Here is a 230,686-nt window from a genome sequence, read left to right as displayed (position 1 = left end):
CAGGTGCTTGATATCGCATCAGGCAACGAAGGAAACGTATTGGCTTTACCATTGGATGTAACCGATGTAGATCAAATTGGTCGTGCCGTCAATCAGGCTATCGGGACATTTGGACGCATTGATGTTTTGATTAATAATGCCGGAATAGGATATTTCAGTTCAGTGGAAGAGAGCGTTGAGGAAGAGACACGGAGAATGTTCGAAATCAATTTTTGGGGTCTTATGCATGTGACCAATGCTGTTTTACCTTATATGAGAAACCAAAAGTCTGGACACATCATTAACTTCTCGTCCATAGGAGGCTTGGTCTCTTTCCCGACACTCGGTTATTATCATGCAACGAAATATGCGGTAGAAGGAATTTCAGAGAGCTTGTCCAATGAATTAATTCCATTTAATATTCATGTTACTTTAATAGAACCAAGTGGCTTCCGGACCGACTGGGGCGGACGTTCCTCGCTGAAGACAGATACTCAAATTCCCGAAATGAAGGACTCGATTGTTGGACAAATGTTACAAGGGATTCAGATGAACGGAGGGCAAGAGCCTGGTGATCCAGCTAAAGCTGCAAAGGCAGTTGTTAGTGTTGTTGAAGCTCCAAAGCCTCCGCTGCGCCTACTTCTTGGCAAGGATGCTTATCAAGCAGCTACTCACAAGTTGTCCAATATGCTCAAAAGTATCGAAGAATGGAAAGAAACAACGGTCCATGCCGATTTCCCAGAATAATGAAACGATATCATAATCATTTATGAAGACATGAAGGCAGCCCGGCCATTCGTTCGGCTGCCCTTTTATTTGTGCTGTCCATGTTAAAATGATTCCTAAAAGATTGATGGTTTAATTTTGACATTAACTGATCAAGTCCTGTTATTCAGTAAATGTAAAAGTTTCTTTTAAAGGTCTGCCTTCACTGCCCTTTTGGGTCCAAACGATCACCACTTCCAATTCCGATGCTTTTTCAGCCAAGAGGAAATTACTGAATTTATAAGGATATCCCTCATTCAATTGCTTTGCTAAAGTAATCGCCCTTTCAAAGCTCTCTTTATTGCAATCCTTTTCATCAGGACAACCGAAAAGTGCAAATTTCGTGGTAGAGTTAGGTTCATTCCTGAACATATAAATTTCCGCAGATAATATATCCTTGCCAATATTATCAACCTCTAAAGAGTAAGTATGGAATCTTCCCTTTTCTGGCCTAACTAATCCGTTCCCTTTTTCAGCTTTGCCTACTTGAACCGACCATTGTTTTGAAGTTTGTTTGGTTGGCAATTCATTGAACGTTAAAGCCTTTGCCTCTGGGTCTAGTGCGATGATGTACAATAGAAAACAGGTACATAAAGCAAATATCGTTTTCTTGACCATGACTACCTCCTAATTTTAAATTTCCGTTATTTTTCCCAAACAAGCCTGAAATATGTTTGGAACGTACAGCTGCTTTATTTTTTGTACAAAGAGGGACTTGAATAACAAAAGAATTATTCAATATCACGCCCGGATGTTTGACAGGCAACCACATAGTTGCTTATACTCGATATATGAATTGGAATGACGATGCTATATTCAAAGCACTTAGCGACCCAACCCGGCGCCTCATCTTAGACGAGCTTTCCGAACGAAATGAGCAGACGTTGTATGAACTTACGGTACGGCTCATTACGAATCACACCCTTTCCATTACGCGGCAGGGCATTGCCAAGCATCTTTCTGTATTGGAGGACGCAGGGCTCATAAGTTCAAGAAAGCAGGGTAAATACCGAGTAATCATATTTAACAGCGAACCACTTAGAAACTTGCTGAAAAGATGGATGGAGTAATTCAGGTTTTGTTATGTGTATCATAGAAATTTTTGTAGTGCACCGAGGTAGTCAGAGTAGAGGGAGGAAAAACATAATGAAAATCATTGTGACCAGTATATTTGTACAAGATCAAGACAATGCACTGGAGTTTTATACGGAAAAGCTGGGATTTGTAAAAAAACATGACGTTCCGATGGGGAAATTCAGATGGATTACGCTTGTTTCGCCGGAGGATCATGACGGCACCGAGATTTTACTTGAACCGAATGAGCATCCTGCCGCTAAGGAATATCAAAAGCAAATATTTGCCGAGGGTATTCCAGCAACAATGTTTGGTGTGACGGATATTGTTGCAGAGTACAAGCGTTTATCGGAAAGTGGCGTGAAGTTCACGATGGAGCCGACAAAAATGGGAGAAACAACGATAGCGGTCTTTGACGACACGTGCGGCAACCTTATTCAGATATTGCAACAGTAACTTCAAATATGGCCCTACCCTATATTCAAGAACATGCATCCATCTCTTTTGTTGAAATGGAAACAAAAGCTTACTATAATATGGTGAGTGCACCACATGTGGGAGGACAGGCCATGAATAAAGAGGAACAAGTCATGCTGGGTTTCAGGGATTTATATAACAAGATGGTTTGGCTTAATAAGGATAAGATGGAAGAAAGTCTGAGGGGCTTTAAGCCTTCGGAAGTACATTGCATCGAATGCATTGAAAAGAATATCGATCCCAACGTGACAAAACTTGCAGATTCCTTATATATGACCCGAGGTGCCTTAAGTAGATTAACTAAGAAGCTCCTAAAAAAAGGACTTATTGATAGCTACCAGAAGTCGGATAACAAGAAAGAAATCTATTTTAGGCTCACCGAGCAAGGGAAAAAAATTTTTCATATCCATGAGGATTTGCACAAAGAGTTTCGAGAGCGGGATAAAGCGGTATTTGAGCAGGTAACCGAGGAACAATTCGATAGTATGCTTCGGTTCGTGGAAACGTATAACAAGCATTTGGATGCGGAAATAAAGAAACAGGATATGGACATATTGAGTCGCAATGAAAATATATAATGAATATGAAACCACGGGCAGCCCACCTCTTTGGAGAAAGGCTGCCTTTTTTGAATGCAATTTTTGTTGACGAGGAAACAAAAATGCTTTATTGTTTTGTTGACAAGGAAACAAAAAACTTTCGAGGAGAAATTCACATGCCAAAATTTAGACTACCCACACTTAATACAGAACAAACCATGGATAAACACGCTTTGATATTTGGTCTTGTTTCTGTGTTTCTATGCGGAGTGGGATTCACGATCATAATGCCTGTCGTTCCATTTTTAGTGCAGCCTTATACAAGCAATCCCGGTGAACAAGCTATAGTCGTAACACTGCTGACTTCCGTTTATGCAGTTTGCGTGTTTTTTGCGGCCCCTGTACTTGGAGTTTTGAGCGATAAATATGGCCGCCGTCCCTTGCTCTTGGTTTGCCTATTGGGTTCTGCGATTGGGTATCTTGTTTTTGGGATAGGAGGAGCTTTGTGGGTACTATTTGCCGGGCGCATAATAGAAGGTATAACAGGCGGGAGCATAAGCACGATTTTCGCCTATTTTGCAGATATCATTCCTCCAGAACAGAGAACCAAATACTTTGGATGGGTAAGTGCCGTGGTTGGTGTCGGGACTGTCATCGGCCCGACTCTAGGTGGATTGCTTGCCAAGTTTGGTAATTCCGTACCGCTGTATTTTGGTGCAATCATCACATTATTGAATGTTGGTTATGGAGCCTTATATATGCCCGAGAGCCTGGATCGGAATAATAGACTGAAAGAGATCACCCTGGCGAGACTGAATCCAGTTATACAGCTTGCGGACGTACTTTCCATGAAAAACTTAAAAAGACTGCTTGTCTCAGCGTTCTTACTTTGGATCCCAAACGGATCTTTGCAGGCCGTCTTTTCACAGTTCACCATGGATACTTTCAACTGGAAGCCTGCACTGATTGGCCTGATGTTCTCAATTATGGGTCTCCAAGATATCATTTCCCAAGGCTTCATAATGCCAAAGCTATTGTTGAAACTTCATGATCAGCAAATAGCAATCCTAGGAATGGCCTCGGAGATCATAGGCTACAGTCTTATTGCACTATCTGCTTTGTTTTCATTTTATCCATCATTCATTGTTGGAATGTTTATATTTGGCTTCGGTGATTCGGTCTTCGGACCTTCCTTCAATGGAATGCTTTCAAAGTCAGTCGATCCCAGTGAACAAGGAAGGATTCAAGGAGCCAGCCAATCTATTCAGGCTTTAGCAAGAATGATCGGGCCTATCATTGGTGGTCAACTTTACGTTTCGCTAGGTCATGCAGCACCTGCTTGTATGGGGATGATCCTGATAGCGGCGGCAATGGCGGTTTTGTATAAGGGCACGCAGGTAAACGTGTAGAGGAGGAGCATTCATTTTTGCCAACACATTGATTTTAGGACACTGAGGCATTATGGATGATGCTGCCGAAAATGGCCCGGACCTCAATTTTCTCCTCTCATTTGCGGTTCGTGGCACGATAGTACAAAAACGGATTTTTATATGGTATAGTAACACAGAGACTTATTAAACATCTTTAATAAGTTCGGGTTAGCTACTTATATCAATGGAATGCGAATCGATGGGGAGTGATTATTCATGAAAACTGAAAAAGAGAAAATGTTGGCAGGCGAATTATATACGGCAATGGATGAAGAGCTTGGTAAGGAGCATAAAAAAGCCCAGGAACTGCTTGCGGTATTCAATGTATCTTTAGTGGAAGACAAAAGTGTTGTATTAAAAAAATTGTTTGGTAAAACCGGAGAGAATTTTTGTGTAAAACCTACTTTCCGTTGTGATTACGGATACAACATTTATGTCGGGGAGAATTTTTTTGCCAATTACGAATGCATCATCTTGGATGTGTGTAAAGTAACCATCGGAGAAAATTGTATGATCGGACCTAGAGTATCCATTTACACGGCAACCCACCCATTAGATGCAAAAACAAGAATAACAGGTTTGGAATACGGCAAGCCAGTAACCATCGGTAATAATGTTTGGATTGGCGGAAATGCAGTAATAAACCCAGGAGTAACGATAGGGGATAATGTTGTCATTGCTTCAGGCGCAGTCGTAACGAAGGATGTTCCAGACAACGTTGTAGTCGGTGGCAATCCTGCAAAAATCCTTAAACGAATAGAAGGGTGATGTAAGAAAGTTTTAAATAACGGAATTATTCCCGGATAAAACCTCCAGTAAAGCAGGCTGTATATACTCCGGGTGTCAGCTGCACATCCAGGCCAAAAAGTTAAATTGGTTTGGTGCTGTCAGATGGCAGGGTGGTGAGGATAGATTCCGGGTAAAAAGGGAGCAGCAATGAGCTACTCCCGTTTCAGTCCATTCGTGATATCAGTAAGCTGGGCATTGATGGCAAAGATTTTTGCATGGACTTTTGAAACTCCGAAGTTTGCTAACCTTTTAGAATGCATGTCCAAATAATTTTCAGCTGTTTCTTTTGTTTCAAAAATGTAAATTCCACCGGCTTCACTTGTTTCAGGGTTTTCTGTCCATATTTTTGATAATAGACCCTTTTCTTCAATGATACTTTCGGCAAGATCAGAATATGCTTCAGCCATTTCATCCCCAAATGGCCCATTCATTTTAAAATTCATTTGTAATAAGTATGGCATTGATAAACTCCTTTGCTTATTTAGTCGTTGTAAAATAAAGTTCACCTAGAATTTCCTTCACTTCAAAACGATCGCATGAAAGCTCTTTTTCTACAAAAGAGTGAACATCCGCTTGCTTAACATCGTACATTACTTCAATTTCTTTGGAAAATAGAAGTTTTTCTTTTTCAAGCAAGCTAGAAAAGGAGGGGCTTGGCTTTGCTTGAAGCTCTTTCTGGTTTAGAACTTGTTTTAATCCATCAACATAGGATTCAAACGGCCGGCTGCCGATGATTTTCACACCTTTATTTTCTTCATTTGTCATGATGATGGTAGGGAAACCTCTGACACCTAAGCTTCTTGCCAGACCAAAATCTTCATTCAATAATTGCTGGCCGTTTGGTTTTTCAGCTTCCTTCACGATCGCTTCCCCATCAAGACCAAGGTCGTTTACGATTTCAATCATGACGGATGTATCTGAAATATTCCGATTGAATGCGAAGAGAGCTTCTCTGGCACGTCGCAAATATTGATAGGAAATTGCTTCATGATGTTTTTTTTGGATCACTTTAAATACACGAGAGGGCGGGTAGGATGAATGAATTGGGTTGTCGATCATTAAAGCCCCGTCAATTGGCATTCTTGACTTTTCGCCAACTTCCCTCCAGTGACCGGCCACGTCGGCTGGTTTATAAATACCGTTTGCAGGATCGATCGGTCCTTCATGCCACTTTTCCAGCAAACCGCCCATTACCGTATGAAAGGTGAAATAATCTCCATATAGCTTGATAAAACGACGAAGGATAGGTTCGATTGCCCAACAATGAGAACAAATCGGATCGGTTACATAGTAAAGATTGATCGATTTTTTCTGTTGATCAAAATCAATAACCTCCCATTCCTCATCACCTGCCACTCCACACACACCAGTATTTAAGTCACAACTCAGATTATTATTCAATGCATTTTTCCCCATTTCCATTTCATTTCATCAACCTTTAGAGGTGAAGCACTGCTGCTAAAGCATTTGGCGGTGATCAACTAAAAGTGACAGCATTTATCTTTTTGTATCTTGCTTTACAATTGAATAGTAAGTCATAATGAATAACATCAATACCAATAGTTGATAGGATTTGTTGTTTATACAACACATGTAAGAAATTGTTGCAAAAAAAGGGGTGACAACAAATGGCTCATGCAAAGACTGACCCTCGAGTTCAGCGTACGCGTAAATTGATCATGGATTCCTTCATTGAACTTTCAGGTAAAAAGGAATTCAAGGATATAACGGTTAAGGATATTACAACAGAGGCCATGATTAATCGCGCGACATTCTATTATCATTTTCAAGATATATATGACTTATTGGAAAGGGTATTATCCGAGGTATTCTTGATTAACTTGAATAGTGATATCTTCGAGAAAAACGAGCTGAATGGGGAAGCGGTAACAAGTATCTTCATAGCCATAACGAACTTTCAAAAATCTTTGTCCAATCGCTGCCATAGGGGGTACGGAGAGATCATTGCCCGTATCATCAGGGAACAGCTTGAAATCATTTTTTACAAGATGCTGTTGAATCGACATTCAACTGACGGAAATCAAACACTAATGGTTACTGCCAGTATGTTAAGCTGGGGAATCTACGGGGCATCTGTAGAATGGAACAGGAATGGTAAGGAGGTACCTCCAGCGGAATTCATCAAATTGATCATACCGACCATATTGTATGGCATTGAATTGCAACCTGGAAAATAATAAGTTAACTACAAGAAAGTATCCGTTCCATCCCCTTAGTAGAGTCGCTTAACAATTAATAAGCAGTTATCAGAGGTGTATTCATGGATGCTTCAAGTCTTATTTTCTTAGCAATTTATTGGATGGGAATCATTATTTGGTCAATAAAAAATAAGGATGAGGCCAAAAAGGAATTACTTCAAATGAAAAAACATTGGAAGACATGGGTTATTGTAACTTTATTCGTTTTAGTTCCATTTTTAGCTGTCGCAGTAATGGGATTTATCCAGTAATTTATTGTACCTTATTAATCTAACAGGTGATCCTTCATAATGTGGATTGCCTTTTTTACTGTAAGGATCTATAGGAAAATAAAGGGTTATATCGGTGGTGCATTTATAGCTCCAACGTAGTAAAAGGGGCTGGATCACTTGAAGAAGGTATTTTTTGCTCTGTTAGAGAATAGTATCCGATAGAGGTGAGGAGGGGGAAAATGGTTGGTTATAGTTATGAGAAACAACATGTAAAAAAGCTAAGGACTTTTATTTATATTACGATAGCATTAATGTTTTCAATTATATTTATTTTTATCAGCGTTTTTCTTTTGTTTTTTTCTATGTCAAGTATTTGGGAGATTGCGTATTTTCCACCAAAACTAGCGATTTTTTCATTCCTGATTTCTATAGTGTTTTCTATTTTAACTTTTAAAAATCTCATCGGGAAAATTTTGTTTCTGTTAAATATGTTGCTAATGATCGTTATGATTTATTATGGAGCATAAAAGCATCATTGTTAGCCAGCCTGTATGTATGGAACTTTTGTGGATAGTATGTTTAGATCTAGAACAATAAAGCTGTCCAAAGTGAAGGATGAATTTTATGGCATTGATATTATAGCAAAATATTGCTTACTTCGTTGTAAGGAAAAGTTGTGATTAGGGTTATGCAGCCTTAGAGGGAGGTGCAAATGAATAGACTTCGACATTGTAATGGTGAAAATGTAGCTTCGGAGGTAACGAAACTTGAAGCATTTCAAATTGGAGCTGACCAGAGTAAAGCATACTAAGCTTCCCTTATTATTGAATGAACCTGATGAGGCAACAAGGAGCAGTCTTTAATGCAGGTTTTCTATCGGGAATGGCTAGTTTAAGTAGGAAGCAATGATCAGTGAAATAAAGTATAAGAGAATGTTTGCTCCATAAGAAAAAGAGCTGCCTAGGCAGGAATCCACGTTTTTAATGTACACTGCTTATTAAATTTAGATCGAGATTGTAGTAACCGTATAAAAACATCTTGTGTTAAATCTTCTGCATCGTTTTGATTCCCAGTGAAACAAATCAAGAACTTATAAACATCGAGATAATACTTGTTATACACGATCTCGATGCTCTCATCTAAATTATCTTGATCAAGCAAACATACCCCTCCTTTTTGTGTTCAATTATTAATCGAATAAGAATCCAAAAAGTTACAATAATTAAAAGGAAATAAACCAGTAAATCTAAAATAAATTGTAAATGAGCTTGTTAAGGGATGTTGTTGCTTAAAAGGAGTAAAGATAAAAATTACTTGAAATGGGTACGTAACTCGTATCATCCGTTTTGCTTGGATGATTTTGGGGGCTCCAATCAAATTCATCTTTTCTTGTTACAATTAGATCGATTGTTATTGGACTTATCCTTTTTCACATCGTCTGATCCTCAATCCTGTTATGTACAAATTAATGAAGTACCTTCATTGGTAATAATAGAATGAATGACGAAACACTTAACGCTTTCAAGACTGAATCACAATTATAGTGGAAGCTTTTTTTCATGGAAATGAAAGAAATGCTGTTGTTGAGGGATTTAAATCTAGTGAAGAAGAGCATCCTGTAGGAAATAAACTCGGGAAAAACGAAGCTGATTTAAAGCCATGTTAAACTAATATAGCGAGTATGGAAAATGACGAATGTAAAAAAAGATGAACACTAGCAAAAATAGCGCTCACCATTTTTATCGGTTACAGCATTCCAACTTGTTTATATTTACTTTTCACAGGCAATGCCGTCATTATCACGATCTAAATCATCATTATTTTTCATTGCTTTATTATAGATTTCTAAAGAAATCTTAGTTCCTTTGGACAAAGGTTTGTACGATACCTTCTTTGTCTTGCGGTCCACTACTTTGTTTTTAGTTTTAGCGGATTTTGCAACTCCCTTTGAATAGGTTTTATTAAACACTGTGCAGTTTTTATATAGATTGGTTTTAGTGGCCGCTTTTGCCTCATCAGCAGTGGCGATTCCACCGGTAAAACCGATAATCAAAGCAGAAGACAAAACGATGTTGATTGTTTTTTTCATGATACCCTCCCATGTAATCTTAATGACAACCTTTATTTTTCAACAAAATGATATTTTTTGCAAGCTTTTTTTAGAAAATAAGGGAGATATTAACTTTAATATACACTTAATTAAACCGTCTAAAGCGAGGCCTTTTACCATCAAATTTCCAGGGTAGCCAAGAATCTGAATAAAAATGGACGATAAACGAATAGTAAAAATAAGGTCAGACATCGTTTTCTTTGCATAGGGTAGGTGGGTATGGTATATTATTGTTTGAGGAGGGATGGGAATGGATGAATTGGTTAAAGGTCCAGAATCGATGGATGATGAAGTCTGCTGCACGACCTCTTCAAATGGCCGTAAAAGTCATCATTCAGATGCAGTGAAAAAGAATTTAACGACCCGGTTAAATCGTATTGAGGGACAAATTCGCGGTATCAAAGGTTTGATCGAAAAAGATACGTATTGTGATGATGTGATAACCCAGATAGCGGCCACTCAAAGTGCGATGAACAGTGTCGCCAAAATCTTATTGGAGGGGCATCTTAAGAATTGTGTCGTGGATCGCCTGAATGAAGGAGATACAGAAGTAATAGATGAAGTGCTTGTTACGATTCAAAAATTGATGAAAAAATAAGGAGTGTTGGTTTAAATGGAAAATGTAACATTGAATGTAAGTGGAATGTCTTGTGGACATTGTGTCAGCGCAGTGGAAGGGAATGTAGGAAAACTTGCAGGTGTGGACAGTGTGAAGGTGCATTTGGAATCCGGTAAAGTGGATGTAGCGTTTGATAATGATAAAGTATCACTTAAAAAAATTAAAGAAACGATCGATGATCAAGGGTATGACGTCGAGTAAGGGATGAGAGTGCTTTTAGGGCACTTCTTTTTTTCAAAAAAATATACCCCATAGCGGTATAGGAGGGCGGGGATTACGTGGGTGATTCCATGAAGGAAACAAGTATGCAAATCTCAGGGATGACTTGCGCTGCTTGTGCTAACCGAATTGAAAAAGGGTTAAACAGGCTTGAAGGCGTTGAAGAAGCTACCGTTAATTTGGCTTTGGAAAAGTCAGTCGTTAAATACAACGCCGCAATTGTGAGTGCTACTGATATCAAAAAGAAAATTCAAGATCTGGGCTACGATGTAATAAAGGAGAAGAAGGAATTTACGGTTACAGGGATGACTTGTGCTGCCTGTGCAACACGTATTGAAAAGGGTTTGAATAAATTGGAAGGGGTGAGCCGAGCCAATGTGAATCTTGCGCTAGAAAGTGCTACCGTCGAATATGCACCTTCCGAAACCACTCCGGCTGACATCATAGAAAAGGTCGAAAAGTTGGGATACGGGGCAATCATCAAGGAAGATAATAGGGAATCCGTTGACTTCCGTCAAAAGGAATTTCAAAAGCAAAAGGTTAAATTTATTTTTTCCATTATTTTATCGTTTCCATTGTTATGGGCAATGGTGAGTCATTTCAGTTTTACTTCATTTATCTATATGCCTGAATTTCTCATGAATCCCTGGGTGCAAATGGCATTCGCCACACCTGTACAATTCATTATTGGAAGGCAGTTTTATGCGGGTGCATACAAGGCTTTGAAGAATAAAAGCGCCAATATGGATGTTTTAGTCGCAATGGGTACATCGGCTGCCTATTTTTACAGTGTCTATCAGGCCATCATTTCGGTCGGCTCCCACCACATTGCGGGACTTTATTTCGAAACAAGTTCCATCCTGATTACCCTCATTCTATTAGGGAAGCTATTCGAAGCAAAAGCGAAGGGTCGTTCTTCCGAGGCAATTAAAAAGTTGATGGGTCTCCAAGCAAAGACAGCCTTGGTAATAAGGAATGGAGAAGAGCGGGAAATCCCACTTGAAGAAGTCCTTATTGGTGATATCGTTTTGGTGAAGCCAGGGGAAAAAATACCTGTGGATGGGGAGATTGTCGAGGGGAGCTCGGCTGTCGATGAGTCGATGTTAACGGGAGAAAGCATTCCAGTTGATAAAACGATTGGCGCTATAGTGATCGGTTCTACATTGAATAAAAATGGCTTTCTTAAAATGAAAGCTACGAAGGTAGGAAAGGATACTGCCCTTTCTCAAATCATCAAGGTCGTTGAAGCTGCGCAAGGGTCCAAAGCTCCGATTCAGAGGCTTGCTGACCAAATCTCTGGAGTGTTTGTTCCGATTGTCGTCGGAATCGCCCTTTTAACATTCATAGTTTGGATCAGTTGGGTCAATCCTGGCGCCTTTACACCAGCATTTGAAGCGATGATTGCGGTGCTCGTGATAGCTTGTCCCTGTGCGTTGGGATTGGCAACGCCCACCTCCATCATGGCTGGATCGGGGCGCGCGGCAGAATCCGGAATCCTCTTCAAGGCAGGGGAGCACCTGGAAACGACGCATCATATCGATACGGTCATTTTGGATAAAACAGGAACGGTTACGAATGGGGCCCCTGTACTGACTGATGTCATTGTCGGCAAAGGGTGGGAAGCAGAAGCATTCCTATCACTTATCGGTTCTGCTGAAAAGCAATCCGAACATCCTCTTGCCCAAGCGATCGTCCAAGAAATTCAAGCAAGAAAGGTAACCCTTTCGGACGTTGGGGAGTTTGAAGCGATACCCGGTCATGGAGTGAAAGCGGTCGTGAATCAAAAGGAGCTATTGGTAGGGACGCGGAAATTGATGAAGCAAAATGATGTGGATATCGCGTCGGCGGAAACAGTGATGGAAGAACTTGAAGCCCAAGGAAAAACAGCCATGCTTGCTAGTATTGATGGAGACTATGCAGGAATCATTGCTGTTGCGGATACGATTAAGGAAACCTCGCTAGATGCGATTGCCAGGTTAAAAGCGATGGATATCGAGGTCATCATGATAACCGGGGATAACCAAAGGACGGCCAATGCCATCGGCAGTCAAGTGGGCATCGATCAAGTGATTGCCGAAGTCCTTCCTGAAGGGAAGGCGGAAGAAGTGAAAAAACTCCAGAACTCCGGTAAAAGGGTTGCGATGGTCGGAGATGGGATTAATGATGCACCCGCGCTTGCGTTGGCCGACATCGGCATGGCAATCGGAACCGGCACCGATATAGCGATGGAAGCAGCGGACATCACCTTGATCCGTGGTGATTTAAACAGTATTGCTGATGCAATCCTGATGAGCAGGAAAACGATGCGGAATATTAAACAAAATCTGTTCTGGGCTTTTGCCTATAATGTAATCGGAATCCCGATAGCGGCAATCGGTCTGCTTGCTCCTTGGTTAGCTGGGGCTGCTATGGCCTTCAGTTCGGTATCAGTCGTATTGAATGCACTTCGCCTTCAAAGGGTGAAGCTCTAAAGGGTAGCGTTTTTACAAGGAAGGCATTGGTAATTGCACCAATGCCTTTTTGCTATTATTTATCCATGATGCTCGAATGAGTGGAATTTAACTTTCAGGAATAATGCTAACGGCAATCGTCCGAACAGGAGCATCTTTTTCTTTTCCAGAGGAATGGTAGTATTTTGTCATCAATTCATTTAATTCCGTTTGATATGGCCTAAAGCGATTCTCAGCGAGCTTTGTTGCACCATCTTCCTCGCCGAACTTTGATATTGGGTCGAAATGGATAACTGATATAGGGTAATATAATCAAGCTCCTTGCAGCAGAAGCTTGAATTTGTTTATCTGCTTTGATAACGCAAAGTCAATAAACTTTCACAAGATTACTATAATCATGGAAAAAATAGAAAAAAATGAAACAAACCAACGAAAAAATGGTAACATTTAGATGGTGGAAGGTATGGATTGGAGTTGATAGGTGAAGGGAGCATTGTAAGATTTAAAACGTTAGATTAATGGTACAGAAAAATTGAAAAAGATTCGGTGATGATGTGAACAAACGAAAAAGTTACTTTGATTCAAATCTTGCTCTGTTAATTGTCATGTTGATGATTTTCAGCAGCGTTAGTTTATACAGCGCACAAAAATATGCACAGCTTGACCTCAATTATTCCAAGCAGCAGATCGTATGGTTTGTCGTAAGCGGTTTAATTGTTTTGATCATATTTTATTTTGATTTCGAGTCGATCATGAAACTGACTCCGTATATATATTCATGCGGCATTTTGCTGCTATTATTCGTGTTATTAGGTCCACAAAGTATTGCCCCGGTCAGGAAGGGGGCCAAATCTTGGATCGAAATTCCAGGATTGGGCTCGATACAACCCTCAGAGTTCATGAAAATATTCTTAATATTGATGCTGTCCTATATTTTGACTAGACATATTGATAAATTTCAGGTAGGGGAGATAAAATCGGATATTAGGTTGCTAGGTAAAATGGGATTGTTTGCCGCGTTGCCGATCGGGCTCACTTTATTGCAAAACGACTTTGGTACATCGCTGGTAATGGCCGTCATCACGATGGGAATCATCCTCGTATCGGGAATCAATTGGAAGATGATTGCATCAGTGGTTACGGTAGTGGTTGGTTTTATAGCCTCCCTAGTAATCACCTATCTGTTTGATCCTACCCTCTTATTGGGCTTATTGGACGGCTATCAATTGGATAGGATCAATTCTTGGCTCGATCCATTTGGACATGGCCAGGGAATCGGATACCAATTGAAGCAATCCATTTTGGCAATCGGTTCCGGCATGACGGATGGGAAAGGCTTCAACCAAAGCAATGTCTACATTCCTGAAGCCCATACCGATTTCATATTCACGATTGTCGCTGAAGAGTTTGGCTTCATTGGGGCAAGTTTGCTCATATCACTTTATTTTTTCATTATTTATAAAATCGTGACAACTGCACTGAGTGCCGCTTTTTTCGAATCTTTTATTTGTGTGGGAGTCATCTCGTTCTTGACCTTTCACATCTTTCAAAATATCGGAATGGTCATCGGACTGATTCCGATAACGGGAATTCCGCTGCCATTGATGAGCTACGGAGGGAGCTCGGTAATGGCGACGATGATGGGGCTTGGGCTCGTTTTGAATGTTTCACTGAAGAAGAAGGATTACATGTTTTCTGATTAGATGATGCTGAATGAACACAGTAAGCGTATGGATCAAGCGGTGCTTGGTCTTTTTTTTTCTTTTAAAAAGCATGGATGTAAAAGGAGAGGGGGCGTGAGGAAAAAATGAGAGGGGTGCAAGCTATATAAGGAGAAAGTTCAAGAAAGGGACGAATGGAAAAAGCAGCCAAAATGCTGCCGGCTGTACATTTCGATCGAAATGAAATATCAACGAAGGAGCCTTATGGCCCCATCGTTTTCGGTTTTTTTTTCATTATTTGTCAATGGATCGAATCTCGTAATCTTTGCCACTGTTTTCCTAAAATAAGGATTGTATTAATTTCCCATAACGATTTTCTAGCCAATCCCTGGCTAATTCAGTAGGTGCAGCTAAAGTCATTAAGTCATTTGATTACGAAACTACGAACACATCTTTTAACCATGTCTCGTAACTTGGTTTGCTGATCTTTTTTTGGATTTGAATTTTAACTAAAGAAAATAACATATGTTCATTGGATACTTCCGTTTGTATTTTGACATCTTCTAACGCGGGGTGCGCATCATTTTCTTTTGTTAGATGATCGATTATTTTGGTGACACGGTTTACTTCTTGTTCAAGTGAAATTTTAAGCTCTTGTAATTCCTTCATCAGAATATCTTTATCATTCATTGTTCGCTCTCCTTGGTAACTGGCTATTTGTTTCAGTTCGTTTACTAGTCTCTTGAACCGAAGCGGGCAGCTGTACAAGCAGATGGTATCTTTTACAGTTGTTCCAAGAATAGATGGGGTTTTTGTCTAGGAGAGGGGATGTACGAACCTTTGGGGTGAATCATAAGGGTCATCCAGCATAAACACAGCGATTATTGAGCAACAAGAAAGGTCGTTCCACTTGTGAAAGAACAGATTGGTGTTTTTACAATTGCTGAAAATGTATCATTTCTTTCTCTTTTCCTAGTAAATTCAAGAGTTTATCTAATTCTTGACTAATATGTAAAGTGTTTGGGGCCGTGAATCCATACTTTAATGCGGTGGTTATTAATTCTTTCCTCAATATTTCGATTTTTTCATGTAATGCTTCCATACTATCCAATTCAAAATCCCTCGAGTACTATTTTTTTGGTATAAATTCTATTATTACATAAATTAGGATGTATTTAAATGAAAAGTAAGTATTTACTTGTGAAATATTATTCAAGCTTAGGTGATTCTTGAAAAGAACAGGGGACATATCCTTCTTGCAATGTTTCTTTTAGTTCATTTCCTTTGTTATTTGTAATGAATTAATAAATGATTCATGAAGAAAAATAGGATGAAAGACTTTCATGAGTCGCAGAGGTTCGTGGGTAGTTGTCCATGAGAGGCGATCATTTAGTATCAAAAGTACCGATAGTCTTGATTGAATATCCCTAAAAACCGAAATCGCGGATTTACACGACTTCATATACTGTTAAAAATCTCCTACTATACTTGAAGCAGATTCAAATAGTAGGAGGGAATGACCCATGGAAAATGAAAAAGCGATGGATGAACTGATCAAGAAATGGAGTGAAGTGAGTATAGGAAACAATATGGACCGACGGAATTTTATCCAGGGAGCGAGCAAGCTTGCCGGGCTGTCATTAGGTCTAGCACTTGCCCAGTCGATGGGCGGGATTGAAGTGAATGCTGCTCCTAAGTTCAGCGAATACCCCTTTACACTAGGTGTCTCCTCAGGTGATCCGCTTTCGGATGGTGTCGTTTTATGGACAAGGCTGGCACCCGATCCTCTGAATGGTGGGGGAATGCCGAATGAAGCAATTGCCGTTAAATGGGAGATGGCAAAGGATGAACATTTCAGGAAAATTGTGCAACATGGCAAGGAAATAGCCAGACCTGAGCTTGGTCATTCGGTGCATGTGGAAGTAAGCGGATTAAAATCGGATAAGGTCTATTATTATCGGTTCAAAAGCGGCGGGGAGGTAAGTCAGACCGGGAGGACGAAAACGCTTCCGGCAATGGGTTCAACCGTTTCAAGCCTGTCCTTCGCGTTTGTCTCATGCCAGCAATTCGAGCATGGATATTATACGGCCTATAAGCATTTGGCAAAAGAAGATCTGGACCTTGTCTTTCACCTTGGGGATTATATATATGAATACGGGCCGAATGAATATGTTGCCGCGACAGGAAATGTGCGAGTACATAACAGTCCAGAGATCATCACCCTGGAGGATTATCGAAATAGATATGCCCAGTACCGTTCAGATTCGCACTTAAGAGCGGCACACGCAGCATTTCCATGGGTCGTGACTTGGGACGATCATGAAGTTGAAAATAATTACGCAAACATCATCCCGGAAAAAGGCCAATCCGTAGAAGCGTTCATCAAGCGAAGGGCAGTTGCCTATCAAGCTTATTATGAGCATATGCCCCTTCGGAAATCGGCATTGCCTAAGGGATCGGATATGCGCTTATATCGAAGTTTCTCATATGGTGACCTTGCTTCATTCTTTGTACTTGATTCACGACAATACAGGGATGATCAGGCAAATGGCGACACCAGTTCACCGCAAACCTCGGAATCCCTCGATCCGAGGCGTACTTTACTCGGTCCGGAGCAGGAACGATGGCTGACGGATGGCCTCTTGAACTCAAAAATGAAGTGGAACGTTCTGCCGCAGCAAATTTTCTTTGCCCAGCGGAATTATGGAACGCCCTCTGCCCCAAAATTCAGCATGGATTCCTGGGATGGATATCCGGCGGCACGTGAGCGGTTGATTGATGTCATAAAAAGCAGCAACATCGAAAATTTGGTTGTATTGACCGGTGATGTGCATGCAAGCTGGGCAGCCAATTTGAAACAGGACTTCAACGATCCTGAATCGCGGATATTCGGTGTGGAGTTTGTCGGCACATCCATCACTTCCGGGGGAAATGGGGCAGATGTTCGTGCAGATACGGCTAAAATATTAAGTCAAAATTCACATATTAAGTTCTTCAACGATTACCGCGGTTATGTCAGGTGCAAAGTGACGCCTGAACAATGGAAGGCGGATTATCGGGTCGTCCCATTCGTCACTGAACCAGGAGCCGATATATCGACAAGAGCCTCCTTCGTTTTTGATAAAGACCAAACGGGCCTGCGAAAGGTGGCGGCAGCCGCAGTAACGGATGGTGTCCAAAAAACGGGTGAAGTGGAGGAGGACCGTACGCGCGCGCATGGTCGTGCACATGAAAAGCAAAAATCGAAACAACGAGGCAAAGTTACGAATTGATGGGCGGCAGGGGGATTTGTATAAACGAAGGAGTGAAGTTGGATGCTTTCTAATATTGGAATACCAGGGCTAGTCATCGTTCTCGTGATCGCATTGATCATCTTTGGACCGTCGAAGCTGCCGGAAATCGGCCGTGCGTTCGGCCGTACTTTAACCGAGTTCAAAAGTGCCGCCAAAGGACTGGTGACTGATTCGGATAAAGAGGATGAAAATGAAAAAAAGGCTGCATGGAAAAAGGGATGAATAAGAAAAGCTTGGGCGGGGGGAATCCTCTCCCGCTTGATTCAGTTTTTTTAGTGGTTTCACAATAGTTGGAATTATCGTCCTATAATAGATCTTTTTGAAAAGGAGCGGGGAAGGTGGAAAGCAAGGAAGTGCATGTAATGGAGCATATGAAAGAACTCCGGTGCAGGATCATTAAAACACTGATCGGATTTATCGCAGCGTTCATAGTGAGTTTCATCTTTGTACAGGATATTTATGAGTTACTCATTAAAGATATTGATGGCAGGCTTGCCGTGCTTGGTCCCAGTGATATCCTCTGGGTATATATGATAGTTGCTGCGGTTTGCGCAATCGCGGCATCAATACCGCTAGCAGCCTATCAAATATGGCGCTTCGTGGCGCCTGCATTAAAGCCAGAAGAGAGAAAAGTCACATTTCGGTTCATTCCCGGGCTGTTCTTTTTATTCATCACCGGCATCTCTTTTGGATATTTGGTGTTGTTTCCCATCGTGCTCGGCTTCCTCACCTCCCTATCTGCCGGTCAATTCGAGATGATGTTCACTGCGGATAAATATTTCCGGTTCATGCTCAATTTGGTCTTGCCGTTTGGGATTTTATTCGAAATGCCGCTTGTGGTCATGTTTCTGACCAGATTAGGAATCATCAACCCGAATTTGCTGAAAAAGTCGCGAAAGATTTCTTACTTCGCCCTTGTTATCATCTCAATCGTAATTACGCCGCCTGACATCATTTCCGATATTTTGGTTATCATCCCTTTGCTTTTGCTTTATGAAATGAGTGTCCAGCTGTCGACCATCGTGTATCGAAAAAGGCTTCTGAAAGAGGAAGCACATATCGCTTGAAACCATAACAGCTCAGGACAAAATTCCATGGAACACAAACTTTAGTATCGTAAAATAATAGGTCGTGTAAAGAAATAGCTGGAAGTGTGAGAAAAATGGGATGTTGCGCCTTAATCATTATATAGTGACCATGAACATGCTCAGAATTATCGGGGCATGTTTATTTTTTCATTGTGAAGGATAGTGGTTTCTTTGTAGCGAATAATTGTCAAATTGAGGTTGCGGTAAAATGGGTTTTCATCCTCACATCTGCCTTGTTCATGCGGATAAGGGATGAAAATGTGATGGAACAAAATAGTGAGTTGTCTATATGAATCATTCCAATATTATTAAGTATAAATATATAGCCAGATCACATCATTGAAAGGATAGGTGTGTAATGAATGAAGGATTTATTCAAAATAATTATAGGAAACATTTCAATGACCCTTGCTTATGCTTACTTGATCGTGCCAAATGAAATCATAAATGGAGGCGTAACCAGCTCCGCCTTGTTATTGCACGCATTATCGGGATATAACATTGCTATGCTAGCTAATTTAGTGACAGGATTTTTGTTGGTTACATGTTTAATTTTCCTTGGAAAAGAGTACTTTGTTAAGTCGATCGTAAGTTCGCTTAGCTATATGTTGTTTTTTAATTTGTTTTATTCGCTGCATATCCGTGTTGATATGAATATTGTTTTAGTGATCCTAATTTCGTCGGTTTTGATCGCGGTAGGATACTATTTATGCATAACGGCAAATGCCTCCACCGTTGGTTTTGATGTGATCGCGTTAATTTTACATCATAAAAACGAAAAAATGGATATTGCTGCGACAATAAGGGTGATTAATCTAATCGTACTAGTCTTGGGGCTTCTGGTTTACGGATACACGTCCATCATAAAGGGAGTTGCATATACCTTGATCTTTTCATACCTGTTAAAAAGGATGCTCGATAGAAAACAAAATTCGATAAGGATAAGTAAGGATTTTGATGAAGATGGAACCTGCAGAGTGAAGGAGCTATGAAAGCTTTCAGCCCTTGTCTGTGACGTGGTAAAAGAGATTTTGGTTTGTTATCTAAATATTCAGATTTCAATTGACTTTGAAAAAAACTGCGTGTATTATACACATAGAAAGTGGTACTAACGTCATGATGTAACGATGTTAGTTCCTGCTTAAAAGGAAACTGGGAAGGGGGTATATAGTTACAGAGCATGATGAAGATGGTGGCATTTCCCTGTGTTGAATCAGAAAGCCGAGGCCCAAGCTCCACGACCTTTTTAAAATCATTGGAAAGAATGCGGAAAAGCTTTGTATCTACATTCAAGTGATTATCTTTAGTTGATTCACCAAATCAATGAAAGTTGGTGGCGAGTATGAAAAATCAACAGGAAGAGCTGAAGCCAGGTCTGAAACAAAGACATTTGACGATGATATCACTGAGTGGTGTCATTGGAGCTGGTTTATTCGTAGGAAGCGGTATCATTATTGGTCAAACGGGCCCAGGAGCGGTTTTGTCATATGTTTTGGCAGGAGTGATCGTCGTTTTAGTGATGAGGATGCTAGGTGAAATGGCAACAGTGAATCCTGATACGGGTTCTTTTGCGGTGTACGCAAGGGAAGGAATCGGAGAATGGGCAGGTTTCACGACAGGCTGGTTATATTGGTTTTTTTGGGTGATCGTGATAGCCCTGGAAGCTACGGCGGGGGCTGCAATCATCCACGGCTGGATCCCATCGGTTCCGGTCTGGGTAATAAGTCTTTCATTGATTGTTCTTTTGAAATTGACGAATATATTTTCCGTTAAATCGTTCGGCGAGTTTGAATACTGGTTTTCAATTACGAAAATAATCAGTATCATCTTATTTTTGTGTCTGGGTTTGCTCGTGATTTTTGGCTTGTTGCCCAATATTGAACCACCTGGCACCTCAAACCTTCTCAACTTTGGCGGCTTTATACCCAACGGGATAAGTTCTGTGCTTGTCGGCGTCGCGATTGTTTTTCATGCATTCGTAGGAGTTGAGATTCCTGCAATTGCGGCTGGTGAGACCAGCGATCCGGTTAAATCAGTCAAAAGTGCACTAAACAGTGTGGTTTGGCGAATCCTGATTTTCTATATCGGATCGATCACTGTAATCGTGACCATTTTGCCATGGAATTCAGCTTCCTTGCTGAAAAGTCCATTTGTTGCCGTGCTGGAATTGCTAGGCATCCCGTCTGCTGCGTTCATCATGAATATCGTGATTCTGATAGCCTTGCTTTCGTGTTTGAATTCTGGATTATATACCAGTTCCCGCATGTTATTCTCCCTGGCACAAAAGGGGGATGCACCAAAGCCATTTGCAACCGTCAGCAAGAATGGCGTCCCGATTTTGGCTGTATTCGGCTCTACTCTGTTCGCTTTCATCAGCACCATTTTCAGTTATATCTCTCCTGATAAAATCTTTTTCTTTTTGGTGAATTCCTCGGGAGGGGTAGGCATACTTGTCTACTTATCGATTGCCGTTTCCCATCTCCGCTTGAGGAAGCGGATGGAGAAAGAGAATCCAGGAATATTCAAGATCAAGATGTGGTTATTTCCGTATTTGACCTATGTCACGATTCTTTCCATGATTTCCGTATTGATATTAATGGCATTTATCGATTCCCAGCGGCCGCAGTTCATCTTTACAATGTTATTTAGTTTGATTGTTGTCTGTTCATTTTTTTTCTTCCGAAGAAGAAAAACGAAATACATGGAGAAGGATGTACATGTTGTACCTGGTTCCGCTAATACAGAAAAACTGTAGTCAGCATTTCGATCCTGTACGTAAAAAAATTGCCTCGTCTGCTTCCAAGAAATTTCCTCAGTGCCTACTTCAATCACTTGTCAGCTCGAATATTCTCCATAGAAAAGAAGTGTCATGAAAGCATCGGTTAGAGACGGCAATCGTTTTCTTACGTCCGCAATTTGGCATGGATGAATGTAAATAAAAGATTCATGGTATTTACTGAATGGGTGCAAAGGTTTAAGCATCATCACTTGAGAATGAATATGGGTTTAACCTATGGAGGGGACAGCAGATGGAGCGGGAAGAGGTACAAGCAGTAATATTCGATTGGGCAGGAACGACAGTGGATTATGGTTGTTTTGCACCTGTTCATGCATTTGTCGAGACATTCAGGAGAAGGGGGATCGAAATCACCGCTGAGGAAGCAAGGGAACCGATGGGTTTAGCAAAAATAGATCATATTCAAAGTATCCTCGGAATGAGAAGGATCAAGGACGTATGGAACGCGGCATTTGGAAATGAACCGAACGAAAAAGACGCCCAAGCTTTATATCGGGACTTTGAGGCCACTATTTTCAAGGTTTTGAAATATCATGCCAAGCCTATACCTGGTGTAGTCGAACTAGTAAGCCAGCTGCGGAAACAAGGAATCAAAATCGGTTCGACCACGGGATATACACGCGAAATGATAGCTGTCGTTGCCGAAGAAGCTGAAAAATGGGCATATAAACCCGATTCGATCGTCACGTCTGTGGAAGTGCCATCGGGGAGGCCGGCGCCTTGGATGTGTCTTCAGACGGCAATCAATCTCCAGGTGTATCCACTTAGTAAAATGGTTAAAGTAGGCGATACCGTAAGTGATATAGAGGAAGGGATCTCTGCGGGAATGTGGACGGTAGGCGTTTTGAAAGGCGGCAGTGAAATCGGTCTTTCAGAACAAGAAATCACGAATGCGGATCCTTATCAATTGCAAGCGAAGATGAGGCGAGCGGAAAATCGTTTCCTGATGGCGGGTGCAGATTTCGTGATTGATGAAATAGGTGACCTATTGGAAATCATCGACCGGATCAACCATAGATTGATAGAAAGGAAGGATTCTTTTATCGGATAGTGAAGTGTTGCCAATCTACTTGCTTTTAAATTCAAAATTTTCTAATTATTCATTGACTGTTGGGTGAAATGGTAGTATTATACATCTTATAACTGGTACGGACGTCGCAACGTCATTATCAGAATATACTATAACGAGGAGAATGTGCTATGGTCGAAACAAAAGTGGGAAGAGGTACGAAAGTAAAAATGACTCCAAGTGAAGCCATCGTTGAGACACTAGTGGCGGAAGGAGTCAAACATATTTCAGGGATCCTGGGGTCAGCGTTCATGGATATGCTCGATTTATTGCCAACTGCAGGCATCCGTTTCATTGGCGTCCGCCATGAACAAAGTGCTGCACATATGGAAGATGCTTATTGCCGGGTTTCAGGGGTTGCGGGCGTCGTCATCGGACAAAATGGACCAGGGATGACCAATATGGTTACCTCGGTTGCAGCAGCAAACCAAGCTCATACTCCGATGGTCGTGATCTCTCCTTCAGCTGGAACGCCGACGGTTGGCTGGGACGGTTTTCAGGAATGCGATCAGGTTTCCATTTTCAAGGCCATCACGAAAGAAACGGTAAGGGTGACACATCCAGGCCGTGTGGCTGATTGCCTCAGGACTGCTTTTAGAATTGCATATGCGGAAAGAGGGCCGGTATTATTCGATATCCCTCGTGATTACTTCTATGGCGAAGTGGAAGACCAAATCCTTCAGCCCCATCAATATCGCGTAAATGAAAGAGGCTGCGGATCTTCCGTTTCCTTGGATAAAGCTGCTGAATTGTTGGCTGAGGCCGATTATCCGGTGATCATTTCCGGAAGGGGCACCGTCGATTCCGATGGTATCGAGGAGATTAAGAATATTGCAGAATATTTAACAGCTCCGGTGGCTGTCTCTTATATGCATAATGATGCCTTTCCTGCGGATCATCCATTGTCTGTCGGCCCAATCGGCTACATGGGATCGAAAGCGGCCATGAACACGCTTAAGAAAGCGGATGTAGTCTTGGCGGTCGGTACGAGATTATCGGTATTCGGAACATTGCCATGCTATGACATCGATTATTTCCCTAAGGAAGCGAAGATCATCCAAATCGATATAAATCCACGGCAAATTGCCAGGACACATCCTGTGGAAGTGGGGATTATCGGGGATGCCCGTGAAGCAAGCAGGGAAATCATGTCCCGTTTGAAGGCGATGAGCCCTACCATCAAACAAGAGAAAAGCCGAATGGTTGAAGTGGTGAATGAAAAACGAAAATGGGACGAAGAATTGGTGAAACTTGCGATGGTTGATGGTACCCCGATCAATCCCCGCCGGGCTTTATTGGAGTTAACGAAGGTGCTGCCTGAAAATGCCATCGTCACAACGGATATCGGCAATGTATCTTCAACTGCGAACGCTTACTTGAAATTCAATCGGAGCCGCAGGCATATCGCTGCGCTAACATTTGGAAATACGGGTTTTGCCTATCCGTCCGCACTCGGTGCCAAGCTGGCCGAGCCGAATTCACCAGTCATAGCGATCGTTGGGGATGGGGCGTGGGGGATGAGCCTGCATGAAGTAAGTACGGCCGTTGAAGAAAATATCCCGGTCATTGCGTGCGTCTTTAACAATAATGCTTGGTGTGCAGAGAAAAAGAACCAAGTGGATTTTTATAATAATCGATTTGTGGGAGCGGATATCCAAAACCCGGACTTTGCTGAAGTTGCCCGATCAATGGGGGCTGTTGGGATAAGGGTTGAAAAACCAGAGGAATTGGGCAGGGCCATCAAAAATGCCATAAGCTCAAACAAGCCGACTGTCATTGATATTCAAGTGGATGGAACGCAATTGGCACCACCTTTCAGAAAAGATGCCCTAAAAATGCCTACTAGATTATTAGAAAAATATGCTCATTTAGATTATAAAAACTGGGATAAATAATGGAAGCTTAACATCTTAAGGCAGGTGCGATGGCTGTCTGGAATTTGTCAACCATAGCACCATTGCAATTTGCATCAAACCGTCTAAGTAAAGGGATAAGGGGGTTTCAATGATGAAATTGGAAGCTGAAAAGAAAGACCTCGTTCAAATGGATAAGGACCATTTATGGCATGCGATGCATCGCTATAACGATAAGGATGCACCGATGATGGCAACAAAAGGAACAGGTTCATGGTTTACCGATAGTATAGGAAATAAATATTTAGATGGGGTATCCGGATTATGGTGCTTGAACCTGGGCCACGGACGTAGAGAAATCGCGCAGGCTGCCTACGAACAAATGCTTCAGCTTTCATACTTTCCGTTGACGTTAAGCCACCAGCCCGCTATCGAATTATCTTCGAAAATCAGTGAACACCTTAATGGTGTCTATACAACATTTTTCAGCAACAGTGGATCAGAGGCGAATGAAACCGCCTTCAAAATAGCCCGTCAATATCATATCCAAAATGGAAATCCGGGCAAATACAAATTCATTTCGAGATATAGGGCTTACCATGGCAATACTTTCGGCGCACTTAGTGCAACGGCCCAGGCCAATAGAAGGGTGAAATATGATCCGGCGGTTCCGGGATTCCTTCATGTGCCGCCTCCGTATAGCTATCGGAGCCCGTTCGGGGAACAAGTTGAAAACTCCGACCTCTTGGCAGCAGAATATATCGATCAGGTCATTAACTTCGAGGGAGCCGAAACGGTAGCCGGGCTCATACTTGAGCCATTCATATCAGGCGGAGGTGTCCTGGTTCCATCAAAGGCCTATCTAACAAAAGTTGCAGAAATTTGTAAGAAACACGATGTTCTTCTCATTGTGGACGAAGTGGTATCAGGTTTTGGCCGAACAGGTAAAATGTTCGGATTCATGCACTCCGATGACGTTCAGCCTGATATTGTAACGATGGCAAAAGGCTTGACCAGTGGGTACCTTCCGCTCGGCGCAACGGCAGTGAGCTCGAATATCTATGATAAATTCAAGGGAGCCGGGGATTTAAACCATTTCAGGCATGTATCGACATACGGAGGACATCCGGCAGCATGTGCCGTTGCCCTGAAGAATATCGAGATCATCGAAAAAGAAAGCATTGTCCAGCGGGTGGCTGAACTCAGTGAATCGACGCTTAGTGAGCTGTTCGAATTGACCGCCCTTGATAAAGTGGGGGAGGTACGCGGTGTTGGCTTTTTATTCGGGATCGAATTGGTGGAGGATAAGAAGACGAAAGTCCCCGTTTCCGATGCCTTCATGGGAAAAGTGATAACGTCCTCCAAGGAAAAAGGCCTTATCATCGGTCGAAACGGTGATACCGTACCTGGATATGGAAACGTATTGATCGTTGCTCCGCCTTTATCTTCAACCGTTGAAGATTTACAGTTTATCATGGAAACGGTTAAATCGGTTTTATATGAATTATGCTGACTGATAAAAAGTGAGGGGGATGTATATGGGCATGACGCATTTTACTGTCATGCCCATCCTTGGACTGGATAAGAAGAAGGGGGAGATATGCTGGCTCATGAGAGGGGGTTGGTCGTTCTTGCACATTCCGATGGAACAGGCATTAAGGTGCCATCGTTCCCTGACTTTGGACATTCCTGAATTATGCGGGAACCATCCGGAACGATTGCCATTTTTAAGTGAATGTGAAGATTTCATCAACGCCTTTTCTTCTCCTGCTGCTGAAGAAACAGATCTTTTTCAAAGAAAGGCTGACTACTTACCACAGGGATAAGAACGTGTATATGTTTATTTGGAAGGGGGAGCGAAGGTATGGAATTAGAAAAATATGAGCCCCTGGAAGAATCGGGCATGAAGCACCTTGATTCGGATCCAAACCCAGAAAGTAGGGCGCTACTATGGGTGAGCGGAATCGCCTTCACCTTTTTCATTGCCCTTTTAGGTCTTGGCCTGTCCAAGATTGCCGGATTCAACCGGATCGGTCCGCTTGCATGCTCGATCATCATTGCCGTCATGTATCGTCAAATAGCTGGCTATCCTGAAAAATTCAGGACCGGTATCGAGTTTTCCGCAAAAAAACTCTTGCGTTTTGCCATTATTTTATACGGGCTGAAATTGAATATCGATGTGATATTCAATCAAGGTTTGCCATTGTTGGTCCGTGACATAGGGACAGTGGCCTTTGCCATCGTCGCCATGGTCTTGATTGCAAAGTGGCTTAAGGCGGATGCCTCAATTTCCCTGCTGCTTGCTGTAGGAACGGGGGTTTGCGGTGCTGCAGCCATCGCGGCCATCTCCCCGATCGTGAAGGCAAAGGAAGAAGATACCGCAATTGGTGTCGGGATCATCGCTTTAATGGGAACGCTTTTCTCGATCATTTATACGCTGTTACGCCCGGTTCTCCCGCTATCTGCTTTGGATTATGGGATGTGGTCAGGCATCAGCCTGCATGAAATCGCCCATGTTGCATTGGCAGGAGCTCCCGCAGGTGAAGATGCTCTGGCAATTGCCCTTCTCGCTAAACTGGGTCGTGTCTTTTTACTTATTCCGTTATGCTTCCTGTTTATGTATTGGATGAAAAGACGTTCGTCGGATAACGCGGCACAAGCCGCCAAAATTGATTTTCCATGGTTTCTCGTCGGCTTCATCATCATGAGCTTAATGGGGAGCTATCTATTTGGAGAGTATATTGCCGTTTCTCCAGTCGTAATGGATGCTATTTCCAAAACGACTTCATTCATTTTAACAATGGCCATGATTGGTCTTGGTTTGAATGTCAGCCTTCAAGCGCTTCGTACAAAAGCCATGCGCCCATTATTAGCCATGACCGTTACATCGCTCCTCCTTTCCATCATTTCGTACTTTATCGTTTAATCCAATTTGGCATTTCCTTTTTCCGGCTTGATAGGCAGGGAATTCATATTAGGTTGGCCCTGAATGATCTGCATCATTCAGGGCTTTTCTTGTAAAATAGAAACCAATTACTTTTCCTCGGACCAGAAGGAGGGGGGGAATGCTGCATACTCGTATGTTTGAATATTAGAACTATTTGGTTTACAATGAAAGAACTGATACGAACATTACAATGTCTTTATCTGTTTGGAGGAAATCGTATGGAGCTAGACTTTAAAAATCCCATCCCTTTACATGCCCAATTAAAAACCATTTTGGAAGATCAAATTCTAAAAGGGTATTATAAAGACAAAATCCCAAGTGAAAGGGAGCTCATGGACATGTATTCCGTCAGCAGGAGCACGGTTAGGGAAGCGGTATCGATCCTTGTTCGTGAGGGCATATTGGAAAAGAGGCATGGAAAGGGGACGTTCGTTTCCCTTAAACCTGTCCAGGAATGGCTTAAAATGATAAGCTTCACCGAAACGACAAAAAGCATGGGAATTAAATTGCTTGATCACGGCCGCGTGGTGACTCCTGAGAATATTGCCGATGCAAATGGGTTCGAGGATGAATCCTATCACATCAAAAGGCTGCGGTCACAGGGGGATGTACCCATTGCCATCGAACTGCACTATTATTCTTTGGAACTAGGAAAAAAATTGACCCAATTCGATTTAAGTACCACCGTGCTGTATGATGCATTAGAAGGCGATCTGAACATCAACTTTTGTGAAGCGGAACAGATTATCACTTGCGGCTATCCGACCAAGGAGGATGCAGAACATTTAGGTGTGGATGAAACGATGTGCTTACTGATTACAGAGCGTATGATTTTTGATTCCGAGAACAACCTGGTTGAATACTATAAAGGGTTATTCCGCTCTGATATGTATTCCTTTGCTATGAAAATGTCAAGAAAGAATAACTGATTGATTCCCGTCAGCCAAAAAACCCTAAACCTTTCCTTAAGCTGGGAAGGTTTAGGGTTTTTTGGTTCCTCTTCATTTAAATAGTGACATTAAATACTTTAATATTAAATATTTTAATGTTAAAATAAATTTGGAAGGAGTGGTTGAATCATGAACAAACTTCAAGGTAAAATCGCATTAATAACTGGAGGAGCTTCAGGTATCGGTAAGGGAATCGCAACGGCTTTCGTGAAGGAAGGCTCTAAGGTAGTCATCATTGATGTAAATGAAGAGCTTGGAAATCAAACCATTAAAGAATTACAAGCACACCAAGCCGAATCCATTTTCATTCAGGAAAATTTGGTTGAATATGATAAACTAAAAATAATCGTGAAGCAGGTTATCGATAGATTTGGGAAATTGGATATCCTGGTTAACAATGCTCATGCGTCAAAAATGAATTCGATAGAAAAAACGACCCAAGAAGATCTGGAATTATCTTTTAATACCGGTTTTTATCCCACGTTTTATCTCATGCAGGCTGCATTGCCATTTTTGAAAGAAACGAAAGGGAAAATCATTAATTTTGCATCGGGAGCAGGATTGAATGGAGATGTCAGCCAAGGATCGTATGCTGCTGCAAAAGAGGCCATTCGAGGCATTTCCCGGGTGGCGGCTAATGAATTTGGCCCATTTGGCATCAATGTGAACATCATCTCACCGATTGCAAACTCACCGGGTGTTCAGAAATGGGCAAAAGAAGAACCCGAATATTATCAAGCCATGGTATCAAAGATTCCACTGAGGAGACTTGGTGAACTAGAAAGTGACATCGGGAGAACAGCAGTGTTCCTTGCCAGCGAAGATTCGGATTATATTACGGGACAAACACTCATGCTCGATGGCGGATCCATTAAACTTAGATAATCGTACAGGAGGAAACTTTGAGGGAAACGGATATTTTTAAATTAATACACGCAGTGGAATTATTTACGAATGAAGCCATAATCAGGTGGACCAAATCATTTCCATACAGCATTGGAATCTCCCCCATTCTCGTTTTAGCTGAAATGAAGCAAAATGGAGCGCAAAAGCAGTCGGTTATGGCTAATAAGCTTGGGTATACGCCCGCTTCTATGACGAATATTTCCAATCGGCTGATAAAGCAGGGCTTTGCCAAGCGTGAGTATAATGAAAGTGATCGCCGGAATGTATTACTGGCAATCACCGAAGCTGGCATTGAAGTCCTGACCGAAGCGCAACAGAAAGGTAAAGAATTGCGGTTGGAGCTATTCAAGGTACTAAGTGAAGAAGAAGTGAAGCAATATTTAGCCCTTCATGAAAAATTGCTGAAAAACTTGGAAAATTAAAAAAAGATTGGACTCAGCTAGAGTTCAATCTTTTTTTTGCAATGAGAACTAATTCATGGCCTGCGAGTTTATCTTCAATTTTATTACAATACGTTTCACCTTTATTGGTGTTCTTGTCCGTTTTATTTGTACTTGAGAGTGGGCTGTCATGGACGTTACGGTGAAAATTAGTTGAAAAAATGCGCGTTAAAGTGGTAGGATATATTATGTAGATTTAGTACCAGGTAATAACAGTAGATAACATAGTTTTTGCAGATATTTTATGAGGAGAATGGAAATTACATATGGTTTAGGAGGATGAAGTTGTATGATGGAAAACCGTCATCGGCAAGCTGGACTCAGCGATGAGAAAGTGCTTGAGATGTATAAAGTGATGTTGCTGGCAAGACGTATAGATGAACGGCTGTGGTTGTTAAACCGTTCTGGCAAGATTCCATTTGTCGTTTCCTGTCAGGGGCAGGAAGCCTCTCAAGTGGGCGCGGCGTTTGCATTGAATCGTGAAAAGGACTACGTTCTTCCTTATTATCGGGATCTTGGGGTAGTTCTGGCATTTGGAATGACAGCAAGGGATTTAATGTTATCCAGTTTTGCAAAAGCAGAAGATCCCAATTCAGGAGGCAGGCAAATGCCAGGCCATTTCGGACAAAAGAAAAACCGGATCGTGACGGGTTCTTCACCAGTGACGACTCAAGTGCCGCATGCTGTAGGGATTGCCCTCGCTGCAAAAATGGAAGGACAAGATATCGTTTCCTTCGTTACATTTGGAGAAGGCTCATCAAATCAGGGCGATTTTCACGAAGGGGCGAATTTTGCTGGTGTACATAAACTTCCGGTGATTTTGATGTGTGAAAATAATCAATACGCGATTTCCATCCCGATCGAGAGACAATTGGCTTGCAAAAAGGTATCTGACCGGGCCATCGGTTATGGCATGCCAGGAGTGACGGTGGATGGAAACGATCCGATCGCCGTATACCTGGCAGTGAAGGAAGCGGCCGATAGAGGCAGGCGCGGTGAGGGACCAAGCTTGATCGAGGCGGTTTCCTACAGGCTTACACCTCACTCCAGCGATGATGATGACAGTCAATACAGGTCGGCCGATGAAGTATCGGAGGCAAAAAAAATAGATTCGATCATTACATTCGGTGCCTATTTAAAGGCCACAGGGGTCATGGATGACGAAATAGAAAAACAGATCAATGATGAAATAATGAAAGTTGTAAACGAAGCGACTGATTACGCAGAAGAAGCTCCATTTGCAACGGAAGATACACTCTCAAAATACGTTTATGCTAATGAGTAAGGAGGAAAGAGGATGGCAGTAATATCATATATAGATGCCGTGATAATGGCGATACGTGAAGAAATGGAACGTGATTCCCGTGTATTTGTCCTAGGAGAGGACGTTGGAAGGAAAGGCGGCGTGTTTAAGGCGACATCAGGTTTGTATGAACAATTTGGGGAACACCGTGTCATTGACACCCCGCTTGCTGAATCGGCCATCGCCGGAGTGGGCATTGGAGCGGCGATGTATGGGATGAGGCCGATTGCGGAAATGCAATTTGCCGATTTCATCATGCCTGCAATCAACCAAATCATATCGGAAGCGGCAAAAATCCGTTACCGGTCAAATAACGACTGGCAATGTCCTATCGTCATCAGGGCCCCTTACGGCGGAGGGGTACATGGGGCTCTATATCATTCGCAATCCGTCGAAGCGATTTTTGCCAATCAACCGGGGCTGAAAATCGTCATGCCGTCCACCCCTTATGATGTGAAGGGATTATTGAAGGCGGCTATCCGAGATGAGGATCCGGTCCTGTTCTTTGAACACAAGCGTGCTTATCGTTTAATTAAAGAGGAAGTGCCTGACGATGATTATGTTTTACCGATTGGAAAAGCGGATATCAAGCGTGATGGCGATGATGTAACCGTGATTACATACGGCCTTTGTGTTCATTTTGCACTACAAGCAGCGGAGAAGCTGGCCAGTGATGGCATTTCCGTTCATATACTTGACTTAAGAACCGTTTATCCTCTGGATCAAGAGGCGATCATTGAAGCAGCCGCAAAAACGGGAAAAGTGCTTTTAATCACTGAGGATAATAAAGAAGGAAGCATCATTAGTGAAGTGTCGGCGATTATTGCGGAAAATTGCCTGTTTGATCTGGATGCCCCCATCATGAGACTGGCTGGGCCTGATGTACCTGCCATGCCATATTCGCCAGCATTGGAAAAGTCCTTCATGGTGAATCCAGAAAAAGTGGAAAAGGCACTGCGTGACCTAGCTGCCTATTAAATGCAAGATAAAGGCATCATTCATTTACGGGAGGTGTATGGTTCATGCGCTCAGAAGAAGAGATGATGTCATTGATCATCCATGTCGCTGAACGTGATGATCGCATTCGCGCTGTGTGCATGAATGGGTCGCGAACGAATGCGAGTGTCCCAAAAGATGTGCTCCAAGATTATGATATCGTCTATCTCGTCTCGGATATCGAGTCATTCAGACTGAATCCTGGCTGGATAGATGACTTTGGTGAAAGGATCATCTTGCAGACCCCGGAGGATATGTCTTTATTTCCGCCGAGTTTAGGAGATCGCTTCTCTTATTTGATGCTGTTCATGGACGGAAACCGAATTGATTTACAATTGGTTCCCATAGAGCAAAAAGAAAGGTATTGCAGGGAGGATAAGCTAACGACCGTCTTGATGGATAAAGATGGCTGTCTTCCGGTGCTTCCTCCTCCCACTGATGAGGATTACTGGGTGAAAAAACCTACCGTTGAGTTTTATAACGATTGCTGCAATGAGTTTTGGTGGGTCTCGACATATGTAGCCAAAGGTTTATGGCGAAAGGAAATTCTTTATGCTCAGGAACATCTTGGCCAAATAAGGAAGATGTTCATTCAAATGCTGGAATGGCAGGTGGGCATTGAAACCGACTATTCCGTTAGCGTCGGTAAATGCGGAAAATATTTGGAGAAATTTTTGTCCGATGAGAGCTGGGGGCATCTTCTGTCCACATATGCAGATGGCGGGTATGAGAGTGTCTGGCAGGCACTGTTTTCCATGTGCCATTCTTTTGATCAAAGTGCAATGATGGTTGGGAAGCAATTGAACTATGCCTATCCTTATCAGGCCGATAGACGAGTTTATGCATATTTGGAACACATTCATGCCTTGCGGGTAAATGATTGATCGGTCTAGTGTTTTTGATTAAATTCGATGAGAAATAAAACATTTGCACCATATCATGTTCCAAAAGCTAAACCGGAATGTTGACAAAGGTTTTTTTTTTATATAAAATTACTTTGAACTTGAGATATATTAATTCAAGATAGTCTCGGCGGAAAATCAATTCAAATGAACTTTATGAATAGAGTGGGCTGCTTGAAGGGAAAATGTAGGGAATTGATGAAAAACCGAGCAATCATAAGCTGATATCATTTAATAGGAGGAAAAGCAGATGAATGGATTAAAAGGAATACACCACGTTACAGCCATCACCAGCAGTGCAGAGAAAAATTATGAATTCTTCACCTATATATTGGGGATGCGTTTAGTCAAGAAAACGGTCAATCAAGATGATATCCAAACCTATCACCTGTTTTTTGCCGATGATGTTGGCGGTCCTGGAACGGATATGACCTTCTTCGACTTTCCAGGCATTCCAAAGGGAGAACATGGGACTAACGAAATTTCAAAAACATCATTCCGCGTACCTAATGATGCCGCATTAGAGTATTGGGAGAAGCGTTTTGACAAGTTTGAAGTGAGACATACTGGGATTCAAATTCAATTTGGCAAAAAGACGTTATCCTTCGTTGATTTCGATGATCAACACTATCAATTGATCTCAGATGAAAACAATGATGGAGTGGCATCGGGGATTCCTTGGCAAAAAGGGCCGGTACCTCTTGAGTATGCGATTACCGGATTAGGACCGATATTCATTCGTATTGCGAACTTTGATTACTTTAAGGAAATGATGGAGAAAGTACTTTTATTCAAAGAAGTGGAACAAGAAGGGGCATTTCATCTTTTTGAAGTAGGAGAAGGCGGAAATGGAGCACAAGTCATTGTCGAGCATGACTCAAATCTGCCCCAAGCACGGCAAGGCTTCGGAACGGTTCACCATACAGCCTTCCGTGTTGAGGATCGTTCCGTATTGGAGGAATGGATCGAACGCATGGAAAGCTTCCAATTTCAAACATCGGGTCATGTCGACCGTCACTTCTTCGAATCGCTTTATGTACGGGTGGCACCGCAAATCTTATTCGAGTTTGCGACAGACGGACCTGGATTCATGGGGGATGAGCCATATGAAACACTTGGAGAAAAGCTATCATTGCCACCGTTCCTGGAACCGAAAAGAGAGCATATCGAAAAATTGGTCCGTCCCATCGATACAGTAAGAAGCACCAAGGCGTTCACAAAAGAATAATGCCTGAAATTCTGCTCATACTATAGCATGCAGAAATTATAGCGAATCATATTTAGAAAGCACTTAGGAGGAATGAATGATGACGAAAGATTTTTACACAACGATTAAAGAGAGACGTTCTTATTATGGAATCAATAAAGAGATACAAATATCGGACGAGAAGATTAAGGAGATTGTCGAGTTTGCCGTTAAACATACGCCATCGGCTTTTAATTCCCAAACTACCCGCCTTGTCGTGCTGACTGGGGCCGCTCATGATAAATTATGGGATATCACCACACAGGAGTTGAAAAAAGCAGTTGGGGAGAGGGATTTCACAAGCACCCAGCAAAAAATGGATTCCTTTAAAGCTGGCTATGGAACGGTTTTGTTCTTTGAAGATGAATCCATCGTAAAATCCCTGCAAGAGCAATTCGCTCTATATGCCGATAATTTCCCGATTTGGTCACAGCAAACATCAGGCATGCATCAACTCGTCGTTTGGGCCGCTTTGGAAGGAGAAGGACTAGGTGCAACCCTGCAGCATTATAATCCGCTTATCGATGATGAAGTGAAAAAGGAATATGATGTACCTGCTGACTGGAAATTGATTGCCCAAATGCCATTTGGACATCCAACGGCTCCAGCCGGTGAAAAAGAATTCAAACCGCTTGACGAGCGCATTAAGTTTTACAAGTAAGAGTGAAGGGTGCTCCCATACTGCAGTCAAACTTCGATTTCATCGGAGTTTGGCTGCAGTTTTTTTTTGAGGTTGTTACCTTTGGGATGTTAATTTTCACTTCATGCTGCATGAACGAATTATAATAGAATTCCGCTGGAACATAGTTTTGAGGATTGGACATCGACCGTGGATTTCCATTGCAGGTGCTCCTTTATCCAGAGGAGGCTGGGAAGCCTTCTCCGTGTTCCGCAGAGGCTGCAGAAAAAATAACATTTTAAACTATATATTGACAAAAATCAAGCGAGAAACCTAAATATAGCGCGCGGTTAACTTCTTTTTCTCTTGAAATGGACTTTTTCAGTGCCCTCGCTTATGCCTTCGGGGTCTCACGTAGACGCGCATTTCCCGCAGGAGTCTTCATCCTCCGTTCCATTCCACTCTGCGTGAAGATTGAGGAGGGATTTTTTCTTTTTAATTCTGTGCTTCTTTAATTCTTAAGGACGTTATACAAGGCTGAAACCGAGTATTTGTGAGCGTTGTTTCGAATCACATCTACCTTCGTCCTAGGGCTAGCAGGGGTTTGCAATAGCCCGTCATTCTCCATTTCTACCTGTTTCTCTTCATTACCGGTGCAACTTCACTTGATCCGTGGGATCAAACATATAATGAATGGGGATTATTATCAAAGGTAACTTTTCAAGATTTAAAATCCAAACAAAACATTCTACAAAAATCTTTGGATTATAATAGCCTTTCCTTATTAGAATCTTATACACGAGGAAACTTTAGAATTATTTATAAGTATAATGAGAACGAACAACCATTAAGTGTGATGCTTAACTATACTCAAGGAGTAAATCCTTGGAAGGTTGAGAAATCATTAACTTATACAGATGAAGGAAATAAGGATGTTCAGACAGTTCGAGTTGGCGCTCAAAAATATATGATTTTTGAGAAAGTTGATGATTTAACTAACAATCAAGAAAAAGTTATTGTTAATGAAAATCTCTATCAGCAAACAAATATATTTAATAAAAGTAACCTTCTAGAGGGGGTTTTTTATAATAAAGGCACTGGTACGCTTCTTGAATATTCTTATACTTATGATGGTTCTGGAAATATTTTAAAAGAAAAGAGTACTAATGGTGATACACGTTTTACTTATGATGAGAATAGTCAATTAATTCAAGAGGTATTACCGGATGGAAGCATAAATAAATATAACTACGATGATGTTGGTAACCGTAAAGAAAGTATTCGAGGTAAACATACTGATACCTTTAAGTATAATGCATCTAATCAAATTGAAACAAAAAATGGAAAAGGATATCTGTATGATAAAGATGGAAACTTACTACAAGATGATCAATACAAATTTGAATATAATGTTCTTGGATATCAAACTAGAATTTCTGATTTACAGGGTAATGAAATAGCCCGTTACGAGTATGACGAAACCGGATTGCGAACTAAGAAGTATTTAGGTTTAAATATTCATGAATATTATTATGATGATACTCAATTATCCTTCGAAGTTATAAGTAAGGGAGATACTATCGTACAATATAGAAATTACCAATGGGATGAAGACACGCCTCTAGGAATGATTATTCGTGAAAAAGATGAAAGTGGTAACTGGGAGGATCATGTGTTTCACTATTGGACGAATATTCGTGGCGATGTTTTAACGATACGTGATAACGAAGGAAAAGAAGTAGGATCTTATATTTATGATTCTTATGGGAATTTATTAGGGGAAAAAGGGAGTCTTGCACAAGAAAATCCGATTCGATATGCAGGGTATTATTATGATTCAGAAAGCAAGAACTACTATCTTAAAGCTCGTTACTATAATCCAGCGAATGGTAGCTTTTTATCATTAGATCCATATTCTGGAGATGATAATTCAATTTCACAGAATGGATATAATTATGCAGGAAATAACCCTGTTAAATATGTAGATCCGGAAGGACATTTTTGGACGTACCTCGTTAGAGGAGGTATGTGGGTTTGGAAGGGAGGAAAATGGGCTTGGAAAAAGGGGAAAAATTTATATAAAAAAGTCACAATCCCTACTACCAAATTTTCAGCCAAAAAGTTACAGAAGAAGTTTAAACATGCAGATGATTTTGGTGTGAAGGGGAATTATTCCAAAAAAAATGCTGCTAAATTTGAAGATGCTCTAAAAAAGCATATAAAGAATGCTGACGAAATTATTGAATCAAAATACCATGGTGATAAGGTTTATGTTTTTCTCAAGGGTAAAAAAGGAGTTTTAGTTGATCCCAAAGGCAATTTTGTGAGTGGATGGAAGTTTTCTTCTGATCAATTAAATTATCATAGGAAAAATGGATATAGACTAAAATAATTACCAATGCTACTCTTGTCCTGTAAGTATTAAAGAATTTTTTATGAAACGATGTAGGTAGGTGAAAAATGACTAATATCTTATCTTTGGGTATTGTATATGAAAATTCATTTGATAAATCTGAAGAATTACAAAGTATAATACAATATTTTTTGAATTTAAAGAGCGATATAGTTGGTATAAAGGTAAGTATGGATGAAGACGGTGAGAATTGGTTAGAGAGTGAACGAAATGGAAAGAATTTTATTCTAGACTATACCTTATTAACAGAAAAATATTTTGGAGAAATACTAATTCAACTAAATGACTTTTGGAGTCTGAATGGTTTATCTTTGACGCTTCGCATTGTTAAAGAAAATGATTTCTTTGGGTATTTATTAGATTTTGAAATGGAGCAACTTCTAAATCGATATAGTCTGGATTTAATTAATGAACTAATTATTGATTTAGTAAAAGATATCTATAGCGTAACAAAATTTAATTACGCTTTTTGCGATCATGATTCAGAAATTGAGTACTCTCCTTCACAATATAAGGATATAGTGGAAGCCTATTCAATATTAATTTTACCAAGGGCAAAAAATGGCTTTGATGTAATAAAAAATAACTGGCAAATAGACGGTATTACAAGTAGAAATAAATTATAATATTTCCAAATTAGTTTTAAAATAGATGGTCATGAAGACATCTTCCGAGTTAAAACAGATGGGACAGGAGATACCTTATTTTCAAAGCGTAAATAAAGTGAAGCGCCTGTTACTCCTGTTGTTTTGTAAAATACTAATAGATTTGAAGAAAGCTTTGTGGAATGGGATTTTCTACAGAGCTTTTCTTTGTGCGCCCGGCTGGGGTGCAATCTATAGGGTGTGAGTCCCGAACCATGAAGGCAGTAGTAATGGTTAACTTAAGGCAAGGGTGTCCACGGTGACGTGGAATCTGAAGGAAGCAAGCGGCAAACCTCCGGTCTGAGGAACACGAACTTCATATAAGGCTAGGTATCATTGGATGAGTTTGCAAAACAAAGTCTATACTGCCGAAGGTGGTACAAAGCAAATGAAGCAGATAGGTGGAGGGAAAGATTGCACTCTTACCCGGGGAAATCTGATGACAGCCAAGTAAACTTGGCAACCTGTCCAGTGATGGTCAGTTGAATCATCAGAAGTCAGCAGAGGTCATAGTACTTATCTACTCGAGAAGATAAGGAAGGACCGAACAGATTAAGGAGGATGAATACTAGGCGTTCGTTATACTGCGAAGAAGCAAACAATTCCTAACGGAACTTATTTGAAGGAAGAAGTGGTGTATTCACGGGGAACTTCAAAAGGGCAGAGCAGATAAAGGAACAAATAGACTATTTGTCCACGTAGAAAGGATATCAACGATGTTAATGGAACAGATACTAGAGAGGGAAAACTTAATACAGGCACTGAAGCGTGTAGAGAGAAATAAGGAAAGCCACGGTGTAGATGGAATGCCCGTCCAAAACCTGAGACCGCACCTTATGACAGCGTGGCACAAATAGACTTATTAAGGTGGGATTTATGTGCAACGTGAAAAATGCCCTTGTTGCGGCTTTCCGACATTAGACGAGCGTGAGGCTAATTGTATTTGTGAACTTTGTAACTGGGAGGATGATGGACAAGACGATCCCTATTCAGAAGAAGTTTGGGGTGGTCCAAATGCAGATTATTCTCTTGCAGAAGCAAGAAGGAATTTTAAGATGTATCGAGATAATAAAAGTATATTTAGACAATGCGATAAAGAATTTGAAACCAAGAAATCATTAATTCTTGCGTTTACTGATTTATCCAGTTGTGAAGCGGATTCATTGGAATATTTGTCACTTTGGCGCAAAATAACGTCTTACGAGAAGGTCTTAAAAAAAATTGTTCATGATGAGAATGAAAGATATAGTAAAAATATAGAAAAAAATGAAGAATCCATCAACCTTATAAATTCCGAGGTTATAGAAGAAGTTATTACTGGCTTATTGAGGTTGATTGAGAATTCTGATGACCTAGATTTTGTTCAGGATATTATGATTGATTTCACTGAACACCAGGATGCTAATATTCGTGGAACGGCTATACTTTGTTTTGGTCATATTGCAAGAAAATACGAAAAGATAAACAAACATCTGGTTTTTCCAATAATTAACCAAGGGTTACAAGATGAAAGTACTTTTGTAAGGAAACAGTCTCAATCTGCATTGGTGAATATAAATTTATACATAAACTAATGGAATTTGAAAACAAAAGACTTGCTCTTAAAACTCCAAATATGGCCCATAAGACTATGGCCAGTTTTTCAAAAGGGAGATAGGAACGTAGGAACCGAAGAACAAAGAATATGTTACATTCTATTAAATTGAGGTTAAAATTCATATGAATACATTCTTATTTTACAGCGTCCTGGGACTATTTGGGATTCTATTGCTTGCCAATTCAAGTGATCGGTTTATTAAGAATCACATTTTTTAAAAAATTTCATTTAGTGTTATTGTCTTATTAAGCAGTTGTATAATTTTATATGCAATTTTAGGACAAGATGAAGACTCTATTGATAATGCGATACATTATTCTTTCGCCATGGGAATGTCAGTAATGCTGCTGCTTACGAGAAAATGGGAAGATGAACCTGATACTAAAAAGAAAACGATGTTTATGTAGGTTTTGTAATATTTATGCTATTAGCAGTAATGACGAGTTAATTAACGTGAATATTATAAGCATTTTAATTCCAGCTTTATAACTGCTTATCAATAATAAAAGTATCTTAGACATTTGAACATTACCCCGGATAACGGACAAACATAAAAAAGTGTCCCTTATCCGGTTTTTTATGTTTCGATAGGTGCAATGAGTCTGGGCGGAAGTTTTGATGAGTAAGAAGATATACGAATGATACAACATTTCCCGAGTAGTAAACAAAATGGAGAGTAGATAATGCGGTTGCTCTTAAAACTCCAAATATGGCCTTAAGGTTATGGTCAATCATTTCAAATAAGCGGGTTGATAAAATGAAAAAACGAAAGGAATTGAAGGGTCTGATATGCCTAATGTAACCTTGAATTCATATGGAAATATGATCAATCATGGTTTCGTAGCTAAACACGACAACCTGCCCGTTTACATGAAATTGAATGCTTCCACAATTCCGGTTACCAATTGTGAAATGATCGCTAAGACTGAGAATTAATACTTGCTAATATTATTTTTTATGGGGTGAAATATGGAAAAAAGCTGTTTTAATAAATTGGGAAAACCATTTTTTCATTTGAGTAATGACCAATATATTTTTAATGAATTATATGAATCTACAATGAAAGACTTTGAAACTAACTCGAAAAAGTTTGTAGCTTTAATTGAAGGATGTAAATGTCAAAATAAAAAAGGCTTTTTTAAAGAATTTGCAATAAAAATGAAGTTTCCTGATTATTTTGGTGATAATTGGGATGCTTTTAATGAATGTATAAATGATTTAGAATGGTTAAATTGCGAACAATATGTAGTATTTATGAAAGATTTCGATTTTTTATTTAAAAATGACGAAAAAAATTTAACACTATTCTTAAAAATATTAGTAGATACAGTAGAAGAATGGAACATGGGGCGAGAGTATGGTGCGCTTCAAACTCTACCAACTCCATTTCATATCGTTATCTATAGCGACAAAGAGATTATAAGTGACCTACTAATTAAAACACATAATGAACAAATAAACTTATTTTAAATAATTGTAATAAGTTTTCTTTGATTCAACGAAGGTACATTAACAGGTTAGTCGTGTAAAATACCATGGACAAATATGGATGTTACACTTATTTTTACGGATTGTTATGTTCCTGAGTGTTAACGAAGAGGAAATTTCGATAGCCTTCGGTTTTGGAGGGTTTTGACTTTGACTGTTACATATCATTACAGATGCTTAGCTTTCCAGAGGCTACCTGGGAGCTTGATCTGAGGTGCAATAAGGGTATGTTAGTTTGATGTTTTGTTGTATAATAATGGATATTATTGCCGGGGTTCTATGTATTTGACTCATTTAGAATGGGGGAAAGTATATGAACAATCAATTTTATTTCATTAATGCTTTTTCTAAAGAGAAATTCAAGGGGAATCCGGCCGCGATCGTTTTCATGAACGAGAATAGATCTGAAAAGTGGATGATCTCATTAGCAGCCGAACTCAATCAACCTATTACCACTTTTATTACACCAAATGGTGAAAATAACTATGAGCTGAGATGGTTCACACCGGTTAGTGAGATTGATTTATGTGGGCATGGTACATTAGGCGCGGCTCATATTTTGTGGAGTGAGGGTTTTTCTTCGTCAAAGTCAGCCATTAATTTTCATACTCAGTCAGGACTTCTTCGCTCCGAGTTGTCGGGACAACAAATAATCCTGAATTTCAATATAAAAAATTCATCTGAAACAAAGGTGTCAGAGAAATTAAAACGCGTCATTCAGCTTCCTATAAAAAGTGCTGCTTGGGCGGAAGATCGATTCATTTTAGAACTGGAAAATCAGGATATGGTTCATGAAGCGGAGCCGAATTTGAAAGCAATTAATGAACTGGACGGACCAGGGTTAATCATCACGAGTAGTGGCTCAGGTAGGTATGATTTTGTATCAAGGGTTTTTGCTCCAAAGATAGGCATTGATGAAGATTACGTTACTGGGTCCGCACACTGTGCGTTAGCCTCATATTGGGGCAATCAATTAAATAAAAAAGAATTTATGGCATACCAGGATTCAAAGCGCGGTGGTGAACTAAAGCTAAAGATAATCGGAGAAAAAGTCGAGTTGATTGGGGACTGTATAACCTTACTGAAGGGAGAATTATATAATTAGCTCATTTGCGCTTCAAAGTAAATTGTACGTTGGAGTTTGACTAACTGGGCAGATTAACGACAAAAGCTCGCTAACTTAACAAGCCAGATCTGCTTGACACAACACCAATTCATATCCTATTGTAAATCGGAAGCCAACCGAATTCTGGTACTAATAAAATGAAAAAGGGTGTACTTTGATGACAAACAGTAATACAAATGCTAAGGTTGATGAATTTTTAAGTAAAGCTAAAAAGTGGCAGGAAGAATATGTGGCATTGAGAAGGATTGTTCGTGATTGTGAGCTGACCGAAGAATTCAAATGGATGCATCCCTGCTATACATTTGAGAAAAAAAACATCGTTTTAATACACGGATTCAAAGAATATTGTGCGCTTCTGTTTCATAAAGGTGCCTTGTTGAAGGATACCCATGGAATTCTCATCCAACAAACGGAAAATGTTCAAGGGGCACGCCAGATTCGGTTCACGAATGTCCAGGAAATCGTTGCAATCGAACCTATCCTGAAAGCTTATATACAAGATGCCATCGAAGTTGAAAAAGCAGGCCTGGAAGTGGAGTATAAAAAGAATACAGAAATCAACATTCCTCAAGAGCTTCAAAATAAATTCGATGAACTCCCTGCCCTGAAAACGGCTTTTGAAGCATTGACGCCAGGACGGCAAAGAGCATACTTTCTTCATTTTTCTCAACCGAAGCAATCGAAAACCAGAGTTTCAAGGATTGAAAAATGTACCCAGCAAATTCTTGATGGAAAAGGATTAAAGGATTAGCCGTTAGTGATCTTTGTTAATGCAAACAAAAGTGTACTCTTTGGCTTTTTGCTGAGTGGTACGCTTTTCTTAACTTTTATGAAAAAGATAATATATTCCATCATTATCTTATAGTTAGGAGGCCTTGGATGAATACATTGGATGAGGTAGATTTACGGAGATATAAACCAGAATACCTGCCATGGTTAAAAGCATTTGAATTGCCAAAAGAACAAGAAAAATTCACCGCATTACCAACCAAGATGCTGGAAATAACGAAAGAGCGACATCCGATAGTAATCTTACATAATAATGAACCAGTGGGTTTTTTCGTATTACATTCAAGTGATAGGGTAAAAGATTATAACAATAACCCGAAAGCCATGTTATTAACTGCCCTGTCCATAAATCATTCCAAACAAGGCAGAGGATTTGCCAATAAAGGGATGAGAAGAATACAGAGCTTTGTCGACCAACAATTTCCAGAGTGCAATGAAATCATTTTAGCTGTAAACCATAAAAATGTTCCTGCCCAGAGGTTATATGAAAAAGTTGGTTTTAAAGATACGGGTACAAGGAAGATAGGCAGGATCGGAGAGCAGTACATTTATAACCTCAGCATAAAGTGAAGAAAACATATCGTAACCGAAGGCTGCAGAGGCAGCCTTTTTATTTTTTCACTATTTAACTTTATCAACATGTTGTGAAGAGAAATTATTCAACTAATCTAGAATAGAATGTGTTAAAATATGGTTGTTGCAACAAATATATGTAATTATGATTTGGAAGGTTTTTTCTTGAAAAGAAAAGCAACTTTAATTCTTGGTTTTGGAGGAGTTATGGCCCTATCTTTTTTTATGAAAGATTTGCAAAGTACAGATGTACTTGAACAAGAGGAGCTACCAAAACTTGAAGAGCGGCAATCTAGCACGAATGAAAGAGATTCAAATATAGTTGTAACAAGTGAAGAACAAAATAAGGCAGAAAATATGGTGAAACTTATGTCTGCCGAAGAAGTAGGAGTTTTAATTCAAGAGGGAGGGACAGCCGCCTTTTTCAAAAAAGCGAAATAAGTGTAGAAATTTGCTCAAGAAGTTGCTCTATTTACAAATTGTAAGGGTACCACCTCATATTTAGGGGGCAAGAATTTGATTACTCATTTCTCGGATTTAGAATTAACAACAGTATCTTTAGAAGGGGTAAAACAATGCTACGCTAACAGACTGCAGCTCCCCATCATCTATGAATCCAATGATTTCATTCGGTTTCAGCTTACGCCATTGACGACTTTAAGTTTTAAAGAGGCCTATGAACCGGTTCCTCCAGCGCACTTTGCTTTTCAAGTCCCGTATTCAAAGTTTGATGAAGTGGCAGCTTTCGTTCGACAATCTGGATTATTGATTTTAAAACAAGAACTGGGCCAGTATATCGACGAAACAAATGGGAGGAAAAATCTTTATTTCCGTGATGGAGATGGTCACCTTCTTGAAATTATTGCACATGATTATATTAAAGAGGACGTAATAAACACTTCCGGGAAGTTGAGAATACTCTATATTAGAGAAATAGGCTTTCCTGTTGAAAACGTCCCTGCTTTTCTCGATTGGTTGAAAAGTGACTTGGACATGAAAACTGATAAAGAATCAAATATGTTTAATTTTGTAATCGGTGGAACGGCACATGCAATAGTGGTTTCAAAACAGAGACCTTGGATTCCCATTGGCATGAAGGCATTGCCGCCAAAGATGAGGGTGACATTTGGCACGCCCGATCTCGGGTTTATTAAGAATCTCTCAAGAAACATCGATAACTCTCTTTTAAATGAAAAGAAGCTACTTATAACGAAGGAGGGTTATACTCTTTGTATTGAGCACACTCCTGATTTTACCTCTTCTCTGGCAGAAAGGTTAAATTTGCCTAAGTCCTCATTAGGATAAGATTTTTACACCGTTCGGATAATCAGAACGGTGTTTATGAATTTTGATCGTTTATTTATTTTTTGTACAGCCTTTCACTAGTTTGATAAATTCTTGTGCCTTTTTTTCATCTGTCTTTAACATCTCGACGTTTGCTGGAACTAAAAGAACCTTTTTAATTTTTTTGTTATACCAAATTACATGAGTGTACTGGGCATCTACATATAGCTTCCTGAACCATTCTTCCGAACTTAGATTTTCAATGGCCATTCTTAACTTGGAAAAGGAAGTGGGTTTCATTAGAATTATCTCAGAAATTATTTGAATGAGATCCATTTGCCAAATCACCATCTTATTTTTAATAATATTTAATTATATGTTTGCAACATATATGAATACCCCCATGATAAAAGCTATAGGTTTTAAAGCATTGGCGCCAGGGTGAAGAGCATAGCTGCGATTCTTTATTCATTATGCAAGTGTATGAAAACTCACGTGAGATATGATGATGCTTAAACGAAAATATGGAAACCGATCAGAATGGAAACGTGTTTTGGAGAGAGAGTATGCACAGGCGTTTCTAGATACTGAACAATTTATGGGCTTTATCACTTTATTGCATACTATTAAAGTCTCTGAACCATTATTCGCCTTCTACGAAGGAAAGAAGGTATGTATTGTAGAAGATGGATACATGTGGCTTCAGCAATTTCCTTTGGAAAAAAAACATTCGGTCACAACAATGTTTGATGAAAAAGGAAATATAGTGCAGTGGTATATTGATGTTTGTCTAGAAAACGGAGTAGTGCATGGTATTCCCTATATGGATGATTTATATTTAGATATCATTTTACTGCCTTCTGGAGAAGTCATTCAAAAAGATGCCGATGAGCTTGAAGCAGCTTTAGCAGGTGGAATGATTAATAAATCTCTTTACGATTCTGCTTGTAATGAAATGAAGGTTCTTACTGAATTAATCAATAACGGCAGCTTTGAGTTGCTTAAGTTATGCCACTATCATAAGGCGTTATTAGTAAATGAATTAAAATAACTTCGTGTGAATAATTTGATTATTTGGACTTTATAACTTGTCATTAATTGTCTAAGAAGGCGTATTGGAAGAGCAATGACTAGGGGGAAAAAGCTTATGGGGGAACAAGAGATGCTAAGGATATTTGATGAAAATAAAAAACCGATCGGTGTTGCCCCTCGGAGTGATGTGCATAGAATTGGGTATTGGCATGAAGTGTTTCATTGTTGGTTTATCATCAATGAACTTGGGATCGATTATATTTATTTACAGCTTCGCAGTGAAAATAAAAAAGACTACCCTAATCTTTTGGATATTACTGCTGCTGGACATTTATTAGTTGATGAAACAGTAAAGGATGGAGTAAGGGAAATAAAAGAAGAAATAGGAATCGAGATAGCTTTTGAAGATTTAATTCAGTTAGGTGTTATGGAATATTGTGTTGTTAAAGAAAATTTTATTGATAAAGAATTAGCAAACGTTTTTTTATATAAAAGTGGAAATAATTTGGATGATTTTACACTTCAATTAGAAGAAGTTTCAGGAATTGTAAAAGCCACATTTAGTGATTTTGCTCAACTTTGGTCTTATGAAAAAGATGAGATTGAAATTAAAGGTTTTGAAGTAGATAAGGATGGAAAAACGCTTGAAATAAAAAAATATGTAAGCAGAAATGACTTTGTCCCACATCAAATGTCTTTTTATCAGGAAGTTATTCAAAAGATACACGAACAGATCAGGTAAACGATCCTTCATTCGTTAATGGCTGCGAATGCCTAAGTAAGCAATGGTATTTAATGAACGAAAGTGAAGGAAGATAAAAAAATATATGTAATGGTCAGATTGGTTTGCTTAACCTTGGAATTCTCGCACTTGGACTACTTGCATGGCTCCTTCATAGGCAGCTACAGTAGGTTTCTTCATCTTTAAATTATGGGATGAGTCATAGATAAAAAAAGAGGTTGGTTTAGATGTCTACAATATTATTAACGTCTAATGGTTTTTTTACGGATAGGATTAAACAACAATTCCTACAAAGAATCGATGGTCAAATTATGAATGCAAAAGCTGTTATCATTACTACAGGTTCTCAATGGAAGCAATACAATAAGTTTGCAATGAAGGCAAAAGAAGACTTAGTGAATATGGGAATCAACCAGGTTGATTTTATGGATATTGAATTTGACGTTCCTGGGCGACTTAAACGATATAACGTCATTTACATGAATGGGGGCAACCCATTTCATTTACTGTTTCATTTGAAAAAAAGTGGTGCTGACATGATATTAAAGAAATTAGCAAAACAAAACAGAAACATTGTTTTTGTAGGGGTAAGTGCTGGAGCCATCATTCTAGGACCGAACATTGAAGTGGTGAATCATTTTACCCCTCAATTAAATTCGGTAGATATGCACAATTTAACTGGATTAGGTTTAACCGATATAGCTGTTTTTCCTCATTATGATCGAGAAGATCTGTTTCCAAATACTGCAGGCAAGTCAATAGAAGATAGGTTGAAAGAGTTCGAATATATAAATGAATGCTCTGTTGTAAGACTGAAGGATGACGAATCGATCCTTATCTAAAAGGTCACCCCTCATAAAATTTCCAAAGTAAAAACCCTCTTAAAAATAATGTGTCACAGGCCACTGATCGAACACTAAGCACGGAGGGCTTCTTTATGTTTTTCACCGTACGATCCATTTGGAAATATCCTTGCCTTTCATTCTTCAACGGAAAGGGAGGCTGCCTGATCCATTTTCATGATCTGAAATCCGCTCCAGGCAAATAGGAGGGAGGCGAGGTAAAAAATGCTGCCGATCGTTAGGAAGTCGACTAAATAACCGGTTGCGATTACCGCCGCTGCCGCACCAATGGATGTCCAGACATGGTAGTTGCCGATTTCCTTGCCTGCCGTTGCTTTCGTAACATAGCGGGCAAGGACCGTTTTTTCCGTGTTTTTTTGAATGGCTCCAAGAATTCCCATGATGATTTGCAAGAGATATACATGCCAGATTTCATAGGCAAGGGGAAAGGCCAGCAGGATCAGGGCCATTCCCCATGAATAAATGAGCAGAAATGCTTTGTCACCGGCTTTGTCCGTGATTTTTCCAATCAAAGGGTAGAATAGTGCTGCTGTTAGTGAAAATATTCCATATGCCCAGCCGAATTGGGAATAGCTTGTCCCGACATTTTTGATCAGCAAAATATAAAAAGGGAAAATCATGCTTGCAGCCATTCCGACAGTGCCTTGGTAAACAATAAATCGTTTATAATTCATGGATGATACTCCTTGTAAAAAAGATTCATGAAGCGATCATCATGATCGTATTTCTTCTTTAGGTGAAAGAATTCCACTGCATGAGGATAAGCTTCATTGAATTGGGCTTTGGTTGGATAGCCGTAATAAGGTAAATAATAGCTGCCATCATGGGTAAGCGCCACATCGATCATGCTGCGGATGACTTTTTCCGCGTGTTGCTTACCTTTGTCATCTGTTCCTTGGTTGATGAGCATCACAAGGGCAAACATATCATCTTTGGCATATGACAGTAGTGATTCATCATTTTGTTCTACATAGCGAATAGTGATATTTAATAAGTTGAAATCTTTTTCATCGGTCAAAACATTTCGTAAATCATCGATATAATCCGCAAACTGATCGACCGGCACGAAGTATTCCTGAAGGACCTCCGTTTTGGAGGGATTGCTGTAATCCATGAAGGCCGAGTCCGACCGCATCACATTATTTCTGGAAATCATGGTGCCATTCAGCTTGGCGGTATATGACTCCTGAATTTTCCAGAACTGTTCTTTCCCCCAATCATTATACCGCGATAGTCCAAGGAAGAATTTTGGTACAGCCACGATGGTTTCCCGTTTCAGGGCATTGTAGGCCGGAAGCTTGGTTTGGTCGTTCGCCTCATAATAATCGGTTACATACATTTCGTCCAAATAGGAACCAGGTGCAACGGATATTCTCGCTAGATGCATTTTCACTTCGCTATTTTGCAGCACCTCTTTCTTGAAGTAGGAAGTATATTCCTCATAATGCAGTGATTTCGTTTTGATTTGGTATAGCTCATCATCTGTGAGGTGAAGGGTCACATCCAGAATGATGCCAAACAAACCATATCCCCCGATGACCGCAGAAAACAATTCCGAATTCTCCTTACGGCTTACGGTGAGGATCTGTCCTTTCGCATCAAGCAGACGAAACGATTCGACGGTTTCTATCAATGCATGATGCCGAATATCTCGGCCATGGACATTGACGCTCAAGGAACCGCCGATTGTAAAAATATTTTGAGATTGGCTGACCTTTAATGCTAGTCCGTAAGGGTTGATATATTCTTGCACATCTGCCCAGGTTGCTCCGCTCTGTACCGTGATCCGTTTTTCCGATACATCCAAATCAAGGATTTCATTATGATTCTTCATATCTAGCAGGATCCCATTCGGATATAAGGTCTGTCCCCCTTGGCTGTGCTGCATACCGGCAATGGAAATCGGATCATCGTTCTCCTTTGCCTCCAGGACGATCTTTTTGAGTGCCCCTTCATCATCTTCTGCTTTAATTGCCTTCATTTTAACCGGCATCAGCCGGCTGATATCTTCGGCGATCGGGTGGTTCAGCTTGAAATGGAAGGCATGTAGGGAAAGACCGAATATAATAGAATATAAGATGGCAAAGATATATCGTTTCATGATAAATCGCATGTCGCTCCTCTGTGTAGTCCTAGTTAATGCGGAAAAGTGTGATTTCCAAATCGTTTCTACTACTGTAACTCTATCATAACCTAATGCTGCTTTCTCTGGTTTTTTTCATATCTATCATCATATCGTTAAAAAAGGGAAGGAAATGTAGGGAGAGGGTAACCGGAACGAAAAAAAATACTCATTTGACTTGCTAAGATGGCAGATGTTTTTTGCCTCCATGACTTGTTTGAACCAATTGCTTTCGAATAGAATGGAGAAAAGGCAATCCTTCTAAGATAAATGAGGTGATTTTAGTGGAAATTCATTTGGTGGCAAAGGATGAGATAGAGGCTCAAGGAATTCGGTGGATCGTCGAGTCCCACCTAACCGGGATCCGATTGGTCCTCTGGGAAACGATTGAAGAATTCGAAAAAGACATGCGCAACCAGCAGCCGGAATTCGTGATTTTGGATATGGATATGTGGACAAATGATAGTGAAGCGATGGGCGTTTCATTAAAACGAAGGGGAATTCGATGGTTAGGCATTTCATCGGAGAGAATATTTCAAACGGCTTATCGGGCCTTGCAGTTTCGTGCAGAAGATGTGCTATTCCGCCCTTTTTCTTCAGCGGATTTGGTGAAGCATATTCAACAATTGCGTTATCAATTAAGAAATGGACAAGGCATTCACGCGAGGAACACTTTGGGTGAAGAGCATTCATTGGATATCAATTATCCGGATTTCTTCCTGACAGAGCGGAGGCATGATCATCGAATTACGATGGCCGCATTTTTGACGCCGGATAATAAAACGCTTCCTCTCGTTTATGATGATCTTCAGCGGTATTCCTTTATCGGAAAAAACCAGATCTTCGCTTTATCGGATTTCATTTTATGCGTCCAGGAATCGAAGGGGGATGAGGTATTCAAGGAAGAATACCAAGCATTCCTCGCTCAATGGAAAGAAAAAATGGACGAGCCGCTTGCCATCATCATCAAGGCGGCAACATCCGCCGATTCTTTAAAAAAGGTATATCAGCAAACACGAGAATTGACAAGGCAAATCTTTTTCGATGGATATGATATCATCTTGGCAGAAAGCCAGCAAATGTCCCCGAAGGAGATGGACCCATTCCTTACGCCTCTTGAGCAAAGGCTTTGGATAGAAATGCTCGAAAGGAGGGATGCGAAAGCGATCAAGGAATGGATCGAACGCGAATTCCTCACTTTCCAACGGCCATATCCCGACCCCGAAATCGTTCGCATTCGTCTGACCAGCGTTCTAGCGCAAATTCGCAGGCACATGAAATCATATAACCTGCAAACCGCTTCCCTAGAAGCGATTTATTATGACGTCTTCCAGCAAATCGTACATAAACCGGTCATTCATCAAATCGTAAAAGCATTGCATTCGTTCACTACCCAATTACTGCAGCAGGATCATGAACATGTTCAAGAAGGGGCGCACACACTAAGCGAAAAAGCAAGGGAGCTGATTGAGTCCAACTATTGGGATGCGCAGTGGAACTTATCAACCTGTGCAGACATGTTGCGAATCAATAAAAGCACCCTCAGCCGCCGTTTTGCGGCTGAGTCCGGCATGTCTTTCCGCAGTATGCTTCATCAAGTGCGAATACGGGAGGCAAAGCGGCTCTTAAAGGAAACGGATTTATCATTGGAAGAGATCGCCCAATTAGCTGGCTATTCCCACCAAACCTACTTTAATGCCAAATTCAAATTGTCTGAGGCCTGCACCCCCTCCGCTTTTCGGTCGGGATTGGGTTCCATGTAAACGAAAAACGGCATGCGGCTTTTTAACTTGGATAACCTGCCATGGACGATTTCTACAACGATTCAGTCGCTGCTGAATCGTATTTTTTTGCTTGAAAACATTAAATGGTTGAAATGATTCATAATATTATGATTTTAACTGCAAATATATGAAATCATTCATAATAAAATCATTAAATTATAATAAATTATCTGAATTTTTCCTATACAATGAAAATATACCGAAACAAGGAGGCAATACTATGAACACTACGACAAATAAGGTTATCCGTTATAGAGGGACAGATTTGCATACAAAAGGCTGGCAGCAAGAGGCAGTGCTGCGGATGTTGATGAATAATCTGGATCCTGAAGTAGCCGAACGGCCCGAGGATCTCGTGGTTTATGGCGGGATTGGAAAAGCAGCTCGTAACTGGGAATGCTTTGATGCAATCGTCAAATCACTGAAAGAGCTTGGAGATGATGAGACTTTATTGGTCCAATCGGGTAAACCGGTGGCGATTTTTAAAACGCATACCGATGCGCCGCGCGTCCTGCTTGCCAATTCGAACATCGTCCCTGCCTATGCGAATTGGGAAACCTTCCATGAACTCGACAAAAAAGGCTTGATGATGTATGGACAAATGACGGCTGGCAGCTGGATATATATCGGGTCACAAGGAATTGTGCAGGGTACATATGAAACCTTTGCCGAGCTTGCCAAACAACATTTCAATTCTTCATTAAAAGGAACGATAACCCTAACGGCAGGCTTAGGAGGTATGGGCGGAGCACAGCCGCTAGCCGTTACGATGAACGGCGGAGTCTGTATTGGAATCGATGTGGATGAGACAAGGATTGACAGAAGGATCGAAACTCGTTATACCGATGTGAAAACGGATTCATTGGATGAGGCCATTCGTTTAGCGACGGAAGCCAAGCATGCAGGGAAAGCATTATCGATTGGTTTGATTGGGAATGCTTCCGATCTTCTTCCTGAAATGATCGCCCGGAACTTCATTCCGGATGTCCTGACGGATCAAACTTCCGCCCATGATCCGCTAAATGGATATACGCCTTCAGGCATGAATATGGTGGAGGCTGCAGAATTACGAAGTGCAGATCCAGATGAATATATTAAACTCTCAAAAGCTTCCATGGCCAAACATGTAAGTGCGATGCTAGAGATGATGGAAAAAGGGGCCATTACGTTCGATTATGGCAACAATATCCGTCAAGTTGCGAAAGATGAAGGGGTGGAGAATGCCTTTGACTTCCCGGGCTTCGTTCCAGCCTATATCCGGCCGCAATTTTGTGAAGGAAAAGGTCCGTTTCGCTGGGTGGCGTTATCTGGTGATCCTGAAGACATTTATAAAACGGATCAAGCGATTCTACGCGAATTTGCTGACAATGAACATTTATGCAACTGGATCAGAATGGCTCAAGAAAAAATCCAGTTCCAAGGTTTGCCATCGCGCATTTGCTGGCTTGGTTATGGCGAGCGTGCCCGCTTTGGGAAAATCCTTAATGATATGGTCGCAAGCGGGGAATTGAAGGCGCCGATCGTGATTGGCCGTGATCATTTGGATTCAGGCTCTGTCGCTTCACCGAATCGTGAAACGGAAGCGATGAAGGATGGATCGGATGTAGTGGCGGACTGGCCAATCTTGAATGCAATGGTCAATGCCGTGGGCGGAGCCACTTGGGTATCCGTACATCATGGCGGTGGAGTGGGAATGGGATACTCCATGCATGCCGGAGTCGTCATCGTGGCTGATGGCACGAAAGAAGCAGGCGCAAGAATTGAACGTGTCTTGACGACAGACCCGGGGATGGGTGTAGTACGGCATGTGGATGCAGGCTATGAGCTGGCAGAGAAAACGGCACGTGAAAAAGGGATTCAAATCCCAATGCTTAATAAAGGAAATGATCAGTCATGACCAAACCGATTTGGATAAAGCATGCCGCACAACTCGCCACGCTTGCACAGGACGACAGGGCCCCTCGTTCCAAGGGGGCAATGTCCGAGCTTGGATTGATTGAAGACGGAAGCATATGGATGGAAGCTGGTTCAATCCAAGCGGTCGGCACCACCAAGGAATTGGAAGAGCGCTATGCCGATAGGATTCATGAGGCTGAAGTATTCGATGCCACAGGCCATTTGGTCACGCCCGGGCTGGTTGACCCGCATACCCATGTCGTATACGGCGGGAGCCGGGAGCGTGAATTCGAAATGCGTCTCGAAGGTTCAACATATATGGATATCATGAACGCTGGCGGGGGCATTCATGCCACAACCCGCATGACCCGTGAAGCAAGTGAACAAGAATTGACGGAGCAAACAAAACGCCGGCTCGATTCATTTCTCGCCCATGGTGTGACAACGGTAGAGGGAAAAAGCGGCTACGGCATGAATTTGGAAACCGAATTGAAGCAGCTGAGGGTGATGAAAAAGCTGCAGGAAGAGCATCCGATCGATCTTGTTCCCACTTTTATGGGCGCACATGCGGTACCAAACGATTATAAAGGCCGTGAGGATGAATTTGTCGACCACTTGATCCATGATATGCTTCCAATCGTTTCAAAAGAAAAGCTGGCGGAATTCAATGATGTGTTTTGTGAAAAGGGCGTCTATACGCCTGAGCAATCGGAGCGGATTTTAACGGCTGGAAAAAAATATGGCTTGATCCCTAAAATACATGCCGATGAAATTGAGCCTTATGGCGGGGCTGAATTAGCCGCGAAGGTAGGGGCTATTTCAGCGGAGCATTTATTGAAGGCCTCCGAAGAAGGCATTGAGGCGATGGCAAAGTCAGGAACGATTGCCTGCTTGCTTCCGGCCACTGCTTTGTACTTACGGGAAGAAGCGGCCCCTGGCCGAAGGATGGTCGATGAAGGGGTTGCCGTTGCCATATCGACCGATTGCAATCCCGGCTCCTCCCCGACGACTTCCATGTCGCTCGTCATGAACCTGGCCTGCATTTCGATGCGCCTGACCCCTGCCGAAGCACTGACGGCGGCGACATACAATGCCGCTTGTGCCATCAACAGGCAAGACAAGGTCGGCTCACTTGAAGCCGGAAAACAAGCGGATGTCGTTTTATGGGATGTTGAAAACTATCAGGAATTGCAATATTTATTCGGGGTCAACCATGTTAAGTCTGTTTGGAAGAACGGAGTGCAGGTCGTGAAATGATAGACTTGGACTTTATTGGCCGCACTTGATTTTTCTGCTGCTCCAGGCAGCTCACCTCACGAGCGGAGGGAGATGCCTGGAGGCAATTTTTATTTCATCAAATGGTATAATCTGGTTTGTGCGGCTCTATCATCCTTATCAATTCAACAAGGGGGAACATTATGTTGAAGAATAATTACCGTTATTTCATCATCTTCATGATCATTGTCATTACGATCATCAACTATATTGATAGGGGTGCCTTATCGTATGCCCAGGCGGAAATCATCGATGAGTTTCATTTGAATCCAGCTAGCTGGGGGGCAATCTTAGGGTACTTTGGATATGGATACATATTCGGTGCACTGTTCGGGGGAGCGCTCGCAGATAAGAAAGGCCCGAAATTCATGTGGATCATCGCCGGAACCACCTGGTCGATATTCGAAATCGGGACCATATTCGCAGGCCATATCGGGACTGCATTATTCGGAGGTTCAGCTTTAGCCGGATTTGCCGTGTTTCGTGTATTATTCGGGTTTGCTGAAGGGCCTACACTATCGGTCATGAACCGGACGATGGCCAATTGGGTTTCCCCGAAAGAGAAAGGTTTTGCCGTCGCACTAGGATTGGTGGGAACCCCAATAGGTGCTTTGATCACTGCTCCGGTTGTAGTCGGCTTGCTTACATATACCAATTGGAAAACGACATTTGTTATCCTCGGGCTATTAGGAATCATTTGGGTCGTGATCTGGAACAAAGTTTTCACAAACTTACCAGAAGAACATCCAAGAGTCACTAACGCGGAACTGGAAGGAATTCGAAGTTCCGACCAATTAATCCAAGGAGAAACGAAGTTGGATGAGCATATCCGGATACCATGGTACCATTTCTTCAAGAATCCTACCTTGGTCCTGAATGCCATTGGATATTTCGCATTTTTATATGTCAACATCCTTTTATTGACCTGGACTCCGAAATACCTGCAGGATGAATTCAATTATTCGCTTTCATCGCTTTCATATATTGGGATGATTCCTTGGATAGGTGCTATCATCACTGGACTGTTAGGCGGCAAGATTTCGGATATGCTGCGGGTGAAAACAGGTAATTTACGGATTGCAAGATCTTGGTTCACGGTTGTTTCCTTGTTTTGTACGGCTGTTTGTTTCATGTTGATTCCGACCGTCGAGAGTGCCGCTGCCGTTCTTGCCTTGATGTGCATAGGCAATGCATTCAATTATTTGCCGAATTCGATTTATTGGATTGTCGTTCTGGATACGGAACCGAATAAAGCGGGGACGTTCGGCGGGGTGACGCATTTCATTGCCAATCTTGCCACCATCATTGCACCGACCCTGACAGGAAGTCTTGTCGCGATTCATGGATATAATGCGATGTTCATCGCGGCATCCATTGCCGTCACGATAGGCATGATCGCAATGGTTTTCGTGAAGCCGGGCAAGAAAGGACCATCCCCGCAGGTTACCAATGATCTGGCTGATTCAAAAGCATAGCTAAAATAAGGATCTACAGCTTGGCTGGAGCAATCGTCGCAGCGATTGCTCTTTTTTTGAAAGATATAGCTTCGATGGTAAGCGGGGACTTTTGAGTGGAAGGCAATAGTGGGACCTGAATCGGGCTTATCAAAAAAATTTAATGATATAAATCTGAAAATTATAATAATTGAGGGGGCGTTTATTTTGAGCGAGCGAACATTTACAATCGATGATGCACCATTTAAAAAGTTTCACTTTAGGATTGCAGGACTTACTTTCGGGTCGAGCTTCTGTGACGGCTATTCCTTAGGAATAATCGCGATGGCCCTGACATTGCTCGGTCCGCAATTAGAGCTGAATGCCATGTGGAGCGGCTTGATTGGCAGCTCAGCATTGATCGGGCTTTTTGCAGGTGCATTGGTCCTTGGAAAACTATCTGATCGTATAGGCAGGCAGAAAATCTTCCTTATCAATTTTTTGCTGATTACCATTGTTACGATCCTTCAATTCTTCGTTAATGGCCCGGCAGAATTATTTGTTTTGCGGTTGCTGATCGGGTTTGGGCTTGGAGGAGATTATGCAGTCGGGACGACATTGCTTGCAGAATTTTCCCCGAAAAAGTATAGGGCCCCGCTCCTCGCATCTTTAAACGTCGTTTGGACGCTTGGTTATGTAGCATCTAACTTTGTCGGATATTATTTAGGACAAGCTGGATCAGGATCATGGCGCTGGATGCTAGTCAGTGCGGCCATTCCTGCTGTAGTGGTTTTATTCTTGCGGATTGGAACGCCGGAATCTCCAAGGTGGTTAGTCAGCAAGGGACGTGCCGAAGAAGCGCGGCTTATCGTGAAGAAGCATCTTGGACAGAACGTGGAAATGGGCGAAACGTCGGCACATGCAGTAAATCCATCCGATTTAGGATTCCGCGGCCTTTTCAGCAAAAAGCTTCGCAAGCGTACCGCTTTTGGCGGGATATTCAAATTGACCCTCGTCATTCCGTATTTTGCCATCTACACCTTCCTTCCGTCCATTTTGCATACAATGGGTTTTGAACAAAACTTTTTTGCCGATACGATGCTAAACATTTTCTTGCTGGTCGGTGCGATCGTCGGCCTTTGGTTCCTTGCGAAATTTTCACGAAGAGGATTTACCATCGGTGCCTTTACGATACTCACTGTTTCCTTATTTTCCCTCAGTCTCCTGGATAGTGGCTCACAATATATCTTGTTGACATTCTTCCTGATTTTCACCTTTTTCATGTCGGCTGCTTCCAACCTAACGTTAGTATACCCTGCAGAACTATTCCCAACGGAGATTCGCGGAACGGGAATCGGCATGGTCACGGCAATCAGCAGGATTGGATCTGCAATTGGAACTTTCCTTCTGCCGTTAAGTCTCGATTCTTTCGGTTTAAGCACTTCAATGGTCGGCATGGCAATCATCTTGCTAATCGGCTTGATCGCGTCCATAGCCTGGGCACCAGAGACAAAGTCACTATCCCTAAATGAAGCTAGCAATCCCACGCTTGAAGGTGGGAAGCCTGCTGCTGGGAGTCATGCTTCATTGCAGCGAATCAGTAAAGAAGTCAAATGATGATATCCGATAGATTATCATTAAATTATAGTGTTGAAGGAGTAGTGAACCGTGACAACGACAAATTACAGACACGCAAAGGATATAAAAAAAGTCGCATTGGGAGATGGTCCAATCTCCATCAGGGAGGTAATTGCTGTTGCAAGGTATGGGGCAGAGGTGTCCTTTACCCGAGAATATTGTAATAGGGTCAATGAATCAAGACGTTTAATGGATAGGTACCTGCAGGAAAATAGAATTATTTATGGTGTGACAACAGGATTTGGCAGCAATGTGTCAGAAGTGATTTCTCCGGAAGATGCAGAAACGCTTCAACGGAATATCATTCGTTCTCATGCTGTCTCCGTGGGGGAGCCTCTGGAAAGAGAAGTAGTGAGGGCCATTCAATTGATGATCCTGGTACATTTGGGTCAAGGGTATTCCGGAGTCAGGTTAAAGGTTTTGGAGCTGATTGCTTCATTGCTGAATCACGATATTATCCCGTTTGTCCCGGGTGATGGGTCAGTGGGATACCTTTCACCTGAATCTCACATGGCCCTAGTGCTGATTGGGGAGGGAAGAGCATGGTATGAGGGTGAGTTCATCCCTGGAGGGGATGCTTTGGCGAAAGCGGGATTGGCACCTGTCACTTTAGGTCCTAAAGAAGGATTGGCCCTGATAAGTGGAACGACTTCCGCCACGGCGATGGCAGTCTTAGCGTTATACAATGGCATCCAGGCTGCGAAAACTGCGGATATCACCGGGGCTATGTCCTTGGAGGTGCTTAAGGGTACAATTTATGCATTTAATCCTCGCTCCCACAAATTAAAGAAGCATGAAGAGCAGGCAAAGACAGCCAGAAACGTGTCAAGGATCCTCGAAGGAAGCCAAATCATCGACACATACAAGGAACATAGAATGCAAGATGCGCTTAGTTTACGTTGCATTCCACAAATTCATGGTGCCATAAAAAAAGCGTTGAAGGATGCGGAGTTCACAATTGAAAATGAAATGAACTCTGTAAGTGATAATCCTCTCATTTTTCCGGATGATGCTGACGGGATGGCTCTTATGGGGGGGAACTTTGATGGATCATTCGTAGGGATTTATGCCGATATGATGTGCATCGCCATGGCGAACTTGGCAAAAATCACTGAAAGAAGAATTGATCGCCTTGTCAATCATCACCATAGTGAGCTGCCGAATTTTTTGGTGGCGAACCCTGGTTTGAATAACGGCTATATGGTCCCTCAATATACTGCAGCGGGATTATTAAATGAAATCAGAGTACTTACACAGCCTGCAACAATTGATAATGTGCCGACATGTGCAAATCAGGAAGACGTCATAAGTTTTTCCTATTTTGCTTCAAAGAAAGCCTATCAGGTTTCTAAGAAGCTCGAATATATTTTAGCGATTGAACTTATGACGGCAACGCAAGCTATGGATTTTCATCACCCATTGAAACCTGCCCCGATTACTGAGATGGTGTACCGTTCCATACGCAGCAAAGTGCCGATGGTAAAAGAAGACCGTTTCTTTCATCCGGACATAGAAATGATTAAAGCGCAAATTCATGAAGGAGACTTAACCGAACTTGTCGAATTGGAAATGGGTGAATTGGAATTTTAATGATGATAGCAGGTCGTTTTTTGTACACGCCTGCGGCAAAGTTTCGTGACCCTCATAACATCAGAAAAGGTGTCACCATCTAGAATGGAGGAATAACGTAAACATGCATTACGATGTAATTGTAATTGGAGCTGGATCGATGGGGATGTCGGCAGGCTATTACCTATCCAAGGCCGGGAAGAAGGTAGTATTGTTGGATTCTTTCGTCCCGCCTCACAATAAGGGCAGTCATCATGGAGAAACAAGGATCATTAGACATGCGTATGGGGAAGGGGAAGAGTATGTATCACTGGTCCTGAAAGCGCAAGAACTATGGGAACAATTAGAACAACTTACGGAAAGGAAATTATTTCTTCGGACGGGCGTTCTGAATGCCGGCAGTCAGCAATCCCCTTTCATTAAGCAAGTGATTGCAAGCTCGCATAAATTTGGGTTGCCCTTGGAAAAACTCGATGCCAATCATGTTCAAGAAAGATGGCCAGGCATCAACCTCCCTGAAGATTATTTAGGTTGCTTTGAACCTGCTTCAGGTGTGTTAAAAAGTGAAGAGTGCATTCGGGCCTACCAGCAGCTTGCCGAATCACACGGTGCCGACATCAAAGTGAATAGCCCGGTAAGGAACCTGATTGCCCAGGGTGATGGGGTCACGGTGACAACCGATGACCAAATCTATCATGCCGAAGCATTGGTCGTCGCAGCAGGAGCTTGGTCACCGAAGTTATTGGAGATGTTAGGGTTGCATCTGCCTTTGACACCTATCCGGAAAACCTTCGCCTGGTTCGATGTGGATGAAAAATTATATGGTCACAATAGCTTTCCTGCATTCACGTTCGATACACCTGAAGGTACATACTATGGCTTTCCAAGTATTCGTGGAGCTGGTTTGAAACTTGGGAGGCATGACGGGGGAAACCGGATAAATCCCGATGAAACGATGGCCCAATTTGGAGAATACGGGGAGGATGCTGGGGATTTGGAGCGCTTCTTGAACCGGTTCATGCCTTCCGGTCAAACATTGAGACATGGTAAAAACTGCATCTATACGATGACACCGGATGAGGACTTTATCGTGGATATACATCCTCAGTTTCCCCACATTGCCATTGCAGCGGGATTCTCGGGTCATGGATTCAAGTTCAGCAGCGTGATTGGCGAGAGTTTAAGTGATCTTATTATCTCGGGAAAGACTGAGAATGATCTTTCCCCATTTTCGTTAAACAGATTCCAATAGGTTCATAGCTTTGTCAACAAATAGAATGAATGGGTTAGCCGTCGATTCCTTTTCAAGAGAATTAACGGCTTTTTTATATGGTTCCCTTGATTTATAAGTTCAGCGTGCAACAAACATCATACAGGCTATCTGTCAACTATTGTCTAAAAAAATATTGCGTGATAGAATAAGAATATTCCGAAATTTGAAACTAGAATTCCGAATTTCGGTATTTTACTACATACTTTTAAGAAACAGATAAACTGGAACCATTTAAACTGAAGGAGGAGGAACAATGAATGTCGTTGATTTGAATTGTGATTTAGGCGAGAGTTTTGGCGCGTATCGAATGGGGAATGACAAGGAGATTTTAGAGTATGTCACATCGGCCAATGTCGCTTGTGGTTTTCATGCTGGCGATCCGACCGTCATGCGGAAAACGGTCCAGCTCGCCTTGGAAAAAGATGTGAGAATCGGAGCGCATCCCGGTTTACCGGATTTAATGGGGTTTGGCAGACGCAATATGAAGATTACCCCGCAGGAAGCTTATGATATTGTCGTCTATCAAATTGGTGCATTACATGGGTTTATACAGTCCGAAGGCGGTAGCATGCAGCATGTGAAACCTCATGGCGCTTTATACAATATGGCTGCCCAAGACGAAGCCTTATCGGTGGCGATTGCCGAGGCGGTATACAAAGTGAATCCTGAGCTTATCCTCTTTGGTTTGTCAGGAAGTGAATTGATTCGCGCTGGAGAGGCAGCCGGCTTGCGAACGGCAAGTGAAGTATTTGCCGATCGCACCTATCAACAAGATGGTTCATTGACTTCCAGAATGGAGAAACATGCTTTACTGGAAAATGATAGGGATGCCGCTGCACAAGTGATTCGGATGGTAAAGGAAGGGAAGGTCCTGTCCCAGCAAGGATCAGATGTATCTTTGAGGGCGGATACGATTTGCATACACGGGGATGGTGCACATGCTTTAGCCTTTGCCAGGCATGTGAAAAAGTCTTTGGAATTATCTGAAATAACAGTCAAATCATTTTCATAAACCTATGTAGGAGGTCAGTCCATTGGAGCCAAACAAACATACCGCAGCTCAGGAAATTACGGCTAAGCCGAAGACAAATCGTACGTTATTGCTAGGTGCAGCATTCTTGATGGCAACATCGGCAATAGGGCCGGGATTTTTAATGCAAACGACCGTTTATACCCAAAGTCTTGCGGCAAGTTTCGGATTCGTCATTCTTATTTCGGTTATCCTTGATATTTTCGCCCAAACAAATGTATGGCGCATCATTGCTGTATCTGAAAAGCGCGGTCAAGAGATTGCCAACATGGTTTTGCCTGGACTTGGTTATGTACTTGCGGCACTCATCGTGATGGGAGGCCTCGCCTTCAATATTGGCAATATCGCAGGAGCGGGCCTCGGCCTTAATGCGATGACAGGGATATCGCCTACTGCAGGCGCGGCAATAAGTGCAGTCATCGCGATCTTGATATTTGTCGTCAAGGAAGCGGGAAAGGCTATGGACCGCTTTACGCAAATCGCGGGCTTCTTCATGATCTGTTTGATGATTTACGTAGCTTGGACAACCTCTCCTCCAGTAGGGGAAGCGGTGGTGAGGACGTTTGCACCTGTTCAATTCGATGTCATTGCCATCGTAACGTTAGTGGGTGGATCGGTTGGCGGCTACATAACGTTTGCAGGCGGACATCGACTTTTGGATGCAGGCGTGAAAGGCGTGGGGGCATTACCTCAAGTTACAAAAAGCTCGATAGTCGGAATCTTAATCACCACCGTCATGCGAGTCGCCTTATTTCTGGCGGTGCTTGGTGTTGTATCGAAAGGATTGCAAATTAATGCGGATAACCCTGCAGCTTCCGTTTTTCAATTGGCTGCCGGAGACATCGGATACCGCATATTCGGGGTCGTGATGTGGGCTGCGGCAATCACTTCTGTAGTAGGGGCGGCGTATACTTCCGTCTCGTTCATCAGAACATTCAGCGAATTCATCAATAATAAGGCAAACTGGATAATCATTGGCTTTATCGTCGTGTCGACAGTCTGCTTTTTATTAATTGGCCAGCCGGTTAAAGTTCTGCTTATCGTAGGAGCCATTAATGGGTTGATTTTGCCAATCGCGCTTGGAACATTATTGATTGCCGCATATAGGCGAAACATAGTCGGGGATTATAAACATCCGATCTGGTTAACGATCTCCGGTGTCTTTGTCGTAATCGTCATGACGCTGATGGGAGTTTATACAATCATCAAACAATTGCCGACACTATTTTAAAACAATTAATGTGATGGGCAGGTCCCTTCTGACCTGCCCTCCTTGAATGGGAGATGTATAGGTATGATCGATCTTTCTCAAGCAACCCCTGCAGAGTTGCGCTCAATGATTCGAAATGACGAATTGATTAGACCCACCGCAGGTATGGCTAACGGGTATGCACAGGCAAACTTGGCCATCTTAAAAAAGGAGCATGCTTTTGACTTCTTGTTATTCTGCCAGCGTAATCCTAAATCCTGCCCATTGCTGGATGTAACGGAAGTCGGTTCACCGATTCCCGCATTTGCCGCTCCCGGTGGTGATATACGCACGGATATCCCTAAATACAGGATATACAGACATGGGGAATTGACGGATGAGGTAACGGACATCTCAACATACTGGGAAGAGGATATGGTTGGTTTTCTGATTGGGTGCAGCTTTACATTCGAACACGCTCTTCTAAATAATGATATTCCGATTCGCCATATTGAACAGGGCTGTAATGTACCCATGTATAAAACCAATATTCCTTGTATTGAGGCAGGGATTTTCCGAGGCAATATGGTGGCCAGCATGAGACCGATCCCTCAAAAGGATCTGGTGAGGGCAGCTCAAGTGACCTCTCGCTTTCCAGCAGTTCATGGCGGACCGATCCATATCGGTGACCCTCAAGCAATCGGGGTATCCAGCATCCAGCAACCGGACTTTGGAGATCCAGTACCGGTTCATCCAGGAGAAGTTCCAGTCTTTTGGGCATGTGGTGTAACACCTCAAGCCATCGCCATGGAAACAAAACCGCAAATCATGATTACACATGCACCTGGACATATGTTCATTACGGATATTAGAGACGAAAAATTAGGTGTATTGTAATGGACGTAAAAGAGGAGAACTCTATGACGGAAAAGCGTTTGAAGGAAATTGCTTACAAGATGTCCCCTTTGGGGGATTCCGCAATCGTGATCAAATTTGGGAATGGGATGGATTATAGCATTCACAAAAAGATTACGTTGTTTATGGGTTTGTTGGAGGCAGAGCCTTTTGACGGATTCGTGGAATGTGTACCGGCGTTTACGAATTTGACCGTATTTTATGATCCGCTCGTAATCTATAACACTCTTAAGCAAAACAATGAAGCTATTTCCGCACATGACACGGTCCGGACGATCCTGGAGGGAAAGCTGCTAGGCTTAATACAAGACAAAGAGCTGTCACATCGTACGGTTACCATCCCCGTTTGTTATGGCGGGGAATATGGACCGGATTTGGAATATGTAGCTCGTTATAATGATTTGACTACCGATGAAGTCATCCATATCCATTCAACAGGTGAATATTTGGTTTATATGATTGGATTCGCTCCGGGGTTTCCTTTTCTGGGCGGTCTTGCCGAAGACATCGCGACCCCTAGGCGATCTTCTCCGAGAATGACAATTCCAGCAGGATCAGTCGGGATTGCCGGTATGCAGACGGGGGTATATCCGATATCAACCCCAGGTGGATGGCAGCTGATCGGACAAACGCCTAAGGAATTATTTTTACCGAATGTAAATCCCCCAAGCCTCCTGCAAGCGGGGGACATGGTGAAGTTCCAGCCAATTTCGGAACAAGAGTATAAAGAGAAGATCCTGAAAGGGGGAATCAAATGAGCTTACGGATAATCAAGCCTGGATTGTTGACTAGTATCCAAGATCTGGGCAGAAAAGGATTTCAGCAACATGGAGTAATCGTAAGCGGGGCGATGGATGGTTATTCACTCAGGATTGCTAACATGCTGGTAGGCAATCCTGAGGGTGAGGCTGCGCTGGAAATCACGCTGATGGGACCAACTATAGAAATGGACAAAAATTGCCTGATTGCGATAACGGGTGCGAATTTGACACCGACAATCGATAATCAAGCTGCCCCGATGTGGAAGCCCATTCTTGTAAGGAAAGGAGCGACACTCCGCTTCGAAGGATGTAAATCGGGCTGCCGATCTTATTTATCCGTTGCTGGGGGATATGATATTCCCAAAGTGATGGATAGCAAGAGCACTTATTTACGAGCTGGAATTGGCGGGTACCTGGGAAGGGCGTTAAAGGCGGGCGATATACTGACATGTAATGAATCTTCTGCACCCATGGGAGGGCAAGAACTCAAGGGAGCTTTTCTCTCCCCAAAGTGGTTCGTCAATGAAAAGGAGTTCATGCCAGATCGAAAGCCTCTCATCCGCTTCATTGCCGGAAGCCAGTACGACCAATTCATGAATGCAAGCAAACAAAGTTTTGAAGAGCATGCATTCAAGGTTTCCAATCAATCCGACCGGATGGGATATAGAATATCAGGTCCCGGGCTTGAATGGGAAAATGATGTAGAGTTGCTGTCAGAGGCTGTCACCAATGGCTCAATCCAGGTTCCGCCAGATGGAAATCCAATCATACTCCTTGCGGACAGCCAAACGACGGGGGGATATCCTAAAATAGCTCAAGTGATCACCGCTGACTTATCTATGATCGCTCAAATTAAACCGGGAGAGTCGATTCAATTTTCCCGCGTGACCTTAAGGGAGGCAGAACGCCTGTACCTTCAAAAAGAACGTGAAATGAAAGAATTGCAGACTTCGATTTCATTGGCCTTAAAGAATGGGCCATTCACTTAATTCATCAGGAGGTTCCCGCATCGGGTGCCTTCTTTTCCTGTTTCAAAGTTTTTTCGTGTAATGCGTACACCTTTTTTCCGTGATTTATAATAGAATGAGAGTTGACAAGGAAGAAGTACACTGTGGAAACCTTGAAAGGAGACATTGAATGCAAGCACATAATAAAACCGTCGTGAAATCCATGCAGATCCTTACCCTTTTCATTGACCATCCTAAGCTCACCTTTAATGAAATGATGGAACACTCCAACCTCCCGAAAACCTCATTGCATCGGATGGTGGGATCATTGGAAGAAATGGGTTTTTTAAAACGGGATGATAGGGGTCACTATTCACTTGGCCTCATATTCTTGCAATTTGGCCAGCTGGTGGGTGAGCGTTTGGATATTAGGTCAATTGCCTACCCTATAATGAAGCAACTACGGGATGATGTTGAAGAGGCCGTGAATTTGATCGTGCGGGATAAGGATGAAGCCATGTATATTGAAAAGGTCGATACCTTGCAGCCGGTCCGGCTTTATACCTCCATTGGCAGGCGTTCACCATTATATGCCGGTGACTCCCGGATCATCCTTGCCTATTTGCCAGAAGGAGAGCGTGAAGCATATATCGACAGCATGGATTTAAACCCAATAGCAATCGGAACGATAACCGATAAAAACATACTCCGACAAGTCTTGGATGAAGCGAAGATGAAAGGCTACACGATCACTTCATCAGAATTGGAGAATTATACAAAATCGGTCAGCGCCCCGATACTTAACGGAAAAAATCAAATCGTCGCTGGCATTAGCGTCGCGGGGATTGAAGCAAGATTTCAGGAGGATCGCTTGCCTGAATTGATAAACAAAGTAACGGAAGCTGCAAAAGAGATTTCAATGAAACTGGGTTCGCGAACCCATTGAGCTGAATTTTATACATAAATGGACAATCCCTCCTGTTGCAAGGAGGATTGTTTTTTTTCAAAAGCCGGACCTTTCATTGCTTGTTCTTGAAAAAGCTTTCAATTTCGTTCATCAAGCTACATACAGAAGCCGGCAAATAACGATCCGTCAAGTAGGCCATGTAAACAGTCCTTTGTAAAAACATCGAATGTATTTCAATGATCGCGGTATTCCCCGTTGCAGCGGATTCAATATAGCTTTCAGGTAAAATGGCAATGCCCAAGCCTTCGTCCACCAAACTGCAAGCTGTTTCCAGCCTTTCAATTTCGTAACAAATGTTCGGGATAACCTTCTCATTTCTGAATGCCTCGATAATATCATCTCTTGTTTGAAATCCAGATGCACTGATGATCAGCTCCTTCTCTTCCAGATCCTGGATTGTGACGGAATCTTTTTCATTCAAGTCGTCATCTTTATGGACCAAAAGCTTGAATTTTTCCTTATAGAGGGGAGCGGATGTAATCTCGGCAAAATTTATCGGCTGATTGGTGATCGTGAAATGGACTTGATACTGGTTCAGTGAATCGATGACTTGTTCCTCGCCCAAGATTTCGCGAACCTTCAAACGGATGGCAGGATGATCGTTTTTAAATGTTCTGATGATTTTTGGAAACCAAAATTTGAATGATTCAATCGACCCTATAGATATGTTCCCGCTTCCGACTTGTTTCATTTCCTCTAGTTCCACCTGCATATTATGGAATCTTCTCAGTAAATCTTGAGATCTTGTATAAAAAAGGGCACCTGCCTCTGTAAGCTCGATTCCTCTAGTATTGCGTTGCAAAAGCTGTAAATCAACTTCCTTCTCTAATTTCATTATTGCATTACTTAACGACGGCTGAGATATATGTAATGATTTAGCCGCTTTGGAATAGCTCATCTCTTGGACGATGGTGATGAAATAACGAAGTTGGCGAAGATCCATACTAGTCTCCTTTTATAGCTATAAACTATAGATCTATTGATAATTGATATTAGTAATTATATATCACCTTCATTATAATATAAGAAAACAGAATTTTTTAACAAAAGGAGAATCTATGTACAACAAACCGAACGTAAAACATTGGACGGGCAGAGTGGATTCAGAAACCGATTTGGATAGTTACCGATACCATCAACGAGTGAAAATGACGCCAATTTCCGAAATGCCCATTATTTCCAAGCAATCAAAAATGGTTGGCATGATTGGCTTCAAATGTGATGAAGGCGTCAAAAGGAACAAAGGCAGGATCGGTGCGGGTGAAGCCCCTGATTATATTAGGCGGTCATTGGCCAAGCTGCCATGCCATTTAACACCGGAGACGGAGCTGGCGGATGCTGGGGATATCGTATGTGAGGCAGGGGAAATGGAGACAGCGCAAGACCAATTGGGTACAGCCGTTGCCGAGATCTTGGAAAGTGGTGTAACACCTATCATTTTGGGCGGCGGGCATGAAACCTTTTATGGTCATTATCTTGGGGTCAGGAAATTTCTTGGCTCGGATGCAAAGTTGGGAATGATTAATATCGATGCCCACTTTGATATGAGGCCGTATGAAAAGGAAAGTTCGTCAGGCACGATGTTTAAACAAATCTTGGATAATGATCAAAATTGCGGATATTTGTGTATGGGGATTCAAAAGCAGGGCAATACAAAGGCCTTATTCGAAACGGCCGAGAAAAATAAGGTCGACTACATATTGGAAGAAGAATTGTCCCTGAATCAGCTCGAAGATACTAAACGCTGTATCGACGAATTTGTTAAAGATAAAGACTTCATCATCCTCACATTATGCACGGACGCCATTGATTCGGCTCATGCACCTGGCGTGAGCGCACCATCTCCATTTGGACTCGATCCGAAATTGGTCCGTTCCCTGCTGCGGCATGTCGCAGCAAATGAAAAGATGCTTTCCTTCGATATTTCGGAAGTGAATCCAAGTTTGGACGAAAACAATAAAACCGTCACATTGGCGGCACATTTAGTTAATGAGGTTTTGATGCATATTTCTTTATGAAGCAACATTCATCAGAGAAAATGGTGTTGAAAAAACATGGTTTGAAGCACATCCATTGACTCTATTAATATATTTCGTATGAAATGAATGAGGTAAGTACGAGGCTGTCATGCCATTCATGGCAGTTTTTTTAATTAGCCGAAGGCAGTGTGTTACAGATGATACAAGGATGTTTATGGTTTATAATATCTACCATTGAGGCATATGAGGAGGGATTGTATGAATGAATATCGTGTAACCGTCAAAAACGGAAGTACCATGATTTTATCGGAAGTCATCGTAGCAGAAGATGAAAGGGAAGTGCTGGGCACGCTTTTGATTACCAGTGAATTGTTTAATCAGCCATTTACGGATATCAGGATTTTAGAGCGCTGATTTGTTCCTGCCCGATTCTTTTGCTACACTGTAATAAATTTACAGGATGGCAGGTGATGGTATGTGCGGAAGGTTCACTCTTTTCACAAGGATGGATGAAATAAAGAAACGCTTTGATATTCAAGCATCATTCGATGAAGACTACCAATTCAGTTATAACATAGCTCCTTCCCATTCCGTGCTGTCCGTCATCAATGACGGAACTAGGAATCGGCTTGGATACTTACGGTGGGGACTTATCCCTTTTTGGGCCAAAGATGAAAAAGTCGGTTATAAGATGATCAATGCCAGGGCGGAAACGATTGCAGAGAAGGCGAGCTTCAAGAATGCGTACAAAAAGAAACGCTGCTTGATAATCGCTGATTCGTTTTATGAGTGGAAGAAGACACAGGCGCGAAAAATACCGATGCGAATCAAGCTGAAAGATGACGGGCCTTTCGGCATGGCTGGTCTGTTTGAATCGTGGAAATCTCCAACAGGCACCAGTATCCATTCATGCTCGGTCATCACAACTGCGCCTAACGAGCTGATGACGGGAATTCATGATCGCATGCCCGTCATCTTAAAACGTGAAGACGAAAAAGCCTGGCTGGACCTTTCGATGAATGATGTAACCTATTTGCAGCAATACTTAAAGCCCTTCGATTCGGAACGGATGGAAGCATTTGAGGTATCGGCTGACGTGAATTCACCTAAAAACAACTCGCCAAGCCTCATCCAGCAACTATGCTAAAGAGGGCGTAGGGGCTTTTCCCTTCAGGCAAACTGAATTGCCCTGTGGATGTTTAACGTTCACGGGGTTTTTTATGGCTATCACTCGTTTTTCAAGGGTGTTCGGGAACCTACCCGGTATCCCTCGAAGTGGAATACTTATAACTAACCCTTGCGAAAGTATACAAAATACTGTACTCTTAAATTTGCTTTTCAATGTGGCTTTTGATGTCGTTGATATCATCAAATAATTTAAATCTTCTTATCAAGAGAGACGGAGGGACTGGCCCGTAGATGTCTCGGCAGCAGACTTTTCAGGAGTGCTGTGCCAAATCCAGCAGGTTCATTTCGCCTGAAAGATAAGGAGGGTGTTTTTTATAAATTAAAAGACCTCTTCTTGCTGTACTGGAAGAGGTCTTTGGTTTTTATTGGGATTGGATACAACATGAATTTTAAGCTAAAGTGCTTGGGCAAATAAACATAAAAAGGAGTTCATCATGAGTACACACAGTAAAGGAAATCCATGGGCATTGATTCCATTTGTCGTTTTTTTGATTTTATTCATAGGGGCAGGAATCATTACAAAAGATTTTTATTCATTTCCAGTGTTAGTAGCGATTTCCATTGCATCGGCAGTGGCATTGGCCATGAATCGTAAAGAGTCATTGAATCAGAAGGTCGACATTTTTTGTAAAGGAGCCGGGGACTCCAATATTATGTTGATGGTCATCATTTTCCTCTTGGCAGGCGCTTTTTCAGAAGTGGCGAATGGCATGGGGGCAGTTGAATCAACGGTCAACCTTGCCTTAGCCATCTTTCCGCAAAATCTATTAATCGTTGGCATTTTCATTATCGCTTGCTTTATTTCTTTGTCCATGGGGACAAGCATGGGAACGATCGTGGCGCTCGCACCGATAGGAGTAGGGATTAGTGAGCAAACCGATATAGCACTTGCGCTTTCAATGGCAGCTGTTATTGGTGGTGCCATGTTTGGCGATAACTTATCGTTCATTTCCGATACGACGATTGCGTCGGTTCGGACGCAAGGAACGAAAATGAAGGATAAGTTTAAAGTGAATTTTTTCATCGTCCTGCCTGCTGCCATCATTACATGTGTCATACTAGGAATATTAACGATTGGCGAGCAAGCAGCCATCACGCAGCATTCCTATGATTGGGTGAAAATCCTTCCATATCTGTGTGTATTAATTACGGCATTGGCAGGTGTCAATGTGTTTGTCGTCCTATCAGCCGGCATCGTGTTTGCCGGAATTATCGGTTTAGCTGATGGGAGTTATGAATTGCTGGATGTGATTCAAAAAACGGGAGATGGTATGGCTGGCATGTATGAAATCTCTTTCCTGGCCATTTTAATTGCCGGTATGGTTTCAGTCATCCAACATAATGGCGGCATCGATTATTTACTCCATGTCGTCACTCAAAAAAGTAAGTCAAAAAAAGGCGCCGAATTCAGTATTGCGGGGCTTGTTGGTTTGACAAACCTTTCTACGGCGAATAACACGATTTCAATCATCATCGCCGGCCCATTAGCAAAGAACATTGCTGGCAGGTATGGAATCGATCTTCGTAAATCGGCGAGCCTGCTTGACATTTTTGCCTGTTGTATCCAAGGCCTGATCCCATATGGCGCACAACTGCTCGTGGCAGCGGGGGTGGCGAAAATTTCACCAGTAAGCATCCTGCCGTATTCGTATTACCCGATATTAATTGGAGTCTGCGGAATCATCGCCATCCTGATCGGTTACCCAAGATTTCAGGCAGAAGATAGCGACGTAAAGAAACATGCATCTTAATCTTGGAAAACACTCTGAGTTGGTCAGGGTGTTTTTTTGTTTGTCTGTTACTTGTTCTATCCAATCCTGTCATGCTTTGTCTTGTATTTCTTGGATAACTGAATAATGCTTTGGTTTTTACATAAAATAGCCTTGTCTTTATGAACGGCCGTCAAGCAATGATGGGACAAATTTAAAAGTAGGAGTGAAAATAATGGATAAGAAAGAATCGAAACAGGAATCTTCGCACATTGCGGGAAGAGTGTATGATGTTAGTGATTACAAACGGGATGACACCTTATCATCGGGTCTAGCAGCCACTCACGAACAAGTTTCGGATGTTTATAACGCCGGCGGGGTAGCATCCGTGAATCGTAATGAAAAGGACAATGAGGCGAAAAAAGAAGGAACTGAGTAAAGAAAGATCGGAAATCGTTTTCTGCCCCTGCTTGTTTGATATCCCAACAAGCTAGGGGCCTAATTGCATTCAGCAAATCATCTTCATCCCGGATTTTACCAAAATGGGAGGCATATAAGAAGAAGGACGCTTGCACTACATACCAACCATCATACATGTCAGCTGATACTTTCCGAAGAAGACCGGAAATAAATTGCAGCCTTTTAATCAGTATCGTGACAGCATCTGTCCTTAAACGGAGCTTCGTTGCTAAGGCAGCTAAATAGACGGTGCATACTGACTTGTTCTGATATATACTGGAAATGAATGGCTTCATTTTTCATTAGCTTCCCAAAAGGGAAACAAGCAAATGATCGATCAAGTCTTGGAAAAGCAGTCATCGTCTACAGATTATAAAGGACTTGTGCAATGATTTTGTATAGAGGAAAGCTTAGCCTGCTAAGTTAACGCAGGTATAGGGGGATGGGAATGAAGGCACGATCGATCATGATACAGGGAACGGCGTCTGATGTAGGAAAAAGCTTGATTTGTACGGCGTTATGCCGGGTTTTTGCCAATAAGGGATACCGTGTCGTTCCATTCAAATCGCAAAATATGGCCTTGAATTCATATGTAACCGTGGAGGGCGGTGAAATAGGACGGGCCCAAGGAGTGCAAGCCGAAGCGGCAAGGATCGTGGCAACCTCCGATATGAATCCGATTTTACTGAAACCGAAGCAAGATATGGTTTCGGAGGTCATCATTCACGGAAAGCATTATCTTGATATGAATGCAATGAACTATCGAAATCAGTATGTTCAAGAAGCGATGCCGATCATTCGAAAGTCAGTCGAAAAACTGCAGCGGGAATACGACCTCATCGTTCTTGAAGGCGCAGGCAGCCCTGCGGAAATTAACCTTAAGGATCGGGATATTGCCAATATGCGAATGGCCAAGCTTGCAGATGCAGCTGTCATTTTGGTGGCCGATATCGATCGTGGCGGCGTATTTGCGTCCATCATCGGGACACTCGCCTTATTGAATGATGAAGAACGTGATCGTGTAAAGGGAATCATCATCAACAAATTTCGAGGCATTCGTGAATTATTGGAGGACGGCATTGAATGGGTGGAAAAGGAAACCGGAATCCCAGTCCTAGGGGTGCTTCCTTATTTGGACGTGAACATTGAAGCCGAGGATTCCCTGGCCCTATCATCCTTACGTTTCAAAAAACCTAAAAAGGATGAATTCTCTATTGATGTAGCGATTGTAAAATTCCCGCACATCTCAAATTTCACCGATCTGGATCCTTTTTTCGAGGAACCGGGAGTGGGTGTCAGACTTGTTGGGAATGTCCATGAGTTAGGTAGGCCCGACCTACTTCTCCTGCCTGGCACAAAAAATACGATTGAAGACTTAGAATGGATGAAGCACGCGGGTTTGGATAAGATGATTAAAGGGCTTAGGGAGCATGGAACGGTCATTGTGGGGATCTGCGGCGGCTTTCAAATGCTCGGGACCAAACTCTTCGATCCTGAGGCGGTCGAAGGTTGCGGGGAAAACGCAGAAGGCCTTTCGCTTCTATCCGTCAAAACCGTTTTTCAAGCGGAAAAGAAAACCGTGCAAATGGAAGGTGTTCTTGCCTCCGGGATTATGGAAGGCGAAATGAAGCTGAGCGGCTACGAGATCCACTTAGGTCAAACGGCGTTGGATTCACATGTACAGCCTTTTCTTTTATTGAAGGATGGAAGGCAGGACGGGGCGATATCGGAGGATCATAAGGTTTTCGGTACATATCTTCATGGTATATTCCACAATCGCCTATTTACTAGATTGCTGGTTAACCAAATACGGCGGAGCAAGGGGTTGGATGAAGTGACGGAAAGCATTCAAAGCGACTCAGAGCGTCGGGAGGAGGCCTACGATCTCCTGGCCTCCCATTTGGAAGAAAACATTGATATGGATACCATTTATCAATGGCTCGAACTGGAGAGCTGAACTTTTATTTAGTCTTATTAAGTGACAGACGCATGTAAGATATGTTATGTTGTCTTCTCTACATATTTTTTAAGAAAAAAAGGATGAGGTGTTCATATGAATAAAACAGAATTAGTAAGTAGTGTGGCTGAACAAGCTGAATTGACTAAAGAAGATGCAAAAAAAGTGGTGGATGCATTATTTGAAACGATCACTTCTACATTGGCTAAAGAAGAAAAAATCCAATTGGTTGGTTTCGGTACCTTTGAAGTGCGCGATCGTGCAGCTCGTACCGGAAGAAATCCGCAAACAGGTGAAGAAATCCAAATTGCAGCTAGCAAAGTACCCGCTTTTAAAGCAGGCAAAGAATTAAAAGAAGCCGTAAAATAATAGATGAATGCAAAAAAACCTGGCGCTATACAGTCGTCAGGTTTTTTTTTGAAGGGCACGGATGAATGAACGAAATTTATAGTACATATTAATAAGGTTTATACTGTGACTATGTTAGGCTAAAGGAATAACAAGCTTTAAATCCATAAAAAGAGGTGAAAGATATGTTGAAGAAAATAATGAAAAAGATCAAACAATTTTCCCAGGGCAGCAGTGAGCGAAGACACGGACATTACCGCCGGGGCAGCAGTAGCAGCAGCCGGGGGTATAAGCGATCTCCATTGAGCGGAAGTGACCGCTATAAGAGGAAAGGACGCGGCAGCAGCAGCTAATTCAATGCTTTTTGGAAATTAAAGCAGCCTGCACATCAAGTGATATTTCTTCAATATCCGAATATGGTTCTTGGATGCTTAATAACCTTTTCAGGATATGCTCCGTTTCTTTTCCTAACGAAAGCTCTTCTGTCCAAGGAAGAGCCTTTTTATTTTCGGCTGAATACGTCGTATAAAGGATGTATAGGAGTATTTCCCCCAAGTCAAAAAAATCCTGCCGCTTCATATCCAAAACAAGTTCATCCGAGATCTCTGACGGACTGAATCGTGTAGACAGCCCGAAGTCTATTAAAATCGGCTTATGTTTCTGAAGCAATATATTTGGTATCCGGATATCTTGATGGACGATGCCATGACCATGCAAATAAGCTACCAATTCAACCAGCTCAGCAAGGAAATGCAAGGACTCCTTTTCAGTGAAGGTTACTCGATTGTAGAAAATGTCGTCTTCCAGATTATCTCCTTCAATGAAATCCATCACAAAATAAACCTTACCTCTATGCGTGAATTTCTCATGAAATTTGGGAATGCTTTTATGGTTCAATGTCCGCAATATGGAGATTTCATGTTCAAACTGCCCAAGCTCTTTTTTACTTCGGCATTTACTTTTCCGGAGCTGTTTGATTACGACATTTTCATTCACTTGCCAATCCCTGCAAAGATAAACGATACCGTAGCTTCCTCTTCCTATTACAGCCATTACCTCATAGCGGTTATGCAATACTACACCTTTTTTTAAAGGAATATCCACAAAAAATTGATAAATCTTTCTAAAGGAACGCAAAATCGAAACTTCCCTCACCACTTTCAAAAAATACTAAACACATAATGAGTCATGGCTAGTTTACCACTGATTTATGAAAATGAGGTAATGTAAGATATGAAATCGTTTAGAAATCAGTAAAAAGGTAATTACAAGCTTCCGAAAAACTCGCGAGTAATCATCTCAAATGCAGAAGAATCCACTCAAATTCAGCAGAAAAGCGCACAAATATATCAAAAACCAACCTGAATTAGAGTGGAAAACAACAATTCACGAGTAAACCTTCTGTACGTGCGAGCGAACCGCCCAAACTCACAACAAGGGGATACTAGCAATTCAAGCTCTTTGAGGATATGTGCTTTAAAAATTTTTTCCAATCTCTGTTTGACAATTCGATTTATCGTGTTAATATTAAGGCAAATGAATTTCATATACAATTTGTACCACTAGGGGTGCTTTGTTGGTAAAATCCGATTTTACCTGAGAAGCTGAGATTAAAGTATGACTTTAAGACCCTTGGAACCTGATCTGGTTTATACCAGCGTAGGGAAGTGGGGTCCGGGACGATACGTTTTTTGTATTATTTCACCTACAACCACTTTCTTACGTTGAAGAAAGTGGTTTTTTGTTTGTCAAAAAAAGGTCGATGGAAGTTTTATGGCAAGTCATGTATGGAGAATGATTGATTAGGAGGTAATGGACATGAAATTTTCTGAGGCAATTCGGCAAGAGGTGGATCATATTTGGGAAGCTAGTTTTAAGCACGAGTTTGTTACAGGGATAGGAGATGGCACTTTGCCCTTGGAATGTTTTCGCTTTTATGTGATGCAGGATGCCTACTATTTATCGCATTTTGCCAGGGTACAAGCTTTAGGTGCAGTCAAGGCTGAAGATTTACATACAACGAGCAGGCTTGCGGGGCATGCACAGGGAACGTATGAAGCGGAGTTGAGGCTTCACGAAAATTTTTCGAAGAAAATGGGTATCACGGAAGAAGAGCAGGCAAACTTCAAGCCAGCGCCAACGGCTTATGCGTACACGTCCCACATGTATCGCGCGGCTTATTCGGGACATTTAGGGGATGTGATTGCCGCCATCCTGCCCTGTTACTGGCTCTATTATGAGATAGGTGAAAAACTGCAAGCATGCAATCCTGCTGAGCCGATTTATCAAGAATGGATTGCCGCATATGGTGGAGAGTGGTTCCGCTCCTTGGTGGAAGAACAGATTGCAAGGCTTGATGAGATTGCCGAAAAAGTGACGGACGCAGATAAAGAACGGATGAAAGAGCATTTTATCCTGAGCAGCCAGTATGAATATTCATTTTGGGAAATGGCTTATCGGTTGGAAAAATGGCCGGTGAATAAGCAAATACTAGAAGTGTAAAAGGAGATTGGGGTTATGAAAAAAGGGTTGAAATTAACGGATATATTGGTGACGATCGTGATTGCTGTCGCCTTTGGCATCGTCTATATCCTTTGGGGTTCGATTTATTATTCCGTTAAACCATTCGGTTTACATCTGGATCAACTGATTTATGGAATGTGGTTTATGGCAGGACCGGTTGCCTTTTTGGTTTTGCGGAAGCCCGGCGTGGCGCTGTTGGCAGAGATTGCGGCAGCTTCGGGTGAGTTCTTTCTTGGCTCACCGTGGGGGTTGACCGTCCTTCTCTATGGAGTCGTGCAAGGGTTATTCGCAGAACTGGTATTCATGGCGTTCAAATATAAAAACTTCAATCTAGCAATAGCCGTTTTAGCGGCGATTGCTTCCTGCCTTGGATCGGTCGTCATGGATTTTGCCTACGGGGAAATTGCCGCCCTATCGGTTTGGAATTTACTATTGTTTCTGATTGCTAGGTTTATTGGGTCAATTTTCTTTGCTGGGGTGTTTGCATACTACCTAGTTCGGGTGTTGGAAGCAACCGGGGTAACGAATCTTGTCCGTCCAGTATCAAGCAAGGAATATGCCGAACTGGACCAAAAGTAGGGGTGAATGAAGATGGAGAGAATCGCTGCTGTCGAAAAGTTAAGATTGAAGTTTCCTGGCGAGGGTGCCTTGTTATTCAAAGACTTAACCGTCTCGATTGATAAAGGTGAAAAGGTGTTATTGTTAGGTCCGTCCGGAAGCGGGAAATCGACGCTGCTGCAAGTTTTGAGCGGGTTGATCCCGCAATCCATCGAAGTCCCGATGAAGGCGGAGCAATTGAAGTGCCCAGCTTCTTGGGGTTTCGTTTTTCAAGACCCCGATAGTCAATTTTGCATGCCATTTGCCGATGAGGAGATTGCCTTCGTCCTGGAAAACCTTTGTGTACCAAAGGAAGAAATGAGGGAGAAGATCCAGTATTACCTCAATCAAGTAGGCTTGAAGCTTAGTGATATTCATACGAGTATCGATACATTATCAGGAGGGATGAAGCAGCGGCTGGCGATTGCGTCCGTCTTGGCCCTGGAACCAGAAGTGATTTTTCTGGATGAACCGACGGCCATGCTTGACCCGCAAGGAACAAAAGAAATGTGGGAAATGCTGAAGGAAGTGGGACATGATAAGACGGTTATCATTGTCGAGCATAAAATCGATCATGTTTTGGAATTCATCGAACGAATTGTGCTTTTCAATGATGCCGGTCAAATTATCGCGGATGGTCCGAAAGAAAATATTCTGTCGCGATACAAAAATGAAATGAAAGAATACGGGATTTGGTTCCCAGGCGTATGGGATGATTATATCCAAGAGCATGAAATCATTCGTGAACATTCGATCCATGATGGCGCTTCCATTTTGCAGCTGCGGGATTTTGGCGGTTTCCGGAAGAAAGAAGCGAAAATAAAGGTGGAGCAGCTGAGTGTCCACAAGGGAGAATGGATTGTCATTAAGGGCGAGAACGGGGCCGGCAAGAGTACGTTATTACATGCGTTGATGCAGTTCATCCATACGACAGGAAAGTATGAATTAGCAGGGACACCAATCAAAAAGGTGAAAAACCCAACCGATTACTTGACATTCGTTTTTCAGAATCCGGAATTCCAATTTGTTGCGAATTCTGTATACGAAGAAATCGCCTACAGTTTGCGGATCAACAAAAAACATCCGCAGGAAATAGCTGTAAGGGTACAGGAACTCCTTGACGTGTTCCAAATGGAAGCACATCAGGCTAACAATCCGTTTCAATTATCGATGGGTCAAAAGCGTCGCTTGAGTGTAGCGGCATCGATCGTGATCGATAAACCAATCATTCTGTTGGATGAGCCTACCTTTGGCCAAGATTCGAAGAATACCTTTGCGTTACTGGAATGGTTCGAGGAATATCGAAGTCGCGGGGTGACGGTGATCATGGTGACCCATGATGATCATATTTCCGATCACTTTGCGACAAGGGTCTGGACGGTGAAAGATGGGCACGTAATAAGTGATCAAAACGTCACCCAGCAGCCGCGAGTTCCGATGGCTGAAGCTTATATATTTTAAAAGGAGTGGCATGCAGGTGAATTTCGCAGGTGCAGAAACATGGCTCCATAAAGTCAATCCAAGCCTGAAGCTAGGTATATTGATGGTGCTATGCCTGGTGGCATTATTCATCCATGACTCGAATTATATGATGAATGTGACCATTGGCGTTTTACTATTATTTTTATGTTTTTCAGGGCATTCGATAAAACACATGTTATTTTTGTTCGTTCCTTTTTGTTTTATATTCATATCCACTTCCTCGGCGATGATCTTCTTCGGCAAAGGTGAGACACTTTGGTTTAAATGGGGCCTGATATCGGTCACGGAAGAGAGCTTTATGCGGGGGCTGCTGGTAGGTTTTCGAGCAATGCTTTTTGCTGCACTGGGATTGACCTTTTCCTTGACGACGAGACCCGTGAACTTATTTTATTCTTTGATGCAGCAAGTTAAGCTTAAACCGAAATATGCCTATAGTTTCATGGCGGCTTTAAGACTCATACCGATCATGATGGAGGAGTTTCACATGATAAGGAACGCGATGAAAGTGCGCGGGTTTGCAAGAAGTACGGGGATCAAGGCAATTTATTTCAAGCTAAAGGCATATTCCATCCCATTGTTATCAGGAAGCATTAGGCGGGCTCACCGAATTGCAGTTGCGATGGAGGCGAAGCGATTCACGGATACGGCTCACCGGACCTACTATTATGAATATGGGTTCTCCAGAAAAGATCAAGTTTTCATTCTATATTTTATCATCGTGCTGTTGGCAGGCTTTTACTTGGCGATCCATTTTCCGCTATTGCCAAAATGATCTTATTACTTTGTCACTTTGCTAGTTAAGGAGCTTTAGGTATGGTACAAGAATTGCATATTATCTCTACCGGGAAACAGCAAATGGAAAGGTTCGCAGAGATTGCCTCCGAGATACAGGATGACGTCGATTTCTTTCATTTAAGGGAAAAACAAATGACTGCATCGGACCTATATCGAGCCGTAACTCTATTACAAAATAGAAAGATTCCACTATCGAAAATCATCATCAATGATCGTGCGGATGTAGCCTGGACACAGAAGGCATCTGGCGTGCATTTGGCCTTTCATAGTTTGGATGCCGCTGTCGTAAGGGGGGCATTTCCCGGACTGGGTGTAGGCTGTTCGGTTCATTCGATCGAAGAAGCGAAGGTCGCTTGCGAAAAGGGAGTCGATTATGCGATGTATGGACATATTTTTGCCACGGATTCAAAACGCGGCCTTCCTCCGAAGGGTTTGGAGGAACTTCAGGAAGTTACAAGGAATGTCAGCCTTCCCATCATTGCAATTGGAGGGATAACTCCTTCGAATTGCCAGAGCGTGCTGGATGCAGGTGCTCGGGGAATTGCGGTAATGTCAGGTATACTCGAGGCAAAAAACCCGAGGGAGGCCGTTCAGAAATATTCAAAGTCTATAAGAAAGGAGCGATAAGATGAATTCGGTTTATGATGCAATCATTGTTGGCGGTGGTGTAATTGGCGGATCCATTGCGTTTCAATTAGCGAAACGGGGCAAGAGGGTCCTTGTACTGGAAAAAGATAGACTTGCTGGCAAAGCATCCAGTGCCGCAGCAGGAATGCTTGGGGCACAAGCGGAGCTGGAAGCCGATGACCCGCTATTTACATTGGCAAACCGAAGCAGGGGGATGTTTCCTGCATTGGAAAAAGAATTGAAAGAGTCGAGCGGTGTCGACATCGAATTGGTGAACAAGGGTATGTTGAAGGTGGCATTGACGAATGAACAAGCAGCAGGTTTGCAAAACAAAATCAAAACCCAGCAAGCTGCCGGACTTGAGGCGGAATGGTTAACGGCAGCTGATATTAGAAAAGCTGAACCGCTCCTTGCGAATGCACTCAAGGGAGCGATGTATATTCCTCATGATGGGCAAGTTTCAGCTGCGAAGCTGGCACTCGCTTTCACTAAATCTGCCGAGGAGCTGGGTGTGGAGATAAAGGAATTTGTCGAAGTGTGTGATTTTCTTACGGAAAATGGAGTGATAACTGGCGTTGTAACGACAGTGGGTGAATTCTCCAGCGAAAATGTCATTGTGGCAGGCGGAGCGTGGAGTGCTTTCCTACTTGAGAAAGCCGGCATCAACCTGGTCACACATCCAGTAAAGGGCGAATGCTTTTCCGTGCTGACTAATCGGCCTTTGATAGAAAAAACGATTTTCTCGGATGGCTGCTATCTTGTACCAAAAATCGGCGGCAGAATCATCGTCGGTGCAACCGTCAAGCCGAATACCTTCAATCAACAGGTGAGCATCGACGGAATAGCAACGTTAATCGAAAAGGCAACCCGGTTACTTCCGGCCATTAAGGGGACGGAATGGGAAAAAACATGGGCAGGAATACGCCCGCAGACAGGTGATGGCTTGCCTTATTTCGGTGAACATCCCGCATGTAAAGGACTATTCATTGCAACGGGCCACTTCAGGAATGGTATCCTGCTTTCTCCGATTACAGGCGTACTGATGGCTGATATGGTGGAAGGAAAGCCGAATCAGGAATGGTCCGCTTTCCGATTGGATCGTTCGGTACAACCCATATTTTCTTAAATGGAGGTGATAGGATTGGAATTGGTGATTAACGGGGAAAAAATCCAGGTTTCAGCTGCTGAGTCCACTGTTACCGGGCTGCTGCGTCACTTCGATTTACACCATAAAGTGGTGATCGTCGAATTGAATGATGAAATAGTCGCAAAGGAAAGCCAAAGTGACACACGATTGTCGAACGGAGATAAGGTTGAAATCGTACATTTTGTAGGAGGCGGATGATATGTTAAAGATTGGTTCTCGTGAATTTTCTTCAAGATTACTTTTAGGTACTGGCAAATATCCGGATTTTGATATTCAAAGGCAATCCGTGGAGGTTTCGGGGGCAGAAATATTGACGTTCGCCGTCAGGAGAATGAATATATTTGAAGCGAGCCAGCCCAATTTTTTAGAAAAGCTTGATTTGAAAAAATATACACTCCTTCCTAATACAGCAGGAGCGAAAACGGCCAAAGAAGCCGTGCGCATAGCTCATCTTGCCAAAGCCTCGGGGCTTTGTGACATGATCAAGGTAGAGGTGATCGGGTGTCAGAAAACGCTATTGCCTGATCCGATCGAAACATTAAAAGCAGCTGAGGAATTAGTGAAACTGGGGTTCATCGTCTTGCCTTATACTTCGGACGATGTGCTGCTCGCGAAACGCCTGGAAGAAGTCGGCTGTCATGCAATCATGCCTGGTGCGTCACCGATTGGCTCTGGTCAAGGCATTTTAAATCCGCTTAATCTTAGGTTCATCATCGAACAGGCCCAAGTTCCCGTAATCGTTGATGCCGGGATTGGCACGCCCTCCGATGCGGCGATTGCGATGGAATTGGGCGCGGACGGTGTTTTGCTTAACACGGCAGTATCCGGTGCAAAAGATCCTATTAAAATGGCGAAGGCGATGAAACTTGCCATCGAGTCAGGTCGTTTAGGATATGAAGCAGGAAGAATAGAAAAAAATGAATACGCCATAGCCAGCAGCCCGGTTGAAGGAATGAGCATTGGATGATTGAGCGTTATTCACGTCAGGAGCTTTTTTGCCCCATCGGGAAAGAAGGGCAGCAGAAAATTCGCAAGAAGCATGTATTGTTGATCGGTGCAGGTGCCCTCGGCACGGGAAGTGCAGAAGGCCTTGTACGTGCAGGTATCGGTAAACTGACGATCGTGGACAGGGATTATGTCGAGTGGAGCAACCTTCAAAGGCAACAGCTTTATTGTGAGGAGGATGCGGAGAACAGAACGCCGAAAGCAATAGCGGCAAAAAAACGCTTGAATGCCATAAATTCGGAGGTAGCGGTGCATTCAGTTGTATCGGATGTTTCGGTTGATGATATGGCGAAGCTCGTTTGCGATGTCGATTTAATTGTCGACGCCACCGATAATTTCGATACGAGAATGATCATAAACGATAGTGCACAAAAATTTAAAATCCCATGGATTTACGGTGCGTGTGTCGGCAGCTACGGAATTACGTACACGGTTATTCCAGGTATGACACCATGTTTGAATTGCTTGCTGGAGACCGTTCCTATCGGCGGGCTTACTTGCGATACGGCAGGAATCATCAGCCCCGCCGTTCAAACGGTCGTCGCCCATCAATTGACGGAAGCCTTGAAAATACTTGTCGAGGATTATGCATCATTAAGAAAAAAAGTCGTTTCATTCGACCTCTGGACAAATGAGCAGGCTGCCATTCATGTGGCAAAGTTAAAAAAAGTCAGCTGCCCTTCATGTGGGGAAAACCGGACATATCCGCATCTTTCTTATACAAACCGAACAAAAACAGCTGTTTTATGTGGAAGGGACTCTGTCCAGATTCGTCCGTCTACACCATATCGCGGGGATTTGTCGGTGCTCGAGGATAATATACGTGCTCAAGGCGGCCATGTCGTAAGAAACCCTTATTTACTCTCATTTGCCATAGGCAAACATCGGTTGGTGGTGTTTAATGACGGTCGTGCCTTGATTCATGGCACTAAAGATATCTCAGAAGCCAAAACATTATATCACCGATTTTTTGGGTAAAACATTTTAGTTTAATAATCAACCAGGGGCTTGGATATCCAAGTCCCTGATAATTTTCCCTTCATTAATATACCTGTCGATGGGGCCATGCCAAATTCAGGGCAGGGATATGCATATTGTCCTGGTCTGCAGCATCAAAAACGGTGCATGCCAAATGGCAGGCACCGCTTCGTAATTGAAGGAAAAGGAACTTACATATCGTGGCCGCTATTATGCTTTTGACGGGAGTGCTGTCTATTTTTCACCTTATGGGAACCGCTTAACGGAGCAGGTTGACCTGGATTATTCCCTTTAGGGGCATTTTTACGGATATCTTTGCCATCATTTTTGTTCATATGCTGATCCCTCCTATAACTTAAGATGAGCAATCCGGGGATTTTTATTCACATACATATATTTGCAAGCCTCGTACATCCTATGGATGGATACTAATTAAGGAGATGAAAAACGATGCAGGATAAACAAGATAAACGCAGAGCATTCCAGGAAGCACAGCAAAGTTATCAACAGGTGTATGATGTATATTCTTCGATCGATAAGACGGCACCGGATTATGGAACGGAATTGAAGCATGTGAAGCAGGAAGTAAACGAGGCTTACCAGCAAATACAAACTGCCTTGGTTACCGCTTCTGAGCACCAACGGGAACAATTGAAACAATTCGAGCAGGATATTTCTGCAATTGTTAATGAAGTCAACTCGGAGGACTGATGGATGTCTGGATAAGGGGTGAAAAGGCTTTTTGAAAATAGGATTTTCAAAAAGCCTTCCTTTTAATGCTTGGAAATGAGGAAGATCATTGGTTTTTCTTTCTTTTTTTATTGTTTTGCCGTTGTTCTTCCGATAATGGCGGTTCATTTCCCAATTCATCATGGTATCCTGCCCCATTACCTTGTCCTTTTGCTGCATTCATCCCTGGTATGACATGATTTGTCTTTTGTTTTGCCATTTCGACACCTCCACCAATAGAATGTGATAATGCGGATTGATTATGTATGTTTGCCTAATATGTTTTGTTGGGATAATTTCTCAGCTAGTATATGTGGTTTTTTTCACCAATTGGAAGGCGGGTAAGGCTCTTAAACGTCACTTTCATATAAAAAGGGATTATTAACATAAGTGAAACTTATCAAAAACAATAACTTTCTTGTTATTTACTTATACTCATTTCTATATTAGTATTAAGTTGAAGGAAGAGTTAGGGTGGGAGAACAGAGAGAAAATTCGACAAACTAACTTTTTTGTTTATATTTATTGGTAAACATGGTTTCAGTGAACCAGGTTTTACTTTCATGTGCAGAATAAGTTGTTCTGACAGTTTAATAGGGGGTAATATTCATGACGAAAAATGACGTGTACCAATCGCGTAAATCCTTCGAAATTGAAGGGAAACGCTACAACTACTACAGCCTAGACGCTATTGAAAAAGCAGGGGATGGCAAAGTTTCACGCCTTCCATATTCCATTAAAGTATTACTTGAAGCAGTTCTGCGCCAAGTGGACGGAAGAGTTATCACAAAAGAACATGTTGCGAACCTTGCTAAATGGGGAACAAGCGAGCAACAAGATATAGATGTACCTTTCAAGCCTTCACGTGTCATCCTTCAAGATTTCACGGGTGTGCCGGTTGTTGTAGATTTAGCTTCTCTACGTAATGCCTTCGCGGCCCTTGGTGGAGATCCAGACAAAATCAACCCGGAAATTCCAGTCGACCTTGTAATCGACCACTCAGTTCAAGTTGATAAAGCAGGTACGATGGATTCCCTTGATGCCAATATGGATCTTGAATTCGAACGTAATGCAGAGCGTTACCAGTTCCTAAGCTGGGCTCAAAAATCATTCAACAACTACCGTGCAGTTCCGCCAGCGACTGGTATCGTTCACCAAGTTAACCTCGAGTACCTTGCGAACGTAGTCCATGCAGTTGAAACTCCAAACGGCGACTTCGAAGTATTCCCTGATTCTGTATTCGGTACGGATTCACATACGACAATGATCAACGGTATCGGTGTTCTAGGTTGGGGCGTAGGCGGTATCGAAGCTGAAGCAGGCATGCTTGGACAGCCATCATACTTCCCAGTGCCAAAAGTGGTTGGTGTTAAGCTAACTGGCCAACTTCCTAAAGGAACGACAGCTACTGACCTTGCTTTGAAAGTAACGCAAGTTCTTCGTGCACACGGCGTAGTTGGTAAATTCGTTGAGTTCTATGGCCCAGGAGTAGGATACCTTCCGCTTGCTGACCGTGCAACAATCGCTAACATGGCTCCTGAATACGGTGCTACAGTCGGTTTCTTCCCAGTTGATGCAGAAGCGATCGATTACATGCGTTTAACAGGCCGTGATGAAAAACAAATCCAAGTGGTTGAATCTTACTGCAAAGAAAACGGCTTGTTCTATGCTCCTGAAAACGAAGATCCAGCATACAACGATGTAGTGGAAATCGATCTTTCAGCAATCGAACCAAACCTTTCAGGCCCTAAACGCCCGCAAGATTTGATTCCGCTTTCCCAAATGAAGAAATCTTTCCATGATGCCATCAATGCACCAATGGGTAACCAAGGCTTCGGCATGGACAATTCCGAATTGGATAAAGAAGTGACTGTTAAATTCGCCGATGGCAAAGAATCGGTCATGAAAACTGGCGCGATCGCAATTGCTGCAATCACGAGCTGTACAAATACTTCAAATCCATACGTAATGCTTGGAGCAGGTCTGATCGCTAAAAAAGCGGTTGAAAAAGGCTTGACTGTTCCGGATTATGTAAAAACATCATTGGCACCAGGCTCTAAAGTTGTTACTGGTTACCTTCGTGATGCAGGTCTTCAACCATACCTTGATCAATTAGGATTCAACGTAGTCGGTTATGGCTGTACAACATGTATCGGTAACTCAGGTCCATTAGCGGACGAAATCGAAGCAGCTGTTGCTGAAGCGGATCTTTTGGTAACTTCAGTACTTTCAGGTAACCGTAACTTCGAAGGCCGTATTCATCCGCTTGTGAAAGCAAACTACCTTGCTTCTCCAACTTTAGTAGTGGCATATGCCCTTGCAGGTACTGTGGACTTCGATCTTAACAATGATTCACTTGGTAAAGATAAAGATGGCAACGATGTATACCTTGCTGATATCTGGCCATCACAAGAAGAAGTAAACGCTGCTGTTAAAGCAACGGTTACACCGGAATTATTCCGTAAAGAATACGAAACAGTATTCAACGATAACAAACGTTGGAATGAAATCCAAACAAGCAACGAAGCGATTTACGCTTTCGATTCCAAATCAACATACATTCAAAATCCTCCGTTCTTTGAAGGATTATCACCAGAACCAGGTTCAGTTAACCCGCTTTCTGGCTTGCGCGTTGTAGGTAAATTCGGTGATTCAGTAACGACTGACCACATTTCTCCTGCAGGTGCAATCGGTAAAGATACACCAGCAGGTATTTACCTTCGTGAAAACGGTGTGAAACCGCGTGACTTTAACTCTTACGGTTCTCGTCGCGGTAACCACGAAGCAATGATGCGTGGAACATTCGCAAACATCCGTATCCGTAACCAAGTGGCTCCAGGTACAGAAGGCGGATTCACGACTTACTGGCCGACAGGCGATGTCATGGCTATCTATGATGCTTGCATGAAATACAAAGCTGATGGAACAGGTCTTGCCGTCATCGCTGGTAAAGACTACGGTATGGGAAGCTCTCGTGACTGGGCTGCAAAAGGTACGAACCTTCTTGGAATCAAAACGGTTATCGCTGAAAGCTTCGAACGTATTCACCGTTCTAACCTTGCATTGATGGGTGTTCTTCCTCTTCAATTCAAAGAAGGCGAAAACGCTGAAACGCTTGGATTGACTGGTAAAGAAGCGATTGCTGTTCAAATCGACGAAACAGTTAAACCACGTGATATCGTAACGGTTACAGCTACTGATGAAGCTGGAAACGTGAAAGAATTTGATGTACTTGTGCGTTTCGACTCAGAAATCGAAATCGACTACTACCGTCACGGCGGTATCCTTCAAATGGTACTGCGCAATAAATTAAAAGGCTAATTCTGCCCTTTTGGAATCGGTAAACCTGCAAGCTGGGTTTACCGATTTTTTTTGTCAAGATTATGAAAGCAGGCGAATAACATGTTAAGAATATAGGTGTTTCACTATTCCGTTTGCCTTTTTACTGATAAAATGAAAAAGGGAAGTTGTTCTATTTCTGGGAATGGCTTAATAACTTTATTGTATTGGGACTAGGGGGACATAAGTGTATGCTGAAAAAAATAATCGCCGCGGTGCTCTTATTGTCACTGATTACAATTGCGATTGTACAAGCGGTGGATAATGAACCAAACAACAATAAGAAACAGGATGCATTGGGCGGCTTGAAAATCGGAGCCAAAGCTCCTAATTTTTCTTTGAAGACCTTGGATGGAAAACAAGTCGAATTGACCGATTACAAAGGTAAAAAGGTAATGCTGAACTTTTGGGCAACATGGTGCCCGCCCTGTAAAAAGGAAATGCCGGATATGGAGCGGTACACGAAGCAAGCAGGTGATGATGCCGTCGTACTTGCGGTCAATATAGATCCTGAAAACGATGTACAATCCTTTGTGAAGGAAAATGGAATCACCTTCACCATCCCTCTAGATAGCAACAGTGCAAAAAATCCAGTGAATGAGCGTTATAAAGTACTAAGCATTCCAACTACATATTTCATCGACAAAGAAGGCAAAATCAGGTACAAAGTGGTTTCAGCCATGCAGCATAAAGATATGGAGCGATACATGAATAGCATGCAGTAGCGGGACCTTTGAAGGTTCCGTTTTTTACGTTGTTAACAAAGTTGTCATAAAATCACATAAATATTAATAATTTTCTAAATTTTTGGTTAATATTGAACAAAAAAGGGTTAAAGTATAGAAAGCAAAGAAATAATAGGTAAAATAAAAAAACTGATAATTATGACAATTAAAAAATCGATACTATATAGTCATAATTTTACGTTAATTTGGCAATGCTGAAAGATATACTAAAAAATAAGTAGGTGAAAGATATGAAAAAAAGAAAAAGAACATTTGAAGAATTAATTAAGGAAAACAAAAGGGAATTAATGATGGACCTTAAACAAATGGAAAGACTTGAGGAACGTCTGGAAAAAAAGCATATGCAGAAAGCTGAGTAACATCCATGGAGATTGTTCATATTCAAAATATAAGTCAGTACGTTGCCGACAAGCGTACTGGCTTTTTGTTTTGCGTTTTTCAAAATCTGGCACTCATGAATTCCTCCCTTTACACCCATGATAAGAAAAGGAGGCGATTAAATGAGTAATCCTAAAAAAGATTCCAAACACTTTAGACCAAGCCATCTTGGAACACAGCCAAGGGCAGCGGGAAGCAATAATGGCAAGCAAATGCAGGACAAGTCCGGGAAACATGCCCAAGTCATTCAAACAAAAGGTGAATGATCGATAATATTGTTATGTAAACTATTTTCGATTAGAGGTGAATAAAATGGCTCCATATAAACATAATCAGGATGATCGTTCGGATAATGTCGAAAAACTGCAGGATGCGATTCATAATACGGAACAAAACATGACAGCAGCAAATGATACGTTATCCTTTTCATCTGCTGAGGACAAAAAGGCCATTACAGCCAAAAACGAGCGAAGAAAAGCGAGCATCGAAGCGATGAAAGAAGAAGTGCAGGATGAGCAAGAGGCAAGGGCGAGCGGCTACAGTACCGATAATATTTAGTTTAAATGATGGGGAAGAAAGAGGCACGATAGCTTTCTTCTCCATTTTTTCATGAATGCTGAAGACTGCTTAAATGAAAATGGAATGATTGTTATGGTAATATGTTTATATTGCAAAAATGAAAGTGGGGAATAAAAATGTTCATTGCTGAGAGTGATATAGAAGTGCGGTATGCAGAGACAGATCAGATGGGTGTTGTATACCATGCCAACTATTTAATATGGATGGAACTGGGCAGGACAAAATTAATCACTGATTTAGGATTTCGTTATGCTGATATGGAGGCGGATGGGATCCTTTCCCCTGTCATGGACATACAGGCTTCATACAAGATCCCTGTACGATATGGCGATAAGGTAAAGGTGAAGACTTGGATAGACATGTATGACGGGTTACGCGTCATTTATGGTTATGAAATCTTGAATGATAAAGGGGAAGTCGCGGCTACTGGCCATTCCTCACATGTTTGCGTTAAAAAGGACAGCTTTCGGCCGATCTCGATTAAACGCATGTTTCCCGATTGGCATGAAGCTTATGAAAAAAATAAAAAACAGAATGAACTGGTGTAAAGACACTGACCTGAGGTGATTGAACTATGGCTTTTGGCATTAAAAGGAAAGACGTAGTCGAATGGAAGCAGCGAATCGATCAAGGTCAAATCGCTTTTTTAACGCATTATTGGCTGGATGACCGGTTCCCTGGCTGTAAAACGGTTACAAAAGTAGGGAGCAAGGATTTAAGCCGATTATTTGAATGGGGGAAGCAATACGGCCTGAAAAAAGAGTGGATTCATCACCGGAAGGATGGCTACTCGCATTATGACCTCTTGGGCGATAAGCAAAGGGAAATCCTCCAAGCGGAAGGGATCGATGAAGTGCTGCTCGATGATTAGAAAAAAGAGGCAACAGCAGTTTACACCGCTGCTGCATGGATCATGAAACCTTGTCGTAATGGAATTGTGGCTCAGTCAGCTTTTCGTTGAACGTAATCCGCAAATCATGGCCATCGAAGTACCAAATATCTTTTTCTTCTACATAAAAGTGTATATTATTCGTCGAAGAGACGGCAGCTGCTTTTTCAGGAGCTTCTTGCATGATGCCCAATGAAAAGCCGCTTTGGACGGAACTGTGTCCTCCATATCGTACATAAAAGCGCAAATGTGAGCCTTCTTCAAGCTCCAATTCATCCACATACCACCTGGCTGCTTGATCGGAAATGGTCAATTTCATACTCATTCTCCTTCCCTGAGTTCGTTAATTAAGTATAAAGTAATTGTGAAGCAGATGCGAATAATGTGCGTTCAGAAAGGAATATAATGAAAATCACCTATACAATATGTTTCATTACAAGAACAACATGTAACGGAGATGAAGTGCTGATGCTGTTCCGAAGAAAAAAACCGAATCGGGGAAAATGGAATGGCATTGGGGGGAAAATAGAGAAGGGTGAGACGGTCCGCGAATCGATGGAACGTGAAATTTGCGAAGAAACCGGTTTGAGTGTCAGGCGCTTAACCTATAGGGGTATCGTCACATGGAATGAGACGGGCGGAATGTATGTTTACCGCGCCGAAGCTGGCGGGGATAGCCTTAGTCCCTGTGATGAAGGAGAACTCGCTTGGAAGCCTTTTCAGTGGATTATGACAGCAAATGAAGTGGTACCCAACATCAAGCATTACCTTAGTGAAGTATTACTTGATGCCCAACCGCTGGAATTTGCCTGCATGTATGAAAATGACCGTTTCATTTCCATGAAGAAAAAGCCGCTGCCTCATTCTGCAGAAGAATCGGTTTTAACTTATTCATGACCGCTTACGGGCGGTTTTTTATGTGTACTTTTATAAAGGCTAATCAGCTTTAATAGGTAGCTTAATCGTCAGAATATTGTTATATTAAGTAGAAGAAGGAACAAAAATGCGGCATCTTAGAGACTGAATAAAACGCTATATATTAAGAGGATATAGCTTATAAACATCTATATAAGTATCTTATTTAGAGGGGGCTGCTTGACTTGCGAAAAGCGGAGCTGCTGAAAGGGAGTACAGAGCTGGTATTGCTTTCATTATTGGCCCGAAAGGATATGTATGGATATGAAATGATTGAGCAGCTCAAACTGCTGAGTGATGGGTATCTGCATTATAAAGAAGGCATGCTATACCCTGCATTAAAAAGACTGGAAGAGAAAGAATATTTAAAAAGCTATTGGAGGGACTCCTTGGAAGGGCCGAAAAGGAAATATTATTATGCAACCAAATTAGGCATCAACCAATTTCAGGAGCAGTGGGATGAATGGAACGCCTTCCAACAGGTTATCCAAAAGGTCATCACGCACACATCTGGGCACACACAAAAATAGCTGCAGGTTTCTGCAGCTATTTTTTCTTTTCGTTTTCCTTTGCATCAGCCTCGGCGAGCTTTTTCAGCAAGATGGGTGTGGGCATATGCATGATTTGCTCCAAGGGCAAATTAAGAGATTTGGATAATTTCAATGCGGTTTCCGGTGATATTTGCAGTGGCTTCATGGCTGAGTCTCCTAATACGTAATGACTAATCAGTTTCAGTTTAGCGTTTGGTGTACAATTAATCAATCATTGCTTCTACCAATTTCGACATCACATACTGTCCTAATGGGAATAACTTGATACAAAAAGGTGGCAATGAATAAAACAAAGTGAGGTAGATGATTCTATTTCACTATATGCAGTGGTTTAGTGCCATGAATGGGGATAAAGATTCATTGTTCTTGAGCAATCCAGCCATTAAAAGAACAGCGATTAGTCATTGAAACTAAGGACTGAGCATGTAAAAGCAGGGAATACCATAGAGGTGGAAAAAATTGTTAAATGAACAAACACAACAATGGATAGCTAATCGACAGGTCATAGAAAAGGAAGTCATGAGCATTCAGAGAATCGGCAGCCCTACAGAAAAGGGTACCAGGTAGGGCTAGTTTACCGAAAAATATGTCAGACAATTCATAGAAAGGAAATGGACCTGTTCGAACTGGCCCATCCCGATTCTAAACATCGCTTATAACCACTTTACCTTTGGTTCCGTTTTACTTATTATCCGTTTAATGTTAGTCCGATGACGGTAAAAAATAAAAATCATAAATATGCCAATCACTGTAATGAGAGGCCAATCACCTGTGTGAAACACCAAACTATAGATAAAAGCAAGCAGGGAGGCTATCATGGATGAAAGTGAGACATATTTGGAAATATATAGGGATATAAAGAAAATGATAACGGCAATGAGAAAAAAAAGTGGTTCATAAGCAAGAATGACACCAGCTGAAGTCGCAACCGCTTTCCCGCCCCGAAAGTTCGCAAAAATGGGAAACATATGGCCGATGACGGCAATAACGCCGACGAGCATCGCATTTAAATCAGCTCCAAGCAAAAACGGTAGCAAAGTTGCGAGCGTTCCCTTAAGTATATCCATGGTTGTGACGGCAAGCCCTGCCTTGACACCCAATGTCCGAAAGGTATTTGTTCCGCCTAGGTTTTTACTGCCATGCTCCCTGATGTCGATATTGTAAAAGGTTTTACCGATGATTAAACCGGATGGGATCGATCCAATCAAATAGGCGGACAGTATAATGATAATTGTAAGCATTCTATGACCCTTTCTTTAAGAAAAATCTTCTTATTTTTTCGTGTTTAAGAGGCTGAATGTAACCATTTTTGAAAGAAATAGCTAAAAAACAGCCTTTAACTGCATGATAAGCATCTCTTATTGTAACATTTTCGTGACAAAATGGTACGGCTGTCCGAAAAAAATCCAAGGAAAAATGAATTTTCCTTGATGAACAAGCATCTTTTGATATAGGTTTAATTTGAAGCAAAAGAAAAGGTTTAAGGTTTCTTATTTTGGTATATATAAAATGGGGGCTGCCAGTATAAAGCCTCATAATACGTGGCAGGCTGGATGAACGTAACGGCAGGTGAGGGGAACATACCTTTTCGAAACGTATTTTTTCTTGTATAATTATTTTTCTTAATTATGGTAATAATCATCCTGGCTTTGGGAAATATCCTGGGTAAGAATACTTTTCATGCAAATATTACATTTTATAAATAGAGGGGATTGGTAAGAATGATAGAAAATCCAAGCAGAGCGGAAATGGGCCAAATGCTTAAAAATGCAAAGCGAATCGCTGTAGTCGGTTTATCGAATAATCCTGAGCGGACGTCTTACATGGTCTCCAAGGCGATGCAGGACAGCGGATATGAGATCATCCCGGTTAACCCTTCCGTATCCGAAGTTTTGGGCGTCAAGGCCGTGAAAGCCCTCCAAGACATTGATGGCCATGTTGATATCGTCAATGTGTTCCGCCGCTCGGAATTCCTTCCGGAGATTGCCAAAGAGTTTGCGGACATTGATGCGGATATCTTTTGGGCGCAGCTAGGTGTGGAAAATGATGAGGCCTATAATTTCTTGAAGGAAAAAGGTTATACTGTCATCATGGATCGGTGCATTAAAGTCGAACATGCACTTACGAAATAAAGTCAAAAGAGCGGGCTTCCGCTCTTTTTTTAAGACATCGCTTGTTCCGCTTTTCAGGATATCGTCCCTGTCCTTAATCGGCGGGGATATCCAGCGGTATAACAACATTTTGATTAAAATCGTAAAAGTATATTTGCCAAATGAAAAATTACCGCTACAATTAGAACGGTAGCTATGATACGTTTTCAAGCGCCAAGCGAATGGGCTAACGCTAATAAAAGGGACAAAAAAATCGAACACTTGTTCTTTTTTTGTAAAAGTATTATACTTTTTATATGAATTTAAACGTATGTGAAAAATTGTTAAAGCTAGTGAGTCATTTCATTGCAGTATGATATGGCCCGGAAATTGTGTTTAGTAAGGAAAGGGGAATTTCTGTGGCAAAAAAGGTAAAAGCAATCGAGTACAATGATGATGCAATTCAGGTACTGGAAGGACTCGAAGCGGTCAGAAAACGTCCCGGTATGTATATCGGCAGTACTGATGCACGCGGACTTCATCATTTAGTGTACGAGATTGTAGATAACTCCGTAGATGAGGCTTTGGCTGGGTATGGAGATCAAATTAGTGTGAAAATACATAAAGATAACAGTGTCAGTGTAACTGATAAGGGCCGTGGGATGCCTACCGGCATGCATAAATTGGGTAAGCCGACGCCAGAAGTCATTTTGACGATCCTCCATGCAGGAGGGAAATTCGGGCAAGGCGGTTACAAAACGAGCGGGGGCCTTCATGGTGTGGGTGCTTCTGTCGTTAATGCGCTGTCTGAATGGCTTGTCGTTACCATAAAAAGGGATGGTTTCATATACGAACAACGTTTTTTCAATGGTGGCAAGCCCGAAACGACCTTGGAGAAAATCGGCAAAACGAATCAAACGGGTACGAAGATCCACTTCAAGCCCGACCCAAAGATATTTTCGGTGACAACCTTCAATTACGACATTTTATGTGAACGCCTGCGCGAATCAGCTTTTCTATTAAAAGGCATGAAAATAGAATTGACGGACGAACGCCATGACCGAAATGAAACCTTCCACTATGAAAATGGAATTGAAGCATTTGTGGATTACTTAAATGAGGAAAAAGAAACCCTTCATGGTGTTGTTAGCTTGGAAGGGGAACAGAATGGGATAGAAGTCGAACTGGCTTTTCAATTCAACGATGGTTACTCAGAAAATATTTTGAGCTTCGTTAATAATGTTCGTACAAAAGACGGCGGCACCCATGAGATTGGCGCGAAAACGGCCATGACCCGGGCATTTAATGATTATGCAAGAAAAACGGGTCTGTTGAAGGAAAAAGATAAAAACCTCGAAGGTACCGATATACGTGAAGGCCTTTCATCGATTATCTCTGTACGCATTCCGGAAGAACTGCTTCAATTCGAAGGACAGACCAAGAGCAAGCTTGGTACGAGCGAGGCGCGTTCGGCAGTCGATTCAATCGTGTCAGAGCACTTAGCCTACTTTTTCGAAGAAGATCCGACCACGAGTACCTTGCTGGTTAAAAAATCGATTAAGGCGTTTCAGGCGCGTGAAGCTGCCCGCAAAGCGCGTGAAGATGCAAGGAGTGGGAAGAAACGGAAAAAATCCGATGCCATCCTTTCCGGAAAATTGACGCCGGCTCAGTCGAAAAACCCAGAACGGAATGAATTGTACCTTGTGGAAGGCGACTCTGCTGGAGGATCCGCAAAGCAAGGAAGGGATCGCCGTTTCCAGGCTGTTTTGCCATTAAGGGGTAAAGTCATCAATACGGAAAAGGCAAAACTGGCTGATATATTCAAGAATGAAGAAATCAATACGATCATCCATGCCATCGGCGGAGGGGTAGGGGCGGAATTCAACACCGCGGACACCAATTATGATAAAGTGATCATCATGACCGATGCAGATACGGATGGAGCCCATATTCAAGTGCTGCTTCTGACTTTCTTTTACCGCTATATGAAACCATTGATAGAGTCAGGAAAGGTTTATATTGCCCTGCCGCCGTTATATAAAGTGAGTAAGGGGTCCGGAAAGAAAGAAGTGATTGAATATGTCTGGAGCGACGAGGAGCTCCAGGGAGCGATAGATAAGGTAGGGAAGGGCTACATGATCCAGCGGTATAAAGGGCTTGGAGAAATGAATGCCGATCAATTATGGGATACCACGATGAACCCGGAAACGAGGACGCTCATCCGTGTGAAAATCGATGATGGGGCCCGTGCGGAAAGACGGGTGACAACCTTAATGGGAGACAAGGTTGAGCCGCGCCGCAAATGGATTGAAGCCAATGTCGCTTTTGGTCTCGAGGAAGAATCGAATATTTTAGATAACGAAAATATGTCGATCGAAGAGGAGGTCAATAACGATGGTATTTGAAGAAACGTTTCGGGATTTACCGCTTGAAGAGGTCATCGGAGATCGCTTCGGGCGCTACAGTAAATACATTATCCAGGATCGGGCACTTCCCGATGCCAGGGACGGGCTGAAGCCAGTACAGCGCAGGATTTTGTATGCGATGCATGTGGAAGGAAATACACAGGAAAAAGGATTCAGGAAATCCGCAAAGACGGTCGGTAATGTCATTGGTAATTACCATCCTCATGGGGATTCATCCGTCTATGAAGCGATGGTCCGGATGAGCCAAGACTGGAAGCTGCGGAAGGTCATGGTCCAGATGCACGGAAACAACGGGAGCATTGATGGCGACCCGCCAGCTGCGATGCGGTATACGGAAGCCAGGCTTTCAGCGATTGCCTCGGAGATGTTGCGTGATATCGAAAAAAGGACGGTCGACTTCGTTCCGAACTTCGATGATACTTCTGAAGAGCCGATCGTGTTGCCTGCAATGTTCCCTAATTTGCTTGTAAACGGTTCTACAGGAATCTCAGCCGGCTACGCGACGGAAATACCGCCTCATCAAATAGGCGAGGTCATCGATGCCGCCATCATGCGAATCGATAAGCCAGAAGCGACCGTCGCGGATTTAATGACGGTCATCAAGGGGCCGGATTTCCCGACGGGGGGAATCATCCAAGGCATCGAAGGCATTCGAAAAGCCTATGAAACAGGCAAAGGGAAAATCATCATTCGCGGCTTGGCGGACGTGGAAACGATTCGTGGCGGCAGACAGCAAATCGTCATCACCGAAATTCCGTATGAAGTCAATAAAGCGAACTTGGTCAAGAAAATGGATGAGTTCCGCCTTGACCGGAAAGTGGAAGGCATCGCCGAGGTAAGGGACGAAACGGACCGGACCGGGCTGCGTATCGTCATCGAACTGAAGAAGGATGCGGATGCAAACGGTGTCCTTCATTATTTATACAAAAATTCTGATCTTCAGATTGCCTATAACTTCAATATGGTCGCCATATACAAAAAACGGCCGACTTTGATGAGTCTGCCCAAAATGCTTGATGCGTATATCGATCACCGTAAAGAAGTAATTGTGAACCGTTCCCGTTATGAACTCCAAAAGGCACATGACCGGGCCCATATCGTCGATGGGTTGGTGAAGGCACTGTCGATACTGGATGAAGTCATCGCGGTCATCCGTGCTTCCAAAGACAAGCGCAATGCCAAGGATAACCTGATCGCCCAATTCTCGTTTACGGAAGCGCAAGCCGAAGCCATCGTGTCCTTGCAGCTATATAGGCTGACAAACACGGATATCACGGCACTTGAGGCAGAGGCAGCGGATTTGAAAAACAGGATTGAGGAATTGACCAAAATCCTCGGCAGTGAAAAGGTGCTTCTTCAAGTCATAAAAAAAGAGCTTCGGTTCATTAAAAAGGGCTATGACGATGGCAGACGCTCGAAAATCGAAAAGGAAATAGAGGAAATAAAAATTAATCTTGAAGTCTTGATCGCAAGTGAAGACGTGATGGTGACCGTGACGAAGGAAGGCTATGTCAAACGGACGTCCTTACGGTCATATGCCGCTTCAGGCGGTCTGGATTTTGGCATGAAAGATTCCGATCGATTGCTTCAGCGCTTGGAAATGAATACGACCGATGTCCTTCTGCTGTTCACATCAAAAGGGAACTTCCTCTATTGCCCGGTTCATCAGCTTCCTGATATTCGCTGGAAGGAAACGGGTCAGCATATCGCGAACATCATTCCGATCGACAGGGAAGAGCAAATCATAAAAGCGATACCGATCAAGGACTTTACCCTTCCACAATTCCTGGTGTTCATCACGAAAAACGGGATGGTGAAAAAGACGGAACTTGCTGCATATAAAGCCCAACGTCACTCAAAACCGTTGGTCGGCATCAATTTAAAAGGCACTGATGAATTGGTCGATGTTCATCATACCGATGGCCAGGAAGATCTTTTCCTTGTTACCCATAACGGCTATGCTTTATGGTTCGATGAAGAAGAGGTTAGTCTAGTCGGTGTGCGTGCAGCAGGTGTGAAAGGGATTAATTTGAAAGAAGATGACTATGTCATCAGCGGCAATACTTTGACCAAGGATAGCCAAGAATCGATTCTTATCGTCACCCAGCGCGGTGCCATTAAGAAAATGAAGTTGACTGAGTTTGAAAAAACGAGTCGGGCAAAGCGCGGCGTCGTGGTATTGAGGGAATTGAAATCCAATCCCCACCGTGTCATTGGATTTACTACAGTGAAAAAAACCGACAGTTTGTTCATCCTTTCTGAGAAGGGAACGGTTGAAAGCGTTCATGCCGCTTCATTAAAAAATCATGATCGCTACACGAATGGATCCTTCGTTTTTGATGAAACGGTCAGTGGGAAGGCGAAAGAACTTTGGAAAATATCATTGGAAGATGAAGCCTCCATCGAGGAGTGAACCATTTTTCATTCGGGATGCTGATCATGATCAGCGTCCCGTTTTTTTTAGTGTGTTTGATAAAAATTCTCCGATTTATAGCCTCATGACAATATTGATTCATAAATGATTTATTGAGTCAATTTTAAATTCCTTGCATTGGCAGCATGTTGGTCATATCTAGAGACTCAATAATTCAATTATGAATTTTGCTGTGACGATCTTGTAGCTATCATGCCCTTCCATTTTTGGCACATTCCTTGCATATCAATAGAAGGACTTCTTTTTTATCGAAAGTAGAAAGGGGAGGACAAATGGATAGACCTTGGAAAAAGCATATACCGTCCGGCAATCCATTGGAAATCGAAATACCAGAAATATCATTGACAGACCTCTTTTACCAATCAGTCAAAAAATATCCGGATCATATCGCGGTCACTTTTAATGAGGATAGGCATACATATTCCCAGTTAGGACAACTAGTGAAAAGGTTTGCCCGCTTGCTTGCTGATGCGGGGATCGAAAAAGGAGATCGTGTGGCGCTTATGCTGCCCAATTGCCCGCAATATCCGATCAGTTTTTTCGGGACGCTTTTAAATGGGGCGATCGTTGTCCAAATCAACCCGATGTATAAGTCAAACGAATTGGTGCATGTCCTGAAAGACTCGGGAGCAAGGCATATCATCGTTCTCGACGATTTATTGCCTATAGTCGAGGAGGTTTTTGCCGAAACGGATCTTGAAAAGATGTGGCTCGTTTCGAAGGAAAAGGACGAATGTGAGTTGATGAAGAGTCTGCTTTCGGCGGGGACATATAACTCGGTCCCCATTAATCCCATAGAAGATGTTGCCGTCCTCCAATATACGGGCGGAACCACGGGACGTTCAAAAGGAGCGATGCTGACTCATCGGAATATTGTCGCAAATACACTGCAAAGTGCTGCCGCTTCCAAAATCAATACCGAGGAAGGTAAGGAAAAGGTGCTTGGCGTTTCACCGTTATTTCATGTTTATGGCATGACATCTGCAATGAACCTGACATTTTATAATGGCGGAGAGCTGATCATCGTATCCCGGTTTGATGTGGCGGAAATCGTCGATATGATCAAAACTCTTAAACCAACCATTTTTTCTGGTGTTCCAACGATGTATATCGCATTATTACACTATTACCAGTCCCAGCCTTTTGATTTGAATTCCTTGAAATCATGCGTTTCAGGTTCGTCGCCATTGCCCTTGCATGTTTTAACAAGATTTAATGAAGTGAGTGGCTCCAAGATTGCAGAGGGTTATGGACTGTCGGAAGCATCACCAGTTACGCACCGAAATCCGGTCAGTGGCCTGCAAAAGCCAGGGAGCATCGGGATTCCGATACAAAATACGGATGCTGCCATCATTGACGGCATCACCGGGGAGCCAGCGCTTTTGGTCGATACGCCAGGTGAATTGGTCATCAGGGGACCTCAAGTGATGAAAGGGTATTGGGGGATGCCTGAAGAGACGAAGAAGACGATTCAAAACGGCTGGCTGTATACCGGCGATATCGCGAGGATGGACGAGGATGGCTTCTTTTACATTGTGGGTGGCAAAAAAGAAATGATCATTGCTGGCGGCTTCAATATTTATCCTATTGAAATTGAAGAGGTTCTCTACAGTCATCCCAAGGTTTTGGAAGCTGCCGTATTTGGTGTTCCTGATCAATATCGAGGGGAAACGGTTCATGCAGCTGTCGTTTTAAAGCCTAATGAAATGATAACGGAACATGAATTGCAGGATTATTGCCGAACACATCTTTCCGCCTTCAAGATACCCGGACAGATCACGTTTCAACGTGAATTCCCAAAGACGGCAGTGGGAAAAGTCTTAAAACGCAAACTTAAGGAAGCCCACAAGATCCATTCGGATAAGAATTGAAAGCGGTAACATGAATCACCTAGGAAAGGGGAAGGCATATGGACTTTCGCTTAGATGAAGATATCGTCTTATTAAAAGAAACCATTCGCCAGTTTATTGAAGAGCAAATTGATCCATTTTCCATGCAAATAGAGGAGGAAGATCACATCCCGGAATCACTCATACATCGATCCAAAGAGATCGGGCTATTCGGACTTAGCATTCCTGAAAGATATGGCGGACTCGGAATAGGTATGGTCGGGAAGTGTGCATTATATGAGGAAATCGGCAAAACACATAATGGCTATACTACTTTGATCGGTGCCCATACTGGCATCGGGACGGTAGGGATCGTCGAAATGGGCAATGACATGCAAAAGGAAAAGTATCTGCCGGATATGGCAAGCGGCAATAAAATCGGTGCATTTGCCCTGACGGAGCCTGCCGCCGGATCACATGCGACCAATCTGAAGATGACGGCAGTCAAAAACGGCGATGCGTATATCCTGAACGGGACGAAGCATTATATAACGAATGCGGATGTAGCCGATATCTTTACAGTCATGGCGGTAACGGATAAGGACAAAGGAGCAAAAGGAATCACTTCATTCATAGTGGAAAAGGATTTTCCGGGCTTTAAGATAGGGAGCTTGGAGCGGAAAATGGGTCTTCGAGGCTCGCACTCGGCGGAATTGATTTTTGAAGATTGCGAGGTTCCCGCTGAAAATGTCCTGGGAGAAGAAGGCCAAGGATATGTGAATGCGTTGAAAATCCTTGCGAATGGGCGGGCAGGGCTTGCGGCGAGGAATTTGGGCTCTTGTCAATATCTGCTGAATATCTCAGCAAAATATGCGACGGAGCGGGAACAATTCAATGTGCCGATCATCGATCATCAAGCTGTATCTCATATGCTTGCTGAAATGGCCATGGAAATCGAAGCGCTTCGTTCATTCACATATCGGGTCGCATGGATGGTGGATCAAAAGGAAAAAATCATCAAGGAAGCGGCCATGCTCAAGCTGTTTGGTTCGGAAGTGTATAATCGCGTCGCCGATAAGGCTGTGCAAATCCATGGCGGGATCGGTTACATGAAGGACTACCCAGTGGAACGCTTTTTCCGTGACGCCAGAATCACTAGAATATATGAAGGTACGTCCGAAATTCAGAAAAATATCATTGCAGCGCAATTGAAGAAAAAATATCAACACTAGTCTAAAGGGAAAGTGGAGGGATTCGCATGGATTTACGCTTATCGGAAGAACAAAAAATGGTCCAAAAAACAATCCGCAAGTTCGTGGAGAATGAATTGATTCCTTTGGAAAATGAAGTGCTTCGTAATGAAATGGCAGGAAAACCCAGTTTGCCAGAGGGGACATTGAAAGAATTACAGGAAAAAGCAAAAAAAGCAGGTTTTTGGGGCATCAATACGCCTGAAGAGTATGGCGGGGCGGAATTAGGACAGCTTATGATGGCCATCGTCTTGATGGAAGTGTCAAAGACGTTCGTGCCTTTTAGCTTTGGCGGATCAGCTGATAATATCCTCTATTATGGAAATGAAGAACAGAAAAAGAAATACTTGATTCCAACGATCAACGGGGAGAAGAAATCCTGTTTTGCGATGACGGAACCAGGTGCTGGTTCAGATACGAGGAATATAAAAATGACGGCTGTAAAAGATGGGAGCGACTGGGTGCTTAACGGGGAAAAAACGTTCATTACTGGCGGGAATGATGCCGATTTCGTCATGGTCATCGCTGTTACGGACAAAGCTCGTCATCAGGCGACAGGTACTGAGGGTGTAACCTGTTTCATCGTCGACCGTGATATGGGCTGGAGGTCTGAATATATTCATACGATGGGAGAATGGGGGCCGGCTGCGTTAGTTTTCGATCATGTCAGGGTACCAGAGGAAAACATCTTAGGGGAAATACATGGCGGTTATCAACTGGGCTTGGAATGGATTGGGTTTGCCAGGTGGATTGTCGGGGCGCGTGCTGTCGGATCTGCGGAAAGGTTGCTTCAAATGGCGATCGAGTATGCGAAAGAACGAGTCACCTTCGGCAAGCCGATCGCCGAACGTCAGGCCATCCAATGGCAGATTGCCGATTCGGCAGTGGAAATCGAAGCGGCTCGGTGGCTTGTATTGAACGCCGCTTTTACACTTGATAATGGAGAAGACAACCGTCATTTGGCTTCAATGGCAAAGCTCTATGGGGCGAATATGGGGAATCGGGTCGTTGACCGCGTATTGCAGATACATGGCGGCATGGGGTATACGAAAGAGCTTCCCATCGAACGGTGGTATCGGGAGGCAAGGCTGTGGCGGATTTATGATGGAACGGATGAAATTCAGCGGATGATCATTTCCCGTAATTTGATCAAGGGGCATGTGAAATTAGGACAATTCTTATAATGAATGAGGAGGAAACGAGGATGACAGGGAGATTTGCAGGGAAAACCGCACTGGTAACGGGTGGAAGCAGGGGAATCGGCCGGGCGATCGTCGAGCTGTTTGCCAGTGAAGGCGCAAAGGTAGCCATCATCGATATCAACGAAGAGGTATTGATGTCAACGGGAAATGAATTAAGAGACAAGGGATACACCATTTTTACGAAGGTGGCAAATGTGGTCGATCCCGAAGAAGTCGAAGCTTCGGTCACCGAAATAGCCCGCACATTCGGCTCGCTTGATATTCTGGTGAATAATGCTGGGGTCATTCGGGATAATCTCCTCTTCAAAATGACCGATTCAGATTGGCAGACCGTGATGGATGTGCATTTAAAAGGAACCTTTAATGCAGTTCGTGCTGCTCAGAAGCATATGGTTGCCAACAAGTTTGGAAGGATCATCAACATATCCTCGACTTCCGCGCTTGGAAACCGCGGCCAAGCCAATTATTCAGCTGCTAAAGCCGGGCTGCAGGGATTAACGAAAACACTTGCGATCGAGCTTGGCAAATATGGAATTACGGCCAATTCCGTTGCCCCCGGTTTTATCGAAACCGAAATGACGAAGGAAACAGCGAAGCGGGTGGGCATAAGCTTTGAACAATTCATTCAGGATCGTGCAAACAGCATTCCTGTTGCGAGGAGCGGCCAGCCCCATGATATTGCGCATGCTGTGGCATTCTTTGCCGATGAAGCATCTTCATTCATCAGCGGGCAGGTTTTATATGTTGCGGGCGGTCCAAAAAATTAAGAATAAAGGCGGGATGATATGTTTAACGATAGCATTGGAAAGCGATCTACCCCCGTTAAGAACATTGTGGAACGGGGAGCCGTAAAAAAATTCGCAATCTCGATCGGTGATCCGCACCCGATTTTCATTGATGAAGAAGCAGGTCGGCAATCCAGATATGGAACGAATATTGCACCGCCAACCTTCCCGCGGGTTTTTGATTATGGCACGATAGAATCGCTGAATCTACCGGGTAAAGGCCTGATTCATGGCGAACAGGTTTATCGGTACAAACGGCCGCTTTTGATTGGTGAGGAAATCACCTGTTATTCGGAAGTGAAAGATTACTATGAAAAAAAAGGAAAACATGGCGAAATGGGATTTCTGGCATTGGAAAATTACGGGTCGGCTGCCGACGGTGAAGTGGTGTTTATTGCTGAGCAGCTTGTCATCATCAATGAAACGATCAGAAAGAAGGTGATGAGCAAGTGACCACATTGACCGAACTCCATATTGGTGATTCGTTGCATCCAATCGAGCTGAACCCTGTATCGCGTCTGGACCTGATTAAGTACGCTGGTGCATCAGGCGACTTCAATCCCATTCATACCATTGACGATGAAGCGAGAAATGCAGGTCTTCCCGGAATCATCGCCCATGGGATGTGGACGATGGGCAATTTGGCAAAGCTTTTCAGCAATCTGTATGAAATTGGCTTTATCGAAGAATACAAGATTCGTTTCAAAGGGATGGTTTTCTTGAATGATGTCATCACCCTCTCTGCCGATTTAAAAGAAAAAAGTGAAGATAGATATTATTTCAGAGTCGCAGCAACTGACCAGTCAGGCAGGGAAGCGATCAGCGGAGAGGTCATTTTTAAGGTCTACTGAACGAAAGTAGTGATGAAATTCATTTCATCACTACTTTTTTTAGGCGTGAAGTTCTGCAATTTTAAAGGAGAATCGAGATTTATCCAGAATTGTACTAACAAAGAATTCTTTTTGCGGCGGTGAATAGTTATGAATCAGGTGGAACAGGATTCTCCAATCAAATTGTTCAAAGAATACTCCTTTCCTGCACTTGTTCTGGACGCTGAAGACCGGATAAAGGGATGGGGCTTGTACTTCAATCAATTGATGGACCAAGATGGGGACACGACATTGGCCGGACAATTCGATGAGTGGAAATTTCTCGATAATAATAGACTTGCGGCAGCAAAGCTGCATGATAAAAGATATCTATTTTTGCTCATGAAACGAACGGAGGATGACAATCGTCTTTATATTGGAAGTGAAACACAATTTTTGGATGATTTACTGATAGAAGCCCATGAATCGGACAAACTCAACCGTGCCCTGGATGCCATCATCGAAAGCTCCTATGATGGGATCTATATCACCGACCAACATGGGACGACGCTTTATACCAATTCAGCGATAGAACGGATCACCGGCATCCCTAAAGAGTATTATATAGGCAAGTCGGTGGACCAGCTGATTAAGCGCGGCATCCTGAATGCATCTGTCACGCACAAGGTTGTCAAGCTGAGACGGACGGTATCGGTCGTCCAGGAGAATTTTGCCGGTAAAGAAACCTTGATTACCGGAAGCCCGGTTTTTAATGAAGCTGGGGAGATCGAGCAGGTTGTAACGAATATTAGGGACTTATCAGATCTTAATGAACTGATGCACGAATTGACGAAGGCGAATGAATTGAATCATCAATATAAGCAGGAAATCGAAAAACTGCGAAAAATAACAAGTAAGGATGGAGTCGTCTTTGTCAGTGATAAGATGAAAACGATTTATGAAATCGCCGAAAGAATTTCGGATATCGATGCGACCGTCCTTATCCTTGGAGAAACGGGTGTAGGCAAAGATGTCCTGGCCCGCAATATTTATAATCGGAGCATCCGATCCAAAAAAGGAGACTTCATCAAAATAAATTGCGGGGCCATACCAGCCGATTTATTGGAATCCGAGCTTTTTGGATATGAAGGCGGTGCCTTTACAGGAGCGAATCAAAAGGGGAAACCAGGGATGTTTGAGCTAGCAGAGAGCGGGATTTTGTTTTTGGATGAAGTCGGTGAGCTTCCCTTACAATTGCAGGTCAAGCTGTTGCGGGCCATTCAGGAAAGGGAGATTCAAAGAATCGGCGGTACGAAGCCGAAGAAAATCGATGTCCGCATTATAGCAGCCACGAACCGCAATTTATCGGAAATGGTCAAAGCGGGTGATTTTCGTGAAGATCTTTTTTACAGGCTGAATGTCATTCCGATCACGATTCCCCCATTAAGGGAAAGAAGAGAAGATATTCTGGCATTGATTGACCTGTTTTTAAAAAAAGCGAACGAACAATATAAGTTTTCGAAAGAAATAGATTCACGGCTGAAAGAATATTTTTTTCAACATGATTGGCCGGGAAATGTCCGCGAATTGATAAATATTGTAGAAAGGCTCGTCGTACTGACAGATCATTCATTGTTATCGATGGACGACCTACCGGAAGAATATAAGCCGGAAAACCGAGGCCTATCAAGTTATAACTCTTCGATAACGTTAAAAGCGGCAGTGGAAAGAGCTGAAAAGGAAGTGTTGACAAAAGCGGCCCAAACATATCAAACGACATATGAAATTGCAGCAGCGCTCGATTCAAGTCAGGCAACAATCGTCCGGAAGCTTAAAAAATATCGACTGAAGGTCAGTGAAAAAAATAAGTAAGACAAAGGGGATGCCATTAATTGGTATCCCCTTCAAACTGACTGCAGTCGAATCACGGTTCCTTTACACTCCACTGTGTAGGGGGTGTAGTGAAGGTTTGTCATCCAGTCAAACGGCAAAAGGTTTTGCACGGGAGACGATTTCAACATCTTTTTGGCGTGTGTCCATCTCCTTTCTCTTTCCTCCATAATTTAATGACAATATATCATTTTTTTAATTCAATAATGATATATTCAGTCAAAACTGAATGATAGACATCCCCTTTCAACCCCAATCTTCTCATTTTTACGATTCAATAATGAATTCTTCCTGCTGGGTTGGAGCCAGTTGATCGTGTTTTTACTGCTGGCACGGAACTTGCACTCTTAAAAGAAAATATATCTGCGGACCGTTTCTGGAGAACGTTTGCAGGGAAAGGAGGGAAGGAACTTGGCGATTGTTTGTGAAGAACAGACAGGATGACATCCAGGTGAGACCTGAGGAGTCGGGAACACACTTTTCTTTTAATGTACCAGTCAGCATTCCTCCAACTTGGTAAGAGGCACCATGAACGTTTTCCTCCAAAAGGAAATCTGGGGTCACGAAGCAGGAGTCAATGAAAGATCAAATTAATGAAAGCGTTAACAATTTACTTTTGACACATATACCCAAAAGCAAGGGTGATTGGCGTATCCCTTTTAATTCCTTCACTTAACGATTCCTATCTTTGCCTAAATGGATATTCAAGTAAAAAAATGATGAAACATTTACTGGCACTCCACATCATAATGTTACTCACAATTCCTTCTGACATAAAGATTTTTAACACAAGACCGTTAAAAGCAAGATTCAGCCGTGTAATGCAGTTCATTCCAAATGCCATGCCCCCCACGAAGCGTATAAATCATACGCACTGCAGGCAGCGGAAGCATGATAAGCAAGATGAAATTCAATAATTAGTCAGGGAGGAAGTAGATGGATATATTAATCCAGCAGCTTTTTAATGGCTTGACGATCGGCAGCGTTTATAGTTTAGTTGCCTTGGGATTGACGCTCGTTTACGGGATATTGCATATCCCGAACTTCGCCCACGGTGCCCTCTATATGCTTGGTGGATATATTACATTGTCGATGATGACATTATATGGGGTCAATTACTGGCTGGCGATGTTTGTATCCATTATCGCTGTTGGCTTGCTGGGGGTGCTTTTGGAACGCTTCGTGTTCCGTCTGTTAAGGGATGCGCCTCCCTTGCACGATAAAATAGCGGCAATCGGCATTCTTCTTTTTCTTGAAGCGTTTGCCCAATTTGTCTGGGGTGCAGACTTCCATACCATGAATTCGCCTTATGGCCAGGTTGTCCAGGTCATGGGCTTGACCTTTACGCTTCAGCGATTATTGATTATCGTCGCTGCCATCGTGGTGATGGTTTTACTTTACCTTTTCCTGAAAAAAACGTATACGGGATCAACGATCATAGCGATGTCCCAAAATCGCGAAGGTGCATCTTTGGTCGGCATCAATATCAACAAAGTCGCGATGCTGACCTTCATGATCTCGGGGGGATTGGCTGCCATCGCTTCGTCTCTGGCCTCACCGATAAATTTAGTGTTTCCCGGGATGGGGCATCTGGTGATCCTGAAAGCATTCGTCATCATCATCCTGGGCGGGATGGGAAGTATTCCGGGCGCAATTGTCGGCGGGTATATCCTCGGATTCAGTGAAAGTCTTGGCGCAACCTACGTTTCAAATGACTACAAAGACATCATCGCATTCATTTTATTAGTCGTGATATTGACAGTAAAGCCAACAGGTCTTTTTGCCAAGGGGGAGAGGTAGCATGAGGATCGTGACGAAACGAAATGGATTGATTGCCTTGCTCATCCTTGCTTTTTCATTTCCGTATATCGCCCAAAACGACTATTACCTCCATATGCTGACTCTTTCATTCATTTGGGCGATAGCCGTGTATGGAATCAATTTATTGTCCGGTTATACCGGATACTTGTCGCTGGCGCATGCTGGATTTTTTGCGATTGGTGCCTACTCGCTTGGACTCCTGACGGTGAAGGCCGAAATGAACTTCTGGCTGGCGCTTGCAGGAGCCTGTGTTATAACATGTGTGATCGGTCTCTTGATCGGATTGATCGCACTAAGGACAAAGGAGCACTTCTTTGCGATTTATACGCTATGCGTAGGTTATATCATTTACCTTGTCATCGATAAATGGGAGGGGCTCACGGAGGGGGTCAGGGGCCTGATCGGCATCCCCGCCCCAGGGAGCATCGGTCCAATCACCTTTGATACGGCAGCTTCACAATATTACCTCGTTCTCCTATTCCTGTTAGCCGTAATCGTCATCATGTATCGAATCATACATTCGTTGACCGGGAGGACCTATATCGCCATCAGGAACAGCGAGGACCTTGCCCGGACGATTGGTATCTCGACAATGAAGAATAAGCTAACCGCTTTTGTCTTATCCACATTCTTTGCCGGGCTTGCAGGAGCCTTGTATGCATCTTTCATTCGTTTCATTGGACCTGATATCGGATCAACAGCCATCATGTTCGATTTGTTGATGTACTTGCTTGTTGGTGGTATCGGAACGCTTTCGGGTCCATTGGTAGGGACGTTGCTGCTCGTGATTCTTTCTCAGAATCTGCAGTTCCTGCAAAAATACCGAATGTTGATATTCGGTCCATTGCTTACATTAATCATTATCTTTTATCCAAGGGGGCTCGCCGGTGCCGCCTTTGAATGGCAAAGGAAACGAAGGGATAAGAAGCTATCCATGGTCAGAGCCGATATGCATATGAAAGCGGAGGAGGGATGAATTTTGCTGATCGAGACTAAGAATTTAACGAAGCGCTTCGGCGGCTTGGCGGCGGTCAATTCAGTGGATTTCATCATTGAAAAAGGAAGGATTAATGCCATAATCGGTCCTAATGGTGCGGGGAAATCCACTTTTTTTAACTTGATCAGTGGCTTTCACCGGCCAAGTTCAGGCTCGGTATTTTTTAACGGCATGGATATCACCAAGCTTCCTGCAAACGAAATAGCGGCCTTGGGCATTTCAAGAACCTTTCAATCGACCAGTCTTTTTGATCAATCGACCGTATTGGATAATGTCATCATCGGGCATAGACTGAGAACTAAATCCAATTTGGCGGACGCCATCTTTCGGACAAAGCGTTTAAAGCGGGAGGAAATGGCATGCAGGGAAAAGGCGATGGAGGCACTCGGTGTTGTCGGGCTGACGAAAGCAGCTGACAAAATCGTAGCCGGCATTTCACAAGAAGAGAAGAAGCGTACAGCGATTGCTTTGGCCCTTGCAACCGAACCGGAGATCCTCTTTCTTGATGAACCTGCTGCGGGCATCAACCCTGATGAAACGGAAGGATTGACAGAGCTGATAAAAAAATTGAATACAACGGGACTTACCGTATGTTTAATCGAGCACAAAATGCATATGATCATGAATTTGGCAGATCACATCATGGTCCTCAATTACGGGGAAAAAATTGCCGAGGGCTCGCCAAAGGAAATACGTGGGAATGATGCAGTGATCAAAGCCTATTTGGGAGGTAGCGCTAGTGCTTAAGTTAATCGATGTAGCCGTAGCTTATGGGAGCTTCACTGCAATCAAGCGTGTGAATATTGAAGTCGAGAAGGGGGAAATTGTGGTTCTGCTTGGAGCTAACGGTGCGGGGAAAAGTACGACCTTTCGTTCCATAAGCGGCATCAGTAAGCTAGCACGAGGAGAAATCCATTTTCAAGGCAGTCCCATAGGGGGAAGGGCGCCGGATAAAAATGTTCGGGAGGGAATTGTCCAGTGTGCCGAGGGGCGTAAACTATTTCCCCGGATGACTGTCCAGGAAAATCTGAAAATGGGAGCTTATGTACATCGGAAGAAAAAGGATGATATCAAGCGCTCCTTGGAATACGTCTATCATTTATTCCCGGTTTTACGGGAAAAGCATCATGATGAAGCGGGAAGTCTTAGCGGCGGCCAGCAGCAAATGCTGGCAATCGGAAGGGCACTGATGTCGAAGCCGAAATTATTGATGCTTGATGAGCCGTCAATTGGGCTTGCCCCCCTTATCGTGGAGCAGATGTTTCAAGTCATAGAAGAAATAAACCGAGAAGGGATCACAATCCTGCTTGCAGAACAAAATGCGAATGCCGCCCTCGGCATTGCCAAAAAAGGATATGTTTTTGAAAATGGGGAAATTGTCGTTCAAGGCACAGCAACTGAGTTATTGGCTAATGATGAAGTGAAAAAAGCCTATATTGGGGCATGAAAATGGAATGGAGGGTTTATATGAAAAAGCTAACAGCATCATTCGTTCTACTGCTGCTAATAATGACAGTGTTGGCCGGATGCAATAAAGGCGACAGCCCCGCATCGAGCAATGGCAATGGGAAAGGTGAAAACGTCGTCAACATTGGCTTCAGCGGTCCATTGAGCGGGGCTGCTGCGCTATACGGGAAGCGGACGTTGAATGGTGTTGAAATGGCCGTAAAGGAAATTAACGATGCAGGTGGGTTTGAAGTGAAAGGAAAAAAATATACACTGAACCTAGTATCGCTCGATGACAAATACTTGCCGAATGAAACAGGGGCGAATGCGAAACGATTGGTCCAGGAGTATGATACGCCGATCATCTTCACGCCGCATAGCGGAGGGGTGCTGGCACTTCAGGTCTTTAATGAACAGGAAAAATTCATCATTGGTGCATATACGAGTGAACCGGCGGTAACGGAAAGCGGAAATTCATTGACCGTACGGATTCCACCGAATTACGAAGGCTATATTGAACCTTTTACATCTTATGCAATGGAACACTCCGGCAAGAAAATGGCCGCACTGCCGACATCTTCGCAATATGGAAAAGATTGGACCGAAGCGATACTTCCATATTGGGAAAAGCAAGGGGGCAAGGTCGTTTATAAATCGTCGATTGATTTTGCCAAAGAAACCGATTTCTTTACGATCGTTACGAATGCCCTTAAGAAAGATCCTGATGTCCTGTTTATCGGCGGTGCCTCAGAACCTACGGCAAAAGTGGCGAAGCAAGCAAGGGAGCTAGGATTCAAAGGCGGATTCATCATCATGGACCAAGCAAAACTTGACCAAATGAAACCGATTTCCGGTTCATACGAAACATTGGAAGGATCCATCGGGGTGCTGCCGCTGATAGATTCTGATGAAGAGGCGGTGCCTGCCTTCGTCAAGAATTACCAAAAGCAATACAAGGAAGATCCAAGCTCGGAGGTAGGCTTGAATTATATCGCCATGCATGCGTTTGTCGAAGCAATGAAAGCTGCAGGCAGCGTGGATGATGCTCAGGCCATCAGGGAGCATATGCAAGATGGTCTTGCAAATTTAGCTCCCGAACAAAAAATATACGACATACCTTCCATTGATGAACATGGCGGATTTGCATCAACCATTGTCGTCGGTGCCGTGGAAGGCGGAAAAGTCGTCCCCATTCGATGAGGACATCCCGTTAGCTTGTTACCATTTCCATTAACGTGTGCCTGGCCTCGGCCGGCACACGTTTTTTGTTGTCCATTTCTGTGGATTAGGAGCTCTGGTATCATGTAAGGTCTTTGAAAGTGTGGTGATTATTAGGGATGATGGATAAAAAATTTAAGAATATTCAAAAAAACTTGTCACCCGGTAATGAAAACGTTATCATTGAATATAATATAAAATATAATTTCATTATTACCACAAAAAAAATGAAATTATATTTAATAAACGATTAATGGGAGGATTTATTTGTCTATGGAAGAGCATTTGCATTCATTAACGACTGAAATGCGAAATGAAGGGACGATGAACATCGATCGCATGGATACGATGGAAATCATTTCAGCAATCAATAAGGAAGATTTAAAAGTGGCGTTAGCCGTGCAGGAGGCTTTACCGGTGATTGAAACAGCGGTCGACTGGGCTTGTGAATCGTTAAGGAAAGGGGGAAGGCTCATATACATTGGAGCCGGAACGAGCGGAAGGCTCGGTGTTCTCGATGCGGTTGAATGTCCGCCGACCTTCAGCAGCCCTCCTGAAATGGTCCTCGGAATAATCGCTGGGGGAGAAAAGGCATTCGTTCATGCCATTGAAGGGGCAGAGGATAAAGAACAGTCCGGGGAACGTGATTTAATCGAGGCTGGCCTCACAGCAGACGATACGGTAATCGGCATAGCAGCAAGCGGGCGAACCCCTTATGTGAGAGGGGCTTTACATTATGCCAAAAAAATTGGCGCTAAAGCAGTTGCATTATCAAGCAATAAAAACTCGAGCATTACAGAAGCTGCGGATATTGGAATTGAAGTCGTGGTAGGTCCAGAGGTTTTAACAGGGTCCACCAGAATGAAAGCGGCAACGGCCCATAAAATGGTGCTTAATATGATTTCAACGGCAACCATGATCAGGCTGGGGAAAGTATATGAAAATCTGATGGTTGATGTACATGTAAGCAATCAAAAACTGAGGGAGCGTGCCATACGCATCATTGAAACGGTGACGGATGCAGATCATGACCACGCGATGAAGATGCTCGAAAAGGCAAATAATCAGGTAAAGCCAGCGATTGTCATGATAAAAACATCCAGAGATTATAATCAGGCAATGGAGTTACTGGAAAAAGCGGATGGAGATGTCAGAATGGCAATCTCGATCGGCGAAGATTAAGGAGAGAAGCAAACGATGGCTACTGGAGGACTATCAATCATACAGACAATGCTGAACAAGCTTCCGCAATCAGAACAAAAACTAGCAGAATATATTCTTCAAAATCCTCATGAGGTGGTGAACAGCACAGTACAAGAATTGAGTACATCCGCCAATTCAAGTGGTGCTGCCGTGATCAGGTTGTGTAAATCACTTGGAATAAAGGGATTTCAAGATTTGAAAATACGGATTGCCGGTGATTTGATGAAGAATGTCGAGCAAGGATACCGGGATATCGAGCCCTCTGAATCGCTGTATCGAATTGTCGAGAAAACGACGAGCAATTCGATACAGACGATCCGGGATACAGCTGACATCCTCGATCACGACAACCTCAAACAAGCCATTGCACTAATGCTGGAGGCAAAAAACATCCACTTTTGCGGAGTCGGTGCCTCCAATATCGTTGCTGCCGACGCTCAGCAAAAATTGCTCCGCATCAATAAAGGAGCAACCGCTTTTACGGATATGCATCTGATTGCAACGTTGATTGCCAATGCGGAGGAAAGTGATGTCGTTTTTGCCATCTCATTCTCGGGAGAGACGCCTGAAGTTGTCAACATATTGAAGCTTGCAAAAGAACGGGGAGTGAAGACGATCGGGCTGACTCATTTTGGTCAAACGACAGTTTCTTCGTTATGCGATGCCTCGCTCTACACATCGTTTTCGAATGAGGCGCCCTTCAGAAGCGCAGCGACATCCTCACGATTGGCACAACTATACTTGATTGACATTTTGTTTTTAGGAATGGCTTCTGAGCAATATGAAGCGACCGTCCGATATATCGATAATACTAGAGCAGCCATCAAATCGATGACAGATGGTTATAAATGAAAATTCCATAGTTTATACAAAGGGGGAGCTTTGATATGGCTAAAAAAGATAAATACGCCAGTTTAGCGGAAAATTTATTGGAGAAATTGGGCGGACGGGCGAATGTTGCCACCGCTGTACATTGCATGACCAGATTGCGGGTGATGCCAATCGACCGTTCAAAGGTGAATATGGTGGAAATAAAGGAAACGGAAGGCGTTCTTGGCGTCATTGAAGAGGAGACGATTCAAATTGTGCTCGGGCCAGGTGTGGTGAACAAGGTTCATGCGGAATTTGAAAGGCTTCTCGGTCCTGCTGGGGATGTGGACTTAAAAGAAATGGCCTCAAAGAACAAATCAGAGATTGCTAGTAAAAACGCAAAGCCGTTCAAACTTTTTCTCCGCAGGATTGCTAGCATTTTCATCCCGCTAATTCCTGCATTGGTAGCATCAGGTTTGATTACTGGAATCACGAAAGCAATCGTTCAAGCGGGCTGGCTTGCGGCAGAATCCCAACTAGCGATCACATTGACCGTCATCGGATCAGGTTTATTTGCTTACTTGGGGATTTTGGTCGGAACGAATGCTGCAAAAGAATACGGAGGATCACCAGCTCTAGGCGCAGTCGCAGGAATACTGGTCATTAATCCGGCCGTCGGCGACATTTCATTATTCGGTGAAAATCTGCTCCCAGGCCGCGGCGGTCTGATTGGCGTGCTTTTTGCCGCCATTTTCATGGCGCTCGTGGAACAGCAAGTCAGGAAATTCATTCCTCAATCACTCGATATCATATTGACGCCAACCATTGCCTTGTTAATCACAGGTATTGTCACCTACGTCGTTTTTATGCCAGTAGGAGGATTTTTATCGGATGCCATCACCTCGGGATTATTGAATCTTTTGGATATTGGCGGTGTCGTGGCTGGGTTCGTGCTTGGCGCTGCCTTCCTGCCGCTCGTCATAACCGGTTTACATCAAGGGTTGACACCTGTTCACCTTGAATTGATCAATTCGATTGGAGATGATCCGCTCCTCCCAATTTTAGCCATGGGCGGTGCAGGCCAAGTCGGCGCGGCCTTTGCCATTTACATGAAAACGAAGAAAGCCAGCCTTAAAAGAGCTATCGGCGGGGGGCTACCATCAGGGCTGCTCGGTATCGGCGAACCACTCATATTCGGGGTGACCCTTCCACTGGGCAGGCCATTCCTGACCGCCTGTTTAGGAGCAGGGGTCGGCGGAGCCTTTCAAGCTCATTTCGGAATTGCGACGTTGGCAATCGGGGTATCGGGACTTCCGCTAACGTTTTTAGTGCACGCAAACCAAATTCTGCTGTTCTTGGCTGGATTGTTCCTTTCTTACGCAGCAGGATTCATTTTCACCTATTTATTCGGTTTCAAAGATGAAATGGCGGTTGAGTTCAAGTGATCGGGTTTTCCTTTTATCTGCAAGATCCGGGTGCAGAAAATCAAATCATTCAAGCTGCGAACCTAGGAGCGAGGCGAGCGTTTACCTCGCTTCATATTCCAGAAGAAAAAGGTGAACTTGTCGGAAGGATGCATGAGCTTTTAACGCTTGCTCAGAGTTTCGGGGTGGAAATACATGCAGATGTATCCTTAAAGACGCTGGATCATTTGGGGATTGCTGATTTTACGGATTTAGTGCCATTGGGCGTGAAAGGGATTCGCCTTGATGATGGTTTTGACGTGCAAACGATACTCTCTTTATCCAACGAGTTTTCCCTATCATTAAATGCAAGCACACAGAATGAAAACGAGCTGCTGGAGGTACTTGAAAGCGGGATAAAGCCGGAAAATCTGATTGCTTGGCATAACTTTTATCCAAGGCCCGAAACGGGCCTTGAGGAGGCATTCTTTCATGAGCAAAATCGAATGTTCAAACATTATGGAATACCGATCTTTGCTTTCATCCCAGGTGTAGCGGATAAGCGCGGTCCGTTGCATGCCGGTCTCCCGACGCTTGAAAAACATAGGTTCATGAATCCTTACGCGGCCGGCGTTGATCTGCTTTCTCAAGTAGATGCGGTATACATTGGCGATCAAGGGACAAAAGGGGATTTGCTTCAAAATCTCCTCAACTATGAAAATCTGAATATTCTTTCTTTAAGGATTAAATCTGAACTTTTGCCTAGTGGCTCATACAAATTAAGGCCGGATATATCTCGGGATGTATTCAGGCTGCAAAATACCCGCGTGACTGGGGCCGTTGAGCCAAACCAAACGGTAGGACGCAGCCTTGGTGCCATTACGATGGATAATGATGGATATGGTCGCTATCGGGGAGAAATTCAAATTTGCAGAAGGAACTTGGAGGCCGATCACCGGGTCAATGTGATAGGTCGAGTCGTGGAAGAGGACCTCCCCTTGCTCGCCAGTCTAAAACCTGGTCATTCCTTAGTGTTGGTAAATGAAGGACGAAAGTAATTCCGGAGAACGACCTGGGAAAGTACGATTCGAGGGCATGATTACGATAGGCGGCTGAAGGGATACCGGAAGCCGCCTACTTTCTTTTCACGGTCTTTGTAAGACCTGAAAAAATAAAGGGGGAAGCCTTGATGATCATTCGGAAATCGGTCACTGCTGGATTCGCAATTCTCTTGATTATTTCCCTTCTTGGAGGGCATGTCGCTGCTAAGGAATCAGTGAAAGGGAAGCACGTAACGAATATAGATGAAATGATAGCAAGCATGTCGCTTGATGAAAAAATCGGTCAAATGCTCATGCCGGACTTTCGCAATTGGCAGAAACAAAGTGAAGAGAATGCCACAGGGTTTATTGAAATGAACTCCGAGGTTGCAGGCATCATCGAAAAATATCATTTAGGCGGTGTAATCTTGTTTGCCGAGAATGTTGTTGACACTGAACAAACAGTCCGGCTCACGGATGGCTTGCAAAAGGCAAGCCCGCATGTTCCATTGTTCATTACGATCGATCAAGAGGGGGGAATCGTAACCAGACTTCAGACGGGAACGAATCTGCCTGGGAACATGGCACTTGGTGCAGCCAGAAAGGAGGAATATGCTTATCAGAGTGGAGAAATCATTGGTTCGGAGCTTACGTCACTCGGCATAAATGTGAATTTTGGCCCGTCAATCGATGTGAATAATAATCCAGCAAATCCGGTGATCGGTGTCCGTTCCTTCAGTTCCGACCCGTCGCTCGTATCGAAGCTTGGCATTCAAACGGTAAAGGGATTGCAAAAACAGAACATGATAGCAACGGCCAAACACTTCCCCGGTCATGGGGATACGGCTGTGGATAGCCATTATGGCCTGCCCCTTGTTTCTCATGATAAAGAGCGGCTGCGCACCATTGAGTTGGTTCCTTTTCAAAAAGCCATCGATGCTGGCGTGGATATGATGATGACAGCTCATGTTCAGTTTCCTGCGTTCGATGATACGATGTATATCAGTAAAAAAGATGGTCAACAAATCATGGTACCAGCAACGCTTTCCGATAAGGTCATTACAGGTCTTCTTCGGAAAGAGATGGGATATGACGGCGTAGTGGTGACGGATGCCCTGAATATGAAGGCCATTGCAGATAATTTTGGCCAAGAGGAGGCCGTGGTGCTAGCCATCAAGGCTGGCGTCGATATTGCCTTAATGCCGGCCCAGGTCAATTCGCTCGACATGGAGAAAAATTTGTCCTCCGTTTTCAATGCCGTGAAATCAGCTGTGGAAAGCGGGGACATTGGCTTGGATCAAGTCAATGACTCCGTTACACGAATAGTAAAGCTAAAAGAGAAGCGGGGGATTTTGGATGAAAAAGCTGCCGCTCCTTCGCTCGATAAAAAAATTAAAAGGGCCCTTCAGGTGGTCGGGAGTAAAGACCATTTGAAAAAGGAAAGGAAAATCGCAGAAGCTGCCATTACCATATTGAAAAATGAAAAAAGGACCTTGCCTTTCGAACCGAAGAAGAGTGACAGGATCTTAATTCTTGCTCCTTACGATGATCAAGTTGAATCCATGTCTAAAAGCATCCGCGAATTGGTCGATAAAAAGAAGTTGAAGCAGATTCAGGTAACAAGCATGAGCTATTCGGAAAAGACATTCACAGATGAAGTGGCCAGACTGATCAATAAAGCCGATTTTGTCATAACTGGCTCCTATATTGTAAAAAATGATCCTATTATCAAGGATGGGGCGATCGATGACAGTATCCAGGATGCAAAAAGGTGGGCAACGTCCTTTCCAAGAGCGGCAATGAATCATGCAAACAAAAAAGGGAAAAAATTGGTTGTGATGAGTTTAAGAAACCCTTATGATGTCGCTAACTTCGATGAAGCAAAAGCTGTGCTTGCCGTATACGGGTATAAAGGGTATTCGAACGGACGATATAGGCAGCCCAATATACCGGCTGGCATATCGGCAATTTTCGGAGCATCAAAGCCCCGAGGCATCTTGCCGGTCGATATTCCTTCAGTAATCAAACCTGCTGAAAAACTTTATAAATTTGGATATGGATTAGATATGAAAAGCGGCAAACCAATAAAAATGAAGGGGGAAGCAAATTGAAAAAAATGATGATTGTATTGGCCGTTTTCTTGTTGGCATTTTGCCTCTCCTCCTCTAAAAGTGTTACGGCGATAAAGGAAAAGAAAAAAACAAGGGTCAGTACGGGGATCGAGGTTCTTTTAAAAGAAGAGAAGAAGCTTTTAAAAGGAAAGAAAGTGGGCTTGATAACGAATCCAACCGGCATTGATTCCCATTTGACCAGTGTCGTCGATTTGCTTCATGATGAACCGGATATACAATTGACTGCCTTATTCGGTCCCGAGCATGGGGTGCGCGGAGATGCGCAAGCAGGTGCAAGTGTGGATTTTTATAAAGATGAGAAAACAGGATTGCCCGTATATAGCTTATATGGAAAAACGAAAAAACCGACCCCTGAGATGTTAAAAGATGTTGAGGTCCTGGTTTTCGACATCCAGGATGTCGGCACCCGCTATTACACCTATATCTATACGATGGCATATGCGATGGAAGCGGCGAAAGAAAACGATATCCCATTTATCGTACTGGACCGGCCGAATCCACAAGGCGGTGAAGCTATAGATGGACCCGTGCTTGAACAGGAATTTTCATCGTTCGTCGGAATGTACCCCATTCCGCTCAAACATGGCATGACAGTCGGTGAACTTGCGACATTATTCAACAAGGAATTCAAAATTGGAGCAAACCTCAAGGTCATCAAGATGAAAGGCTGGAAGCGCGAAATGGATTATGAAGCAACAGGGCTTCCATTTGTCCTGCCATCACCCAACATGCCAACGGTTTCAACTGCATTCGTTTATCCTGCAACAGGATTGATCGAGGGAACGAATGTGTCCGAAGGCAGGGGAACGACCAAGCCATTCGAATTGATTGGTGCACCCTATATGAACGGAGATGTACTTGCCACGAGGCTGAATGCATTGCGCTTACCGGGCGTTCAATTCAGGGCAGCTTCCTTTACACCGCTGTTTTCCAAGTATGCAGGCGAGCTTAGTCACGGGGTCGAAATGTATGTAATGGATCGAAAGAAATTCAAGGCAGTGCCAACCGGTCTCCATCTCATCAAGACCATCCATGATCTATACCCGGATGAATTTGAGTTCCTGCAAGCTAATAATTTCAATCTATTGATCGGCAATGGGTGGGTAAAACGGGAAATTGAGGCTGGTTCATCTGTAACGGAAATCATGAAAAAATACCAGGGAGACCTCGATGCATTTAAAAAGGTCCGTAAAAATTACTTGCTTTATAGATAAATAAATACAATATAGAATTATCTCTGGCGGCAGGCAAACTCGGGTTTAAGGAGTTTACCTGCTTTTTTTAAGCTTTCGGGGCCAGTGCTTTTTCGATTCAGCAAACTATCGTTATGCAGTCTCCCTAGGGGGGCATTTGACTGAATGGCTGGATCAATAAATGAAATCCAGTTCTAAAATGGAAGAAACGGTTGTCTAATAGAGTATGGGGTTTACCCCTAAATCATTGATGTCAGGAGGAGAGTGGATGAAAAAATACCTTCAGAAAATTGGCAGATCCCTGATGCTTCCGGTAGCCGTCCTGCCGGCAGCAGCGATATTGATGGGGATAGGCTATTGGATAGACCCGGCTGGATGGGGGACAGGAAGTCCGTTAGCGGCTTTTCTGATCAAAGCTGGTTCTTCGGTCATATCCAATATGTCCATCTTGTTTGCTGTCGGTATCGCCATAGGGATGTCAAGAGGGAAAGATGGTTCAGCCGCTTTGAGTGGGCTTGTAGCCTTTCTGGTCGTAAAGACATTGCTTTCGCCGGAGTCGGTTGCGATGCTTCAGGGAATCGATGTAAAAGAAGTGAACGCAGCTTTTGCGCATATCGATAATCAATTCATCGGCATTCTCTCTGGGCTTGTGGCTGCTTCCATGTTCAATCGGTTTAGTAAGGTCGAGCTGCCGGATGCTTTCGCCTTCTTCAGTGGCAAAAGGCTGGTGCCCATCATCACGGCAGTTGTGATGCTGTTTGTTTCACTTATCTTATTTTTCATATGGCCGCTTATTTATTCCTGGTTGGTTGCATTCGGGGAAGGCATAAGTGGATTAGGCGCCGCTGGTGCAGGTCTATACGGCTTCTTCAACCGGCTGTTGATTCCGACAGGACTGCATCATGCCTTAAATTCCGTATTCTGGTTTGATGTCATCGGGCTTAATGATATCGGCAATTTCTGGGCGGGGACGGGAATAAAAGGGACGACAGGCATGTACCAAGCCGGCTTCTTTCCCGTCATGATGTTCGGCTTGCCCGCAGCGGCGCTTGCAATGTACCATTCGGCTAAATCCAAGAAAAAGAAACAAGTGGCTTCCTTGATGCTTGCCGCAGGATTTGCATCATTCTTTACAGGAGTCACAGAGCCCTTGGAATTTGCCTTCATGTTTGTTGCCCCTGCGCTTTTCGTGGTTCACGCCTTATTGACCGGTATTTCATTGGCGATTGCCGCTACTTTCCACTGGACAGCAGGATTTGGATTTAGCGCTGGATTTATTGATTTCGTGCTAAGTTCAAGGTTGCCACTGGCAAATGAACCTTATATGCTGCTTCTTCAAGGTCTTGCTTTTGCTGTCATCTACTATTTCCTATTTCGCTTCTTAATTGCCAAGTTCAATTTGGTGACGCCTGGCAGAGAGGATGACCCAGTAAAACTTGACGGAGGAGAAAAAATGCAGGCAGGGAGCAGCCGAATCGAGCTTAACGGGAATCAAAGTAAATTCTTCAGGATCGCCGCCACTATTTATGAGGGGCTCGGCGGGGACACCAATGTAGTATCTGTCGATAACTGCGTTACCCGTTTACGCGTCGAAGTGGAGGATATGGAAGCGGTAAATCAAAGCAAAATTAAATCGGCAGGAATTGCAGGCATCAATGTAGTCGGTCCCAAAAGCATACAAGTCATTGTCGGGCCTCAGGTGCAATTCATAGCTGAAGAGATTGAAAAAATCCGAAGGCGCTAATCAATGGGATGGTGATGAGCCGCATTCATGATGCTGATGGTTCTCGAATGGTGAAGTGTTGGATGTTCTACGATCAGAAATGTTTACGCAGCTTTCTGATCGTAGATTGTGAGGATCATCCCACCGATTGAGAATTTACAATCGTAAGGACAGCCTTTTTTGAAAATAGTATAAAACGAATTAATGTTCTATAATATAGCGAGGCCCTGAAAAAAGGAATTTTATATAAGGGAAGAGAATTAATTAAGGAAGGAATTCCGTCATTATGATAACCAGATGGAAAAAACCCGTTTCCTTATATGGCATCCTTTTTTAGCTCTGGCAGCATACATAAATTTAAAAAACGGTTTGTCATAGTTTTGGATTTTACGATTTTTAGGAGTAGGGAGGTACCGATCATGTATCAACCAAAAACAAAAGAAACGGATTCCAGTGTCATGGAGTTCATTGAGAATGTCGATAATCCGAAAAAGCGTGAAGACGCATACAAGTTATTGGATGTTTTCTCTGAAACGACAGGATTTGAAGCGAAGATGTGGGGACCGAGCATCATAGGATTCGGTAGCTATCATTATAAATATGAATCCGGTCACGAAGGGGATGCCCCCCTTGTCGGCTTTTCACCCCGAAAAGCAAAGATCAGTCTATACTTTTCACTGGAAGAGAACCAAAGGGAGGAACTGTTGCGTTCATTTGGAAAGCATACTTCAGGAAAAGGCTGTGTGTACATCAATAAAGTAGCAGATATCGAGCTTGATGTATTGAAACAATTCATAATTCAGTCCGTGAAATTTTTGAGAGAAACATATCCGAACGGGGAGTGATTAATTCGGTTCCGTTATGATCTCTTTATGGACAAAGAAAGTGAGTGGGTAGGAAATGGGAAAAATTAAAGTGGGAATCGTCGGGTACGGCTTGTCAGGTGCAACATTTCACGCGCCTTTACTTACTGTTTTAGAGCAATTTCACATTGCGAAAGTGGTCAGCTCCCAGAAGGAAAAGGTAAGGAAAGACTTGAAGGACACGGAAGTGGTAGGCAGCTTGGAGGATATCCTCGAAGATGAATCAATTGATTTGGTTGTTATCACGACACCAAGCGGATTGCATTATGAAATGGCTAAACAAAGCTTATTAGCCGGTAAACATGTTGTCCTGGAAAAACCGATGGTGGTGAAAACCTGGGAGGCAGCGGATCTCATAAAAATGGCCGAGGAAAAGAATTTGCTTTTGAGTGTCTACCATAACCGCAGATGGGATAATGATTTTTTGACGGTAAAAAAACTGCTGGATGATGGCGTGCTTGGTGATATTAATACCTACCAGGTTCACTATGATCGATTCAGGCCGGTTGTCAGGGATAGATGGAGGGAGAAACCAGGTCCGGGCTCGGGAACGCTTTATGACTTAGGCTCACATCTCATAGATCAAGCCCTGCATTTGTTCGGGATGCCACAATTCGTTTGGGCAGACGTATTTACGCAAAAGGAGAATGCTGAAACGGATGATTATTTCCATGTCATATTAGGGTATGAGAAGCTAAGGGTCATCCTGCATTCCGGCTCGATCGTCCCGGCTAATGGACCGCGGTTCCAGGTACATGGCAATAAAGGTACATTCATTAAGTATGGACTCGATGGCCAGGAGCAGGCACTTAGTGAAGGGAAAAAACCGGTGGACGGCTCATGGGGTGCCGATATTCCTGAAAACTATGGCCGATTGGTTACGGTTGAAGGCGATAACGAGAAACATGAAACGATCCAAACCTTACACGGCTCTTATTTAACCTATTACAAGGAAATTGCCGACAGTATCTTGATTGGAAGGAAAGCTCCTGTCACGGCTCAAGAGGGCTTAGCGGTGATTCGAATAATTGACGCCGCTTTTGAAAGCAGTCAAGGGAAGAGAGCCGTGTACATAACCTAACCCTTTTCCATCAGGACATGCGTTTGCGCTCACTTTTTTGCGGCTTCATATGCAAAAATACCCCGAATGCAAAAATTCGGGGTATTTGGCATGAATATTTTCCTGGAGATCAGGATAATGCTTTCGCATGATGAGAGCGTTTGTTCCAAGCCATCGTGATCAATAAAGTAATGATCAAAAGGAAAAGCCCCAACATGAACGGGTAGGTAATATGGATATCATACATTAATCCAGCAAGTGTTGGTCCAAGGACATTTCCTATGCTCATATACGCATTATTCATCCCCATTGCAAAGCCCTGCTCATTTCCAGCCATTTTGGAGATCAATGTATTGAGTACAGGACGCAAGATGGAAGTGGAAAGAAAAATGATAAGTGAGATTAAAAAGAAAGTCAGATAACTTGAAGCGAAAAGGGATAGAAGGAAACCGATGGCCGCTACACTGATAAAAATGTTCAGCACATTGACTTCACCGAATCGGCGAACAAGCCGGTCGACGACAAATAGCTGGACGATTACACTGACGATACCGGTCGCTGTAACCATGCCGGCGATATCCTTAGGACTTGAATCGAATTGGTTGTCAAGATAAAGACCGATCACCGATTCGTATGCCATTAAACCAAAACTCATTACAAGGGTAATGATAAGAGGAATGAAAAAGGGCATTTTTACAGATAAGGCAATTTTGCGGACCATTGAGTCATTGCTCTCCGGCGCAGGGGCAGCTTGTGCCGATTTGCTTTCTTTTAAAACGAAAATTGAAAATACCACCGCTGAAAGTGACACAAGGGCAGATATTAAAAAGGGGAACTTCAAGCCAAAGTCCGCTAGAAACCCTCCGATTCCCGGACCGATGACAATGCCTAGGGACATGGCTGCCGAAACTAAGCTATTGCCCTTTGCCCGTTGATCGAAGGTGGTGATATCCGCCACATAAGCGAAAATTGCAGGGATAAGCAAGGCAGCCCCGATCCCGCCGATGACACGGGAAAAATATAATAACCAAATCGAATTGACGGCGTAAAAAACGAACATCGAGAGTGTCAATCCAACGAGTCCGTATATGATCATTTTTCTGCGGCCGTATAGGTCGGTCCATTTTCCGGCAATTGGCGAAAAGATAAGCTGTGCCCCTGCGAAAATGGCAATCATAAGGCCGGCGGCGGTTCCCCCTTGATTAATGGAAGCAAGGTAAGCTGGTAAAATAGGAATAATGATGCCGAAACTTCCTATTGCGATAAACATATTGATCATAAGGATTATGATCTTTTTTCTTTGTTCTGCTGACATGGACAGCCTCTCTCTCTCTCTTTAAAATCCATAACCATTTTACTTCGCATGGTTAATTTTTCGATACGCTAATTATGTTATAGTTTAAGATAGATAGTTGTCAATAAGAAAGGATTGTCAAACATGAATCCAAGCCAATTATATGATTTGCATATAGAAATCAAGGAGTTAAGCAGCCTCTCTCAGGAATTGGTCGAACCGTTAATGGTTAAATACGATTTAACATCCGTCCAGTATCGCGCATTGCAGCTGATAGTTTTGAATGAATCGTTGGCTGTAAAAGATGTATCGAATCATTTGAGGATCAAACCAGCAGCCGGAACGGCGTTAATCGACAGGCTTGAACGAAAGAGTTTGATTGAAAGGTGTCACAGTGAAGATGATCGACGAGTCGTATACATCCGAGCGACCGACAGCGGCAAAGAATCGTATCATTCCATTAATAAGTGCTTCACCGATATCTTTAACAACTTTTATGGTGTGTTAACTGAAGAGGAAACGGAACGGTTAAAACAAATTGTCGGTAAGCTGACAGAGCATGTTTCATCCTGTATAGATGATCAGTGTTAATCTTGCAAATAAGGGCTCTCTCCTTTTAAAATAGAAACCTAAAGGTTATGTGAAAAAGCAGTACTAGTGAAGGTTGGTGCTGCTTTATAAGTTTAATTATCGGAATATTCAAATTTTTATTTCATTTCTTGAAATATCCTCCGATTTAAGGAGGATATGTTAATCCGAAATTGAATATGAATCAAAGAATGAACGTATTTTTGCATGACTCATGATGCGGCGAATCAGTCATAAAAAATATTGAATGAAGGAGTTGGTTTTCATGTTTTCATCCTTGACGCCTATGGATTGGAAACGCAGGGCCGTGAAATATTATCCTCATAAAGTGGCTGTCATAGATGGGGAGAAAGCGTTTACCTACACGGAATTCGGGCAGCGTGTCGATCGGTTGACCCTGGCACTCGACGCATCAGGCATTAAAAAAGGCGATCATATTGCCGTGATGCTGCCGAATACACATCAAATGCTGGAATGCTTTTATGGAATTTGTCAAATGGGAGCGGTAATGGTGCCCTTGAATTACCGGCTTTCTGCAGAAGATTTGGAGTACATCATCAAGCATAGTGATGCAAAAATGCTAATAGTCGATGCAGAATTCGCGGCACCTATCGAGACGATCGTTTCGAATCTATCATTGGAGATGATCATTATTGTTCCGGTGGAAGGACATGAAACAGATTTGGCCGGGATAAACTATGAGGATTTCATACTGCATGTGAATGACGGAAATGGGTACCCTGTGGTTGAAATTGATGAAAATCAGCTACTGACGATAAATTACACGAGTGGCACGACCTCAAAACCAAAGGGAGTCATGTTAACGCACCGCGGCAATTACATGAATGCAGCCAATTTCATTTATCACTTTTCTTTGAAGCATGATGATGTGTATCTCCATACGCTACCGATGTTTCATGCCAACGGTTGGGGAGGCGTATGGGCCATTACGGCCACTGGCGGGACGCATGTGTGCTTGAGAAAAGTCGACCCTCCTCATATCCTCCATTTATTCACACAATATGATATTACGTTATTATGCGGAGCACCGACTGTCGTCAATATGCTGGTGAATGACCCGAAGGCTAAGCGAACCGCCATCAAGGCACGTCCGCGCATGGCAACGGCGGGAGCTCCCCCATCAGCCGCCCTTATACATAAGGCAGAGGAGATCCTTGGCTTAAATATGATCCACGTATATGGATTGACCGAAACGTCCCCATTCATTCTATATAATGAATGGAAGGATGAACATGGGGCCAAATCAGCAGATGAACAAGCGATGATAAAGGCCAGACAAGGCATTGAATTGGTCTTTAATGGGGAGACGATGGTTGTGTCCAGATGGGGTGGAAGTCGCTTGGGATGGTAAGGAATTAGGGGAAATCATTACACGTGGCAATGTTGTTATGGAAGGATATTATAAAGACCCGGAAAAGACGGCCGAAGCAATAAGGGACGGCTGGTTTTACACAGGTGATCTGGCCGTGACCCATCCTGACGGGTATATTGAAATACAGGACAGAGCTAAGGATTTAATCATATCCGGGGGCGAGAATATTTCATCCACGGAAATAGAAGGGATATTGTATAAACATCCTGATGTATTGGAGGTAGCGGTTATTGCCGTACCGGATGATAAATGGGGTGAAACGCCAAAGGCGATCATAGTCCTTCAAGATCATGCTTCTGTGACGGAAACCGAGATCATTACCTTTTGCCGCTCGCGAATGGCTCACTTTAAAGCACCTACAACCGTTGAATTCGTGAAAGCCCTACCGAAAACGGCAACAGGCAAGCTGCAAAAATACCGTCTGAGGGAAATCCATTGGAAAGGAACAAAAAAGGTGAATTAATGTCTAAGGTAAAACCAAGCCTGCCATGAAATCAGCAGGCTTGTTTTTTTTTTTTTTGGATGCTATTCGGGAGGAGTGCTCAGTTTCCGCCTTTTATTCTAGGGGGTATAACCTGGATCAGATTGCCTTATCTCATACAAAACTACTGAAAGGACGATTAAACATTATAACGTTATATTGATTACTTTAAATAAATATGGTAATCTATTTTTGTAAAGGAAATTACATGAATCTTATAGACCATTGTAACCGTTTTCGAATATTACTTATGATCGATAGGACGTTTTTAAAAAGGATGAGGGAAATGACTGGTAGGTTAATACTGAAAAATGTAAGGATGTTAGATGGTGATGCAGCGGATATCATCTTGGAGAATGGGGTGATCAATGAAATTGCGCTGCCCGGTACTGCAACTGGAGAAGAAATGATAGATTATGAGAACAAAGCTTTTGTTTCGAGCGGATGGATTGATATGCATGTACATGCCTTTCCGGAATTCGAACCGTATGGTGATGATGTTGATGAGATCGGCTATAAAACGGGAGTGACGACGGTGATTGATGCGGGGAGCACCGGAGCTGATCAAATATCGGATTTGGTTAAAAGCTGTAAAAGCGCCAAAACGAATGTTTTCGCTTTCCTGAATATTTCGCGGATCGGCTTGAAAAGGATTGATGAATTATCGAATCTATCATGGATAAACGAAGACGAAATAAGAAAGGCATTTTCCCAATACGGAGATTTTATCGTAGGACTTAAAGCGAGAATCAGTAAAAGCGTGGTCGGTCCGAATGGCGTCGAGCCCTTGAGGATTGCCAGGAGATTCTCAAGCGATACCGGATTGCCTTTAATGGTCCATATCGGTTCAGGTCCGCCAGATATAAAGGATGTCCTGGAATTACTTGAAGAAAAAGATATTATTACTCATTATTTAAATGGAAAAGCCAATAATTTATTTGAAGCCGGGGAACCCCTGCCTGAGTTAACCAAGGCGATTGAGCGTGGCGTTCATTTGGATGTTGGTCATGGAACGGCCAGTTTTTCTTTTCCGACAGCTGAAATGGCAAGTGAGAAAGGAATTCGTTTCAATACGATCAGTACCGATATTTACAGGAGGAACCGGGAAAATGGTCCCGTATTCAATATGGCCAACGTGCTCACCAAGTTTTTGTATTTAGGTTATCCATTAAAGGTAGTGATAGATGCCGTTACGGTAAATGCGGCAGCGTGGCTGCGTAAGCCAGAGCTTGGCAGAATTTCAGTCGGGGATATTGCGAACCTGACATTATTTTCAGTCGAGGATGAGTCCTCGCTTTTGAGGGACTCTGAGGGAGAAGAAAGAATGGCGGATAAAAGAATCGTGGCAAAAGGAGTCGTTATAAATGGAGAGTTCTTTGAATGCTAAATACGGATTGAAAAGAGTCATCAATGCAAGCGGCAGGATGAGTATACTGGGGGTTTCCGCCCCAACTGACTCCGTGATGGAAGCAATGAAAAAAGGCGGCCAAAATTATGTGGTAATAACGGAATTAGTCGAAAAATCTGGTGAGCATATTGCCAAGCTGCTCCAATCGGAAGCTGCCATTGTCGTAAACTCGGCATCCAGTGGCATTGCCCTTTCCGTGGCAGCGATCGTTACTCAAGGAAACAAAAGAAAAAGTGACCGGCTTCATCAAGAGTTTATCCCAAAAAATGAAGTGATCATGCTGAAGGGACATAACGTTCAGTATGGGGCACCGGTTGAAACGATGATTTACCTCGGCGGCGGGAAATTGGTTGAAGTGGGGTATGCCAATGAAGGGAAGGCAGAGCATATTGCCGATGCCATCAATGAAAATACGGCCGCAATTTTATACGTGAAATCCCACCATGCCGTCCAGAAGAACATGATTTCGATTGAGGAAGCTTGGGAAGTGGCTAAAATTAACAATATTCCTTTGATTGTTGATGCAGCAGCGGAGGAAGATTTAAAGAAATATGTGGAATTTTCGGATTTGGCGATCTATAGCGGTTCAAAAGCGATTGAAGGGCCCACTTCAGGTATCGTTGCCGGAAAGAATAAATATATGGAATGGCTTAAGGTTCAATTGCATGGCATTGGCAGGAGCATGAAGGTGGGGAAGGAAACGACCTTTGGCCTGCTTCAGGCCCTTGATGAGTATTTTGTCAAAACGGATAATAGCGAAAAAGAAAAAGCTAGTTTACAAGCTCTCACTTCGCTGGAGTCCATCGATGGCGTTAAGGTAACGATTGTTCAGGATGAAGCCGGACGTGCCATATACAGGGCACGCATTTCCATTGATCCTTCCATTGCGGGTATGACTGCCAAGGAAGTGAACGAACGCTTGCAAACTGGCGATATTGCCATTTATACGCGGGATTATGGCATTCGCCAAGGCTTTTTTGATATCGATCCACGTCCATTGCAAGGGGATGACATTCATGTCATTGAAGCTCAGTTAAGAATCATTTTAGGGGGAATTCGAGGATGACTAACATAAACAAACGCTTTTTGAATGATCGAGTGGCGCTTAATGTACTTGCTAATAGTGTCGAAAATGCAGTAGAGGTATTCAATGCAGCTGAAGGCCATGTTTTGGTTGGGGTGCTTTCCAAAGATTATCCAACCGTTGAAGCGGGAGTAATTGCAATGAAGGAATATGGCGAGTCCATAGAACAAGCAGTATCGATCGGTCTTGGCGCTGGTGATAATAAGCAGGCGGCAGTTGTTGCAGAAATTGCAAAATACTATCCTGGCAGCCATATCAATCAAGTTTTCCCAAGTGTAGGGGCGACAAGGGCTAATTTAGGCGATAAAGATAGCTGGATCAATTCGTTGGTTTCTCCCTCTGGTAAAGTTGGTTATGTCAATATTTCCACCGGACCTGTTAGTGCAGGTGCAAGTGAAACGGCCATTGTACCGATCAAAGCGGCCATTGCCTTGGTCAGGGATATGGGGGGCAATGCGTTGAAATACTTCCCGATGAAGGGCCTTGAGCATGAAGAAGAGTATCGCGCAGTCGCAAAAGCCTGTGGTGAAGAAGGCTTTGCCTTGGAACCTACTGGCGGTATCGACCTGGAGAATTACGAAACCATTCTGGAAATAGCTTTAGAAGCAAAAGTGCCTAAAATCATTCCCCATGTTTATTCTTCTATCATTAATGAAGAAACCGGAAAAACGAATGAGGAGGATGTAAGAAAATTATTGGCCATGACAAAACAATTGGTTGAAAAACATGCCTGAACGAATTGTGGCATTCGGTGAAGTGATGATGCGCTTGCAGGTACCGGGACATGCATTATTATCACAAGCTAGCACGCTGCAATACTCCTTTTCAGGCACTGGGGTAAACGTAGCTTCTGCGATGACGAAGCTTGGTCATGATGGGTATCTTGTCACAAGATTACCGAATAATCCTCTTGGGGATTCAGCGGTGGTTTCCTTGCAGCAATTAGGCATTGAACGGGATTTTATTTCCAGGGGCGGCAAGTATATGGGAATGTACTTTTTGGAAAACGGCTTTGGGCAACGGGCAAGCCGAGTCACCTATTCCAATCGTCTCGAAAGCAGCTTTAACACAGGTTCACTGTCCGACTATGATCATGAGGGGATTGCTGAGATGGCCGATATCATCCATTTTTGCGGCATATCGCTTGCCATGGCGGAGAATGTACGGGAAAGTATGAAGGTGCTGGCAAGGAAAGTGAAAGAAAAAGGCGGGATGATCTGTTTCGATTGCAATTACCGCCCTTCCTTATGGGAAGGAGGGTATTCAGCTGCCAAGCCTCATTATGAGGAGATGCTTTCCTTGGCGGATATCGTCATGATGAATGAAAAAGATGCCATGTATATTTTAGGAATGAACTCCAAGTCCTCACAAAGGGATGGACAGTTAAGGGAGCTGATTCCTCAAGTGGCCCAAAAATACGGTATCCAATCAATAGCGGGAACACATCGATCAATCAACGGCGATAATACCCATAGATTGCGTGGATACTTGTACAAGGACGGCACATTTCACTTTTCAGATAACCTTTCATTTTCCGTTTATGATAGAATAGGTTCAGGCGATGCATATACGAGCGGAATCCTCCATGGAGAATTGACGGGCTTTTCCCCAGAAAAGACAGTTCTGTTTGCAGCTGTCTCGGGAATGCTGGCGTGTACGGTCGTTGGTGATACTCCTTTGGCAACTGAAAGGGAGATATTGTCCGCCATGGAAGGTAAAATGGAAGATATCATAAGATAAAAGGCAGGAGATTTGGGATGAGAGTGAATAGGAAAAATGGACCGATGTATTTACAAATTAAAGAAATATTGAAGGACCGCATTTTACATGGGGTTTATGCCATTGACACGAACATCCCCTCCGAGCCTTTACTGGAAGAAGAATTTAATGTAAGTAAGGTTACTGTCCGCAATGCGATTAAAGAACTTGTGCAAGAGGGATATGTTGAAAAGAAAAGCGGTAAAGGCACTAGAGTCATAGCGAATGGATCGATCGTGAAGCTTTCGAAGGGTAAACGGTTCACGGAGCTATTGGTGGAGGAAGGCCATTTTATATTTAAAAAGATGCTGAACATAAGCCGTGTTGAACTTCCTGCTGACTCCAAGCTGCATTCTTTATTCGGAGCTGATTGCATAAGCATTGAACGAATCTATTTGTTGGACAACGAGCCTTATATTTACTTTACGCATTACGTTTCCCTAAATTTGGACCAAGCGGAATTGGACGAGGTCCAAATCAATTCCTTGTACCGTTTTTTGGAGGATCATGGCGTCAAGCTTGAAACGTTCAGGGATGAGTTTGCCGTTACCATCCCGCCGGACCATATATGTGAAGCGCTGAGAATTGAAAATAATAGTGCTCTCCTAAAAAGGATTAGGATCTCAAGTGACGGGGACGGAAATGTCATGGAATATAGTGAAGGGTTTTACAACACGGCGAAACAGAATTACATCGTGACATACAATGAGCCGGTACAATGATTTGAATTTCGGTTCGTTGTATCGCTTGATTGTAAGCGATTTCTTAGGGGCTGGGAGAGCAAATGGATCTATATTTGTTAGGAATCACATTACTGGCGATCGTCATAGTTATTTTAGGGGTATCATGGTGGAAATGGCATGCATTCATTAGCTTGACTGTAGCCAGTTTGTTTTTAGCTATATTTTCCGGTCTTCCTATGGACAAGATTGTAGGCGCTTACGAAACGGGCGTCGGTGCAGTGCTAGGTCATCTTATTGGCATCTTGGCTTTAGGGACGATCTTAGGGAAGATGATGTCCGACTCAGGAGCGGGCATGCAGGTAGCCGACTTTTTCATTCATAAATTTGGTGTGAAGAAATTGCCTTGGGCGATGCTGTTGTCTGGTTTCATCATCGGAATACCGGTATTCTTTGAAGTGGGTTTAGTGATCTTGCTCCCTCTAGTGATTTCCATACGTAAATCCACTAAAGTGAACATTTTATTGATAGGAATTCCAGTACTTGCTGGTCTTTCGATCGTACATGGGCTGGTACCGCCGCATCCGGGAGCGATGACGGCAATCGGGATTTATAATGCAAACATGGGGCACGTACTTCTATATTCATTGATTATAGCATTCCCGACAGCTGTGATTGCCGGTCCTTTATTTGCAAGATGGATTCAAAAAAGGGTGGTACCTGTCGGGGAACCTGAATTAATCAGGGTTGAAACGAAAGCAGATGCATTACCAGGAACGGGGGTTTCTTTCTTTATTATCCTTTTGCCGGTGCTGCTTATGGTTTTGACGGTGCTGGCACCTTATCTGCCAATATCGGCCTCCATTGAAAAATTCCTGATGTTTATCGGCAGTCCGGTCATTGCCCTATTAATCTCTTGTTTTGCAGCTTATTATTTCTTGGGCTTCAAACAGGGAATGGATAAGTCTCTCATGAAAAAATTAACGGAAGAATGCTTATTGCCTTTGGCTTCCATTATATTGATCATTGGTGCAGGCGGTGGTTTCAAGCAAATATTGATTGATAGTGGTGTGGGGACTGCCATAGCATCCATGTCCGAACAGATATCATTATCACCAATCGTGCTGGCATTTTTAGTGGCTGGATTGATTCGGATTGCCACAGGCTCTGCAACGGTCGCTTTGACAACAGCAGCAGGAATCGTTTCACCTGTAGTTGCCAGCATGACAGGCGTTAACTTGGAATTACTCGTTATTGCCACGGGCGCAGGGTCCCTCATGTTTTCTCATGTTAATGATGCCGGTTTCTGGCTGGTCAAGGAGTATATGGGATTAACCGTAAAAGAAACGTTCAAAACATGGACAGTCATGGAAACCCTTCTATCCTTTGTGGCGTTCGGTCTTGTATTGATCTTGGACTTATTTGTTTAGCGATCAGAAGGAGCATGCTTCATGATAGCTAGCATTGCTTTACCCCGGTGATGTGTCTTCAGACGACATATTACCGGGGTTTTCATTGGGCATTGACGCCTCATTGGACTTAGTGAACGAATGAAGATAACTGGCTAGGATGACAAAGGAAATGGGATCATATCATTCTGGATTTTTCCCTTTATCCAGAAGTCGCTGGATTTGCTCCCCGAAGATATAAATCCTTGCAGAGACTTCGATATTGTAAGATTGACAGCTTACCGTTAACATATTCATTTTGGATATAGTCCAACAATTCATTGGCATGATTGGGCTTCCGGCGCTTTTCTTGAATATAATGGAGAATCAAAACTTCTATCGTCACACACTCACCTTACTTGACAAGTATTTTTTTCATTAACAATATAACATGGTAATTCAAGTAATTATCATTTTTTGAATATTTTAACTATCGACATTTTTTAACAAATATAGGAACGGTTTTAGAGCTGATATTCGAAACATGCCGAAAAATCCCTCGTAGGTGATAAATTATCTACTCATATTCAGTGAATAATTCCTCTTTATAAGAACCAGAAGGAACGTCGATCGGGGTGAGTAAGTTGTTACGCGTTTCATTGCACTGCAGGCACTCGCCTCTTTTCAGAAGGATTTCGGCACCATAGGGAGTGAAGGAGTATAAGGCTACAGGGGAACACCGCCTTGAAGAAGCCATACAGGAAGGATAAAAAGGTTTCGGAATGAGATTCCGAAACCTTTTGTCTATAAACTGCTAACTGTCGTATGTGCGTCATATTTGAATTTTTTGTTTGGAAAATGGCAGTGGATGAACCTCTGCGGCTTCCTTCTTAATCGAGAATATATAAGCCCCCAGTCCTAGGATGGCTGCAAAAATGAGCATGGCAATCGATGAATTGAAGTCCCCGCCGGAAAGGTCGCGAAGCCAGCCCATGATATAGCTGGAGAAACCGCCCATGATATTGGTAAATCCGATCAAGCCTGCGGCACGCCCTGCCGTTTCTGGTGTTGAATACTTGACCATCAGCATATTGCTGAGATGGAACACACCGCCTTGGCAGCCCATTGCAAGTCCCATGCATAGCCCTGCCAGGATTGGATTTCCAATGAAGACGGCCACTGTCAAAAAGATAGCCGTCATAGTGAATAGAAGAGAGGCCATCAAGCTGGGACGACGCGTCTTGTCCGCAAGAAATCCGCATGCAAGCACAAACCCAAGCGCAAAAAGCCAAGAGAGGGAAGTGATGCTCGACATTCCTTCCTTGTCGAAGCCTTTTGCTTCAATAAGATAAGTCGGAAGCCAAATGCTTATTCCGAAAAACAGGAAGGAACAGACAAGCATGCCGAACCAGACAATCCAAAAGCGGTAATCCTTGGCGAAATTTTTAGCCTCCGATGGATTGCTGTTCTTGTCTTCCTCATCCGGTTTGCGAATGAAAGCCAATTCCTCTTTACTTATCCGGGGGTGTTCCTCCGGGGTATTTCTCGTCATGAAGGTGAACATCGGGATATTGATGAATAAGTTGAATGCTGCCAGCATGAAGAAAGCTGCTTGCCAGTGAAGTAAAGAGATGACAAGCACCAGCAAAATGGCTCCGATCGCTGGACCTAGATAGTTGCCAGTGAGCCAGGATGCCTGGGCCCTGCCCAATTCACGTTTGTGGAACCAGCTAGAAATGAATTTCCCTGATACGGGAATCATCATTCCTTCCCCGAAACCGAGTATGATCCTGCTAATTAAGAACACCTCATATGAATGGGCAAGACCGGACATGATCATGGTAAGTGTCCAAATGAATAAACCGGCGATGGCTGTTTTTCGGGCTCCCAGTTTATCGATGATGAATCCCCAAAAAAGGTTTGAAACACCGTAGGCAATCGTGAATACGAAAGAAAGAAGACCGATTTTTGCATTTTTGTCATCACCTGTCATACCGAGGGCATTCAAGAATTCAGGGTCAGTTTGAATGATGGATATGCCAACCTTATCTATTTGTCCGAAAAACCAAAAGAAAAAAATTGGAACGGCAATGTACAACCATCTTTTTTTCCCATTTAACACAACACCATCTCCTTGTCGATTTTAGCATGGCTAATAGCACTTACCATCAATAATAAGTGAATCTTGGGGCTCCTGGCAGCTAATGGCCCCCTTCTTTGCCTCATCACGCCTTTCTTCAATGAAATTAAAGGTGACTTTTCCGGGAGGTGTTTTGTAAGCAAAACAAAGTTTTACTTTATTAACGATAAAATAAATAGATTCGATTGTCAATTTAATATTTTGATAATTTAATATTTTTAGAATATTAACTTCGGGCTGTCTGATATGTGGTGTAAGCAATGCTAAGGTATTTGAAGATCCGGGAAAACTGCCTCTTCAAGGAGGAGCGAAATTTACATTTGTTTTTATTTTCAAACTTAGATATATTTGGAAGGTGATGTAACTAAAAGCAAATAAGGGCCGGTCCTTGCAAAATGTTGAAGAGGCAGGATTGCCCAAATAGTTTTATAGGCGTAAATATGCTTTAATAAACAAATAAGCAATCAATCTATTTATTCTTGATGATCAGAAGGATAGGGAGGGTTTAAGGATGTCAACGAGGCACTTAGAAAAGCACTCGATTCACTATCTGGAATCGGGAGATGGAAAGGCGCTCGTCATTCTGCATGGTTTAGGAAACAATTCACAGTCGTGGAAACAGCAGCTCAGTCAGTTGAAGGAAGATTACAGGGTAATTGCCTGGGATGCGCCAGGGTACGGAGGAAGTTCCGATCCGCAGGAAGAATTTCAGGATTTTTCCCAGTTTGCAGATGTATTGAAGGAATTTCTTGAGAGTCTTGGTTTGCAATCGGTATACTTGCTTGGACATTCGATGGGCTCGGCCATAGCACTAGAATTTTCAAGCAGGTTTCCGCATATGGTTGAAGCGTTGATCATAGCGGATGCGACACGGGGATCAGCCGGGGTCAGCGCTGAAGAGAATGAACGGAAGCTTCAGAATAGATTACATTCGATTAATACGTTAAAGCCGGAAGAGCTTGCTAAGAAAAGGGTGAAGGCGCTCTTGTCCCCCAATGCTTCTTACGGGGTGGTGAAGGAGGCGGAACGGATCATGTCTCAAGTACGGCCAGCGGGATACCGGTCCGTTTCATACGCTTTATCGAATCTGAATCAAATGGAATGGCTTTCTTCCATTTCCGTTCCGACATTGGTCATGTGCGGTGAATTGGATCAAGTCACCCCTGTTAGCGAATCAAAGGTATTTCATGAGCTGATTCCCCATTCCGAGTTGGCCATCATCCCAAATACCGGCCATTTATGCTATCAGGAAGATCCGGAAACATTCAATGGATTCGTTACTGATTTTTTGAAGAGGAAACAAACAGAGCATACATAAAGAGAGACCAGAAGGGGATGGATTTTTTCAAAGTGGGGAAATCAGATGAATATACAACTGGAGGAATACTCAAATGGTAAGCGAAGAAAAAGAAAAAGAAAAAGAGAAGTATAGTGCTAATTCATTGGTAAGAGGGCTCGAAATCATTAAGCTTTTCAATGAATCACAGCCGAGTCTGTCCCTTTCAGAAATTGCCAAACAATTGGGTGTAAGCAGAACGGTTCCATACCGGCTATTATTTACGTTACAAAATATTGGCTACCTTTCACAGGATGAACATACAAAGAGGTATAGTTTAACGCCTAAAGTGCTGGAGTTGGGGTTCAGTTATTTGAATAGCCTGAAATTCCAGGAAATTGTTCAACCATATATGGAGGCACTTCGAGATGAGATTGGAGCCTCCTGCCATCTTTCCATTTTGGATGGACAGGAAGTTGTTTATGTCGGCAGTGCCCCGATCAGAGGCGTTTCCGCTGTCAATGTGAACATCGGCTTGCGGCTGCCAGCACATGCGTTGGCAAATGGAAAATTACTTTTGGCTTATCAACCGAAAGAATTGCTTATGCAAATGATCAAAATATCCAATCTCACACCCTATACGGACAAAACACTTACTACCCCTGCTGAATTTCTGAAGCAGCTGGAATCGATCCGCCAAAATGGTTACTCGATGACAAGCGGGGAATTCCATCCTGGCATCCGTTCGGTAGCTGCACCTATTTTTGATAGAAACGGTAAAGTCTTGGCTGCCTTGAATGTCGTGGCAACAGAGTCTGCTTATCAGGCAGACTTCATCGATAAAATCGCCCTGCCGAAATTGCTGGAAATCTCCCGGCAGTTATCAGTGTTTATGGGATACAGCGGAGCAAGGCCCTATCAACACGAGGATGTTTGAAGAGAAGTGAACCAGCTTAAAATGAATAAACCAAAAAAAAATGTGGATTCCCGAAATGGGTGTCCATATTTTTTTTGCTTGAAGTAAAGATAAGTCTTGTTCATATTATCGAGATTATATTAAAGGTTTTAAATATTCTAAAAATTAATTGACAATGATTGGGTTTCGCTTTAGTATTAATTTATAGATGAAACATTGTTTTGCCAATGAAACATAACAACCTTTATAAGGAGGATTTTAAAAATGACAAAAGAGACATTTTCAGTGCAGGATTTCGAAAAAAAATATGTGGCAAGATTGAAGGATAGGACGCTCGATTGGAATGTCCTGAAGTTCCAGGAAGAAATCGATCCGGCATATAAGCGTGCCCAGATGAGATACATCGGACGCGGTGCAACAGCGAATAACGATACCAATATCATTGCAGGTGAACACTTCACCCTAAGTACGATGGTGCTTCCCCCGGGCTGCATTGGACCCTTGCATCTACATGACGATGTGGAAGAAGCATTCTTCATCCTAGAGGGGGAAGTCACGGCCTTGATTCAGGAAGATAGCTACAGTGAAGTTCATGAGATTAAGCTAAATGCCAGAGATTGCATCAGCAGCCCTCCTGGAGTTTACCGGGGAATCAGGAATGACGGGGATGTTGAGGCACGGATGCTTGTCATGCTTGGAGCGGTGAAGCCGAACCTGCCGACATACCCGGAGGGAAGTGCGCTGGAGGAATTGCGGAAACAACGATCGAAGGAAAGGGAAGCCATCATTAAAGACTGATCATTTACACGAGGAGGGCACCTGAATTATGAAAATTAATCGGGCGCCCTTTTACCATTAAGCCAATGCAGCCTGTTTAAAAAAACAATCCACGATTATGGGGGGGATAAATAATGCTAGGAATTACTCATTTACGCCATATTGGCATGATCACACCGAATTTTGATCAGCAGACAAAGTTTTATGAACGGGTTTGGGGATTGGATAGGGTGTTTGTCCCAGAAGAGGAACATACCGCTTATTTCCGAGGTGCTGGTCCTGAACATCATATTTTAAGTCTTCATAATGGAGAAAAGCGTGGCTTGCATCATATTTCATTTGGGATGGTCGATAAAAATGCCGTGGACCGGGCGGCGGAAATTTTACGGTCGAACGGTGTTCGAATCATCGATCAACCTGGATACCTGAACGAAGCTGGTTCAGGTTATGGCTTACGCTTTGTTGATCCGGAAAACCGGGTGATCGAACTTTCGGCTTGGGTAGAGGTACAAACCTCGATTTGGAATAAGAAAAATGTGGACCCAGTGAAGTTGAATCATGTTGTCATGAACACAAAGGACTTGGATATGATCGTTACGTTTTATACGGATATCCTTGGTTTTAAAGTCACCGATTGGAGCGAGCATCAAATGTCTTTTTTAAGGTGCAACAGGAAGCACCATTCCATTGCTTTCAATCAAGATGCGCATGCTTCAATCAACCATATCGCTTATGAGGTCGATTCCGTCGATGAACTGATGCGCGGAATAAGCAATGTTCGGAAATCTGGGCTGTCCGAGCTTTGGGGGCCAGGCCGTCATGGACCGGGTGACAATATTTTCTGTTACTTTCAGGACCCGGGCGGTTTTGTCATGGAGTATACCTGCTACCTGGAAACGATTGAGGATGAAGCTGAATGGAGAGCGCGTGTCTGGAAACGAGTGCCTCATTTAATGGATCAATGGGGCATTGCAGGTCCGCCGACACCTGAAGCACGCAAAGCAATGGGCGGAGAGCCCGACCCGGGCTGGGTGGGAGTTTCCGCTAGTGAATCGATCCCATCGGATCAATAATGGGGACTTTCTTTCCTCCCACAGTTAAAAGGGCAGGATGATTGTTAACGAAAAGGGCTTTGAAAAGGAGTGACAAGATGGATTTAGGCTTGCATGGAAAAGTGGCTGTCATCATGGGGGGCACATCTGGCGTTGGCTTGAAAACCGCCGAATTGTTCTTAGCTGAAGGCGCAAAGGTGGCAATATGCGGCAGAAGCAAAGAGCGTTTGGTAAATGCTCAACGGCAATTGCTCTCACTGGCAGACGAAGAAGATATTTTTGCATCTACTTGTGATGTCACTTCAAAAAAGGAAGTGAATTCTTTCATTGATGGAACGGCAGAAAGGTTTGGCGGGATTGATATAGTGGTGAATGCTGCCGGTCAAAGCGTGATGGGCCACTTTTTTGACATAAGCGATGAACAGTGGGATGAACAAATTCAATTAAAGTTTTTTGCGATCATTTATGCCGTTCGGGCATCTCACCCACATCTTGTCAAAAGAGGCGGAGGGCGGATCATCAACATTAATGCCACGCTTGCCAAAGAACCGGAACGTCACATGGTGGCGACTGCTGCGGCAAGGGCCGGCCTCTTGAATTTAAGCAAAACACTGTCCCAGGAACTGGCTTTTGATAATATATTGGTGAATTCCGTAAGTCTTGGCTTGATCCGTACCGACCAGTGGGAGCGCAGAAGAATGAAAAATGCCCCGCATATGGATGCGGACGAGTACTATCAAGATCTTGCGAAAAAGAGGAACATTCCGCTTGGGCGTGTAGGTGAACCGGAGGAAGTTGCCAGTGTGATCGTCTTCCTTGCTTCAGAAAAAGCAAGTTACGTGGCAGGGTCAACGATTGAAACGGCAGGAGCGATTGGTAAGGCACTTTAACCATATTACTGAAAAGGTAGGATAGCGCCATGAATATAATAGAAGAAATGGAGTTTACGGCTTCCGATTCCATCGTAAAGGAGCTAGTACATGCAGGTGTCGAGGTAGCCTTTGGAATCGTCAGCATTCACAATATGCCGATTTATGACGCGATTCTTAGAGACGGAACGATTAAACTCGTTTGTTCACGCGGAGAGAGCGGAGCAGTCAACATGGCCGATGGATATGCACGCGCGACGGGGAAATTAGGCGTAGTGATCACCAGTACGGGGACTGGAGCTGGAAACGCCGCTGGTTCATTAGTGGAAGCCTGGGCCGCAGGTGTGCCCCTTCTTCATCTTACGGGCGAGGTTGCTTCCTCGTATCTTGGAACAGGTAAAGGGTACATACATGAGTGCAAGGACCAGCTAGGGATGATGGGCGGTGCCTGCAAAAATGCAATAAGGCTTAGGAATCCCTACCAGGCTGCAACACTGGTAAGGAAGGCCATTTCCGAAGCGGTAACGGCTCCAGCCGGACCGGTTACCTTGGAAATCCCGATCGATTTTCAATCGGCAATCATCGATGATTTTTCCCCTGATATGCTTCAGGATACAGAGCATCAAACGAAAACGGCCGCATATGTTCCTGAACGGGCCGTGGAACAACTTGCTGAAGCAAGGCGACCGGTCATATGGGCTGGGGGAGGGGTGATAAGCGCCAACGCATCCCATGAACTGCAAAAATTAGCAGAGCTTTTGGGCGCAGCGGTCATAACCAGTCAATCAGGAAAAGGTTCAATCCCCGAAAACCACGAACTATGCATTGGTCATTTTGCGGCCTATGAACAGACGAAAGAATTTTTGCGGAAGGCCGATTTATTGATTAGCATAGGCGTGAGATTCAGAGGGAATGAAACCTCCAACTGGAAGGTACCCGTCCCTGAAGCGCATATAGCGGTCGATGCCGATTGGCAGGCCATTAACAGAAACTATAAAGCTTCGATAGGTTTGGTTGGCGATGCAAAAGATATGCTCGCAGCTATCATTCATAAGCTTGAGGGAAAATCAGTACAGCCAGTTCCTTCTTATTTACAAGAGGTCCGTTCACTGCGTGATGAAGTGCGTGCTCAGCTTCGGCTCACACTTGGCCCTTATGAACAATTTGTGGATGGGATGAGGGAAATATTGCCGCAAGATACCATTTTGGTCCGTGATGTAACGGTTCAGGCAAATGTGTGGGGAAGCCGGCTGTTTGAAATCCATGAACCGAGGACATCGATTCATGCATCAGGGGGCGGAATCGGCCAAGGGCTTCCAACGGCGATTGGCGCACAGATGGGCTGTCAAGATAAAACCGTCGTTCTCATGGCAGGAGATGGAGGATTCATGGTCAATATCGGGGAAATGGTTACGGCAGCGGAAGAAAATTTGCCAATCATTATTGTATTGTTTGATGACTCGGGCTATGGAGTTCTCCGCAATATTCAATCTGCTGCATATGGAAGGCAGGTAGCTGTGGATTTATTGAGTCCTGATTTCGTAAAGCTGGCTGAAGCGATGCATTTTACTGCGGTTCGAATCGGTTCTGGAGATGAATTCGTATCCGAATTGATAAAGGCGAAAGAACGACGCAAGCCTTCCATGATCGTCGTTGATATGGAGGCCATCGGTCCGATGGCGCAGCCATTTGGCGGACCTCCTGGAGCTGCTGAAGCCTTTAAGCCTAAAAAATTATGATGGAGGAACTAAGGATGATTTCGACATACCCATATGTTTCAGGTAAATGCCTGTTAGACGGTGAATGGATCGGACAGGCAGAAAAAGGGGACGTAATCAACCCTGCAAATACTTCGGAGGTTGTTGGCCAAGTGGCAAAATGCTCTGGGGAAACGGTAAAACAAGCGATTGACGTGGCAGAAAAGGCCTTTGAAACATGGTCACGCTCTGAAGTGAGTGAGCGGGCTGACCGTATGGATGCAGCTGCAATCCAATTGGCAAAAACCCTTGAGGAAAATGTTACAATGTTTGTGCGGGAGAATGGCAAAACACTTGTTGAAGCTAAAAAAGACTTGGTGCGGTGTGTGGAAGTCATGAGAGACTGTGCTGCAGAGCTGCTGGATTGGTGGAAGCCAGAAGAGCTGCCAGGAAAACAAAAAGTCCAAATCAGAAGAAGGGCGAGAGGGGTCACTGCCATTATCACGCCATGGAATTCCCCGATGATATTAACCTTCAAACGGGTGATACCTGCTGTATTGGCAGGTAATGCCGTAATCGTGAAACCTGCCACGAATTGTCCGCTGACGATCATGACCTGCTTAAAAGTCGTGGCTGAACATTTCCCCCCGGGGGTCATCAATATAGTGACGGGTTCAGGGAAAATAATTGGTGATTTGCTTTGTTCCGATTCCCGTGTCCGGACAGTGTCATTCGTCGGAAGTACAGAAACGGGAAAGGAAATCATGAAGAAATCGGCTGGCAAGCTGCAGAACGTCTATATGGAGCTCGGAGGAAATGATCCGGCATTAATCCTGGAAGATGCCAATTTGGATGAAGCGGCGATCAAACGTTTGCGAATGGGGATTTTACGGGCTGCCGGCCAAGTTTGTTCTGCGGTCAAGCGGGTGTATGTCCATTCATCACGCTATGATGAGGTTGTTGAAAAGCTAACCAAAGAGTTTAGCAGGATGGTGGTCGGTGATGGCATCCAACCTGACGTAACCATGGGGCCATTGAACAATAAGGCACAATTCGATTTTGCGCAGGGCTTGATCGAACGTACGGCCCATGCAGGCGCCACCATTACCACGACTGGCATTCGATTAAACCCCGAAACCTGGGATGCTGGCTATTATATGCTCCCAGCTCTAGTAACAGGAGTCCATCACCAGAGCGAGGTGGTGCGAGTCGAGCAATTCGGACCGATCATTCCCATTGTTCCCTTCGATGAAACGGAAGAAGCCATAAAGTACGCAAATGATAGTGAATTTGGCTTGCGTGCATCGATATGGACTGAGAATGAGGAAGCAGCCATTTTACTGGCAGATCGCCTGGAAGCTGGAGCGGTTTTCCATAACAACCATACCGTATTCAGTGATTTGGCACTTGATTTCCCTGGCTTAAAAGAAAGCGGTTTCTCCCGGGAGACAAAACATTGCGGGCTGGAATTCTTTGCGGACTCTTACGGGTTTGCTGATTGAGGGAGGGATGAAGTTTTCATGAGATTGGGTTTGATCGGCTGCGGGAATATCGGTAAATTTTTGCTTCAGGCAATAAATGAAGATGGACTTCTTCCAGGCAGCAGGATTGTTGCGCTTTATGCACGCCGTGAAGAGATCGCAGCTCAATTATCTGAGCAATTTAAAGCAAATGCGTATGGTGATGTCGATGGGCTCTTGGAAGCGGATGTCGATTTCATCATTGAGGCAGCGACGGTTGAAGCTGCAAAGGAGTATGCAGCGAATGTTCTGAGAAGCGGCAAGGACTTATTGCTGAGCAGTATTGGGGCGATGGCTGATGCGGCTTTTGCGGAAACCGTGAACAAGCTTTGCCGGATGAATGACGTTCAGCTTTTCCTGCCTTCAGGCGCAATCGGAGGTCTTGATGTCCTTAAATCGGCAAATGCCATGTATGGACTGGAATCCGTATCCATCACCACGAGAAAACCACCAAGCGCATTGCCGGCTGGTTCATCATTGGCAAACGAAAAAGTGTTATTCGTTGGGTCCGCTGCAGAAGCGATCAAGAAGTTTCCGAGAAATATCAATGTTGCGGTAGTTTTGTCATTGGCCGGTATAGGAACTGAGCATACGAAAGTGAAAATCATTGCCGACCCTAATGTGGTGAAAAACATCCATTTAATCGAAGCGACTGGTTCGTTCGGTAAACTCAAGCTTGAAGTGGAAAACGATCCGATGCCCAATAATCCGAAAACGAGTTATCTTGCGGCACTAAGTGTATTGGCGACCCTGCAAAACAAGGAAAACCGCGTTCAAATCGGTTAAGGAAAATGGACAGAAAGCAGCCTATCGAGGGGAGAGTAAAACTATGATCAAAACGGATAAACCATTGGAAGAAATGACTAAACAGCAAGTGGTAAACCATCTATGCGCTACAGTCAAACCAGAGGATGGCGTTATACCTGCCTATCTCCTGGGCGATCCAAAGGTGTACGAAATCGAACATGAGAAAGTGTTCTTGAAAACGTGGGTTTTTGTCGGCCATGAATCCGAAGTTCCCAACAAAGGAGACTTCATGACCCGAGAACTTGCAGGTTACTCGCTGATCATCACCCGAGATGGTGAAGGGGAAGTACGGGCATTTTATAATATGTGCACGCACCGCGGAATGAAGCTGTGCCGGGCGGATAAAGGGAACAAGTCGATGTTCACATGTCCTTATCATGGATTTAATTTCAAAAACACAGGTGAGCTCGTGGGGGTGCCGCTGCAAAAGGACATATATGGCGGGATGCTTGACCGTACAACGATGGGGCTGCACAAGGTGAAGCTCGAATCCTACAAAGGCCTTTTATTTGGGACATGGAATGAAGAGGCGGAGCCGCTTGAAGATTTCCTCGGAGATATAAGATGGTATTTGGATATTCTTGTCGGCCGTGCAGAAATGGAAGTGATCGGCGTTCCTCAGCGATTTATCGTGAGTTCCAATTGGAAGGTGGGTTCCGATAATTTTGTTGGTGATTCCTATCATACGATGGTTACACACGGCTCGATAGCAAAGCTGGGGATGGTGCCTAATGCAACTTATTCGAAGCGAGGTTTCCAGATCCATACCGAAAATGGACATGGCCTCAACTTAGGGACGCCCAATCCGGACTTTGCTTTCCCTGAAGAATTGAAGGAGGAATTTAAATGTAATTTATCGGCAGAACAATACGGAGTATTATCAAACTTGAAAAATATGATTGGAAACGTTTTCCCGAACTTGTCTTTTTTAATTTCCCATACAAAAATCAAGGACCGGTTCATCTCCAACACTTCTATTCGAATGTGGCGCCCGATCGGTCACGATAAGATGGAAGTGATCGCTTGGATGCTCGTTGAAAAAAACGCCTCACAAGATTGGAAGGACCGTTCGAGGGATTCGTTTATCCTGACATTCAGCCCCTCTGGTATTTTTGAACAAGATGATACGGAGGTGTTTACGGATATCACGGAAGCGGCCCAAGGGCCGATGCCTTTCCTGAAGAATTTAACTTATAACTATACAATGGGCCTTCACCGGGAGCCTGTTGAATTCGTAGGGCCCGGGGTTGCATATGATGATAAATTCACGGAAGCGAGCCAGCGGAACTTTTATAAATACTGGCTGGAGTTGATGACGAAATGAAAAGCGGGGAGGGGGAAGGCAAATGAATATGGAAGAAATGCTGGTTACATGCCAATTTGAGAAATGGTTGTATGATGAAGCACAATTATTGGATGATATCGAATTTGATCATTGGTTCGATCTGATGCATCATAGTCTCCGCTATCAAATGCCTGTGCGCATCAACAAGGAAGGGGTCGAACGTCCGGATTATTCCACAGATATGTTCACATTCAATGATGACATTGAGCTGCTGAAGCTTCGTGTGGAGCGCCTGAAAACGGATTATGCCTGGGCTGAGATACCGCCATCAAGAACACGGCGTTTTGTCTCCAATGTGCGTGTAAAAGACTATATGGAGGGGGAAAAAGCTGCCGTGAAGAGCTATCTTCTCATCTATCGCAGCCGCAGCTCCGATATTAAACATGATTTGATTTCTGGGGAACGCAACGACGAATTCATCTTCGAAGAAGGTAAATGGAAGCTTTCCAAGCGGGTATTCATTGTTGATCAATCAACGATAAATACTAGGAATCTTGCAATTTTCATCTAACTGACTGGAGGGGGCCTCACAATGGCAATGGCGTTAAAAGATAAAGTGGTGTTGATTACCGGGGGCAATTCGGGCATAGGCGAAGCTGTCACTCGACGATTCATACAAGAAGGGGCAAAGGTCAGCATCATTGGCCGCTCGATGGAAACATTAAAGAAAATCAAAGAGGAGTTCGGCGAAGGTGTTCTCATCAACCAAGGAGATGTAAGCAAATACGAGGACAATGAAAAAGCGGTGCAGGCAACCGTCGCGCAATTTGGCAAGCTTGATGTTTTCGTTGCAAATGCCGGGGTCTTCGATGGATTTGCAAAATTTGCCGACGTCACTCCGGATGCCCTCTCCGATGCTTATGATTTTTTGCTTGATATTAATGTCAAAGGCTCTTTCTTCGGAGCGAAGGCTGCACTTGCGGAACTGCAAAAAACGAACGGCAACATCATTTTCACCGTATCAGGTGCAAGCTTCTATCCGGATGGCGGGGGTGTTTGGTATACAGCAAGCAAGCACGCCCAAATCGGTTTGATGCGCCAGCTTGCCTTCGAACTCGCTCCGAATATCCGGGTGAATGCAGTGGCTCCTGGAGGGACACTTACGGCATTGTCGGTCATTCCGCCATTGTGTCCATTTGTGAAAATCGTTGACAATGATACGAAAGCAAGCAGCATTAGAAAAAGAAACCCGCTTCAGCTTGCCCAGATGCCCGAGGATCATGTGGCAGCTTATGTCCTTCTGGCCTCGGACGAAGCGAGAGCAATTACCGGTGAGGTCATTTCCAGCGATGGTGGATTGTCAGTCCGTGGATTAGGTGGTTGAATTCATGAGCAAATACCTTTTGAGAGATGGGTTATTGAATCTATTAAGCCATAGGGATATGAATCAACTAACTTTTGGTGTGGAAGGTATATGCTTATAGGTTAGCGTATTCATGTCTTTATCACAGCATTCGGCACTTGAGGGGTTTGCAGGTACATAATGAAGGAATAATCATACACATTACCGAAATCATACAAGGCCTGGGAGGAATGCTCCTGCCACGGCCTTGCATGGGGTTGGCAAGAATGAGTGAATGAGGCTATTTATCAACCAATCTCGCTTTTAAAGGCCATTTTTTATTTAATTCCTTTATAAAGGTCTTCACATTCTTTTTGTCCTTCATGATTGGAGAATATACATAGGATAGTGTTCTGTTAAAAGCCTCATTTTTCAAAGGGATGATCGAGAGGATTTTGTTTTGGACATCCCGCTCAATGACACTTCGGGAGAGAAGGGCAAGCCCTGCTCCATGTTTGATTAACGTTTCCTTGATCCCTTGGTTGCTGCTGATGGTAAGGATCGATTTGATTTTGAGCCCATTTGAACGTATCAGATGGTTCAGGTATTCCCGTGTGCCGGATCCGACTTCCCTTGTTACCCATGCTTGGTCATGCAGGTCGGCAATTTCCGCCTCAGTCTTATTAGCGAGCAGGTGATCGTTGGATGATACGACGAATAACTCATCTTGCATGAAGGGGTGTACCGATAGCTCTTTTTCATTGGTTTGTCCTTCAATCAAGCCAATATCGACTTTATATAACCGAACGGCCTGAACGATTTCTTCAGTGTTTCCGATAACGACTTGAAGCTCAAGTTCTGGATAGTCCTCTTGCAGATCAATGAGCAAGGAAGGCAAGATGTATTCGCCAATCGTAAAACTCGCACCTATTTTCAATTCACCCTTGATCGACCTATCATGTTCCTGAATGTCTTGTATCGTCTGTTCATAAATGGTGATCATTTGTTTAGCGCGATCGTAGAGAATTTCTCCCGTCAAGGTGACTTTCAAAAACTTGGGCGATCGGAGGAATAATTTCGTTTGAAACTCTTCTTCTAATTTTTTTATGTGCAAACTAACATTTGGTTGTGACATTAGGAGAATTTCGGCTGTTTTTGTAAAATTCTTGACTTCTACAAGCGTCACAAATGTTTTTAAAGCATCATAATGCATCGGAATACTCCCTCTATTATTAATATTCTTAATAGTAACAATAAATTAAATATATTTTACTAATGATGTGACCTCGGGTAAAGTATTATGAAGAACTTATTTTAGAATCATTGGCTAAGCAAGGCCATCATCTTAATCGTTTCATTTATTAACAAACCAAGCGTACCTGTTCCCTCCATGAATAAACTGAAATTTTCAAATTTTTTATCGTTAAAACCGACTTGATCTATAGGAGTAAAAGAGTTAATTTATTTCATGGAGTGAATGAAAAGAAGAATCTAAGATAAGTTCATATTCCTTTGTGAGGTGGAAATCGTGCAACTTCAGGTTAGTAACAGTCCTTTTAATCATGAACAAGCAGAGCTGCTTAACAAGCTCCTGCCTGGCTTGACAGTAAACCAGAAAGTATGGTTAAGCGGTTATTTGACAGCAACTTTGTCAATTTCCAATTCAATTGAACCGCTTGAGCCGGTGAACGCAGTTCCAACCGATGTCCAGGAAATATCTAAAGAAGTCACGATCCTATATGGTTCACAGACGGGCAACGCACAAGGGCTGGCCGAAAAAGCGGCAAGAACGCTCAAGGATAAAGACTTTCAAGTAACGGTTTCATCCATGAGTGACTATAAAGTGAATCATTTAAAAAAAGTCGAGAATCTTCTTATCGTCGTTAGTACACATGGAGAGGGTGATCCACCGGATAACACGATTTCCTTCCATGAGTTTCTGCATGGAAGACGGGCAACCAGGCTTGAAAATCTCTCCTATTCCGTATTGGCGCTGGGTGACAGTTCTTATGAATTTTTCTGTGAAACGGGAAAACAATTCGATAAGCGACTGGAGGAGCTTGGAGGCAAGAGGCTTTTTCCGCGAACGGACTGCGACCTTGATTACGATGAGCCTGCGGCTGAATGGCTCGAAGGCGTCATTTCCAGTCTAAGCATAGCGCAAGGGAATTCTCCTGCACCCGTAATTGAAACGCCGGCACAAACAGCTGAAACTACATATACAAGGACAAATCCGTTTAAAGCGGAAGTACTGGAAAACATCAATTTGAACGGGCGAGGCTCGAATAAGGAAACACGCCATGTCGAATTGTCGCTTGAAGGCTCTGGACTTATCTTTCAACCAGGTGACAGCCTTGGCATCTATCCAGAGAATGACTCGGAATTGGTGGATATACTCCTTCATGAACTCCATTGGGGGCCGGACGAAATGGTGAGGGTCAACAAACAAGGAGATCTCCAACCGTTCAGGGAAGCGCTCATCTCCAGCTATGAAATAACCGTTTTAACAAAATCTCTGCTTGAGCAGGCGGCCCGGATTTCAGGGAATGAGGATTTACAAATGCTTGTTGCCGCTGGGAACGAAGCGAAATTAAAAGAATATCGCGAGGGCCGGGATTTGCTTGATGTTGTCCGTGATTTTGGCCCATGGGGTGAGTCGGCTCAAGAATTCGTCTCAACGCTCAGGAAAATGCCGGCGAGGCTATATTCGATTGCAAATAGCTTATCCGCTTATCCGGACGAAGTGCATTTGACCATTGGGGCTGTCCGCTATGAAAGTCAGGGACGGGAAAGAAATGGCGTCTGCTCCATTTTATGCGCAGAGCGATTGAAACCGGGTGATAAGCTGCCCATATATGTTCAGCATAACCAAAACTTCAAGCAGCCGGTCGATGGGAATACGCCGATAATCATGATCGGACCGGGAACGGGCATCGCCCCATTCAGATCGTTCATTCAAGAGCGCGAAGAAGCGGATGCGAAAGGAAAGACATGGCTCTTTTTCGGTGACCAGCATTTCGTTACGGATTTCCTTTATCAGACGGAATGGCAAAAATGGTTGGAAACCGGCGTGCTGACGAAGCTGGATGTTGCCTTCTCGCGCGACACAGATGAAAAAGTGTATGTTCAAAACAGAATGCTTGAGCATAGCGGTGAATTATTCCGTTGGCTCCAGGAGGGCGCGGCCATTTACATTTGCGGCGATGAGAAAAACATGGCCCATGACGTCCATCATACGTTGCTTGAGATCATTGAAAGAGAAGGTCAAATGAGTCATGCAGATGCGCAAGCTTACCTTGATGGCATGCAGCAGAATAAACGCTATCAACGTGATGTGTACTGAAACTACCGATGAAAAGGAGATAACAACATGGTGAACCGACTATTAAAAGCACCAGAAGGACCGCCGAGTGATGTTGAGGAAATCAAGGAAAGAAGCAATTATTTGCGGGGCACGCTCCAAGAGGTGATGCAAGATCGTATTAGCGCCGGCATTCCAGATGATGATAACCGCCTGATGAAGCATCATGGCAGCTATCTGCAGGACGACCGCGATCTGCGCAATGAACGTCAAAAACAAAAGCTTGAGCCAGCATACCAGTTCATGCTTCGTGTGCGCATGCCGGGCGGGGTGGCGTTGCCCTCACAATGGCTGGTCATGGACGATCTTGCCCAGAAATACGGGAACGGTACCTTGAAATTGACGACAAGGCAGACATTTCAGATGCATGGCATCTTAAAATGGAATATGAAAAAAACGATACAGGATATTCATGCTTCCATGCTTGATACCATCGCTGCATGCGGTGATGTCAATCGGAATGTCATGTGCAATTCGATCCCCTTCCAGTCTGAAATCCATTCGGAAGTGTATGAATGGTCGAAACGATTAAGTGATGATCTATTGCCGCGGACAAGGGCCTACCATGAGATATGGCTCGATGAAGAAAAGATTGCAGGCACGCCTGATGTGGAAGATATCGAACCGATGTATGGACCGCTATATTTGCCTAGGAAGTTCAAAATAGGCATTGCTGTTCCTCCGTCAAATGATATCGACGTATACTCTCAGGATCTTGGCTTCATAGCGATTGTCGAAAGCGGAAATCTCGTTGGGTTCAATGTGGCGATCGGTGGCGGTATGGGAATGACCCATGGTGATAAAGCGACATATCCCCAACTAGCCAAGGTAATTGGGTTTTGTAAACCTGCCCAAATCCTCGATGTGGCGGAAAAGATCATTACGATTCAGCGTGATTACGGAAACCGTTCCGTCCGGAAAAATGCCCGATTCAAATATACCGTTGACCGGCTTGGGCTGGAACAGGTAAAGAATGAACTGGAAAACCGCCTGGGGTGGCAATTGGATGAGGCGAGAGCGTTTCATTTTGACAATAATGGCGACCGCTACGGCTGGGTGGAAGGATTGCGAGGCAAGTGGCATTTCACCTTGTTTGTCGAAGGGGGCCGAATAGCCGATCGGAATGGTTACAAACTGATGACAGGTGTGCGTGAAATCGCTAAAATTCATACAGGCGATTTTCGGCTCACTTCCAACCAGAATCTGATCATTGCCGATGTATCAAGCCAGAGTAAGGAAAAAATCAATGATTTACTTGAAACTTATGGGTTGACGGATGGGACACATCATTCAGCCCTTCGCCGAAGCTCAATAGCTTGTGTGTCGCTTCCAACGTGCGGACTGGCAATGGCGGAGGCGGAACGGTATTTACCGGTTTTGCTTGATAAAGTGGAAACCATCATTGATGAAAATGGTTTGAGGGACAAAGAAATCACGATACGCATGACCGGCTGCCCGAATGGCTGTGCCCGCCATGCACTTGGAGAAATCGGTTTTATTGGAAAAGCACCTGGAAAGTACAATATGTATCTCGGAGCGGCATTCGATGGGAGCAGGCTAAGCAAAATGTATCGTGAAAATATCGGAGAAGCAGAAATTTTGAAAGAGTTGCAGGTACTGCTCTCACGGTATGCAAAAGAACGGGAGGAAAGAGAGCATTTCGGTGACTTCGTCATCCGTGCAGGAATCGTCAAAGAAGTGACGGACGGTACGAATTTTCATGCTTGATCCATGCAACAAAAACGAGACGGGAATCAACCCCGTCTCGTTTTTGCATGTGTCTTTCAGTTCATTCCGAAACCCCAGTTTGGAGGATGTCTGCCTTGGCTTCTATTTGGATGTCCATGTTGGGGTACATGCTTTTCCAACGCTGGTAGGTCATTCTTTTATTTTTGGCGTGAAATTTTTCCTTCAGGCCAATCGGATCAATGTTGCGTTTTTGGAAATCTTTAATAAGCCTGGTTGCCTGCCTCGTTAAATCGGCTTCCATATCCTGTTCAATTTTTTTGATCATTTTTCGATTGGTAAGATTGTCACTTCTCATTGACTCTTTAATTTGTCCTTTTATTTTGAGCTTTATCGTCATCGATGGATCGCTCTCAGAGTCGGAGATATGGTAACTCGTGCCGCTCCGGATGCTTTCCACGACAATATCGCTTTTCTTCTCGTCATCTAATTGAAATTTATATATTCCCCTTCGATGAGATTGAACCAGCGTTTTGAAAACGAACATATCTTTTGTGTTCACTTTACTGACAATCTTATTTTCATGAAACAGGGCAACACCGGAAACAGCAAGGTCATTGCCGATTTTTTTTATAATCGGGAGATAGGCATCACCGCCGTCTTCCAAGGAATTCCCCAAAAAAAGATGGAGGTTGGTGTCCGGTCCGTTCCCTGTTTCGTTTTGCTGATTGATTAGGTTCGATAAGAATATCCCGATATTCACATTCGAATTTGATGGCTTTGTATGGATGATATCCTTTACCTTTCCCTCGACGATGACGAGAAGAACCCGGTTGCCAAGCTGAGGCTCACGGTAAAGATAATCAGTCAGTTCAGTCATCCCGATTTTATGAACGATTTTTTCACTGAATAAAACGATGCGGGTCTGTCCAAGCAACACCGTTTTGTCTGCTTTTTTTGAAACGGCGGCCTGCACATCACTTGTCGTCGATGAAGTGCCGGATAAGATCTGGTATTTCCCCATTTTGTCTTGTTGGAAGATGGGGATGACGAACATTCCTTCAATTCTATCATTATTAAGCATATCGTAGCCGATTGCCTGGGACATGTTCACCTCGTCAACGACTCGTGGCTGGGCACAGCCGCTAAGAATGGCAGCAGTAAAAATGACAGGAAGTAATTTTCTCATAAACGATTCCTCTTTTTCTTAATATGGATGATGATCAAAAGAAGAGGCAGGTATGCTCCAAGGAAGAATACCCCGTATGGATCAATGATTCGCTTCAATATATTAAGCGAATCAATATCAAAGAAGAAAATGTTGACCATCAGGATAATAAGGGACATTCCCCATAATGGATACTTTTGCTGAATATTGAATAATCGCTTGGCCCCCCTGCTGGCAGCCCATAAGGAAATAGTCATGTTAGGTATGATGATGATGGCCCACCATGTAACAAATATATATTCAAACCGTTGAATAAAGGCCAATTCTACAATGCTCGTCATGGAAAGGGTTGGCCATATGGTCATGACCAGCTGCTTCTCAGAATAAAAAATGAGCGATACTACATAAATGAATAAGGTGAACAGTGTTGTTGTCAAAGCCCCTCCATGAGCATATTTTTGAGAAGCTTTGGCATCCTTGATGAATGGGTGAAATATCAGGAGCAATTCAAATCCAATCATGGTCAAGGAGACATTTCGCGTTCCTTCCCATATATCCAATATCGAGTGATCGAAAATGGGGAGTAGATTGGTGAATTCAGAGTATTTCATGGCATAGAAGAAAACGAATATAAGCCAGTAGGTCACTAAAACACTTAAAAAGGCAATACCCGTGATCGTACGGAATCCCCCTGTATTTATATAGTAAATCAGGATCAGGAAAACGAGGGAAAACGACCAAGCAGGTATCTCTTCAAACATCCATACATGTATGATTTCAATATAGCTGATCATGACCGTCAACCCGAGAATTAGAAAATAAAGAACGAATAGGAGGCTGAAGAAACTCCCGATCAATTTCCCGAATGCATGATAATTGACTGTGATGATATCACCGGGTACAATGCTGAAAATCTTATAAATCACCCATATCATGAAATGGACTATCAATCCCGCCAGTAGAATGGAGATCCAGCCATCCGTTCCTGTCGATTTTGCTAACATTCTCTGGAAGCTGAGCACCCCGATTCCGGTTTGCATCGAATGTACTAAAAAAAATACATAGAAAGGCTGCACCTTATACTTTTCATTTATAAGAAGGTTCATATCGGTTCCTTAATGCAATCATTCATTGAAATCATTTTTTTTGATTGCGTTTTTCTTTGGAGTTGATTGCCTTTTTGTATTTTCTGTTCGCAAATTGATAGGCCGCGACTTAAAGAAATTCATGGGTATCCTTATGAAGCTATCTTTCCAATCCTTCAGATGGAAGGGGTAAATCGGCTCAAGGTAGGGGTGTCCCATCGATGTCAACTTAATTAGATGTGTCATTAAAAACACCGCCGAAATCGTAATCCCGAGCAATCCCCAGATCTGGGCCCCAATCAAAAAGGGGAACCGCAGTAACCGGATGGCATTGCCCATTTTATAAATGGGGGTTACAAAGGATGCCAGCGCGGATAGGGCAACGATGATCAACAAGATATTGCTTGTCAGGCCTGCTACAACAGCTGCCTGTCCGATAACGATACCGCCGACGATACCCAATGTCTGACCTACCTTGGTTGGAAGCCTGGAGGCGGCTTCCCGCAGTAACTCGATCGAAATCTCCAAGAATAGCGCCTCGATCAAAGGCTGGAATGGAATCAGATTCCGAGAGGTGACGATCGTTTCCAAAAGATCCTTAGGTATCAGCTCATAATGATAGGTCAAGACTGCCACATAAAGCGGCGTGGCGAATATGGAAAAAATGACCGCGAATATCCTCAATAAACGAAATGCCGATGCAGGAATCCAGGGCATGTTATAATCTTCCATCGTAATGAAGTACTCCAGTAAAATGGTCGGAGCAATCAAGGCGGAAGATGATCGATCGATGATCATGGCCACTTTGCCTTCAGCCAGGGCACTCGCGATGCGATCCGGCCTTTCCGTGTTTAAAAAAAGGGGAAACAAGGTACTATTATCGTCATAAAGCATTTGCGCGAGATGAGAGCCATCCAGGATTTCATCAAAATCTATATCATTGACGCGCTGGATGACAGTATCCACATTTGCTTTGTCAACGATGCCGTCAATGGACAAGACGGCCACTTTCGTTTTGGATAAGCTGCCCACAGTCAGTTCGGTTACTTGCAATTCAGGTAGGGGCAGCCTTTTCCTGACGAGATTGAGGTTGATATCGATATCCTCGACAAAGGCCTCCTGTGGACTGATGATTCCAAATTCAAGTTCCGGTTTATCAACCTGGCGCCCTTGCTGGGCAACGACGTTTATCAACAAACACTCGTCAAGATTCGCATCCAGCCGGATCGCGATATGCCCTCTCATGATTCTCTTCTCAACGACAATCCTCGTACTGGTAATGAGCGTATCCTCAATCGGGATGCTATCTTTCATTTGCTCCAAATTGATTTGTTCCAACGTCGGTATCACGGAAAGTACACTTCTATGAAGCTCCTGTGCATCGATTAAAGAACGATAATACGATACCCAATACCCAACGCCATTATAGCAACCTTGATGGTTGATAAAATCATAGGATGATGATAGTGAATTGAATAGTTCACGTATTTCGGAGTTTTTATTGATGCCGTCGTCCATGTCCATTTGTTGTGAGCTGCTTTTTCTGGAATTCCTGCGGTTAAACAATGTTTTTCACCTCTTAACTCATGCTTATGACGGTTAGCATTTGCAATCTAATGACAGATTAACCATTATTGATGTCAATCCAGGGATTTTTTTGAAGAATGATGAATCCTTATACAGGGCAGGTGAAAAAAGCATTTTTCACTGTCGAAAGCCATTTTCCCTTCGAATAAAAAATTGAAAAAAGAGGAAACTACTATACAAATAATACAGTCACTGGACAAAGGAGCTCACGATGGAAAGTACATTCTTGCATATGAATTTGGATCAGAGCCAGGAAAGATTGAAATCTATATTGGATATGCAGGATGATGTGGTTTTTAAAGAGGTGTACATTCCCGGTTATGATCGCTCTGGATTATTTGTATTTGTCAATGGAACGATGGATTATCCAGCCTTCAATGAGATTGTTCTGGATTTATCAGCTGCCCAGGTTAAAACGGGACATCCCATTTCAATCGAGCAATTGGTCAATTCCAAAATTTGTTCGGTAAAGGAAGAAGAAATCAATACGTATGAGAAAGCCAATGAGCAGATTTTTGATGGGAAAACACTCTTATTCATAGACGGAATGTCAACGGGCTATGTCTTGAACCTCGAAAGGGAAAAAACACGAAATTTTGCGGAACCTACCACCGAAAGGGTTGTCCGGGGCCCCAAGATGGGCTTTATTGAAAGCCTGAAGGAAAATATCGGATTGATCAGGCAATACTCGAGCCATCCTAAACTCATCGTCAAGCAACAAAAGGTAGGGACGTTGGAAAAACGTGAATTGGCGCTGATTTATTATGAAGGCAAAGCAAGCGAAAGATTGATAAAAGAAGTGAATGAACGGATAGATGGAGTGAAGGAAACGGATTTTCAGGATACAGGAATGCTTGAGGAATTAATTGAAGATACATCGTTTTCCCCCTTCCCGCAAATCCAGAACACCGAACGCCCCGATAAAGTATTGTCCGCCTTGCAAGAGGGAAGAGTGGTGATCATGATCGAGGGATCGCCGTTTGCTTTGATGGCGCCAACGACGATGACGATGCTGCTGCAATCCCCAGATGATTATTATGAAAGGTGGGTAGCGGGTTCTTTTTTGCGGATCCTGCGGTATTTTTCACTTTTTGTGACCGTTTTCCTATCGGGAATCTATATTTCCTTGGTTTCGTTCAACCCGGGATTACTGCCGACTGAACTGGCGATGACAATCGCAGGAACGAGGGAGAACGTGCCCTTTCCCCCTTTTGTGGAAGCAATCATTATGGAGCTGACGATTGAACTGCTTCGAGAGGCAGGGATCCGTCTCCCTGCGCCAATCGGCCAGACAGTAGGCTTGGTCGGAGGAGTCATCATCGGACAGGCAGCCGTTCAAGCGAATATCGTAAGTTCCCTCATGGTCATCATCGTGGCGATCACGACAATCACTTCTTTTACGGTACCGCAATACAGCTTTGGACTCGCGTTTCGGGCATTAAGGTTCGGCGCCATGATCTTTTCGGCCGTCCTTGGTCTATATGGAACCACTTTATTTTTCATTTTGGTCATCAACCATTTATCCAAATTGACTAGCTTTCAAGAGCCTTATTTTCAACCGATGGATTTCATCGGGGGAAAGACTTGGAAGGATGCGTTCATTAGATTGCCGAAACGGAAAAAAGGGGGGAGACTCTCTTGAACGAGCGGGATGGCAAAATCGTTAGTGGGGAATTGGCTGCAATCATTTCCTGCGGCATGTTAGGGATCGGGATGCTGACGCTTCCAAGGACAATAACGGAAAAAGTTCAATCTTCCGATGGCTGGATCGTCTTGATCCTTGATGGACTGCTGATTGGATTGTTGGTTTGTTTGCTTGTGGCAATGCTGAAAAAACATCAGGTCACTAGTTATTTTACATATATGGAAGAGGCTTTTGGAAGTTGGCTCTCCAAGATTGTCGGGCTGCTCATCGTGTCGTACTTTATTGGTGTGGCTAGTTTCGAAGTCCTCGCCATGAGTGAAATGGTCCGGTTTTATCTGTTGGAGGATACCCCGGAAGAAATCGTGATCCTTACTTTGATTTTAGCCAGTATGCACCTTTTGACAGGGAGAATTAAAGCGATAGCCAAAGTGTGTGTGTTCTTTTTGCCGCTGACGATTGTCATCGTTTTATTTATTTACTTGCTAAGTATCAGGGTCGTCGATTTAAAAAACATACAGCCTGTCTTTAGCAAAGGCATTATGCCCGTTATGAAAGGGATGGGCACCGGGACTCTATCCTTCTTTGGCATCGAGCTTTTCATTTTCATGTTTGGTTTAGTGAAAAATCAAAAAAAGGTCAGGCGCGGGGTTTTACTCGGTTTTTTCATTCCCGTGGTTTTATACGTGATTACTTATGTTCTGGTTGTGGCTACCTTGACTGTACCTGAAGTCAAAGCCGTCACATGGCCAACGATTTCATTTATCCAATCATTTGAAGTCAAGGGGATATTCATCGAGCGTTTGGAGCTGTTTCTATTAATCACCTGGATCCTTCAGTTTTTTTGTACACATGCGATTTACTATTATTTTGCCGCGGAAGGCATGTCGAGGATTTTCAACAATTCATATACAACGAATCTGATCATTCTCGTGCCCGTCATGTTCATCCTGGCGGAAATCCCCAAAAATACAATCCAGATTTTTAAAATGAGCGACATGCTGGGGTATGCTTTCCCCGTGATTTTGATCGGACTCCCCATCGTTACCTTCGTGATCGTTCAAGTGAAAAGGAGTAGAAGAAGCCGATGAAAAGGTTATGGATGCTCTTACTGATACCATTGCTTTCAGGGTGCTGGGACAGTGAAAATATTGAGGAATTATCGCTTGTAGTCGGAGTGGGAATCGATTTAAGTAAAAACAAAAACGAAATCATGTTAACACAGCAAATCCTTGTGCCTCCGGGATACAGTTTGCAGGAAAACCAAGCTAAATTGAAATATAAAAATGTGACCGTCAGTGCTAAAACGCTACATGAGGCAATTAGGGATTCCTTGCTTCTAACCAATACGGTATTGACCAATCATCAACGGATTCTGCTCATCAATGAAGAAGTATTAAGAAAGATCCCGATGGAAGCCATCATCAATCAGTCGATTCGTGATAACAATACAAGAAGGAGCTGCTTTGTTTTTTTAACCAAGAGACCGACGAAGGACATTTTGGAGAGAGCGGACGACGGTGAGATTCCTTCTAATGTGATCTATGAATTGAAAGACAATGTTAAGCGAACGAACAAGATCCTTCCGCCATTAACATTGGGTCAAGCATCCTCCAGCCTGCAATCGGATGGAAGCTTTGCGATTCAGGCAGTCGAGATCAAAGGGGGGAAATTAATATTGCAGGGAGCTGGGGTGATCAACAATTCCAAGTTGGTCGGGCTCATGAATAACAAGGATATTGAATCACTAAATTGGCTGAACGGATCAGTGAAGGGAGGAATAATCGAAACGACCCATCATGGAACCCCATTCAGTGTGGAAGTGGATAAGCGAAAAAGGCGAAAGATCGTAACGGAATTGCACGGAAATCATTTAACCATCGATATTTCTGTCGGGTATACGGCAAGGCTTTCGGAGGATTGGTATGGCAAGGAAAATTCCTACAAAGAAAGCTATTTAAAAGAAGCGGAGCGCGATGCAGAGGACAAGGTGAAGCAAGATGTCGAAAAGATTGTCGGGAAATTGCAGCATCAATACAAAACGGGGGTGGCAGGGTTATTCCGTTATGTACAAAACCAGCACCCCAAGTTCTGGGAGGAAGACAAGGAGAAGTGGGATGAAATTTTTAGCGATGCCGATATCAATTACCACATTGACTTAGAGATCATTGACTTTGGCTCAAAAGGAGGGATTAAGTAATTGCTCAAAAAAATAAAACCCTCCTGAAAGGGAAGGTTTCTGGATAAAAACTCGGTAAGAGGATGTCTCCGGTTTTATTTGGTTTTTGATCGCTCCATGCAGTTCCATGGGAAAATCGGAAGTGTTATTTATCTATTGTCCGTTTTAGGCAGGTTCGTCACTTCATGTGCAACCCGTATCCCGGATTGAATTCCGCCTTCGATCCAGGCAGGTACCGTTGAAGTATGTTCACCAGCAAAGTGGACTCTGCCTTCCGGAGTGGGGATGTATGGGAACAGGTCTGTTTCTTGGCCGGGCTTGAACATGGAGAATGCTCCATAAGCATACTGATTCAAAGTCCAGCTGTAGGAAGTGCCGGTTAAAAATTGGTCGTATACTTGTTTTCCATGTACCTTTTCCAAATTTTTGAGCGCGTTTTGAATACGTTCTTCTTCTGGGAGGATATCCCATAGGGTAGCATCATCTTCCCACGTGTAACTTGCCAACAGGAGGCCTGATTCACTTCTCCTAAACAAATGATTAGAATAATAGGCAAACCTGATGGGGAGGTCTGTCGATAATTTCCCGCCATAGATCCCTTCCCTCTCCCAAAATCGTTGCCTGAATTGCAGCCCGATTTTGGTGGATGCGGCATAATGGAGCTCCCGGATTGCTTTCCATTTATTATGCGAAAAGGAATTCCGGGGCTCAATCTCGATAAAGGATAATAATTGAAGCGGAATCGTCACGATCGCAATGTCACCAGTAACGGTTAATGGCCGGTTGCTTTGGGTATGCCTGGATTCAATGGTGACCTGATCCGCTTGTTGGATGATTTTTTTAACTTGATAATTGAAATTCAGATTTTCCCTCAATTCCGGCAGAAATGCATAAGGAAGCTGATCGTTTCCGCCCTCGATTGCATAAAAGTCGATGTCCGGATTAAAAAGCGGCATTAGTTCACGAAGGATTGCAGGAAAGGAAAGCTCCGGGAAGCCCTCCAAGCCCAAAAGGACCTTTATGCTTTCGATTGCCCCCGTGGATAAGCTGATCCCTACTGGATTGTATTGCAAAAAGAAGCTCATGGAGTACTTATCAAAGTCTCTAATGACGATGCCCCAATTGTTGATGGGGTCTTGATTGATGAAATCCGTCACCGGCTTGATTGCCATATTCAGTAATTCTTCTGCTGTTTTCCCTTTTTCTTGGGGCGCTACCGGATATTTCAGTATATCCGGGTTTCGTTGGTAGATCGCAGCTGTGGTCTTGATGCCATTAACATAAATAGGGTCATTTGGAGTGGCATTCATAAAAGAAATGGTGCGCAATTGGTATTTCTTGATATATTCAGCAACCAAATAATGATAATTCGGGATGCGCATGGCACCAGCTTCAAGATAGGCACCATCCAAAAAGGGCTCCCTCATGGTCAAAATGCGGCCGCCGAGCCTGCCTGTTGCTTCCAGTATCGTTACCTCGTGCCCAGCTTCCTTTAAAAGAGATCCGGCAACCAATCCAGAAATGCCGGCTCCAATGATGATGATTTTCTTGGGGGTGAAGGATGGACCCAGTCCATTTTTGATGACGGCGAGCATCTGGTCGGGTGAAAGCGGATCATTGGAAAAGGCCAAAGTAAAACTCTCCTCTCAGATTGCACTTTCCTAATCGGGATTTACGCTATCATATTCTAAAAGGTTCACGATTTATGAAGAATATCGAATAATTTGTTCAACTATCTACGAAAATCACAAAGCATGGCTTGGCTCAGTGATGGGATAAGGTATATCCTTTCGAAACGATTAAGACACGCTAGAAAATTATATATAACAACAATAACCTCGCTAGAATATATACTGAAAAATTCCCCCGAAAATTTTTCAGTAAAGCTTCACCCAGTGTTGATACCTATCAAAACTTAGTTTGTGGAATTTCATTAAATATTTTCCTTTCCAGCGGAGATACTACCAAGAGACAAAGGTTAGAAAGGAAGAAAGTATGGATCATTTACAAATGGCTCGTGCCATGTTCGGGACGAATATGGCAGTACATATCATATTTGCGACGATAGGCGTCGGGTTGCCGATGATGATGTTGGCCGCGGAGTTGATGTATCAAAAAACAAAGGACTTACAGTATGTCGTCATGGCCAAACGCTGGACGAAAACATTAGGGGTACTGCTCGGGGTGGGAATTCCGACCGGTACAATCGCAGGAGTGCAGCTATCCCTTTTATGGCCAGGATTCATGGAAGTGATTGGACGGGTGATGGCGCTTCCGTTCCAAATCGAGATTTATGCATTCATGGTCGAGGCGTTGTTCATGTCCATTTATGTATATGCAGCCGAAAAAATCAAGCCTTGGGCACGAATCGTAAGTTTGTTCTTTGTCGCCTTCGGGGCACTGGCTTCGGCTGTATTGATTTCAAATGTTCATGCATTTGAGGGGACGCCAGCCGGCTTCCGGTTCGAAAATGGGGAAATAGTCGATGTTGATCCATGGGCGGCTTTTTTCAATCCAAGCTTTTTGGTCACAGCAGGACATACGGCGCTTACAGCCTATACTACAGGTGCTTTCGTCGTAGCGGCAGTTGCTGCTTACAAAATGTTGAAGAACAAATTCGGGACCACAGAATTTAATTTTCACCAAAAAGCGCTGAAGCTCAGCATCGTCTTGGGTTTGGTTTTTTCTTTTTTGACCGCCCTGAACGGACATGCGACCACACAGCATTTATACAGGGAACAGCCGGAAAAGCTTGCTGCCGCTGAAGGCTTATTCGAAACTAAGGACCATGCTGGCCTTACGATATTCGGTTATACCGACCCAGAAGCTCAGGAAGTGAAGTATGGAATTGAATTTCCTTGGCTGTTAAGCTTTTTGTCAGGGAATAGTTTCGATACGGTCGTAACCGGATTGAATGATTTTCCCAAGGAGTATTGGCCGCCATTATATGTCCATATTTTATTCAATGCGATGGTGATCATTGGCTCGGGGCTAATCGCCTTATCTTTATTCGCTTTGGTATGGAATAAGTGGTTGAAAAAGGAAACCTATCCCAAATGGATTCTTTGGTTATTTGTGGCTGCTGGGCCGTTTTCGGTGATTTCCATTGAGTGCGGCTGGATTTTTGCTTGTACAGGCAGACAGCCTTGGACGATATACAGGATGTTAACGACTGCGGATTCAGTCACAACATATGATAACCTTGGATTTTTATTTACGATGTTCATACTTGTCTATATTGTGTTATGCGTGTCGGTCGTGTTCACTCTGCTTTACTATTTTAAACGACATACAATAATGGATGATATATATAAGGCTGAACAAAAAGATGTGAGGCTATTCGATTCCAATTCATGAAAGGAGGAAGGCCGATGAGTGATGCTCTTCTTGCCATAACGTTGGTGTGGGGCTTTATTTTTCTTTATGCCATCATGGCATCGATGGATTTCGGTGCTGGGTTTTGGGCGATGACTTATATTAAAAAGGAAGAAACGAATGCTACGAAGATAGCGAACAGCTATCTATCACCAACTTGGGAAGTGACCAATACATTTGTCGTCGGACTCGTCATTGCGATATACAGTTTATTCCCGGGGGCGGTTTTTCCGATAGGAGTGGCCTTGATCGTCCCAGCAAGCCTGATCTTGGTACTTCTATGCATCAGGAGTGCTTTCTTGGTTTTCTCCCATAGCGTGGACAAATATGAGAAAGTGCTGACGTATATTTCAGGGATTACGGGTTTGATCATCCCGGGGCTTTTAATCAGTGTTTTACCTATTACACATCTAGGCTTCGTCGAAGGGGTGAAGGGGAACGAAGAGCTCAATCTTACGAAACTTTTCACGAGCCCTAATGAATATGCCTTCTTGCTATTCGGAATATTTAGTACGCTTTTTTTATCGTCCCTGCTCCTATCCGATTACTCGAAGCAAGCAGATGAAATGAAGGCATACAAGATATACCGCAGGGACGCGATGATAACCGGTCCGCTTATGCTTGTCATGGCCTTGCTGGTCATGTTCACGTTAAGAAACGAAGCGAATTGGATTTACGTTGAAATGATGAAAAAATCTTCATTATTGCTTATATCCCTTATCTTTTTTGTCATCGCTGGGGTGGCGCTTTATCTTCCGTATTTTTCGAAACGGGAGGTTAAAGGGATGCCGCGCCTCGCCGTCATTGCGATCATCGTTCAATATTTAATCGGAAGCTATGTATATGGAATTGCCCATTTACCTTACATCATATATCCCAATGTCACGATTCTTTCGGGTTTTACCGATCCGACATCATTCCGTGCGGTGTTTGCGACATACATCGTAGGCTTTGCGATATTGGTTCCGGGTTTCTATTATTTCTGGTCGATCTTCATGAAGGATCAGCGTCGTAAATTCAAACGGCGACAAATGACCAATTAGTCCATCCTTTGAAAAGAGAGGTTTTCACGATGAAAAAGTTAGATTTGCTAAAATATGCGGTTTTAGTCATTTCAGTCTTTTTGAGCTATCACGCGGTTGAAGCCCATGATAAGAATTTTCAGGTTGAGGGCACTTACATGTCGACAAAAAGAGATGTAACAGGAGATGGGAAAATTGACATCATCCAGGTGCAGGGGCTGCCATATAAAGCGGGAAGCAAGTTCCTGAAGCAAATCGATTTGAGCGTCGAAAGCGATCGCCGGACGATCAGCGTCCCGTTGGAAGCAGGGTATGATCCTGAACTAAAGGTAGCGGACTTGAATAATGATGGACTGCAGGACGTGCTGGTCACGGTGTTGATGGAGGGAAAAGGCCGTTTGATCACAAGCTACGCCTACACATTCAAGGATGGTGAAGTGCAAATTCTGGACATGCCCCCATCCGTACCTGTAACGGCACAATTCCTCGACGGATACAAGGCCGAAATCAGCATTGAAGGACAAAAACCGATTGTGTTGGACATCTCTTCAAGAAAAAAAACTTACGATGAACTGGGCATTTATCAGGACGGAAAGCTTAATGAGCCAACCGAGCTATTGGTGGAGCCTTACTCGACACTTGACTTCAAGTCAATTTTTGGAAAAGGGAAGAGGCTTGCCGGAATTCAAAAAGTGAACGGAGCAGATGAACGTGATCCGTTATTGGAAATCCATTCGGTGTGGACGTATAAAAATGAGTGGCAGCTTGTAAAGGCAAAAGTGAAGGCAAACAAGCAAAAGAAGGGATGAATAGATGAATGGAAGATGACAGCTCTTGACTTTGAGGGCTGTTTTTCCAATGAATTTAAAAATTGACAATTTTTAATAATTTGGTAAAATCTAAATAAATCCAGTTTATACATAATGATTCCTTCTCAGCTGGATCAAATGAAAGCGTATACAATAGTGGGGGGTGCAGACTACGGAGTTAAGGGAAAAAATAATCGAAACATCGTTGACGCTCTTCGAACAGCATGGCTACCATGGTGTCTCGGTTAACGAAATCGTTAAGGCGTGCGGAACCAGCAAAGGCGGTTTTTATCACCACTTTTCTTCCAAGGATGAGCTTTTATTTGTCATCCATGATTATTTCATTTCATATGTATTAACAAATGCACAGGAAGCGATATCAGAAAGTACCCATCCAGCCGAAAAAATGCAAAGAATCATTCAATCATTCGTAAAAGTTTTTGACCTCTATCAACCGCACATTTCAGTATTCTATCAAGAAAGCATTTACTTGAAGCCACCTTATGTTGAAGCCATCAGAAATAAGCGTCAGATGTATAAAGAAATCATCTTTTCCGTCATCGAGGAGGGAATTGAAAAAGGTGTGTTCCGCCGCGAACTGCCTGTTGAAATTACCGGGATGTCGATTTTGGGAATGGTTAACTGGTCCTACAAATGGTACAAAAGGGGCGGAGGGAAAACGATTGATGAGATTGGGGAAATATATGTCGATTTAATCCTTCATGCCTTACTGGCGGATAAATAAAGCGCCCAGCCATTTTTATTTCATATAACCTCAACAAGTATGGAATGCAGCACCAAAGCGAGTTGTACAGACCAACTAGTCGGTCTTAATAGAAAGGGGAAGTGTCAAATGGATTTCTCACTTACGAAAGAACAACAGATGATTAAGGAAATGGTTCGGGAATTTGCCGAAAAGGAAATCAAGCCAATTGCGATTGAATTGGATGCGAAATCGATGTTTGCCGAGGATGTATTTAAAAAAATGGGGAAACTCGGATTGCTGGGCATTCCTTTTCCCGAGGAATATGGTGGTTCGGGGGGCGATACGATTTCGTATGCCATCGCAGTCGAAGAAATCGGCAAGGCTTGCGGCGGAACTGGATTAAGCTATGCAGCTGCCGTTTCACTTGGTGCAAGTCCGCTTTATTATTTCGGCACCGAGGAACAGAAGCAAAAATACCTCGTTCCAATCACGACCGGCGAAACTCTGGCAGCGTTTGGATTGACCGAGCCGAATGCAGGATCTGATGCAGGCGGAACGAGAACGACCGCCAAATTGGATGGCGATGAATTTGTAATCAATGGTGAGAAAACCTGGATAACGAATGCCAGTTATTCAAGAACCATCACCGTTACCGCAGTATCGGGCAAGGATTCAAGGGGCAAGAACATCATCTCTGCATTCATCGTGCCAACCGATACGAACGGTCTTACGATCAATAGCAATTATGAAAAAATGGGGGTCCGTGCTTCCAATACATGTGAAATCATCCTTGATAATGTCCGCGTTCCGAAGAAGAACTTATTGGGCGATCCAGAGAAAGGGTTTAAACAGTTCTTATTCACACTGGATGGCGGAAGGATTTCGATTGCAGCTTTGGCAGTCGGCATTGCGCAGGCAGCCCTTGATAAGGCGTTGGCCTTTTCAAAAGAGCGAATCCAATTCGGGAAATCGATTTCTAATTTCCAGGCGATTCAATTCAAGCTTGCAGACATGGCGATGGAAATTGAATTGGCCAGGAATATGGTCTATAAGGCAGCCTGGTTGAAAGACATGAAAAAACCGTTTGCAAAGGAAGCGGCCTACGCCAAGTTATTTGCCAGTGAAACTGCATTCAGGGCCAGCAATCAAGCGATCCAAATCCATGGCGGCTCAGGTTATATGAGGGAATATGAAGTGGAACGTTATTTAAGGGATGCCAAGCTGCTGGAAATTGGCGAAGGCACATCTGAAATCCAAAGAATCGTGATCGCAAGGCAACTGGGGTGCTGATAACCGAACGCAGGTGAACCACAATGGGCAAATGGCAGATATTATCTCTACAGCAAGGAGCGTTCATTCTTACCTTTATTCGATAGGAGGAGTTTGATGTCTGATTTGCTAGATGTTACGATCGGAAAACTGCTTGAAATGACCGCGGAGCAATATGGGGATCATGAAGCGGTGGTTTACCATGAGCTGGGCCTACGCCATACTTACCGCGAATTTGAAAAGATTTGCAGGCAGGCGGCCAGAGGGTTCATGTCGCTGGGTATTAAAAAAGGGGAACATATTGCCATCTGGGCAACCAACAAGCCTGAATGGCTCATTTCCCAATTTTCCACGGCGAAAATGGGTGGGGTATTGGTTACGGTCAATACGAACTACCGCAAAAGTGAACTGGAATATCTGCTTAAGCAATCGGATTCGACGACGCTTATCCTGATGGAGCAATTCAAGGACCATTCCTATATGGATACACTGTATGAAATCATCCCGGAATTGAAAACTGCGAAACCAGGAAGTTTGCAATCTCGGAAACTGCCTAAATTGAAAAATATCATCGTTTTAGGCGAAACACGCTTCCCTGGAACAATATCATGGACGGAAGTCATGGATGGAAGCCACTCCATATCCGAGGAGGCCCTTGACGGAAGGATGGAGGAATTGACTCCAGGCGATGTTATCAATATGCAATACACCTCAGGGACGACAGGGTTTCCAAAAGGAGTAATGTTAACGCATTCAAATCTCGTCAATAACGGATTGAATGTTGCAGCATGCATGAAGCTTACCAAGAATGACAGGCTGTGCATCCCTGTTCCGCTGTTTCATTGTTTCGGCTGTTCACTCGGTACGATGGCCTCCGTTTCGGTTGGCGCGACCATGGTTCCCCTTGTGGAATTCAATCCCAGAATCGTCCTTCAGACGGTCGAAGCCGAAAAATGCACCGCGTTACACGGTGTTCCGACCATGTTCATTTCGGAGCTTAATCTCGAGGACTTCGACGAATATGATTTACGCTCTTTGCGGACCGGTATCATGGCAGGCTCGACCTGTCCGATCGAGGTCATGAAAAGCGTGGTCACCAAGATGGGGATTTCCGAAATAACGATCACATATGGGCAAACCGAATCGTCACCAGGCATCACCATGACCAGAACGGATGACCCGATAGAACTTCGCGTTTCTTCAGTGGGAAGGGCCCTGCCGAAAGTGGAAGTGAAGATTGTCGATCCGGCCACTGGCGAGGAGGTGCAAAGGGGAATGCAGGGGGAACTCTGTTCAAGGGGATATCATGTGATGAAGGGATATTACAATAATCGGGAAGCCACTGAGCTGGCAATTGACGGGGAAGGCTGGCTTCATACGGGTGATTTGGCGGTCATGGATGATAATGGCTACTGCAAAATAACAGGCAGGCTGAAAGATATGATCATTCGCGGCGGTGAAAATATTTATCCGCGTGAGATAGAGGAATTCCTCTATCAGCATCCGGCCATAGTTGATGTCCAGGTGCTAGGCGTCCCAGACCAGAAGTATGGGGAAGAAGTGGCGGCATGGATCATCTTGAAGCCGGGGGTAACTCTGACGGCGCAGGATGTGAAAGAATATTGCAAAGGGGAAATATCTTTTCATAAAATACCCCGGCACATACATTTCACAGACTCTTATCCAATGACCGCATCGGGAAAAATTCAAAAGTACAGGCTGCGACAGCAAACGCTTGACTTGCTTGGGACGCACTAATTTTAGGAGATGATCGGATGATTGGGAAAATTCTTATCGCAAACAGAGGGGAAATTGCATCACGCATAATCCGTACATGCAAGAAAATGGGCATTAGCACGGTTGCCGTCCATTCGGAAGCTGATGCCGATGCACCGTTTGTCGGCTTAGCGGATGAATCATATTCATTGGGCGGCTCGAGAGTACAGGAAAGCTACCTAAACGTCGAAAAGATTTTGGAAATCGCGAAAGATACCGGGGTGGAGGCGATTCATCCGGGATATGGGTTTTTGAGTGAAAATGCCGATTTTGCGCGTTCTTGCGAAGAAGCCGGTTTGATATTCATTGGTCCGAAGCCGGAAGTCATCCAGCAGATGGGCAATAAAGTGGAAGCACGGAAAAAGATGGAGCAAGCAGGCCTTCCATTGGTTCCAGGCTTTTCCCGGCCGCTGATTGATGCTGCTGAAGCGGCTGCAGTTGCCGAAAAAATCGGGTACCCCGTCATGTTGAAAGCGGCGGCTGGCGGCGGCGGTATCGGCATGCAGGCCGTATCCAATGAAGATGAGCTTTCGAAAGCGTTTGAAGGTAATCAAAAACGTGCCCAATTGTTTTTTGGCAATGGAGATATGTTCATCGAAAAGTTAATTGAAAAACCTCGTCATATCGAAATTCAGGTTTTGGCGGATACCTTTGGCAATGCCGTTTACTTATGGGAAAGGGAATGCTCCGTTCAAAGACGCCACCAAAAGGTTGTCGAGGAGGCTCCTTCGTCTTTCCTCGACGAAGAAACAAGGAACAAAATGGGGTTTGCCGCCGTTAAGGCGGTTAAGTCGATCGGCTATAGCAATGCAGGCACATTAGAATTTTTGGTTGATGGAGATAAAAATTTCTACTTCTTGGAGATGAATACCCGCCTTCAGGTCGAGCATCCTGTCACTGAAGAAATTACCGGATTGGATTTAGTCGAACAGCAAATCAACATTGCTTCGGGCAAAAAATTGGATTTCACGCAAGCGGAGATCAAAAAGGATGGGCATTCGATTGAAGTGCGCATATATGCCGAAGATCCCAAAACGTTTTATCCAGCACCAGGAACGATTACAAGCCTGAACCTCCCGAGCGGCAATGGTGTCCGTCATGAATTGGCGGTCCACGGAACATCCGTCGTGTCTCATTTCTATGACCCGATGATTGCTAAATTGGTGGTGAGCGGGGAATCGAGGGCTAAAGCCATCGAGAGATTAACAGAGGCGTTGGACAATTATAAAATAGAAGGCATTAAAACGAACCTTCCGCTCCTTTTGGAAATCATCTCCCATCAGGCATTTTCCAAAGGAGATACGACTACCGATTTCATCGACAAATACATTAAAAAAATGAAAGTCTAAAACATCGTTATACAACAAACATGATCAGGAGGAATGAAGGATGGCAGAATTAAAAGCAAGCATGGCAGGAAGCGTATGGAAAATCGTGGCGAATGAGGGGCAAAGTGTAACGGACGGGCAGGATATCGTCATCTTGGAATCGATGAAAATGGAAATACCCATTGCAGCGGAAGGAGCAGGCACCATTAAAGAGCTGAAAGTGAATGAAGGGGATTTTGTGAATGAGGGTGATGTATTGGCCATCATTGAATAAGCGGACGGAGGGATAAAATGAAATGGCCAGAAAAAGTGACAATCAAGGAAGTGGGTCCGCGTGATGGGCTGCAAAATGAAAAGGTCATCATACCTACGGAAAGCAAAATTGAATGGATCGATCAGCTCTCTGATACAGGTCTTTCCTATATAGAAGCTACATCCTTTGTCCATCCGAAGTGGATTCCCCAATTGAGCGATGCCTCGCTTGTGGCAAAGGGAATAAGACGCAATCCAACTATCACCTATGCCGCCCTCGTTCCGAATGAGAGGGGACTTGAGGCGGCACTTGAGGGGAAAATTGATGAAATTTCAGTTTTCATGTCATCAAGTGAAACTCATAATCTCAAAAACATCAATAAATCAATTTCCGATACCCTTCCCATATTGAAAAAGGTCATTCAAGCAGCGGCAAATAGCGGAAAATCGGTAAGGGGTTATGTTTCCACCGTTTTCGGCTGTCCATATGAAGGGGAAGTAACGATGGATCAAGTATTCCGGGTGTGTGATCAATTGTTTGACTACGGAATCAGTGAAGTATCACTGGGAGATACGATAGGTGTCGCTTCACCAAAGCAGGTTGCCTCGTTCCTTGAAGGGGCCGTCAAAAGATATGATAGTGAACGGATTGCCCTGCATTTCCATGATACTAGGGGCATGGCCTTGGCGAATGTTCTTCAAGCACTGGAGCATGGAGTCGTTACTTTCGATTCTTCGCTCGGTGGTTTGGGAGGATGTCCATATGCACCAGGTGCGAGCGGCAATGTTGCTACGGATGACCTCGTTCATATGCTACATAATATGGGGATCCAAACGGGAATAAATCAAGACAAACTAATCAAAGCGGCCTCGACAATGCAAACCTTTTTGGAGAAACCATTGCCTAGCCATCAGATGGCTGTATATAATGCGCAATAAAATGAATGGAGGGTGAATGGATGTCTACGTTGATTGATATAAGCCGTGACGATACGGGTATCGCCATCGTCACATTAAATCGTCCTGATGCTGCTAATGCATTATCGACAGAATTGCTTCATGGCCTGCTTGAAGCATTGAATGAATTGAAATTGGCAGCCGATTTACGGACGGTCATCATGACCGGTTCTGGTGAAAAGGCATTTTGTGCGGGTGCGGATCTGAAGGAACGAGCAGGGATGAATGAGGATGAAGTCAAGGAGACGGTCAAGCTGATCGGCGACACGATCACAGCTGTGGAGAACATGCCGGTGCCAGTCATTGCAGCCATAAACGGCTCTGCCTTTGGCGGAGGCCTGGAGCTTGCTCTCGCTTGTGACATTCGTCTCGCTTCGGATTCGGCAAAGATGGGGCTGACGGAAACGGCGTTAGGCATCATTCCTGGAGGCGGCGGTACTCAGCGACTGCCCCGAATCGTCGGAATGTCGACGGCCAAGGAGCTGATATATACAGCAAGGCGTTTGGATGCAGAAACAGCACATAAACTGAAAATCATCAGCCATTTATTTCCGGCGCAACAATTGATGGATGAGGCAAAAAAACTGGCAGCCGAAATTGCCCGCAACGCTCCATTAGCGCTCAGGGCGGCAAAAGCGGCGATAAATCAAGGAATGGATGCAACCTTAGAAGATGGACTGCGAATTGAAAACGATTGCTATCAAACCACTTTGAAAAGTCGTGACCGCCTGGAGGGCCTGGCAGCATTCAAGGAAAAGCGCAAACCGGTATTCACGGGTCAATGAGGTCAAATGAAGGAGGAAGATCGATGGTGACGACTGATAAATTAACGGAAACGGTAGAAACGATCAAAAAAGGCGGCCTGGAAAAATATCACCAGAAAAATGCTGAAAAAGGAAAGCTTTTCGTACGTGAACGTTTGGAGCTCTTATTTGATGAAGGGGTTGAAATAGAGGATGCCTTCTTTGCCAATTGTGCCAGTGATGGCCTCCCTTCGGATGGAGTCGTGACGGGAATAGGGAAAATTAACGGCAAGAGGGTCTGTGTCATGGCCAATGATTCGACCGTCAAAGCCGGATCTTGGGGAGCAAGGACCGTCGAGAAAATCATCCGCATTCAAGAAACGGCAGAAAAATTGCAGCTGCCGCTGTTATACCTAGTCGATTCAGCCGGGGCAAGAATTACCGATCAAGTGGAAATGTTTCCAGGACGCCGCGGTGCAGGACGCATTTTCTATAACCAAGTGAAATTATCCGGTAAAGTCCCGCAAATTTGTCTATTGTTTGGTCCTTCAGCCGCAGGAGGGGCATATATCCCAGCTTTTTGTGATATTGTCGTGATGGTTGAAGGGAATGCATCGATGTATTTAGGTTCACCGAGGATGGCGGAAATGGTCATTGGCGAAAAGGTGACCGAAGAGGAGATGGGCGGGGCTAAAATGCATTGCTCCGTTTCGGGCTGCGGAGATGTGTTGGTCAAATCGGAACAAGAGTCCATTGCGTTTGCCCGCAAATACTTAAGCTATTTTCCAGGAAATTATCAAGAAAAGCCTGCATCTGTGAAACCTGAACTTCCAGAGCAATTTGACAAGACGTTGGAGGACCTCATCCCCAAAAATCAAAATGCGCCTTTCAATATGTATGATTTAATTGACAGGGTGATTGACAGGCAATCGTTCTGTGAAATCAAAAAGCTTTTTGCCCCAGAATTGATTACTGGGCTTGCAAGGCTGAATGGGCAGACAATTGGCATCATCGCCAATCAGCCGCGTGTCAAGGGCGGTGTCCTGTTCCATGATTCAGCTGATAAAGCAGCGAAATTCATCAATTTATGTGATGCTTTCCATATACCGTTATTGTTCCTCGTGGATATCCCAGGGTTCATGATCGGGACGAAGGTCGAGCAGGCAGGCATCATTCGCCATGGTGCGAAAATGATTTCCGCCATGAGTGAAGCGACTGTTCCTAAGATCTCTGTCATTGTCCGTAAGGCTTATGGTGCGGGATTGTATGCCATGGCTGGCCCTGCCTTTGAACCGGATTGCGTGCTTGCACTGCCAACGGCACTGATTGCAGTAATGGGGGCGGAAGCTGCAGTCAATGCGGTTTATGCCAATAAAATCAATGCGATGGAAGCGGAAGAAAGACCAGCCTTCATCGCTCAAAAGCGAAACGAATACAATGAAGATATTGATATTTATCGTTTGGCCTCCGAGATGATCGTTGATGGCATCATCCAGCCCAATGACCTGCGTGCCGAACTGAGTGCCCGGTTTGAAGCGTATGGAAGCAAACAACTGACATTCACGGATCGCAAGCACGGAGTCTATCCAGTCTAATAAACATGAAAAAAAGTCCGGTCATAATGATCGGCTTTTTTTCATGCGTCAAAGCCGAAGTGAATGACTTTTCGGACAATATGAAAATTTCTTTCCGTTTGGAGTTGCGAAAACATTGATGAAGGAGTACTATAATTAGTAATTAAAGATTTACTAATTACTTAAGAGTAGTGAAAGAAAGTGAGAGTTGCCATGGTCCAGCATGAAAAAAAGAAATATATCACTCCGGATGGATACACTGCAGATATTGCGATTTTTACCATTACCACCAAGAAAACAGCTGAAAAGGCACCTCCTGAAATGTTTTTGAAGCTATTATTAATCAAACGTGCCACGAATGATAAAGAAGGAAACCCGAATGTCGAAGGAGATAAATGGGCTCTGCCTGGCGGCTTTGTGAATGCCAAGGAGACGGCCTATGAAGCCGCCAAACGTGAATTGAAGGAAGAAACGGGTATAGCGGGATTCCATGTCGAGCATTTCGGTGTTTATGACCGGCCCGGACGCGATCCGCGAGGCTGGATCATATCCAACGCCTTTTATGCCATCGTTCAGGAAGAGTTTCTCCATCATAGAAAAGCGAATGACGATGCCGCGGAGGTTGAATTGTTCACGGTACAGGAGGCTTTGCAATTGGAGCTTGCATTCGATCATGATTCAATCATCCAGGATGCAATGGATTTATTGAAAAAGGAAATGGTGCAAACGACAATAGCGCAAAAATTCCTGCCAGAAGAGTTTACTTTGTCTGAATTGCAGCGGGTTTTGCTGACGGCAAGAGATGATGCGAAGATCAGCGCGGACTCACTTTTTTATGCCAAGGCCCCTAAACTTCCGTTTTTGGAAAAAGTCTTGGATGAAAAAGGAATGCAGAAGAAAACAAAACGCAATTCGTATCGGCCATCACAACTATACCGATTTAATGCAGAGGTAGTCACGGACTCCATTTATTATTAAGGGGGAATGGGTGAAATGGGAAATAGGGCATTGATCAATATTGATTATACGTATGACTTTGTTGCGGATAAGGGTGCCTTGACCTGCGGGAAACCTGGCCAGGATATCGAGGAAGTACTTGTTGGTATAACAAATGAATTCATCCAAAATGGTGAGTACACCGTATTTGCCATTGATTTACATGATGAAGGAGACCGCTTTCATCCTGAAACGAATTTGTTTCCACTGCATAATATTAGGGGTACAATGGGAAGGGACTTATATGGAAAGTTAAAAGAAATTTATCAAGCAAATAAAAATCAAAAGAATGTTCATTATATAGATAAAACACGTTATTCGGCATTTGCAGGCACGGATCTTGATATCCGCTTAAGGGAGCGTCACATTTCGGAGGTGCATTTAGTTGGGGTTTGCACAGATATTTGCATTTTGCACACGGCTATCGACGCTTACAATTTAGGCTACAATATATATGTACATGAAAATGCAGTGGCTTCATTCAACGAACAAGGTCACGAATGGGCGCTTGGGCATTTTAAAGGATCTCTTGGAGCAACCATTCTATCATAGCCAACACGCAACAGAATAGAAGGGAAGCATCCGCTTCTCTTTTGGGAGGAACTATCCATGGAAAAAAAGTATAATGACGACAGTTACGCCTTACACACCGATCTGTACCAAATCAATATGGCCCAAACATACTGGCAGGATAAAACGCATGAACGAAAGGCCGTTTTCGAAATATTTTTCAGAAAGCTTCCATTCAACAGCGGGTATGCGATTTTTGCGGGGCTTGAAAAGATCGTTCATTACCTACAAAACTTTTGCTTCTCTGAAAGTGATATCAATTATTTGAAAAACGTGCTGCATTATGATGAAGAGTATTTGGATTATTTGCAAAACATCCGTTTCACGGGGACGATCCGCTGCATGAAGGAAGGGGAGCTCGTCTTTGGCAATGAACCGATATTGCGGGTGGAGGCGCCTCTTGGTGAGGCCCAGCTCATTGAAACGGCATTACTGAACATTGTGAACTATCACACACTCGTAGCTACCAAGGCCTCGCGTATCAAACAGGTCATTGGGGACGAATCCGCCCTTGAATTCGGTTCAAGAAGGGCACAAGAAATGGATGCGGCCATTTGGGGAGCGAGGGCAGCCTATCTTGCCGGCTTCGATTCTACAAGTAATGTACGTGCGGGTAAACTGTTTGGCATTCCGGTTTCAGGAACACATGCCCATTCGATGATCCAAGCCTACAAGGATGAATATACTGCATTCCATAAATATGCCGTTTCCCATAAGGATTGCGTTTTTCTCGTCGATACGTATGACACATTGCGCTCTGGCATCCCAAATGCAATCCGTGTCGCCAAAGAACTGGGGGATAAAATCAATTTCATCGGCGTCCGTCTTGACAGCGGAGACTTGGCTTACTTATCGAAGGAAGCCAGGCGCATGCTTGATGCTGCTGGTTTCCATGATGCAAAGATTGTCGCCTCCAATGATTTGGATGAATACACGATCATCAACTTGAAGCAACAAGGCGCCAGGATTGACATATGGGGGATCGGAACCAAATTGATCACGGCTTATGACCAGCCAGCATTGGGTGCCGTGTATAAAATGGTTTCAATAGAGGGTGAAGATGGGAATATGAGAGATACCATCAAAATTTCTTCAAACCCTGAAAAAGTTACGACACCTGGATTGAAGCGGGTATATCGGATCATCAATAAAGTCAATCACCATGCAGAAGGCGACTATCTGGCCATGGAATATGAAAAACCGCAGGAGCAGGAAAAGTTAAAAATGTTCCATCCTGTCCATACCTTCCTAAGTAAATTCGTCACGGATTTCGATGCGGTAGATTTGCATGAGAATATTTTCGAGGATGGCCGCTTGATCTATGAATTGCCATCCATTGATGATATAAAGGCCTTTACCAAAAAGAACCTTCAAGTACTATGGCCGGAATACCTACGTGCACTTAATCCTGAAGAATACCCTGTGGACCTTAGCCAGGATTGTTGGGATAACAAGATGAGGAACATTGATGAAGTTAAAGCAAATGTAGAGAGAATGCTAACGAAATGATCAATCAATTTTAACTCGAAAGAAGGTCAATGCGAATGCGTCCATTACAAAAAGAAATCATAAAGAAATTGCTTGTTCAACCAACGATCGATCCTGAAGTTGAATTCAGGAAAAGCGTGGATCTCCTGAAAGGATATCTGAAGAAAAATACATTTCTGAAAAGCTTTATCCTTGGAATTTCCGGAGGGCAGGATTCGACTCTGGGAGGTTTCATCGCCCAGACAGCTGTCAATGAGCTGAATGAAGAAACGCAGGGCAATGAATATAAGTTTATCGCTGTAAGCCTACCATATGGCGTCCAGGCTGATGAGGATGATAGGCAACTGGCATTGAAATTCATCAAGCCAAGCCAGACAGTCACCGTCAACATCAAGGCTGCCGTCGATGCATCCGTGCAGGCTGTGGAAGACGCCGTGTCAGAAAAACTTTCCCATTTTTTAAAGGGCAATGTTAAGGCACGTGAACGAATGAAGGTTCAGTATGATTTAGCCGGCCTATATAAAGGTGTCGTGCTGGGAACAGACCATGCAGCCGAGGCCATTACTGGTTTCTTCACGAAACACGGCGACGGAGCTGCCGATCTTATTCCTTTATATCGATTGAACAAAAGGCAAGGAAAGGAAATCCTGAAATTCGTCGGTGCTCCCGAGCGTCTTTATATGAAGATTCCAACTGCCGATTTGGAGGATGACAAACCGCTGATCCCTGATGAGGTGGCCTTGGGCGTTAGCTACGATGAAATCGATGATTATCTTGAAGGAAAGGAAATCAGGACGGAAGCTGCCGAAATCATTGAAGGATGGTATACTAAAACCGAACATAAACGGAACGAAGCCATTAACGTCTACGATACTTGGTGGAAATAAAAGGCCCCTTTAACCTTTGAATATAAATCCCGCATCCAGTTTTTGATGATGCGGGATTTTCTTAAGCACCCCCCCTATTTATTGAACAGAAAAGGGCGGTCATATGTCCAATTTCAATAAGGAACTAGCTGCATTGATTAAGAACGGGATTTCTCTGGTGTCAGACAAAAGCTGATGGTAATAGAAAACAACGGGCACCAAAGCAGTTTTTAAGAAGAAAATGGCCGATCAAAGAATTTGTATAGTTAATTAACTTGAAGTAGAGTATATTTAATATACATGAATCTAACTGGTAATTTAGGGTGGAGGGTCTTTTTACGTTATGAAGGCAAGATATGAATTGGCAAACATGAACTTAACATTAAGTAATGTCACTTTGCGTAATGCAGCCGATAGTTATGTTCTCTTGAAAGCGGCAGATGAACAAAAGAATGAAATCACGATCAAGCTTTCACATGCCCAAGCTGAATTTTTAGAAGCGGAATTACGGGAAGTGAATCGCCGTCGCCGGGAAAATGGTCCCGATGTAATAGGATATGATCGGGAACAATTTGAGGACGACGATTCGTTCAACTTATTCAGTATTGATTTATTTAATGAACCTGACCCGAAGGAATGAACGGTCATCGGGTGTTCATTATTGCCGACAAAGCTAAGCAAGGTGACACTTCGTTACCTTTTTTTTGATTGCGTGAGGAATTTCTTTATCAGGAGGAATATTGATGACGCCATCGCAAAAAACAGGAAAAATACGATAAAGCCCCATAGGCCGACTGCAGCATCCTGAAATTCCATATTGCCCCTGCTCGTAAGGGCTTGCTGTATTTCGATTGCAAACACCAACACGACCATGACCGTAAAGGTATATAGAAAAGACAGTATAGTAATCCCGAAGCGCAGCCGGGAAATGATGGTCGATAAAATTAATACGAACAAAAAGATGACGATACCGATGATTCCCATGATCCAAAAATGGAGATCTTTGTCCGTGGCGTTTGAATGTAACGTGTCACTCACAAAAAATAGGATGAAATCGTGAAGATTATTAACGATCTCTGCTAATATCTCAATGAACTCTTTCATTTTTTACACCTCCAATCCATAGATTATAGCAGGTTATAAAACTATATAGAAGAGGAAGGACTGGCCATGACAAACCCACCATATTAGAAAGCGGGTGTTCCATATTTCCAATATAATCATGTCCCTTGCGATCTTGGCAATGATCGTTTTGGTTGGCGTCGTTATTTATAAGATTATGAAAAAATGATTTGTTGGAGGATACGTAATGAATGAGAGACAAGATCATGAATTAACGATCATTGATTTTATGAAAACGGGACATCATACATGTTTTGTACAGGTATCCGGTTTCGATGCTGAATATAAAAAAAAATTTGAAGGTGAGGTAAAGTTTGTCGGTGATGTGCCTTATGGTGACTTGATACATTCCCAAAGGTCACATGTATCTAGCAGCTGCAGGGAGTTCATCCGGGAAGATTTGATTTATAGGCATAAGGGAAGGCAGTTTGAATAAACCTTGTTTAAGAATGGCAACGAAACAGGGATAAATAGATTAGGAAGCTTGTGGGATATTAAGACAATTCTCGCTGTCACCCGACAAAATAGCATAATTTTCCCTATTCAAAATCCAAACTATAATTCCTATAATGGTTAAAAGGGCAAGAATATACTATTTTTTTGAGGTGAGTTTCATGGCTTATGCAGATATATTGAGTAATATGCACTCTGCAATCTCCAGTAAAAAAGCTATCATAAATGGAAAAATTGAACGCCTAGTTAAGGCGAAAAACGATATTATGGACGAACAGAGTATGTGCCTACACGAAATCAGGAAAATCAAGGACCCTGAGTTAGGAAAAAGCTGGACGGGTGAACGCTCGGATCAATTTCAGGAAGCACGCCATAACGCTTATCAGGCGATGTACGATGTCATACATGATGATTATGATGATTATCAATGGAAAATCGAAGCGATGATCACCAAGCTCAATGCCGAGGATACGCTTCTGAGTATTGCTGGGAATATAGCCCATGAAGCCGACCAGCTCTTAACCAAAGGCGAAGAAGCAATCGAACAAGTTGAAAGTAAAATTGCCGATTTAAAACGGCGGTTGTTTTAACGCCAATACTCAAAGAATGAATGCAAGTTTGGTTAATAAACTCACCGTATTGACCGATAAATATAAAATCTCGTAGAATAAACCCGTCAATTTGGTTGATAAATCTTCAATATCGCAGATAATCTGGCCAAATTGATCGATAAATCTTCAATCTCGTAGATAAACTGCCCAAATTGGTCGATAAATCTTTAATCTCGCAGAAAAACCCGTCAATTTGATCGATAAATCTTCAATCTCGCAGAAAAACCCGTCAATTTGATCGATAAATCTTCAATATCTCAGATAAACCCGTTAATTTGATCGATAAATCTTCAATAAAGCAGAAAAACCCGCCAACTTGGTTCATTTATCTTTAATTTTGCAGTTACAGCGATAACAGGATATTTCAGGGATAAAATTGACATTAGGGTAAAAAGTATTTTAAATGTATGGCTACTTGTCCACACCTTCCATCAGTCCAAGCATATACAATAGTAAGGAGGGTGTTACAATGAGAACAAATTGTTGTTATGTGGAGAAATGTTATGAGAAAAATGACCCTTGTACAGTATGGGTTCCGAAAAAATGTTGCAAATGCAATAAATGCAAAAGCAATCACCGGTATTAATGATAAATGAGTGAGGCAGCTGTGTGAGGCAGTTGTTAAGCAGGGACGGTCGGAGAGACTGTCCTTTTTTTATGCTGTTATCATGTGGAAAAGAAAAAACACCCCAATATGATAACTGAGTGTTTTCGTTAATCCTTTTTTAAAATTTCCCGGCTTTGTTCGATGATTTCTTTGTTTTTATTAATGGCTTCCACATTATTATACTTCACATGATCCGTAATCAAATCATTATCTTCCATATATTCAAGTAGCAATTCGACTGATTTATCCAATAACTTTTCCAGTTGGATGTCCCTTTCTTCTGCCAGACGAGTGAGCCGGATATGTAAATGTGTTGCAAGTGATGAAACGAGTGGATCTCTTCCTTGATTCAAGTTCATTCCCCCTTTACCATGACTAGTTCCATTATATGACTCCAAGAGCTCAAAGGCAAAATAAAGTCATGGTTCAAAGCTTATTCATATTACGAAGAGCAATTAGGGGGAATGGTAATAAGAGGGTTAAGATGCAAGGAACTCCTTTTGAAAGTTAAATACTGTATAATGAAGGTATATTTTCATTAGGAGGGAATTCATTTGGACCATACCGGCAGTTTAATTGGGCTTTTTGCAATAGTACCGATATTGTTGTACTTAGGCCTTCTTGTTCTGAGTATTTATTTTGTTATAAAGATCATAAAATTCATCAATGCCAAAACTAAATTAGATCAGCAAAGAAATGAGAAGCTTGATGAACTGATCAAGGTTATTGGTAACGGTAAGGAAAAACCGTTATAACAGATATGAAGCACAATCCGCTTATGGGTTGTGCTTTTCTATTTTTTGGCTTGAAAGAACGAACGTGGCATGTAAACAATTTTTTAGCTTCCATGCCAATTAAGTAGAGAATACCTCTAAATAGGAAAGGGAAAAACATGATATAGAAAGAAGTGACTCGCTCATTTACTTTATGTGCTAATATAAGAATAAATTATCAGTCAATTATGAATAGTCGGTAATCAGTAATGACTAGGAGGTAAATGATGGATGTACATAAAAACTTTTCTATACTTTTAAAGCATATTTTGGAACATTCTTTTGATGAAATCTTTATTGCTGACGCATTGGGCAATATTTTATACACAAGCCAAACCACCGAAAAAATGTTTGGAATTCCATATAAACCAAAAACGCTTCAAAATATATTTGACCTCGAAAAAAGTGGCGTGTTTTCTCCCTCCGTCATTGCGAATGTGTTGAGGAGCGGAAGAAAAGAAACCCTTATACAAGAAACTATCCATAATAGAAAAACGATCATCTCAGGCTATCCTATCCATGATGACGATGGAATTTTGATTGGAGCGCTTAGTTTCTCAAGAGATATAACGGAATTTGAATACTTGAAAAATGAAAACGAACAGGTTGCAAAAGCTGTACAGCTATACAAAAAAGAAATCGAAAAATTAAAAAAACAGGCGATTAGCACCCTTTTCCCTAATCATGAAAAAATGGGTAAAGTGCTTGATGTCATTTCGAAAATAACTGATTTGGATGTAACGGTTTTGTTAGTTGGCGAGTCGGGGGTTGGTAAAAATCGAATCGCACGAATGATACATGAAATGTCCAAAAGAAGCATACAGCCTTTTATCGAAGTAAACTGTGGCGCCATACCAGAATCATTAATTGAGTCTGAATTATTCGGCTATGAAGAAGGGGCTTTTACAGGGGCAAAAAAGGGTGGAAAACCCGGCTATTTTGAAGCTGCGGGGGGAGGGACGTTAATCCTGGATGAGATTGGAGAGCTTCCAATGAACCTACAAGTAAAATTATTGTCTGTTTTACAAAACAAATCATTGATGAGAATAGGAGGAAGTAAGTCCGTTCAAGTTACTTGCAGGATAATTTGTGCAACCAATCAAAATTTAGAAGAACTTATACATGCAAAGCAGTTCAGAGAGGATCTTTATTATCGTATAAATATCGTTAAAATCATAATTCCGCCTCTCAGGGAGAGACGGGAAGAAATCATATCCTTGATTTTTGATATTACCAAAGAAATGAATAAGAAATATGCCATGAATAAACGGTTTACTCCAGCCATGCTTGCTTGGATCGGTCAACAAGAATGGAAGGGGAATATTAGAGAGTTGCGTAATTTCATAGAAAAAGCAGTGATCACCTCTAGCGATGAAGAGATTGATCTCGAGATGAATGGTGAAGATTTTGCACAAATTTCAGGAAAGAAAGTGGAAGAAACCACTTTGCAACAGTATATGGAAGCTATCGAAAAGGAGTTTATTATGCGCATGTATCAAAAATACCCCAGCAGTATTAAGCTTGCAGAAAAATTGAATATTAGCCAGTCGACAGCCAATAGAAAAATACAAAAATATATTGAAGAGCGATAGTCACTTTTGACTATATCTTCTTATAAATACTGACGATTCAGCATGGCATGGAAATTGCTTTTCATTAGTTTAATTACATTTTAGTGTAATTACACTTTGAAGGAGGCAATTACATGTCTAATAGAAAAGAAATCCTTAATCTTCCCTTTACCGGGATTTGTACGTTTGGAAAATACCCGATTTGTACGGACCTCGATCAACTTGATGCAGATGTAGCTGTCATTGGTGTTCCAAATGATATGGGTACACAATGGAAATCAGGAGCTAGAATGGGTCCCCGGGGAATACGTGAAGGATCTACATTATATAGCTTCGGATTGGACGGTGCCTATGATATCGAAAAAGACATGATGTATCTAGGTCCCGATTGGAAAGTTGTCGATTGTGGCGATGTGGATATGGTACATGGAGATTTACTGCAGTGTATGGAAAATACAGAAGAAGCCATAAAAAAAATTATTTCAAAAGGGGCGATGCCAGTTATTTTAGGCGGCGATCACTCTATTACGATTCCAGTTGGAAAGGGATTAGCTGAAGCGGGACCATTCCATGTTATTCAAATAGATGCTCATTTGGATTGGGCGGATCATCGCTCAGGGCAACGGTATGGCCATGGAAGCTGCATTCGGCGATTGTCCGAAATGGATTATGTGGATAAGATTTTCCAGTTTGGTATTCGTGGAATCAGCAGTAGCAAAAAGGAAGATGTTGATGCTGCAAGAGAATATGGCAGTGTAATATTATCACCGCGTCAAATGAGAAAATTGGGTATAGAAAGCGTAATAGAACGAATTCCAGCCGGGGAACGCTATTTCATTACCATCGATATTGATGGTTTGGATCCTTCAATAGCTCCTGCAACCGGAACTCCTTCTCCAGGAGGTCTTATTTATGATGAGGTAAATGAATTACTCGAAGGAATAGCGAAAAGGGGGCAGGTCATTGGGTTTGATATGGTCGAAGTAGCACCTCCATATGACCATGCGGGTATGACTGGGCAAGTAGCAGCACGGCTTACTTTAGACTTAATGAGTTTTATTTTAAAGGAAAGAGAGATAGTGAGTGGGACAACGACTGGAAAAATTTCCTTGTGACTTTTAAAATAAATCATTGCTTGATTGGGCTCTTATGACATAGAAACGACTTTCTATGGAAATCTTTTCAATCGATTCGACGGCCGTTTCACAGGGAACTTACCAAATAGGACCGGAGGGGTGTCTATGAAAGTAGAGACAAGGAGCATTGAGTATATTCCCGAAAATGAACGTCATGGGAAGGCAAGAGGGTTATTCCCAGTTTGGTTTAGTGCCCAAATGCATTTGACCACCCTAGTGACGGGAGCCTTATGCATTAGTTTTGGATTAAATCTTTTCTGGAGTGTAATGGCAATCATTACAGGGAATGTAATTGGAGCCGTTTTTATGGCCTCTCACTCTGCACAAGGGCCGAAACTTGGTATTCCACAAATGATACAAAGCCGGGCGCAATTCGGTGTTGTTGGGGCTGTAATCCCGTTATTACTTGTCATATTTATGTATTTAGGATTCTTTGCGAGCAGCGGTTTGTTAGGTGCTCAAGTATTGAGCAACTCATTATCCATTGATTTGACATGGAGTATTATCATGATGAATGGAATCACTTTCATTGTTACGATGATAGGCCATGACTTAATTCATAAAATGCAGAAATATTTATCATGGTTCTTTTTGATCATATTCTTAGCTGCGACAATAGTCGTCTTCAAATTGCCCATACCAGCAGAAAGCTGGTCACCGTCTGGATTTGAATTTTCAACTTTCATGTTATGCGTCAGTATTGTGGCTACCTGGCAGCTCTCATTTGCTCCATATGTTGCCGACTACTCGAGGTATTTACCGATTGACACCCCTCCAGCTAAAACATTTTGGTATACGTACACAGGATCCGTCATCGGAACCGTCTGGATGATGCTGTTAGGAGTCCTTTTAGCTGTTGCCATTCCTGGTTACCTTGATAACCCAGGAACTAACTTGTCCCAATTGCTTGGTAATGGTTTTGTGTTTATTATGCTTCTAGCGATTTTTTTAGGCCAGCTCTCCATCAATGTGTTCAATTTGTACGGTGCTTTCATGTCAACAGTATCAACGATTGAGCCTTTTACAAACTTGAAGGTATCGCCAAAAGTAAGAATGTTTTTTGTCTTAAGCATCACTATAATCGGAACCTTGTTAACAGTAATCGGAAAAGGTAATTTCTTGGAGTATTTCACCAACTTTATATTATTGATCAGTTACTTTTTAATCCCCTGGACGGCCATTAATCTCGTTGATTATTATGTACTTCGCAGGGGAGAGTACAATATCAAGGACATGTTTGATTTAAACGGACAGTATGGAAGGGTAAATTGGATTACAACCTTCTCATTTTTACTATCCATCATAGTTGAAATCCCTTTTATCAATACATCTATCTTTGTCGGCCCGATTGCCCAATCTTTAGGCGGTGCTGATCTTGCATGGATTGTAGGGCTAATCGTTCCATCTTTTCTCTATTATGTCATGATGAAAAGAAAATTTTATCATTCATCGAAAGTTTCACTCAGTGATAGAAAACCTACTAATCTCCTAAGGTAATACTGAGAAATGGATGAATGAAATGTAATCACACGCTTCAAATAAAATTAGTGAGTGAAATAGAAAGATAAAAGCCTACATGCCGATGAAAGGGATGTAGGCTTTTATTGAATTAATATTATTGCATGACTAAAAATGTATACTACTGTTGATTTACCACTCATGTTATTTTACACGGAATAAAGCTTTTGTGTTATCAACCGTCCATTCATTACTGAATCACCATTTTTAGCTGGATATGTTATTTTGTGATTACTCCAAAAATTAACAGAAACCTTACGTAAAGCAATTTTACTAGTTTGCTCCCCTTTTTTCTTCTTTATATTATAGATGTTACACCTGTTTTTCACTTATGTTTTTCAAAGCTTTTTCCAGAAGCCCGAGCTATGTTTGAACGATCTACCACCCAGCCGATGTTCCTCGCTTTTACACAAAATTCAACAAAACTCTTGAAATTCGGTAAAAATTGTTTCATAATTAAGAAAACGCATACAATGAATAGCCAGTTTATTAACGATTAAGAATAGACCATTTTTAATCTACCTTAATGAACCTAACGGCCTTTTAAAGATGAGGGATTACATTTGTCCGCAATGTAGTCCGCCTTCTTTAAAAGGCCTTTTTTATTGTCTTTGTGTTTAATAGCAATACTATAAAAGAGGTGCTTACAAGATGGAACTTTATAAGAAAACCATTAATGGCTATGAGATTAAGATAGCGGATTACCCTGGTGAGAAGGGTCCGATTATAGCGCTTCACGGCCTGACAGGAACTCATAAAAATATGCATTATTATGCTGAAAGATTTAAAGGGGAATACCGCTTTATTGCTGTAGATCTCCGAGGACGCGGCGACAGCGGGGAAACAGACCAAGAACCATCGATCTTTAAACACGCTGAAGACATCCTTCGCCTTATCAAAGAACTGAAGATTGAGGATCCTATTTTACTTGGACACTCCATGGGCGCATTTATTTCATCGATCGTGGCGAGCAAGCTGAATTCAGTGAAAGCGGTAGTTCTCCTAGACGGAGCGGCAAAAATGTCTGACCATCAGCAGGCAATTGTAATGCCGTCTCTTGGGAGATTAAGCAAAGAATATCAATCAAAGGAACATTATGTTGAAGAAATCAAAGGAATCTACAGCAATCTTGGAGTTACTTGGAATGATATCATGCAGGAGACTGTTGAATATGAAGTCGGACCTGTTGTCGATCATTGGGAAAATAAATCAACGGAGTCTAACATACTAGCAGATTTCGAGAGCTTTTACCAATATGATCCAAAGGAAGTGTGTTCAAACATCTCTTGCCCGTTGCTCCTCGTTTACGCAGCAGGCGATATTGGCAAAATGCCGCCTTTATTTTTTCTAAGTGATTATGAGGAAACACAAGCGAGCACTCCATCCATCGAAACAGTCATCTCAGGATGCAACCATTACACCATGGTGTTTGAAAATAGAGAGGACATCAACGACTTTATCGACTCATTTTTAAAAAGGAGGCTGATTCCAAATGAGTAAAGGCTTAGCTTATTTTAAAGAAGTCTATGATATAGTGCCCGACTGGGTTCAAAAAATGCATGATTACAGCCCGCAAATGCTTGATACATATACAGATATTAGGGGCGAAGCGTTCCTTGACGCGGTACTGTCCCGCAAGGAAAAAGATGTGCTGATTGCTAGTATGAATGCGGCTAGACTTTATGCACGCAGCATGGTCTACCATACGAAAGGTGCAATTGACCACGGTCTATCTATTCCTGAATTGGTGGAATACTTTCTTATTGCATACCTGTACAACGGTACAGCATCAATGAAAGCTTCATTAGAAGCTGTCTCCTATGCGCTTGAGCTTAAAGGAGTAATGGTCGATCAGCCATCAAATGAACCCGAATCAATCGAAGAAATAATCTCCACCATCGTCACATGGATGGAAAATGAAGATACTAGTTTCATTGTGGAAACATTAGAACTAATCAAATCCAAAAAAGATCAGGCCATAAAGGAAAAAATACTTTCTAACGGAAAAGTTCCAACTCGCTATAAGCATTTAGCAATGGTCGGAAATTACATTGTTGAGCTTAGAGGCAAGGACGCCGTGCCATGGATTGAAAAAGCAAGGCAGGCAGGCGTTTCGGAAGCTGATTTGGCTGATCTCGGCTTCATTTGCATCCTGACAGCAGGCATTCCAACATGGTTTGAACTAAGCGATTCTTTACAAGGCACAGGTCAATAAAAGGGGGGACTGACATGTCAAAGATCAAAACTGATATTCAAGTTGCATTAGCATGTGTAAAAGATGGCGATACGATCATGGTTGGGGGCTTTGGCTTAATTGGCGCACCGTTAACTTTAATAGACGGATTAACAAAAAAAGATGTTAAGGATTTAACGATCATCAGTAATAACCTGGGCGAGTCTGGTAAAGGCTTGGGAATCCTGCTGAATCAAAGCAAAATTAAAAAAGGGATAGGCTCTTATTTTACAAGCAACCGTGATGTTGGTGATAAGTATCAAAAAGGTGAAATTGAGCTCCAATTACTTCCGCAGGGGACGCTTGCTGAATCGATGCGTGCAGGCGGTGCTGGTATAGGAGGATATTATACAAAAACTGGTGTGGGTACACAGCTTGCTGAATCGAAGGAGGAGCGCGAGATTAATGGTGTGAAGTATATTTTTGAACCTGCTCTTACTGCCAATGTGGCCATTATTCGCGCACATAAAGCGGATACGCTCGGCAATCTCGTTTATTACAAAACAGCACAAAACTTCAATCCAGTTATGGCGACTGCTGCAGACATCGTCATTGTTGAAGTAGACGAAATTGTGCAGCCGAGCGAGCTTTCACCAGAAGAAATTGTTACCCCTCACTTATATGTTGATTATATTGTTGAAGCACAGCAAGTATTGACAAGGAAAGGTGTTGTACAGAATTGAACGTATTAGATAAAAAAGCCATACAGCATATGATTGCAGCACGCACTGCTAAGGAATTAACAGGACCATGCACCGTTAACTTAGGAATCGGAATACCAACCCTCGTTGCAGAATATATCCACGATGACAAAGTTTTTTTACACACTGAAAATGGACTTCTAGGTGTTACCGATGTTGAGGAAGAAGACATTGACCCGAATCTCGTAAATGCTGGAAAATTGCCGGTTGGCGAAGCGATTGGCGCATCGTATTTTAACAGTGCCAATTCATTTGCCATGATTCGCGGCGGCCATATCGATGTGGCAATACTTGGTGTCCTGCAGGTAGACCAAACAGGCGTCATCGCAAACTGGGCCGTCCCTGGTAAAAATATCATGGGTGTTGGAGGAGCGATGGATTTGCTCGTTGGGGCGAAGAAAGTCATTCTTGCTATGACCCATACAAATAAGGACGGAAGCAGCAAGATTCTCAAAGAATGCACGTATCCTATCACGTCGACAAGAAGTGTTGACATGATTATTACCGAATTAGCCGTGTTCAAAGTAGTTGACCAATCATTAAGACTGATCGAATTAATGCCAGGCGTGACGATTGAAGAGGTTCGGGCCAAAACAGAAGCAGATTTCATCGCAGATTAACGGGCAGTAGGCTTCCTTCGGATTCTGACCAGATAATGAAGAGCGGCGGTGTTCAACTGCACATAATGGCCCGATTAGTTCAGCTAATTATCAATGGGGATGAAGCAAAACCAGACTGATAGAAGTTTCATTTTACAGAACAGCTTGGAGATGAATAGATGATGATACGTTCAGTAGATATATATATACTAGATATTCCAACGGTACGCCCTCATCAACTGGCGATGCACACCATTACAGCGCAGTCGATTGTGGTTGCCCGAATTACAAATGAAGCGGGCCAAGAAGGCTGGTCAGAAGTGGCAACCATTGGCGGTGCCTCTTACGGTGAAGGTACGGTGGAAGCCATCAAGGCTAACATTGATCAATATATTACACCGCATATAATTGGCAAGGAACTAGCCGATTTTTCAAAAATCATGTTTGAGGTTTCAAAAGTTGTTAGAGGAAACAATTTTGCAAAAGCGGTAGTTGAAGAAGCGCTGATTGATTTAGTGGCTAAAAGTAAAAACGTCCCGGCTTATGAGCTATTGGGCGGAAAAATCCATGACTCCTTACCGCTTGCTTGGACACTTGCCAGCGGTGATACGGGAAAAGATATTGAAGAAGCAAAAGAATTTTTACGTCAAAAGCGACACAAGATTTTTAAATTGAAAATTGGTAAAGGTGATCCTTTTAAAAATGTCGATCATGTCTTGAAAATCATTGCAGCAGTTGGTGATAAGGCCCGCGTGACAGTTGACGTCAACCAGGCATGGGATGAAACAACAGCCAATTATTGTATTGAGAAGCTACAGGCAGGAGGAGTGTCTATGGTAGAGCAGCCGCTTCCAACCTGGAATTATGAAGGTATGGCTCGCTTGACAGAGCGGTTCATGGTGCCCATTATGGCCGATGAGGCGGCTAATTCTGTACAGGATGTCTTCCAAATTACGAAACACCGCTATGGAAATTGTATTGCTCTTAAACCATGTAAGCATGGCGGATTACTGGAAACAAAAAAGGTAGCGGCAATCGCTGAGGGAGCTGGCTTTGGATTATATGGTGGCACTATGATTGAATCAAGTCTAGGAACAGCAGCCTGTGCAGCCGTATATGCGACGATCTCAGAATTTGAATTTGGGACCGAGATTTTCGGGCCATTGTTATTTAAGGATCGCATTACAACTGATGAAATCCAATTCGAAAACTTTGAAATTATTATTCCAGACGGACCAGGCTTCGGAATGGAGATCGATTTGGATAAAGTGAAGCATTACGCAAGGGATTATTCCTACAGTTTAAGTTTAAAGTAAACTTTCATTTTTTTTCGAGAGTTTTGATACAATAAAATCAATATTCTTGAGAGGATGTCGAATTCCATGGGAATGCCCACAGTTTTTATTTCAACTTATGCAAAAGCACCACAAAACACACCGATGTACGAAAACAATAAGCAAATAGGAGTTATGCTTGAAATTCAAAAACAAAATCATGTTGTCGTGAATGCTGACGCTACTTTTATTACGGAATTAGCAAAGGATTATTTAAAACGGATTGTGATTGGGGCCGATTTTAGCAAGGATATTAGCCCCCTTCTGAAGGGGATTGAAAAGGATTTTTTAATCCAATCTCAAGGGGCGCTGATTGTCGCGCTAAAGGTCGCCCACCAAAAATATCACGATAATTTTTTACAAAAAAAATAATAACAATTGGGGATGGGGTCTTGAAAAACGTTGTCATTATCGATTCTGTTCGGACTGCGATTGGAAAGTTAGGCGGAGCACTTGGAAATGAAACGGTAGATTTTCTTGGAGCAAAGGTTATTGGGGAATTATTGGCACGCACTGGTCTAGAAAAAAGCACAGTTGAGGAAGTCATCATGGGGCAGGCGAAGCAAAGCGCCGATGTCTCAAATCTGGCGAGGGTTGCAGCGCTTCGTGCAGGACTTCCTGAGGAGGTTCCTGCCTACACCGTACATAGGCAATGTGGATCGGGTGTACAGGCCATTAACAACGCGTCTCAGCAAATTGCCTGTGGTTTAAGCAATATCATTATTGCAGGCGGAGCGGAGTCTATGAGCACAGCGCCGTATTATGTAAACGGGGTGCGTTTTGGTGTTACTGCTGGGAATACTTCTCTGAAAGACCCAAATACAGCAAGCCAGCCTGGATCTCAGCCAAGAGAAACCTATGGTGATTTAATCATGGGTGTAACGGCGGAAAATATCGCTGAAAAGTATTCAATCTCTCGTAAAGAGCAGGATGAATTTGCCTTAAGAAGTCAGGAAAATGCCCGGCATGCGATTGAGAAGGGATACTTTGATAAGGAAATCGTGACCTATGAAATCAAGACTAGAAAGGGTACGATTGAATTTAAAACGGATGAGCATTTGCGTCAAACCTCATTGGATAAGCTTGCTGGCTTGAAGCCTGTGTTTAAAGAGGGTGGAAGTGTAACAGCTGGAAATTCAAGCGGGCGTAATGATGGCGCTGCAGCGTTGCTTGTGATGTCAGAGGAAGAAGCCCTTAAACGCGGCTACAGGCCCAAAGCACGAGTGATTGCACAGGCTGCAGCTGGCTGCTCTCCAAAGTTCATGGGAATGGGGCCTGTTCATGCAACATTAAAGGCGCTAAAACAAACAAATCTATCGATTCATGACCTCGATGTCATCGAGCTAAACGAAGCATTCGCGTCACAGGCACTCGGCTGTATTAAGGAATTGGGACTTGATATCAATAAAGTCAACCCTAATGGCGGAGCAATTGCGATGGGTCACCCAATCGGCGCAACTGGTGCAGTTTTATTCACGAAGCTGATCCATGAGCTTGAAAGAACTGACAAGAAATACGGCCTTGTGACTTTATGCATCGCTGGAGGATTAGGGATCTCTACGATTATAGAAAACACCCAATTATAATTTTGCCGATATTTTATTCTCAAAACGATGTTGCAAGAATGATAGGTTTAGAGATATAATAATATTCAGATAACTATAGCGAACTAAAAAATGAACGCCTGTTTATTAACGATTAAGAAACAACCTTTCTTAATTTACATTAGTAAACGACCGGCCTTTTAAAAAGTAGTGATGCCATTTTGTGTATTCACCTTTTTAAGGGGCCTTTTTTATTCTTTTTAGGAAAATATATTCTAAGCACAAACAAGAGACGTTTTTCAGAAAATTCGGCTCAGAAATGTAAGCGTTTTATGGTCAAAATAGGGGGATGAAAAAATGGAAAAAACGCAGTCAAATCCATCTTGGATTATTGTTTTCATCGCATGTTTTATCGGACTCGTAGTGGATGGAATGGACATACAGGTACTAGCTTTAACTTTACCAAGTTTAATGGATGAATTCCACATTTCAAAAACAACGGCCGGGTTCCTCGGCACGATATCTTTAATAGGAATGGCGCTTGGCGGTATCGTTGGTGGCTGGTTATCAGATCGATACGGTCGGGTGAAAATGGCAACGTATATGATGGTGCTTTTCTCTATAGGTACCGCTTTACTGGGACTTGTTCAAACCTATGAGCAATTTGTAATTGTACGCTTTATTTCTGCTATAGGGATAGGAGCGGAATATTCTATCGTGATGATGCTCATGGCTGAATATGTACCAACGAAAAAACGAACAACGATTTTGGGATCATTACAGGCAGCCTATTCAGTAGGATACTTAGTTGCAGCTTTATTGGCAAATATGATCTTACCGCTTTACGGATGGCGTCCGCTATACTTCATCTCAATTTTGCCAGTAGTTTTGGCTATTTATATTAGACGTAAGATACCAGAACCTCAAGGGTGGGTAGAAGCTAAAAAAGAAGCGAAAAAACATCCTAAAAAAGCTAAGACTAACGAATGGTTGACCATCTATAAAGATCCAAAAATCAGAGCCATTTTCTTGTTCTGGATTTTCACTTCAACTTTTTTACAATTTGGCTTTTATGGAGTCGGGTCTTGGCTTCCAACTTATCTTGTACAGGAATTAGGCTTCGATTTTAAAAAGATGACAGGATATCTTGTCGGAACTTATACAGCATTGATTTTTGGTAAAATTCTTGCAGGTTGGTTAGCAGATGTAATTGGCCGTCGCGTAGTATATGCCATTGGTGGTATATCCACTGCCATTTTCTTGCCATTCCTCATCATGTATCATACACCTGCTAATATTATCATCTTATTAACTATCTTTGGATTTCTCTACGGTACACCATATGGGGTTAATGGTACGTACATGAGTGAAAGTTTCCCTACACAAATTCGTGGTACAGCTGTAGGAGGGGCGTATAACATTGGGAGATTTGGTGCCGCAATTGCGCCTGTTAGTATTGGTATTATATCGCAAGCACAATCAATTGGCTTCGGCTTAGCCATGCTAGGGATTGCATATGCTTTAGCAGGAATTATTCCTGCACTGTTTATCCGAGAAAAAATGTTTGATCCATTTCAACATAACATGAATACATCTACCTCCCAGATAGAGAAAGGTACTGATCATCATTCTGCGTAAGTGATTAAATGTTAAACTAAGCTTAAAAAAATTAAAGCGTCTAAATATTAATGCTCTGGATTATTTATATACAGAATGAATAACTATTCTAACTACCTAAGACATGATCATTTTCTTAACTGCTATTCTCGCTTAAATTATTAATTTGCCGGTGCATAAGGAGGGGGAGCATTCATGGGGTGCTCTTCTTTTTTGTAGTGTTCTGGCAGAATGTTTTATGGGGAACAGCTTAGCATATTGCGTAAACCTGAACTGTGGATAGCAAACGTAGCTGTTGTTTTCATCCATGCAACTATTTTTACTATATACAGTTACTTTGCCGAACACCTTGGACAAATCACTCGTATGAACGGTTCATGGATTAGCATTATGCCGTTTGTCTATAGTGTAACCATGATGATTGGGAACTTTTTATTTGGGATTTTTATGCAAATAAGTATAACAAAAACAATAATTCTATTTCCTTTGATTTATTCAGGTATCAACTTATCTACTTATCTGTTTACTTTCTAGGTTCTTTTTTCTTCCGATGGCAGTTTTTGTATTCATTAGGGGGGATACGTTTTGGAGGGATTATTATAGGTCAAGCCTTGTTAATGGCTGAGGTGAGAGAAGCACCCGAATTCGGAAACAGCTTGAATGTCTCATTTTCAAAAGTAGACATTCAGTGACACTTTTATTAGAGTAATAATATGTTACAAGATAAAGAAATTGCAATAAATAGTTTGGACTGGGCGCCTATTCGAGAACAACTCTCGAGTAGGCTTATTATGGTTCACGGTAGTGTATTTAAATGTATTTTTTCCGCAACTTCCTTCCTAGTGGTATATGCTTATTATTCTATTAAAAAATCCAATTTGCTTTTTAAATGTATAAATGGCGTTACATATCACTTAATATTTTTATTTATAGATTGATATTGTGGTTATTAGTGTGAGCTTGAGCCATCAGAATTTGGTTTAACAGATGAAATGTAATCATACCGGTAAAAACATGAGCAAGTTTAAATCAATAAGGTTCCTGCGACATCTTTTTCTTATGGAACTAAAGGGGCAGCATTCCTGTTAGAAGGATGTTCGAGGTCTTGAATGAAAAAGGGTCCTCTTATATGATGCATAAGTTACGCCAGTTGAATCTTGAAGTGGTGTAGATAAAGCATACCGCCGATGAACACACTGCCTCTAATTTTGATTCATTCTGCCCTAATAGAAGCTCCTAACTGACTCGAAGTTATTTTTAAAAGATATTTTTAGTATTCGATGGTTATTAATAATTTCCTTCTTTGTAACGCCCCTTACCCGTTCGAGTTTATTTAACTTAGGGCGTTGAATGGTACTTATACCATTGTCATAGAATAGCTGAATATTCACCAATCATTTATCTTGCCATCACTCGCTAGTTTTGAAACAAGGATCATTTCGTATCTAGTATTATACGTTGTTAGCTTGATGGGCATGTGGTAGAACCACTTATATGTCATTGTTCGTCACTTGTAATTAAATATTGTGAACATTTCGAAAAAAACTAGATTTGAGTTGACTCATAAAAACGTTTGCAATATTATCTATATATACAAGTTTTTGTAGTACAAAAGAATACGGCTTTTTCAATTGAGTCTTAATCCAATTTATGGGTGAAGATTTTAATTTTCATTAAAATCTAAAACGTTTTCGTAAATGAAGATTTAGAGTTATATATTTTGACTGAAAGTTTTCGTTTGTTTCATACATGCAACTTGTAAGCGTTAACTTAAATTACTATTTTAATAATTTTGAAAGATGCGGTAGCGTTTTCAGATTTTCTCAGCTAGAGAATTTATATTTTTTTAACAAAAACGAAAACGTTTTCGAAAGGGGATTTTTTTATGATGAATTACACACTTGGTAAAGGGGAATTTGAAAACTGGGTTGTTTCTGAGGTTGAATTTTCTCCTGATACCCTAGGAAAGAGCGAATCGATTATGTATATGGGCAATGGGTACATGGGATTGCGTTCAGCAACCGAGGAGGCTTACCTAAAAGAGGTTAGGAACTTATTTGTAAGCGGAACTTTTAATAAGTTTGATGAAAATGAAGTGACAGAACTACCGAATTTAGCTGATGTTACACGCATCGATATTCGTGTCGATGATGAGCGATTCAGCTTAGAGTTCGGACAAACCACTGAATATGTTCGCAAGTTGAATCTTAAGACAGCAGAGTTAACTAGATCCTTTAATTGGACTTCACCAAATGGAAAAGAATTGCGCTTCCATTTCAGACGATTTGTCTCGCTTGATAATTTGCATAATATTGGCATGAAGATGGAAATCGAAAGCGTAAATGATCAAGTTGACATTTCCTTTGACTCTGGTATTAATGCACAAATGAGTAACACTGGTTCACAGCATTTCCATGAAGGGGAGAAACGGATTTTTGATAACCGTTTTGTACAACTCCTTCAAACAACAACTGAATCAAACATAGACATGGTCATTAATACTGCTCACAAGGTAACCATTAATGGATTAGAAACAGAAGAACCTAAAATGGTCATGGATCGTCGTAAAGTATGGTTGACTTACCATAATATCCTTGAGCCAGGCGACAAATTGGAAATGGAAAAAATCACGAATATTTATACGAGCCGGGACAGAGAATTTGACACATCAGATTATGCGCTCGAAAATCTTCGTGAATTTTCGTTGCAAGATTTGAAAGAAAGCTATGAAAAGGGATATGAATCCTTATTCCAGTCGCATCAGGATGGCTGGGCAAAAAAAGTATGGAATGCTTATAACCTTGAGGTAAACAGTAAGGATTCATTTGATGAGCTCGCATTGCGATTCGCTTTATATCATTTGACGGTTATGACACCTGCTCATGATGAAAGAATGGGAATCGGTGCGAAAGCCTTGAGTGGTGAGGGCTACAAAGGTCATTCATTCTGGGATACAGAAGTATTCATTCTTCCGTTTTTCATGTATACAAATCCTAAGGTTGCTAAGTCGCTCTTAAAATATCGTTACCTTGGATTAGCGGGAGCAAGGAAAAAAGCTAAGGAAAACGGCTATGAAGGTGCGATGTACCCTTGGGAAGCTGCCTGGCCAACTGATGGAGAAGTAACTCCGGTTTGGGGAGCCGTTGATATTGTAACGGGAAAACAAACGAAGATTTGGTCTGGTTTCATTGAACAGCATATTACAGCAGACATTGCACTTGCCGTTCATCAGTATTATACGATTAATGGCGATCAAGAGTTTATGGATCAATATGGCTATGAGATGATTTTTGATACTGCTAAGTTTTGGGCAAGTCGCCTTGAGTGGAATGAAGGAAAGCAAGAGTATCACATCAATCAAGTTGTGGGTCCAGATGAATATAAAGAGCATGTAAATAATAATGCATTTACCAATTACATGGCCCATTTCAATATGCAGCTTGCCATGAAATATGCAGATTCACTTAAAGAAGAAAATCCAACCCGTTTTGAACAATTAGATAAACTATTGGCTATTAATGCTTCATATGAAGAGTGGCAGTTAAAATCAACTAAAATCTATTTGCCAGAGCCGCGTGAGGAAGATTTAGTTATTCCGCAAGATGATACGTACCTTCAGTTAAAAGAACTTGATTTAACAAAGTACAAGAGTCAGGAAAAAGTTGGCGGTCTCTTTGACGATTACAACCTAGAACAGGTCAATCAAATTCAAATCACCAAGCAAGCGGATATTGTCATCTTGCAATTATTGCTGGAACAAACCTTCTCTACAGAAGTGAAAAAAGCAAACTTTAATTATTACGAGCCAAGGACATTGCATGATTCTTCCCTAAGCCTTTCCTCACATTCAATTTTGGCGAATGACCTTGGCGAAGATGAGCTTGCTTATTCGCTATTTAAAAGAGCTTCTGAAATTGACTTAGGTCCAGCAAAGCATTCATCCGATCATGGAGTACACGCAGCATCGATTGGCGGAATTTGGATGTCTGCGGTATTAGGGTTTGCGGGGATACGAGTGTTGGAGGGGAAATTGAGAATCAATCCGAAATTGCCAAAACACTGGAATGATATGAAGTTTAACATGTACTGGAAAGGCCAGCCTGTGACACTTACCATCACTCAGGATACCTTAAAAGTAAAAGCAGAGAACAACGAATTAATTGTGTTTGAAACGTACGGAAAGACTTATGAATTAAAAGATCAGGTTGTAATTGAATTAAACTAATAGATATGTAGGAGGAAGCTATGCATGAAAACAGTCGCTAAATTAGTTTCTGGTGCAGTGTTGGTAGCAGGTTTGACAGCATGTGGCTTTTCTAGTGAAAAAAGTGGATCATCAAAGGATGATAATTCCATCAGTTTAGCTGTATGGGGTTCATCACCTGCTGAAACAAAGGGTCTTGAAAAAACAGTAGCAACTTTTGAAAAAGAATCAGGCATTGATGTAAAGATTGAAGTCATTCAAGATAACTTTCAAGATGCATTAACAGCTCGATTTGCAGCAAAAAATGCTCCGGATGTTTTCTACCTAGAATCATTCACAGCACCCAAATTTATTAAAAGTGGAGTAGTAGCTGAACTTAAAGATGTGGACAACCCTGATGATTTTTATCAGCCATTACTAAACTCTTTTAAAGATGAAGGAAAATTATATGCACTTCCAAAAGATTATTCTACTCTTGGAATGTATGTAAATACAGATCTTTTAACTAAAGCTGGCTATACCATGGAAGATGTACCAAAGGATTGGGTTGGTTTAATGGCATTTTCTAAAGAGCTTCAAGGGAAATTAGCTAAAGACCAGGCTGCTATGATCTTTGATACTGCATTTGCAAGAAATATGAGCAGTTTAATTGCAAGCGGACTTACCCCTGTAACCGATAAAAACCGTGCTGATTTCACTTCTAGCCCAGAGGCGCTAGACTATCTTCAAAGTCTAGTAGATGGAAAGAAAGCCGGATATCTGAAAAACCCTTCTATTGACCTTGGTATGGATTCAGCTGGTGCAGCATTCGGCTCAAATAAAGCAGTCATCATGATTGAAGGGAACTGGGTATTAAGTGCATTACGCCAAAACTACCCTGATGTAAAGTATGAAGTAGTAGAAGCACCAACGGTTAATGGTAAAAACCAAACGACGACTTTTACAGTAGGTTATGCAATGGCAAAAGCTACGGATAAAAAGGAAGCGGCAACTGAATTTGTGAAATATATGACAGGTAAAGGACAGCAGCAATGGAGCGAGATTTCTGTCACATTCCCAACTCGCCAATCTGTGGCTGAAGCTATGAAACTAGATCAAAATGAAGTAGTAAAAGCACACGTTCTAGGTGCAGAATACGGTACAGTTTGGTCATCCGGAGTAAATCTTCCAGTCATTAGTACTGCATTTGACAACCAGTTCACAGCAGCGGTTAACGGTGACAAGACAGTCGAACAAGCGATGAAGGATACAGAAAAAGAAGCAAATGACGAAATTAAACGTCAGCAATAATTAGTTAACAATATATAGGACTATCTCTTATGACTAGCCCCTATTTTATCAATTACCACGAAGCGCGATTGACAGATGATGTGCTTCAACCGGCTAGAAACTCTCTTTATGGGAGCTACCGTGTAAAGAAGACATAAGTGCATAACTGACAAAGCGGTTGTGTTTCTCTAAATAAGAGGTGGGATCAAATGGGTAAGAAACGTTACAATACTTTACAGGGTTATTCTTTTTTAACACCTGCTTTACTGGTGATCCTTGTATTTACATTAGTTCCAATTGGTTATGCATTTTTCATGATGTTCTTTAAAGTTGACCTTTTATCTGGAACAAGGACATTTGTAGGACTAGGTAATTTTGAAAAAATCTTCAATGACCCAAAATTTTGGGCATCGTTTGAAAATACCACGAAGTACGTAGCAGTTGTTGTACCAATCCAGACGATTCTTGCAATGATTCTGGCGTCATTTTTAAACAGTAAAATTAAGTTTAATAGGACGTTCTTAACCATTATGTTTATTCCAACATTGACATCTTCATCGGCAATGACGCTGATTTTTATGTGGCTGTTTAACAACAATGGATTAGTTCCAAACGTAATTGAATCAGTCTTTGGCAAGAACGTTCAATTCTTGACCAATCCAGACTTGGCACTGACCGTCATTATGATCATGAATATTTTTTCAACGATACCGCATTTTATGATTGTCTTTTTATCTGGTCTCCAGGATATTCCGTGGAGTCTTTATGAGGCGGCACAAATTGATGGAGCTAATAAGGTAAAACAATTTGTGCATGTAACGGTTCCACAGCTAATGCCAATTACGTTTTATGTTTTGACAATGGGAATTGTCGGTACCTTCCAAATTTTTGACCAGGCGTTCATTATCTCAAATGGTACAGGCGGACCACAGAACTCAACGCTGACCTTCTCTCTTTACATTTATCAGTTAGCATTCTCGAGCAATGATATGGGACGGGCTACCGCATTGGCGTTCATGCTTGGATTAATCATTTTTACAGTGACCTTCATAGTGAACAAACTACTAAAAGCGGATAAAGTGAATGGATGATAATATGAAAAAAAATAATAGAAGCCTAAAAATAATTGTATATACGTTATTAATAGCATACTCACTACTGACACTGGCACCTTTTGTCTGGAGTATCTTAACTTCCTTTAAAACAACAGCTGAAATAGCTGGAGGTAGTACATTTTTACCGGAAGCATGGAGTTTTCGTGGCTATAAAACCATCTTTGCGTCACAGTTTCCACAATGGATCAGTAACTCCTTATTTGTTGCGCTGCTGACAATGATTTTTAACATTTTCTTTAATACAATGGCAGGTTATGCTCTGGCACGTATTGATTTTAAAGGACGTCAACTGCTGTTTAGTTTACTGTTAGTGTTAATCATGGTTCCTTCCCAGGTAACAATGATTCCGCTCTATATAGTTATTTCGAATTTGAATCTGGTTGACTCGCAGTGGTCTATCATTTTTACCACAATGATTAATATTGGCTACATCTTTATGATGAGGCAGTTCTTTATTAACTTCCCGCGGGATGTGGAAGAAGCAGCTGCGATGGACGGGTTGTCTTCTTTCGGAACATTCATCCGTATTGTCCTCCCAAATGCAAAAGCGGCTGTTGCTACTCAGGGTATCTTCGTATTTATGGGTGTTTGGAATGAATTCATGAAGCCATTACTATTTATTTCAAGCCCTAATAAATATATGCTTACTCAAGGTTTAAATGCATTATCCAAATCGTTTAAAAACTCTACTCAATGGGATGTCATCATGGCGGGATCCATCATTTCGATCATTCCGATTTTCATCATCTACATTATATTAAATAAATATTTTATAACAGAAAACGATCAGTCAGCAGGAGTAAAATAACAAAAGATAGAGGGGGTAAGTATGGTAAAAGCAGTCATTTTCGATTTAGACGGTGTCATTACCGACACAGCAGAATTACATTTTCAGGCGTGGAAAAACCTGGCCAATTCTATTTCGATAGATTTTGACCATGAGTTTAATGAACAGTTAAAAGGAATCAGCCGCATGGATAGCTTGAATAAAATTTTAAATCATGGCGGGGCAGGTAATAACTATACTGGACAAGAAAAAATAGCTTTAGCTACTCAAAAAAATGATGAATATAAGAGTTTGTTAGTAAACTTGAAGCCTGAAAATATTTATCCAGGAATTAAGGAATTGTTAAATGCGCTTAAAGAGGATAGTATGAAAATTGGGGTAGCTTCAGCAAGCAAAAATGGTCCGGCAATCCTAAATTATCTGGAGATTACACATTATTTTGATACCATTGTAGATCCGGATTCTGTCCAAAATGGTAAACCTGCACCTGATATTTTCCTGAAAGCAGCTGATCAGCTGCGTGTTTCTCCAGAAGAATGTATTGGGATTGAAGATTCAGAAGCTGGAATCGAAGCGATTAAAAAAGCGGGGATGTTTGCAGTTGGAGTCGGTACAGGTGAAGTGATGAAGAAAGCTGGTGCCAATCTCGTATTGGTAAATACATCAGAGCTTGTTTGGAGCGAATTGACAAGCGCAGTCAGCATTAGATAGATTTTTAGTTTAATAGTTTGGTTAAAAGGTAGGTAAAAAGGATGACCACAATTAAAGATGTAGCAATAAAAGCGGGTGTTTCTGTAGGAATTGTCTCAAAGGCTTTCAATAATTATCCCGATGTTAGTGAAAATACCAGGCAGAAGATCTTCAAAGTAGCGGAGGAACTGAACTATACGCCCAATGTTGTGGCAAAAAACCTATCATCTAAAAGACAATTGACAATTGGTATGATTACTTCTGGATTTCTTGACACGGACGGGAAGGATAACTTTAACCTCTTTAATTTGTTTAAAGGCGTGTATAGTGCGGTTGAAGATATACCATATGAATTATCTTACTTTTTTACAGATTCAAAAAAACAAAAGCAAAAAAGCTATACAAAATTTTGTGGTGAACGTAATATTGGCGGTGTGATTTTACAGGGGATTACTGTAGAAGATCATTATTTCCTCGAACTTGTCAACACGAAAATCCCTTGTGTTCTCATTGACCTTACGACGAAGAATGGCGAAGGCCTAATTGGAGATGTTTCTACGAACAACTTCGAGGCAACCCGCGAGGTAGCCAGCTATTTACTAGATTGTCATCACCGAGACATTGCCATTATTGCTGGGAAAATTGAAACGGTTGTGAATACTGAACGGATAGCTGGAGTTATTACTGCCTTTCAGGATCGTGGATTGGAGCTGCAGGAAGAAGACGTGCTACATGCCAACTTTTCTGAAGAACAGGCGTATATCATGGCAAAACAGTATCTCGAAACCAAAAGGCCTACCGCATTTCTTTGCTTCAGTGACTTGATGGCGTTTGGTGTGATGAGAGCTGTGAAAGAAGCAGGTTTGCGAATCCCTGAAGATATCTCTGTTACAGGTTTTGATGGTTTGGTTGTAGCGGAATATACCCATCCTCGTCTCACCACGGTTAAACAGGATTTCTTTGAAATCGGGAAACAAGCAGCCATTTTACTGCAGCGGATGATGGAAAATAAAGAGGCGAAAAAGAGAGTATTTGTTCCTCATCAGTTAATTAAACGAGAAAGTGTCAAAACACTTGAACCAAAATAACGTTTATTTAATCTTGAGCTTGCGCTTTTAACAAATATTTTATAACGTATAGCTTTTCCAAATCAATGACAATTTCCGAAGTTACAATCAATATAAAAAAGAGAAGACTAAAAAATCTTCTCTTTTTTCTTTTAATCCTTTTCACGATAATTTGTTCTTCTCTCACCCAGCTGTTTAGCTGCCTTTTTAGCCTTTTCCTGTTCTGGGTTTGTATAGAGAGCAGCCGTTGTAGTCGACGTATGACCCAGTTGAGTCATCAGCAAGTGAATATTTCCTGACTGTTCCATTAAATTCGTCCCATAGGTATGCCTCAGTTTGTGTGGAGACATGGATTTATTGGACTTAAAGGACTTCGTGTATTTCTTTACTAAAGCCTCAATAGCTCGGTTGGAAAGGGGAGTCTCTCCATCATTCACCCTAGTCAAGAATACATAGCTGGCATCATCGTTTGAGCCTCTATAACGTTCCGTTCGCACAGCTAGATAATCTTTTATATCCTGCATAGAAGGAGGAGAGACTGCCACTACATCCTTTTTTCCACCCTTACGTAAAGCGTGTATTTGCTTTTCCTCGAAATTAAAGTCTCGTAGCCTGAGATTGGATAACTCATTCACCCGGATGCCGCTACCTAAGAAGAGAGATAAGATCGCAAAATCACGTTCCCTGTCCCTTTTAAAGTATATGAGTTTCCTGGACTTTTCAGGTAGCTCTCTGTCATAGCCATACTTCACGAATTCAAGAAACCGAGCATCCTCATCTTTGTGAAAGATCTTTGTCGATATTCTGTAAGCACGCGCCCCCAATGTTTCCTTAACTTTACAACATGATGTTTCGATAGAAGCAAGGTTCACCATCATCATTCTCTGACTGAGTCGTTAAATACTTGAAAAGCGAGCGTAATGCTGAAATTTTCCGATTGACGGATACCTTTTCCGCTTTTTTTGTTTCCTGCTTATTGATGGGAATATTTCTCCGTTCCAAGAATTTGATAAAGGATTGAGCTTCGATTTACTTCAACTTTTCCAGAATCGAAAGGGGGATATTCTTAATATGCTCCTGCTCAGCAATGCCTTCAGCTATCAGCCATTCCAAAAATAATTTATAATCAAGAACGTAATTTAGGAGGATGGAAAGGGACCGGGTATCCAATTTATTATCAATATATTCAACGATATAGAAAGGCATGGACTTAACCAGTTGTTCCAAATTCTGCTCATGGACTTGATGTTACCTGGTATTGGCCATTGTTTTGCTCCTTTTTTAACTTTAACTTATGCGTAAAATTCAATATTTACGCATAAATGGATATCTCTAATCAGAATAATATTTAGTACTATACAAAATGAGTGAAGCCCACAATAATATAAATTGGGGGAAGAATTGCTCGTGGTGATTGACGAACAGTGATATAAGTGTATGTAGCTACAACAAGATCTGCACGATGAAACAATTTCCGTGAGATTTACATAAGAGTAGGTTATTTCGTGGTCCTCATTGTGAGGGCTTTTTTGTTCCAAATATAAACACCCAATTAATCCTAAGTATTTTGGAGGTGGAAGTCGTATATTGTATTGGATGCGCCTGAAAAGGATTATTTTAAAAATAAGCCCAGTTTACTAGGTTGGTTTGTTATACTAGAAATGGAAAATTGAGAGGTTCATTTTAATGTGTTGGGAAGTGTAAAAAATGCTCTGGAAAATTTACTTTTGGCTAATTATAGCTATATCGATAGCTTCAATGTTTGTGGAATCCGTTCATGGTCCAGTGATAGAAACTACGGATACTGTTATCAGTATCATATCAACAGTTGGATTATTTGGATATGTATATAACAAACAATTGTTATCAGAGTCATTCTGGAAATTCGTATTTATCATAAATGTAATTGAAGTGCCTGCATACACCATGTTGGATGTGCTTAATGATCCAGAACTGGGTGTAGGAGGAATGATTTTCGTTACAGCTTTCACATTTGTCATCTTGTATCCGTTCTTTCTAGGTTTATATAGATATGGATTCCGTAAGCAAAATTTAGCTTTGTGACTTCATGATAGCAGGTGCATTTGTTTGAATAAGGCATATAATATGTTAACAGTCGATAGTTATATTGATTCTATTAAAGCTAACCTAGAGAAACATTCAGATTTGTTAGTAGGTAACCTTAAAAATATCATTACATATAACTATTTTTCTGAATAAATTTGTTGGATTTTACGGCATTTATTGAGCCTGCAAATTTTGGAATTTTCAATAAGATTGTTTTCTATGGATAGAGAAGCTAACGAGGTTTTCTATGAAGGTAATGACACGACAGTTTTTTCAGGTAGTGTTGATGTAATTCCTGATGTAACATACTATCAGTTAATCGACCATTCATTGGATGATTTTCTTGATAATTTTTACGAAGAAAATTATCCAGCAATATACGAGTTAGAACAAAAAGCGTTTACAGATTGGTTTGGTCAATGTTGGAAAAAAACAGGCGGGGATATATTGTATGTACCATGTTTCTTTGTTTTCCACGACGATACTAAATCATATGAGTTAATAAATAATCAATGGATTGATGATGAAGAAAAATGGTCATAAAAAACGATGAAGAATGCCTATATATAGGCATTCCAGTTTGTAGACAAAAGGGGTTCGGAATTATTAATTCCGAACCCCTTTTGGAATTCTCTTTGAATGTTCGCGGATCATATATTTTCGTTGTAACAAGATAAATTGTTGTCTTGTTACATTCTTTAAAGTAAAAGAGTAAGGAGGGGTAAAAGGTTAAATAATAGACCATCCTTTAATGCTCATTAGGTATTAACGAGTCAAATACGGATTAGCCCAAATAAATATGGAATATGAGCTGCTGGCTTCAGTTCCTGGATTCGATTCATCCTTCCCTTTTTTAAATAATGAGAATTTTCATCGAGGCTTATCCATGTTTCACTGTACTTTCGGGGAGCCTCTTTGTTATTCCTTTCATGAAAGACGCATGTTCGTATAAATTTTGAAATCTTTTTGGAGTTTTTTGGGAGAAATATTATATTCTTTTTTGAAGAGTCGATAAAAACTAGAATAATCTAGGAAACCGCAATGTAAGGCAATTTCTTCTATGGAAATCTGATTTTTCTTAATCATCGTTACAGCAAAAGATAGGCGTTTTAATGATACGTAACGGTAAAAAGGAAGGTTCATATTTTTCTTGAAATAATGTGAAAAATAATATTTATTTAAATGAAAATGATTCGCTACAATGTCTAAACTTAAATCCTGATCTGTAAAATGTGATTCGATATACTCTACTATTGATAGGAATCTTTGGTCCAGTTCGTCCATATTTCCGTGACTAGCCTTACTATTAGAGGAATCGAAGATTGTTTGGAGCACCTGAAATAATTGATAGTTTAATGTGAAGGGGAGATTTTCTTCTCCTTTATCAATGTTTTGAGTGATTTCATCTAGTAAAAAAATAATTGTCTGGAAATGCTTTGTATGTAAATGTAACACGTGAGTATCTAATGTTTTTTGATAATTGATATTTTCTTTCATCGTTGGTGAACTAGAAAGGAAGTCATTCAGCAAATGCTCACTAACGCTAATGATGATTCGTTCATAGCTGTTCATTTTCTTAACATTTGCTTTATGAACAGCATAGGGAGGGATGATGACGACATCGCCTCTCTTTAAGGGATACGTTTTTCCTTCGCAAAAGAAGTCACATTCTCCATCTAAAAAAACGAGCACTTCTAAAACATCATGCTGATGCAATTGGAATAAGGACTCGATTTTGGAAAATTCCTCAGGGGATTTATCATGTATTTTGAGCCAATCATGGGATGGATGTTTTTTGCTAAAGTAATGAATGTTAAACCCTTTATTGATGACAGGAATTAGATTAGATTGCTTCATATCTCGTCAACCTCTCAAATAGCAACAATTGCAATTTTTTGAGCAATTTACGCCATTTATTTTTAACTTTTAGTTGTTATTATAACAGTAAAGAAAGCGATATCAAATTTATTGAGCAGGTTGTGGAAATGATAACTGGATTTTTCTAAAGGTATAGTGAGGAGAAGGTTAAGTTTAGGAGGCGTTACAATGGAAATGAATTATAAACAACCAGAATTAGAAGTTAGAGTGAAGAATATCATCGAAGTTGACGGATTGAAATTTAAGGATTTGAATAATAGTGGGAAGCTAGAACCTTATAAGGATTGGCGTTTGAGTCCAAAGGAACGTGCGGAGAACCTAGTCTCATTGATGAATATCGATGAGAAGATCGGTATGATGCTGATTAATACGCGCAAAATGGGGCTCTCTCAGGAAAATAAGGAAAAGACAAGCCATGATGGTATATTGGATGAAGCGATTGTGGAAAAAGGGGAAAATATATTCGCTGCATCAAAAATATACGGAACAACACATACCATCGAAAAAAGGAAGGTAAGACACTTCATATTAAGAGACAACTTTAGCCCAGCTGAAATGGCTGCATGGATAAATAAAATGAATGAAGTTGCTGAGGGAACTCGTTTAGGTATTCCTTGCTTGATTACATCCAATTCAAGAAATGAAAATGCAGAGCCTATTTTTGGTATGAATGATGCAGGTGGAATTTTCTCCACTTGGCCTGGAACCCTGGGTCTTGCAGCGGCAGCACAGGGAGATATTAAAAACGGTGGAGATGCATCACTTATTAGCGAATTTGCTAAAATCGCTCGCGAAGAGTGGGATGCTACGGGTATCAGAAAAGGGTATATGTACATGGCGGATACGGTTACAGATCCGAGATGGCAACGAACCTATGGTACGTTTGGAGAAGATCCAGAATTTATTTCTGATGCTATTGGTCGTCTTATCGACGGCTTCCAAGGTGAGGAATTAGGGAAAAACAGTATTGCCATGACAACGAAGCATTTTCCTGGTGGAGGAGCAAGAGAAAATGGATTCGATCCTCATTACAAAGAAGGAAAGTGGAATCTTTACCCTACTCCAGGAAGCTTAGAAAAATATCACTTACCACCATTTAGAGCAGCGGTACAACATGGTACATCATCTATCATGCCCTATTATTCTATACCAAGTATCAAGAAGAGTGTGGTACAAGAGTTCGAGGGTGAAGACATTCCTTTTGAAGAGGTAGGCTTCACATTCAATCACTATTTCATTAACGATATTCTAAGAGGAAAACTTGGGTTTAAGGGCTATATCAATAGTGACAGCGGCATTGTGAATAATATGAGCTGGGGCGTAGAAGAATTAAGTGAGGCTGAACGTTTTGCGAAAGCAGTCAATGCAGGGACAGATATAGTGGCGGACACAAATGATATAGAAAATCTTAAAATTGCTGTTAGTAAAGGCTGGATTAGCGAAAAACGCATTAATGAAGCGAATGTTCGACTTCTGACGGAAATGTTTACATTAGGTATTTTCGATGACCGTACATATAATTCACCAGAAGAGGCTACAGCTGTAGTTAGTAACACAGCGAATTGGAAAGCAGCTTTTGAAGGGCATAAAAAATCTGTAACGATTCTTAAAAATCAAAACGAGACGTTACCATTAACTGCTGAAAAGCTTAATAGTAAAAAAGTTTATGTGGAAGTATTGCACAAGGAAGTAGAACGAGCAACAAAGTATACTGAAAAGGCAAGAAAAGAGTGTCAAGAGCTCGGCCAATTTTCGATGACTGTCAACTTTGAAGAAGCTGACGTAGCGATCATATTCCTACATCCAAAATCCGGTTCTTATTTCAACGCGACACCAGGACTATTAGAGCTTGATGTTTGTGAGGGGAAAGTAGTATCAGCTTTAGATGGCTCACTGTATCAGGAAACGACTATTACTGGTATGGATCATCTAAAGGAAGTGAGCGACAGCCTTCATAGCCGTGGTGGAAAAGTCGTTATCAGTGTAAATGTAACCTTGCCATGGATACTTGAAAATATTGAACCGATGGCTGATGCTTTAATCGCTGGATACGATACCTTCTATAATGCACAGTTTGAGGTTATCGCAGGGAATAGTAAACCAGTAGGCGTTCTACCATTAACATTACCAGCGAGTGAAGATGTAATTGCCGTTCGTCAGAATGGTGAATGCGTGTCTAGAAACGATGTACCTGGCTATGACAAGGACAAATATATGCCTGCAGGGCTATCATATGCCTATAAGGATAGCGATGGTAATATCTATAAACTTGGTCATGGACTAACCTATTAATAGGGGGAATACCAGCGAAGCTGCCAAAAACATGTTTAACGGAATTGTTTAATTTCGCCCCCCCTTTTGTCTACAAACGGAGACCACTTATGAAGTGGTTTCTTTTATTTGCTTTTATTAGGGCTGATTTGTTTCTAAAGAGCATTTTTTAGGTTGTTTTTTTCTAAATTGTACAAGCATTTCCCAGTAAGTTCCATAACATATTAGGAGGTGATTGAATTGACAGTCAAATTGGAAACATTATTGGAACGATCGGAAAAGAACATGGGCAGCGGAATCCATCCAGTCGTCAAGGAATCAGCGTTGGAATTGATCAGACGGGCATACGAAGAAGGCATTTTTGTGCAAATCAGTGCCGGCTATCGTTCAAATGAAGAACAAGCGAGGTTATATGGTCAAGGTCGCCTAGGATATAGCTACGGAGGGGTGAATTATAGTGATTTATCAAAACCGGTAGTGACTAATGCGATGCCAGGTCAATCTTATCACAATTATGGACTGGCCATCGATTATTTCATCGTAAGTGATGATGGGAGAAATGCGATCTGGACGGTTGATGAAAAATGGAGGCGGGCAGGGGAGATCGGCAAATCCTTGGGCTTTGCGTGGGGCGGGGATTGGTTAATTTTTAAAGATTATCCACACCTAGAAATGACGGGAGGGCTCTCGTATATTCAGCTTCAGGCTGGCCTAAAGCCTAATTTGACATCAAAGGTGAGTGGGGCCACACCATCCCCGGGGTCAAGTGTGAAACCGGATGTCATCGAAAAAGACCCGCCTGCTAAGGAAAGTGGAGATCAGACCATCAGGGCCATTCAAACCACATTGAATAAGCGGTACCAAGCAAAAATCGCTGTGGACGGCTTTTATGGACCGAATACGAAGAAAGCGCTGATCAAGGGATTTCAAACGGAATTGAATAAACAATACGGGGCAAAGCTTATTGTCGATGGATTATGGGGACCGCGAACAAGAGCTGCATTACCTAATGTTAGGGAAGGAGCCCAAGGCAATATCACTTATATCCTTCAAGCGGCACTTTATTTGGAAGGCTTCAATCCACGGGGGATAGACGGAATCTTTGGGAGTGGAACGGAATCGGCAGTGAGGGCATTTCAAAGGTCTGCAGGAATATATGCAGATGGCATCGTCGGCGAAAATACATTTTCGAAACTATTTGGGTGAAGTGAACTGGAGAGGTGCCTAATTTGGTCACATGCTTATAGCTTATCAAAAAAGTCCATTAGAGGGCTTTTTTGCTTTTGGTGAGGCGGGGCAGTACAGAGGTTTGCTAGGCAGAAGTAAGTGATAGCGGAAAGGAGGTCGGTGTCATCACAACATCATATAGTTTAGTATATCTTCTTGAAGGGATATACATAGATACGGATTTTCAAAGAAGGAGTGGAGGTTATTACCATCGGATCATATACAAAGTAAACGCTTTCATATAAAATGATATTGATAGAAAGTAAAGCCGAGAGGTGTGTGCAATATGGTGAATAAGGACGAAGGGAATTTCTTGAAAGGTCTTTTGTTTGGAACATCTTTAAGCATACCACTATGGATCTCTTTTTTTGGATGGATTAAATTAATCGTTAAGACGATATTTTAGAGCCTGAGGGCTCTTTTTATTTTGTTCGGCATTTGGTAGTCCTAAATGTTTGAATCCAGAACCTGGAGTCTATACCGAATCGCAAGAAGATTCAAGGTTGCACGTTCGGAAATATTGTAAATGAATGCTCTCGGAATAGTTAAATTTTGTCATGAAAAAAGCGCCAAAGTTGAAAGAAGTGGCGCCACTATCTCCCTTTAAACGGTGCTATACTGATTCAAATGATGAAAGCGCAATCATACATTTTATCGATACGGAAAAGGGGATGTTTATGAGTATTGCTAATGGAATGAATGGGACATTTTTAGATAAAATCGGGATTACGAAGTCGCTCGCCTGGGGGTATCTCGGGATCTTGATTTTCATGATGGGTGATGGGTTGGAAATAGCTTGGATGAGTGCTTATTTGCAAGGAAGGGGAATGAGCGTCGAACAAACCGCATCGCTTTATACGGCTTATGGAGTTACCGTTGCCATCGCTTCCTTTTTATCAGGGGTGCTCGCTGAAGCTTTCGGTCCTAGGAAAATCATGTTTACGGGATTACTGGTTTACATCATCGGGACTAGCTCTTTCATTGCTTTTGGCCTTTCGGAGCTGAATCAAGGGATGATGCTCCTTACGTATGCTCTCCGGGGCTTTGGTTATCCACTTTTTTCCTATAGCTTCATGGTATGGATCAATTACCGAAGTCCTAAACATAAGCTGGGAGCGGCAGTCGGATGGTTTTGGTTTGTCTTTACAGGAGGTTTGAATGTGCTGGGTGCTTATTATTCGATATGGGCGATTGAACGATTCGGGCACATTGGCACGCTATGGACGTCGATTTTCTGGGTATGTGTCGGAGCATTTTTTGCCATCGCGCTGAACCGTGACAAATTGGAACTGAAAAGCAGCGGCATGAGTACCCGTGCAAAATTGAAGGAATTGACGAAGGGCTTCACGATCATGAAAAGGGAGCCAAAGGTAGCGATTGGCGGGGTTGTCCGAACCATTAATACGACTTCTCAATTTGCCTTTCCGATCTTTCTGCCGATTCATATGGCCCATTACGGCATTTCCATCAATACCTGGCTGACCATGTGGGGCATGATTTTCACGAGCAATATTGTATTCAATGTGATATTTGGAATAGTCGGGGATAAACTGGGTTGGCGTAATACGGTGATTTGGTTTGGCGGGGTTTTTGCAGGTTTTTCCACTTTGCTGTTATTTTATATGCCAATATGGACCGACGGTAATCTTGTATTCGTTTTTATCGCCGGTATGCTTTGGGGCGCTTCCCTAGCAGGGTATGTACCATTGTCCGCCTTGGTACCTTCGCTTGTGAAGGAAGACAAAGGAGCGGCTGTATCTGTTCTGAACTTAGGGGCAGGGCTCCCGGTATTCGTCGGCCCGGCGCTTGTGGGCGTATTATATGAGCCACTAGGTGCAAGCGGTTTAATCTGGATGCTTGCCATGTTATATTTCATCAGTGCCATATTGACCGTGTATATCCAATTGCCTGAAAAGAAAAAAGGTGTAACGGAAAAAATAAACGTGGAAGCATTGGAAAAAACCATTTGAGATTCAGGCGGCTCAATCGTACAAAGAGGGGTTCGAAATGGAACATTCGAACCCCTCTTAAAAAACCCATGTTTTGTCCGAACACAGGTATATGGTTAGTTCGGCATGGTATTTAGCCGCATCTGCAGCGCATTTATTTTGATTGATTTCTGTTTGTAATAAGGAAAATGATATCATCATATTCCTGTATGTTAGATAATGAATTCAACCCTATGATCGGGATGGATTGACGCATCTGATTCAATCTCTTTTTCAGTTGGTTTTGGATGACGATCAAATCAGTATTGCTTGGAATATCATCGATGGAACGGTGCTCGATTTGGATATGCGCGAGCCCGGCTTCCTTCACTTTTCGTCTTAGGATGGCCGCTCCCATTGCACTCGATGCCATTCCTCCGTCACATGATACCGTAACATGCCGGATGGATGTAAGGAGTGCTGGCTGTTCATCCAGAATCATGATGCTTGGCCGTTCATTCTTTTGATTAAGCGGCAAGTTGAGGGACCCCATAGGTGCCCCGGAGCGTTTGGGTTTGGATCGCACGAGAATAAAGTGAGCAACAAGGCATGAAACCGCGGCCGATAAGCCAATTCCTGCAAAAATGACTAGGATATCCTTTTGCGGTGCCAGAAACAAGATCAATAGAATGCTGCCGGGAGAAGCTGTGGAAACGAGTCCGACATCGAAAAGCTGGAAAAAGGAAATGCCAGTGAAGCCGCCGGCAATTACGGCAAAAAATAACGCCGGCTTCATTAATATATATGGAAAGTACACTTCGTGAATCCCGCCAAACAGCTGGATCCCAGCGGTTCCTCGAAGGGAGGGCTTATCTTCCTTGCTTGAAGTCATTAAATAAGCCAGCAGGACACCGAAGCCTGGTCCAGGATTCGCCTCTACAAGAAAGATGATGCTTTTCCCGAGTTCGCGTGCCTGTTGAATGCCAAATGGCGCCACGATTCCATGGTTTATCAGGTTATTTAAAAACATCACCTTGGCGGGCTCGATGATCAAGGATAAAAAGGGGAGCCAAGCTGATCCGACCAGCATAACCAGCCCATTATTCACATGCTTGAGCACCTCGTTCATCAGGGGGCCAATCAAGAAATAACCAATTAGCATTAAGCCTATACCAAGGAGTGCATCAATAAGATTGGCAATTAATAGCTCACTGCCAATCGGAATATAATCTTGTGTTCGCCGTCCCACCCATGCCGAAAGCCAGCCGATCAACGGACTGAATAATATCGCTCCGATGATCATTGGCATATCAGATGCCATGATCAGCCCGATCATCGCAACATTTGCAACAATGCCCCCACTATGGCCGCCAAACAGTTTACCGCCTGTATAGGCAAGCATCAATGGCAATACATACCGATAAATCGGATCGATAAACGAACTGATAACAGCATCAGGCTTCCAGCCATTTGCCCCAAACAATATATTCAAGATGCCGGCAGCGATTATAATGGAGATATTTTGAAAAACAATGGAACTATAAATGCGTCCTATGCGATTCATCTTTGTTTTCCTCTAATATAAGAAAGAATCCTCTCCTGATAGGCTTGCTGAACATGCTCACGCACGGCAATAAGAGCCAGTTCCTCGTTGCCGGAAGATATGGCACCTGCTAGCTCATCATCAAGGAGGCCGCTTATCAATTCTCCTAAAAGCGGAAAATGCTCACGAGGTGCATCAGGAGGTGCTGCCAATAATAATAAGGTATCTACGGATTGCATTTTTCCATTTTCAGTATGCCATGGCATGGCTTCCTTCAACGAAAGGATATTGACGAAAAGGGTGCTGACAGCATCCGTGCGGCTATGCAAAATCCCAATTGAGCCAATGGCAAAGCTGCCTTTCCGTTCCCTTTCCTTAAATGATTCGATCAGGCCTTCGGGGGAGATGACGGCATGCGATCGTGCGACAAATGGGTGAAGCCACGCAAGCCTTTCATTTGTTGGGCTGGCTTCCATCCATGACAGTCCTCTCATCACCTGCGCGACTGCCTCTCCGAAGTGAGCGATTTTCATAAGGGATGTGTCTTCCGGAGGGCGGTCATCTGAGCGGGGCCACTGTGTGCTGCTTAGATGCTGTTTCAGTTTCCGTTTTATTTTTTGGACATCATTCTCGTTTAAAATGGGAGAAACGATGACAAGGCGTTCTTCCGTTATGGCAGGAATTTGAATCGTTGATACGATTGCATCGACCTGCCAGTCGTTTTCCAGCCACCCAGGCAGCTCACCGACAGATAAAACCTCGGAAACCTGAATGCCAGGGATTTCTTGCTTTAATCGGGATGCAAGCAAGCGCGATGTGCCAAATCCACTGGCGCAAACAACTGCGACGCGACCACTTATATTTTGCTGATTGATTAGTGCCGCCCCCACGTGCAAGGCCATATAAGCAATCTCAGCAGGGGGGATGGTAACCCCAAGGTAATCCGTTAATGATTGCGCACTTTTTCGGCTAGCTTCATAAACGTCGGGATAATCTCGTTGAATTTGGGATTGAAGCGGGTTATGGATGGGCAGCCCGTTGCGTATTCGGTTCAGGGCAGGGTAAAAATGCTTAATCAGCCCTTCACTTAACATCGGGTCTGTCAATGGCTGATTCAGTTCCGCTTTTACGCCATCGATGAACATTTTGATTATATGTGTGGTTTCCTCTTCTTGTATCTGTTCAAGCGGCAGGTTGGGCTGAACTCCGTATAAATGAAGGATCAAATAGTGTATTTCCTCCTCAGGCAGCTGGATACCCAGTAATTCCCTCAATCTTTCGGCGATATAAAAAGCGGCAGGGTATAACTCGATCAGCTTACGGTCAACCTCGGCATGCCCGTCGTTTTTATCCTTATGGCGCTCGACTGCAAGTGCCAAATGAAGGGTAACACTGATCCGGTCCCGCTCGTTTGAAAAAAGAGAAGGATTCCGTTCCGCAGCTTCATTGAGCACTTTTCCGGCTGCATGCAGAATATCCAAATTCATTAGGTCCAGATACATGGACGGGATATGTTTTTCTATCTGCCAATCTTTTTTACCTAATTGCAATAAATCAAACACGGCCAGCCAATTCTCCGGCAGTGTTTGATTATTCACGACAGCAGTAATGGCAGCCCGTAAATGCTTGTCGTCGCCGGAAATGAAAATACCAAGCCCCGGCTTACGAACCAATGTTAATTGAAATTCGTTCAACCAGCCTTCCAGCTCTTGTAAATCATGGCCGATCGTCGCTTCGGTCACATGGTATTTTTGGCTGAATACGAACATTTTGGTTGGTGTCTGATCTCGTAACAAGTCACAAATGATCCCGAGCTGCCTGTCTTTTGGAGAAAAGGAGGTCGATTGTTGAGCCTTCTCCAGTTCTTCCGCGAGGACTTCTTTACATTCCTGATCCCCAACCAAGCATATTCCGCTTCGGAACTGTTTCATGATTTTGAGGCCATATGACCTTACTATCGGCTTTAACTGGGCTATTTCCCGCTGACATGTTCGTAAGCTAATCTCGAGGTCCTCAGCGAGATCCTTCGGTAAAATCGGAAAGTCGTTTTCAAGTAAACGGTCGATTATCATTTTTTGGCGGCTGCTTATGAAAAGTTGCGTTTTCTCTGCCATCCTTTACACCTCATTTCTCATCGAGCATGTTTCATTCCCTTTTTATGTACTAAAACAAAGGATTCATCACTTGTGCAATGGCCTGATAGCGGGCAAACTGTGCGTCATACACATGTTGGTTTTCCGGGTTGCAGTCAATCCTTTTGGCAACCTGATTAAGCACGGGTATATCGGTGAGAGCCTTCCATACTCCAATGCCAAGTCCAGCCAGAATGGATGCACCATAAGCCGGGCCTTCACGTTCCTCATGAACCTGAAGCGGCTGCTGGTATACGTCAGCAAGAATGTTTGTCCAAATGGGATTTTTAATCGCCCCTCCTGTGACCGTCCAATCCGTCACTGCAATTCCGGTTTTATCCATCATATCCAATACATCTCTTAAACTATAACAAACCCCTTCTATCACGGCCCGAGCCATGCTTTTGCGATGATGCTCATATGTCAATCCGAAGAAAACGCCTTTTGCTTCGGGATTATTCAAAGGTGACCGTTCACCATTCAAATAGGGGAAGAACAATAAACCTCCTGCACCAGCATCGACCTGATCCACACCAGCAAGCAAGTCATCATAGGTTTGCTTTTCGAACGTATCCCGGAGCCATCTTAATGACATTCCCGCCGATAAGGTCGTCCCCATCGCATGCCACATTCCAGGCAAGCAATGACAAAACACATGCAGGGTGCCGGCTTGATCTCTTGCTATGTCGGGCAGTTCGTTCAGGGGAACGAAAACAGTCCCGGATGTTCCAATACTGATGCTTCCTTTCCTTTCCGTTATGATTCCATTTCCCAGGGCAGCGGCTGCATTGTCGCCTGCTCCTGCCACCACTGGTATACCAATAGGCAATCCCGTCACCTGTGCCGCTGTTTCAGAAATTGTTCCAATCACTTCCTGACTTTCCGAAACAGGAGGGAACCAGTCAGCAGAAAAGCCAAGCTCTTTGATCACATCCCATGCCCATTCTCTTTTCTGGACATCCAATAAACATGTCCCGCTCGCATCGGTCACATCGGCCGAAAATTCTCCGGTCAATTCAAGGTTGAGGTAATCCTTTGGCATTAAGACCTTATTTATTCGAGAATAATGGTGGGGTTCCTTTTTTTTAAGCCATAGAAGCTTTGGCGCAGTAAAACCAGGTAAAATCGGATTTCTTGTCGCAGCAAATAAACGATCTGGTCCGATGAGCTCTTCCATTTCGCCGCACTCTATTCTTGTTCTTCCATCATTCCATAAGATGGCTGGCCGGATTGGCTGCTTCCGTTCATCTAAAATGACCAGGCTGTGCATTTGCCCTGTTGTGCCAACCGCCTGGATGGCTCCCGGGTCAACACCGTTTTCCCAAAGTTTATGTAAGCAGGTTATGGCGGACTCCCACCAAAGTGAGGGAGATTGCTCACACCATCCGGGCTGAGGGCTTTCAAAAGAATAAGAAACCTCGGCGGAAGAGACGACGCATCCCATTTCATCAGTCACCACCGCCTTCGCTCCTTGGGTGCCGATATCAATGCCTAATAATAATGTTGGATTCATGAGTTTGTATCCTTTCCGCGTTTTTTAGTGAAAAACCGGCCAGAATCGTTTGAGCAGGAAATAAATAACTGCCCAAACGATTCAAGGACCGGCATGCCGTTATTTTTCGATTGCTACTTGGACTTTGAATTGACTGCTGCTGCGGCTTCCTTGTAAATAATCAAGCGTTTCCTCAAGCGAAAGCTGATCGGAAATGAGCGGCTTTAATTGGATACGGCCTTCCTTCACCCAGTGGAAAGCAGGAATGAAGGTGTAGTTGATTGCCATCGAGCCTAATACAGTCCAATCATTATTATACAATTTAAATGGATCTAGGGTGATTTTGGCATCTTGTGCAGTCACGCCAAACTGAAGATATTTACCGGTTTTTCCGATATAGTCAAAGGCACGTTCGATGACGGAAGGAATTCCGGTTGCATCAACGACAACATCGAAGCCATGTGGATATTTTTCTTTGTTAAGCTCTGATTCGATGTCGTGGCTGAGAACGCCTTTTGTAGCTCCCCACGCCAGCCCCATATCCAATTTCGCTTGATCAAGGTCGACGACGACAAGCTCAGAAGCACCGGCCATCTTCAAAGATTGAATTAACTGCTGTCCCATTGCCCCAGCTCCGAATAATAAAACTCGTTCCCCCACCTGGAGATTCAGCCGGTTCATGGCATGTACGACACAGGCCATCGGCTCGATGAAGGCAGCTTTTTCAAATGAAAGGGAATCGGGTATTTTGACGACATTTCGTGCCGGAACTCTGACATATTCAGCCATGCTGCCATCCGTGGTATTTCCGAGGGCTCCCCAATCTTTACACTGATTACCACGATGTGTTAAGCAATATTCACATTCACCGCAAAATAAAGAAGGATCTGCCGTTACGCGCTCTCCAACATGAAAGCCTGTTACATCTTCGCCGACTTCATGAATGACACCAGAAAATTCATGTCCTGGTATGATCGGATAGGGAGACAAAAATTCCCCCTTGAAAATATGGATATCTGTGCCGCATATTCCGGTATGCTTCACTTTGATCGTTACCTCGCCAGACTGTGGTGCAGGATAAGGAACTTCTTTTACGACTGCTTTATAAGGCTCTTCAATCACTAATGCTCTCATTTTCTTTCCTCCTAATATGCTAAAAATGCGTAAACCTAGTTATTGATGTGATACATGAATCCGTTTTCATATTTTCATTCTAGCAATCTTGCCCAATTGATTGCACAAGAAGATTCCATAAGTTTGTCACTTGTAAACGGACAAATTTTATATAATGCCGTGAGAAGGAGTCAAAAAAATCATACACAGACTTCAGGAAACATATATGATAAATGGATAATTGTGTTAATCTTGAAATGCCGTCTGGAACAATATCCGTAAATTGCAGGGGAAGGAGAGAGGCGTTTGGGAGCATTGGAAATGATAGAAACCTACAAACGTGATCTGCAAAACTATTCCATCGAGCAACTACATTTTAAAACTGCCAAGGGGGTTTGGTCCATCTGTCAGATGTATGACCATCTAATAGCCGTCGCCCATGAGTACCTTGATAACGTTGAACTTTGTGCAAAAGCGGAAGCGGAGCAAGCGCTCGGGAAAACGGAATTTGGTGAGAGATTATATCGAAACGGAGGGTTTCCTCCGATTAAAATCAAGTTACCGGATGAAATGAATGCCCCGCCAAATAATCAAGATAGTATGGAAAAGCTTACCACCAGGCTGGTTCATGTAATCAACAGATTACGGGAATGGCAATGGAAGGTGGGGGAGGTCAATGCAAACTTCAAAGTGAAGCATGGGGGCTTCGGCTGGCTGAATGCACAGGAATGGTATGATTTGGTCGGTATGCATTTCCGTCATCACTTGCGACAGAAAGCCGAACTTGACCTTGATATCCGAGATGGAAAGAGAGCGAATATACAAGACATTCCTATAGAGGACGGGCAGTAATGAATATGCAAACGAATCAAATATTCATTAAATTAAAGATTAAAAACAGGCGGAATTTCAACCTTCAATCTCGTTTACGTGAAATGTGCGATTACAGCATGGAATTTGAGCATGATAGGGTTGAAGTTCAAGAGGTAAAGATGGTAAACGGAGGAAATTATGAAATTGTCATACATGTCACAAGAGATCTGGATTGCCTAGGTGAACCAATGGATCGTTATTAAGCCAACATGGAAGTAAGTAGCGGAAGGGGAAAGAAGATTTTAATCCCGTTTCCTTAAAACCGAAGCATGAGAAAAGGAAAAAGGGGAGGCAAAGTTACGATCATCTTTTTCCTCTCCTTTTTAATGAATAAAAAAATATGAAAATAATGGTGAGTGATCAGGCAATGTAACAACAGGGAAACACTTATATCGATTTTGCAAGAATCATCAAACGGAAACGTCCCCTTTACGATCACTAAGCTCCTTAATGATCCGAGTGTATTTATCGTCCGATAGTTTATAGAAGAATGCGATAACGATAATTGTCGCCAGTGCGAGAGTGCTGGGGTAGATGAACATTAACCCTCTGATACTTTGTTGTACATCTGGACTTTGTACCGCATTTGGAACATATCCAACCAACCCTAATACAAGCCCGGGAACGAAACCTGCAATGGCTTGAGAAAGCTTACGACAGAAGGTGAAGAACGAATACACAACGCCCTCGGTTCTGTTACCGGTTTTCCATTCTCCATATTCGACAGCATCAGATACTAAAGCCCAGTTTAAACTGTTTACAAATGAGCTTCCAAAGAAAGCGAAGCAGGCCAGGATAATGAAAATCACGGCATCATCTGCAAAAATATAAGCTGAAATGTCTCCTACAGCCCAAATGCCGCAACCTAATATATAGGTGAACTTCTTACCAACTTTTTTGACCATGAAAGGAACGAGGGCAACGCCAATGAAGACGCAGCCTATACTAAAAAAGCCCATATAAGGGACAATCGAAACGTTCTTTAACACATACTGACAAAAATATACTTGAACAGCAAGCTTGACGTTAAAAGCTGAAAAGGTAAATAAATTGACTAAGCAAAGAACAAGTAATGGGGTATTTTTTAACAAGCCTTTATAGCTGTCAATCAATTTCACCTTTGTTTCCTTTGGTTTTTCGTACACATATCTTTCTTTTACATGAACATAGGCGTAAATTTGTAATAACACACCTAAGAAGGCAAAAACGGAAACAGCCACTATATAGCCAGTAGATGCACTATTGAATAGTAAAACGATAGGCATAAATCCTACAGTCGTAATAAGAAGTCCTAAATTCGAGCCCGCTTGTCTAAATGATGCCAATTCCGCCCTTTCCACGGGATCTTTCGTCATGGCAGGCACCATTGATCCATATGGAATATTTGAAATGCTGTAAATGGTCCCAAACGCCATGTAGGTTACAAATGCCCAGACGGTTTTCCCTGTCAGGGAGAAATCTGGATTCGTAAAACTGACGATCGTTATTAAGGCAAGCGGTATCGCCGCATACAAAATGAATGGCCGAAACTTACCCTTGGGGCCAATGCTCTTTCTATTATCAATCCAAGTACCTACTGTGATATCCGCGAATGCATCTCATATTTTCGTAATCAAAAAGACTAAACCTGCTGTCGCAGAAGACAAACCTAGTGAATCTGTATAAAACTTAAGCAAGTATATTTGACCAAGATCAAACAGGAAATTATTCCCTACGTCCCCTATACCGTAAGCAATTTTCTCCTTAAGTTTTAACTTTTTAGATGGGTTGACCGATTGTATTCCGATAGTATTAACTACTGGTTGTTCCATACTTTCTCTCCTTAGACTGTTAGGATTTTCTCTCAACTTGCAACAGAATAAAGACCCCTTTGGTTGACCAATCGGAAGTTCATTTTATTATAATTGCATTATTCCGATTGAAATGCAAGGAATAATTAGAATGTTAATTCGGAAAAATTAGATAATTTTTTATATTCATTTTCTTTATTCCTTGAAAGCCAATCAGATTAGTGTATAATGTGATTGGATTAGACAAATTAGACAAATGAAATGCTAATGTTTCCAAAGGAACACAAAGGAAAAAGATCCGGTGTATTATTTGGTACAGGAGGAAGATAAAAATGAATGTGTTTTGGTTTATTCCAACAGGCGGGGACAGTCATTATTTAGGGACATCAAAAGGTGGGCGTGATGTGGATTTCAATTACTTGAAACAGCTAGCGCAAGCGATTGACTCTTTAGGGTATCAGGGGGCTTTACTACCGACGGGACGTTCTTGTGAGGATGCTTGGGTAACCGCATCTTCGTTATTAGCCGTCACTTCACGCATGAAATTCCTTGTAGCTCTTCGGCCAGGACTCATGCTGCCATCCGTCGCAGCCCGGATGACGTCAACATTCGATAGATTATCAGGTGGACGCCTCTTAATCAATGTCGTTTCAGGAAGTAATCCTGCAGAGCAAGTTGGCGATGGCATTACGGTTGCCCATGATGAACGGTATGAACTGACAAATGAATTTTTAGACGTGTGGCGCTCCCTTTTGGCAGAGGAAGAAGTTGAATATGAAGGGAAACACTTACATATTGACGGTGGCCGTCTTATCTTTCCATCGGTTCAAACACCTCACCCTCCCGTCTATTTTGGCGGTTCCTCAGAGAAGGCTCTTTCTGTAGCTGCAAAACACTGTGATGTGTATTTAACATGGGGGGAACCCGTGGATGCAGTAAAAGAAAAAATCGATAGAGTGCAAGCCTTGGCTGAAAAAGAAGGACGTACACTAACCTTCGGCATTCGTTTGCATATCATTGTTCGTGAAACGGAAGAAGAAGCTTGGCAAGCAGCTAATGATTTAATTAAATATGTGGACGATGAAACCATTGAAGCTGCACAAAAGGAATTGAGTAAACACGTTTCAGAAGGGCAACGTCGCATGCTGGCACTATCCAGCGGAAGTAAAGACAATCTCGAAATCAGCCCTAACCTGTGGGCAGGTGTCGGTCTCGTACGTGCAGGTGCTGGGACTGCGTTAGTCGGTGACCCAGTAACGGTGGCCGAACGTTTAAAAGAATACCAAGCCATCGGCATCGATACCTTCATTTTATCTGGGTATCCACATCTGGAAGAAGCCTATCGGGTAGCCGAATTACTATTCCCCCATTTACCTTTGAACTCCATTCAGGAGAGGGAGCAAAAGCAAGCTGCTAAATCGACTCATGGAGTTGTCATTGCAGATAGTGTACATCCAACTAAATAGCATGCAGCCGGGTAATTTGTCCGATCTTCCTGAAAACCGGAGTGCCGGTATCATGAAAGCCAGCAGAATCAAGATTTCAACGATTATGTTGAAATCTTTTTTTGAGGGAACTAGTATAATCGGTCCAATCGGCTTGTGCTTTCGTTCGACGAATATCGGGACAAGAAATACTTGATTCAGCAATCGGGACATTTGTAGATAGGGCTGTTATGTTAAAATATAGAATAAATTGTAAATGGAAGAATTGTAGAATCAGGGGTGTTTTTAATGGATTTTAAAATAGATGATTTAACTGGGGCTGAAGTGATTGCATTGGTGAGCGAGCACCTTCATGGCATGGCCCTTCATTCCCCTCCGGAAAGTATACATGCCCTAGATCTCGAGGCATTGAGAAAGCCAGAGATTACCTTCTGGAGTGTATGGGAGGACGATCAATTAGTAGGATGCGGGGCACTTAAAGAGCTGGATGATCAGCATGGAGAGATAAAATCAATGCGAACAGCTACAGCACACCTAAGAAAGGGTGTTGCCAAACAACTAATTCAATACATAATGGAAGAAGCCAAGCGACGTGGCTATCGGCGCCTAAGTTTGGAAACGGGATCCATGAATGCTTTCGAACCGGCAATAAGACTTTATGCAAGTCTCGGGTTCCAATATTGTAAGCCGTTTTCCGATTACATCGAGGACCCAAATAGCGTATTCATGACAAAGAAATTATGAGTATGGTTTTAACTAATCAGATTCCAATGGTTGTATACAAAAATAATGAAGAAACCCAGCTAATCTTTCCATGAGGAGGTAGCAGGGTTTTTAAGTTGGGTTTGAAAGGGTACGTAAAAAAGTAATTTTAGTCTTAACCGATAACTCTGTTGTTATGATCTTTGATCCCGTAGCAAATTAAATTAAAGTGAATTTAAAAAGTCTGGACTATTTTTTACAAAATGTATGAATTATCTTTAGAAGATTATTCGAAGGTTATTTTATATCACAAATTAGGACATGTTCTTGACTCCTGAATTTGATGAATTAGGAAATGTTGTATTAAGTAGTGTTAATTTACTTGCCAAAATGGGTTTAACGAAAGACTTCTAGAGATTATAAAGGAAAAAAGAATTCTTGCAGAGAAAAATGCTTGGAGAATTGCAGAATTATTTATCGAGAAAGATTTATATGATGTGTTCCTTAAAATAAAGAAGGTCAGCTTGGAAGAAGCGAAAGAAGTTGAAGAGTTAAATAAACAAAGAATTGAAATTATGTATAAAGTAGCAGAAAGTGAAATATAGTATAAAGTTTTAAAGCAACAGATTCACATAAATAAGTAAAATGATTTTTAAGGCATCTGAGGAATCGGATGTTTTTATTTGCAAGAAATCATAGCTTTTTAACGAACTTTTATTAAAGGAGATGGTTAAATGAATATAAGAGTACAATATAGGCTTTCCATTCATGTTAACGAAAGACTCATCCCAGAGCAATATGATCGGTATGAGATACTAAACGTTAGAGAAGATATTAATCCTGACGATATGAAGGATTTTAATGAACTTAGTGAACAATTGGGGAAGGCAATTCATCGACCTGTAAATGAATTTAAAATGATAGGCTTCAAATTAATTTAAAGACACCTGTGGGGAGTCAAATAGAAAAACACTCGACCATTTGGTTAAGTGTTTTTCTTGTGTATATTATAATGGAAAATTATTTAAAAAATGGCCGAGAGACAAAAAGGTGAGCTTTTCGATTAAAAAGATGATTATTTACTTTCACATAGTCTCCAGTGAATTCTTGAACAAACCCAGTTGTAAGAACTGCTTTTTCATTTAAGTATTCTACATCAACAGCAGTTAGCAAATGTTGATGTGCTTCAAAATCCAAATCAGACTTTAGAATATCTCCATCCTTAGTAATGTACATTTAACTCCCTCCTTTTTCCCTATTGTACAGGTAATTCATTCTTGGAAGTTAAATTAATATAGAATTAATATAGAGAAAGGAGAATGAAACATGTTAATTTGATAAGAAACAAAACTGTCAAGATTGTCATATGAAATTTGAATGGTATTATTAAGTACCACAACAAAGAAATGAAAAAATTAAGAGCCCAAACCTTGCCAAAAAATAAAGAATCAATTAGGCCGAATATATGGAATAAAGATAGAACAACACTGCATGTGCATATTGTTCTGGTAATGAATGTGGATATCCAAATACTTTTGATGTAGATTATGGGGAAATTAAATTTAAAAATTGATTGTTGGAATCCTTTTGAAAGTATTCTGGCGGATTTAATTCAGAAAAAAGAAGCAAGATATGAAGCAAAACTAATAAGAACGCATAAAAAGCAAGGGGTATGTAGATATAATAAATGGATGTAATGAATCAATATAAAGAGAGAATGCTATTTCGTAATGCATTCTCTCTTTATGTAGTAAACCTTTTAACAGGAATAAGAGACATTTTTTATTAATCTACCGGTCACTATTATTGCCTATAAACCTTTGTAATCGCCGCTACATTACCAATAGATTGCAGACCTCTAGGGATCACACATAACTACCCACAAAACGGAAGTAATACAAGTGGAGGAATAGTGACCACGATTAGGATATCTGTTAATTTGAACGGGGAAATATCTATTGATGCAGTATCAGAAATGACTCAATAACAGGACGGAATATGGTTTCCGATAAATACAAGATACGGTGTATAAAAATAGGGGTGATAAAATGAAACATTAAGACCAGTAGTTATTCCGAATCAAGAATGGTTTAGCAGTAGCGTTAAATACGTAGCAAGGGTTTCAAATTCATTTACTAGCTACTTTGAATTGAAGTTCACTGATGTCACTGGAACAGTTATACCATTGGCAAGTTTAACGAATGACATCTTTTTGGGCTTTATAGCAATAGGTGAGAAAAATGTATTTGATGTTTAAACAACGGTAGGAACAAACTGTGCGGTAAACCATTTGCAGCTTCAGAAATTTAGAGCGCTCATAACAGAGTGCTTTCTTTGAATTCTTTCTTAACAGAATGGGAAGAATGCTAAGAAAAAAACTGGAGAAAATTATGCATTTCTTATTTAACGCACTTTTCTTATTAGCAGGAATTAAATGGGGCGATTGGAGAAGATGGAAGGATTATTATTCGACCATTCTATTCTTTATTATTGGCGATCTTCTATATAGTTGCTTGCTATACAACCATCAACTTTGGGCTTATCAAGAAAACATTTTAGGTGAACATATCTTGAGAAATGACTTAATTATTTCATTGATGATAATGTTTGTTTCATATCCTGCTACAATATTGATATATCTGGGACGTTTCCCACAAACGATTTGGAAAAAAACATTTTGGATCACTCTTTGGGTTATTCTATATTCAACATTAGAATTACTGAATTTAAAGTTTTTAGACTTGATCAATCACTTTAATGGTTGGAATATCTGGTGGTCTGTTTTGTTTAATATTGTTATGTTTTCATTTTTACGTATACATTATAAAAATCCCTTATTAGCTTGGGGATTGTCATTTGTATGGATCATATTTATTTTTTACGCTTTAAAAATACCACTTGAAAAAATTAAATAGCAATTCAATCCAAGTCGTCCCAAAAGGGGTGGCTTTTTATTTTGCAGTGAAAGAGGTGATGAAATTTGGAAACAGATGTGTTATTAAAAGAACGAGGATTCGCAGCTTTATTTGTATGGATATTGTATTCCACAATGAAAACCAACAAAGAACGCGAATCCAATTATCAGACTGTAATTGAAAAAAATTAAGATGTAATTGAAGCATAAGTTCAAGCATTCTCGACATTAGCCCAAGATGTAAATGAAATTACGCAAATCATTGTTAGTGATAACAGAAACTAAAAACTAAGGAGGATTATTATAATGAATAAATAAGATTTTGGGTTTCTCTGTGTGCTTTCATTTCAATAACTGTATCGACAAGTTCAAGGAAGTGGGGTTTTAGTTGAGTCTGGTCTAATATTGCATTCAGAGTTGAAGTAAACGTAAGGTGAATGAAGGGTGCTGCATTTTATAAAGTTATCTCTTATGAAACGCTTTAACATGCTATTACATGAATTGATAGGATTCTTACAAAACTAGGAGGCTAATAAAATGGAATATAGAAATTAAAAAAGGCAGTCACAATGACCGCCCTAATGAGGATATAACACAGGTATTTTGTGACTCTAGAGTCACATGCCGAGTCACCAATCATCAAATTTTGGTGTGACTCGGGCTATTTTTAATCTTTATTTATGATTTTTTCAATCAGTACCTGCAAATCATCCGGCCTATGAAATTCAATCGGCGAGACACCTTTATCGAACTCTATCGTATCAGATTCTATCATCAATACATACTTCCCATTAATCTTTCCTAAGTGGATGCTATCGCCGAAATCGGCTAACAGTCCTTTTATTGACGTACTGCCAAGCTTCATGCGCAGCTCTGCTTCAGGTGTGTGCTCGACAATCTGGGCTGTGGCTTCGACGACCTGGTGCGTTTCAAGGCGTTCCTGGATTTCCCGCTTTTCACTCGTTTCCCAGATTTCGAGGTCCTGTTCGAATTTGTGCAATTCGTCACTGTTTTCTTCGAATTGAGCGGACACATGTTCATGGACCATGTGGATGACCTGGTTTTTCATGATTTCCGGCATCGATTCGCCATATTCGACGAACTTCAAGAAGTCCTCGAAGTAGCGGGCATGTGAGGCCTGGTGGATTTTCAGTTCGGCTTCTTCGACCATGCCTTCTTCGGGCATGTAGGGGTAAAAGGTACCTGAACCATTGATATGACTACATTTAAGGCACTGAAAATGTTTAGTGGTCACTAATTCGGTCACATTCCTATAATTTTGTCCAATTTATCCGAGACAGATTTCTGCATATCGGGAAGGACATGACTATAAGTATTGAGCGTTGTTTCAATATCTGCATGACCTAATCGTTCTGAAATAAGCTTTACATTTACATTTTGTTGAATCAAGATAGTAGCATGTGTATGTCTAAGGTCATGAAACCGAATTTTGGGCAGTCCTATCTTTTCAGTCAAATTATAGAACTCCTTGCGGAAATTTCTTGGTATCATGGGTTTACCTTCCCTTGTGCAAACAACTAAGTCGTTATTGTGGTAACTTTGCCCGTGAGTTAACTTTTCCTGTAAGACCATTTTCCTGTAGGTCCTTAACTCGTCCACTAATTTACTAGGGATGTGAATTGAACGGACGCTCGTTTCATTCTTTGCACCTGATTTTATTTCAGCATTTTGTGTTAATGTTTGCCGAACAAATATAGTTTGTGTTTCAAAATCGACATCTTTCCAACGCATTCCTAGAATCTCTCCTTGCCTCATACCTGTAAAGATAGAAATTAGAAATCCGATATAACAGCGAGTCAATCTATTAATATTACTAGATTCGCTGATGAATTGATTGACTTGTTTGAGCGTCCAAATACTCATTTCTCTTTTCTTAATCTTTGGAAGAGTGATTCCATCAGAAGGGTTATGCTTTATTAATTTCAAAACTTTTGCTTTTTTTAATGAAGCACTAACAATCCGGAAAATTAGATGGATGGTGTGTGCTGAATAGTTCGTGTCGTTTACTAATTCATTGATAAACTTTTGAATTTGTATTGGAGCAATCTGCTGTACCTTTAACTGACCCATTTTTGGTTTTATGACATTTCGAAAATAGATAGAATGAATTTCAAAAGTAGTCTTTTGTAGTGTATTCTTCCTTTCTAGAAACCACTCCTCCATATAGCGTTCGTAAGTCATCTTTGTCAGGTCTAGGAACTCATCTTCTAATACTTCTGCTCTTAGCTTTGTCATTTCATCTAGAGCATGGCGTTTTGATTCAAAGCCTCTTCTTCTAATTTGTTTACGTTTACCAGTCATGGGGTTAATACCGCTGTTAAATATGAAATCCCATTTTCCCGTTTGTTTATTTTTATTGATACTTCCTGTCACAGTAAGAACAACCTCCTTGGAAGTTACCCTTTGTCTGTGAAGGTTTCCTTATCTATATTTTACCATAAAAAGTGGAATTGTAGACCAATCTGATAATAAGCAAAAAACACTGTTACAGAAAGAAATCCAACCTTCTTCTCATATTTAAAAACTTTTTCTCTGAAGTAATTCATAACAAGCTTTTAAATATTACCGCTCTAAACTAAAGCTAGAATAAAATGGTTTGAAAAAATGCCATTATCTGTCACAATCACTATGCTATAATTAGTGAAGTTATTTAGTAGGGGAAATGTTGGAACAACTGAACTTATACTCCCTTATGGAATAAAGGATATCGCTTTCACATTTATGTTCGTTCTTTCTAAATTTAGCTAAATAGTGTAAATGATAACTGAAAATTGAAAAGGTGGTAATTTGTATTTTGTACAATAATATGTTTAAACCAAGAGATTTTATATATATTAATCAGGAAAAGCTTAATTCCTATTTTTCTCAACTTTTCGGTGGATTGATTAGGGATATTCAGACCTCTGAAACAGAAGAAGAACAAATTGTGACAGCCAAAAAAATCAATGCAGAGGTAGCGGGGAAATTTGGACTAGGGCAAGGTAGTGAGAAATTACTCGATTTTATTTTAGGATACTTAGGTAAAGTAGAAGGGTCTTTAAAAGGGAACATAGGTGGGGAAAAAACTAAAACTAATAAAAATATAGGGCTAGCTAGCTCAAATAGAACCTTAGAGCATTTTCAGTATTCGTTATTGGAAGAAAGTTTAAGGGGAACAGACTTTCTAATCGACCTTGATGAAATAGTAGCTGAAAATAAATATACAGCTAACGAAATAAAGGAAAAGTTAGAGGTTTCCCATTTTATAAAATTTACTGCTGCTTCTTTAGAGATTACAGACTATAGAAATGCTATAAACTTTGCAAATATGATAGGTAGAGTTATAGAGCATTCTGCAAGATATATTCAGGGAAACTACACTAATCTTATAGAGTCGTATGAGTATTCTAAAACTAATGAGAATCAAGATGATAGTGATTCTTTTTCTGAAGATACAAAAAGGTATATTGAACTTATTAAAGATAAAGGTGATGAATATTTAAGGAAATTATCTTTAGCAAGTATTTTAAATCAGTTTTCGCCGAGTGATATAACCGCAGGGAACGGTGAAAAGTTTAGCGCTATTGTAGACGTCGTTAATGATGTATTATCGGGTGAGATGATTCCGTTAGATATCCTATTAAAAGCGGATTTAATGACCTTAAATGATAGTACACTTAGTTTTGAATCACAATTAAAAGAAAAGTACTTATTAGAGGAAAGAACAGATTTATCCTTCAAATATGGATATTTTGAAGATACACGTTGGACAATTATTGGTCAAATCACATCTTTGCAAAGTCCCTCCAAATATAAGCTAGAGGAGACATTTAAAGAATTTGGTGACAACATTACTGATTTGTTGTCAAAATCTAACGATATAGAATTAAGTAGTGCTGTCAAAGGAATTATTAAGGAAATTGACACGTTAACAAAAAAAACAGGACTACTTCCAACAGTGGGTGAAAATAATATTGCAATAACTCCAATAGCAATATATATCGAACCGATTAAAAATCCTTTCAAGTAATTCCTGAACAGTTCAAAGTGGTTTTTATAGTTTAGTATGTATCCTCGTATAATAGGGTGAATGTATTTATAAATAATTCCAATATAGGTTGTTTTATGTATAGCGGTATATAAGGGGATTTTTCACCAATACTAATTGAGTATATTTTGAAGAATGTAATTGTTACCACTCCTGCACTTGGGTGTGGAAAAGCTGCTACATAAGAATTTCGTGATTTTGAAATGGTAGAATGAAAACCGGAAAATTCTAGAGAATATACATTCAACCTAATATGTTAATAAAGTTCTCTTACAATGAGCCTTCCCTAATAATTTAGGGGGGTTCGTATTCTAGGGAAAAGATGATGTTATTTTTCGTCTAGATATTACTTTAGAAAGCAATGACGGGATTTTCTAAGCTTAATGCAGAAGAATTATCTAAGGTAACTATTTCTAAAGAAAGAGAGAATACATAGAGATTTATTACAAAAATGGAAATAGAATGACTTCGAATAACATTCCGTATATGATTACAATGAGAATCCGCATGGGCAGTTTATAACGAGTTAAAGGAGTAAAGCTCCTTAGTAATTTGTAATAAATATTGAAAAGTCCTTCTACCGGAAGGACTTTTTACAAAAAAAACTTTGCGTAATTTGATTGGGTTATTTCTTTGGAATTGGAAGTTTATATCATTAGCTATTAGAGATAATATGATTGGATTTGACCCTGATTATTCAACTATATTTGATGAAATATTGTTTGAAAAAAGAGTTATTACTAGGAATCGTTTAAAGATATATTAGAAGTTTACTGCTAAAGGATAGAAGGGAAAGAAAATGAATGTAAATAGAAATAGGCGTAAGGATGGTAAACAAAGTAAGAAAAAATAGAAAGAGATAATAGGTTACTTTGTTTCATGGAATTTAAACCTTCGTAAGTTACCTTTTGTTATCGGTATTTAGGAGGAACACACTCCAATACAAAATCAGTTTCATTATACTCACTTTGTGCAAGTCGATTAGGACGAAAAGGATTGTATGTCCACACTCTAATTTTGTTATATGGTATTCCGTCGTAATTCATTTGAAAGTAGTTCCAGACGGCAAACCTTGAAGAATCTGTACTTCTTTTAGAACCCATATATTTAAAAGGATGTACAAAAGGGTGAATAGCTTCTCCTTTATGCTTAATAGAAGTTATATAACACCCTCCACCTTTATTAATGGTGAATTCCCATATCTCCAACAGATATTGCTGCTTCTTATTTTTGAACTCTTCCTTGTAATATTCGTATTCCTCTAAGATGAAA

The 230,686-nt window shown here is 42.4% G+C and carries 216 protein-coding genes, 5 pseudogenes and 2 riboswitches (1 of these 223 cut by a window edge); of the genes and pseudogenes, 178 read left to right on the top strand and 43 right to left on the bottom strand.

The genetic code is table 11. From position 1 onward, the window contains the following. On the top strand, positions 1–726 hold the 3' portion of the coding sequence (locus tag QNI08_RS08315; RefSeq protein WP_285766950.1) for an oxidoreductase. Its footprint begins 123 nt before the window's first position; 726 of the gene's 849 nt are visible here — the last part of the coding sequence; its start codon lies beyond the left edge, outside the window; it ends in the stop codon at positions 724–726. 141 nt (positions 727–867) lie between these two features. Here the strand turns inward: QNI08_RS08315 and QNI08_RS08310 are convergent, their stop codons facing one another. Continuing rightward, complete coding sequence (locus tag QNI08_RS08310) at positions 868–1,362, bottom strand: hypothetical protein (RefSeq protein WP_285766949.1); 495 nt, start codon at positions 1,360–1,362, stop codon at positions 868–870. Positions 1,363–1,535: 173 nt separating this feature from the next. Here QNI08_RS08310 and QNI08_RS08305 point away from each other — a divergent pair, with 173 nt between their 5' ends. The 5 genes from QNI08_RS08305 (at position 1,536) to QNI08_RS08285 (ending at position 5,032) form a co-directional block, all read left to right on the top strand. Further along, a complete protein-coding gene (locus QNI08_RS08305) occupies positions 1,536–1,814 on the top strand; it encodes an ArsR/SmtB family transcription factor (RefSeq protein ID WP_285767135.1) in 279 nt (92 codons plus the stop codon). Between the two features lie 76 nt (positions 1,815–1,890). Further along, on the top strand, positions 1,891–2,274 hold the full coding sequence (locus QNI08_RS08300) for a VOC family protein (RefSeq protein WP_285766948.1): 384 nt from the start codon (positions 1,891–1,893) through the stop codon (positions 2,272–2,274). A gap of 113 nt (positions 2,275–2,387) precedes the next feature. After that, entirely contained in the window at positions 2,388–2,873 is a 486-nt protein-coding gene (locus QNI08_RS08295) for a MarR family transcriptional regulator (RefSeq protein WP_285766947.1), read from the top strand. A gap of 137 nt (positions 2,874–3,010) precedes the next feature. Continuing rightward, positions 3,011–4,243 (top strand): MFS transporter, encoded by a 1,233-nt coding sequence (locus tag QNI08_RS08290; protein ID WP_285766946.1) that lies wholly within the window; start codon positions 3,011–3,013, stop codon positions 4,241–4,243. A 237-nt stretch (positions 4,244–4,480) separates the two neighbouring features. After that, positions 4,481–5,032, top strand: a complete 552-nt coding sequence (locus QNI08_RS08285; RefSeq protein ID WP_285766945.1) for a sugar O-acetyltransferase — start codon at positions 4,481–4,483, stop codon at positions 5,030–5,032. Positions 5,033–5,205: 173 nt separating this feature from the next. Here QNI08_RS08285 and QNI08_RS08280 read toward each other — a convergent pair whose 3' ends face one another. Both QNI08_RS08280 and QNI08_RS08275 read right to left on the bottom strand, forming a co-directional pair. Continuing rightward, the gene (locus QNI08_RS08280; RefSeq protein WP_285766944.1) at positions 5,206–5,514 is read right to left on the bottom strand and encodes a monooxygenase; all 309 of its coding nucleotides are present in this window, start codon (positions 5,512–5,514) and stop codon (positions 5,206–5,208) included. Positions 5,515–5,530: 16 nt separating this feature from the next. Beyond that, on the bottom strand, positions 5,531–6,454 hold the full coding sequence (locus QNI08_RS08275; RefSeq protein ID WP_285766943.1) for a DsbA family protein: 924 nt from the start codon (positions 6,452–6,454) through the stop codon (positions 5,531–5,533). A gap of 227 nt (positions 6,455–6,681) precedes the next feature. On the opposite strand from QNI08_RS08275, the gene QNI08_RS08270 reads away from it, so the two are divergent. Continuing rightward, positions 6,682–7,251, top strand: a complete 570-nt coding sequence (locus QNI08_RS08270) for a TetR/AcrR family transcriptional regulator (RefSeq protein WP_285766942.1) — start codon at positions 6,682–6,684, stop codon at positions 7,249–7,251. An 83-nt stretch (positions 7,252–7,334) separates the two neighbouring features. Then, on the top strand, positions 7,335–7,523 hold the full coding sequence (locus tag QNI08_RS08265) for a hypothetical protein (RefSeq protein ID WP_285766941.1): 189 nt from the start codon (positions 7,335–7,337) through the stop codon (positions 7,521–7,523). Between the two features lie 921 nt (positions 7,524–8,444). Here the strand turns inward: QNI08_RS08265 and QNI08_RS08260 are convergent. Further along, a complete protein-coding gene (locus QNI08_RS08260) occupies positions 8,445–8,606 on the bottom strand; it encodes an RNA polymerase sigma factor (RefSeq protein WP_285767134.1) in 162 nt (53 codons plus the stop codon). Between the two features lie 649 nt (positions 8,607–9,255). Beyond that, positions 9,256–9,573, bottom strand: coding sequence for an excalibur calcium-binding domain-containing protein (locus tag QNI08_RS08255; RefSeq protein ID WP_285766940.1), 318 nt, complete (start codon positions 9,571–9,573; stop codon positions 9,256–9,258). 271 nt (positions 9,574–9,844) lie between these two features. On the opposite strand from QNI08_RS08255, the gene QNI08_RS08250 reads away from it, so the two are divergent. The 3 genes from QNI08_RS08250 (at position 9,845) to QNI08_RS08240 (ending at position 12,903) form a co-directional block, all read left to right on the top strand. Next, a complete protein-coding gene (locus QNI08_RS08250; RefSeq protein ID WP_285766939.1) occupies positions 9,845–10,192 on the top strand; it encodes a metal-sensitive transcriptional regulator in 348 nt (115 codons plus the stop codon). Between the two features lie 15 nt (positions 10,193–10,207). Next, the gene (copZ, locus tag QNI08_RS08245; RefSeq protein ID WP_285766938.1) at positions 10,208–10,414 is read left to right on the top strand and encodes a copper chaperone CopZ; all 207 of its coding nucleotides are present in this window, start codon (positions 10,208–10,210) and stop codon (positions 10,412–10,414) included. Positions 10,415–10,503: 89 nt separating this feature from the next. Beyond that, entirely contained in the window at positions 10,504–12,903 is a 2,400-nt protein-coding gene (locus QNI08_RS08240; protein WP_483313761.1) for a heavy metal translocating P-type ATPase, read from the top strand. Between the two features lie 87 nt (positions 12,904–12,990). On the opposite strand, the pseudogene QNI08_RS08235 reads toward QNI08_RS08240, so the two are convergent. Further along, positions 12,991–13,205 (bottom strand): annotated as a pseudogene (locus tag QNI08_RS08235) (transcriptional regulator); the annotation flags it as partial. A 231-nt stretch (positions 13,206–13,436) separates the two neighbouring features. Between QNI08_RS08235 and QNI08_RS08230 the strand changes: the two are divergent. Next, positions 13,437–14,585 carry an FtsW/RodA/SpoVE family cell cycle protein gene (locus QNI08_RS08230; protein ID WP_285766936.1) on the top strand — a complete coding sequence of 383 codons (1,149 nt, stop codon included), beginning with the start codon at positions 13,437–13,439 and terminating at the stop codon, positions 14,583–14,585. A 297-nt stretch (positions 14,586–14,882) separates the two neighbouring features. Here QNI08_RS08230 and QNI08_RS22505 read toward each other — a convergent pair whose 3' ends face one another. From QNI08_RS22505 to QNI08_RS08220, 3 genes are all read right to left on the bottom strand, one after another. After that, the gene (locus QNI08_RS22505; RefSeq protein ID WP_352231209.1) at positions 14,883–14,963 is read right to left on the bottom strand and encodes a DnaA N-terminal domain-containing protein; all 81 of its coding nucleotides are present in this window, start codon (positions 14,961–14,963) and stop codon (positions 14,883–14,885) included. 12 nt (positions 14,964–14,975) lie between these two features. Then, entirely contained in the window at positions 14,976–15,233 is a 258-nt protein-coding gene (locus tag QNI08_RS08225) for a hypothetical protein (RefSeq protein ID WP_285766935.1), read from the bottom strand. Positions 15,234–15,477: 244 nt separating this feature from the next. Beyond that, on the bottom strand, positions 15,478–15,645 hold the full coding sequence (locus tag QNI08_RS08220) for an aspartyl-phosphate phosphatase Spo0E family protein (RefSeq protein ID WP_285767133.1): 168 nt from the start codon (positions 15,643–15,645) through the stop codon (positions 15,478–15,480). A gap of 421 nt (positions 15,646–16,066) precedes the next feature. Here QNI08_RS08220 and QNI08_RS08215 point away from each other — a divergent pair, with 421 nt between their 5' ends. From QNI08_RS08215 to QNI08_RS08130, 18 genes are all read left to right on the top strand, one after another. Then, entirely contained in the window at positions 16,067–17,815 is a 1,749-nt protein-coding gene (locus QNI08_RS08215; RefSeq protein WP_285766934.1) for an alkaline phosphatase D family protein, read from the top strand. 42 nt (positions 17,816–17,857) lie between these two features. Further along, positions 17,858–18,058, top strand: a complete 201-nt coding sequence (locus tag QNI08_RS08210) for a twin-arginine translocase TatA/TatE family subunit (protein ID WP_285766933.1) — start codon at positions 17,858–17,860, stop codon at positions 18,056–18,058. A 116-nt stretch (positions 18,059–18,174) separates the two neighbouring features. Continuing rightward, a complete protein-coding gene (tatC, locus tag QNI08_RS08205) occupies positions 18,175–18,903 on the top strand; it encodes a twin-arginine translocase subunit TatC (protein ID WP_285766932.1) in 729 nt (242 codons plus the stop codon). A 383-nt stretch (positions 18,904–19,286) separates the two neighbouring features. After that, a complete protein-coding gene (locus QNI08_RS08200; protein WP_285766931.1) occupies positions 19,287–19,916 on the top strand; it encodes a YitT family protein in 630 nt (209 codons plus the stop codon). 350 nt (positions 19,917–20,266) lie between these two features. Continuing rightward, complete coding sequence (locus tag QNI08_RS08195) at positions 20,267–21,679, top strand: amino acid permease (protein WP_285766930.1); 1,413 nt, start codon at positions 20,267–20,269, stop codon at positions 21,677–21,679. A gap of 274 nt (positions 21,680–21,953) precedes the next feature. Then, the gene (phnX, locus tag QNI08_RS08190; protein ID WP_285766929.1) at positions 21,954–22,772 is read left to right on the top strand and encodes a phosphonoacetaldehyde hydrolase; all 819 of its coding nucleotides are present in this window, start codon (positions 21,954–21,956) and stop codon (positions 22,770–22,772) included. Positions 22,773–22,921: 149 nt separating this feature from the next. Then, complete coding sequence (gene xsc / locus QNI08_RS08185) at positions 22,922–24,685, top strand: sulfoacetaldehyde acetyltransferase (protein WP_285766928.1); 1,764 nt, start codon at positions 22,922–22,924, stop codon at positions 24,683–24,685. A 112-nt stretch (positions 24,686–24,797) separates the two neighbouring features. After that, on the top strand, positions 24,798–26,156 hold the full coding sequence (locus QNI08_RS08180; protein WP_285767132.1) for an aminotransferase: 1,359 nt from the start codon (positions 24,798–24,800) through the stop codon (positions 26,154–26,156). 25 nt (positions 26,157–26,181) lie between these two features. Beyond that, positions 26,182–26,469, top strand: coding sequence for a hypothetical protein (locus QNI08_RS08175; RefSeq protein ID WP_285766927.1), 288 nt, complete (start codon positions 26,182–26,184; stop codon positions 26,467–26,469). Positions 26,470–26,507: 38 nt separating this feature from the next. Beyond that, a complete protein-coding gene (locus QNI08_RS08170) occupies positions 26,508–27,569 on the top strand; it encodes a YeiH family protein (protein ID WP_483313756.1) in 1,062 nt (353 codons plus the stop codon). A gap of 239 nt (positions 27,570–27,808) precedes the next feature. Then, positions 27,809–28,519, top strand: coding sequence for a GntR family transcriptional regulator (locus QNI08_RS08165; protein WP_285766926.1), 711 nt, complete (start codon positions 27,809–27,811; stop codon positions 28,517–28,519). A gap of 150 nt (positions 28,520–28,669) precedes the next feature. Beyond that, a complete protein-coding gene (locus QNI08_RS08160) occupies positions 28,670–29,425 on the top strand; it encodes an SDR family NAD(P)-dependent oxidoreductase (RefSeq protein WP_285766925.1) in 756 nt (251 codons plus the stop codon). Positions 29,426–29,442: 17 nt separating this feature from the next. Then, entirely contained in the window at positions 29,443–29,868 is a 426-nt protein-coding gene (locus tag QNI08_RS08155) for a MarR family winged helix-turn-helix transcriptional regulator (RefSeq protein WP_285766924.1), read from the top strand. Positions 29,869–30,175: 307 nt separating this feature from the next. Beyond that, a complete protein-coding gene (locus tag QNI08_RS08150) occupies positions 30,176–31,171 on the top strand; it encodes a thiamine pyrophosphate-dependent dehydrogenase E1 component subunit alpha (RefSeq protein ID WP_285766923.1) in 996 nt (331 codons plus the stop codon). 12 nt (positions 31,172–31,183) lie between these two features. Further along, a complete protein-coding gene (locus QNI08_RS08145; RefSeq protein ID WP_285766922.1) occupies positions 31,184–32,167 on the top strand; it encodes an alpha-ketoacid dehydrogenase subunit beta in 984 nt (327 codons plus the stop codon). Positions 32,168–32,211: 44 nt separating this feature from the next. After that, positions 32,212–33,069: an aminoglycoside 6-adenylyltransferase gene (locus QNI08_RS08140; protein WP_285766921.1), complete on the top strand. Its 858-nt coding sequence runs from the start codon at positions 32,212–32,214 to the stop codon at positions 33,067–33,069. 268 nt (positions 33,070–33,337) lie between these two features. Then, on the top strand, positions 33,338–34,315 hold the full coding sequence (locus QNI08_RS08135) for a ring-cleaving dioxygenase (protein ID WP_285766920.1): 978 nt from the start codon (positions 33,338–33,340) through the stop codon (positions 34,313–34,315). 79 nt (positions 34,316–34,394) lie between these two features. Next, entirely contained in the window at positions 34,395–34,994 is a 600-nt protein-coding gene (locus QNI08_RS08130; RefSeq protein WP_285767130.1) for a nitroreductase family protein, read from the top strand. Positions 34,995–35,469: 475 nt separating this feature from the next. Here the strand turns inward: QNI08_RS08130 and QNI08_RS08125 are convergent. Beyond that, positions 35,470–35,592: pseudogene (locus tag QNI08_RS08125) on the bottom strand (IS3 family transposase); the annotation flags it as partial. A gap of 216 nt (positions 35,593–35,808) precedes the next feature. Here QNI08_RS08125 and QNI08_RS08120 point away from each other — a divergent pair. From QNI08_RS08120 to QNI08_RS08080, 9 genes are all read left to right on the top strand, one after another. Then, on the top strand, positions 35,809–37,344 hold the full coding sequence (locus QNI08_RS08120; protein ID WP_285766919.1) for a colicin D domain-containing protein: 1,536 nt from the start codon (positions 35,809–35,811) through the stop codon (positions 37,342–37,344). A 68-nt stretch (positions 37,345–37,412) separates the two neighbouring features. Continuing rightward, positions 37,413–37,991, top strand: a complete 579-nt coding sequence (locus QNI08_RS08115) for an Imm64 family immunity protein (RefSeq protein ID WP_285766918.1) — start codon at positions 37,413–37,415, stop codon at positions 37,989–37,991. 896 nt (positions 37,992–38,887) lie between these two features. Beyond that, positions 38,888–39,583, top strand: a complete 696-nt coding sequence (locus tag QNI08_RS08110) for a CPCC family cysteine-rich protein (RefSeq protein ID WP_285766917.1) — start codon at positions 38,888–38,890, stop codon at positions 39,581–39,583. A gap of 992 nt (positions 39,584–40,575) precedes the next feature. Further along, positions 40,576–41,076 (top strand): barstar family protein, encoded by a 501-nt coding sequence (locus tag QNI08_RS08105; protein WP_285766916.1) that lies wholly within the window; start codon positions 40,576–40,578, stop codon positions 41,074–41,076. Positions 41,077–41,407: 331 nt separating this feature from the next. Further along, positions 41,408–42,199: a PhzF family phenazine biosynthesis protein gene (locus tag QNI08_RS08100; RefSeq protein WP_285766915.1), complete on the top strand. Its 792-nt coding sequence runs from the start codon at positions 41,408–41,410 to the stop codon at positions 42,197–42,199. Between the two features lie 178 nt (positions 42,200–42,377). Continuing rightward, positions 42,378–42,971: a YdeI/OmpD-associated family protein gene (locus tag QNI08_RS08095; protein ID WP_285766914.1), complete on the top strand. Its 594-nt coding sequence runs from the start codon at positions 42,378–42,380 to the stop codon at positions 42,969–42,971. Positions 42,972–43,099: 128 nt separating this feature from the next. Continuing rightward, entirely contained in the window at positions 43,100–43,579 is a 480-nt protein-coding gene (locus tag QNI08_RS08090) for a GNAT family N-acetyltransferase (RefSeq protein ID WP_285766913.1), read from the top strand. Between the two features lie 120 nt (positions 43,580–43,699). After that, positions 43,700–44,023, top strand: coding sequence for a hypothetical protein (locus QNI08_RS08085; protein ID WP_285766912.1), 324 nt, complete (start codon positions 43,700–43,702; stop codon positions 44,021–44,023). A 75-nt stretch (positions 44,024–44,098) separates the two neighbouring features. Continuing rightward, positions 44,099–44,887 carry a VOC family protein gene (locus QNI08_RS08080; protein ID WP_285766911.1) on the top strand — a complete coding sequence of 263 codons (789 nt, stop codon included), beginning with the start codon at positions 44,099–44,101 and terminating at the stop codon, positions 44,885–44,887. Between the two features lie 51 nt (positions 44,888–44,938). On the opposite strand, the gene QNI08_RS08075 is transcribed toward QNI08_RS08080, so the two are convergent. After that, positions 44,939–45,202, bottom strand: a complete 264-nt coding sequence (locus tag QNI08_RS08075; protein WP_285766910.1) for a hypothetical protein — start codon at positions 45,200–45,202, stop codon at positions 44,939–44,941. A gap of 166 nt (positions 45,203–45,368) precedes the next feature. Here QNI08_RS08075 and QNI08_RS08070 point away from each other — a divergent pair, with 166 nt between their 5' ends. From QNI08_RS08070 to QNI08_RS08060, 3 genes are all read left to right on the top strand, one after another. After that, complete coding sequence (locus QNI08_RS08070) at positions 45,369–45,917, top strand: ribonuclease FAU-1 family protein (RefSeq protein WP_352231203.1); 549 nt, start codon at positions 45,369–45,371, stop codon at positions 45,915–45,917. A gap of 96 nt (positions 45,918–46,013) precedes the next feature. Further along, positions 46,014–46,640, top strand: a complete 627-nt coding sequence (locus QNI08_RS08065) for an NUDIX hydrolase (protein ID WP_285766909.1) — start codon at positions 46,014–46,016, stop codon at positions 46,638–46,640. Positions 46,641–46,867: 227 nt separating this feature from the next. Then, positions 46,868–47,482 (top strand): Type 1 glutamine amidotransferase-like domain-containing protein, encoded by a 615-nt coding sequence (locus QNI08_RS08060; protein WP_285766908.1) that lies wholly within the window; start codon positions 46,868–46,870, stop codon positions 47,480–47,482. Between the two features lie 137 nt (positions 47,483–47,619). Here the strand turns inward: QNI08_RS08060 and QNI08_RS08055 are convergent, their stop codons facing one another. Both QNI08_RS08055 and QNI08_RS08050 read right to left on the bottom strand, forming a co-directional pair. After that, entirely contained in the window at positions 47,620–48,177 is a 558-nt protein-coding gene (locus QNI08_RS08055) for an MFS transporter (protein WP_285766907.1), read from the bottom strand. Continuing rightward, positions 48,174–49,616 (bottom strand): FAD-binding protein, encoded by a 1,443-nt coding sequence (locus QNI08_RS08050; protein ID WP_483313755.1) that lies wholly within the window; start codon positions 49,614–49,616, stop codon positions 48,174–48,176. Before QNI08_RS08050 ends, QNI08_RS08055 begins: the two co-directional genes overlap by 4 nt. A gap of 293 nt (positions 49,617–49,909) precedes the next feature. Between QNI08_RS08050 and QNI08_RS08045 the strand changes: the two genes are divergently transcribed. From QNI08_RS08045 to QNI08_RS07985, 13 genes are all read left to right on the top strand, one after another. Next, on the top strand, positions 49,910–51,388 hold the full coding sequence (locus QNI08_RS08045; RefSeq protein WP_285766906.1) for a response regulator transcription factor: 1,479 nt from the start codon (positions 49,910–49,912) through the stop codon (positions 51,386–51,388). Positions 51,389–51,629: 241 nt separating this feature from the next. Next, positions 51,630–53,306 carry a urocanate hydratase gene (hutU, locus tag QNI08_RS08040; RefSeq protein WP_285766905.1) on the top strand — a complete coding sequence of 559 codons (1,677 nt, stop codon included), beginning with the start codon at positions 51,630–51,632 and terminating at the stop codon, positions 53,304–53,306. After that, a complete protein-coding gene (gene hutI / locus QNI08_RS08035; RefSeq protein ID WP_285766904.1) occupies positions 53,303–54,562 on the top strand; it encodes an imidazolonepropionase in 1,260 nt (419 codons plus the stop codon). Before hutU ends, hutI begins: the two co-directional genes overlap by 4 nt. 161 nt (positions 54,563–54,723) lie before the next feature. Then, positions 54,724–56,055: an MFS transporter gene (locus QNI08_RS08030; protein WP_285766903.1), complete on the top strand. Its 1,332-nt coding sequence runs from the start codon at positions 54,724–54,726 to the stop codon at positions 56,053–56,055. A gap of 186 nt (positions 56,056–56,241) precedes the next feature. Then, complete coding sequence (locus tag QNI08_RS08025; protein WP_285766902.1) at positions 56,242–57,630, top strand: MFS transporter; 1,389 nt, start codon at positions 56,242–56,244, stop codon at positions 57,628–57,630. Positions 57,631–57,681: 51 nt separating this feature from the next. After that, on the top strand, positions 57,682–59,241 hold the full coding sequence (hutH, locus tag QNI08_RS08020) for a histidine ammonia-lyase (RefSeq protein WP_285766901.1): 1,560 nt from the start codon (positions 57,682–57,684) through the stop codon (positions 59,239–59,241). Between the two features lie 103 nt (positions 59,242–59,344). Further along, entirely contained in the window at positions 59,345–60,472 is a 1,128-nt protein-coding gene (gene solA, locus QNI08_RS08015; RefSeq protein WP_285766900.1) for an N-methyl-L-tryptophan oxidase, read from the top strand. A 274-nt stretch (positions 60,473–60,746) separates the two neighbouring features. Further along, the gene (locus QNI08_RS08010) at positions 60,747–61,505 is read left to right on the top strand and encodes a LamB/YcsF family protein (protein ID WP_285766899.1); all 759 of its coding nucleotides are present in this window, start codon (positions 60,747–60,749) and stop codon (positions 61,503–61,505) included. Positions 61,506–61,527: 22 nt separating this feature from the next. Further along, entirely contained in the window at positions 61,528–62,754 is a 1,227-nt protein-coding gene (locus QNI08_RS08005) for an NRAMP family divalent metal transporter (protein ID WP_483313754.1), read from the top strand. A gap of 63 nt (positions 62,755–62,817) precedes the next feature. After that, a complete protein-coding gene (locus QNI08_RS08000) occupies positions 62,818–63,609 on the top strand; it encodes a putative hydro-lyase (protein ID WP_285766898.1) in 792 nt (263 codons plus the stop codon). After that, positions 63,609–64,385 carry a 5-oxoprolinase subunit PxpB gene (pxpB, locus tag QNI08_RS07995; protein ID WP_285766897.1) on the top strand — a complete coding sequence of 259 codons (777 nt, stop codon included), beginning with the start codon at positions 63,609–63,611 and terminating at the stop codon, positions 64,383–64,385. The genes QNI08_RS08000 and pxpB overlap by 1 nt, the downstream gene beginning before the upstream one ends. Continuing rightward, positions 64,382–65,377 carry a 5-oxoprolinase subunit C family protein gene (locus QNI08_RS07990; RefSeq protein WP_285766896.1) on the top strand — a complete coding sequence of 332 codons (996 nt, stop codon included), beginning with the start codon at positions 64,382–64,384 and terminating at the stop codon, positions 65,375–65,377. The genes pxpB and QNI08_RS07990 overlap by 4 nt, the downstream gene beginning before the upstream one ends. A gap of 148 nt (positions 65,378–65,525) precedes the next feature. Then, positions 65,526–66,281 (top strand): IclR family transcriptional regulator, encoded by a 756-nt coding sequence (locus QNI08_RS07985; protein WP_285766895.1) that lies wholly within the window; start codon positions 65,526–65,528, stop codon positions 66,279–66,281. 73 nt (positions 66,282–66,354) lie between these two features. On the opposite strand, the gene QNI08_RS07980 is transcribed toward QNI08_RS07985, so the two are convergent. Further along, positions 66,355–67,245, bottom strand: coding sequence for a LysR family transcriptional regulator (locus QNI08_RS07980; RefSeq protein WP_285766894.1), 891 nt, complete (start codon positions 67,243–67,245; stop codon positions 66,355–66,357). Between the two features lie 115 nt (positions 67,246–67,360). Here QNI08_RS07980 and hutG point away from each other — a divergent pair, with 115 nt between their 5' ends. From hutG to QNI08_RS07945, 7 genes are all read left to right on the top strand, one after another. Then, positions 67,361–68,320: a formimidoylglutamase gene (hutG, locus tag QNI08_RS07975; protein WP_285766893.1), complete on the top strand. Its 960-nt coding sequence runs from the start codon at positions 67,361–67,363 to the stop codon at positions 68,318–68,320. A gap of 219 nt (positions 68,321–68,539) precedes the next feature. Beyond that, complete coding sequence (locus QNI08_RS07970) at positions 68,540–68,695, top strand: hypothetical protein (protein ID WP_285766892.1); 156 nt, start codon at positions 68,540–68,542, stop codon at positions 68,693–68,695. A 61-nt stretch (positions 68,696–68,756) separates the two neighbouring features. Continuing rightward, positions 68,757–69,428, top strand: a complete 672-nt coding sequence (locus QNI08_RS07965) for an SOS response-associated peptidase (RefSeq protein ID WP_285766891.1) — start codon at positions 68,757–68,759, stop codon at positions 69,426–69,428. Positions 69,429–69,665: 237 nt separating this feature from the next. Further along, positions 69,666–69,772, top strand: a riboswitch (SAM riboswitch). A 131-nt stretch (positions 69,773–69,903) separates the two neighbouring features. Beyond that, positions 69,904–71,220 (top strand): Na+/H+ antiporter NhaC family protein, encoded by a 1,317-nt coding sequence (locus QNI08_RS07960; RefSeq protein WP_285766890.1) that lies wholly within the window; start codon positions 69,904–69,906, stop codon positions 71,218–71,220. Between the two features lie 193 nt (positions 71,221–71,413). Further along, the gene (locus QNI08_RS07955) at positions 71,414–71,617 is read left to right on the top strand and encodes a YozQ family protein (RefSeq protein ID WP_285766889.1); all 204 of its coding nucleotides are present in this window, start codon (positions 71,414–71,416) and stop codon (positions 71,615–71,617) included. Between the two features lie 468 nt (positions 71,618–72,085). Next, positions 72,086–73,594, top strand: a complete 1,509-nt coding sequence (locus tag QNI08_RS07950; protein WP_285766888.1) for a cobyric acid synthase — start codon at positions 72,086–72,088, stop codon at positions 73,592–73,594. 96 nt (positions 73,595–73,690) lie between these two features. Continuing rightward, complete coding sequence (locus QNI08_RS07945) at positions 73,691–73,963, top strand: HU family DNA-binding protein (protein ID WP_285766887.1); 273 nt, start codon at positions 73,691–73,693, stop codon at positions 73,961–73,963. Between the two features lie 333 nt (positions 73,964–74,296). Here the strand turns inward: QNI08_RS07945 and QNI08_RS07940 are convergent, their stop codons facing one another. Beyond that, positions 74,297–75,079 carry a protein kinase domain-containing protein gene (locus QNI08_RS07940; protein ID WP_285766886.1) on the bottom strand — a complete coding sequence of 261 codons (783 nt, stop codon included), beginning with the start codon at positions 75,077–75,079 and terminating at the stop codon, positions 74,297–74,299. Between the two features lie 417 nt (positions 75,080–75,496). Then, positions 75,497–75,625, top strand: a riboswitch (TPP riboswitch). A 135-nt stretch (positions 75,626–75,760) separates the two neighbouring features. On the opposite strand from QNI08_RS07940, the gene tenA reads away from it, so the two are divergent. From tenA to QNI08_RS07895, 9 genes are read left to right on the top strand one after another with little or no spacing between them, the layout of a single operon-like run. Beyond that, the gene (tenA, locus tag QNI08_RS07935; RefSeq protein WP_285766885.1) at positions 75,761–76,444 is read left to right on the top strand and encodes a thiaminase II; all 684 of its coding nucleotides are present in this window, start codon (positions 75,761–75,763) and stop codon (positions 76,442–76,444) included. A 6-nt stretch (positions 76,445–76,450) separates the two neighbouring features. Further along, positions 76,451–77,044, top strand: coding sequence for an ECF transporter S component (locus QNI08_RS07930; protein WP_483313760.1), 594 nt, complete (start codon positions 76,451–76,453; stop codon positions 77,042–77,044). A 12-nt stretch (positions 77,045–77,056) separates the two neighbouring features. Continuing rightward, positions 77,057–78,523 (top strand): ABC transporter ATP-binding protein, encoded by a 1,467-nt coding sequence (locus QNI08_RS07925; protein WP_285766883.1) that lies wholly within the window; start codon positions 77,057–77,059, stop codon positions 78,521–78,523. 10 nt (positions 78,524–78,533) lie between these two features. Then, entirely contained in the window at positions 78,534–79,316 is a 783-nt protein-coding gene (locus QNI08_RS07920; RefSeq protein WP_285766882.1) for an energy-coupling factor transporter transmembrane component T family protein, read from the top strand. A 41-nt stretch (positions 79,317–79,357) separates the two neighbouring features. Next, complete coding sequence (gene tenI / locus QNI08_RS07915; RefSeq protein WP_285766881.1) at positions 79,358–79,966, top strand: thiazole tautomerase TenI; 609 nt, start codon at positions 79,358–79,360, stop codon at positions 79,964–79,966. Position 79,967: 1 nt separating this feature from the next. Then, positions 79,968–81,092: a glycine oxidase ThiO gene (thiO, locus tag QNI08_RS07910; protein WP_285766880.1), complete on the top strand. Its 1,125-nt coding sequence runs from the start codon at positions 79,968–79,970 to the stop codon at positions 81,090–81,092. A 24-nt stretch (positions 81,093–81,116) separates the two neighbouring features. Further along, on the top strand, positions 81,117–81,311 hold the full coding sequence (thiS, locus tag QNI08_RS07905) for a sulfur carrier protein ThiS (protein ID WP_352231207.1): 195 nt from the start codon (positions 81,117–81,119) through the stop codon (positions 81,309–81,311). 1 nt (position 81,312) lies between these two features. After that, positions 81,313–82,080, top strand: coding sequence for a thiazole synthase (locus tag QNI08_RS07900; RefSeq protein ID WP_285766878.1), 768 nt, complete (start codon positions 81,313–81,315; stop codon positions 82,078–82,080). Beyond that, positions 82,077–83,096, top strand: coding sequence for a thiazole biosynthesis adenylyltransferase ThiF (locus tag QNI08_RS07895; RefSeq protein WP_285766877.1), 1,020 nt, complete (start codon positions 82,077–82,079; stop codon positions 83,094–83,096). The genes QNI08_RS07900 and QNI08_RS07895 overlap by 4 nt, the downstream gene beginning before the upstream one ends. A gap of 191 nt (positions 83,097–83,287) precedes the next feature. Here QNI08_RS07895 and QNI08_RS07890 read toward each other — a convergent pair whose 3' ends face one another. After that, positions 83,288–83,431, bottom strand: a complete 144-nt coding sequence (locus tag QNI08_RS07890) for a small acid-soluble spore protein P (RefSeq protein WP_061141525.1) — start codon at positions 83,429–83,431, stop codon at positions 83,288–83,290. Between the two features lie 115 nt (positions 83,432–83,546). On the opposite strand from QNI08_RS07890, the gene QNI08_RS07885 reads away from it, so the two are divergent. After that, the gene (locus QNI08_RS07885; protein WP_285766876.1) at positions 83,547–83,807 is read left to right on the top strand and encodes a hypothetical protein; all 261 of its coding nucleotides are present in this window, start codon (positions 83,547–83,549) and stop codon (positions 83,805–83,807) included. A gap of 85 nt (positions 83,808–83,892) precedes the next feature. Here the strand turns inward: QNI08_RS07885 and sspO are convergent, their stop codons facing one another. Then, positions 83,893–84,045 carry a small acid-soluble spore protein O gene (gene sspO, locus QNI08_RS07880; RefSeq protein WP_285766875.1) on the bottom strand — a complete coding sequence of 51 codons (153 nt, stop codon included), beginning with the start codon at positions 84,043–84,045 and terminating at the stop codon, positions 83,893–83,895. A 389-nt stretch (positions 84,046–84,434) separates the two neighbouring features. Here sspO and acnA point away from each other — a divergent pair, with 389 nt between their 5' ends. The 7 genes from acnA (at position 84,435) to QNI08_RS07845 (ending at position 89,738) form a co-directional block, all read left to right on the top strand. Continuing rightward, a complete protein-coding gene (gene acnA / locus QNI08_RS07875) occupies positions 84,435–87,146 on the top strand; it encodes an aconitate hydratase AcnA (protein WP_285766874.1) in 2,712 nt (903 codons plus the stop codon). Positions 87,147–87,355: 209 nt separating this feature from the next. After that, a complete protein-coding gene (locus QNI08_RS07870) occupies positions 87,356–87,889 on the top strand; it encodes a redoxin domain-containing protein (RefSeq protein ID WP_285766873.1) in 534 nt (177 codons plus the stop codon). A gap of 251 nt (positions 87,890–88,140) precedes the next feature. After that, positions 88,141–88,269, top strand: coding sequence for an FbpB family small basic protein (locus QNI08_RS07865; protein WP_081092343.1), 129 nt, complete (start codon positions 88,141–88,143; stop codon positions 88,267–88,269). Between the two features lie 141 nt (positions 88,270–88,410). After that, on the top strand, positions 88,411–88,554 hold the full coding sequence (locus tag QNI08_RS07860; protein WP_057913693.1) for an acid-soluble spore protein N: 144 nt from the start codon (positions 88,411–88,413) through the stop codon (positions 88,552–88,554). Positions 88,555–88,600: 46 nt separating this feature from the next. Continuing rightward, positions 88,601–88,846, top strand: a complete 246-nt coding sequence (tlp, locus tag QNI08_RS07855; protein WP_285766872.1) for a small acid-soluble spore protein Tlp — start codon at positions 88,601–88,603, stop codon at positions 88,844–88,846. A gap of 137 nt (positions 88,847–88,983) precedes the next feature. After that, on the top strand, positions 88,984–89,415 hold the full coding sequence (locus QNI08_RS07850; RefSeq protein ID WP_285766871.1) for an acyl-CoA thioesterase: 432 nt from the start codon (positions 88,984–88,986) through the stop codon (positions 89,413–89,415). 26 nt (positions 89,416–89,441) lie between these two features. After that, positions 89,442–89,738, top strand: coding sequence for a hypothetical protein (locus tag QNI08_RS07845; protein WP_285766870.1), 297 nt, complete (start codon positions 89,442–89,444; stop codon positions 89,736–89,738). 40 nt (positions 89,739–89,778) lie between these two features. Here the strand turns inward: QNI08_RS07845 and QNI08_RS07840 are convergent, their stop codons facing one another. Beyond that, positions 89,779–90,075: a HesB/YadR/YfhF family protein gene (locus QNI08_RS07840; protein WP_285766869.1), complete on the bottom strand. Its 297-nt coding sequence runs from the start codon at positions 90,073–90,075 to the stop codon at positions 89,779–89,781. Positions 90,076–90,161: 86 nt separating this feature from the next. On the opposite strand from QNI08_RS07840, the gene QNI08_RS07835 reads away from it, so the two are divergent. Next, positions 90,162–90,653, top strand: a complete 492-nt coding sequence (locus QNI08_RS07835) for an NUDIX hydrolase (protein WP_285766868.1) — start codon at positions 90,162–90,164, stop codon at positions 90,651–90,653. A 203-nt stretch (positions 90,654–90,856) separates the two neighbouring features. Next, complete coding sequence (locus QNI08_RS07830; protein WP_285766867.1) at positions 90,857–91,201, top strand: PadR family transcriptional regulator; 345 nt, start codon at positions 90,857–90,859, stop codon at positions 91,199–91,201. Positions 91,202–91,217: 16 nt separating this feature from the next. Here QNI08_RS07830 and QNI08_RS07825 read toward each other — a convergent pair whose 3' ends face one another. Together QNI08_RS07825 and plsY are read right to left on the bottom strand one after the other, a co-directional pair. Next, the gene (locus tag QNI08_RS07825) at positions 91,218–91,367 is read right to left on the bottom strand and encodes a YycC family protein (protein ID WP_285766866.1); all 150 of its coding nucleotides are present in this window, start codon (positions 91,365–91,367) and stop codon (positions 91,218–91,220) included. A 508-nt stretch (positions 91,368–91,875) separates the two neighbouring features. Further along, on the bottom strand, positions 91,876–92,463 hold the full coding sequence (gene plsY, locus QNI08_RS07820) for a glycerol-3-phosphate 1-O-acyltransferase PlsY (RefSeq protein WP_285766865.1): 588 nt from the start codon (positions 92,461–92,463) through the stop codon (positions 91,876–91,878). A gap of 480 nt (positions 92,464–92,943) precedes the next feature. Between plsY and QNI08_RS07815 the strand changes: the two genes are divergently transcribed. From QNI08_RS07815 to QNI08_RS07700, 24 genes are all read left to right on the top strand, one after another. Continuing rightward, positions 92,944–93,354: a CoA-binding protein gene (locus QNI08_RS07815; RefSeq protein WP_285766864.1), complete on the top strand. Its 411-nt coding sequence runs from the start codon at positions 92,944–92,946 to the stop codon at positions 93,352–93,354. Positions 93,355–93,731: 377 nt separating this feature from the next. After that, positions 93,732–95,717 (top strand): DNA topoisomerase IV subunit B, encoded by a 1,986-nt coding sequence (gene parE, locus QNI08_RS07810; RefSeq protein ID WP_285766863.1) that lies wholly within the window; start codon positions 93,732–93,734, stop codon positions 95,715–95,717. Beyond that, a complete protein-coding gene (gene parC / locus QNI08_RS07805; RefSeq protein ID WP_285766862.1) occupies positions 95,707–98,151 on the top strand; it encodes a DNA topoisomerase IV subunit A in 2,445 nt (814 codons plus the stop codon). The genes parE and parC overlap by 11 nt, the downstream gene beginning before the upstream one ends. 293 nt (positions 98,152–98,444) lie before the next feature. Further along, the gene (locus tag QNI08_RS07800) at positions 98,445–100,043 is read left to right on the top strand and encodes a long-chain-fatty-acid--CoA ligase (protein WP_285766861.1); all 1,599 of its coding nucleotides are present in this window, start codon (positions 98,445–98,447) and stop codon (positions 100,041–100,043) included. Between the two features lie 38 nt (positions 100,044–100,081). Further along, the gene (locus QNI08_RS07795) at positions 100,082–101,233 is read left to right on the top strand and encodes an acyl-CoA dehydrogenase family protein (RefSeq protein ID WP_285766860.1); all 1,152 of its coding nucleotides are present in this window, start codon (positions 100,082–100,084) and stop codon (positions 101,231–101,233) included. Positions 101,234–101,259: 26 nt separating this feature from the next. Next, the gene (locus QNI08_RS07790; RefSeq protein ID WP_285766859.1) at positions 101,260–102,435 is read left to right on the top strand and encodes an acyl-CoA dehydrogenase family protein; all 1,176 of its coding nucleotides are present in this window, start codon (positions 101,260–101,262) and stop codon (positions 102,433–102,435) included. A gap of 20 nt (positions 102,436–102,455) precedes the next feature. After that, on the top strand, positions 102,456–103,220 hold the full coding sequence (locus tag QNI08_RS07785) for an SDR family oxidoreductase (protein ID WP_285766858.1): 765 nt from the start codon (positions 102,456–102,458) through the stop codon (positions 103,218–103,220). Positions 103,221–103,238: 18 nt separating this feature from the next. Continuing rightward, positions 103,239–103,691, top strand: coding sequence for a MaoC family dehydratase N-terminal domain-containing protein (locus tag QNI08_RS07780; RefSeq protein WP_285766857.1), 453 nt, complete (start codon positions 103,239–103,241; stop codon positions 103,689–103,691). After that, positions 103,688–104,089: a MaoC/PaaZ C-terminal domain-containing protein gene (locus tag QNI08_RS07775; RefSeq protein ID WP_285766856.1), complete on the top strand. Its 402-nt coding sequence runs from the start codon at positions 103,688–103,690 to the stop codon at positions 104,087–104,089. Before QNI08_RS07780 ends, QNI08_RS07775 begins: the two co-directional genes overlap by 4 nt. 129 nt (positions 104,090–104,218) lie before the next feature. Next, positions 104,219–105,919, top strand: a complete 1,701-nt coding sequence (locus QNI08_RS07770; protein WP_285766855.1) for a sigma-54 interaction domain-containing protein — start codon at positions 104,219–104,221, stop codon at positions 105,917–105,919. Positions 105,920–106,873: 954 nt separating this feature from the next. After that, positions 106,874–107,737 carry a branched-chain amino acid ABC transporter permease gene (locus QNI08_RS07765; protein ID WP_285766854.1) on the top strand — a complete coding sequence of 288 codons (864 nt, stop codon included), beginning with the start codon at positions 106,874–106,876 and terminating at the stop codon, positions 107,735–107,737. A gap of 1 nt (position 107,738) precedes the next feature. Next, entirely contained in the window at positions 107,739–108,734 is a 996-nt protein-coding gene (locus tag QNI08_RS07760) for a branched-chain amino acid ABC transporter permease (protein ID WP_285766853.1), read from the top strand. Positions 108,735–108,737: 3 nt separating this feature from the next. Beyond that, the gene (locus QNI08_RS07755) at positions 108,738–109,502 is read left to right on the top strand and encodes an ABC transporter ATP-binding protein (protein WP_285766852.1); all 765 of its coding nucleotides are present in this window, start codon (positions 108,738–108,740) and stop codon (positions 109,500–109,502) included. Continuing rightward, positions 109,495–110,202, top strand: a complete 708-nt coding sequence (locus tag QNI08_RS07750) for an ABC transporter ATP-binding protein (protein ID WP_285766851.1) — start codon at positions 109,495–109,497, stop codon at positions 110,200–110,202. The genes QNI08_RS07755 and QNI08_RS07750 overlap by 8 nt, the downstream gene beginning before the upstream one ends. A gap of 20 nt (positions 110,203–110,222) precedes the next feature. Continuing rightward, a complete protein-coding gene (locus QNI08_RS07745) occupies positions 110,223–111,401 on the top strand; it encodes an ABC transporter substrate-binding protein (RefSeq protein WP_285766850.1) in 1,179 nt (392 codons plus the stop codon). A 291-nt stretch (positions 111,402–111,692) separates the two neighbouring features. Then, the gene (gene murQ / locus QNI08_RS07740) at positions 111,693–112,601 is read left to right on the top strand and encodes an N-acetylmuramic acid 6-phosphate etherase (RefSeq protein WP_285767126.1); all 909 of its coding nucleotides are present in this window, start codon (positions 111,693–111,695) and stop codon (positions 112,599–112,601) included. A 15-nt stretch (positions 112,602–112,616) separates the two neighbouring features. Continuing rightward, positions 112,617–113,474: a MurR/RpiR family transcriptional regulator gene (locus QNI08_RS07735; RefSeq protein ID WP_285766849.1), complete on the top strand. Its 858-nt coding sequence runs from the start codon at positions 112,617–112,619 to the stop codon at positions 113,472–113,474. Between the two features lie 35 nt (positions 113,475–113,509). Continuing rightward, positions 113,510–114,877, top strand: coding sequence for a PTS transporter subunit EIIC (locus tag QNI08_RS07730; RefSeq protein WP_285766848.1), 1,368 nt, complete (start codon positions 113,510–113,512; stop codon positions 114,875–114,877). After that, complete coding sequence (locus QNI08_RS07725; protein ID WP_285766847.1) at positions 114,874–115,893, top strand: MupG family TIM beta-alpha barrel fold protein; 1,020 nt, start codon at positions 114,874–114,876, stop codon at positions 115,891–115,893. Before QNI08_RS07730 ends, QNI08_RS07725 begins: the two co-directional genes overlap by 4 nt. Positions 115,894–116,024: 131 nt before the next feature. Then, the gene (locus QNI08_RS07720) at positions 116,025–117,986 is read left to right on the top strand and encodes a glycoside hydrolase family 3 protein (RefSeq protein WP_285766846.1); all 1,962 of its coding nucleotides are present in this window, start codon (positions 116,025–116,027) and stop codon (positions 117,984–117,986) included. A gap of 5 nt (positions 117,987–117,991) precedes the next feature. After that, complete coding sequence (locus tag QNI08_RS07715; protein WP_483313759.1) at positions 117,992–119,221, top strand: exo-beta-N-acetylmuramidase NamZ family protein; 1,230 nt, start codon at positions 117,992–117,994, stop codon at positions 119,219–119,221. Positions 119,222–119,468: 247 nt separating this feature from the next. Further along, on the top strand, positions 119,469–120,944 hold the full coding sequence (gene nagE, locus QNI08_RS07710; RefSeq protein ID WP_285766845.1) for an N-acetylglucosamine-specific PTS transporter subunit IIBC: 1,476 nt from the start codon (positions 119,469–119,471) through the stop codon (positions 120,942–120,944). Between the two features lie 398 nt (positions 120,945–121,342). Next, positions 121,343–121,768: a DUF1801 domain-containing protein gene (locus tag QNI08_RS07705; RefSeq protein WP_285766844.1), complete on the top strand. Its 426-nt coding sequence runs from the start codon at positions 121,343–121,345 to the stop codon at positions 121,766–121,768. Between the two features lie 55 nt (positions 121,769–121,823). Further along, a complete protein-coding gene (locus QNI08_RS07700) occupies positions 121,824–122,867 on the top strand; it encodes an oxidoreductase (protein WP_285766843.1) in 1,044 nt (347 codons plus the stop codon). A gap of 109 nt (positions 122,868–122,976) precedes the next feature. On the opposite strand, the gene QNI08_RS07695 is transcribed toward QNI08_RS07700, so the two are convergent. Then, entirely contained in the window at positions 122,977–124,161 is a 1,185-nt protein-coding gene (locus tag QNI08_RS07695) for an MFS transporter (protein ID WP_285766842.1), read from the bottom strand. A 123-nt stretch (positions 124,162–124,284) separates the two neighbouring features. Here QNI08_RS07695 and QNI08_RS07690 point away from each other — a divergent pair, with 123 nt between their 5' ends. From QNI08_RS07690 to QNI08_RS07655, 8 genes and pseudogenes are all read left to right on the top strand, one after another. After that, the gene (locus QNI08_RS07690; RefSeq protein ID WP_285766841.1) at positions 124,285–124,731 is read left to right on the top strand and encodes a MarR family winged helix-turn-helix transcriptional regulator; all 447 of its coding nucleotides are present in this window, start codon (positions 124,285–124,287) and stop codon (positions 124,729–124,731) included. A 262-nt stretch (positions 124,732–124,993) separates the two neighbouring features. Continuing rightward, positions 124,994–126,584 (top strand): annotated as a pseudogene (locus QNI08_RS07685) (long-chain-fatty-acid--CoA ligase). A gap of 304 nt (positions 126,585–126,888) precedes the next feature. Then, positions 126,889–127,989, top strand: a complete 1,101-nt coding sequence (locus QNI08_RS07680) for an amidohydrolase/deacetylase family metallohydrolase (RefSeq protein WP_285766840.1) — start codon at positions 126,889–126,891, stop codon at positions 127,987–127,989. Next, on the top strand, positions 127,967–129,076 hold the full coding sequence (locus QNI08_RS07675; RefSeq protein WP_285766839.1) for a DgaE family pyridoxal phosphate-dependent ammonia lyase: 1,110 nt from the start codon (positions 127,967–127,969) through the stop codon (positions 129,074–129,076). Before QNI08_RS07680 ends, QNI08_RS07675 begins: the two co-directional genes overlap by 23 nt. After that, complete coding sequence (dagF, locus tag QNI08_RS07670) at positions 129,073–129,828, top strand: 2-dehydro-3-deoxy-phosphogluconate aldolase (RefSeq protein WP_285766838.1); 756 nt, start codon at positions 129,073–129,075, stop codon at positions 129,826–129,828. The genes QNI08_RS07675 and dagF overlap by 4 nt, the downstream gene beginning before the upstream one ends. Then, positions 129,821–130,834 (top strand): sugar kinase, encoded by a 1,014-nt coding sequence (locus tag QNI08_RS07665; protein WP_285766837.1) that lies wholly within the window; start codon positions 129,821–129,823, stop codon positions 130,832–130,834. Before dagF ends, QNI08_RS07665 begins: the two co-directional genes overlap by 8 nt. A gap of 17 nt (positions 130,835–130,851) precedes the next feature. Continuing rightward, positions 130,852–131,574 carry a GntR family transcriptional regulator gene (locus QNI08_RS07660; protein WP_285766836.1) on the top strand — a complete coding sequence of 241 codons (723 nt, stop codon included), beginning with the start codon at positions 130,852–130,854 and terminating at the stop codon, positions 131,572–131,574. 62 nt (positions 131,575–131,636) lie between these two features. Continuing rightward, positions 131,637–132,962 (top strand): GntT/GntP/DsdX family permease, encoded by a 1,326-nt coding sequence (locus QNI08_RS07655; protein WP_285766835.1) that lies wholly within the window; start codon positions 131,637–131,639, stop codon positions 132,960–132,962. A 181-nt stretch (positions 132,963–133,143) separates the two neighbouring features. On the opposite strand, the gene yppF is transcribed toward QNI08_RS07655, so the two are convergent. Further along, positions 133,144–133,326 carry a YppF family protein gene (gene yppF / locus QNI08_RS22500; RefSeq protein ID WP_352231202.1) on the bottom strand — a complete coding sequence of 61 codons (183 nt, stop codon included), beginning with the start codon at positions 133,324–133,326 and terminating at the stop codon, positions 133,144–133,146. Positions 133,327–133,752: 426 nt separating this feature from the next. Next, positions 133,753–135,042, bottom strand: a complete 1,290-nt coding sequence (locus QNI08_RS07650) for an MFS transporter (RefSeq protein ID WP_285766834.1) — start codon at positions 135,040–135,042, stop codon at positions 133,753–133,755. 529 nt (positions 135,043–135,571) lie between these two features. Between QNI08_RS07650 and QNI08_RS07645 the strand changes: the two genes are divergently transcribed. The 11 genes from QNI08_RS07645 (at position 135,572) to QNI08_RS07595 (ending at position 146,643) form a co-directional block, all read left to right on the top strand. Next, positions 135,572–136,378, top strand: a complete 807-nt coding sequence (locus tag QNI08_RS07645) for an alpha/beta fold hydrolase (protein WP_285766833.1) — start codon at positions 135,572–135,574, stop codon at positions 136,376–136,378. 73 nt (positions 136,379–136,451) lie between these two features. Beyond that, a complete protein-coding gene (locus QNI08_RS07640) occupies positions 136,452–137,273 on the top strand; it encodes an IclR family transcriptional regulator (protein WP_285766832.1) in 822 nt (273 codons plus the stop codon). Between the two features lie 243 nt (positions 137,274–137,516). After that, positions 137,517–138,050: a cupin domain-containing protein gene (locus QNI08_RS07635; protein ID WP_285766831.1), complete on the top strand. Its 534-nt coding sequence runs from the start codon at positions 137,517–137,519 to the stop codon at positions 138,048–138,050. 113 nt (positions 138,051–138,163) lie between these two features. Further along, positions 138,164–139,102, top strand: a complete 939-nt coding sequence (locus tag QNI08_RS07630; RefSeq protein WP_285766830.1) for a VOC family protein — start codon at positions 138,164–138,166, stop codon at positions 139,100–139,102. A 77-nt stretch (positions 139,103–139,179) separates the two neighbouring features. Beyond that, positions 139,180–139,971, top strand: a complete 792-nt coding sequence (locus QNI08_RS07625; protein ID WP_285766829.1) for an SDR family oxidoreductase — start codon at positions 139,180–139,182, stop codon at positions 139,969–139,971. Positions 139,972–140,000: 29 nt separating this feature from the next. Next, entirely contained in the window at positions 140,001–141,689 is a 1,689-nt protein-coding gene (locus tag QNI08_RS07620; protein ID WP_285766828.1) for a thiamine pyrophosphate-binding protein, read from the top strand. A gap of 14 nt (positions 141,690–141,703) precedes the next feature. After that, the gene (locus QNI08_RS07615; RefSeq protein WP_285766827.1) at positions 141,704–143,149 is read left to right on the top strand and encodes an aldehyde dehydrogenase family protein; all 1,446 of its coding nucleotides are present in this window, start codon (positions 141,704–141,706) and stop codon (positions 143,147–143,149) included. An 18-nt stretch (positions 143,150–143,167) separates the two neighbouring features. Further along, on the top strand, positions 143,168–143,953 hold the full coding sequence (gene nadX, locus QNI08_RS07610) for an aspartate dehydrogenase (RefSeq protein ID WP_285766826.1): 786 nt from the start codon (positions 143,168–143,170) through the stop codon (positions 143,951–143,953). 43 nt (positions 143,954–143,996) lie between these two features. Beyond that, complete coding sequence (locus QNI08_RS07605; protein ID WP_285766825.1) at positions 143,997–145,298, top strand: aromatic ring-hydroxylating oxygenase subunit alpha; 1,302 nt, start codon at positions 143,997–143,999, stop codon at positions 145,296–145,298. A gap of 22 nt (positions 145,299–145,320) precedes the next feature. Next, positions 145,321–145,830 (top strand): aromatic-ring-hydroxylating dioxygenase subunit beta, encoded by a 510-nt coding sequence (locus tag QNI08_RS07600; RefSeq protein WP_285766824.1) that lies wholly within the window; start codon positions 145,321–145,323, stop codon positions 145,828–145,830. Positions 145,831–145,851: 21 nt separating this feature from the next. Then, positions 145,852–146,643, top strand: coding sequence for an SDR family NAD(P)-dependent oxidoreductase (locus tag QNI08_RS07595; protein WP_285766823.1), 792 nt, complete (start codon positions 145,852–145,854; stop codon positions 146,641–146,643). 259 nt (positions 146,644–146,902) lie between these two features. Here QNI08_RS07595 and QNI08_RS07590 read toward each other — a convergent pair whose 3' ends face one another. Continuing rightward, positions 146,903–147,814: a LysR family transcriptional regulator gene (locus QNI08_RS07590; RefSeq protein WP_285766822.1), complete on the bottom strand. Its 912-nt coding sequence runs from the start codon at positions 147,812–147,814 to the stop codon at positions 146,903–146,905. Positions 147,815–148,129: 315 nt separating this feature from the next. On the opposite strand from QNI08_RS07590, the gene QNI08_RS07585 reads away from it, so the two are divergent. Then, a complete protein-coding gene (locus QNI08_RS07585) occupies positions 148,130–149,944 on the top strand; it encodes an assimilatory sulfite reductase (NADPH) flavoprotein subunit (protein ID WP_285766821.1) in 1,815 nt (604 codons plus the stop codon). Positions 149,945–149,971: 27 nt separating this feature from the next. Then, positions 149,972–151,690, top strand: a complete 1,719-nt coding sequence (gene cysI / locus QNI08_RS07580) for an assimilatory sulfite reductase (NADPH) hemoprotein subunit (RefSeq protein ID WP_285766820.1) — start codon at positions 149,972–149,974, stop codon at positions 151,688–151,690. Positions 151,691–151,751: 61 nt separating this feature from the next. Here cysI and QNI08_RS07575 read toward each other — a convergent pair whose 3' ends face one another. Genes QNI08_RS07575 through QNI08_RS07565 form a run of 3 tightly spaced genes read right to left on the bottom strand, consistent with a single transcriptional unit; the run spans position 151,752 to position 155,425 of the window. Then, positions 151,752–152,837 (bottom strand): Ger(x)C family spore germination protein, encoded by a 1,086-nt coding sequence (locus tag QNI08_RS07575; RefSeq protein ID WP_285766819.1) that lies wholly within the window; start codon positions 152,835–152,837, stop codon positions 151,752–151,754. Beyond that, positions 152,834–153,922: a GerAB/ArcD/ProY family transporter gene (locus tag QNI08_RS07570; protein WP_285766818.1), complete on the bottom strand. Its 1,089-nt coding sequence runs from the start codon at positions 153,920–153,922 to the stop codon at positions 152,834–152,836. Before QNI08_RS07570 ends, QNI08_RS07575 begins: the two co-directional genes overlap by 4 nt. Before the next feature lie 18 nt (positions 153,923–153,940). After that, positions 153,941–155,425 carry a spore germination protein gene (locus tag QNI08_RS07565; protein ID WP_285766817.1) on the bottom strand — a complete coding sequence of 495 codons (1,485 nt, stop codon included), beginning with the start codon at positions 155,423–155,425 and terminating at the stop codon, positions 153,941–153,943. Positions 155,426–155,699: 274 nt separating this feature from the next. Here QNI08_RS07565 and QNI08_RS07560 point away from each other — a divergent pair, with 274 nt between their 5' ends. The 3 genes from QNI08_RS07560 to QNI08_RS07550 are packed head-to-tail and all read left to right on the top strand — an operon-like array spanning position 155,700 to position 159,330. Then, positions 155,700–157,130 (top strand): spore germination protein, encoded by a 1,431-nt coding sequence (locus QNI08_RS07560; RefSeq protein WP_285766816.1) that lies wholly within the window; start codon positions 155,700–155,702, stop codon positions 157,128–157,130. Then, positions 157,127–158,221 carry a GerAB/ArcD/ProY family transporter gene (locus tag QNI08_RS07555; protein WP_285766815.1) on the top strand — a complete coding sequence of 365 codons (1,095 nt, stop codon included), beginning with the start codon at positions 157,127–157,129 and terminating at the stop codon, positions 158,219–158,221. The genes QNI08_RS07560 and QNI08_RS07555 overlap by 4 nt, the downstream gene beginning before the upstream one ends. Continuing rightward, positions 158,218–159,330 (top strand): Ger(x)C family spore germination protein, encoded by a 1,113-nt coding sequence (locus QNI08_RS07550; protein WP_285766814.1) that lies wholly within the window; start codon positions 158,218–158,220, stop codon positions 159,328–159,330. Before QNI08_RS07555 ends, QNI08_RS07550 begins: the two co-directional genes overlap by 4 nt. Before the next feature lie 128 nt (positions 159,331–159,458). On the opposite strand, the gene QNI08_RS07545 is transcribed toward QNI08_RS07550, so the two are convergent. Beyond that, positions 159,459–160,904, bottom strand: a complete 1,446-nt coding sequence (locus QNI08_RS07545) for a flavin monoamine oxidase family protein (RefSeq protein WP_285767124.1) — start codon at positions 160,902–160,904, stop codon at positions 159,459–159,461. 400 nt (positions 160,905–161,304) lie between these two features. Here QNI08_RS07545 and QNI08_RS07540 point away from each other — a divergent pair, with 400 nt between their 5' ends. From QNI08_RS07540 to QNI08_RS07465, 16 genes are all read left to right on the top strand, one after another. Further along, the gene (locus tag QNI08_RS07540) at positions 161,305–162,666 is read left to right on the top strand and encodes a cytochrome ubiquinol oxidase subunit I (protein ID WP_285766813.1); all 1,362 of its coding nucleotides are present in this window, start codon (positions 161,305–161,307) and stop codon (positions 162,664–162,666) included. 14 nt (positions 162,667–162,680) lie between these two features. Then, positions 162,681–163,727 (top strand): cytochrome d ubiquinol oxidase subunit II, encoded by a 1,047-nt coding sequence (locus QNI08_RS07535; RefSeq protein ID WP_285766812.1) that lies wholly within the window; start codon positions 162,681–162,683, stop codon positions 163,725–163,727. Between the two features lie 29 nt (positions 163,728–163,756). Beyond that, complete coding sequence (locus tag QNI08_RS07530; protein WP_285766811.1) at positions 163,757–164,515, top strand: hypothetical protein; 759 nt, start codon at positions 163,757–163,759, stop codon at positions 164,513–164,515. 163 nt (positions 164,516–164,678) lie between these two features. Continuing rightward, a complete protein-coding gene (locus QNI08_RS07525; RefSeq protein ID WP_285766810.1) occupies positions 164,679–165,260 on the top strand; it encodes a TetR/AcrR family transcriptional regulator in 582 nt (193 codons plus the stop codon). Positions 165,261–165,368: 108 nt separating this feature from the next. After that, positions 165,369–166,511 carry an acyl-CoA dehydrogenase family protein gene (locus QNI08_RS07520; RefSeq protein WP_285766809.1) on the top strand — a complete coding sequence of 381 codons (1,143 nt, stop codon included), beginning with the start codon at positions 165,369–165,371 and terminating at the stop codon, positions 166,509–166,511. Between the two features lie 96 nt (positions 166,512–166,607). Next, entirely contained in the window at positions 166,608–168,248 is a 1,641-nt protein-coding gene (locus QNI08_RS07515) for an AMP-binding protein (RefSeq protein ID WP_483313753.1), read from the top strand. A gap of 17 nt (positions 168,249–168,265) precedes the next feature. Continuing rightward, positions 168,266–169,615, top strand: coding sequence for an acetyl-CoA carboxylase biotin carboxylase subunit (locus QNI08_RS07510; protein WP_285766808.1), 1,350 nt, complete (start codon positions 168,266–168,268; stop codon positions 169,613–169,615). Between the two features lie 40 nt (positions 169,616–169,655). Then, entirely contained in the window at positions 169,656–169,868 is a 213-nt protein-coding gene (locus QNI08_RS07505; RefSeq protein ID WP_285766807.1) for an acetyl-CoA carboxylase biotin carboxyl carrier protein subunit, read from the top strand. A 17-nt stretch (positions 169,869–169,885) separates the two neighbouring features. Beyond that, positions 169,886–170,785, top strand: a complete 900-nt coding sequence (locus QNI08_RS07500) for a hydroxymethylglutaryl-CoA lyase (protein ID WP_285766806.1) — start codon at positions 169,886–169,888, stop codon at positions 170,783–170,785. A gap of 20 nt (positions 170,786–170,805) precedes the next feature. Next, the gene (locus tag QNI08_RS07495) at positions 170,806–171,588 is read left to right on the top strand and encodes an enoyl-CoA hydratase (RefSeq protein ID WP_285766805.1); all 783 of its coding nucleotides are present in this window, start codon (positions 170,806–170,808) and stop codon (positions 171,586–171,588) included. A 23-nt stretch (positions 171,589–171,611) separates the two neighbouring features. Then, positions 171,612–173,141 carry an acyl-CoA carboxylase subunit beta gene (locus QNI08_RS07490; RefSeq protein WP_285766804.1) on the top strand — a complete coding sequence of 510 codons (1,530 nt, stop codon included), beginning with the start codon at positions 171,612–171,614 and terminating at the stop codon, positions 173,139–173,141. A 192-nt stretch (positions 173,142–173,333) separates the two neighbouring features. Next, on the top strand, positions 173,334–174,098 hold the full coding sequence (locus QNI08_RS07485; protein WP_285767122.1) for an NUDIX domain-containing protein: 765 nt from the start codon (positions 173,334–173,336) through the stop codon (positions 174,096–174,098). Positions 174,099–174,113: 15 nt separating this feature from the next. Next, on the top strand, positions 174,114–174,668 hold the full coding sequence (locus QNI08_RS07480) for a cysteine hydrolase family protein (protein WP_285766803.1): 555 nt from the start codon (positions 174,114–174,116) through the stop codon (positions 174,666–174,668). A gap of 57 nt (positions 174,669–174,725) precedes the next feature. Further along, a complete protein-coding gene (locus QNI08_RS07475; RefSeq protein ID WP_285766802.1) occupies positions 174,726–176,195 on the top strand; it encodes a nicotinate phosphoribosyltransferase in 1,470 nt (489 codons plus the stop codon). A gap of 35 nt (positions 176,196–176,230) precedes the next feature. Continuing rightward, positions 176,231–177,061, top strand: a complete 831-nt coding sequence (gene nadE, locus QNI08_RS07470; RefSeq protein WP_285766801.1) for an ammonia-dependent NAD(+) synthetase — start codon at positions 176,231–176,233, stop codon at positions 177,059–177,061. 322 nt (positions 177,062–177,383) lie between these two features. After that, a complete protein-coding gene (locus QNI08_RS07465; protein ID WP_285766800.1) occupies positions 177,384–177,680 on the top strand; it encodes a hypothetical protein in 297 nt (98 codons plus the stop codon). Between the two features lie 53 nt (positions 177,681–177,733). On the opposite strand, the gene QNI08_RS07460 is transcribed toward QNI08_RS07465, so the two are convergent. Continuing rightward, the gene (locus tag QNI08_RS07460) at positions 177,734–178,144 is read right to left on the bottom strand and encodes a hypothetical protein (RefSeq protein WP_285766799.1); all 411 of its coding nucleotides are present in this window, start codon (positions 178,142–178,144) and stop codon (positions 177,734–177,736) included. Positions 178,145–178,349: 205 nt separating this feature from the next. Here QNI08_RS07460 and QNI08_RS07455 point away from each other — a divergent pair, with 205 nt between their 5' ends. Both QNI08_RS07455 and QNI08_RS07450 read left to right on the top strand, forming a co-directional pair. Next, positions 178,350–178,598 carry a hypothetical protein gene (locus QNI08_RS07455; RefSeq protein ID WP_285766798.1) on the top strand — a complete coding sequence of 83 codons (249 nt, stop codon included), beginning with the start codon at positions 178,350–178,352 and terminating at the stop codon, positions 178,596–178,598. A gap of 178 nt (positions 178,599–178,776) precedes the next feature. Further along, complete coding sequence (locus tag QNI08_RS07450; protein WP_285766797.1) at positions 178,777–179,205, top strand: YwqH-like family protein; 429 nt, start codon at positions 178,777–178,779, stop codon at positions 179,203–179,205. Between the two features lie 735 nt (positions 179,206–179,940). On the opposite strand, the gene QNI08_RS07445 is transcribed toward QNI08_RS07450, so the two are convergent. After that, on the bottom strand, positions 179,941–180,186 hold the full coding sequence (locus QNI08_RS07445; RefSeq protein ID WP_285766796.1) for a hypothetical protein: 246 nt from the start codon (positions 180,184–180,186) through the stop codon (positions 179,941–179,943). Positions 180,187–180,387: 201 nt separating this feature from the next. Here QNI08_RS07445 and QNI08_RS07440 point away from each other — a divergent pair, with 201 nt between their 5' ends. From QNI08_RS07440 to QNI08_RS07355, 18 genes are all read left to right on the top strand, one after another. Next, positions 180,388–180,588: a hypothetical protein gene (locus QNI08_RS07440; RefSeq protein ID WP_285766795.1), complete on the top strand. Its 201-nt coding sequence runs from the start codon at positions 180,388–180,390 to the stop codon at positions 180,586–180,588. Positions 180,589–180,830: 242 nt separating this feature from the next. Next, positions 180,831–182,198, top strand: a complete 1,368-nt coding sequence (locus QNI08_RS07435) for a sigma-54 interaction domain-containing protein (RefSeq protein WP_285766794.1) — start codon at positions 180,831–180,833, stop codon at positions 182,196–182,198. A gap of 113 nt (positions 182,199–182,311) precedes the next feature. After that, entirely contained in the window at positions 182,312–183,292 is a 981-nt protein-coding gene (gene speB / locus QNI08_RS07430; RefSeq protein ID WP_285766793.1) for an agmatinase, read from the top strand. A gap of 126 nt (positions 183,293–183,418) precedes the next feature. Continuing rightward, on the top strand, positions 183,419–184,810 hold the full coding sequence (locus tag QNI08_RS07425) for a purine-cytosine permease family protein (protein WP_285766792.1): 1,392 nt from the start codon (positions 183,419–183,421) through the stop codon (positions 184,808–184,810). Between the two features lie 672 nt (positions 184,811–185,482). Beyond that, positions 185,483–186,331: an alpha/beta fold hydrolase gene (locus tag QNI08_RS07420; protein WP_285766791.1), complete on the top strand. Its 849-nt coding sequence runs from the start codon at positions 185,483–185,485 to the stop codon at positions 186,329–186,331. Then, positions 186,324–187,046, top strand: a complete 723-nt coding sequence (locus QNI08_RS07415; protein ID WP_285766790.1) for a carboxymuconolactone decarboxylase family protein — start codon at positions 186,324–186,326, stop codon at positions 187,044–187,046. The genes QNI08_RS07420 and QNI08_RS07415 overlap by 8 nt, the downstream gene beginning before the upstream one ends. 14 nt (positions 187,047–187,060) lie before the next feature. After that, complete coding sequence (locus QNI08_RS07410; RefSeq protein ID WP_285766789.1) at positions 187,061–187,747, top strand: CoA transferase subunit A; 687 nt, start codon at positions 187,061–187,063, stop codon at positions 187,745–187,747. 29 nt (positions 187,748–187,776) lie between these two features. Next, the gene (locus QNI08_RS07405; protein WP_285767121.1) at positions 187,777–188,385 is read left to right on the top strand and encodes a 3-oxoacid CoA-transferase subunit B; all 609 of its coding nucleotides are present in this window, start codon (positions 187,777–187,779) and stop codon (positions 188,383–188,385) included. 158 nt (positions 188,386–188,543) lie between these two features. Further along, positions 188,544–189,680 (top strand): muconate cycloisomerase family protein, encoded by a 1,137-nt coding sequence (locus QNI08_RS07400; protein WP_285766788.1) that lies wholly within the window; start codon positions 188,544–188,546, stop codon positions 189,678–189,680. Positions 189,681–189,746: 66 nt separating this feature from the next. After that, positions 189,747–190,070, top strand: a complete 324-nt coding sequence (locus QNI08_RS07395) for a DUF3870 domain-containing protein (RefSeq protein WP_285766787.1) — start codon at positions 189,747–189,749, stop codon at positions 190,068–190,070. A gap of 20 nt (positions 190,071–190,090) precedes the next feature. Next, the gene (locus QNI08_RS07390; RefSeq protein ID WP_285766786.1) at positions 190,091–191,284 is read left to right on the top strand and encodes a thiolase family protein; all 1,194 of its coding nucleotides are present in this window, start codon (positions 190,091–190,093) and stop codon (positions 191,282–191,284) included. A gap of 315 nt (positions 191,285–191,599) precedes the next feature. Continuing rightward, positions 191,600–192,880 carry an MFS transporter gene (locus QNI08_RS07385; protein WP_285766785.1) on the top strand — a complete coding sequence of 427 codons (1,281 nt, stop codon included), beginning with the start codon at positions 191,600–191,602 and terminating at the stop codon, positions 192,878–192,880. 1,864 nt (positions 192,881–194,744) lie between these two features. Then, the gene (locus tag QNI08_RS07380; RefSeq protein ID WP_285766784.1) at positions 194,745–197,084 is read left to right on the top strand and encodes a glycoside hydrolase family 65 protein; all 2,340 of its coding nucleotides are present in this window, start codon (positions 194,745–194,747) and stop codon (positions 197,082–197,084) included. A 24-nt stretch (positions 197,085–197,108) separates the two neighbouring features. After that, the gene (locus tag QNI08_RS07375; RefSeq protein WP_285766783.1) at positions 197,109–198,353 is read left to right on the top strand and encodes a sugar ABC transporter substrate-binding protein; all 1,245 of its coding nucleotides are present in this window, start codon (positions 197,109–197,111) and stop codon (positions 198,351–198,353) included. A 188-nt stretch (positions 198,354–198,541) separates the two neighbouring features. Next, complete coding sequence (locus tag QNI08_RS07370; RefSeq protein WP_285766782.1) at positions 198,542–199,423, top strand: carbohydrate ABC transporter permease; 882 nt, start codon at positions 198,542–198,544, stop codon at positions 199,421–199,423. Then, entirely contained in the window at positions 199,416–200,255 is an 840-nt protein-coding gene (locus QNI08_RS07365; RefSeq protein ID WP_285766781.1) for a carbohydrate ABC transporter permease, read from the top strand. The genes QNI08_RS07370 and QNI08_RS07365 overlap by 8 nt, the downstream gene beginning before the upstream one ends. A 21-nt stretch (positions 200,256–200,276) precedes the next feature. Continuing rightward, positions 200,277–200,945, top strand: a complete 669-nt coding sequence (pgmB, locus tag QNI08_RS07360) for a beta-phosphoglucomutase (RefSeq protein WP_285766780.1) — start codon at positions 200,277–200,279, stop codon at positions 200,943–200,945. 41 nt (positions 200,946–200,986) lie between these two features. After that, positions 200,987–202,012 carry a LacI family DNA-binding transcriptional regulator gene (locus QNI08_RS07355; protein ID WP_285766779.1) on the top strand — a complete coding sequence of 342 codons (1,026 nt, stop codon included), beginning with the start codon at positions 200,987–200,989 and terminating at the stop codon, positions 202,010–202,012. Positions 202,013–202,143: 131 nt separating this feature from the next. On the opposite strand, the gene QNI08_RS07350 is transcribed toward QNI08_RS07355, so the two are convergent. After that, positions 202,144–202,872: a tyrosine-type recombinase/integrase gene (locus tag QNI08_RS07350; RefSeq protein ID WP_483313752.1), complete on the bottom strand. Its 729-nt coding sequence runs from the start codon at positions 202,870–202,872 to the stop codon at positions 202,144–202,146. 148 nt (positions 202,873–203,020) lie between these two features. Then, a complete protein-coding gene (locus QNI08_RS22575) occupies positions 203,021–203,218 on the bottom strand; it encodes a hypothetical protein (RefSeq protein ID WP_483313751.1) in 198 nt (65 codons plus the stop codon). A 480-nt stretch (positions 203,219–203,698) separates the two neighbouring features. Between QNI08_RS22575 and QNI08_RS07345 the strand changes: the two genes are divergently transcribed. After that, a complete protein-coding gene (locus QNI08_RS07345) occupies positions 203,699–204,055 on the top strand; it encodes a hypothetical protein (RefSeq protein ID WP_285766778.1) in 357 nt (118 codons plus the stop codon). A 222-nt stretch (positions 204,056–204,277) separates the two neighbouring features. Continuing rightward, complete coding sequence (locus tag QNI08_RS07340) at positions 204,278–204,601, top strand: hypothetical protein (protein ID WP_285766777.1); 324 nt, start codon at positions 204,278–204,280, stop codon at positions 204,599–204,601. A gap of 384 nt (positions 204,602–204,985) precedes the next feature. Here QNI08_RS07340 and QNI08_RS07335 read toward each other — a convergent pair whose 3' ends face one another. Continuing rightward, positions 204,986–205,915 carry an AraC family transcriptional regulator gene (locus tag QNI08_RS07335; RefSeq protein WP_285766776.1) on the bottom strand — a complete coding sequence of 310 codons (930 nt, stop codon included), beginning with the start codon at positions 205,913–205,915 and terminating at the stop codon, positions 204,986–204,988. Positions 205,916–206,104: 189 nt separating this feature from the next. Between QNI08_RS07335 and QNI08_RS07330 the strand changes: the two genes are divergently transcribed. The 3 genes from QNI08_RS07330 to QNI08_RS07320 all read left to right on the top strand — a co-directional run bounded on the left by QNI08_RS07330 (position 206,105) and on the right by QNI08_RS07320 (position 211,404). Continuing rightward, a complete protein-coding gene (locus QNI08_RS07330; protein ID WP_285766775.1) occupies positions 206,105–208,228 on the top strand; it encodes a glycoside hydrolase family 3 protein in 2,124 nt (707 codons plus the stop codon). Between the two features lie 219 nt (positions 208,229–208,447). Further along, the gene (locus QNI08_RS07325) at positions 208,448–209,413 is read left to right on the top strand and encodes a peptidoglycan-binding protein (RefSeq protein WP_285766774.1); all 966 of its coding nucleotides are present in this window, start codon (positions 208,448–208,450) and stop codon (positions 209,411–209,413) included. Between the two features lie 698 nt (positions 209,414–210,111). Then, positions 210,112–211,404, top strand: coding sequence for an MFS transporter (locus QNI08_RS07320; protein ID WP_285766773.1), 1,293 nt, complete (start codon positions 210,112–210,114; stop codon positions 211,402–211,404). 133 nt (positions 211,405–211,537) lie between these two features. Here the strand turns inward: QNI08_RS07320 and QNI08_RS07315 are convergent, their stop codons facing one another. The 4 genes from QNI08_RS07315 to QNI08_RS07300 all read right to left on the bottom strand — a co-directional run bounded on the left by QNI08_RS07315 (position 211,538) and on the right by QNI08_RS07300 (position 217,663). Continuing rightward, entirely contained in the window at positions 211,538–212,926 is a 1,389-nt protein-coding gene (locus QNI08_RS07315; RefSeq protein WP_285766772.1) for a PTS transporter subunit EIIC, read from the bottom strand. Beyond that, positions 212,923–215,019 carry a BglG family transcription antiterminator gene (locus QNI08_RS07310; protein ID WP_285766771.1) on the bottom strand — a complete coding sequence of 699 codons (2,097 nt, stop codon included), beginning with the start codon at positions 215,017–215,019 and terminating at the stop codon, positions 212,923–212,925. The genes QNI08_RS07315 and QNI08_RS07310 overlap by 4 nt, the downstream gene beginning before the upstream one ends. Positions 215,020–215,068: 49 nt before the next feature. Continuing rightward, positions 215,069–216,550: a xylulokinase gene (gene xylB, locus QNI08_RS07305; RefSeq protein ID WP_285766770.1), complete on the bottom strand. Its 1,482-nt coding sequence runs from the start codon at positions 216,548–216,550 to the stop codon at positions 215,069–215,071. A gap of 99 nt (positions 216,551–216,649) precedes the next feature. Further along, positions 216,650–217,663: a zinc-dependent alcohol dehydrogenase family protein gene (locus tag QNI08_RS07300; protein ID WP_285766769.1), complete on the bottom strand. Its 1,014-nt coding sequence runs from the start codon at positions 217,661–217,663 to the stop codon at positions 216,650–216,652. 285 nt (positions 217,664–217,948) lie between these two features. Between QNI08_RS07300 and QNI08_RS07295 the strand changes: the two genes are divergently transcribed. Both QNI08_RS07295 and QNI08_RS07290 read left to right on the top strand, forming a co-directional pair. Continuing rightward, positions 217,949–218,494: a DinB family protein gene (locus QNI08_RS07295; protein WP_285766768.1), complete on the top strand. Its 546-nt coding sequence runs from the start codon at positions 217,949–217,951 to the stop codon at positions 218,492–218,494. Continuing rightward, positions 218,494–218,718, top strand: a complete 225-nt coding sequence (locus QNI08_RS07290; protein WP_285766767.1) for a hypothetical protein — start codon at positions 218,494–218,496, stop codon at positions 218,716–218,718. Before QNI08_RS07295 ends, QNI08_RS07290 begins: the two co-directional genes overlap by 1 nt. Positions 218,719–218,925: 207 nt before the next feature. Here QNI08_RS07290 and QNI08_RS07285 read toward each other — a convergent pair. Next, positions 218,926–220,101, bottom strand: a pseudogene (locus tag QNI08_RS07285) (glycoside-pentoside-hexuronide (GPH):cation symporter); the annotation flags it as partial. A 12-nt stretch (positions 220,102–220,113) separates the two neighbouring features. Continuing rightward, positions 220,114–220,326 (bottom strand): hypothetical protein, encoded by a 213-nt coding sequence (locus QNI08_RS07280; protein WP_285766766.1) that lies wholly within the window; start codon positions 220,324–220,326, stop codon positions 220,114–220,116. Positions 220,327–220,637: 311 nt separating this feature from the next. On the opposite strand from QNI08_RS07280, the gene ssuD reads away from it, so the two are divergent. The 3 genes from ssuD (at position 220,638) to QNI08_RS07265 (ending at position 223,393) form a co-directional block, all read left to right on the top strand. Continuing rightward, positions 220,638–221,771, top strand: coding sequence for an FMNH2-dependent alkanesulfonate monooxygenase (gene ssuD, locus QNI08_RS07275; protein WP_285766765.1), 1,134 nt, complete (start codon positions 220,638–220,640; stop codon positions 221,769–221,771). 267 nt (positions 221,772–222,038) lie between these two features. Then, positions 222,039–222,494: a GNAT family N-acetyltransferase gene (locus QNI08_RS07270; protein WP_285766764.1), complete on the top strand. Its 456-nt coding sequence runs from the start codon at positions 222,039–222,041 to the stop codon at positions 222,492–222,494. Positions 222,495–223,186: 692 nt separating this feature from the next. Beyond that, entirely contained in the window at positions 223,187–223,393 is a 207-nt protein-coding gene (locus QNI08_RS07265) for a hypothetical protein (RefSeq protein WP_285766763.1), read from the top strand. 79 nt (positions 223,394–223,472) lie between these two features. Here the strand turns inward: QNI08_RS07265 and QNI08_RS07260 are convergent, their stop codons facing one another. Continuing rightward, positions 223,473–223,688 carry a hypothetical protein gene (locus QNI08_RS07260; protein ID WP_285766762.1) on the bottom strand — a complete coding sequence of 72 codons (216 nt, stop codon included), beginning with the start codon at positions 223,686–223,688 and terminating at the stop codon, positions 223,473–223,475. Positions 223,689–224,815: 1,127 nt separating this feature from the next. Between QNI08_RS07260 and QNI08_RS07255 the strand changes: the two genes are divergently transcribed. Further along, on the top strand, positions 224,816–225,367 hold the full coding sequence (locus QNI08_RS07255) for a CBO0543 family protein (RefSeq protein WP_285766761.1): 552 nt from the start codon (positions 224,816–224,818) through the stop codon (positions 225,365–225,367). A gap of 77 nt (positions 225,368–225,444) precedes the next feature. Next, on the top strand, positions 225,445–225,558 hold the full coding sequence (locus QNI08_RS07250; RefSeq protein WP_285767120.1) for a BhlA/UviB family holin-like peptide: 114 nt from the start codon (positions 225,445–225,447) through the stop codon (positions 225,556–225,558). Between the two features lie 475 nt (positions 225,559–226,033). Here the strand turns inward: QNI08_RS07250 and QNI08_RS07245 are convergent. Further along, positions 226,034–226,561 (bottom strand): annotated as a pseudogene (locus tag QNI08_RS07245) (DUF3898 domain-containing protein); the annotation flags it as partial. 68 nt (positions 226,562–226,629) lie between these two features. Then, on the bottom strand, positions 226,630–227,760 hold the full coding sequence (locus QNI08_RS07240) for a site-specific integrase (protein ID WP_285766760.1): 1,131 nt from the start codon (positions 227,758–227,760) through the stop codon (positions 226,630–226,632). A 421-nt stretch (positions 227,761–228,181) separates the two neighbouring features. Between QNI08_RS07240 and QNI08_RS07235 the strand changes: the two genes are divergently transcribed. After that, on the top strand, positions 228,182–229,396 hold the full coding sequence (locus QNI08_RS07235) for a DUF6414 family protein (protein WP_285766759.1): 1,215 nt from the start codon (positions 228,182–228,184) through the stop codon (positions 229,394–229,396). Between the two features lie 929 nt (positions 229,397–230,325). Here QNI08_RS07235 and QNI08_RS07230 read toward each other — a convergent pair. Then, positions 230,326–230,686, bottom strand: a 361-nt coding sequence (locus tag QNI08_RS07230) for a hypothetical protein (RefSeq protein ID WP_285766758.1), incomplete at its 5' end; no start/stop codon positions are given.

The organism is Peribacillus folii, from assembly GCF_030271255.1.
Lineage (GTDB): Bacteria > Bacillota > Bacilli > Bacillales > DSM-1321 > Peribacillus.
This window is presented reverse-complemented; position numbering and strand designations above follow the sequence as displayed.

Coding starts and splice junctions, on each gene's coding strand:
- QNI08_RS08310 (WP_285766949.1), bottom strand. CDS start 1,362: ATGGTCAAGAAAACGATATTTGCTTTATGTACCTGTTTTCTATTGTAC.
- QNI08_RS08305 (WP_285767135.1), top strand. CDS start 1,536: ATGAATTGGAATGACGATGCTATATTCAAAGCACTTAGCGACCCAACC.
- QNI08_RS08300 (WP_285766948.1), top strand. CDS start 1,891: ATGAAAATCATTGTGACCAGTATATTTGTACAAGATCAAGACAATGCA.
- QNI08_RS08295 (WP_285766947.1), top strand. CDS start 2,388: ATGAATAAAGAGGAACAAGTCATGCTGGGTTTCAGGGATTTATATAAC.
- QNI08_RS08290 (WP_285766946.1), top strand. CDS start 3,011: ATGCCAAAATTTAGACTACCCACACTTAATACAGAACAAACCATGGAT.
- QNI08_RS08285 (WP_285766945.1), top strand. CDS start 4,481: ATGAAAACTGAAAAAGAGAAAATGTTGGCAGGCGAATTATATACGGCA.
- QNI08_RS08280 (WP_285766944.1), bottom strand. CDS start 5,514: ATGCCATACTTATTACAAATGAATTTTAAAATGAATGGGCCATTTGGG.
- QNI08_RS08270 (WP_285766942.1), top strand. CDS start 6,682: ATGGCTCATGCAAAGACTGACCCTCGAGTTCAGCGTACGCGTAAATTG.
- QNI08_RS08265 (WP_285766941.1), top strand. CDS start 7,335: ATGGATGCTTCAAGTCTTATTTTCTTAGCAATTTATTGGATGGGAATC.
- QNI08_RS08255 (WP_285766940.1), bottom strand. CDS start 9,573: ATGAAAAAAACAATCAACATCGTTTTGTCTTCTGCTTTGATTATCGGT.
- QNI08_RS08250 (WP_285766939.1), top strand. CDS start 9,845: ATGGATGAATTGGTTAAAGGTCCAGAATCGATGGATGATGAAGTCTGC.
- copZ (WP_285766938.1), top strand. CDS start 10,208: ATGGAAAATGTAACATTGAATGTAAGTGGAATGTCTTGTGGACATTGT.
- QNI08_RS08240 (WP_483313761.1), top strand. CDS start 10,504: ATGAAGGAAACAAGTATGCAAATCTCAGGGATGACTTGCGCTGCTTGT.
- QNI08_RS22505 (WP_352231209.1), bottom strand. CDS start 14,963: ATGACTTTAGCTGCACCTACTGAATTAGCCAGGGATTGGCTAGAAAAT.
- QNI08_RS08225 (WP_285766935.1), bottom strand. CDS start 15,233: ATGAATGATAAAGATATTCTGATGAAGGAATTACAAGAGCTTAAAATT.
- QNI08_RS08220 (WP_285767133.1), bottom strand. CDS start 15,645: ATGGAAGCATTACATGAAAAAATCGAAATATTGAGGAAAGAATTAATA.
- QNI08_RS08215 (WP_285766934.1), top strand. CDS start 16,067: ATGGAAAATGAAAAAGCGATGGATGAACTGATCAAGAAATGGAGTGAA.
- QNI08_RS08210 (WP_285766933.1), top strand. CDS start 17,858: ATGCTTTCTAATATTGGAATACCAGGGCTAGTCATCGTTCTCGTGATC.
- QNI08_RS08200 (WP_285766931.1), top strand. CDS start 19,287: ATGAAGGATTTATTCAAAATAATTATAGGAAACATTTCAATGACCCTT.
- QNI08_RS08195 (WP_285766930.1), top strand. CDS start 20,267: ATGAAAAATCAACAGGAAGAGCTGAAGCCAGGTCTGAAACAAAGACAT.
- phnX (WP_285766929.1), top strand. CDS start 21,954: ATGGAGCGGGAAGAGGTACAAGCAGTAATATTCGATTGGGCAGGAACG.
- xsc (WP_285766928.1), top strand. CDS start 22,922: ATGGTCGAAACAAAAGTGGGAAGAGGTACGAAAGTAAAAATGACTCCA.
- QNI08_RS08180 (WP_285767132.1), top strand. CDS start 24,798: ATGAAATTGGAAGCTGAAAAGAAAGACCTCGTTCAAATGGATAAGGAC.
- QNI08_RS08175 (WP_285766927.1), top strand. CDS start 26,182: ATGGGCATGACGCATTTTACTGTCATGCCCATCCTTGGACTGGATAAG.
- QNI08_RS08170 (WP_483313756.1), top strand. CDS start 26,508: ATGGAATTAGAAAAATATGAGCCCCTGGAAGAATCGGGCATGAAGCAC.
- QNI08_RS08165 (WP_285766926.1), top strand. CDS start 27,809: ATGGAGCTAGACTTTAAAAATCCCATCCCTTTACATGCCCAATTAAAA.
- QNI08_RS08160 (WP_285766925.1), top strand. CDS start 28,670: ATGAACAAACTTCAAGGTAAAATCGCATTAATAACTGGAGGAGCTTCA.
- QNI08_RS08150 (WP_285766923.1), top strand. CDS start 30,176: ATGATGGAAAACCGTCATCGGCAAGCTGGACTCAGCGATGAGAAAGTG.
- QNI08_RS08145 (WP_285766922.1), top strand. CDS start 31,184: ATGGCAGTAATATCATATATAGATGCCGTGATAATGGCGATACGTGAA.
- QNI08_RS08140 (WP_285766921.1), top strand. CDS start 32,212: ATGCGCTCAGAAGAAGAGATGATGTCATTGATCATCCATGTCGCTGAA.
- QNI08_RS08135 (WP_285766920.1), top strand. CDS start 33,338: ATGAATGGATTAAAAGGAATACACCACGTTACAGCCATCACCAGCAGT.
- QNI08_RS08130 (WP_285767130.1), top strand. CDS start 34,395: ATGACGAAAGATTTTTACACAACGATTAAAGAGAGACGTTCTTATTAT.
- QNI08_RS08120 (WP_285766919.1), top strand. CDS start 35,809: ATGCTTAACTATACTCAAGGAGTAAATCCTTGGAAGGTTGAGAAATCA.
- QNI08_RS08115 (WP_285766918.1), top strand. CDS start 37,413: ATGACTAATATCTTATCTTTGGGTATTGTATATGAAAATTCATTTGAT.
- QNI08_RS08105 (WP_285766916.1), top strand. CDS start 40,576: ATGGAAAAAAGCTGTTTTAATAAATTGGGAAAACCATTTTTTCATTTG.
- QNI08_RS08100 (WP_285766915.1), top strand. CDS start 41,408: ATGAACAATCAATTTTATTTCATTAATGCTTTTTCTAAAGAGAAATTC.
- QNI08_RS08095 (WP_285766914.1), top strand. CDS start 42,378: ATGACAAACAGTAATACAAATGCTAAGGTTGATGAATTTTTAAGTAAA.
- QNI08_RS08090 (WP_285766913.1), top strand. CDS start 43,100: ATGAATACATTGGATGAGGTAGATTTACGGAGATATAAACCAGAATAC.
- QNI08_RS08085 (WP_285766912.1), top strand. CDS start 43,700: ATGGTTGTTGCAACAAATATATGTAATTATGATTTGGAAGGTTTTTTC.
- QNI08_RS08075 (WP_285766910.1), bottom strand. CDS start 45,202: ATGGATCTCATTCAAATAATTTCTGAGATAATTCTAATGAAACCCACT.
- QNI08_RS08070 (WP_352231203.1), top strand. CDS start 45,369: ATGATGATGCTTAAACGAAAATATGGAAACCGATCAGAATGGAAACGT.
- QNI08_RS08065 (WP_285766909.1), top strand. CDS start 46,014: ATGGGGGAACAAGAGATGCTAAGGATATTTGATGAAAATAAAAAACCG.
- QNI08_RS08060 (WP_285766908.1), top strand. CDS start 46,868: ATGTCTACAATATTATTAACGTCTAATGGTTTTTTTACGGATAGGATT.
- QNI08_RS08055 (WP_285766907.1), bottom strand. CDS start 48,177: ATGAATTATAAACGATTTATTGTTTACCAAGGCACTGTCGGAATGGCT.
- QNI08_RS08050 (WP_483313755.1), bottom strand. CDS start 49,616: ATGCGATTTATCATGAAACGATATATCTTTGCCATCTTATATTCTATT.
- hutU (WP_285766905.1), top strand. CDS start 51,630: ATGAACACTACGACAAATAAGGTTATCCGTTATAGAGGGACAGATTTG.
- hutI (WP_285766904.1), top strand. CDS start 53,303: ATGACCAAACCGATTTGGATAAAGCATGCCGCACAACTCGCCACGCTT.
- QNI08_RS08030 (WP_285766903.1), top strand. CDS start 54,724: ATGTTGAAGAATAATTACCGTTATTTCATCATCTTCATGATCATTGTC.
- solA (WP_285766900.1), top strand. CDS start 59,345: ATGCATTACGATGTAATTGTAATTGGAGCTGGATCGATGGGGATGTCG.
- QNI08_RS08010 (WP_285766899.1), top strand. CDS start 60,747: ATGAATGTCGTTGATTTGAATTGTGATTTAGGCGAGAGTTTTGGCGCG.
- QNI08_RS08000 (WP_285766898.1), top strand. CDS start 62,818: ATGATCGATCTTTCTCAAGCAACCCCTGCAGAGTTGCGCTCAATGATT.
- pxpB (WP_285766897.1), top strand. CDS start 63,609: ATGGACGTAAAAGAGGAGAACTCTATGACGGAAAAGCGTTTGAAGGAA.
- QNI08_RS07990 (WP_285766896.1), top strand. CDS start 64,382: ATGAGCTTACGGATAATCAAGCCTGGATTGTTGACTAGTATCCAAGAT.
- QNI08_RS07985 (WP_285766895.1), top strand. CDS start 65,526: ATGCAAGCACATAATAAAACCGTCGTGAAATCCATGCAGATCCTTACC.
- QNI08_RS07980 (WP_285766894.1), bottom strand. CDS start 67,245: ATGGATCTTCGCCAACTTCGTTATTTCATCACCATCGTCCAAGAGATG.
- hutG (WP_285766893.1), top strand. CDS start 67,361: ATGTACAACAAACCGAACGTAAAACATTGGACGGGCAGAGTGGATTCA.
- QNI08_RS07970 (WP_285766892.1), top strand. CDS start 68,540: ATGAATGAATATCGTGTAACCGTCAAAAACGGAAGTACCATGATTTTA.
- QNI08_RS07965 (WP_285766891.1), top strand. CDS start 68,757: ATGTGCGGAAGGTTCACTCTTTTCACAAGGATGGATGAAATAAAGAAA.
- QNI08_RS07960 (WP_285766890.1), top strand. CDS start 69,904: ATGAGTACACACAGTAAAGGAAATCCATGGGCATTGATTCCATTTGTC.
- QNI08_RS07955 (WP_285766889.1), top strand. CDS start 71,414: ATGGATAAGAAAGAATCGAAACAGGAATCTTCGCACATTGCGGGAAGA.
- QNI08_RS07950 (WP_285766888.1), top strand. CDS start 72,086: ATGAAGGCACGATCGATCATGATACAGGGAACGGCGTCTGATGTAGGA.
- QNI08_RS07945 (WP_285766887.1), top strand. CDS start 73,691: ATGAATAAAACAGAATTAGTAAGTAGTGTGGCTGAACAAGCTGAATTG.
- tenA (WP_285766885.1), top strand. CDS start 75,761: ATGAAATTTTCTGAGGCAATTCGGCAAGAGGTGGATCATATTTGGGAA.
- QNI08_RS07925 (WP_285766883.1), top strand. CDS start 77,057: ATGGAGAGAATCGCTGCTGTCGAAAAGTTAAGATTGAAGTTTCCTGGC.
- QNI08_RS07920 (WP_285766882.1), top strand. CDS start 78,534: ATGCAGGTGAATTTCGCAGGTGCAGAAACATGGCTCCATAAAGTCAAT.
- tenI (WP_285766881.1), top strand. CDS start 79,358: ATGGTACAAGAATTGCATATTATCTCTACCGGGAAACAGCAAATGGAA.
- thiO (WP_285766880.1), top strand. CDS start 79,968: ATGAATTCGGTTTATGATGCAATCATTGTTGGCGGTGGTGTAATTGGC.
- QNI08_RS07900 (WP_285766878.1), top strand. CDS start 81,313: ATGTTAAAGATTGGTTCTCGTGAATTTTCTTCAAGATTACTTTTAGGT.
- QNI08_RS07895 (WP_285766877.1), top strand. CDS start 82,077: ATGATTGAGCGTTATTCACGTCAGGAGCTTTTTTGCCCCATCGGGAAA.
- QNI08_RS07890 (WP_061141525.1), bottom strand. CDS start 83,431: ATGAACAAAAATGATGGCAAAGATATCCGTAAAAATGCCCCTAAAGGG.
- QNI08_RS07885 (WP_285766876.1), top strand. CDS start 83,547: ATGCAGGATAAACAAGATAAACGCAGAGCATTCCAGGAAGCACAGCAA.
- sspO (WP_285766875.1), bottom strand. CDS start 84,045: ATGGCAAAACAAAAGACAAATCATGTCATACCAGGGATGAATGCAGCA.
- acnA (WP_285766874.1), top strand. CDS start 84,435: ATGACGAAAAATGACGTGTACCAATCGCGTAAATCCTTCGAAATTGAA.
- QNI08_RS07870 (WP_285766873.1), top strand. CDS start 87,356: ATGCTGAAAAAAATAATCGCCGCGGTGCTCTTATTGTCACTGATTACA.
- QNI08_RS07865 (WP_081092343.1), top strand. CDS start 88,141: ATGAAAAAAAGAAAAAGAACATTTGAAGAATTAATTAAGGAAAACAAA.
- QNI08_RS07860 (WP_057913693.1), top strand. CDS start 88,411: ATGAGTAATCCTAAAAAAGATTCCAAACACTTTAGACCAAGCCATCTT.
- tlp (WP_285766872.1), top strand. CDS start 88,601: ATGGCTCCATATAAACATAATCAGGATGATCGTTCGGATAATGTCGAA.
- QNI08_RS07850 (WP_285766871.1), top strand. CDS start 88,984: ATGTTCATTGCTGAGAGTGATATAGAAGTGCGGTATGCAGAGACAGAT.
- QNI08_RS07845 (WP_285766870.1), top strand. CDS start 89,442: ATGGCTTTTGGCATTAAAAGGAAAGACGTAGTCGAATGGAAGCAGCGA.
- QNI08_RS07840 (WP_285766869.1), bottom strand. CDS start 90,075: ATGAAATTGACCATTTCCGATCAAGCAGCCAGGTGGTATGTGGATGAA.
- QNI08_RS07835 (WP_285766868.1), top strand. CDS start 90,162: ATGAAAATCACCTATACAATATGTTTCATTACAAGAACAACATGTAAC.
- QNI08_RS07825 (WP_285766866.1), bottom strand. CDS start 91,367: ATGAAGCCACTGCAAATATCACCGGAAACCGCATTGAAATTATCCAAA.
- plsY (WP_285766865.1), bottom strand. CDS start 92,463: ATGCTTACAATTATCATTATACTGTCCGCCTATTTGATTGGATCGATC.
- QNI08_RS07815 (WP_285766864.1), top strand. CDS start 92,944: ATGATAGAAAATCCAAGCAGAGCGGAAATGGGCCAAATGCTTAAAAAT.
- parC (WP_285766862.1), top strand. CDS start 95,707: ATGGTATTTGAAGAAACGTTTCGGGATTTACCGCTTGAAGAGGTCATC.
- QNI08_RS07800 (WP_285766861.1), top strand. CDS start 98,445: ATGGATAGACCTTGGAAAAAGCATATACCGTCCGGCAATCCATTGGAA.
- QNI08_RS07795 (WP_285766860.1), top strand. CDS start 100,082: ATGGACTTTCGCTTAGATGAAGATATCGTCTTATTAAAAGAAACCATT.
- QNI08_RS07790 (WP_285766859.1), top strand. CDS start 101,260: ATGGATTTACGCTTATCGGAAGAACAAAAAATGGTCCAAAAAACAATC.
- QNI08_RS07785 (WP_285766858.1), top strand. CDS start 102,456: ATGACAGGGAGATTTGCAGGGAAAACCGCACTGGTAACGGGTGGAAGC.
- QNI08_RS07780 (WP_285766857.1), top strand. CDS start 103,239: ATGTTTAACGATAGCATTGGAAAGCGATCTACCCCCGTTAAGAACATT.
- QNI08_RS07770 (WP_285766855.1), top strand. CDS start 104,219: ATGAATCAGGTGGAACAGGATTCTCCAATCAAATTGTTCAAAGAATAC.
- QNI08_RS07765 (WP_285766854.1), top strand. CDS start 106,874: ATGGATATATTAATCCAGCAGCTTTTTAATGGCTTGACGATCGGCAGC.
- QNI08_RS07760 (WP_285766853.1), top strand. CDS start 107,739: ATGAGGATCGTGACGAAACGAAATGGATTGATTGCCTTGCTCATCCTT.
- QNI08_RS07745 (WP_285766850.1), top strand. CDS start 110,223: ATGAAAAAGCTAACAGCATCATTCGTTCTACTGCTGCTAATAATGACA.
- murQ (WP_285767126.1), top strand. CDS start 111,693: ATGGAAGAGCATTTGCATTCATTAACGACTGAAATGCGAAATGAAGGG.
- QNI08_RS07735 (WP_285766849.1), top strand. CDS start 112,617: ATGGCTACTGGAGGACTATCAATCATACAGACAATGCTGAACAAGCTT.
- QNI08_RS07730 (WP_285766848.1), top strand. CDS start 113,510: ATGGCTAAAAAAGATAAATACGCCAGTTTAGCGGAAAATTTATTGGAG.
- QNI08_RS07720 (WP_285766846.1), top strand. CDS start 116,025: ATGATCATTCGGAAATCGGTCACTGCTGGATTCGCAATTCTCTTGATT.
- QNI08_RS07715 (WP_483313759.1), top strand. CDS start 117,992: ATGATGATTGTATTGGCCGTTTTCTTGTTGGCATTTTGCCTCTCCTCC.
- nagE (WP_285766845.1), top strand. CDS start 119,469: ATGAAAAAATACCTTCAGAAAATTGGCAGATCCCTGATGCTTCCGGTA.
- QNI08_RS07705 (WP_285766844.1), top strand. CDS start 121,343: ATGTATCAACCAAAAACAAAAGAAACGGATTCCAGTGTCATGGAGTTC.
- QNI08_RS07700 (WP_285766843.1), top strand. CDS start 121,824: ATGGGAAAAATTAAAGTGGGAATCGTCGGGTACGGCTTGTCAGGTGCA.
- QNI08_RS07695 (WP_285766842.1), bottom strand. CDS start 124,161: ATGTCAGCAGAACAAAGAAAAAAGATCATAATCCTTATGATCAATATG.
- QNI08_RS07690 (WP_285766841.1), top strand. CDS start 124,285: ATGAATCCAAGCCAATTATATGATTTGCATATAGAAATCAAGGAGTTA.
- QNI08_RS07680 (WP_285766840.1), top strand. CDS start 126,889: ATGACTGGTAGGTTAATACTGAAAAATGTAAGGATGTTAGATGGTGAT.
- QNI08_RS07675 (WP_285766839.1), top strand. CDS start 127,967: ATGGAGAGTTCTTTGAATGCTAAATACGGATTGAAAAGAGTCATCAAT.
- dagF (WP_285766838.1), top strand. CDS start 129,073: ATGACTAACATAAACAAACGCTTTTTGAATGATCGAGTGGCGCTTAAT.
- QNI08_RS07665 (WP_285766837.1), top strand. CDS start 129,821: ATGCCTGAACGAATTGTGGCATTCGGTGAAGTGATGATGCGCTTGCAG.
- QNI08_RS07660 (WP_285766836.1), top strand. CDS start 130,852: ATGAGAGTGAATAGGAAAAATGGACCGATGTATTTACAAATTAAAGAA.
- QNI08_RS07655 (WP_285766835.1), top strand. CDS start 131,637: ATGGATCTATATTTGTTAGGAATCACATTACTGGCGATCGTCATAGTT.
- QNI08_RS07645 (WP_285766833.1), top strand. CDS start 135,572: ATGTCAACGAGGCACTTAGAAAAGCACTCGATTCACTATCTGGAATCG.
- QNI08_RS07640 (WP_285766832.1), top strand. CDS start 136,452: ATGGTAAGCGAAGAAAAAGAAAAAGAAAAAGAGAAGTATAGTGCTAAT.
- QNI08_RS07635 (WP_285766831.1), top strand. CDS start 137,517: ATGACAAAAGAGACATTTTCAGTGCAGGATTTCGAAAAAAAATATGTG.
- QNI08_RS07630 (WP_285766830.1), top strand. CDS start 138,164: ATGCTAGGAATTACTCATTTACGCCATATTGGCATGATCACACCGAAT.
- QNI08_RS07625 (WP_285766829.1), top strand. CDS start 139,180: ATGGATTTAGGCTTGCATGGAAAAGTGGCTGTCATCATGGGGGGCACA.
- QNI08_RS07620 (WP_285766828.1), top strand. CDS start 140,001: ATGAATATAATAGAAGAAATGGAGTTTACGGCTTCCGATTCCATCGTA.
- QNI08_RS07615 (WP_285766827.1), top strand. CDS start 141,704: ATGATTTCGACATACCCATATGTTTCAGGTAAATGCCTGTTAGACGGT.
- nadX (WP_285766826.1), top strand. CDS start 143,168: ATGAGATTGGGTTTGATCGGCTGCGGGAATATCGGTAAATTTTTGCTT.
- QNI08_RS07605 (WP_285766825.1), top strand. CDS start 143,997: ATGATCAAAACGGATAAACCATTGGAAGAAATGACTAAACAGCAAGTG.
- QNI08_RS07600 (WP_285766824.1), top strand. CDS start 145,321: ATGAATATGGAAGAAATGCTGGTTACATGCCAATTTGAGAAATGGTTG.
- QNI08_RS07595 (WP_285766823.1), top strand. CDS start 145,852: ATGGCAATGGCGTTAAAAGATAAAGTGGTGTTGATTACCGGGGGCAAT.
- QNI08_RS07590 (WP_285766822.1), bottom strand. CDS start 147,814: ATGCATTATGATGCTTTAAAAACATTTGTGACGCTTGTAGAAGTCAAG.
- cysI (WP_285766820.1), top strand. CDS start 149,972: ATGGTGAACCGACTATTAAAAGCACCAGAAGGACCGCCGAGTGATGTT.
- QNI08_RS07575 (WP_285766819.1), bottom strand. CDS start 152,837: ATGAGAAAATTACTTCCTGTCATTTTTACTGCTGCCATTCTTAGCGGC.
- QNI08_RS07570 (WP_285766818.1), bottom strand. CDS start 153,922: ATGAACCTTCTTATAAATGAAAAGTATAAGGTGCAGCCTTTCTATGTA.
- QNI08_RS07565 (WP_285766817.1), bottom strand. CDS start 155,425: ATGGACATGGACGACGGCATCAATAAAAACTCCGAAATACGTGAACTA.
- QNI08_RS07560 (WP_285766816.1), top strand. CDS start 155,700: ATGGAAAGTACATTCTTGCATATGAATTTGGATCAGAGCCAGGAAAGA.
- QNI08_RS07550 (WP_285766814.1), top strand. CDS start 158,218: ATGAAAAGGTTATGGATGCTCTTACTGATACCATTGCTTTCAGGGTGC.
- QNI08_RS07545 (WP_285767124.1), bottom strand. CDS start 160,904: ATGCTCGCCGTCATCAAAAATGGACTGGGTCCATCCTTCACCCCCAAG.
- QNI08_RS07540 (WP_285766813.1), top strand. CDS start 161,305: ATGGATCATTTACAAATGGCTCGTGCCATGTTCGGGACGAATATGGCA.
- QNI08_RS07535 (WP_285766812.1), top strand. CDS start 162,681: ATGAGTGATGCTCTTCTTGCCATAACGTTGGTGTGGGGCTTTATTTTT.
- QNI08_RS07530 (WP_285766811.1), top strand. CDS start 163,757: ATGAAAAAGTTAGATTTGCTAAAATATGCGGTTTTAGTCATTTCAGTC.
- QNI08_RS07520 (WP_285766809.1), top strand. CDS start 165,369: ATGGATTTCTCACTTACGAAAGAACAACAGATGATTAAGGAAATGGTT.
- QNI08_RS07515 (WP_483313753.1), top strand. CDS start 166,608: ATGTCTGATTTGCTAGATGTTACGATCGGAAAACTGCTTGAAATGACC.
- QNI08_RS07510 (WP_285766808.1), top strand. CDS start 168,266: ATGATTGGGAAAATTCTTATCGCAAACAGAGGGGAAATTGCATCACGC.
- QNI08_RS07505 (WP_285766807.1), top strand. CDS start 169,656: ATGGCAGAATTAAAAGCAAGCATGGCAGGAAGCGTATGGAAAATCGTG.
- QNI08_RS07500 (WP_285766806.1), top strand. CDS start 169,886: ATGAAATGGCCAGAAAAAGTGACAATCAAGGAAGTGGGTCCGCGTGAT.
- QNI08_RS07495 (WP_285766805.1), top strand. CDS start 170,806: ATGTCTACGTTGATTGATATAAGCCGTGACGATACGGGTATCGCCATC.
- QNI08_RS07490 (WP_285766804.1), top strand. CDS start 171,612: ATGGTGACGACTGATAAATTAACGGAAACGGTAGAAACGATCAAAAAA.
- QNI08_RS07485 (WP_285767122.1), top strand. CDS start 173,334: ATGGTCCAGCATGAAAAAAAGAAATATATCACTCCGGATGGATACACT.
- QNI08_RS07480 (WP_285766803.1), top strand. CDS start 174,114: ATGGGAAATAGGGCATTGATCAATATTGATTATACGTATGACTTTGTT.
- QNI08_RS07475 (WP_285766802.1), top strand. CDS start 174,726: ATGGAAAAAAAGTATAATGACGACAGTTACGCCTTACACACCGATCTG.
- nadE (WP_285766801.1), top strand. CDS start 176,231: ATGCGTCCATTACAAAAAGAAATCATAAAGAAATTGCTTGTTCAACCA.
- QNI08_RS07465 (WP_285766800.1), top strand. CDS start 177,384: ATGAAGGCAAGATATGAATTGGCAAACATGAACTTAACATTAAGTAAT.
- QNI08_RS07460 (WP_285766799.1), bottom strand. CDS start 178,144: ATGAAAGAGTTCATTGAGATATTAGCAGAGATCGTTAATAATCTTCAC.
- QNI08_RS07455 (WP_285766798.1), top strand. CDS start 178,350: ATGAATGAGAGACAAGATCATGAATTAACGATCATTGATTTTATGAAA.
- QNI08_RS07450 (WP_285766797.1), top strand. CDS start 178,777: ATGGCTTATGCAGATATATTGAGTAATATGCACTCTGCAATCTCCAGT.
- QNI08_RS07435 (WP_285766794.1), top strand. CDS start 180,831: ATGATGGATGTACATAAAAACTTTTCTATACTTTTAAAGCATATTTTG.
- speB (WP_285766793.1), top strand. CDS start 182,312: ATGTCTAATAGAAAAGAAATCCTTAATCTTCCCTTTACCGGGATTTGT.
- QNI08_RS07425 (WP_285766792.1), top strand. CDS start 183,419: ATGAAAGTAGAGACAAGGAGCATTGAGTATATTCCCGAAAATGAACGT.
- QNI08_RS07420 (WP_285766791.1), top strand. CDS start 185,483: ATGGAACTTTATAAGAAAACCATTAATGGCTATGAGATTAAGATAGCG.
- QNI08_RS07415 (WP_285766790.1), top strand. CDS start 186,324: ATGAGTAAAGGCTTAGCTTATTTTAAAGAAGTCTATGATATAGTGCCC.
- QNI08_RS07410 (WP_285766789.1), top strand. CDS start 187,061: ATGTCAAAGATCAAAACTGATATTCAAGTTGCATTAGCATGTGTAAAA.
- QNI08_RS07405 (WP_285767121.1), top strand. CDS start 187,777: ATGATTGCAGCACGCACTGCTAAGGAATTAACAGGACCATGCACCGTT.
- QNI08_RS07400 (WP_285766788.1), top strand. CDS start 188,544: ATGATGATACGTTCAGTAGATATATATATACTAGATATTCCAACGGTA.
- QNI08_RS07395 (WP_285766787.1), top strand. CDS start 189,747: ATGGGAATGCCCACAGTTTTTATTTCAACTTATGCAAAAGCACCACAA.
- QNI08_RS07385 (WP_285766785.1), top strand. CDS start 191,600: ATGGAAAAAACGCAGTCAAATCCATCTTGGATTATTGTTTTCATCGCA.
- QNI08_RS07380 (WP_285766784.1), top strand. CDS start 194,745: ATGATGAATTACACACTTGGTAAAGGGGAATTTGAAAACTGGGTTGTT.
- QNI08_RS07375 (WP_285766783.1), top strand. CDS start 197,109: ATGAAAACAGTCGCTAAATTAGTTTCTGGTGCAGTGTTGGTAGCAGGT.
- QNI08_RS07370 (WP_285766782.1), top strand. CDS start 198,542: ATGGGTAAGAAACGTTACAATACTTTACAGGGTTATTCTTTTTTAACA.
- QNI08_RS07365 (WP_285766781.1), top strand. CDS start 199,416: ATGGATGATAATATGAAAAAAAATAATAGAAGCCTAAAAATAATTGTA.
- pgmB (WP_285766780.1), top strand. CDS start 200,277: ATGGTAAAAGCAGTCATTTTCGATTTAGACGGTGTCATTACCGACACA.
- QNI08_RS07355 (WP_285766779.1), top strand. CDS start 200,987: ATGACCACAATTAAAGATGTAGCAATAAAAGCGGGTGTTTCTGTAGGA.
- QNI08_RS07350 (WP_483313752.1), bottom strand. CDS start 202,872: ATGATGATGGTGAACCTTGCTTCTATCGAAACATCATGTTGTAAAGTT.
- QNI08_RS07345 (WP_285766778.1), top strand. CDS start 203,699: ATGCTCTGGAAAATTTACTTTTGGCTAATTATAGCTATATCGATAGCT.
- QNI08_RS07340 (WP_285766777.1), top strand. CDS start 204,278: ATGGATAGAGAAGCTAACGAGGTTTTCTATGAAGGTAATGACACGACA.
- QNI08_RS07335 (WP_285766776.1), bottom strand. CDS start 205,915: ATGAAGCAATCTAATCTAATTCCTGTCATCAATAAAGGGTTTAACATT.
- QNI08_RS07330 (WP_285766775.1), top strand. CDS start 206,105: ATGGAAATGAATTATAAACAACCAGAATTAGAAGTTAGAGTGAAGAAT.
- QNI08_RS07320 (WP_285766773.1), top strand. CDS start 210,112: ATGAGTATTGCTAATGGAATGAATGGGACATTTTTAGATAAAATCGGG.
- QNI08_RS07315 (WP_285766772.1), bottom strand. CDS start 212,926: ATGAATCGCATAGGACGCATTTATAGTTCCATTGTTTTTCAAAATATC.
- QNI08_RS07310 (WP_285766771.1), bottom strand. CDS start 215,019: ATGGCAGAGAAAACGCAACTTTTCATAAGCAGCCGCCAAAAAATGATA.
- xylB (WP_285766770.1), bottom strand. CDS start 216,550: ATGAATCCAACATTATTATTAGGCATTGATATCGGCACCCAAGGAGCG.
- QNI08_RS07300 (WP_285766769.1), bottom strand. CDS start 217,663: ATGAGAGCATTAGTGATTGAAGAGCCTTATAAAGCAGTCGTAAAAGAA.
- QNI08_RS07290 (WP_285766767.1), top strand. CDS start 218,494: ATGAATATGCAAACGAATCAAATATTCATTAAATTAAAGATTAAAAAC.
- QNI08_RS07280 (WP_285766766.1), bottom strand. CDS start 220,326: ATGGAACAACCAGTAGTTAATACTATCGGAATACAATCGGTCAACCCA.
- ssuD (WP_285766765.1), top strand. CDS start 220,638: ATGAATGTGTTTTGGTTTATTCCAACAGGCGGGGACAGTCATTATTTA.
- QNI08_RS07270 (WP_285766764.1), top strand. CDS start 222,039: ATGGATTTTAAAATAGATGATTTAACTGGGGCTGAAGTGATTGCATTG.
- QNI08_RS07265 (WP_285766763.1), top strand. CDS start 223,187: ATGAATATAAGAGTACAATATAGGCTTTCCATTCATGTTAACGAAAGA.
- QNI08_RS07260 (WP_285766762.1), bottom strand. CDS start 223,688: ATGTACATTACTAAGGATGGAGATATTCTAAAGTCTGATTTGGATTTT.
- QNI08_RS07255 (WP_285766761.1), top strand. CDS start 224,816: ATGCTAAGAAAAAAACTGGAGAAAATTATGCATTTCTTATTTAACGCA.